Source organism: Pseudotabrizicola sp. 4114, assembly GCF_031457365.1.
Taxonomy (GTDB): Bacteria; Pseudomonadota; Alphaproteobacteria; order Rhodobacterales; family Rhodobacteraceae; genus Pseudotabrizicola.
Window position 1 is genome coordinate 1 of sequence record NZ_JAVDWP010000007.1, and the last position, 163483, is coordinate 163483.

Sequence of the window (163483 nt, forward strand, 5' to 3'; positions counted from 1 at the left end):
TTTGGTCCGGGCGACTTCATCTTCCGCACTGACAGCGATCTTGGGCAGTTGGCGGCGATACGTGCCGGAATCGGGATCGGCGTCTGCCATGTTGCATTGGCGGCGCGCGAACCCGACCTGGTCAGGGTCTTGCCCGACGCTTTTGAAATGGCCTTTGAAACCTGGGTCGTCGCCCATGAGAACATGCGGCATGTCAGGCGTGTCAGGCTTGTCATGGACAGGCTGATTGCGGGCCTGACCGCCTATGCCAGCTAAAGAAGCTCAAAGGCGATGTTCGCTTTGCGGGAACATTGCCTTGCGAGCGTCTTCATCAAGGTCGGCCTTGAACGTCTGTCCGCCTTTCATCGAGTCCCCGCTCGACGGCGAGACGGACGGCCATTTCAGCCATAAAGCGCTCAGCATTGGGATAGACGCTTTAGCCCTGCACACCAAAAGCATATCCGGCCGAAGCCGCCCAATCCTTTAGCGCCATGTCGGCGATTGTACAGGTATCCTCTGGTAGACAGCGCGCGTGGTGGTTCAGTATCTGTCTGCCAACCGCACGGTGGAACTGAATTCTACCGATGGTTGGCGGTCTGTGACCATCATGCATGAGCAGGCGAGCACGCCTTCCATGCCAACGGTTGCAGTGACAGTGGGGACTTATGTGTTCAACTTGCGGCTCGACACCCTGTTCGATCCCGCCGCAGCCATGGTGGGCAACTATCTGCTTCAGCAGTTCTGAAAGCCAGTGCGCGCCGGGCGTATCACCCGGCCAATTGCCTACTTTGCCTGAAGCCCAGATTTCGCAGATTGCAAAACTTGCTTTCGCAACCAGACGTTTGCCGCTTACGCACTCATCCGGGGATGCCAGAACAGGTTCATCTCAAAAGGTGCCAGTTCAAGCGGGGGACTCAATCAAATCGAGAATGTCGCCAAACCGTTGCAGAAACCGGCGCGGCAGGGTGCAAATCGGGTCTGTGCTGCTCAGGATCAACGCGGTCAGACCTTAACTCTGCACTGAGACGCTGCCGCCGTCCTGATACCCTGCGTCAGCCGGGTCGGCTACGGGCATCTGATGGTTTTGAGGCAATTTATAGCTCGCTGTGTGTACAGTCGTCATAGCGTCCGATAATGCAAAATTGTCGGACATATCAGCCTGCGGGAGGTGGCGGCGCTTAGACGGTTTAATGTCAGGCATAAACGCCGCATGAATTTGGGGCGGAAGGCCTTCCGTTTCCACGCAGTATCGCTGAATGGAGATGTTATTGGTTAGTCCGCCGACATGTCGTTGCTTGATATTGATCCAGGTTGTGCTGGGTCACATCGAGGCAGGTCGGTGCCTTGGACGGACCGCGGCGTGACTGCGCTGCCGTGTTGCCTCTTGCAGAGGTCTGCCCGGTGTGAACTTATCGCCCAACTTGTGCCAGACGTTCCGGACGCTGACGGCACCCGAACTTAAGGCTGCTGACATGACAACCATCCCCCGTTCCGGAACCTACGTCACCGTGCTGGCGGTGCTGGGTCTGACCCATCTTTTGAATGATCTGATGCAGTCGCTGATCCCGGCGGCCTATCCCATCCTGAAGGACGCTTACGGTCTGGATTTCGTCCAGATCGGGATGATCACCCTTACCTTTCAGGTGGCGGGTGCCTTGCTGCAACCCGTGATCGGCATGGTCACTGACCGGCACCCCGCGCCCTATTCGCCGGTGGTGGGGATGATGTTCACCCTGTCCGGACTGGTCTGCCTCGCCTATTCCCCGAGCTATGCAATGATCCTGATCTCGGTCGCGCTGATTGGCATCGGCTCGTCGATCTTCCATCCCGAGGCGACCCGGATGGCGCGCTATGCCGCGGGCGGCCGTCAGGGGCTGGCGCAGGGGATGTTCCAGGTCGGTGGGCAGGCGGGCGGCGCGCTTGGCCCGGTCTTCGCCGCGCTGATCGTTGTGCCCTGGGGCCAACCCAGCCTTGCGTGGTTCGCGCTGACGGCGCTTCTGGCGATGGGGCTGCTGACCTGGATCGGCAGCAAGCAGCGCCAGATCAGCGCCGAGTTCGCGGCGATGCGGGCGCGGCGCAAGACGACGGGAGCTGCGGCGCCACGGCATGCGCCCGCGACCATTGCTGTCGGTCTCGTGGTGCTGACGTTCCTGATGTTCACCAAGAACGCATATGGCGAGAGCTTTCGCTCGTTCTACACCTTCTACCTGATCGAGCGGTTCGGCCTGACGATTCCCGCCTCGCAGATGATGCTGTTCGTGTTCCTGATGGCCGCGGCGGTGGGTGTCCTGATCGGCGGGATCCTTGGGGACCGGATTGGCCGCTACCGGATCATCTGGATCTCCATGTTGGGACCGCTGCCATTCACGCTGCTATTGCCGCATGTGGACCTGTTCTGGACCGGCGTGCTGACGATCCTGATCAATTTGATCATGGCCAGCGCTTTTGCCTCGATCCTGATCTACGCGATGGACCTGCTGCCTGACCGGATCGGCCTGATCGGCGGATTGTTCTATGGGCTGAACTTCGGACTTGGCGGCATCGCGGCCGCGCTTCTGGGCGTGCTGGCCGACAGCTACGGCGTCGAGACGGTCTACCGGATCTGCGCCTTTTTGCCGCTTTTTGGGGTGCTGGCCTGGTTCCTGCCCCGGATCGACGAGGATGTCCGCTAACAAGGTAAAGGTTGTCGACACCGTTGGCGCCGGCGACACGTTTTGTGGCTATCTCGCTGCCGGACCGTATGCGGGTGTTGCATTGGAGGAGGCTGTGCGGCTTGGCTTGATCGCGGCCAGCCGCGCCTGTGCGGGCCATGGCGCCCAGACCAGCTTGGCCGCGAGGCCTTCGATCGCAAGCATCCGCTCTATCACGACACCACAGGATTCTGCGAAGGTGGTTTGCAGTCTCGACACCTCGACCGCCTGGATCGAGGAATTCTCTCCAATGTCGCGGCCCCAGTTGGTGACGGTCCAAAGGTCGATCAGACCCATCTGTTACAGGCGATAAAGCGTCTGCTGCAGCCGCTTGTCGCCATGCAGACTGTCAGACAACTGCTCCGCCGTGAAGGCGACCTGATAACCGTCTGCCTTCTGCAACACCTCATGCGCTCTCGCCACCAGCGCCCGTTCCTCCTCAACAGAGATGACGCCTCGCTGACAGAAAAGTCTGGCTCTGGGCCGGGGGAGTAGGCCTTCCGACAAATGCAGCCTGACTGGAGGACGCCTGTCTATTGAAAGTCGAAAGGGCTGATTGCCAGACCTGCGAACGAGGGTCGGCGACATCTCCGGTCAGTCTTGTGCTTGACAGGTCAGCCCGGAGGGGCCGCCGACCAGTCAGGTTATCTGGGTTTCAGTTTCGGTGTATTTACCGCGACGATGTTTTTCATGCTGGGCGCGGCTGCAATCTTCTTCTCAATAACTTTCTTCGGCTTCTTTTCATCCCGTCGTCGCTTTGTCGTATTCTTGGCCATGATATCAGTCCCTTTTTCTAGCTGCCATGCTTGGTCAGCTGAATAATCATATCGACTTATTTAAAGAAGGCCATGGTCATGTATGCGTTATTAATAACATTGAGTTGATACTCTATCACAAAATAAGGTTGGTTCATTCATAAAAGGCAGCGGGGGAACGACTTGTTCTCGCTCAAACAATTTGATACATCCAGTTCGGGTGGCATCAGCATCCATTTTTTTCAAAACAAGCCAGGTCAATGAGCTCATCATTCAACCTTTCTGCTGTCTTTCCCCTCCTGCAAGGGTTCAGTGCAAAAAATGCCTGAGGGTTGCCGGTTTGCGTGACACGCAAGGCAGCCCCTAATCCAACGTGAGACCTGAATTGCCCCTGCAGGAAAGCATGGGGTTTCTCTGTTTGCAGGATAAGACATGACAACCTGGACCACCCTAGCCCGCGCCGGAACGGCGTCGGGGGATGAAATCATTCTGAGACAACGTGGCGCGATATTCGAGATCCGGTATAATGGCATCGAACTGATGTCAAACCTGAATCACCAATCCGAAGATCAGCTGGCTCTGCGGGCCATGCGTCGTGTTGATTTCCGGGCACGGAGTATCCTAATTGGTGGCCTCGGGCTCGGATTCTCTTTGCGCGCGGTGCTCGACCTAGCTGTCCCTGAAGCCGAAGTAACAATCTGCGAATTGATCCCGGAGATTGCCGAGTGGAACAAGGGTCCCCTCGGACACCTGGCTGATCACCCACTTGACGACCCTCGCACCACGCTGATAATCGAGGATGTGCAGGCGCACCTGATGCGGTCGGACAAGAGCTATGACCTGATCCTGTTGGATACCGACAATGGCCCCGATTTCCTCGTTCGCACCGGCAACGCCGACCTCTACAAGCAGGGCGGGCTGGTCAGCGTGGCCGCGTCACTTGCAAAGGACGGCTTGGCTGCCTTCTGGTCGGCAACCGCCTCGGTTGAGTTCGAACGCCGACTATCCGCACAGCCATGGTTTTGGATGCGAGAGGATATCGCTCTCGTGCCGGGCCGCGTCGACGCGATGCATCACATTTACAGCTGCAGCGAGAGCGAAGCTGTTCTGGGACGGCCCAAGGCCGCTTGATCGCAAACGCAGCGCCGGTGGTATCATGGCTACTCGGCGGCAATGCGTCTGGGGATTTTCGGCTCCCTGGACGCGTCACCCAAAGTAAGCGTGCAGTTACCCGGCTGGCTGCAGGAAAGGGTTATCTGGCGATGGGGCAAGGCCGTCCGCGATCGGCGCAGGGCTGCATCCACCGCGTTCAGAACCGCATCGCGGCAGTCGATTTCCTGATCGAAACGTCCAACCCAGTAGCGCAGCGCATAACGGATTCCCTCGGGCTCGATGGCCTGAATCCGCACGTCGGGCGGTGGAACCTGCCGGATCAACGGGGTCTGCATCAGTGCCGCGCGGAGTGTTTCCGCAGCCTCGTCCGCCGTCGTTTCGTGTCCTAGCGTGACCTCGAGCTGGGCCCGGAATTCGCTGCGAGGTGCCGAGTAGTTGACGATCCGCTGTCGCGAAATCTGGCTGTTTGGGAGGATTACATAGGTGGAGTCGCGCGTAAGAAGCCGCGTGGTCCGCCAGCCGATCTCGATTATTTTGCCTTTGGCCAGACCTTCGACGTCAACCCAATCGCCAATGCGAAACGGTGCCTCCAGCCCCAGGGCGATCCCTGAAAGCGTGTCGGCAACCACGTTGCGGATGGCAAAGCCGAGCAGGGCCAAGACCACGCCCGAACCTGCAAGCACGCTGCCTGCACTGTGCCCGGTTAGCAGCACGCCGCCAGCAATGAACGCTATCAGGAAGAACGACGCCGACAGGAGGTCACGGAGCAGCTGCGGAACGGGTCGGCTGCGGGGCCGCACCCGCGAGAAGACCTGATCCGCGATCCGGCTGAGCAACCAGGCGATGCCAAGATAGGCCGCAATCTGCAGACCATCGTGCCCATGCCCGCCGAGAACTTCGATGCCCAGACGCGCGCTCAAGGCGAAGGCGGCAAGCTTCATAGCCGCGAGACCGCCTAGAAAAAGCATAGGTGCAAGCAGCTTTTGAATGATCATCATGGCCGTCGCCCGATCGGCCTCAAAGGCGCGATGCCGTTCTCTCGAGCGGGGTCTCTCTTCTGTAATCGGTTGCGAGCGGTCGACGGGGCCAAGGGTCCAGCCGGAACAAATCGGACCCGGCAAGACGGGCAGCGCCCGGCTGCGGCCCGAGGCACGGTCGCGCCACAATTGGCGCAGTAAGCTGGAATAGATCGATGGAGCATTTCTTGCCCTCCTTTTATTTGCGGTTAGGTGTTCGCTATAGCTGCCTTGCCTCGGGCGCGGCGCGGGGCTGCACGACCTGCAGAATGGTGAGGCCAAATAAAATGTGTGGTGAGCCTGGCGGGGGCGGAGAGCCGCTCAGTCGAACAGCATCGCACCCTTTGTGCCTTGTTGATGGACAGCCAGAACCTGAAGTTCGCCAGTCTCGCAATTGCCGTCGACAAAGTGTTTGCGCTGTCCCACCGCCAAACCGATCAGCGTGACGCCCAGAATGCTGCCAATGGCCATTGGCCTGCTTTCGTCGCCAGGATAATCCCAGTGATAGAGCTGGCGCGTCACGGGTCGATGGTGATCCAGGACAAAAGTCGCCCGGGATGCCCCGGTGACGATATCGGTGGGAAGATCTTCCGTCTCGGTGACCCACGCATTCAGAAGCTTCGCGCGGATCAATCTCGCGAGCCGCGCGGAACTGTGTCCGCCCAGCTCTTCGCAACGACGCCGGTGCTCGTTTAGCTGCCAGTAGTCGTCGCGACTGCGCACGGCCTGGGCCGGGCGCAAGTCGGGGCTCATGCCCGCGCGAGGCCGGCTAACGGGGGAATGACAGTCGAACGCGCCCGCTTTGCCTTGCGGCTGCGGGGCAATGGAATGGCGATACATGATTGTTCCTCAACGGACAGAGTCCGCCTGGCTGACCTTGGTCTTGGAAGATTAGGCCCCGGGAAAAGGCGTCAGCAGGCTACCGCCTCTGCCCGGGGCAGGGTGCGCGTCAGCAGCGAACCGGAAAAGATCTGGAACCTGACATGAGGCGTGAACGTAACCATGTTAGTGGACATAGGCCCTTGCAGAGTTAAAAACAAGCTGGGCTACCGGAAAGCGGGAATTGAGCAGGAGTGTCGCCTTTCCGGCACAGTGAACGTATCCCCAGCCGAAGCAAATGGCACGCCACGCGTGAAATGGGCCACTTCGAGGTGATCCATGCCTCAAAGCCTTGAATCGGATCGCCCATCCCAGCTGAATTATGCATATGCATGATGAAGAAAGCAAATTTTAGTGTCGCTCTGAACGACAGCTTAGATCAATGCCTTCCTTTTCCTGCTATTTGCTTGGATGCGACCCTTCATAATTCAGAGATTCATTTTATTGTCTGGACAATTCCTCAATTTCGTTCAAATGGGCTCAACACATGCTGGCTATTAAGAATCTCGACAATTGCAGTATGGGTTGATCTTTTTATAGCATTTCTTGCAACGCTGTCGTCGCTGGAAATTGTCGGATCGTAGTTGCGACAGCGACCACTCAGCAACTCAGCTTTGCCAACAATTATGCGCGAAATCACTCGCCGTCGCTCCCAGAGACCTCTGCTGATCCAGGTCGCTCTCTGAACGCCAGTCGGGCGTGTCCTCTGACTGGAAAACCTGTGATACTCGCGGCAAGCAAGATCGGCGGCGCATCCGCCAACCTCAGCTTGGACCGATCAGGCGCCAGAAGAATACCGCGCTCATTCCGAAACCCACGGTCGCAATGATCCCGCGGACGACGGGTTTCGGAAGGGCACGTGCCAACGGCGCTCCGGCGTAACCCCCTGCGGTCGCGGCGAGCATCATGACCACGGCTTGTGGCCAGGCAACCAGTCCGGCCGCAGCAAAGACAGCAGCTGAAATTGCTGACAGCAGAAAGCTCAGCCCCGATTTCAGAGCATTCATGCGATTGAGGTCCGTCATGCCCCAAAGAGAAAAAAGAGCGAGCAGAACGATCCCGAGCCCGCCATTGAAGTAACCTCCGTAAAGCGACACGAGAAAAAGGCCCAGAGCGCCTTCCGACGATACACCCCGGGCCTTTTCAGCGGCCCATTGGCGAACTCTGTCACCGAAGAGGAAGGCAAGAGTGGCACCAAGGAGCAGAAAGGGAACCACCAGGGAAAAGGCTTCGTTCGATGATACCATGAGCAATCCGGACCCGACCAGCCCTCCGGCAAGGGTGATCCCCACGAGACGCAACAGCCGTTTGCGATCGAATCCACGCAACTCGTGCCGAAAGCCCACTGCACCACCCAGATAGCCCGGAAAGACAGCGACTGTGCTGGTTGCGTTGGCCATCACTGGCGGCATGCCAGTAAACACCAGCGCTGGAAACGTCAGGAAGGTTCCTCCACCCGCAACCGTATTCAGGATCCCTGCGCCAAAGGCGGCGGCGATCAACAAGATCATTTCCATTTCGATGGTCTTTCATGATGCTGTTTGAATGCGCACTTTCGTGCCGCGCTTCAGGCCGGAGGGATGGTTTCGAGAATGAAGAGAGCGTTCACCGTGCCGTCCTCGCACAAGAGTGGGGCGCGTTGCCCGGTGCGCATACCTATAAGCGTGGCCCCGAGCAGTGAAGGAACCAAAATGTTGCCGCCGGACGGGACGCCATGTTGCACTCGATGAACGAGCAACCCAGTCTCATGCTCGCCTCCACCAACCGAATAGGTGACCAAGCTGCCACCGATAACAATGTCGCGCCCTACCGGCCCCGAAACCGCTTTGGTATTGAAGATCTTACTTTGCAAAGCATAGGCCAACAAAGTCCATGATGGCGCACGGCTTCGTTCGCATGTCTCGAGATGGCATCGCAAAAGCTGGTGGTCGTCTTCAGGTAAGACGCTTTGATCTCGAAATCGGTATTTCGGGACAGCAGAAGAACGGGTGTTGACCGGCTGGAGTTTGGAACCGATTGCCATGACTTTTCCTCGGACGGCTCGCCGTCGCACGCATTTTCAGGAAAACGAGGAGGCCCCGGGTAGGCTACTCAGCGCACAAGCGCTGGAACCGCCCGGGAAGCGGGCGGTTCAGCAGAAGAAACCGGAAGTGGTTTTCATTCGATACCATGGCACAAGGTTAGGAATGCGCCGAGCTCAAGTCAATCGGTGCGCACCCACCAGATACCCGCGCGCAGCACATATGTCAGAAAGTCTGTTCTATCGGCGCTTTTGCGCTGATCCCTGGCCGCTATGTCTAACCGACAGATTGAAAGCACCGACGCAACGGGCCATATGTAGGGCATGACGATGTTCAGCTTCCATATGAGGTTCCTGCGTTCCGCAGGAGTTCTACTGAACCGCCGGTAGCCCCGGGCGGCTTGAGCAGTTTTGCTCGATGTCGCCACGGGGACTTTCCGCAATAGCATCTCTCAAATTAGCAGAGCGACACGCGGCATTCATGCCGCGCGAACCTTTAGGTTTTGGCCTCACGCGTCCAAGCCTCCGGCCTTGAGAGATATGTTTAGTGGTTTCAGACTTGGAGAAACTCATGTCTTCCTGCATCAAACAAAGAACGCTCAGCCAAACAGCGGAGCGCCCCGTCGAGGTGAAAAAGCTTAATCTGCTCCTTCGGTGGTGGCAGAGCGCAGTTAAAAATTGGCAACGCCGAAGGATGATCGCAGCTCTCGCCGCTCTGGATGACCGAATCCTTATGGATATCGGCATTCCACGCGGCGAAATTGAACGGGTCGTCGATGGGTTCGATGCGCGAGAGCTACGGATGCCGCCGCTCGCTCCAGAGCCGGAAAAACTGGACACGTCCTATGCTGAATTCAGACGAGCAGCATAAAATGAGCCCTGCGCGACCGGAAACGCATCACGTGTTGTCAGTGTCGCGCAGGCATCAGCCTGCCGGACGGATGCTCGTTGGCCCCTTCAGACAGGATGCGCAGGGTCGTTGGATGACGAACTTGTTCATCCTGTTTCGGGTTTTGCGTCAGAACCGCCCCCAGCCCGGGGCGGTCTGAACGCGCAACCACTGTGCTGCTGCCCCGGGTCAATCCACCTCATCCAATCACCTGAGTTATTAGGGCGGCTTAGATGTCGTCCGAGGGGGAACCATGATCAATTCCGGACAACACAAACGGATCGAAGAGCCAACTCCGTTTCAGAAGGATGGTTATGCAGCATTGTGCGACCTGTCCGTCCACTGTGTTCTGACCAAAGCAGACCGCCGAGCATTGGCAGAGCACATTCTGCGTGCGGACAAAATTGGAACCGGCGCTTTCGAAATGCTGACAAGATTGCTCAGTCAGAAGCTGCTCTATGCGACCGTGCGGAAAGACGACAAGATCGGGGCTGCGACCGCAGCGGGCGGCTCTCGGGTGACTTACGCAATTGACGATCTAGAGCCGCAAACGGGACAGCTGTTCCATTACGATGAGTATGCGTTGGGCCAAAATGGCATCCACATTGGAACGCTGCTGGGAGCAACCTTGATTGGCATGAAGGCTGGTAGCCGTGCGCCATTTCTTCAAGCCGACGGCTCGTTCCGCAGCGTGCGCCTTCTCAGCGTGGATCACTGATCATCACGCAAGTAGGGCGCCCGCCGGCGCCCCGTATTTGCGCACATCTACAAACGCTTACGTAAGCCACCGCGCCGTATGAACAATGGCGCGGTGGCATTCCTCCCTTTCACGACAAAGAAAGAAAAGACATGACCACTTCTCCTCCAATTACATCAACCCGATTGCCAAAGATCCATCTCGACAAGACATTGGTGGGCCGCCTTGAGGCCCTCGCCTCTGCAACGATGCGGCGGTCTCCAGAAGTTGGCGAGCGGTTATTGACCGAAATCGCCCGTGCGAAACTGGTCGCGCCAGAGAAGCTGCGCGATGATATTGTCACCATCGGAAGCGAGGTCACATATCGCAACCTCAGCACCGATCGCGTTCGCACTGTTGTTGTAGCCTATCCCGAAGACGCTGATATCGACCAGCAGCGCATCTCTGTTCTGACACCTGTTGGTGTGGCCCTGCTGGGGTTGAGTGCAGGTGCCACGATCTCTTGGGTCACGCGCGACGACGAGACCCGCGTGCTGGAGGTTCTGGAAGTGAAGCCTCCGGCACCGCTGTGACCCACACGTCCTCTCAGCGTGAAGCGGGCAGTCTATCCAAAATCTGACTGGGCGAAAACGTCGGTCACTTTTCCACAAGGTTCTCTCATGTCAGACAATCATGCCGCGCCACAAACGCTGCCCGGTGGCAATTTAAGCAAGGTTTGGTCTGGATGGCGCTGAGCATGGTGGCTTTCATCGCGATGTCGGTCGGCTCCCGGGAAATGGCGGCTTCCTTGTCCATTCAGCAGATCCTGTTCTTCCGCGCGCTTGTCGGTTTGGGCATCATCGTCGCTGTCGGAAGGTCGCTGTTTCCCGAAATCCGCCAGATGCAGGCGCTCCCCCTGCATCTGGCGCGGAACATTCTGCATTTCACGGCGCAGTATTTCTGGACCATTGGCGGCGAACAGACCGACGTTCCGGCGGGCGATATTGGCGTGGGCGGCCGCGAGATCGGCTACATGTTCGGCCAATACAAGCGCCTGAACAAACGGTTCGAGGCGGGTGTCTTTACCGGCAAGGCGTTGGCCTATGGCGGATCCCGCGCGCGAACAGAGGCCACGGGCTACGGCAACACATACTTTGTCGAATCCATGCTCAAGACCAAAAGCACCGATTTCGACGGCAAGAACGTGGTGGTGTCCGGGTCGGGGAACGTGGCGATCTATTCGATTGAAAAGGTGCAATCCTGTGGCGGCAAAGTCGTCGCCTGTTCAGATTCCAGTGGTTACATCGTCGATGAGAGCGGGATTGATTTATCCTTGCTCAAAGAGATCAAGACCATCCGCCGCGAGCGGATTTCCGAATACGCCCGTCGCAGGGGCAATAGCGTGCATTTCATCGCCTCTGACAAAGGTTCGATCTGGGATGTGCCCTGCGAAGTGGCGATGCCTTCGGCGGCGCAGAACGAGCTGTCTGGCAAAGACGCCCGCTGTTTGGTGAAGAACGGCGTGATTGCCGTCGGAGAGGGCGCGAATATGCCGTCCACGCCGGAAGCCGTGAAGGTGTTCCGCGATGCGAGTGTGCTATTTGCCCCTGGCAAGGCAGCCAACGCTGGGGGGGTTGCGACCTCTGCGCTGGAGATGCAGCAAAACGCCAGCCGTGACAGCTGGACCTTTGACCAGACCGAGGCATGGCTTGCCGCCATCATGCGTGGCATCCACGACACCTGCTATGAGACCGCCGATGAATACGGCGCGCCAGGAGATTACGTGCTGGGTGCCAACATCGCCGGGTGTGTGCGCGTTGCCGTCCCGCATGGAAATCGACGGTGAGGCGCTGGATCCTTTGCCCGGACTGTTCATGCTTTTGAACAAACCTTTGGGCATGACCTGTTCGCACAAGGAGGTCGGTCCCCTTGTCTATGACATCCTGCCCCCGCGCTGGAGATGCTGCACTCGCGCGATTTCAACCATCGGGCGTTTAGACAAGCGGACATCCGGTCTTTTGCTCCTGACCGATGATGGCGACTTGCTTCACCGTGTCATCAGCCCAAAGAGCCATCTCAAGAAGATCTATCGCGCCAAGCTGGCCCGCCCGCTTGTTGGCACCGAAGGCGATCGGTTTGCCTCGGGCCGTTTGATGCTGGAAGGCGAAGACAAACCGCTGGCCCCTGCCGAACTGCAGGTGATCACGGAAACCGAAGCACTGCTGAGTGTGGCCGAGGGTCGATACCATCAGGTGCGCCGCATGTTTGCGGCCACTGGCAACCACGTCGAAGATCTGCACCGCGAGCGGCTGGACGGGCTGTCACTGACTGATGGCATGGCGCCGGCTCAGTGGAACCTGCTGAACGAACACGAGATCGCCCTGATCTTTTCCGTTTCGAATGCGGCGTGAGTTCCGAACGATCGGGTGAACGCCACCCATCAGCCAGCCTGCCAGATCACCGCAGTCCCCGCCGCGCAGGCTCGAACGCGGACCACAAACATCGCACTCACGGTGCAGCACTCATTGGTGGGCCAAGGTTGGCTCGCCTCAGGTGTCAGTCGGTCACCAGTGGATAAGCGGCCGGGTCCTGTGCTGACCATTCCCACATCGAACCGGCATAGTTGCGTGCATCGACGCCTGCGCTCTGCAATACAGCGGTGACAAATCCCGACCGGATACCCGCCGTGCAATACGACACCACCTGCGTTGTTTCTGTCACGCCAAGCGCGTTCAAACGCGACGACAGCGCTTCACCCTGCAGAACTTTTCCATCGGCACCCACCAGATCGGCGAAATACACGTGTTTCGCACCGGGAACATGGCCGCCGCGCGTTTCGCCATAGGGTGTATCGCCCGCGTATTCGCGCGGCTCTCGGGTGTCGATGATGACCACGTCCGGTTGGCCGATCAGTGCGGACAGCTGTTCCTTGGTGACTTCAAAATCCGACGTGCGGCGGATGGTGAAATTGCCGGGAATGGCCGCAGGCGTTGCCAACAGATCGCCATCGGCCAAAAGTGCCGCGATCCCTCCGTTCACCAGATAGGCCTGCTGATGGCCAAGGGTGCGTAACGTCCACACGATGCGGCCATCCTCGCCCCAGCTGTTCGCGGTGTCCGCCACCGCGATCACTGGAACTGCATTGGATACGCCGAGTGTGCGCAGCTGTTCCGTAAGAACGGCATCATCCGCCAAAAGCTGACCCTTGGTTGGCAAGTCTGGATTGCTGAACTCCTGCCATGTCACGGGTGTTGATCCGGGCAGGGATTGGAGAGCGCGTTGTGCCGCGCCACGGGTGTCCAGAAGCAGGGCCCCAGCCGCAAGCAGGCTGCGCGCTTGGTCCGCCTCAATCACCCACTGCTCTGTGTCCGCGACTTCAGCCTGTGCGCCTGTGACACAAAGCCAAGGCAGAATGCTCATCAAGACAGCGACAAAGACAAAGCGGCGTGGGGCTAGAACAACCATATTGAATCTCCATCAGAACGAAAAATGCCATCGTTAGTCAACTGACATAGCCCGCAGAAAAGGCTGGCGCTACCACTCATCGAGTAAAACATGTGCTCGGTGGAAGCTGCTATGACAGAAGAAATTGCCTGGCTCTGTTTAAGGCGATGAGGTGGCAGAACGTCACCAGCCCGTCACCCTGAACGAAGCCGGAAAACTCTGCCTAAGGGTGGTCCAACGTTGGGGGTCGGATCAAGACAAATCCGGGGTCTCCTTCACGCTGGACGGTCGCATCGCTGACGCCGTGCTCGCGGCACAGCTCGGCCACCGGCACACCGCCTTCGGCCTGCCGAAGGATCGCGATGGTCTGCGCCTCAGTGCATCTTCTTGTCTTCATTCAGAATCTTCTCGTCATCTTGCCGAGAAAATTCTACTTATGCAGCCCCATAATTCCGGGGGGATTACCCCTTGGAGCAGCCGGTTCACGAGCGCCGTCCCGGCAAGCGCATGTCGACTGCTTCAACAAACGCCGCCAGCTCAAGCCCATCGGGAACATCCCGCCCGCAAAAGCCGAGCCCAACTTCTACGCAGCTCTGGAAACCAAAACCATGGCCGCGTAACTGACGTCAATCAGCCTCCGGCAAGCCCGGCGCGGTTCAGCGCGATGAACGGGGCGATGAATTCACCGGAGCGCGCGTTTCCGGGCCTTGCGGCGCTGGGGTTGCCGGATTGGTGCCGGTCTTGCTGGTGTTGGGAATTGCGCAAGCCGGTCAGTCGACCCTTGCGGATCGCTGCTCCGGCGCAATGTTGTCCCACGCCCATGTCTTTAATCTGCGGCCGTCGCGCTGAGGCTCAGTGGAGACTGCCAAGCCGGAAGCGGCGCAGCTCGGGCAGCACTGTGCCGAGGTCGCAGCTGCCGCCCGCACCGAGGCCGTGGTAGACTTTGGTGAACAACCCATAGAGCCGCTCATAGACGGCATGGGCCGCAGGATCTGGCCGGAAGACCTCGGTCAGCGGGCAGAGCCGCGCCTGCGCGGTGGCGATGTCAGAGAAGGCCCCCGCCGCAAGGGCGGCAAAGATGCAGGCCCCGACCCCGACCGGCGACGAGGCGGGCACATGCACATCGACCCCCATCACGTTGGCATAAACCTGATTAAGCACCCGGTTCTTCTGCGGGATGCCGCCGGCATTGATGAGGCGGAGGATGGACAATCCGCCGTCGCCCATCCGCTCGATGATCAGCCGGACATGCATCGCCATGCCCTCGATTGCGGCATGCAACTCATCGGCTGCCGTATGCGCCAGGTCCCAGCCCAGTGTGACGCCGCCGAGGTCGGAGCGGACCAGAACGGTGCGGTCGCCATTGTCCCAGACCAGCCGCAGCAACCCGGTGGAGCCTGGCCCGTGAGCTGCAATCTTGCCACTGAGCGTTGCCACGTCAGAGCCGGCGCGGCGGGCGATGGCCTCGAAAATGTCGCCGGTGGCGGATTGGCCGGCTTCGATCCCCATGGCCCCGGGAATGACGCTGCCGGGGACCGCGCCGCAGATTCCAGGGACTGGAGTTGTCGCAGCGTCGCCGATGGCAATGATACAGGTCGAGGTGCCGACCACGTTCACCACGTCGCCCAGACGGCAGCCGCTGCCGATGGCATCCCAATGGGCGTCGAAAGCGCCGAAAGGGATCGGGATCCCAGGGCGCAGCCCCATACGCCCAGCCCAGTCCCCGGAAAGATGCCCGGCGATTTCGGTCGAGTCGCCGAAGCGGCCGGACAGCTTTTCGTTGATCCCGTCCAGCAGTGGATCAACCCGGCTGAGAAAATCCTGCGGCGGCAGCCCGCCCCAGCGCGGGGACCACATCCATTTGTGGCCCATGGCGCAGACGCTGCGCGGCAGCGCCTGCAGGTCGGTGATGCCACAAAGCGTCGCCACCACCATGTCGCAATGTTCCAGTGCCGTGGCGACCCGGTCGCGCTTGCCGGGGTTGTGGCGCAGGAAATGCAATAGCTTGGCGTAGCCCCATTCATGCGAATATACGCCACCGCACCAGTCGATTGCTTCCAGCCCCTCGGCGCGGGCGAGCGCGGTGATTTCCGCCGCCTCGCCGTGCGCGCGGTGGTCGCACCAGAGGTAATAGTCATCCAGCGGCTGCAGCGCCGCATCCACCACCACAACACTGGAGCCGGTGGTGTCGGCGGCGAAGGCCGCAATGTGCTGACCGTCGATCCCGGCGGCCGCGATGGCGGCGTGCATCGCTTCGGTCAGGGCCTGCATGTGATCGGCATGGGCCTGCTGACCCAGAAGCGGATCCTCGGCGCTGCGCTTCAGCGGGTAGGGGGCCGCCGCAGTGGCGAGGGTGCGGCCATCCATTGTATCCATAATGGTTACGCGCACGCTGAGCGTGCCGAAATCCGCGCCGGCAACAAGGGTCATGTCGGTTGTCCGTAAGTTGCGCTCGCCCCGTGCTTGCGCAGGAAGTGCCGGTCGAGCAGCGCCGGTGGGAACTCCGGTACGTTGGTCCGCAGCATCATGCTGTGCCAGGCGAACTTGGCAACCTCTTCAAGGATGGTGGCGTTCATTACCGCTTCCTCTGGCGTTCGGCCCCATACGAAGGGGCCATGGCCTGCCACCAGCACGGCGGGGATCGCATCGGGGTCAAGATCGCGGAAGGTCTCGACAATCACCTCGCCGGTAGCGCGGACGTAATCGGCGGAGATTTCTTCCGGCGTCAGGTGACGGGTCACGGGGATGGTGCCGTGGAAATAGTCGGCATGGGTGGTGCCCATCGGCGGGATCGGGCACAGGCATTGCGCCAGAATGGTGGCGAAGGTGGAATGTGTATGGATCACCGCGCCGACGCCTTGGAAGGCACGGTATAGCACGAGATGTGTCTCGAGATCTGACGAGGGGCGCAGCCGGTTGTCAAGGACACGACCATCCAGATCGCTGACCACCATGCAGTCGGCGGTCATCTGGTCATAGGGCACGCCGCTTGGTTTGATCACGACCTGGCCGGTGGCGCGGTCGATGGCGCTGGCGTTGCCGAATGTGGCGATCACCAGCCCATTGCGCACGGTGGCGAGGTTGGCCTCAAGCACCGCCTTTTTCAAATCATCCAGCGACATATCATTCCCTTTGTGGAAGGGGTGGCCCGACCTGCCGCGCCACCCCGGATTGTCAGCGGGCCGCGGTCCAGCCCTGATAGTCGCCAAGATTGTCGGCGGTGATCAGCTGCGGCTCAAGCAGGACGGTGGGATTCTCGGGTGTGTTGCCCTGAAACATCGCATAACCCATTTCCAGCGCCTGACCGGCCATGACATAGGGGTCCTGCGACGCGGATGCCTTGATCAGCGCGTCCGGGTCTTTCAGAGCTTCTTCGATATCCGGCGCGCCATCGACGCCGGTGATGATGAATTCGCTGCGGCCAAGCTGGCGCGCAGCGAGTTGGGCACCGATCGCCGTCGGATCATTGATCGCAAAGACCGCGTCGATCTTGTCAAAGCGGGTCAGCAGGCTCTGCATCACGTTCAGCCCGCCATCGCGCGAACCCTGGCCGTTCTGGTCGTCGGACAGGACGTTGATGCCTTCATGTGCGCTGAACACTTCTTTGCACCCTTGCACCCGGTCGCGGATCGACGAGGACTGCGGGCCGTTGATGATGATCACGTCACCGGTGCCGTCAAGTGCGTCGACGAGGTACTGACAGGCCTTGCGACCGGCTTCGACGTTGTCGGTCATCACAGTGACATCAGCACCGGGGGCCGACACGTCAAAGGCGGCGACGGTGACACCGGCAGCCTTGGCACGGGCCACGGCGGGGGCAATCGCCTCGGCGTCGACCGCGTTCAGCATGATGATGTCCATCCCGGCGGCGATAAAGCTGTCGATCTGCGACGACTGCTTGTTCAGATCATAGTCAGCCGAGACCGAAGTGACCTGCACGTTCGGGTTGATCTCTTTGGCGCGGTCTTCGATGCCCTTGATCGTGGCGACAAAGAACGGATTGCCCAACAGGCCGACCGAAATGCCGATCCGTTCAAGTTCCTGAGCGCTGGCCGCGCCCGTCATGGCGAGTACGGCGGCGGCGGTGCAGAGAAGTTTTGAGGTGGTTCGCATGGTATCCTCCCGTTTGATGCGATGGTGAAATCAGGTGCGGGCCGAGCCTTGCAGGCGCAGCCGGTCGAGGGAGACGGCCACGATGATGACGAGGCCCTTGATGATGAATTGCCAGATGTCAGAGACCCCGCTGAGGATCAGCCCGTTCGACAGCACGGCGATGATCAGCGCGCCGATCAGCGTGCCCCAGATCGAACCGACGCCGCCGACAAAGCTGGTGCCGCCGAGGATCACGGCCGCGATGGCGTCCAGCTCATAGGCCTGCCCCAGTTGCAGCCCGTTCGCCGCATAAAGCCGCGAGGCCGACATGACCCCGCCCAGACCGGCGAGCAAACCCGACATGGCGTAGACGAAAAGCAGCACCAGCCAGACCTTGATGCCGGTCAGACGGGCCGCCTCGTGGTTGCCGCCCACCGCGTAGATCCAGGTGCCGAGCACGGTGCGGCGCAGAATGAACCATGAGACGACGATGACCAGAAGCGCGATGATCGCCAGCCACGGGATGCCGAACAGCGTGGCGTTGCCCATGGCGGCAAAGGGCAGGTCAGCGTTGAACACCGTGGTGTCGGCACCCATCAGACGTGCGACACCGCGTACCGCCGTCAAAGACCCAAGTGTCACGATAAAGGGTGGCAAGCCAAGAAAGGCGATCAGGCTGCCATTCACCAGGCCGAAGAGCAGACCCATGAGAATGCCGGCGGGAATGCCCATCATGCCCCATTCCGGTGAGAGCGAGACGATCAGAGCCGCCATCGCCGCCGCCGACAGGATAGAGCCCACCGACAGATCAATGCCGCCGGTAAGGATCACATAGGTCATCCCAGCAGCCAGCACGATGTTGATCGAGGCCTGCTGCATCACGATGGACAGGTTGTTGGCGGACATGAAGCGCCCGCTGACCAGTTCAAAACCGATTGCGAGCAGGATGAGCACCGGCAGCATGCCAAGCGCGCGGATCATGGTGCGCATCCGGGCCCGCTGTTCAAGTGCCGTCTGGTCTGTCGTGTCGGTCATCTGGTGTTCTCCTCACCGTTCAGTCTGCGCTGGCCGCAGCCGGGGCTGTCGTCGGGGATGGCTCTGGGGCGGCGCCTGTGGACAGGACCATGACCGCCTCTTGCGTGATGGGTTGGTTGGGGGCGGCAGTGACCTCACCAGAGATGCGACCTTCCCGCATCACGACAACGCGGTCGGCCACGCCAATGATTTCCGGCAGCTCGCTGGAGATCATGACAATCGCCATGCCGCGGGCGGCCAGCGCGTCAATCAGCCGGTAGATTTCTGATTTTGCGCCGACATCGACGCCGCGCGTCGGCTCGTCAAGGATGATGACCTTGGGGTCCAGTTCCAGCAACCGGGCGAGCAACACCTTTTGCTGGTTGCCGCCCGACAGCGCGCCCACGGTCAGCTGCGGCGACGGGGCCTTTACCGCCAGCGACGCCATGGCGGCACGCGCCCGCTCCGCCGCGCGGCGAAAGTTGGTCAGCCCGGCAGAGGCGTCGCGTTCCATGACGCAGATGTTGATGTTCTCGGAAATCGTCATGTCGAGGAACAGGCCCAGCCCCTTGCGGTCCTCGGTCAGATAGACAATGCCATGGCTCAGCGCATCGCGCGGCGATTTGGGCGTCACCTCCCGGCCTTCCAGAAACACCCGACCGGACGTGGCCTTGTCGGCCCCGTAGATCAGACGGGCGAGTTCGGTCCGCCCCGAGCCGACGAGGCCGGAGATGCCCAGCACCTCGCCACGCCGCACCTCGAAACTGCAATCCCGCACCAGACGCGCATCGCTCATATGCTCCACTTTGAGCACGCTCTCGCCCGCAGCTGTAGCCTTGTGCTCTTTCTTGTAAAAGGTGCTCAGGTCGCGGCCCACCATCATGGACACCAGTCTGGCAGCCGACAACTCGTCGCGCTCCAGTGTGCCCACATAGGCCCCGTCGCGCAGCACCGAACAGCGGTCAGAGAGGCGGTAGATTTCCTCCATCCGGTGGCTGATATAAACGATGGCGATCCCCTGCGCCTTCAGGTCGGCGATCACGCCGAACAGCTTTTCCGTCTCACGGCTGGAAAGCGAGGTGGTGGGCTCGTCCATGACAATCACGCGGGCCTTGGCACCAAGGGCGCGGGCGACCTCAACCAGCTGCCGTTCGCCCATCGACAGCGAACCGACGAGGGTGCCGGGGCCGAAGGTCACGCCAAGACGCTGCAGGATCGGCCCGGTTTCGCGAAGCATCTGGCGGCGGTTGACGATTCCGGCCTTTGCGCGCTCTTCCCCGAGGAAGATGTTCTCGGCCACGGTCAGGTTTGGGGCCAGCGACAGCTCCTGATAGATCACCGCGATGCCATTGGCGCGGGCCTCTTTCGGGCGGCCGGTCTGCATCGGAATGCCGTCGACCAGCACCTCGCCGCCGGCGTCGGGCACATAGGCCCCGGACAGGATCTTCATCAGCGTCGACTTGCCGGCACCGTTTTCGCCCATCAGGGCATGAACCTCTCCCGGCATCACCGTCAGTGACACATCGCGCAGCGCCCGGATGGTGCCGAAGGTCTTCGAGATCGACCGCATTTCCAGCATGGGCGTCATCACACAACACCCTTTGCAATAAGAACGTCCACCCCGCGCTCTTCCAGCATCTTCGCATCCTTGTCACTCAGCCCGTCATCGGTGATGAGACGGGTGACGCGGTGCAGCGGCAGGGCGACAGTGGGGGGGCGTTCGGAAAACTTGCGGCTATCCACAAGCACGATGATCTCGTTGGCAAGATCCACCATGTCGTTGATGAAACGCACAAGCAGCGGATGCGATTCCAGAAGCCCTTCGGCGCTGACGCCGAGGGCGCTGACGAAAAACTGCGAGGCATAGAACGGCTCACCTCCGCGCGCGGCTTCGTACAGGATGCCGGGTTCGCGATGCAGATCACCGCCGCCGACCTTCAGCTGACAGGTGCCGTGCTCGGCCAGATAGGCCGCCAGCGGCATCGAATTGGTGAAGGCCCGCACGTTGCGATTGGCGATATGGGTGCCGAAATGAAAGCAGGTGGAGCCGCCGTGAATGATGATCAGGCTGCCGTCACGCACCAGCTCACCCGCCCTGCGGGCGATGGCCTGCTTTGCGGCCACGGCGATATCGCGGTTCAGGATGAAGGGAAGGGCCACCGGAGCGCGTCCGCCACCATTGGTCAGCGCGGCGATACCGCCATGCACCTTCTGCGCCAGACCGGCACCGCTCAGCTTCTCGATATCGCGCCGGATGGTGGCTGCGGACACGCCGACGGTCGCGGTCAGATCCTTGACCGAGACAAAGGGCCGCTCTTCGAGAATCTGGACAATTGTCCGCTGGCGCTGCTGATCGCTCACGTTTGTATCCCCCGAGTCAGAGTGTGAGTGAATTTGAGCATTCATTCAAGATAAATTTCCGATTATGAGGAAATTTCTTCATGATTGATTGAAAGGGGTCATCTCTGGGCAGCGTTGGTGCTTTTCGCCACCTTATCTGGCGGCTTCTTCTGGTTTGCGGAAGACCTGCAAAGATCGCCGCCATGGTCCATCTGAAGGTCAGTTTTGATCCGCAGGGCGCTCTGAAGCTGTCATGGCATGTCTTTACCAGATGTCGATCTCGATAAGTGTGACCGGACTGTCCTGACCGTCGAAAGTAGCATCTACCGCGAAGAGCATGATTTCGAACTTTCCGTTCTTGAACCCCCACTGTGTTGTCGAATAGGCATCGCCGGGCCCGCGCCATTTGTCGCGTTCTGTCACGCTGCGGCTGCTGCTGTCATAGACCGGCTTGACGACTTCGCGCATGAGCGGGAACCCGGTGATCACAATCCCCTCGACGACTGTCGCATCCGCCTGGTCGGCATAGCGGACGTCGACTTGCGGCGATGGGAAAAAGAGCTCTGACACTGTGCCGTGCTGGTCGGAAAGCAGGAAAACCGAGGTGGTGTTATAGGCACCCGCCTGACAGGGAAACTCCATGATCAGGGCCTGACGCGCGGCGGTTTCCTCGCCGATCTGTAACTCATGACCCGGCACCGACGCAGCATCGCTGACCGGGATGTTGCAGTCTTTGGGCATGTTGGCACCGTGATAGGCGATGGCTTTGTCGCGTGCGGCGGAGTGCCAGCCGGCATCTTGCGCGGCCGCGGGGAGCGCAAAGGCGGTCGCGCTGAAGAGGACGGATGCAATGAAGCGCATGTCAGATTCCTTTTCGTTTTCCATACGGGACGCCGCCCTGCGATGATCCGGTCCCGAAAAAAGGATGCCAAGGGATCAAACGCTTCACCCAGGGTCCGGCACGCGAAGCAACCAGGTCAGAAGGCTTCGAGCTTCCGGAGAATGTAAAAGACGGTGCCACCGCAGCCGATGAAACAGATCCAGATCAGGCCGTGAAGGATGCCCGCAATGGGCCACTTCCGCCAGATCGCGAGCGCCAGTGCCGTGACATAGAGCGTGTAGCACAGAAGATACAGGGCGAGCAGATAGAAGCCCAGATTGAACAGATCATGGTTTTCTGTTCCGGCAAAGGCCGAGGCCCCCATGACCCAGAACAGCAGCAGGAAGGGCGCTGCGAAGGCCATAAGAAGCGGCGGGATCGCGACCAAAGCCATTGGCAGGGTCCGACCCGTTCTGTCCGGATTTTTCCACCTTTTCATTCTGTTATCCTGAAAGCCACGATCAACCCGCCCCTGTCTTTTATGGTGTCTCGCCAACCTGCAACACGGTGAATTCCCGCCGGGCGTTCATGTCGAAGAACGTACTGAACAGTGGGTTGAGGCTTTTGTCGGTGCCGTCGCCGGTCACTGTCAGCACGGCTGCGCAATATCCATCGGGGTGTTCAGAGGTGGCGGTGGATGTGGTGCCCTGTGCGACATCGGGCATGGATGTGGCCCAACGCTCTTCGATCAGCGTTGCCGCCAGATCTGCCGTTTCGCAATCCGGATAGGCAAGCGAGATGGCAACTGCGGGATGGTCCGCATGAGCATCGGCGATAAGCCCGCCCAGAAACGGTGGGATACCCGCACTGCCGGATGTGATCTGCGCCTTCAGGTGATTGCGGATGGCGTCGATGTCACGCCCCCCGCCAGGCATGATCGCACTGGGATCAATGCTGGCAAAGCCGAAAGCGGGGGAAATGAGCACGGCCTGAACGATGGTTTGGTCGCCGACGGCAACCTCCAGCCCCGCTGTCAGCGCCTGAACCATGGGGTGGCGGTCCAGACCCGAGTCTCCGAAATCGCCGAGCATCCCGGGCAGGGTGTCGGGCGTGCTGGCCTGAATGAGGACATTGCCTTTCGCTCCGGCAAAAGTTGGCGCCCCGACCGGGCTGCGCCACGGCATACCGCGATCTGCCAAGGTAAGATCGGCGATCCTCGGTTCCCCGTTTCCGATAATCCCCTCCTCTCCGACAGGCTTGAAGTCACCGTTGGTCAGGGTTGTGACAAGATCCGTCGCAGTGTCATCGTCAGCAAGTCCCCAGACCGTCACCGTGTTCGGCGGTTCACCATAGCCAACGAAATACCTCACATCCTGCAGATCGACACCGGCCCGTTCATGCCAGTTATCCGTATCGCCGGAATAGAGCGCGGCGGCGGGTGGCAGCATTGCCCCGACAGGCGCGCGCATGAAATGCCGGGGTGTGATGTCTCCGTTCTGTTCAGCCGCCAGTCGCGCGACGGCGGCGATATCGACAAAATAGGCCTGCTGTGAGACCGGATTGCTCAGCACCGTATCGGGCAACTGGCCGAGCGCGTCGGTGAGCGGATCAAGAGTCTGGGCCAACACGGGGCCGCTTGTCAGTATCAGTGTGGCGGCGACAGGACCAAGGCGCATCAGTCATTTCCTCAACTTCGGATTTTTTTCAAAGGTGTGACGACTGGCGGCGCGGCAACCTTGGTCGCAAATGCAGATTGCCTCGATTTTTTGGGACGCCGGGACAGGTTTTTCGACCAAGATTGTCGCGCACCGGGTCGTCTCACACTTAGATGAACGGCAACATGGGATGACAAGCATGACATCTTTGAAAGCACTCGCCCTTGGAATGTCGGCTGTTCTGACATCTCAGGCCGATGGTCAGAACCGGGTTCAGACAGAAGACCTCGTCACGGGTTTGCTCGCCGTCGGCGGCACCGGTATCGCGTGTTATATGGCTCCCTGTCCCTGGCGCGGTATTTCGCAGACGGACAGCAGGGATCGCGTGATCTGGTCCGGGAATGTCCTGCCGGTGCTGATTGCCGGGACGGAGGACCGCGCGCGCGTCGCGGCGGCATGGGACCGCTACGATTGTCTGGTCGTCGATGGCAGTTATGACGGCACGGCGCTGACGATCCGCGACATCATCGGGCCCTGCACATGATCCGGCCTGTCGGATTGTTCTGCGCTGTCCTTGGCTTCGCCACCCCGGTTCAGGCGATGGAGGCCGATGAGTTCTCAAGGCTGCTCAGCGAGGCGGTGTCGGGCGTGACGATGGCGCGGGTCTATGCCGAAACCTGCGCATCGCGCACCCCCGATCTGGTGACTGCGCAACGAGATGCGATGGCGGGCTGGGCATTCCGGGTGGATCTGGACGGCTATGACCGGCTCATGCAGGCCGCGGTCAGGGCACAGGATGGGTTAGCGGCTGACCTTGAGGCGCATGACAAGGTTCTGCGCGAAGCGATAGCCGGTGACATCGATACCGACGACTCCATGTGCCAGGATTTTGCGACATGGCTTGAGGATGACCGTTTTGATCTGCGATCCCACATCCGGGATCTGCTGCGCAATGCCGGTGATTTCGGGTTCGTCGTTGCCGATCCGGCTCCATCGTCCGACACACCGGGGGAGGTCGAGGTTCTGGATCTTGGGACGCTTTCCGCGCAGGCTCTGGCCGAAATGGAAACCGTCGGCTCCCGCGCTGGCGCGGAGTCCAACCGTGACCTCCGGAAAGCCCGTGAAGAGCATCTGCTGGCATGGCTGCGTGGCCGGGGCATGCTGGTTGCTTATGGCAGGATCACCGCTGCGGATGAAATGCGCGAATGGCGCGGCGACAGGCAGTCACAATTCATGGTCGATTGCCGGAGTTTTGAGCCGGGCCACGAAGACATCATGGCCGGAAAGATCGGCGAGGATATGGTTGTTGTCGGAGAGCCGCGTTGGGTCAGTGAACGAGAGGACAGTGGTGTGATCGGACTGCGTGATTGCAGCCTGTTCCGCCTTGAGGAAACCGGGATGGCGCTTACCCAAGGCGATGATACCAGCGGCCTGATGCCAAGGCCGCCCGCGTTTGATGAAATCTATGCCGGCCCGGATGCAGGCATCGCGGCCGGTGACATTGACCGCGTGCTGTACGCAGCGGAGTTCACCAATCGCATGGATGGCTTCGGCAATGGCTACACCGACCGGCGCGAAGATATCTACGTCCTGCTGCGTGACGGGACTGCCTATCGCCATGCGTGGGATTTTCCGTTCACCGATATCAATGTAGACCTGTCGCGGGACCGCGAGCCGGATCGCTGGTTCACATGGACGGACCGCCGGGGGAAGGCGAGCGTCGCCCCGACAGGCGGGCCGGATCCGGGGGAAGAGGTTGACCTGTCAGAAGCCCGGCGCTTGCGGCCTGCCGCCCCGGCGCAACGGTTTGACGGCACTTATTACTACCTCAATGTGGGCATGGGCGGTGCGCGCCGGGATCTGGAATATGTGTTCGCCCCGGATGGCACTGTGACCTTCACGCGCGGCGGGTTTGTTGCGGGTAATTTCGGAACCTCCTACATCATCGTCTCGCCGGGTGAGGATGTGAGCCGTCTGGCCTATCGCTTCGATGGGTTTGCAATGGTGATTGAAGGCCCGGACGGGTCCGAGCGGCATTTCTTTGCGATGATGGAGGATGACGACACAGACCGGCCGGCAGAAGTGTTGATCAATGGCAAGGTTTACTGGGTCAGGGATGATGAATGAAACCGTTCGGTGTGCCTGCCCTCATGCTCCATTCGACATCGGCACCGGATGAGAAGAGCATTCGCCATCACACGGATCGGCACGAATGTGCTCATCGACCGGCTCTCAGTCAATAAAACCGACACATCGGGACAATGACGAATAATCTTAGGGAACGGGTGGCAACGCGCTGTCGTTGTTCCGAAATATTGCGTTTAAGCCCGTATTTGCCTGCTTGTCTGGCGGCGCTTTTTCCGGGCAATGAAGGACAATTTGCAGCGTGCGACTGGTCAATGAACGGAACGAGGTGCCGGACAGCACCGACAGCCTTATCCATTTGGCGAAGTCGGGAGATGCGACGGCCTTCGAGCGGTTGGTCGCCGGGCACTATCGGTTTATCTACAAGGCCGCGTTCCGTTGGATCGGCAATCAGAGCGATGCAGAGGACGTGACGCAGACCGTCTGCCTGCGGCTACCCGACGCACTTGCCGGTTTTAACGGACGTTCAAAGTTCACAAGCTGGCTCTACCGCGTTACGCTGAACGCCGTCCGCGATCTTCAGCGGAAAAATCAACGGGGAACGCGGCTTGTTGATGCTGTGTCGGTGGTGAGCCGGACTGAAGCTGATGCGACTCAGGAACAGGCTCTGCGGGTCAATGATATCTGGCGTATCGTCAGACAGTTGCCGGAAAAGCAGCGTGATGCGATCCTGCTGGTATTCGGAGAGGAGATGTCACAAGCGGAGGCAGCAGCAATCATGGGGTGCAAGGAAGTGACCGTATCGTGGCACATCCACAATGCACGCAAGTCGTTGAAGGACTTGCTATGAGCGAGGCTGACCGTGATCATCTGCAACTGCTGTCCGAGGTCAGGGTGCCCGAGCCGGACCCCGAGGTCATGAAAGCTGTGATCGCGCAAAGCCGCGAAGCTTTTGAGATCAGGAAAGGGCGCAGTGTTGCAAAGCGATGGCTGGGTGCCCCTCCGCGCATCGCGTTCCGGTGGCTTGTTCCTGCAGCAGCGGGGGCCTTTGCCGTGCTGGCTGTGATGCTTTTTGGACCAACCCTGCTCAATAGCCCGAAACCGGGGGGAATGGGCGACTCGAGGGTTGCCGATGCGCCCGCCGACAGCAACACCGCCCCCACATTATCACGCGAAGCCGACGCACCGGGCACCCGTTTCGGTGCGCAGGGGACGCAAGGCCGACAGGGCCAGCAGATTGATCCGCAATCGCTGCCGATGTCGGTGTTTACCGGCGAAGATATCCGTATCGGCTTTCGCCTGACGCCCGAGTCGATGCTGCTTTATCTGCCTGACGTTGCGCCGGACACGCCGGTGGACAGTCAGGGTCTGCTGCCCGGCGAAGAGGTTGAAATCCTCGCAGCCTTTGCCCTGCCTGCCGAAGGTGTTGTTGCCATCCGGATCAGGGTCGACGATGCCCGGTTCTGGCGGGTTTATACCGCCACTGACGGCGTATTCACGCGGGAGCCAGAGCTGAGCGCGCTGATTTCCGATGCGCTAGATCAGGCCGAGGCCACGCAGCGGCTGCTGAACCAGTAACCGCGACAAACCCGGAAACTTCTACCAAGGTTCCCGCCCGGTCTGTCGTCTTACGTTCAATGACAGAAACCCAGAGGCCCGGTCCTGAAGGATTTTCACAATGCGTTTGCTTGATCACATCGGCTGCCTGGCAGCCATAATCGCTCTGACGACTGTTGCCACACCGGCCTCCGCGCAGGGGGTCACAGATTACCTCGGACTGCCCGGCCGGATAGCGTTCGATGGTCAAAGCTATGAGCTGGCATGGTCGTCGCAACCCAATGCCGGGTATGCCAAGCACGAATACATCCCGGCAGGACAAGTGCCTGAAACCTACGAAAGCATGATCATGGTCGAAGTGCTCGCCGCCGATATCGCGCCGCTGGCGATGGCGACGGCGCAGGTCGAAATACTGAACGAGCGGAAAGCCACTGATCCGCTGGTCAATATGGAGCTGATGCAGAACGACCAGACCGGAGAGGTTCTTCTCGATTTCCTTTTGTCCAGCCGAGATGACGCCGGAGACTATATCATCGAATGGAATGCCTATCGGTATGCGGCGATCGAAACCCCGGACGGCGCGCCCGCAGGGCTGCTGTTTGCGATCAGTCACCGCGCCTATGGCGACGATGCCGAAGCCTTTCTGAAAGGGTTGAAGGATCGCCGCCCAGGCCAGATTCAGGCCCTCGCAGCCGCACCGCTTCCAGACCTCTGAGCCCGGTCTGTGTCGTGACGGGTGGCCTGTCCCGGCCCCCGCCAGCGCCGCACTTTACCTCCCATTGCCATGGAGATTTCAGAATGTCTGACCCGACACAGATGACTGCCGAAATCCGGCAGATGCAGGAAAATATCGTCAGATTGGTCGCGGGCAATGTGACCGATCTTCATGACGAAGACTGGAGCGATCACGCGTGGCTTCGGATCGGCGTGAATTTCGAGCTGTTGCTAAAGGATGAGCGCACGAGCACACAGGCATTGGTCATTGCAAAACGGGGGCAGGGCGATCCGGTCAAGCTCAGCTTCCGGCTTGGCCATCAGGCCAGACAGGCGTTTGTGGCGCTGGCAGAGGCCATGGCGCAGGGCGGCGGGGCGGTCTGGACCGTCGCCAACCTGCAGATCGAACGCGATGGCCGGTTCACCTTTACCTTCGACTACGGCAAGCCACCGCGACTGTCGGGCGATCTGCTCGCCACACCCCTGAGTGATTTTCTCGTCCGCTATCAGGCAGATATGGGACATGATTCTGTCTGACCGGCTGGAAGCCGACGATCTTACCCCTTTTGCCGCAACGCAGGCGCAAAGAGTTTGCCCCGGCACCAAGATCACCGCGTCAGGGGGCATCCTACGAGCAGTACACTTTTCGGAGATCATATCATGCGATGGATTATTTCCCTGACGGCGGGTTTGGGTCTGAGCGGACCGGCCTTGGCCGATATGGAAGCGGACTTTGCGCGCGCCGCCAGTATATTCGGCCCGGTCACGGTTGAAACTGTGCTTGACGATATCGACGGGGAATGGCTGCCGCTTTCGACCCTCGCCAACCTGACAGGCGAAGCGCCCTCGCCGGGGCTTGCGACCAGCTTGACCGGGCGTATCTGTGGACTCGATCCGGTGCGAGGGTCCATCCTCACGGCAACCGGAGAGTCCGGTTTTACCGTCGATGTGCCGTCGCGCGATCAGGCGCTGACCTATCGCTTCGACTGGATCGGGGGCGCGCAGTTCGTCCGCAGCGTCGATGCTGCTGCGCTGTTTTCCAGCCTTGGTCTGGATGCGATGAAGCCCGAACGACGGCTTGATGCTCAGGCCGCTGCGTTGCGCTCGGCGGCGACCGTCACCGCTGTCTATCGCGTCTCGCCGGATATGATCGTCGTCGCCAGCCCGGATCGCACAGAGATTTTCGGTCGCTGCCCGCGTGACAATGGCTGAGGCGATGACAGGTTCAGCCGGTCAGAGCCCGAAAATATCTAAATCCTGGTTTAGCCTGAAACCAGCGGCGTAAGTTCCAGCGAAGCCGTTGCAGAGAGGAGAAGACAATGGAAATGATCCTTTTCCGAATTGCGGCAGTAACCACCATGATGATCGCCGCCCTTCCGGTTCATGCCGGTTGGGAAACGACGCAATGGGGCATGTCGCCCGACGAGGCTTTGGCTGCACTGGAAAGTGCCGTCGGCCACGATCCGACACCCGAGGAGTATTATCAGGAGGGCGGCAATTCATACGCGCCCCTCGTCACTATGCCGCATGGTATCGACGGGATCAGAGGACAGGTTTCGCTTTTGTTCGACAGCGGAAACAGTTTGCGCTCCGTCCTTTTCAATCCCGATGATATTGCGGAATGTGACGCTTTGCATGCTGCGATCACCCAGCAGCACGGCGCACCCGATGCCATGGAGCCGGGATGGATCTCGATTGCCGACTGGGTCGTGGGCGCGGATGCCATCAAGCTGACAAATATGGCCAGTGCGCGCATCTGCAACCTGTCATACGCGCCGGCGTAACCGCTGGAAAACAGGATGATTCCAACGCCTTCAATCAGGGGAACACTTTCATGCGTATCCGCTTGGCTGCAGCATGATTTGGCCTTGCAAGCATCATCACTCCGGCTCTGGTGCAGGATCGCGCCTTTCCGGGGCAAACCGCTTTGCCCTATGTCGGAACAGTCACCGTAGAGGTCCTGTCGCCGCAAAGCGGCACGCTGGTTCATCGTGATACGGGTCGGGCGGCATGATGGTTGAAGGTCATGCGACGATCAACGGGCCCTGGCACTGCGTGGGTCGAGGATAGCGACAGTGTTAATATGACGATCTCTCCCGATGGGCGCATCACAGCCTTTGACCAGCGCGATGGGGCCGTTATCACCGCTGCCGGTAAGGTCGACGGGATGGCACTGAATCTCCATTTGCGCCGACCTGTCCCGGACTCCGCTGCGGATGAGGATGACCGGGAACTGGACTTGATTTTCAGGTTCACGCTTTCCGTAAAGGATGCGCAACCGCCACCGTCGGCCAAAGCTGACTGCCGTGATGTCGTCTTGCAAACGCGCATGATCGCCAAACCTTATGGCTCCACCCTGTCGAGCGTCACGGTGCCGGTCTGCGTTTCCGGCCCCTGATCCTTCCACAGGCATCTAACACCCGGCGCTTACCCCGTAGCCACGACCGGCACCCAGTCATCCCGCTCCGCCCCATCCGCCCCATCCGCGCAATCTGCTCCGGCACAGATTCAATTGGACGCAGCCGCACAACGGCGCGTGCGCGCGGCCGTGCAAGCGCTGGTTCCCGAATACAACAGACGGGCTGCACGCGACGGCGAAGCCAGCGCCAAAGAGCGCCCTCAAGATGCCCCGGTCGATTGGAGGCCAAGCATCCGGGGCGTGCCTGCAAATTAGCACACGCGATGAAAGTGGAACTCTGTACGCTGATGATAGGGGCGATCAGGCCGGACAATGACATCTCCAAAACCGGGCTGATTCATTGCATCGTTAAACCGGGTGGCCTCGAGGCAGAGGCCTGTCTCGGCCACACACGGCCGTCCATCCAGGTAATGGACTGGGGCTTTGGCAGCAAAGCCAGAATAGAAGTGTAAGCCAGGCTCGGTTGTTCGTACGTCCATAGTTAGTAGCCCATCGCCCGAAAACAGCCGACCGGCAATGCGCGGTTGGGCCATCACCCCGCCGTCCAGGACAAAGCTTGCGTCATAATGGGCCGGCCGGGGTATCGGGCGCGGCGTGCGAAAATCAAACCGGCTCTCCGCAACGGGCAGAATGCGGCCGGTCGGCAGGCCGTCGGCGTCGAATTCCATAACCTGATCAGCTAGTATCTGAAGCCGGTGATCATGGATCAGCCCCTTTCCATCAAGATTGAAATAGCTGTGGTGCAGAAAATTCACCGGCGATGGCATGGTTACCTGCGCGTCGATTGTTACGGCCAGCGACAGATCGCCCACATCGTAGCGGCAGGTTACGTCCAGCGCGCCAGGATACCCCTCGTCCCCGTCAGGCGAGTGGAGGCCAAATGTTACCCAGGACTCTCCGGTGTCAAGCAGTTGCCAGTTGCGCTTGCCCAGCCCAATCACGCCACCATGCGAATGATGACGCCCGCCAAGATTGCGACTGAGCGGCGACTGAATGCCGTCGATCACCAGATGCGCGTCGCGAATGCGCCCGCCATAGCGCCCGACATTGGCACCATGGTTGCGCGCATGCAAAATGTAATCAGAAAGCTTGCCGAAGCCCAGCACCACCGCGCGTCGCTGCCCCGCCACCACCAGTTGCAGGTCGCACAGTACCGAACCCCAGCTGATGAACCGCGCCGAAAGTCCGCCGTGATCCAGCACGACCTCTTGCACCGGGGTCCCTTCGGGCATTCGACCAAACTCTTGCACGATCATCGGACTGCGCCACTTTTGTTGACAGATGTGGCCAGAGTTGTAAGAAGAGGATTTGTCAATGAAAAGGACAAATTCGTGACGCGCACCATCATGGCCTTTGGCGACAGTCTGACCTGGGGCACCAATGCAGCAGCGGGCGGGCGGCACCGTTATGAAGACCGCTGGCCCACTGTTCTTGAGGCTGGGTTGGGTCTGGGGCATCGCGTTATTCCCGAAGGGCTGGGGGGGCGTACGACGGCGTTCGATGACCTGACCGCCCACTTTGATCGCAATGGCGCACGCGCACTGCCGATGCTGCTCGCGACCCATTCGCCGCTGGATCTTGTTATCATCATGCTGGGTGCCAACGATCTGAAGGCCTTTATCAGCCCGACGCATCATGGCGCGCTGGCCGGAATGACGCGGCTGGTCGAAATCATCCGGCAGTTCCCCTATAGCTGGGGCATGGCAGTGCCGGGAATACTGCTGGTGTCGCCACCGCATTTTTGTAACCGCGCTTCGGGCGAGGGGCCGCAGTCAGGACGTCTGATCACGGAATCGCGTGCCTTGGCCCCGGCCTATCAGACGCTGGCCAAGGCGCAGGGCTGTGGGTTCTTTGACGCGGCGACAGTGGCGCGGCCCGACACGGTTGACGGTGTGCATCTTGATGCAGAGAACACCCGGGCGATCGGCGCGGGCCTGGTCGAGCCGGTCCGCGCCATGCTGGGCTGACTATAGTGCCATCACCGGCTCTGGCAGGCCAGTGACGCCGGGGTGCAGTGCCATCAGCGCGCCTGCATTTTGCGAAGGATCGCCAAGACCAAGCGAAGTGACATACAGTGTTCCAAGATCATGCCCGCCGAAGCAGGGCTTGGTTGGCTTGCGCACCGGTAGCTCGATGATGCGGTCCACAGTGCCATCTGGGCTGAGACGCAGCAATTGGCCACCTTCAATACCAGCGGTCCAATAGCCACCCTCTGAGTCGACGCAGGCGCCATCGGGTCGGCCAGGGTGGCCAGCAGTATCAAAGAACAGACGGCGATTTGAAATTGCGCCGTTATCATCCAGATCAAAGGCCCAGATCTGCCGCACGTCGCGCCACGAATCCGACAGGTAAAGCGTGCGGTTGTCCGGACTGGTCGCCAGTCCGTTCGGCACATGCAGGCCGTCCAGCAACGTGGTCACGTGACCATCTGAATCGAGGCGGTACAGCGTGCCATGGGGTCTGCCGTCTGGCTGGATCTGCATGGTGCCGAAGAAGAATCGCCCATCGCGCGAGGTGGCACCATCATTTGGCCGGTTCAGCGGCAGATGGGACTCGGGGGCGGCAATCGCAGTCAGTTCACCACTCTCGGGTACGAAACGGAACAGCCCGTCGCGCAGAGCCAGCACCAGATCATCGCCCGTCGTCAGCGCCAGACAGCCCAGTGGCTGATCGAACTGCCATTGCCGGTTCAGGTTGCTGGCAGGGTCGTGGCAATGCAGCACCCCGGGTCCGATGTCGACCCAGAACAGAACCTGCCTTCGCGCGCACCAGACCGGCGATTCCCCGGTTTCGGCACGGGCGTCGTGGATAATGTCTATCTGCATGCTATCCTCTCTGCTTGCATTGCGAGCTGACAAATACTCGCCTATGATAAGTGACAATTTGACAAATCTCTGTGAGCCATGACATCGACCTCCCCACATCAAGGTCTTGCCCCTACGGTCGCGCCGCTGCGTAAACGGCGGTTGTCGGATGAGATTTATGCTCAGATCTTGCTGCAACTTTCGACCGGACAGCACAGTGTCGGGGACCGGCTGCCGACGGAAAAAGAGCTGGCGGCTATGTATCATGTGTCGCGTCCCGTGGTGCGCGAGGCGTTGCAGCTGCTGCAAAATGACGGGCTGATTGATGCGCGGCGGGGCTCCGGCACCTTTGTGCAGCGCCTGCCGCCGCATGAAATGGCGCATTATACCAACGATGCCCGCATCGCCCAGTATATACGGGCCTATGAGGTGCGTCAGTGTCTTGAAACAGAAGCCGCGCGGCTGGCCGCGATCCGCTTGAGTCAGCCGCGCCAACGCCGGTTGGCGATTGCAATGGAGAAACTCGAATCCGTGCTGATCAGCGGGGCGGATGCGTTGGAGGCGGATTTCGAATTTCACCTCGAGATCGCACGGGCCACGGAAAATGATCTGTTTGAAAAGCAGCTCATGTTTCTCAAACCCGATATGACCGGAACAATGCGTATCGCCTCGAACATCACCGTTGGCCGCCCTGTAGAGCGGCGCAACCGCGTGCTGCAAGAGCATCGCGACATCTATCAGGCGATCTGTGCCGGGGATGGCGATCTGGCAAAACTCTATATGCACTACCATCTTGCAAGCGTCCGCAGCAGGCTGCTTGATCAGGGCAATTAGCCATCTGGCGAAAGAGGGGCCTCTGCCACCTCGCCGCCTTGAAACGGATAATCGTTTTCGTTCAGGGATTCATCCAGGAAATCGCTGGGGTGGTCCTGGGGGGCATACCCCAGCCGATGGGCGTTGGAGTTATCCCAATAGCCATCGGGAATGTCGGACAGACCATAGACAACCTCATAGTGGTAATCGGCGGTCAGGCCGGTGTCGATCAGCCGGTTGAAATCGGCCAGCGACTGGAATGTCTTCATGTGGCGGCGCGCGGTGACGTGTTCGAAACAGCTGCCGATGCGCATGCAATAGGCCCGGACAGGGGTTTTGGCCGCGTAAAGACCGGCCACCAACTCACCAAAGGCTTTGGTGGCGCCATAGCGGCTGTCAGGTCGCAGCGCGGCAGAATGGTCGATCCGGCTGTCTGACGGATGCATACCGATGGCGTGGTTCGACGACGCAAACAGGACTCTGTCGACGCCATGCGCAACGCACGCATCCCAAAGATAAGCCGGCCCCGCCAGATTGGCGTCGATAAGTTTGTCCCAGCTTGACTCGCTTGGAATACCCGCAAGGTGGATGACCGCGTCCATGTCGCGTGTGGCCTGATCAGCCGCCGCTCGGGTCGAGAGAGAGAGCTCCATCCGCTCAAGCCCCGGGTGATCCTCGCGCAGCGGATTGTCAATCGGCGCGATGTCAACCAAGCGCAGGCGGGCGATCCGCCCTTCGGTCAATGCGGCTGCCAAATGACGGGCCACCGATCTTCCTATGTTTCCGGCCGCGCCGGTCACCAGAATCGCCTGCGGCAGATCCGGCGTGTGCGCCATTCTTTATCCCCCCCCTTTTTCCTGCCGCAGAATGCCGCAGACGCTTGGTGAGGAATCTATAGATTAAGTAACTAATCATAACAACACACATATGATCTCGGACTTCCGTCATGTGCGCCGCCCCCATCGCCATCGCCAGCTATTCCTCTAAGGCTATCATTATCTTATTGATATAAAATAACTAATTTTGAAAAGTGAGTGCACCGCACCGGAATGGCAGTTGAATGTCATGCCGTGTGGTAGGCGACGCGTAACGGCAATTGACGCTTATATTATAATTTATATTGACAAATAGTTGTCATAGCAGACAATCTGCCTTGGGTTGGGAGGTCGGCATTTGCTGGCGGAGCCCGGGAGGAGGAACACAATGTCTATTGCTTTGCGGCTTGGCCGCACGACAGCACTTGCCCTGACCGCTGCCTTGGGTGTGGCCACGATGGCCGACGCGCGGGATCTGCGCGGATGGAACCTGCATGTGCCGGATTATCCCGGCTCGATCGCGATGGAAGAATTTGCCAAGGCGATCGGCGAAAAGACCGAAGGCCGCTACAATGGCTCGGTCTTTCACAATGGTCAGTTGGGCGACCAGCGCTTTGCCATCGAGCAGTTCGCCTTTGACGGCATCGACTTTGCGGTATTTAGCGGTGGAAGCTTGGGCGATTTTGCCCCCGCGCTGAACATCGTCAGCATGCCTTACGTCTTCCGCTCGCAAGAGCACATGTTCGAGGTGCTGGACGGCGCGGTGGGTGAACAGCTCTCGACGGCGCTCGAGCCTCATAACATGGTGGCGCTGTCGTGGTTCACCGGTGGCGCGCGATCCTTCTACACCGTCAACGCGCCGATCAATTCGGTGGCCGATCTCAAGGGCATGAAAATCCGCGTGCCTGACGCCGATATATTTGTCGCGACCATCGAGGCCCTGGGGGGCAATGCCACGCCACTGGCCTTTGGCGAGGTTTATACGTCACTCCAGACCGGGGTGATTGACGGGGCTGAAAACAACGCACCGTCGTTTGAATCGACCCGCCATTACGAAGTCGCCAAATACTATACGCTTGACGAACACCTGATGGTCCCCGAGGCCCTTGTGGTGTCTAAAACCCTGTGGGACAGCCTTAGCGCGGAAGATCAGGACATTTTCCGCGAGGCGGCACGCGAGGCAGCGCAGTCGCAGCGCACGCTCTGGGCCGCACGCGAGGCAGCCTCGGCCGGGATTCTGCGTGGTGCCGGGGTGCAGTTCATCGAAGTGGCCGACAAGCAGCCCTTCATCGACGCAATGACCCCGGTCTATGACCGTTTCGTCACCACCGATGAGTTGCGCAAGCTGCTGGCCGACATTCAGGCCGTCGGAAACTAGGCGAGGTCAGCCCGGTCGCCGACACCGCGACCGGGCTGCCTTCTGCCGTAACCGGAGGTCTGAAATGGTGTTTCTGAAAGTCGCATCCCTTGTGCTGGATGCCGTTGTCTGGGTGGCCTATGCGCTCTCCTGCCTTGCCATGGCTTCGCTGATTGCGATGGCGGGCTGGCAGGTCTGGGGGCGTTACGTGATGAACAATTCACCCACCTGGACCGAACAGCTGACCATGCTGTTCCTGCTTTACATCACCTTGCCGCTTGCGGCGGTGGGGGTGCGCGAAGGTTTTCACCTCGCCGTCGAGATCGTGCCCAATTTGCTGCGCGGTCGCGCGGCTGTCTGGCAGCAGCGTGGCGTCATGCTGTGTCTGGGAATTTTTGGCGGGTTCATGATGACCTATGGCGCGAACCTTGTGTCGCTCACCTGGGCGCAGTCTTTGCCGCTGATCGGCATCAGCCGGGGCTATACCTATTTGCCGTTGGTGATATCCGGCACCCTGATCCTGGCCTTCGTTGCCGAACATCTGGTCTGGAGCCTTACTCCGGCAGGTCAACGGCCTGCACCCAAATTCGCATTCGCGCCCGAAGCGCCACAAGAGGTTTCCTGAAATGGGCTTGCTCGTCCTGTTCGGACTGTTCTTCTTTCTGATGGCGTGGGGTGTGCCGATTGCGTTTGCGCTCGGCATCGCCTCTCTGGCAACCTTCCTGTTTGAAGGTATCTCACCTGCGATTGCCTTTCAGCGCGTCATCGGCGGCCTGAGCATCTATTCGCTGATCGCGGTTCCGTTCTTCGTCTTTGCGGGGGAGCTGATGCTGCGCGGCGGCATCGGCATAAAGCTGGTGCGCCTTTGTCTGGCGCTGGTCGGGCGCGTGCGCGGTGGTCTGGGGCAGGTCAATGTGGTGTCGTCGATGATCTTCGGCGGCATTTCAGGCTCTGCCGTGGCCGATACCTCGGCGCTGGGGTCCATGCTGATCCCGATGATGGAAAAAGCCGGGTATGACAAGGATTATGCGGTCAACGTGACCGTAACGTCATCTCTGGCCGGTATCGTCATCCCGCCCAGCCACAACATGGTGCTCTATGCCCTCGCCGCTGGAGGGGCGGCGTCGATCTCTAATCTGTTCATTGCGGGCATCGTGCCGGGCATCCTGATGTGCCTCTCGCTCTGCGTTGCGGCCTATATCGTGGCTGTCAAACGCAACTATCCGCGCGCCGCGTTCCCGGGGATTGCCCAGACCTTGCGTTACGCTGCGGATGCGATCCCCGGCATCCTGACCGGCTTCATCATCGTTGGTGGCGTGCTGTCAGGCGTCTTCACGGTGACCGAATCCGCCGCGATCGGCGTGATCTATGCGTTGATCATCATCGTGTTCCTGTATCGCTCGTTGAGCTTTGCTGATCTGGTCGTTTCGCTCAAGGCCACGGTGCGCACCACGGCGATGGTGATGATCCTCGTCGCAACGGCGGCCTCGTTTGCATATCTCTTGTCGATCTACCGTACGCCCGAACTGGTGATGGCCACCTTGACCGGGATCTCGGACAATCCGATCATCATCCTTTTGCTGATCAACGTGGCGTTCCTGATCTTGGGCTGTTTCATGGATATGGCGGCGCTGATCCTGATCTGCACGCCGATCTTTCTGCCTGTGGCAATGACAGCGGGCGTGGACCCGGTGCAGTTCGGCATCCTGATGATGATGAACCTTGGGCTTGGGCTGACGACTCCGCCGGTGGGGGCCTGTCTCTTTCTGGGCTGCTCCATCGCCAAAATCCCGATGGAAAAGACCATTCTGACAATCTGGCCCTTCTATCTCGCCATTCTGGTCGTGCTGATGATGGTCACATTCATCCCCGGCATCTCGCTTTGGCTACCCAATCTTCTCCTTGGGTAAGTAACGGAAACTGAAATGAAAATCTCTAAAATTACTCTGACCCCGATCCAAACGCACCGGCGCACCGGCTCGATCAGCTCGCATCTCATTCTTCAGATGCACACAGACGAAGGCATCACCGGTCTTGGCGAAATTTCCGATCTTGATTGCTACCGGATGTATATGCCGGACGTTGATGCGGTGCGGATCGGAATTGAAAAGATTGTCCTCGGCCGCGATCCGTTCGCGGTCGAGGCGATGCATCTCGAGATGGCCAAATACCTGCACAATTACTTTGCCTCGGCACCCAGCTATCCACCCTTCACCCCGGCGTCGCAGATCGCGGCAGGGATCGATATGGCCTGCTTTGACATCATGGGCAAGGCGCTCAACGTGCCAGCCTATACGTTTCTTGGCGGGAAGACCCGCGACAAGATCGAGATCTGCTATCCGTTGTTCCAGGTGAAAAGCGAGGCGGATTACGAGCGCAACCTTGGTTATGTGCAAGACCTGCTGGACATCGGCATCTCGCGCTTTCGCTATTATGTGGGCGTCGATTTTGCCAAGGACGAAAAATTCCTTGCGACGTTGCGTGATCGCTTCGGCAATAAGGTCGAGCTGAAGGCGCTGGATTTTCAAGCCCGGCATTATTGGAAGGACACCCTGCGCGCCTATGACAGGCTCAAGCAGTTCGGCTTTGACGTGATCGAAAGCCCCAGCTGGAAAGAAGACTTCGAGGGCATGGCCGAAGTGCGGCGACGGGTCGATGCCAGTGTCTCCGAACACGTGTCGTCGGCTGCGCAGGCGATGCAGCTGTTGCGTGCGGGGGCCGTCGACATCTTCAACATCACCGTGGTTTCCGGGGGGCTCATTCAGATCAAGAAACTGGCTGCACTGGCCGAGCTGGCCGGGCTGCGTTGCCTGATCGGCACAACGCAAGAGCTTAGCATCGGGACGGCTGCACAAGCGCATCTGGCTGCATCGATTGCCGAGCTTGCAACTGCCTCGGACCCGGTCGGCCCGCTGCTGTATACCGAGGATGTGGTCAAGACCCGGATTCAGATCACCGACAACTGCATTCAGGTGCCGACCGGTCCCGGTCTTGGCATGGAACTGGACGAAGAAGCGCTTGAGAGCCTGCGTGCGCCGTTGGTCGAATGGGATCGCGCGGCACATGGCGCCGGATATGTCTCGGACTGATCCGGGCTGGAAATTGTGATGCGCGCGCCTTTGGGCGCGCGTTTACGTTTGGACCCTCAGCGTTGGGGCTGGCCCAGAAACACGCGCTTGCGACCCTCTTCTATATGCTGGCGCATCAGCTGCCGCGCCAGATCGGGGTTGTGATCCCGGATCGCATCCAGAAGCCGGTGGTGCTCGCGGATAGAATTGGTCAGCCGCTCGTGCCGCGTCCAATGCGGTAGGGTCGAGGCGACCCGGACGCCCAGCCGCACTGTCTGGATGATGGCGCCGACTGCGGAAACGTAATGCGGATTGTCAGTTGCCCGGGCGACGGCCATGTGAAAGGCGATGTCTTCTTCATCGCCGACAATTTCGGGGTTGGCGAGCGTCTCGATCATTGCCTGATGTGCAGCGACAAGGTCGGCAATATGGCGCGGTCCGGCACGCTGGGCGGCCTGATAGGCGGCTTCTCCCTCAAGCGCCGTGCGGAATTCGTAGCCATGAAGCACATCACTGATGGCAGCCGCCGGAATGTGTTCCAGAACGGTCGGGCTAGGCACGTTAATCACCCGGCTGCCTGCGCCCTGACGCGATTCGATAATCTTATCCAGCCGCAATCGCATCAGCGCCTCGCGCAGGATGGGGCGCGAGACATTGAACATATCAGCAAGATCGGTTTCCGGGGGCAGCCGCGTGCCCTCAGGCCAGTCGCCACGCGTGATCTTTTGATAGATCCGCTGATACACTTCATTGCGCAGAGAACTGCGTGGGATGGCGGCAGGGTCCGCTTCGGGCATCAACACTCCTTCGGCGCCATATGTCTCTGATTCTGGCCCCTAATTGTTCTGAATCATGCCATTTTACATGCTGTAGCTCAACTTAAATCTAGTGGGGCACAAGGCTGCTTGTGGCGTGCAATCCAAGTTAATATATACATTACATACTGTTAGAGTGTATTTGATCAAGAGTGCCCTCCAGGAAATCGAAAGGGTCATGATTGACGCTATCACATCAATATGTAATAAGACTTTACAATATTGGTCAGGTGGCGACGCTGCGCTTTCGTGGAGGCGGGGCGATAGACCCGGCGCATCGCAGCCTGACCGCAGTCATACAAGGAGGAGAGACCATGAAACCTGTGCTGAATCTCTGTCTGGCCGCATGCCTGGCTTTGTTGCCCGGCCTTGCAGCCGCCGAAGTGGATTATCCCGCGCGCACTGTGCGTCTGATCGTGCCAGCCAACGCCGGCGGGGGCACCGACAACGGCGCGCGCGCTTTCGCCGAGTTCTTTGAAAAACACTCCACCGCGACCGTCGCGATTGTGAACCAGCCGGCGGGCGGTGGTGTCGTTGCGGCCCAGACCGTGGCGCGCGGTAACAATGATGGGTCTGTCTTGCTGTTTTTCCACGGCGCGCTGCACACGGCGAACCTGTTCGGCCAATCGCCCTTCAGCTGGGAATCCTTCACGCCCTTGGCGACCACGTCGGCGGTGAATGAGGTTTTTGCGGTCCGCGCAAACGAGGCCTATACGGACATGCAGACCTTCATCGATTACGCCAAGGCCAATCCGGGCACGATGAATATCGGCTCGCAACTGGGTGGCACCACACAGGTCAAGGCCGAGGCTCTCAACCGCGCTGCCGATGGCGCGATGCGCGTCGTCGATGCGGGGACCGAGGCCGACCGTGTGACCGCGCTGCTGGGCAAACAGGTCGATGTCATCTCGATGAGCGTCGGCACCGCCGTGCAGTATGTCGAGGACGACCAAATGCTCATTCTCGGGGTGATGAACTCTGAGCCCGACACGCTGCGCCCCGACCTGCCGACGACCATCTCGCAGGGTGTCGATGTTTCGCTTCCCATGGTGCATGCGGTCTACGGTCCGGAGAACGTCGACGACAGTGTGAAGGCTGCCTTTGATGCGCTGATGGCAGAGATCGTTGCCGATCCCGACTATCCGGGCAGTCTAGCGCGCTTTGGCCACGTCCCTGCGGCGCGCAATGGTCTTGAGGCCACCGAGTTCCTGCGTGGCGAGCAAGCCATGATGGCTGATCTGATCGGTAAATAATCGGCTCTGCACGGCGGGAACCCGCGTCCCGCCGTGTCCGGGTTATAGGAGGCAGCCATGACCGCTGATCGGGTTATCGGAATTTTGTTCGCCCTTGTGGGCACAGGCATGTTTTACACGACGCAGCAGATTGTGCAGCCCTTCGCCGGAAGCGGCGATCCGGGGCCGCGTCTGTTGCCCACCATTCTGTCGGCGGCGATGGTGCTGCTGGGTGCGGCGCTTGCCCTGCGCGGGGTGCCTGTTGCCCCGGCTGAACGAGTGGCCATTGACCCCGCCTTGCTTGATGGCCCCACCGAACTGCTGCCTCCGCCCTCGCTGTTGCGCAGGTTGGGGATCGCGGGCAGTTTCATAGCCTTTCTCGCGCTGTTCGAACCGCTGGGGTTCACCGCTTCGGCAACGCTGTTTCTGGCGGTCAGCATGTCCCTGATGGATGAATTGACGCCGCGCCGCATCCTCACCCGATCTGTTGTTGCGGTGGTCATGGTTCTTCTGGTTGGGCTGCTGCTGAGTTGGTTGCTGCAATTGCCCGTTCCCGGCATTTGGTTCGTATGAGGTCACGACATGGTTGAACTCTTTTTCTCCAGCCTGATCCATCTGTTCGAGCCTATGACGCTCGCCCTGATCATGATGGGTGTTGCCGTCGGGCTTGTCTTCGGCGCATTGCCGGGCCTCAGCGCCACGATGGCCATCGCACTCTTGCTGCCGGTGACCTATGCAATGACGCCCGATGTTGGCATCGCGATGCTGATCGGCACCTATATTGGCGGTGTGTCGGGCGGTCTGGTCTCGGCGACGCTGTTGCGCATCCCGGGCACGCCCAGTTCCATCGCCACCACGTTTGACGGCTATCCGCTGGCGCAAAAAGGTCAGGCAATCAAGGCGCTGGCCACCGGCATGGTTGCAAGTGCGGTCGGCGGCATTCTGGGGCTTGCGGTTCTGGTCTGCTTTGCGCCGGTGATCGCCCGCTTTGCCATCAACTTCGGTGCCGCCGAATACACCAGCCTGACGATTGCCGCGCTCGCGCTGGTGATCGTTCTGTCGGAATCCAATCTGGTAAAGGGATTGATGGCGGCGGTTCTGGGTCTTGCGATCTCGACCATCGGTTTCGCGCCAATCGGCTCGTCGCAGCGCTTTACCTTTGGCAACATCGACCTATTGTCCGGCATCGCGATCATTCCCTTCATGGTCGGCCTTTTTGCCGTCGCACAGTTGATCCGCGAGATTTGCGAACCCGCGCCCCAGATCAAGAACAAGCTTGATCTGCGCGGCTCTGGCGTTGCCTTGGCGGAATTTGTTGCCAACGGCTTCAACATGGTGCGGTCGGCCATGATCGGAATCGCCATTGGCGTGCTGCCGGGGATCGGCGGATCGGCGTCGAACCTTGTGGCCTATGGCGCCGCACGTTCGGCATCGAAAAAGCCTGAAGAGTTCGGCAAGGGTAGTGTCGAGGGCGTCTATGCCGCCGAGACCGCCAACAACGCATCGGTGGGGGGCGCACTTTTGCCGCTGCTGACGCTGGGTATTCCGGGCGATGGCGTGACGGCGATCCTGATCGGGGGCTTCACCATCCACGGGCTGCAACCCGGGCCCTTGCTCTATCGCAACGAGCCGGCCCTGATCTCGACAATCTATGCGGCCTTCCTGCTGGCGACTGTTGCGCTGCTGATCCTTCAACTGCTGACCATCCGCCTTTTCCCGCGCGTCCTGCTCATCCCGCGCCACTACCTGATCCCGGTGCTGGCCTTGCTGATGGTTGTCGGCGTTTACGTCGGCGAGTTCCGCGCCTTTGACCTCTGGGTGATGCTGGCCTTTGGCGGCCTCGGCTATGTGCTTGAACGCTATGGCTACCCGATGGGGCCACTGGTGCTGGGCTTTGTGCTGGGCACCATCTTCGAAACCAACCTGCGTCGGGCGCTCATGTATTCCAACGGGGACTGGACCACCTTTGTCACCCGCCCCATCTCCGCGGTGATGCTGGCAACAGCTTTGCTCTTGCTGGGATATTCGCTGTGGAGCCTGTTTGCGCGCCGCCGTCGTGACACGGCCCGCACCTGATCCGATGCCCCTGACGCTTATCACAAGGTAACACCCATGACACAAGACAGGCTCAAGCCAGAGGAGTTGCGCTCCTCGCGTTGGTTCGCGCCAGATGATTTGCGCAGCTTCGGCCACCGCTCCCGCATGATGCAGCTTGGCTTTTCAGAGGTCGAGTTCCGCAACAAGCCAATCATCGGCGTGCTGAACACTTGGTCCGAGCTCAACTCCTGCCACGGTCATTTTCGGGAAAGGGCGGTGGATGTAAAACGCGGGGTCGCCCAGGCGGGTGGCTTCGCGGTTGAGTTGCCGTCAATCTCGGTCGATGAAAGCTTCACCAAGCCAACGTCCATGCTCTATCGCAACATGCTGGCGATGGAGACAGAAGAGCAGATCCGGTCCCATCCGCTTGACGGCGTGGTGCTGATGGGCGGTTGCGACAAGTCGACCCCGGGGCTGGTGATGGGCGCGATCTCGGCCGGTGTTCCGATGATCTACCTGCCTGCCGGGCCGATGATGCGCGGGAATTATGCGGGCAAGGTTCTGGGCTCGGGTTCCGATGCATGGAAATATTGGGACGAGCGTCGCGCGGGCAACATCTCGGATGCCGAATGGCTGGGGATTCAGGGTGGCATCGCGCGTTCGCCCGGTGTTTGCATGACCATGGGTACCGCGTCCACCATGACGGCGATTGCCGATGCCATGGGGCTGACTCTGCCGGGGGCGTCATCGATTCCGGCGGTGGATTCGGGGCACATGCGCATGTCGGCGGATTGCGGGCGCCGTATTGTCGACATGGTCTGGGAAAAGCTGACACCCGAGCGGATCATCACCGCCGCCTCGGTGCGCAATGCGGCCATCGTCGCCATGGCGACCGGCTGTTCGACCAATGCGGTTGTCCACCTGATCGCTATGGCGCGCCGCGCTGGCGTTGATCTGACGCTGGATGATCTCGATGCCTTAGGCCGCGTGACACCGTTGATTGCCAATGTGCGCCCTTCGGGCAAAGACTATCTTATGGAAGATTTCTTCTATGCCGGTGGACTGCGCGCGCTGATGAAGCAGATCGAGGACCGTCTGGACACCTCTGCCCTGACCGTCACCGGCAAGTCGATGGGCGAGAATCTTGAAGGAGCCAAAGTCTATAATGACGATGTGATCCGCCCCTTGTCGAACCCGGTGTACAAGGAAGGTTCGCTGGCTGTGCTGCGTGGCAATCTTTGCCCCGACGGCGCGGTGATCAAGCCCGCAGCCTGTGATCCGCGCTTTTACCAACATCAGGGTCCGGCGCTGGTGTTTGACAGCTACCCAGAGATGAAAAAGGCCATCGACGACGAGAATCTGGAGGTCACGCCCGATCATGTGCTGGTTTTGCGCAACGCCGGGCCACTGGGCGGGCCAGGTTTCCCCGAGTGGGGCATGCTGCCGATCCCTAAAGCCCTGATCAAGCAGGGGCATCGCGATATGCTTCGCATTTCAGACGCACGGATGTCGGGCACATCCTACGGCGCCTGTGTGCTGCACGCCGCCCCCGAGAGCTTTGTCGGCGGTCCGCTGGCGCTGCTGCGGACCGGAGATATCGTGCGCCTCGATCTGGAAAATCGTCGCCTCGATATGCTGGTGGATGATGATGAAATCGAACGCCGCCGCGCTGCATGGCAGCCACCCGAGCCCCGCTATGAACGCGGCTGGGGCTGGATGTTCTCGAAACACGTGACCCAGGCCGACAAGGGTTGCGATTTCGACTTCCTGCAGCGCGATTTCGGCAAAGCGCCCGCTGAACCTGACATTTACTGAAGGACCACCTCCATGAGCCACGATCTAGACCAGGCGCTGAGCGGAATCTCCGGCATTCTTGTGACCCCCTATGACGACAAAGGCGATATCGCGCCCGAAAAGCTGTCGCCGATCATCGACCGCGCCCTGGGTGCTGGACTGCATATGCCAGTGGTCAACGGGAATACCGGCGAGTTTTATGCCCTCACCACCGAGGAAGCGGTGACGATGGTGCATGAAGTCGCGAATATGGTTGCTGGCCGCGCGCCGGTCTTAGCCGGAATCGGGCGTTCCGTGCGTGATGCCTGCCGGTTGGCCGAGGAATCGGCCAAGGCGGGCGCCACCGCGCTGATGATCCATCAGCCGCCGGATCCCTTTGTTTCACCCCGCGGCACCGTTTCCTATGTCGAGCAGATTTCGGCGGCCTCGGGCGGTCTGCCGGTGATGCTGTATTTGCGCAACGATGCGATCGGCATCGACAACATACGCCGCCTGTGCGAAGTCCCAAGCGTCAAGGGTATCAAATGGGCTACGCCGAACCCGCTGAAGCTGAGCGAAGCGATTGCCGCCTGTGACCCCTCTCTGATCTGGGTATGTGGTCTGGCCGAGGTCTGGGCACCGGCGCTTTACGCTGTTGGCGCGCGCGGATTCACCTCGGGCCTGATCAACATCTGGCCCGAGCGTTCACTGGCGATTCATGCCGCGCTCGACGCCGGGAATTATCCCGAGGCTAATCGTCTTATCCGCGCCATGAAGGCGTTCGAGGATGTGCGCGCCGAAGAGCTGAACGGTACCAACGTGACCGGCGTCAAGGCCGCACTGCAAGCGGTCGGCATTGACTGTGGCGGCACCCGCGCACCGTCGGCCTGGCCGCTGACGGCACCGCAACACGCAACGATGACGGCTTTTTTAAAGGAAAACGCCCTGATCTGATCCGGATGCCTCGGCCCGCCATGGTCCGGGGTGCCTTTGCCCGTGTTCCGAATAAGGACAAGATAATGACCGAGCCACTTTTCATGCCTCATGGTAAACATCTGATCGCAGGCACCTGGGTCGCCAGCGATGCAACCTTTGCCAACGAGCCTGCCAACGGGCCTTCATTCAATTTTTCGGTCGGCACGGTTGATCTGGTGAACCAGGCCTGCGCCGCCGCCGAGGCAGCTTTTGACGACTATGGCTGCAGCTCCCGCGAGACCCGGGCCGCGTTTCTTGAGGCCATTGCCGACGAGATCGAGGCCCGAGGCCCGCAGATCAGCTGGATCGGCAGCGCTGAAACCGGCCTGCCCACGGCGCGACTTGAAGGCGAACGTAGCCGCACCATCGGCCAACTGCGTCTGTTCGCATCGCACATCCGCAAGGGCGACTATCTCGACTGCCGCCATGACGCGGCTTTGCCCGATCGTGCACCCGCGCCGCGTCCCGAGTTGTGGATGATGCAGCGTCCGGTCGGTCCGGTCGCGGTCTTTGGTGCCTCAAACTTTCCACTGGCATTTTCGACCGCCGGCGGCGATACCGCCGCCGCGCTGGCAGCAGGCTGCCCGGTTGTGGTCAAGGGTCACTCGGCTCACCCAGGAACCGGCGAAATCGTCGCCGAGGCGATTCACGCCGCGACTCAACGCTGTGGGCTGCCTGCTGGCGTCTTTAGTCTGATCCAAGGCGGACGTCGCGATGTTGGTATCGCGCTGGTCCAGCATCCGGCGATCCGGGCTGTCGGCTTCACCGGCTCGCTGGCCGGTGGCCGCGCGCTGTTCGACTTGTGCGCGCAACGCGCCGATCCGATCCCCTTCTTTGGTGAGCTGGGCAGCGTTAACCCGATGTTCGTGCTGCCTGCGGCGCTTGGCGCGCGCGCTGATGCCATTGGCGCCGGCTGGGCGGGCAGCCTTTCCATGGGCGCGGGGCAGTTCTGCACGAACCCCGGCATTGCCGTGGTCATCGCGTCCCCCGAAGCGGAGAGCTTTGTCGAAGCGGCCCGTGTGACCATGTCCCAGACCAGACCGCAGATCATGCTGACAGATGGCATCGCGGCCGCCTATCGCAGTGGCGTGGCCCGTATCGCGGCGGGCAGTGGCGTCCAAGAGCTACTGGCCTCGAGCTGTGATGCGCGCGAGGCGCGGCCTTCCCTGTTCCGCGTTGCTGCGGAAGACTGGCTGGGCAACCACGATCTTGGCGAAGAGGTCTTTGGCCCGCTAGGTTTGGTCATCACGGTCAAAGATGAGGCCCAGATGGTTGAAATTGCACGCAGTTTCTCGGGCCAGCTGACGGCAACGCTTCAGCTTGAGGCGGCTGACGCCGAACTGGGGCGCAAACTGTTGCCCGTGCTGGAACGCATGGCGGGTCGCGTGCTTGCCAACGGCTTTCCGACCGGGGTGGAGGTGTCCGACACCATGGTGCATGGCGGACCATACCCCGCCTCGACCAACTTCGGTGCCACGTCGGTCGGCACATTGTCGATCCGCCGCTTTCTGCGGCCGGTGTGCTATCAGAACCTGCCGGTAGCACTGCTGCCTGCCGACCTGATGCAATGATACTGGCCCGGCCGGGGGGCCGGTGCCCAAATCGCCGCAGTGCGAAGCGGTTGCTGGAGTGCAGTCCAGCGCGGCTTTGGTGTTTTGGCTCTCATGGGGCTTCCTGTCCGCATCAACACGGATGTGAGCCGCTTTTCTTGACCGGCAGGGACAGCATCGGCTCGCTGTGTGGGGCAACTACACGGCACGGTTCAGCCGTATTGCTAGAGCAGAGCTCTGAATTTTGCTGCGCCATCGCCGAACGTCCGCTTCTCAGACCCTCTGCATTGCAGCGCTAGAGATCACTCGACCGGCCGCTTTGGGCACGCCATCGCCACCTGCAGATAGGCCAAGCACATTTGCAGAAGCTGCTGTGTGTTCCGGTATGCAATTTTGATGGGGTGGACGGCCCCTGATGCGCAAGCTGGGAAGCTGACGAGCCTATGCTGAAAGCAGTCATGTCTACGGCCTGTTTGCGCAGCATAGCCGCTGGCCCAGATGAAGTCCGCAGATCAGGTCCCAATCAAAACTACGCGCTCGATTTGTCGCCTTGACCCACTGGGGTGTCCTGATCCCCGGTTCGACCAGTTTGTCATCTTTCCTCAGCCTCGACGCATTCCGTTTCGCCTGCCTCGTGCCGTTACGCGGTCCGAGCGGCGAAGGCCTCGTTCCGTCGCAAGATCGCCCACGCAATGCGAGCGGTCTTGTTGGCCTGGGCGACCGCGGCAACCTTCGGCCGCTTGCGCTTCTTGAGCGCCACCAGCCAGGCTTTGCCGGGATCTCCCTGTCGGGCAAAGCGCATGACGGCGCTGGCACCAGAGACCAGCAGACGCCGGATATAGCCATCGCCCTGTTTGCTGATGCCCATCTGCCTGTCTTTGCCGCCGCTGGAATTCGCCCTCGGCGTGAGTCCCGGCCAGGCGGCGAACTGACGGGCGGTTCTGAACAGGCTTGGGTCCGGCACATTCGCCGCTATGGCGCTGGCCGTGATGGGTCCGATCCCAGGATTGGTCGCGAGCCGACGGCTGGCATCACTCGCCCGGTGCCAATCGAGGATGCGGCTTTCGAGCCTTTCGATCTCGTCGACCAGGCAGTCCGCCATCCTGATCAGCGCCTGAAGGGCTGCGGTGGCATGTTCAGGAAGCGAGCCCAGCACCTTCTGGAAATGGGTCTTCAGGCTGCTCAGCCCTTCGACGCCCTGGGCCGTAACGATGCCCAGATCCGCGAGATGCGCCCTGAGCGCGTTGGTCTGCATCGTCCTCTGCCGAACCAAGAGCTCCCTCGTCTTGTGCAGCATCAGCACCGCCTGCTGACCTTCACACTTCACCGCGACGAAGCGCATCGTCGGCCGGGTCACCGCTTCGCAGATGGCTTCTGCGTCCGAGGCATCGGTTTTGCCACGCTTGACATAGGGCTTCACGTGGGACGGGGGCATAAGCCTGACCTCGTGACCGAGGCGGGCAATCTCGCGCGCCCAAAAGTGCGACGACGCGCAAGCCTCCATTCCAACCAGGCAGGGCGACAAGCCGGCGAAGAAGGACGTGATCTCTGCACGGCGCAGCTTGCGCCGAACGCAGACCCTTCCTTCGGCATCGACGCCGTGAACCTGAAAGACCCCTTTTGCCAGGTCGAGACCGACCGTCACGATGACATCAGACATGGTGGAACCTCCCTTTATTGGGACCCTGATCATGCGACATGACAGCAATCCGCGCCACGTTAGGGACAGCGGCCGTCCACCCCATCAAAATTGCACGCCGAAACACACCCCCTGCCCTTCCGCGTGTCCGGCGCTGCACCGGCTGCGACCGCGCTGTTCCAATTGAGTCGCGGCGCGTAAGAATTTCTCCTGTCCGCAAAGCTTGGCCTGTACTTGCCCGTCATTGCCGTCCTTTACCGCTTGCCGGCATTTACCTCATAGACTTGTGCCATACCGCTGCGATCCGACGTAAAGACGATGCGGTTTCCGTCGGGCGAAAAGCGGGGATGCGGGTGGGTATGCTGCGGAGCGAAGACCTTTACCGGACCGTCATTGTACGGAAACGGATGTGCCCAGTGGGCACCCTGCGAAGTTGCCTCGGGTCGATGCAGAAATTGCGGCGAGGATGCCCGATCCAACGACAACAGATGCAGCCCGCGATCGGGAAAGTTCGTATCGCAGATCAGCCGCGATCCCGTGGCATCGGGGGCACCATGCCAGACCGGGAAATCTGTGACCGCGCGCACCGCGCCCGTGTCGATGTCGATCTCGCCAAGCCCGTTCGGCCAGTCGACAAACAGCACACTGCGATGACCGGGGCGCCACACCTCATGCGTAATCCATTGCTTGTCATGGGTCCGCCTGAAAATGCGGCGGGCGTTTCCTGCCCTGTCAGTCACCCAGACCCGGTCCGTCATCGGACCCGCGTAAAGGATCAGGTTGTCATCATCGGGGCAAAACTGGGGGTGGCCGATGGTCGGTGCTTCAAGGAACACTTCGGCGCTTTGACGGTGCGTGTCGATCAGCCAGAACCGACTGATGGCGTTCGTCTTCACCGGCACCGCCCACCAGCGCCCGCAGGCCGACAGGGCGGTGGTGCCCATCGCGGCCCCGACCATGCCGGTTTCGCGCATCTCAGCGCTGTCGAAGCGCACAAGCGTCTCGACGCTGCCATCCTGCGCCGAGACGCGCCTGCCCTCCTGCCCCGCGACATAGTAGATCCAGCGCCCATCCTTTGACGGAATAACCGACCATTCCGCCAGTGCGGGTTCCTCTGTCAGCTGCACCAGATCACCCCCCTCCCCCAGCTCTATGAAGATCTGGGGGAGGCCGGTGCGGTGCGAGATCAGCACCAGATGCTGCATCAGCGCATCCCAGGCATCCACGAAGAAAAACGGGTGATGGTGAAGCGACGGATGTGCTGTGACCTGACGCACCTGCCCGCCGGTTTCGTCTGTGAAGACCCGCGATTCTGATGGGTAATGCCGGAAAGCCATCTGTCACTCCGCCGGGTTGGCAACGGACGCACCGTCGCTGCGACGCGACAGGGTCGCAACACCCACCACCAGCGCCCAGCCGATGATCAGCGACACAAGCCAGACCGACGACCCTGAGGGTGCGATGACGGCCGCAAGGCCAGCAAGGCCGATGGGCAGGCGCACGGCCCATCCCAGCGGCCGCCCGGCCCACCCGCCAAAGGCGACAGCCCAGAGCGCGGTCGAGACCAGCAGCGACACGGCGCTGAAGGTAATCTGTGCCGCGCTGCCCTGCGCAAGAACGCCGGGATCAAAGACAAAGGCAAAGGGCACAAAGAACGCAACAAGGCTGAGGCCAAAGGCTGACAGGCTGGTCTGCACCGCAGACGCCTTGCCGACCGCCGCCGCCGCGAACGAGGCCAGCGCGACCGGCGGTGTCACCATCGACAGCACGCAGTAGTAGAAGATGAAGAAGTGCGCCGCCAGCGGTGCGATTCCCAGATCTTCAATGGCGGGAACAAACAAGACCGCGCCGATGATATAGGCGGCAACAGTGGGCAGCCCCATGCCCATAATGATGCAGCCAACCATCGCCAGCATCAGAGAGGCATAGATCGACCCTTCGGAAAGCGCCAGCAGCGACCCCGCAAACTTGAGCGCAAGGTTCGACTGGACAGCGACGGCAATCACCAGCCCGATGGCTGCAATCGGCACCGCGACCTCGGCGACCTGTTTGGGCGCATCCCGCAGCGCCTCGACCAGTTCTTTGCCGCCAATCCAGGTTGCGCGCCGGAAAAACGGCACGATCAGGCACGCGAGCGATGCCAGAACAGCGGAATACGCGGCGGAATAGCCAGCGATCAACAGCGCCATCAGAACCAGGGGCGGCAGGATCAGGTGAAGGCGCGGACCGATGGCCGGGGTCTGGTCAATCTCTTCGTGGGTCATGGCCCGCACGCCATCCCGGCGCGCGTTCAGATCAACGACCATGATCAGCGCCAGATAAAAGGCTACCGCCGGGATCAGCCCAGCCAGCGCGACATCCGTATACGGGATGCCCAAAAGCTCTGCCATGATAAAGGCGGCGACGCCCATGACCGGAGGCATCAACTGCCCGCCGGTCGAGGCGATGGCCTCAATCCCCGCAGCGCGATGCGGTGGCACGCCCGTGCGCTTCATCAGTGGAATGGTGAAAACACCGGTGGATACGACATTGGCCACCGCAGAGCCGGAAATCGAGCCCATCAGCGATGAGGCGACAATAGCCGCCTTGGCTGTACCGCCCGTCGTACGGCCCGCAGCGCGGATCGCAAGGTCGATGAACAGCTGCCCGCCGCCGACCGCCGCATAGAAGGCACCAAACAGGATGAAGTAGAAGACGAAATTGACCGAGGTGGAGGTGGTGATCCCCAATACTCCCGCCGTGGTCATCGTCGTGATTTCGGTCGCAGCTTCAACACCAAAGCCCCGGAAGTTCAGCCAGCCGGGCAGCGCGTTGCCCCAGAACGCGTAGGCAACAAAAACCAGCAGGACCCAGACCAGTACCCAGCCTACAGCGCGGCGCGATCCTTCCAGTAGCAGCAAGACCAGCAAGGCCCCAAAAAGTATGTCCACCTTGAGAACCGGCGAGACATTCTCCATCCGCGTGGTCAGCCGCTCAAAACCGGTCAGGTAATATCCCAGGACGGCAACGGTGCTGAGGATCAGCGCGGCATCAATACCCACCCGCAGCCAGACGGGCAGCGCCTCGGTCGTCAGCGGCTTATAGAGGAAAAGCAGTACAAGGCCAAAGGCCAGATGCACAGGACGCTCCAGAAGCGGTTGCTGCGGAGCCAGCAGCAGCCAGATCTGAAAGATGACCATGGCCAGGCCAACGCCGAAGGCGAGCGTCTGAACGGGGCTTTTTTGGATGAGATCGCGCATGGAATCCTCCCGGGAAGCGAAACGCAAGGTCTGGACAAGAGGCGCCGCCGGACATTCCGGCGGCGCGGACGATCCTCACATCAGGCCGGCTTCGGTATAGTAGCGGATTGCGCCGGGGTGCAGTTCGATGCCGACATTGGCCGGCAGCATCGCCCGGGACGGATCAAAGGCCGACCATGCGCCATGCGAGGCTTTCAGCTGATCGGCATTCTCGATGATTGCCTTGGTGATCTGATAGGCGGCTTCATCGTCCAGCGCGGCATTGGCGATCAGCACCGTACCCAGATTGGCCCCCGTCGTCTCTGCCTCCTGCCCCTTGTACCAGGCGGGTCCGTAGACGCCCGGCGTCAGGCCGTTCTGCTCCAGCACAGCCATGGCCGGCGGGGGGATGTCGAGGAACACCACATCGGTCGTAAGTGCGACTTCGGTGATCGTCGGGTGCCCCTTGATCATTGTGTCGATGTAGATGTCAGCATTGCCATTGCGCATCTGGTCGGCGATCTGACCAGTATCCACCTGGATGATGTCACCGCCATTGGCCTTGATCTGTTCGGCAGAAGTACCGAGACCTTCAAAGATCATGTAGGCGACCGGCACCGCAGACGAGCCGACGGGCTTGATCAGGACACGCAACTTTTCACCGGACGCCACGATCTGCGCAAGGTCGGTGGTTCCGTGCCGGTCGACAAGCGCCTTGGACGCCATCACGCCGACATAGACATCGTTGAGCCCGCCGACGAGCGCGCGGATGTCAGGCGCCGCCATACCCTCATAAACGTCATCGCCATTGGCCGCCCAGACAGCAGAAGCGACATTTGACAGCGCGATTTCGGCCTTGCCACCCTGAACGACCATCGGATTGGCCACGCCGCCGCCGCGCGCGATGATCTCGACCGAGTTTTCACCCAGAATTGGCTCGATGATCTGTTCAAGTGTCGCGGCAAAGACGTACCACGACGAACCCTCGCGCATCGCGCCGATGCGGATGTCCTGCGCGGCGACAGAGGTGGTGGTGATCGCGGTGACGACAGCAGCGGTCAGCGCAAGGCGCATCCGCGGAAGTGCGAAGTTGAGCATTTGGTCTCCTCCCTATGCCTTTTATACTGCCCCCGGCGGCCGCCGGGGGCAAACCCTCAGCAGCTTATTCGGCGGCCATGGCCAGCTCGACGCGGCCAATGCCAGCGGCATCCAGCGCCGCTTCGATCTCACGCTCCGCAGCTTCGCCAAGGTCTTTCAGCGGCTCACGGATCGTGGCGTTGTCAAGCAGACCACGATGGCGCAGGCCGATCTTCAGCGCGACAGTGCCCTCCATATGCGAGCCGCGGTGATAAACGGTGCGCGTGACCGGCAGCAGTTGTTCAAAGACTTTGCGGGCGGTCGGATAATCCTGCGCCTTGCCAGCCTTGATCAGGTCGATCAGCAGTTCGGGCGCAATGTTCCCATAGCCAACCAGCAGACCGTCGACATCGAACATGGTCGGCAGCAGCCATTCGTCATGGCACGACAGGATCTGCAGATCCGGCTGCGCCTTTTTCAGCTCGGGAATTTCGACATACCAGCGCTTCATATTGCGCACGCCGTTCTTGGTGGCCACGCAGCCCGGCTGCGCCGCAATATCGAGCTGGGTGTCCAAGTCATAAGACGCTTTGGTCGCATCAGGATACTGGAACAGGATCGTCTGCAGGCCACCCTCTTCGTAGATCGCCTTGTAGCGGTCCTGCGGCGCGCCCTTCTGAAAGCCGAAGCGAAGCCAGCCGTGGTTCGGATACACCAGCGCGCCGGTGGCACCGGCATCAAGCGACCGCTTTGCTTCCTCAGCGGCGACCTTGGTGCCTTCACCGGTGATCCCTGCGATGATCGGGATATCGACAGCATCCTTGTAGGCCCGGATCAGCTCCAGACGCTCATCGGCGGTCAGGAACGTGCCCTCACCGGCATGGCCAAGAATGACCAGCGACTTCACGTCCTCAAAGCTGGCAAGCCACTTTGCAATGCGGATGTTCGCCTCGAAATCAAGTGATCCGTCTTTCTTGAATGCGGTGACAGGTGCGGGGCTCAGGCCGCGCATATCCATGGGTGTCATATCGGAAACTCCTCCGGCTGGTGTGTCGAATTCTGGCGTCCCACCCCACGTAATCATATAAATCACCTTTTGGGAACGATTGCAGGAACGTTCCCAGAAATACATTGCCAGTGGTGTCTGTCAACTGATAGTTTTAGGTAAGATACACCTTGCCACTGAGGATCAGCCCGATGGACGGCGACATTCCCGACCACAAAGCCAAGCCGCGCGTGACCCTGCATGACGTTGCAAGGGTCGCTGGCGTGTCGAAATCCTCGGTCTCGCGTATCCTGGATGAGCGGTTGCCAAAGACTGCAAACGCCACGGCCTTGCGCGTGCGGGAAGTGGCTGAAAAACTTGGATATGTGAGGGATCTGGCCGCAGCCAATCTGCGCCGGGGATCCACAGGGCAGATCGGCGTGATTGTGCCGCGTTTGACCGATACGGTGATGGCGATGCTGTATGAGGCTTTGGCCCGTGCAGCCGCGCAGAACGGCCAGTTCGCCATTGTGGCCACCACCGATGACAATCCTGATGCAGGCCGTGCCGCCGCCGAAGCGCTGATCCGCCGTGGGGTGGACGGGCTGATTCTTTCGACCGCCCGTACAGACAATCATTTCACTGACGAGTTGCGTACGCGCGGCGTGCCCTTTGTGCTGGCCCTGCGCCACAATGGTCAAAGCCCGGCCGCAATCGGCGATGACCGGCTGGGTGGATATCTTGCCACCCGTCACCTGCTGGATCTGGGCCATCGCCGCATCGGGCTGATCACCGGCCCCGACTACGCCACAAGCGCGCTGGGGCGCCGGGAGGGCTATCTGCGGGCGATGGAGGAGGCTGGGGCTGCCATCACGCCCGGCTGGATCGTGCCCTCGACCTTCAGCATCGAATCCGGCGAGATCGCGGCGCAGGCGCTGCTGTCGCTGCGCGAGCGCCCGACAGCCGTCTTTGCCGTGAATGACAACACCGCAATCGGTGCCTTGTCAGCTTTCGCCCGGGCCGGTTTGTCGGTTCCCCATGACATATCGCTTGTGGGGTACAATGACATCCCCATCGTCAGCCGCCTGCCCGTTCCGCTGACAACAGTCAGAGTGCCCTTTGACCATATCGCCGAGATGGCTCTGCAATTGCTGAATGGCGAGCATTCAGGCACTGGCCCTATCCGTGTTGCTACCCCCACCCTTATTCCACGAAGCTCAGGCGCAATGCCACCACCGGACTAAAGGGTGGCGTTGCCACGCAACTGACATTCGACAAGCCGATATTCGGCGCACTATCTGAGTTCGCTGGCTTGATCCGAGGGAGACTACCGCAGGCTCATCCTGTCGACTGAAATCGAGCGCCGCAGACAAGACCACGAGCAAAATCCCCGATGGGCAGCAAAGCGCAATTGATGCTCAAGAATTAAGATCAAGACAGGCTGTCTGGTCAGGCAATCGTCTTTTGCCAGAAATCCGCACCTATCCTCTGGTTAGTCAAGGATATTGCCCTTGGCGGCAGCGACCAGGGTTTTCGTATAGGGGTGCTGCGGATTGCCAAACACTGCGTCTACCGGACCCTGTTCGACGATGCTGCCGCGGTACATGACGATGGCGCGGTCACAGATATGGCGCACCACGGCAAGGTCATGTGAGACCAGCAGCAGAGAGAAGCCTCCCTCGGCACGCAACGCTTGCAACAGCTCAAGGATCTGCGCCTGTACCGAAACATCAAGCCCTGAGACGATTTCATCGGCGATCAGCAGCCTTGGATTCGAGCTGAGCGCACGGGCAATGTTCACCCGTTGCTTCTGCCCGCCCGACAGTTGGTCGGGAAAGCGGTTGCCGGCATCGGCAGGCAGCATGACCTTGGTCAAAACCGCTGCCGCAAGGCTTGTCGTTTCGGCCTTCGTGGGGCGCTCGGGTCTGGCTTCCAGCGGTTGCACCACAAGACTTGCGACCTTCCGGCGCGGGTTCAGCGCCGATTGCGGATCCTGGAAGATCAGTTGTACCTGCGCGATCAAGGCTTTGCGCTCTTCGGGTGTGGCGGCGGCGCGGTTCAGCCCCACAACCTCCAACCGACCGGCGGTGACGCCCTCCAAGCCAACGATCAGCTTGGTCAGCGTGCTTTTGCCCGAGCCGCTTTCTCCGACGATGCCGACGAATTCCCCGGCGCGAACCTCGAAGTTCACGTCCTTCAGGGCCTCGACATGGCTCGACCGCCCCAGCCAGTCTTTCTGGACATAGGTTTTGCCCAGCCCCGCCGCACGCAGCACAACCTCTTCCCCGACGGTCGTGGCGGCAGACTGGGCTTTCGCCTCTGACACGTTGATCTCGTTGGTTCTTTCGGGGAAATGGCAGGCCGTCTGATGGCCGGCGTCAAGGGTCGCAAGCGGCGGCCGATGGCGGGCACAGACTTCCTGTGCCAGGGGGCAACGCCCTGTGAAATAACAACCCGAAATCGCCTCGCGTTGCTGCGCGCTTGGCATGGTGTCGGGCAGGATCATCAGGCGGCCGCGCGGGCCTTCCATCTTCGGACTGGCAAGCTTGAGACAGCGTGAATAGGGGTGGCGCGGCGTGCGCAGGATGGTCTGTGCCGCACCGGTTTCAACAATCTGGCCGCCGTAAAGCACCACGACATCATCGCAGACATCTGCGGCCAGTTCCAGGTCATGGGTGATGAACAGGACCGAGGTATTGTGAATTTCGCGCATGCGCGAAATCAGCTGCACCACCCGGGCCTGAATGGTGACATCCAGCGCCGTGGTCGGCTCGTCCGCCACCACCAGCTTTGGGTTCGAAGCGAAGGCCATGGCGATCAGCACCCGCTGCAGCATGCCGCCGGAAAGTTGATGCGGATAACAGTCCAGCAGCTCTTTCGGCCGCTGTAGCCCGACCTCTTCGAACAGTGCGACCGCCTTGTCGATCCGGTCTTTCCTGGTGTCAAAACCGATCCGTTTCAGATGGTCGCCGATCTGCTGCCCGATCGTCAGACTGGGATTCAGGGCTGTCATCGGCTCTTGCGGGATGAAGCCGATGTCGCGCCCCAGCAGGGCGCGCCGGATCTTTGACGACATCGCGGTCAGTTCCAGCCCTTCGAACTCGATGTTGCCTTTGGTGATTTTCAACGCATGGGGCAGCGTATCGGCAATCGCTGTGCCGATCATGGACTTGCCCGCGCCCGATTCCCCGATCACACCCAGAATGCGCCCGTATCCGATGCTCAGATCAATCCCGCTCAGGATTTTCTGACCCGTGCGCAGCGACAGGTCGAGTTGCTTGATGTCGAGGACTTTGTGCCGATCTGACATGGTCATTCCCGTGCCGTGGCCCGGCTGCGCGGGTCAAGAACCCGCCGCAACCCATCGCCAAGTAAGTTGAAGCCCAGCACCGTGCCAAAGATTGCAAGGATCGGCAGCGCCAGACCCCATGGCGCGGAGTAGATATCCACCCGCGCATCCGCGATCATCTGTCCCCAGGCCGGCACATTCGAAGGCACGCCCATGCCGACAAAGGACAAGATTGCCTCGACCACCACCGAAATGCCCATTTGCAGGCTGACAAGGGTGATCAGCATCGGCAGGGTGGCGGGAAAGATCTCGCGCGCAATCACCCGCATATGCGAAAAGCCGATCAGCCGGGCATAGGCGACATAGTCATAGCGTCGCGCCACCTGCACCTCGCTGCGCAGCACCCGGCAGAAGCGTGTCCAGTCAACCAGAATGATCGCAAAGATCACCTTGTCGGTGCCGACCCCCAGCCCGACAATCAGCAGCATCGACAGCACCACCGGCGGGAAAGACAGCCAGATCTCGACCAGACGCGAAATGCACCAATCCAGCCAGCCGCCGAAATATCCGGCGCAATTGGCCAGGAGCATGCCCAGGATCATCGCACCGCCCGTGGCCAGGACCGCCACCGTCATCGCGGTGCGCGCGCCGTAGATCATGCGCGACAGCACGTCACGGCCAAGGCTGTCGGTGCCAAAAATATGGGCGCTGCTGCCACCTTCATCCCAGGCCGGCGGCTGCAAGATCCTTAGCAGATCCTGCGCGCCCGGATCGTAGGGCGCGATCCAGGGCGCAAGTATCCCGGCCAAAAGCACGGTCACAGCAATCGCGCACCCGAACAGCAGGCGTATATCGGGCAAACGGCGGGAACGTCCCATTGTCATGCCCTCAGCTTTGGATTGATCAGATAAGCGCCGGCATCGGCAAGCGAGTTGAACAGCAGCGTTGTCGCGCAATAGATCAGTGAGACGCTCATGATGATCGGAAGATCAGCGGTCTGCATGCTTCGCAACATCAGATTGCCAAGGCCAGGGTAGGAAAAGATCATCTCGACCAGAAGCGTGCCGCCGAACAGCCCGCCGAACTGGGTGCCGACCAGAATGATCACCGGCAGCAGCGCGTTCTTGAGCGCCTGCCCGAACAGGATCTTGCGGTCGCTGATCCCGCGCAGCCGCGCTTGTTCGATATAGCTGTGCTGATAGGTCGACACGAGGCTGGAATGCAGCACCCGGATGATCATTGGCGCAAAGGCAAGGCCAAGCGCCATGACCGGCAAAGCCAGATGGGCGACGACGTTCAGAAATATGGCGGGATCGCCCGACAGCAGCGCGTCGATCAGGAAAAACCCGGTATCGCTTTCCAGCGTGATGCCGGGATCAAGCCGCCCGTTGACCGGCAGAATCGGGTAGAGCACGCCAAGGAACAGGATGAACAACAGCGCCAGCAGAAAATCTGGCAGCGCCATCAGCGCCGAGGTGCCGACCAGCCCAGCAGTTTCCAGGGGCGTGTCGCGCACCGCGAAAATCGCAAGGCCGCCCGCCACCCCGACGACAATGGCGAAAACCAGCGCCGATAGCGCAAGCTCGACCGTGGCCGGCAACCGCTCCAGCACCAAGGCACCTGTGGGCATGCGGTACTGGGTGGATTGGCCGAAGTCGCCCTGAAACACGTCCCGCACCCAGAGGCCGTATTGCACATAGACCGGCTTGTTCAGCCCCATCTGCTCGCGCTTTGCCTCGACCTGCTCGATGCTGGCCGAGGGCGGCATCGACATCTGTGCCGGGTCGACCGGCAAAAGCCGCAAGGTGCCAAAGACCAGCATGGTGACGATAATGAAAACCGGAATGACCGAGGCAAACCTGCGGGCAAGAATCCAGAGAAGAGATCTGATCACGGCGGAACTCCGGCGGGGACTTGGCACTGTGCCGGACCCATGAAAGCCGGGTCCGGCACCGCGTTTAAGGTCTGGTTCAGGCCAACGAAATCGAGCGGGCCTCCATCCAGCCATTGCTCCATGGCGTAATCGCAAGGTCGCGGCGGAAACCGATGGTCTGAATGGACTGCAACAGCGGGATCATCGCGCCTTCATTCATCAGAAAGACATTCAGCTCTTCATAAGCCTTGATACGCTTTTCATTGTTCGGCTCTGAAAACAGCGGCTTGACCATCGCGGTGACATCGGGCCGCTTGAATGTGGCAAAGGGCAGTTCGTCGTTGAACATATAGCCGGTGAAATGTTCGGGATCGCCGGTCGGGTTGTCCCAGGTGAACAGCGAGATTGGCGGCAGTTTGCCTGTGCTGTTCAGATCATACCATTGCGCTTCAGTGATAGATATCAGCTTGGCGCGAATGCCGACCTTTTCCCACATTGTCACAATGGCGCGTGCGATGTCATAATCGCCGGGGAACTGCCCGTTCGAGGTGGCGAATTCCAGTTCAACCGGGTTTTCGGGACTGAAGCCAGAGGCCGCCAGCAGTTCAACCGCCTTGGCCTCGTCATAGCCAAAGACATAGCCGGGTGGGTTGCCCTGCATGCCCGGGAATGCCGGAGCGTCAATGGTCACGGCATCGCCGCCAAAAAAGGCTTGCGACAGCAGCGCCTTGTCGATGGCATGATGCGCCGCAAGCCGCACGTTCTTGTCGGCAAGGACCCCGTCCGAGCGCACCGTCAAAAAGATGAGTCGGCCGATGGGATGGGCCACAGCGTTGAAGGCGGTGCCCTGTTGCAGGCGTTTGACATCGCGGATCGACAGTTCCATCGCGATATCCACCGTACCGGATTCCAGCGCCGCCAGACGCGCGGTCGAATCGGGAATGATCTCGAAGGTCAGTTGCTTGACCGAGGGTTTTTCGCCCCAATAATCGTCGCGCCGTTCCAGAACGATGCGGCTGTCGCGGGTGTATTCCTTCAGCTTGTACGCCCCCGCGCCCAGGGGGTTGGTCTTCATGCCCTCGGGCCCAACCGCCTCACCATGCGCTTTCGAGACGATAAAGCCGGTAGCAAAGGCCAACCAAACCGGCGCTGTCGGGAAAGGCCCTGAAAATTTCATCACGCATTCAGTGTCCGAGAGGATCTCGATGTCGGTGACAGTGCCGAAGCCGGTTGAAAGATCAAGCTCATGCCCTGCTTGCAGCCGTTCAAAGAAGGAATAGCGCACATCTGCCGACGTCAGCTTGCTGCCATCCGAAAAAGTAACGTCGTCGCGGAGCGTCAGATTCAGGCTGGTGGCATCGTCGTTCAGCTTCCACCCGGACACGATGGCGGGCGCCAGCGTCAGATCGGCAAGCTGATCCAGCGGCTGGTCAAACAATGAACGCAGGATGCTTTGCGGATCGGGCGCAAGACGCTGGTTGGGGTCAAGCGTGGTGGGATCAGAGGTCCAGGCAATAGAGATCCTGTCAATGTCTCCCCCGGCGGCAAAGGCGGGATTGGCAAGAAGGGTGGCACCGGCGGCACCAAACAGTTGCATGAACAGTCGGCGATCAATATCTTTCATTTCATTCCCCAGTTGGTGTTTTGTTTCGCCTGTGACTTGATGCCCAGGTCGGTTGGCTTTGGTCTTGCCCCGCCAAAAGATCTGTTACCGGACCGGCAACAGAAAACTTCAGGCTGGGGTGCAGAGGCATGGAGTCCTCCGGACGGTACATTCGCGGCGGGTCAGACCGCCGTGCCGTCATCTTGGTATCATATCCGAAGCTGCACTTGCGTTTAGCAGTATTACGTAAATTCGGTATAAGGATACTGAATACCAGCGGGTCAGGAAACAGCATGACAGATCCAGTCAGTGCCCGCCCCCGGACAGACCCAGCAGGTCAATCGGCACGCAAAACGGGCTCTGACTCAGGTTTGATGATGTGGGCGCTGATCCTCTGCTCTGTCCGGGTCCCTCAAGGGCATCATCAAAAGGAAGTCTGAACCAGATTGCACGCCAAAACACTGCTTTCCGGCGGCTTGGGACTGCGGGTAGTGTAGCGGATCAGCGCCCAGAGGGGGCCGTGTTGATGATTGTTGTTGCAGACATGAGTCCTCATCCGAAATACGAATTTTATCACCCATCATATTGATATTACTCTTTTTTTTGAACTCAGGGCAGTTTTTCCCGCCCAGGATGGGTCAGAGCACTCTGCCGCCACCATCGAGACGACACTGCCCGGAAGATTGGCGGTCAGGAACGCAGGCAGGTCAACCGCTTCGGGCCGAACTGCCCCCTGCCCTTCTGCGATCTCGTTGCCGTCAAGCACGATCAGATCAACGCAGAACCTCGGTACCCATCTTGCTCGTCTTCAGGGTCGAGCTGCCCGGTCCCCTCCCCTTCGCCTCATGCGTCCCCGACCTGCACCTGACGCCCATGATCCCGGCTCACCCTGAAGCCCATGAGCATTCCAGCGTCATGCCGTCCTCGGCATAGATGTCGAGTAGAGTCGTGGCTGCTTGACGTTCAACGACGCAACGAAGATGTCAGCCGCTTCTGCGTCATCAGCAGGGAGCGCGCATGGATGCGAGGCCACGCGGGATTTTCGAACAGGCCAGTGTTGACACCATGGGCATCGACCGCAGGCCTGACGTTCAAGCTATGCAGACGACCGTGGCGCGCGATGTCTTTGGCCAGTTCCAAAATCGAGACGTACCCTTTGGCACGACGCACCTGCGACAACACCCGGTTGTCAAAGGGGATGTTCCGCAACGGGTTTGGAAGCCACGTTACCGATCTCACTTTCCGTCACCCCTCACCCTTCCATCCTCTTGGCCGGTCTTGACCGCGGTCAAGACCGGCCAAGAGGATGTCTATGCTCGGAGAACGGTTTCGAAGTATGCTTCGGGTTGCCTGATAGTGTCGGCCTTCCCTAGCAGGTAGTCCAGGACGACGAGCATCTTGCCTGCACCTGCCTTCTGCAGCCCACGCATCAGGTTTTCTTGGCGGATTCTAAGCAATTTGCCGACATCGTAGAGAATGCGGGTTAAAGCTTCTCCGGTTTGCGGAGCTTTTGGAAAGAAGCTAGTGACATGTGTGAAGTCTTCCCACGCCATCTTTGCCGGATCTTTGTTCATCGTCGGTGCTGACGTTTGTCTGATGTCGCTGGGCGGGGTGGAAAGTGTGGGAGTCTTTTTGAATTCTTTATTATTCGACTCTATGTGCCGGACATTTTGACCGTTTCTGACGGGCAATTCGTTGGAGGAGTGGTTATTCGGTTGTTCGTCCAGAGCTTGTGGCTGCGTACTCTCGAGACATTCCGCAGAGCCGAGACGCTCCCCGTGACTTGCTTGTTTATGGGCCCCCAAGTCTCTGAGGCGACCAATAATCCGCAAGACGGCCTCAGCAGTCAGCGTCGCCCGCCGCAGGATGTTCCTGATCATCGTAAGGGTGGACAACTGGGCTTCATCGACGCGTTCGTCTTGAAGGAGCGATGCACGTAAAGCCAGTGCTTCGGCTTTAAGGGACCGCAAGCGCTCATGCTCTTCTGCCAGCTTTGACGCTCTGGCTGCGAGCGCGTCAAAGCTCTGGATCAGGGGTTTCAAGTCGATCCCGAACGCGTCGCGGACTACTCCACCGTAGCGGAGGGGGAAGCGTTTGCCATTGGCCGAGTTTTTGCGTTCGATCAGCTGTGCGGCGGCAAGGCGGCCCAAACTGCGACGCAGAGTCCTTTCATCGATTCCGTTGGCGCGTTCTGACAGGGATGCATTTGATGGGAACACGACAGTCAGTTCAATGACATTGCTGCGTGCGGTGCCCTGTCTCTCGCGGGGCAGGTAGCTGATGAGAGCTGTCAGAACGGCAAGATCATTGGTCGTAAGGCCAAGGTCCTTCCTTAGTACGCGAACCGGGGCCAGCAGTTCATAGGGGTTAGGGCAGGGCATAGGTACCCGTTCCGCCAGGGCGGTTGGTGTCTGAAATGGGTGTTTCATGGTGTTTCGGAAGAAAAAGCTTCCCCGGTCACCGCGAGCGGTGTTGAAATCGATTCGTTTTGGGGGTATCAATCAGGTGTCGAGACTGATTGAGGCCCTTCGGAAGCATCGCTTTCGGGGGGTCTTTCCTTTTCTAGCCGGTCCTCCTTTCGTTTTCTGCTCGTTGCTCTTGATGCCCTGACCTCAGTCAGGTCACGGGGTCGTCACTCTGGCACATCTTGACCGCGGTCAAGAAGCTCGGTGATCAGCTTCCGGACGGCGTCTTCAACGCGCGGGGCAATATCAGCATCTACGTCGATGGTGATGCGGTTGCCCTTTCGGCCGATCTTCACCCGCTGACCGGGATGTATCTTGTGCGTCGATGGCTTGGTGGCCGTCAGCAAGGTTACCGCCGCTTCGAGGCGGTCGGGGCCTGGTACGTTGCGAGGGATTTCGTGGGCAATGTCCCGGGCCTTGGCGACGTCTTTCTCGCACAATCTGAAAAGCTTCTCCCAGACCCGCCGACCAACGCCATGTGCAGGTCCGATAGCCTGGATCAGTTCCATCGGGATGCCCGTCGCGATACGGTTCATTCGCGAGACGAGCGATTCATCGATCTGAAGTGCCCGATACGCGATCGTCTGCGCGTTCTTGCGCGTCTCGTCGGTTTTCCCGATTTCTCGAATGATCCCGGCAACAAACAGGGCCCTTTCGATGAACGACGGGTCTTGGCGGGCGTTGTTCTCCACGCCTTGGGCAATAAGAGCTTCCTCGTCGGTCATCTCCATGACCGTGGCGCGCACCTTCTGACCAATCTGGCGACAGGCAAGAAGCCGACGGCGGCCATAAACGATCTCGAGCGCACCGTCCTGGGTTCGGCGAACCAGAACCGGCACCTTCTGCCCGTGCTCGCGGATGGACGCGACCAGCTCATCCAGACCATCGCTTGGATCGATGCGGTCCATGACTGCGGACATCCGAATGGTTGCCGGGTCGATCAGCCGCGTGGCGTGTTTGTCTTCTTCGAGCACGGATGCTTGTGCGCGAGCCACTGTCGGGCTCGTGCGCTTCACATCCAGATCCTCGTCCGAAGGCAGCGCTTTGCCCATCGCGTTCTTGAGAGAGTCACCGAAGACCTTACGCGCCATGGCTACGCCCCCATGCCTTCAGGATTTCGCGTTCGACTTCGTCGGTCACGCGCGAAACGGATTCGATCGCGCGCTCGTAAGTTCTGCGGTTCACGTCGCGGGGTTCGACCTCGAAGATGCTCTGCTGCGTGTTCGCGGCATCGCCCACCGCTGTCGATTTCAGGAACTCGGCCGACAGGACGGCATCCCCGAGAACTGTCCGAAGCAGAGACGAAATCTGCACCTGCGGACCGTCAGTGTTTTCGTAGCGGGTAATCAGAACCCTCACGAAGTTCAGCCCATGTTCCGGGGCATGCGCCTCAACGACCCCCATCAGGTTGCTCGCCATGCCCAGAAAGCTCGCCAGCGACATGACATCGAGCATCGACGCGTTCAGCGGGACCAAGACCCCCGTCGATGCAAAGAGGGCCGAGATCACCGAGAAGTTCAGCTGCGGCGGGGTGTCGAAGATCACCAGGTCATATTGGTTCAGGACGGGCTCAAGCGCTTCCCGGATGCGACTGTGGAACGTGGTGGCGCCGTGTCTGAAACTCAGGGCAACCTCGAACTCGTACTCCATGATGTCCATGGAGGCCGGGATCAGGTCCACAGTCGGGAAGTTCGTTTTGCGAATGATGTCTGATGCGGGAAGGGGACCCTCGGACCGGATCAGATCGTACGAGGTCGGCATATCCGGATCGAGCTCGGGGGTAACCCCGAACAGATTTGTCAGACTTGCCTGACTGTCGAGGTCGACCAGCAAGACCCGGTAGCCGCGCAAGCCCAGCAGTTGCCCCACATGAGCGACAGTAGACGTTTTTGCAGATCCGCCCTTCAAGTTGAAGATTGTCAGGACCTGACAAGGCTCTCCTGATCGTCTGTGCGGGTGCTCTTCCGGCTTGATCCTGCCGGTCTGGAGAAGGATGCGTTGGGCGTCAACCATCTCTTGCGCGGAAAAGCTGCGACGGTTGCCCCCTTCAAGAATTCCCTCGGGAAAGCCCTCAAGGTTTGACACATGGTGGCGGAAGGTGTTCTGGTTGATCCGGAGCAGATCTGCCGCTTCCCGCATCGCAAAGCGACGGAGACCCTTCTGGGCATCCGGCGGGAAAGTCTCCTGCGCATGTTCTCGCAACCGGCTGCCGAGCCGTTTGGACATGACATCAAATCTTTGGGAGGCGCGTATCCCGTTCATCACTGCCCTCAAGTCTTTATTGTTTTAGAGACCTTAACAAATATGGCGGATAAATCCAGCCCAAACTGTTGAGCGGCCTCAGCGCGTTGAGGCCGCATATTTCTGTGGAAGTAAAGTTGTTGAAAATCAGAGCTTTGTGCGACGGTGCTCTCGGCCTGCTTCAACAGTTCGTAGCCTGAGGTGCGACTGCCACAAGATGTATTGTGGCTGCGTACGGAAAGCGGCGAGCAGAATCTGACCTCCGATTCTCGCTACGCTCAGTCGAGCCATCCGACAACAGCTGACAGCTTGTCCGCTCGCGCATCGCCACCAGTCGGTTGCAGATCGCCGTCAGCGTGATGTCGGGATCCGCGCTCTTGTGAACGGAAGCCATCGCCGAAATAGGCGCTCTCTGCGCGCGGTTCGGCTTTGCGTCGACGGGCGCATGCGGGGCAGGGGGGGTCTGATCCTTGGTCGAGACGCGGGCACGGCCGATCAGAAGCATCAAAACAGGCGATTGCAGTATCAGGTGCCACCAAGAAACCACCTTTTCCTTGCAAGTCAGTCACCTAACAGATTGGTCACCGGGTTTTCGCTGATCTCGACATCGGCGTAGTATTTCTGAGCCTGCACGGCGGAGCGGTGCAGTGACAGTTTCATTGCTGCCGCCAATGGCGCGCCATCAAGCGCGGCTTGGGTCAGAAATCCGGCGCGCAGTCCGTGAGGCGTGGCAAAATCCACCGGAAACCCGGCAAGCTGCAAGCGATACCGCAGGATCGTGCGCAGCGCATCCGTCGCGAGGCGGCGGGGCAGGGGGCGATCAGAAAGGGAGACGGGGCGGAACAGCGGGCCATCAGTGATCTTTGTCACCTCCAGCCAATGCACCAGCGCGCGGGCGGCCCGGCCCTTCATCGGCAGGCGCGGGGCCTGATCTTTTTTTGTGGTCTTGGTCTCCAACAGTCTGATCCAGACCAGTCCTTTGGTGGCAAAGTCGTTCAGGGCAATATTTTCGACATTGAGTGCCGTAATTTCTGACCGCCTGCGCCCGCCGCTTGCGAAGGCCAGCATCAGCATGGCGCGATCCCGGATGCCGCGATGGCTGGCGTCGCAGGTGGCGAGCAAGGCTTCAAGAATATCTCGCGTGATAGGCTTGGGCGACTTGGGCATGCGGGGGCGCGCATTCGCCCGCCTTGCCTTCTGCCGGGTCTGCTGCACGAGAGGGGCCGAGAAAGGTGAGGGCAGGTTGCGCATGCGATGGAACGCCTGCCAGCTTGCGATCCGCCGGTCCAGCGTGGCCGGTGCAGGGCAGGTGAGCGCCATGCGCAGCCCGATGGCGATCAGTTCCATCGCGACATCCTGCGCGGGGCCCGTCTTGTCGCTAAGATCCTGTGCGTGATCAAGGATAAACCGCAACGCTACTTTTTCGTCTTCAGGCCAAGCCAGAGGCTGCCCGAACGAGGCCATCTTCCAGGCCGCGATATAGGCCAGATCGCGCTCCCAGGCGCGCAATGTGTTGGCTGGTGTGCCGCGGCGGTAAAGATCGGCCAGAGCCGCCTCATCCGCGTCGGACAGTTGTGCATAGGCGGGCAGGGCAAGCGCGGTCATAGCCAGACCTTGAGTGTGTAAGGCAAAAATGATAGTTGTAAGGAGGAACGCCAAATTGCCGTGGAGGCTGCCATGCGGGAATCGACTGTGACAATCAAGGGCCAGACCACCCTGCCAAAAGACGTGCGTGCAGCCCTCCAGCTCCATCCGGGGGACCGGGTTCGGTATATGATCCTGGACGGAGGCGAAGTCCGACTCGTGCGCAGCCGGCCCGTGACGCAATTGGCAGGCCTGTTGAAGGGCCGGACCGACAGGCGGGCCAGCCTTGAAGATATCGACGAGGCCATCGCCAAGGGTGCAGCAGGCGAATGATGCCACAACCGACCCAACTGCAAACCGGGCTCGACACCAATGTGCTGGTGCGATTTCTGGTGCAGGATGACGCCGAGCAAGCGAGGGTAGCTCAGAACCTTATCTCCACCTTCACCGAAGCCGAGCCAGGTTTTGTGTGCCGGGAAGTCCTGGTCGAGCTGGTCTGGGTGCTTGAACGCGCTTACGCCCTGCCGCGCGGGGATATAGCGCAGGCGCTGGACGGCCTGCTTGAGGCGCGCGAACTGGTGATCGAGGAGGCGGACCGAGCCGCGATTGCTGTGGACCGTTATCGCAAGGGCGGTCCCGGCTTTGCCGACCAGATGATCGCGCTGGCAGGGGTGGGGGCCGGATGCCAAACAACGGTCACTTTTGACCGCAAGGCCGCAGGCCTTCCCGGAATGCGGTTGCTGGGAGTGGTTTCTGATCATTGACCCGTGACGTTTGCAGGCGGTTTTGCGGGCCAGTCTGCGGCGATTTCAGGTGAAGATCAACAGTCATGATAAGGCAAACTTATCATGTGTAATGACCCTCAAAAGAAAAGCGGTCACTGGTGGGCAAAATTATATAATTTTGCTTACTACACTCATATAATGCCGTTATAAAAGGGTATGGTCTTCATGCACTGCCATCTGGAACAGCGCCAACCTGACCTGAACCGCCAGCGTTTTTATGCCGTGGCGGTCGAACAAGATCTCTTTGGCCAATGGCTCCTGCTGCGCCGCTGGGGTCGGATCGGTACGTGCGGACGCGGGCTGGTAGAAGCCTTCGCCGCCCAAGACATGGCGCAAGCGGCCGCCCTTGATCTGATCCGCATAAAGACGCGCCGGGGATATGGCCCGGCACGGCAGAGGGCATGTTCCGCCCGCCCCGGTCGCATCGACAATCCGGCCCCGACGAGGGGGGAGGCGAAGGTGCCGATCTTTGGTTTGTCGTGCGCCTTGCCAACGCCACCTTGACCGCTTCACGGCCTCGTCCTCATCGGGACGTTACAGACCAAGGGAGATACAGGGTCTGGACGGCAACGGAGCAAGCTTGGCGGGATCGGCCAACTGCTTGGCGCAGGTCGGCAGCGACTGTCGCGTTGAAAAAGAGTGTTTGCGCCGAATCGCGATTCCCTGCAACCTGTGCGTTAATTCAACATATACGTCGCCTTTATTTTTTGCGTCCACGCTTCGACTTTCAAACCACTTTTCTTTCCGTTCCGGCCTCTCCTGACTGATCTCAATCTTAGCCGTGTGGGATTTGCCGCACGATGTGAGGTATTGTTTTGGGCGATAATGCAGTTGAAGCGTTTGGTCGCGGATTTGCCGGCTTTGCCCATAGCCGCGCGGGAGAACTGGTCGGCTCCAGTTTTTCGGACTCTGGATCCCTCGTCGCCTCGCTGTTCGATGGCACAACGGGCACGACAAAGGCCGCCTTTGCCGCGCTGAAGGCAGATATCGACGCGCTGTCGCCGCTGGTCGATGCGCTGGTCACTGCGCTCAAGGCCGACATCGACAAGGGCAAGGCGGCCGTCGAAGAAATGGCCGCCGAAATCGCGACATCCCCGTTTCAGGCTGATGAGCTGGCGCGGGTTCTGACCGCCTTGGGCAAGCTTCTGGTGGCATACGACTCTGCAATCGGAAAATGCGCCGAAAAGCTGGCCGAACAGACCCCGGCCGGGCCGGGGCGCGACGCAAAGGTCCAGCAGATCAAGGACGAAATCAATGGCATGAATGCGCCGATCAAGAAGCTGTTTTCCAATATCGGAAATGGCGTGATCGACGGCTTCAACGAGGTGGTCAGCACGGTTCTGGGGATCGACGACGCGGCCAGCCAGCTGGAAGACCTGCTGGAGTGGGATTACAAGGAAAAGCGGCTGAGCGTCACCTTCCTGCAGGTCGGGGCGAAATCTCTGCCGCCGCTGAACTTCGACGGCGGCCATCTGGAAGCGTTCTTTCAATACAAGACCGATATCCGCGCCGGGATCGAGCTGACCACCAACCTCAAGGCGGGCCTGCGCAGCGACAAGCTCCTCGAAAAGATCATGCCGGGGCAGGCCCCCACCGCCGACAGCGATGGCGTGGCGATCACCATTGATACAACCGACGGCATCACCTTTGGCAGCGGGCCGAACAAGCGGCTGGTCCTGCCGGTGCGGTTTGCCTTTCCTGGGCTGGAGCTGCGCGAATTCGCGGTGGAACAGCCGGCCGCCGACAATGCAGATGCCAACAACCGCATCAACGTCGTCTTCACGCTGGCCGGCAAGCTGGGGGATGTCTTTGCCGTCGTGGTCGAGGGTGGCGGTATCTCGATCCGCTGGGTCGATGGCGGCAGCCCGATTGTGAGCCCCAAAATCCCGTCGGGTGCGGGGATGCGGATCAAGACGCCGGTCATTACCGGTGGTGGCTATCTACGCTATGATGAGGTCAAGAAAGAATACGGTGGCGTCTTTCAGCTCGAAGTGGCCAAGCTGGGGATCACGGCGATCGGCCTGATCGGGACAGAGCCGTTCAGCCTCGTGATCGTCATCGGCGTGCGCTTTGCGCCGAAGATCGAGCTGGGCTACGGGTTCACCCTGAATGGCCTTGGCGGCATCCTGGCAATCGAGCGCGGACTCGACAGCATTGCCCTTGCCAATGGGCTGAAGACGGATGTCGTCGGCCAGTTGCTGTTTCCCGCCGACCCGGTCGCGGCGGCACCGCAGATTTTGAACCAGCTGGGAGCGATCTTTCCGCCCATGGCGGGGGGCTTTGTCATCGGTCCGATTGCGGAACTCGGCTGGGGGTCGCAGGCCGGATTTCTGAAGGCGCGGCTGGGGATCGTGCTGTCGCTGCCCGACCCCAAGATCACGCTTCTGGGCGCCATCCAGATCGGTGTGCCCTCGGCCGATGTCGCGCCCAACCTGCGCCTGGTGGACCTGAACGCGAACCTGATGGGCCAGGTCTCGCCGGATTACTTCTTCATCAAGGTTTCGCTGGCGAAATCCAAGGTGTTCAAGCTCGAACTGACCGGAGATATTGCCATCTATGTGCAATGGGCCGGCGAGGGTGCCTTTGCGCTGTCGGTCGGCGGGTTCTTTCCCGGCTATGAATATCCCAAGCAACTGGGCACGATGGACCGGGTCGGGATCAAGTTCGCACCGCCGGTCGACTGGCTTTCCCTGTCCGCGGTGTGCTATTTTGCGGTCACGTCGAATTCGGTGCAGTTCGGCGGCAAGGTGGATCTGCGGGCCAAGGTCGGCCCTGCCTCTGCCGAAGCCTGGCTGCAACTCGATGCACTCTTCCAGTGGGCACCATATTTCTATTTCGAGATTCGGCTGGATGTCGGGATCAAGGTCAAGGCGTTTGGCGTGACCCTGGCGGGTGTGCAATTCACCGGCAAGATCAGTGGCGATCAGCCTTGGCATCTCGAGGGCAATGCAGTCTGCGAAATTGCCTGGTGGGATGTCGAGGTGCCGATCGGTCCAATGGAATGGGGCGAACCCCGTCCAGCCATTGCCGAGGAAATCGACAGTGCCAGCAGCGCCGCACAGGCCCTGAGCACGCCGGAGGCCTGGACCCCGCAACTCCCGCCTGGCGCCCAGCACATCGTGCGGCTGGCCACCGAAGAAGAGGCGCTGGCTCTGTATCATCCCCTGGGCGCGCTTTTGGTGCGCCAGTTGCAGGTGCCCCTCGAAACCGACATCGACCGGATCGGTTCGCGCCCGGTCAAGGCGCGCCGGATCAACCTGCAGAACCCGCAGTTGGGGGGTGCCGTTCCGGCGGCGGTCTGGCATGTGACCGACCGCTTTTCGCCGGGCCATTTCCTGCAACTGACCGACGCGCAGGTTCTGGCCCGGCCGGAGTTTGAGGTTCTGCCCTCTGGCATCGGGCTGGCCGCAGCGCGGGGGGCACTGGTGAGCGATGCCACCCATGCCGCCTATCGCTGGAACACGGTCTTTCCCGGACGCGCGACAGGATCGCTGCTGCAAGCCTGGATCGGGGGCAAGAACGTGTCGAAGTATCTGGGCCAGAACGCGGCGTCAAAGCTCAAGGCGCTGTCGTCAAACCCTTACATCATCGAAAAGCCGGTCCCGACGCCCGACATCCTGCAGGATCGGGGCCTCGTGCAGGTGGTCAGCGCCGAAACGCTGCAACCGGTCGACGGGGTGTTCGTGACACCAAGTGCGGCAGATTGGACAACAAAGGCCGGATCTGGCCTGACCACCTTGGCTCCGGGGATGATGCGATGATCAAGAGTCTCAGCCAGACCGCCAGCTTTCTTCCGAACCTCAGCCAGCTGCTGGCCCCGGGTTTCACCCCCGAGGACATCTCGCTTGGCGACTATGCGCTGTTGCCCTTTGTCCGGACCGGGCTGGCTGCGGGAATCACCACGGCCCCGGCGGCGGGGGCGCTGCGGGCCAGCGTGCAGGCGGGGTTCGAGGTGGCCGCCTCTGACGGCAGCGGCACCCCGCAGCCGGTCAGCCAGCTCTTGACCCTGTATGGGCCGGGCGATGTGACCGGGATAGACCCCAGCCAGATCATCCGGCGCGAGCCGGTCAAGGATGCCGATCAGGCCGAAGAGACCTTTCTTGCCCATATCGAATTCGACCGGCCGGATTTTCCATGGCTGTTCACGCCCTTTCCGGCGGATGGCCATAAGCTCAAACCATGGCTTGCGCTGATTCTGGTGGAAAAGGCCTCGGCGGTGCTGGAACCCTCGTCGGATGAACGCCCGATGCGGCTGACCACACAGCTGGGGCAATTGCAGGACCTGTCCGAAAACCATCTTTTTGCCCACGCGCAATGCGTGGGGGCCAGCGTGACCAACACCGGCATTGCCATGGGCCTGCCGATGGAAAACCCGCAGAGCCTAGCCGCGCGTCTGAGCGACGAACACGGCCCGGCCAACCTGTCGCGCCTGATCTGCCCGCGCAACCCGGCACCCAACACCACCTATATTGCGGCGCTTGTGCCTGCCTTTGATTGCGGGGTCCGGGCCGGGCTTGGCTTGGGCGGCGGCACGCTGAACGACGCATGGTCACGGGCGGCGAACAACAGCGATGCGCAGACCCAGATCGTGTTGCCGGTCTATGACATGTGGGAATTTACCACGGCCCCGGCAGGCGACTTCAAGTCGCTGTCCGAAAAGCTGAAGGGCATCGCCGCCCCCTGGGCCATCGGGCGGCGCATGATCGACATGAGCACCCCCGGCAGCGGCATTCCCGCATTGCCCGCCGGGGCACCCGGCGCGCTGCAGATCCTGGAATGTGCGCTCTATTCGCCATCCGCAAAGCCTGCAGGCGCCCCGGTCGATGGCGTCTGGCCCACGCCACAGCGGTCAGCCCTGCGCGACCGGGTGAACGAGGGCAATGAGACGACCCCTGATCTTCCGCGCGTCGGGCCGCGCATGTATGCGCGCCATCAGGCAGCAAAAGTCAGCATCGGAAACCCCGCCGCGCCCTTCGATGCAGCCGAGATGGATGCGGGCTGGTTTTCCCAGCTCAACACCAGTCCCGATCACCGGATCGTGGCGGGCCTTGGCACCCGCGTGGTCCAGCGCGATCAGGAACCCCTGATGCAGGCGGCCTGGGCGCAGGTGGACGGGGTGCGCAAGGCCAATCAGGCGCTGATCTGGGCGCAGTTTGCCGAGGTGATGAACACCTCGCTCTATGATCGCCACATCGCCACGCTGGATCTGGGAGGGCTGAGCCAAGTGACCCGCAACATTCACAGCCGGATCAAGCTTGCCGCACAGCCCGCGACCTTTGCCACCACCCTGGCGCGCAGCCAGACCGCAGAGGCGGTGACGACGGTGGTCTACCGCCGTGCCTTGCGCATGTCCTCGCCCGTGATGAAGCGCGAGGCTTTGGCGGCACCGGGCCTGCAACGGGCGGTCACCCTGGGCGATGACCGCACGGTGGTCAAAATCCCCGATGGCATCACCGGGTTGTCACCGCAGGGCATGGCCTATTTTACCGATGCGCAGATTGCATCGGTGCTGGGCGTGGCGTCAGTGGTTGCGCGGGCCGAGTTGACCAAACGGATGGCGTCATTGACCAGATCGGGCACGACCTTTGCCCATCTGATGACCAACGACTCCGCCTGGAAGGTCAAGGACACGCTGCGCGCGGGCGATGCGCTCGGGGGTGTTCTGCTCAAGGCTGTGACCGGCGGCATGACCGCTGGCGGGGCGACCGGCAAAAGCGTGGATGTGGGGCCGCGCGCGGCTATCCTGGCGGGGCTGGCGGCCTTTGACGGCCCGCTTGCAACAACCGCAAAGAAGACTCTGGACACCGTCGCCACGCTGGCCCCCAAGCAGACGCTGCGGCAGGCCGCGATCCAGACAACCGCTACAGGACCGATGATCCGCCGCGAGATCGGCAGGAATGTCGGGTCGGTGATCCGCGGAACATCGGGTCCGCTGCGGCGCGGCGGCCCGGTGATCTTCGACACCCCGCCGCGTGACCCGCAGCCCACAGTCGATACCACCCAGATCCCACCGCAAAAGCGCTTTGCACAACCGATGTCGGAGTCCATTTCCGCCATCATTGCCAAGCTCAACACGCTCCCCGCCGCGCGCAGCGTCGAAGGGTTGCGCAAGATCGTGACCGGGGCGATGGGCGCGCCTGCGGTCACCGCCGAACTGCCAAGGCTGACCGTCACCAAGCCGCAAATCCTCAACCGGCTTTCCCCTGCCATTCTGGCGCTCGATGCGGCGCGGGGGCGCGTGCGGGTCTTGCCCGAAGCGGTGCCGCAGGACTGGTTCCGTCGCACCGTGCTGCGCCCGATCATGGCAGCGCCGGTGTTCAAGCGGCCGATGTATCAGGCGCTGGAGGCGTATGATCGTGACTGGCTGGTGCCGGGTCTGGGCAGCATACCGAACCGCAATTTCGTGACCTTGCTCAAGGTGAACACCGCGTTTTGCGAAAGCTTCCTGATCGGCGCGTCAGACGAATTTGGCCGCGAGCTGTTGTGGCGTGACTATCCGACCGACCAGCGTGGCACCTATTTCAAACGGTTCTGGGACGCGGATCAGGACGAGCTGACCGGGCCGATCCACCGGTTTCGTGCCGATCAGCCGCTGGGACGCCACTTCGCGCTTGGCGGCACCGCGGTCGGCGGGCCAGAACGGCTGGTGCTGGTGGTGCGCGGCGATCTGGTGCGGCGCTATCCCGATCTGGTGGCGGCGGCGGTGCAGGACACCAACCCCTTGGACAACAAGGTGGAATTTGCGGCCAACAGCGATGCGCCGATCCTGTTCATCGCGCATCTGGCACCGGATTACAAACTGGTCGGCTTCGACCTGACAGAGGCGCAGGTGGCCAGTGGCAACTGGTGGTTCCTTCTGGCCGAGAATCCGACCGCACCGCGCTTCGGGCTGTCGGTGCAGGACGGAAACCAGGGGGCAAGCCTGACGCATGACAATGTTGACTGGGATGATTTCTATGCGGGGGCCGCACGGCCCCTGGGCGGGCAGTTCCTGATCCCGGGGGCACGCAGCGTCAGCGTGACCGACACCAGCCCCGAAGGCAGCAAACCCAAGACCGTACAGTGGCCGGGGCACGCAGGCATCGTGGCGCGCACCCTGCTGCGCAACCCCGTGCGCGCCGCGTTCGAAGCCAAGGCCCTGATCAATTCCATCCAGGGTGTTTCCTGACCCGTTCCGGCGATCTTTTTTGCGAACAGAGGTTTTTTCATGCCAGATCCGATCCAGACGCTGCAAACCGACATCGCCAAGGCACAGCGCGCGGTAGATGCATCGCAGGCCAAGCTGGCCCGGCTGCATGAGGATCGCCGCCTTGCCGGACTATCCCTGCTGGATGCCCAACGCCGTGGCGATGAAACAGCGGCCAAAAAGGCAGAGCGGCTGGTGACCGCAGCGACCGAGGCGATCGGAAAGCAACGCCTGTTGCGCGACCGGTCGGGGCTGGCGTTCACCGATCTTCTGAAAAACCCCCTGTTGCGCCAGATTGATGCGCCGGCCGACGTGCCTTTGCTGCTGTTGCCGGTGCGGATCGAAACCCGGTTCGCGAACAACGGCAAGACATTGAAAGTGCGCATCTATCCCGATGACATCCACATCGACGGGCTGGAGCGCGGCCTGACCGACCCCGAAGCGGCGGCGGGAACGGCCTATTGGACGGATCTGTGGGCCAAGGCCAACGCAGATGTCGACGCGGCCTTTGCCACCTTGTCGGAAAGCGTGGGCGCCGCGCGGGCGCCTTGGGTGTCGCTGGCGTTGCGGCCGCTGAACTGGGATAGCCGCGCGACAGCGGCAAGCCCTGATTTCCCACCCGTCACAGCGCCCCTGCGGCAGGCGGCGCTGGCGCGGCTGTTGCCCGACTACTTTCACATCACTGCAGTTCAGGGCAGCAAGACGACGACGGTCGTGACCGGCAAGGTATCTGCCGAGGTGAAGATCGGGCTGATCTCGCAGGATGATGCAGCGCTGGTCGAGGTGAATGGCCTGAAGGTTCTGGCCGGCACCGAATGGCTGCATGAATACGACACCGCCAAGGCCATGGGTCTGGCCGCAGAGCTGACCTTGCCGCAGGCGGGCAAGGTCGACAGGCTCTATGTCTACGGGCTGACGGCAAGCCGCGATCCGGTGCAGTCGGCCACAGCACTCGCCGATCTGTTGCAGGCCCATGCCTGCACCAAGGGCTTTGCCTTTGCACCCCAAGGCACGCCGACCAACAACACCGAGACCGACCCGGCAGGCTGGCAGCGCCGGATCAAACCCCGCGCCCTGCCGCTTGTGTCAGATGCCCTTCCCGCCGACTGCAACGCCGCTGTCCTGGCCGAAGCGCTGGGTTTTGAGGCGCGCGACTGGATGGGGTCGGCGGACCATGGACAGGACCGCGAAGCAGGCGCGGCCCATGCGATGATGGGGGCCATGTGGCCCGCCACATGGGGCTATTTTCTGGAAACGCTCGACGAAGGGCAGGACGCGCTGTCTCCGGTCATCGTCGAGCAGATCCGCAGGTTTCACCGGGCCCATGTGCGGGGGCGCGGCCCTTTGCCCGCGATCCGCATCGGCAACCAGCCCTATGGCATCCTGCCGGCGATGCCGCATGCCCGCTTTGCCCCTGCCAAGGGCGACAGGTTCGAGGCGGTGATCAGTGCCTTTCTGAACGACATCCGCCGCAACTGGGTCAACGGACACGAAAACCTGTCGCATGTCGGCAATCCGGGCAGTGACGGCCCCATTCCCGAATACATGCGCGCGGCGGCGGTGTCCTACGGGGTGCGGGCGCGCAAGGTGTTGTCGGGCAATATGCTCAACATGATCGGGGCCACCACGGCCAACGCACCGCCGCCCGCCGCCAACGAGGCGCTTCTGACCCAGTTGTTGATCGAGACGGACAAGAACCTGCGTTTTGCCCATTCGGTCGGGTCGCTGGATGACACCGCCAACCCCGTGATGCTGCCCTATGCCGACCCTGCGCGCGACACGGCCTTTCTGCGCGCGCTGCTCGACACCGGCAAAGGCGGCCCGGTGTCGAGCCTGTTTCAGGCGCTGGCCTCTGAATCCTGGAAGCGCAGCACCGAGGCGGCCACGGTGCCGGACGGCACTGCCGGGATCATCCGCGACTCTGCCGCCCTGTCCCCCACGATCAGCGAAAAGCTGGTGGGCGTGCTGGCCAATGCCGACCGCTTTGCTTCGCGCGATTATGATGACCTTATCGCCAGTCTGCCCGGCGCAGGCGACCCGGCTGCGCGACCCGCAAAGCAAACCCTGTTTGTCACAGAAACCTCGACCGCGCAGATGATGCAGTCTGTCACGCTGGCCACATCGGTGCCCGAGCGGGATTTCATGACCGTGCTGGTTGTCGACTCTCTTCTGCGCGGGCAGTCGCGCAAGGCCGACCTACGCGCGGCCTTTGAGGCGCTGATCGAGTTGCCCGAAGGTGCGCTCGACCGCGATTTCACCCTGCTGACCGCCGAGGCCATCGACACCGCCTCGCACCGGCTGGATGCCTGGTTGACCGGGCTGGCCAGCCGCCGTCTGGCCAGCTTGCGCAAGGCCCGGCCGGACGGCCTGACCCTGGGCGCCTACGGCTGGGTCGAGAACCTGGTCCCGCAGCAGCGCAAGAAGCCCGAAGGCGGCTATGTCGCGGCACCCAGCCTGGCGCAAGCGACCACGGCGGGAATGCTGCGCAGCGCCTATATGAACCACAATCCGGTCGGTGGCGGCGACAGCGCCTTTGCGATTGATCTGTCCAGCCGCCGGGTGCGCGATGCCCTGTATCTGCTTGAGGGCGTGCGTCAGGGTCAGCCCATGACCGCCTTGCTGGGCTATGCCTTCGAGCGTCAGCTGCACGAGGCCGGGTGCGACCGCTTTATCCTGTCTTTCCGGGGCATTGCGCCTTTGGTACAGGGCGCGCTGACAGATGCGGATGACAACACGCCGCAAGAGGCGGTTCAGGCCATCGCGGCGGCGAATGTGACAGATGCGCTGGCGCTGATAAAGCTTTGGAAGACAAAGGGCAGCGGGGCAATCTTTGACCAGCTGGCCGCACGACCCGACGGCAATCCCTATTTTGATGCGGGGGTTACCTGGGATCCGCCCTCGACCAAGGAACGGGCAGCAATTGCGGCGGCGGTTGACAAGATCATCGCCGATGTCGATGCCACCGCCGACCTGATGCTGGCCGAGGCCGTGCACCAGATGGCGCAGGGAAACCCCAAGCGCGCCTCTGCAGCGATGGATGCCGCAGGCCGGGGCGAGGGGCCACCGCCCGAGCCGGATGTGATCTCGACCCGCACCGCCCCGGCGATTGTCACCCATCGGCTGATCAGCCTGTTGCCGGACAAGGGCGGCTGGTCCACCACGGCACCGCGCGCGCAGGCACAACCGCTGCTGGAGCATTGGGCCGGAACGCGGATGGGACCACCCGGCAACATCATTCTGGCCGATGCCGCCCAGGGCGCGCGTGTCACCCTCGCCGAAGCAGAGATTTCGGCGCTGGACTTCATCGCCCTTTCGGCCAATCAGCCCGCGCTGGAGCGGCTGTTGCAGGCGCGCATTCCGGCGCTGGCCGGAAATGTCGTGCTGCTGACGCCCGGCGCGGGCGGCTTGCAGCCTGACCAGCTGTGCCTTGCCGAAGCGATCCTGGTGGCGCAATCCTTGCTGGCTGTGCTGTCGGTTGCCAAGCCGGCGGATGAGATGACCTTTGCCTTGCCCGGCACCCCGGGCTGGCGCGCCGCAGACGGCGCGGTGACAGACGGCACGCAACGCCTGCAAGCGGCAACCGGCATGCTGGCGCTGCGTCTGCAGGACCTGTCCGATCTGCTGCTGCAGGAGGCGGTTGACCGCAACACGCTCGACACCGCCCTGATGGCCCTCGCAGAGTTCGGGCTGGTGCTGCCGCCAACGGGCTCTGCCTCCGAAACCGACATGGCGTTTCTGATGCTGGGCGAAGGGCAGGCACGGCTTTCGCGGGCCGAGGCGGCACTCGCCGCGGGGCCGGGGGCGGCCTATCAGCTGGACGAAATCGCCAAGACCCTGTTCGGGCGAGAGTTCCTGTTCCCGCTGCCGGTGGTGTTTGACCCCTCCATCCCCGGCGCGATGCAGGGGCGGCGGGCCTTTGCCCCGCCGCCCGAGGGGGCGTTGATGCAGTTTCTGGCGGACTGGGGCAGCGTGCGCCCCGCTGTTGCCAGCCATGGCAAAGCGCTTTTGTTGACCGGGATCGCCGGGAATGCCGCCGTGCCTGGCCTTGATCAGCTGTGCGGGCTGGGACAGATCCTGGCAGATCACTGGTTGGGCGGGCCCCTGCCCGCCGACACACCCAGCCCGACAGCGCCGGTGGCCACTCTCATCCTCGACGGGGCGACCGGGATTGATCTGGACGCGCCGCAGATCGGGCTGGCGATTGACGAATGGACCGAAACTCTGCCCTACCGCGAACGCTTTGGCGATGCGGCGACGGCACCTGTCGACAGCCGCACGACGGCGGGTGTGGCCCTGCACGCCGATGCCCCCAACGCCCAGCCGCCGCAGGTGCTGCTGCTGGCCGTGGCCCCCGACATGACAAAACGGTGGACGGCAGAGACGCTGATCGCGCTGTTCGACGACACCCTGTCCCTGGCGCGGACCCGGATGATCTCGCTCGAAACGCTGCCGCTGGTCGGGCACATCCTGCCCGCGATCTACACCCAGAGCATGTCGCTGCAGGGTCGGGAAGCGCCAGACTGGTCGATCATCGTGCGCGATCTGCACGCCGTGGCCCTGACCCCGAACCTGAAGAATTTTGCAATGGTGAAGGACAAGTAGATGTGCGCGACAGTGACCCATCCCACCTTTGACCTGATGGTTGAGCGAGGGTTCGCCTTCAATGATATCATCGACATCCTCGTAAAACCCGTCGCCTGGACCCGACTGGAACCGCAAACCCGCAGCGGCAACCCGGATGCATGGCTGGCCACAAAGATCCATGATGCGGCCTGGATGCTGGGGCGGCAATGGCAGGCGGGCGAGTTCCTGGGCGAAGATTGTGGCACGCCTTTATCGGTCGAGGTGACCGTGCGCCACCATGCCCTCGCCGGGTTCCGTCCGGGGCGGCTGGATCAGGCGCTGAAGCGGACCACCCTGTCGCCGGGCGCTGTGATCGAACCGGAAGTCGAGCGCGAGCCTTGGGCGATGCCCGGCCTTGCCGACCGCGCGACGGCAGGGCTTGCTCTTGCGTCGGCGCTCGCAGCCAGCGGCGCAAATGCGGCCTTGCCGGGGTTTTCCGACGCCGACCTGACGGCGGCCGAAAAGGCGGGGGCCGATCCCGGCTGGCTCTTGGCTGCACGCCGCAGCCCGGATGGTGAAGCCTGCGCCCTTGCGCTGGAAGCCGGGCCGCCGGGCTGGCTGTCCGGCGCCCCGGCAGAAGCGAACGACGCGGCCAAGAGGTGGCTGGAGTGGTATCGGCGCAATGTCTCTGACAACGTGTCGCTGACGACCAGCTGGCAGAACCCGCGCTTTGAATACAGCTTTGCGCTGGATACCGGCACGGGTGCCAAGGCGCGCGTGCTGCAAGCGCCCTTGCATGACGGCGGGCTGATCGACTGGCACACCTTCGAGCTGGAGCCTGCAAACCCGGCCGCCGCGACGGCGGGCGAGGTGCAGACCGCGCGTGTTCATGCAGGACGTTTGCGCTATGCCGGGATGCCCGCCGACAGGTTGTGGGAGTTCGAGGATGGCTTTGTGAACTTCGGCACCATGGATGTGCAGGCCAATGATCTGATCCGCCAGTGTTTCCTGGAATTTGCCACGCTGTGTGGCAACGATTGGCTTGTCGCGCCCATTGATCTGCCGCGCGGTGTGCTGGCAGCAGTCACGGGGGTGAGCTATCGCACCACCTTTGGCGAAACCGTCACCGTGCAGGCGGCCTCTGACATCGGGCGGCGCGGCCGGTTTTCGATGTTCACCACCAACCAGACCGGCGCGGCGGTGGTGACAGAACCGATGTTCCTGATCCCGCCCGGCGGGCGCAGCGCGCAGGAAGGCCCGTCGCGCGAAGACGTGGTCTTTGCCCGCGACGAGATGGCGAACATGGCCTGGGCCATAGAGGTGATGGTCGAGGGCCCCGACGGCCTCGCCCGTGACCGGCGTCGTGAGGCGACCGTCATGACGCCCGTGCCGCAGCCCATGCCCGGCGCGGATCTGGTCTATCGTCTGGAAACCGATGTGCCACCGTGGTGGGTGCCGATGGTGCCGGTGCCAAAGCCCGGGCTGACCGGAGGTTTCAGCCTGCGCAAGGGCAGCTTTTCAGACAGTGACGGGGCAAGGGGCCGCCTTCTGCAGCCGACGCCGTTTGATGTGTTCGACGAAGAAGTGCCGCGCGAAGGGGTGCGTGTGCGCCGGGTGCCTTCGGTGATGCGCGACGAATTTGGCGTGCTGCAACGCTGGATCGCCCGCAGGGTTGGCCCCGCCGGGGGCGAAGCCGCCAGCAACCTTGCCTATGACAACACGTTCAGTGCAAGCTGACGGGGTCGCGAGACATCAACCCGATACTCTCACCGCAACCATCATGTTCTGGCTATGACAGAGAACGAGTCCCGTCCCTAATGTGAGACAGTGTGACTTCATGCCCCCAGGTTCTGCAAAACACACGCGGACCACTCACTGCAATCTGCGTCTTGGGTCATGCCTATTCCACTGTTTCGGCGGCCTGTCGGATCACATCGGCCACGTCGCCAGGGTTTGTCATTGGCAACATGTGACCATTTTCGATTTCCACAACTGTCGAACCGGCCCGTTCTGACATCTGGCGCTGCAGGTCGGGTGTGATCGTCCGGTCGAGGGTCGCGATGACCGACCAACTCGGCTTGTCGGCCCACGCCGCCGACTTTATTTCGTATTCGAGGATCGACACGTTGGATGCCGCCTGCGACCTTGCCACGAAGACCGCGTCCTGATCGGACAGACCGTTGCCGACGACAGAGAGAAAGCCGTCTTCCTGTATCAGGTAATGGCCATCTTCAAAGACCGTGAGCATGTCGGGTGAGAACTCGCCCGGATTGGAAGCCAACAGGCCCCCGCCGCTTTCTCCGACATCAGGTTGGAACGCCGCGACGTAAACGAGGCCCTTGACATCGGGGTCCACACCGACCTCGCTGATCACCACTCCGCCATAGGAATGCGCGACCAACAGCATCGGGCCGTCCTGAACGTCGACAATCCGTTGGACCGCCGCAATGTCATCTTCCGTGGACGTGAGCGGCATCTGAACGATCGTCACTCTGTAGTCTTCTGCGGTCAGGCGGTCGTAGACCTCGCGCCAGGTGCTGCCATCGACGTTTGCCCCATGGACAAGAACGATATTGTTCACATCGGCGAACGCAGCACCTGTCTGCGCGGTCAGAACGCCGACCGTCAGGGCACCGGACATCAGGATGGTCTGCAGAGGGGTCATGTTTGGGATCTCCGTCTTAGAGTGCTGCAAGGGGGACGGTCGCGTCGACCTGCCGGGCCAGTATTCAACTCTCCTGCATCGGGAGCCTATCGGCACCGGTGCTTTCCGTCTGCAAAACGCGATCAAGGAAGTCCCGGATCAGCGCTGCGATTTCGCCGGCGTGGGTTTCCAGCGCAAAGTGTCCGGCATCCAGAAGATGCACCTCTGATTCTGGAAGGTCGCGCGTGTAAGCTTTGGCGCCTGCGGGGATGAACGCCGGATCGTGGCGGCCCCATGTCGCCAGAAGCGGCGGACGATGCGCGCGGAAATACGCCTGAAAGTCAGGATAGAGCGCCACATTGGTGCGGTAGTCCCGGATCAGATCGAGCTGGATCTCCTCCGCGCCGGGCCGGGCCATATAGGCAATGTCGAGTTCGTATCCATCGGGCGACAGCAGCTCAGGATCGGCGCCGGTGCCGTATTGCCAGGTCCTGATTGTGTCGGCTGACAGCGACGGGCGGCACGCTTCGCGGTTCGCCTCGCTGGCATCGTGCCAATAGGTCTGCCATGGCCCCCATTGGTCACTGAAACCATCGACGTAAGCGTTGCCGTTCTGGCTGATGATCGCGGAAACGCGTCCGGGTTCACGCATTGCAAGGCGCAGACCAACCGGTGCGCCATAATCGAAGATGTAGATCGCATACCGGTTCAGCGCCAGCGACCTCGTGAACCCTTCGATCACGTCGGCGAGCTGGTCAAAGGTGTAGTCGAACGTCCCGCGTGGCGGAGCCTTGGTCTGGCCGAAGCCGGGCAGGTCGGGCGCAATGAGCCGATAGCGATCGGCCAGAAGCGGAATCAGGTCGCGAAACATATGGCTGGCCGTCGGGAAACCATGCAACAGCAGGATGACAGGCGCATCGGCCGGTCCGGCCTCGCGATAGAACACGTCGACCGCGCCGACGGGTTGGAATTTGTATCGTGCTTGTCTGATGTTGGTCTGCATCGCAGGGCTACTCTAACTGGTTGAGTATCGGGAGGGACGGCCTTGAGCTATGTCGCGTACACCCCCCCGACGGAGGATCAGCGGTGTGGAGTATGTGTAGCGCTTTGGTCAGAGGATTGCGGCGCAGAGGCTGCCACGTTGGTGCAGTTCTTGCGCATTACGGTTTTCAGACGGTCTTGCAGGGTGACCGACGGGCGCGAGGGGTGACCCCTCGGTGCAAATCCGAAAGCCAGCAAGATTGGCACCAATGCGGCAGCCTTTGCGCCGCAAGGCCGGGGACGCTTGCTACGCTGTAGCCATAACCCTGTGCATCGTGGCCCCGGTCCCCCTGCGCAGTTCGGCAACCGCTGGTAACCCGACTGAAGGAGCATCACTCATGGCCATCATCACCACATCTGACGGCACAAACCTGTTCTACAAGGACTGGGGTCCGAAAGACGCCCAGCCCGTCATGTTCCATCACGGCTGGCCGCTCAGCGCTGATGATTGGGACAACCAGATGCTGTTCTTTCTGGCCGAGGGGTTTCGCGTCATCGCGCATGACCGGCGTGGTCACGGCAGGTCTGATCAGACCGACACCGGCAACGATATGGACACTTATGCAGCGGATGTTGCCGAGATCGTCAAGGTGCTGGACCTGCAGGACGCAATCCACATCGGCCATTCAACGGGGGGTGGCGAGGTGGCGCGCTATGTCGCCCGGGCCGGGCGCGGCCGCGTGGCCAAAGCCATCCTGATCGGGGCGATTCCGCCCGTCATGGTTCAATCCGGCACGAATCCGGACGGGGTGCCGCCAGAGGTTTTCGACGGGTTCCGAACCGCGTTGGCGGCGAACCGGGCCCAGTTCTTTCTCGACGTGCCAAGCGGCCCCTTTTATGGTTTCAACCGGGAAGGCGCGAAGGTCAGCCAAGGCCTGATCAACAACTGGTGGCGCCAGGGCATGACCGGCGGCGCAAAAGCGCATTACGATTGCATCGCGGCTTTTTCCGAAACCGATCTTACCGAGGACCTCAAGGCGATCACTGTGCCTGTCCTGTTTTTGCACGGTGAGGATGATCAGGTGGTCCCGATTGCGAACTCGGCGTACAAGGCGATCAAGCTGGTGCGGGACGGCACATTGAAGACCTATCCGGGTCTGTCGCATGGCCTGTTCGCCACGCATCCGGAAGTCGTGAACCCGGATTTGCTGGCCTTCATTCGCGGCTGATGCCGATATGCGCTTGTCAAACAGAGAACAGCGGTTGTCAGGCTTGCGACCGCCGGGAACGTGATACCGTGCAGGTTCAGGGCCAGAGCGCCTGAATTCTGGCCTGCGGCCTGTAGCTGCTTCGCAGGACCATTGCCGGTTTCACGCCCGCTCTGGCGGGCCGTACGAAAGTTGGAAGAAACAGGATAGACGAGATGCCTATTTTCAAGGTTGCGATTGCCGGCTTCGGGGGCGTGGGGCGCGCGACGGCCGATCTTTTGCTGGCCCGCCGGAATCGCTATCTGCAGGTCTATGGGGCTGATGTCCGGCTGGTCGCGGTCTGTGGATCGCGCGCCGGGCTGACCGATCCGACCGGCCTCGAACCCCAGGGGCTGAACAGGCTTGAGCCAGGTCTGTCAGGCCCGGATTTCATTGAGGCGAGTGGTGCCGACATTCTTATCGAGGCAGGGCCAAGCGACTTCCGAACCGGTGGGCCGGGCCTTGCCTATATCCGGTCATCGCTCTTGGCCGGGCGCCATGCCATCGTCATCTCAAAGGGGGCGCTTGTGCACAGCGGGCCTGAACTGCGCGCCTTGGCGACGGCCTCCGGTGCAATGCTGAAGCTCAGCGGCGCCGCCGCGGCCGCCCTGCCGACGATAGACCTCATCGAACAGAGCCTGAAGGGCTGTGAGGTGTTGCAGATAGAGGGTATCCTGAATGCCACCACCAATTTCCTGCTCGACGCGATGATGAACCAGGGCCTCGGTTTCGATGAAGCGCTCGGCCGCGCGCAGGCGAGCGGGTTCGCCGAGGCCGACCCGCGCAACGACACCGAAGGCTGGGATACCGCAAGCAAGCTGCTGATCCTTGCCAATTTCGGCCTCGATGAGGAACTGACGATGGATGATCTTGTCGTTGAGGGTATCCAGTCGGTCGGAGCGGGGCGCATCGACGCATGGCGGGCGCAAGGCCTCGTTCCCAAGCTCGTCGGAAGCCTGTCGCGCATGAACGGCAAGACATCGGCAAAGGTCGGTGTGCGCACCTATCCCCTGACCGACCCGCTTGCGCATGTTTCGGGAAAGAACAAGGCAATCCGCATCACCACGGATGCGATGGGCGAGACAATCGCGATCGGATCGGGGACAGAGCCTCTGGCTACGGCGGCGGCCGCGCTGAAGGATCTCGAACATATCCTGACATCAACAGTGGCGCGGGCCGGTACGCGCCCGGAGGTATCGCGATGACCAGACGCACCGTTCAGGCCATTCGCCATGTCGCCTTTGAAAATCTCGGCAGCTTTGAGGCCCCTCTGAGGGACGCCGGTTATGATACTGAATACATCGACGTGGCGGAACAGGGGCTTGAGGCAATTGACCCGCTGGGTGCTGACCTGCTTGTCGTGCTGGGCGGGCCAATCGGCGTCTACGATGACGCCGATTATCCGTTCGTCGCCACTGAAATCGCGATACTCAAGGCACGGCTGGCAGCCGACCTTCCGACCCTTGGCATATGCCTTGGCGCGCAGCTGATCGCCGCAGCCCTTGGTGCGCGCGTCTATCCGGGGCCGTCGAAGGAAATCGGCTGGTCCCCGCTTCAGCTTGCAGACACTGAGGCAATCAATCCTCTTGGCGCTTTGCGCGATGTTCAGGTGTTGCACTGGCATGGCGACACCTTCGACCTGCCTGATGGCTGCCGCCTTCTCGCTTCAACACCTGTATGTCGTCACCAGGCATTTTCACACGGGCCCAATATGCTGGGGCTGCAGTTTCACCCCGAAGTTCTTGTCGAGCACTTCGAGCACTGGCTCATCGGACACGCAAATGAACTGGCAACTGCCGGCATCAGCCCCGAGAAGCTTCGCCGCGATGCAAAACAACATGGAAGCACTCTCGAGAAAGCCGGTGCTGCCCTGTTGACGCAATGGCTGTCGCGCCTTGTCCCATAATGCCTTCGGGCGGGACAGATCAAAGCAAGCAACCTCCGTTCAGGCCGCACAGAACGATGCCTGCGGCGATACATTTGTCTGGCGATCCGGAGCAACCCCGAAGCCCCGGCCGAAGGACTTTTCGGGTCCGGTTCACTGGATGGTGGAAGCGATAGCGTTCGACCCTTGGGGGAGGAAATCTGGATGGAGCGTAAGAGGATCGGTATCGGCAAAGGAGCGCGAAAACCGAGCGGGGCAGCGGTTTTCCGGCCGGAACTGACCACTGCGCTGTTCAGGGCATTTTTCGAGGAATGGGCAGAGACCGGATATGCAGCCGTAAGTCTTGAGCGCGTGGCGGCAAGGGCGGGCGCAGGCAAGGCGGCGATATACCGGCGGTGGCACTCGAAACTGGAATTCGCGTGTGAGGCTATACAGGTCGTTGGCCTCAGCCTGGCTGATTTTGGCGATCACGGTTCCTTGCGGGAAGAACTTGCTGTTTTTCTTCGGAAAACGCGTGTCATTTTCCGCCATCCGCTGATCCGCAAGATCATCCCGGATGCGGTCGCTGAACGCGGCAGAACGCCCGAACTGTCAGCGATACTGGACAGCGTGGCTGCGGCGCGCCGACGATTTGGAAACGGAATGCTGGATCGCGCCATCGCCCGCAACGAGCTGCAACCCGGTCTCGACAGAGAGCTTGCGCTCGATCTTCTGGTGTCATCCCTCTACATGCGGATGATCGTGCGTCGGAAAAATATTACAGTGGCTGAACTCCAGCGACAGACCATTGCGATTGAGTCCGCGCTCAAGGCCTGCTGACGGCGCGTCTGTTCATCGCACGCCATGACGCGTGCCGCGTCCTCCCCCAGCCCAAACACCGCCGATCGTCATCGCGGGGAAACCACTTTAGCTCGCTTCGTTTTTCAGGTGTCGAGCGAGAAATGCCTCAATTTTCCGGTAGAGTTCGAAATTGCTGTTTTCGTTGATGAACCAGTGCCCTTCCTTCTCATTGACCAGAAACTCGACGTCGTGGCCTCGTTTCTGAAGTGACTCCACGACTGCCTGAGCCTGTTCAAGTTTGACCCTCACGTCCTGAGCACCATGGATCACCAGCAGCGGGCATTCGATCCGATCCAGACGGCTGACAGGCGAGCGTGCCAGCATGGTGGCATTGTCGGCCCCCACGGTGGGATCGCCTGTATAAGCGATCCAGTTGTTCAGAAGCGCCTCGCGCAGGAAAGACGGTTGGTCCGCCACAAGTGTGCGAAGGTCGGACATCCCTGCATAGTCGATTGCGGCAGCAAACCTGTCGGGGGTGAAGCTGGCGCCGACAAGCGCGGCATAGCCGCCGTAAGAGCTTCCATAAACCGCCACGCGATCCGGATCGGTGTAGCTTCCGGCGATTGCCCAGTCCAGCGCGTCGATGAGGTCATCATGCATCCGACCGGCGAATTCGCCTTTTGCAGCCTGCGTGAATGCTTTGCCGTAGCCTGTCGAGCCACGCATGTTGACCTGCAGAACCGCGTAGCCGCGGCTGGCAAAAAACTGCACCTCCGGGTCATAGGACGCGCTGTCCCGGTACCATGGCCCGCCATGAACAAGCAGAACGGTCGGGAGAAGATGCGGGGCCCGATCGACCGGAAGCGTCAGATGGCATGGAAGCGCAAGCCCGTCCCGTGATGTGACCATAACAGGACGCACGGGGGAGAGTTTGCGCGTATCGAGATTTGGCCTGCGCCGACCGATAATTTGAGACTCTCCGGTCATGTGGTCATAGAACCAGGTCACGCCGGGGTCTTGATCGGTTGTGAACTCGGCAACCCAGCGCCGACCGTCCGCATCGCATGAAACATGTCCCAGATCGCCGCCGGAAATCGCGTTCAGTTTCGTCAGCACGGCAGCAAACTGGGTGTCGAGGGGTTGGATAACCTGCCGTTCGCCGAGGAATCGGGCTCCCAGCAGGTCCCCCGTGACCGGGTTGAGGATCAGAGATGGCGCAAAGCGCTGGTCGGCTTCCGGACGCGGAGTGTCCAGGCTGAAGACCGGGTGACTGGCAACTTCGCTTTCCTCCCCAGTCGTCAGATCGACCCTGACCAGACGCGTCCTGTCGGAACCGCGGTTCGAGCCAAGCCAGAGACCGGTACCGTCCGGCGTGGGGACGATTGGAGTCGGGGCAAATGGATAGTCTTCGCCCGCGAAACTGGCGAGCGGCACGAAATCGTCGTCCTCGAACCGAGCCAGCACATACTCCCCGCCTGGATCAATGATGAACGCATGGGGCAAGCCGTTGGACATCGGAATCCAGTAGACGAACCGCCCTGGGTCCTTGCCGATCATCCTTGAATCGCCTGTCGTCACGTCGAGAACATGGAGATCGATAAGTGTGGGATCTCGCATATTCATCTGGACAAAGATCTTGTTGGGATCGGCAGTCGAGAACGAGAACCCCATGACTCTTGTTCCCGGAAAAGGTGTCAGGTCGACGGGCCGCGCGCTGACATCCGCCACCGCTTTGCGGAACAGGTGCCAGTTCTCATCTCCATCTTTATCCTGCAGGTAAAAGATGGCGTCCCCGTCCGGCGACCAGACGTAGCTTTCGATGTTGCGATGCGCGTCGGCGGTGAGTCTGCGGTCGCCGTCAAGCTTCCAGCCCATTTTCTGGTCAATGACGTGCAGGAAGACGTTCAATCGGCCCTGCCATCGCGCAAGATAGGCGATCCGGCGTCCGTCAGGCGAAATCTGTGCCCCGGAGAACGCCGGCGCAGCGAACAGGGTTTCTATCGGGATCGGATCGGGCTCGGACATGTCAAATACCTTGCACTGTGGTGGTCGCGCACGCGCACGCACGCTTCGCGATGCTGCGTTCTTGCCGCCTCTGGTCAGCCCCTGCGCATCAGGATCATCTTTTCCTGTGTCATGTCGCGCATGGTGTAGGGGATCCCGCCGGTGCCGTAGCCGGATTGCTTGCGACCGGCAAAGGGCATCCAGTCGGTGCGGAAGGCGGTGGGGTCGTTGATCATCACCGCCGAGGCGTCGAGCCGATTGGCCGCGCGCAGCGCGACGTCGATATCCTGCGCGAAGATGCTGGCCTGAAAGGCGACCGGCAATGAATTGGCCTGCGCGATGGCCGCGTCGAGATGGTCGTAGCGCGTGACTGCAACCACGGGCCCGAACACCTCCTGCGTCAAAATCTTCGCGTCGGGGGCGGGATCGAGAAGAACCGCCGGTTGCAAGGTCGTTTCCGAAAGCCGTTCGCCTCCGGTCGCGAGCATCGCGCCGCCCGAAACCGCCTCCTTGATCCAATCCGCGACCCGGTCGGCTTCGCGCGGCAGGATCAGCGGCCCGACTTCGGTATCCGTCAGGGTCGGATCAGCCGTGCGCAGTTGGTCGACGCGGGTGACAAGCCTTTGCGTGAAAGCTTCGGCGATGTCCCGGTGGACGTAGATGCGTTGTGTCGAGACGCAGACCTGCCCTGCATGGTAGTAGCCGCCCTTGACGATGGGTTCGATGATCTTGTCAAGGTCGGCGCTACGGTCGACGATGGCCGGTGCCGCGCCGCCATGTTCCAGTGCCGAGCGGGTGCCAGGGGCAAGCCTTGCGTGCAGCGACCACCCAACTCTGGCCGACCCGATGAAACTCAGGAACGCAACGCGACTGTCGGTCGCCAGCTTCTCGGCAAGCGCGTTACCCTCCGGGATGAAGCTCTGGCACCAAGGCTCGGGCAGGCCCGCCTCTTGAACCATCGCCAGTAAATCGAGGCAAGACAGCGGTGTCGTGGCCGCCGGTTTGACGATAACCGGGCAGCCCACCGCGATGGCCGGTGCGACCTGATGAACGATCAGGTTGAGCGGATGATTGAACGCCGAAATTGCCGCCACGATGCCGATGGGTTCTCTGGTGGTGAAAGCCCAGCGATCCTCCGACGCTGCCGACAGACCCATCGAAATCTCACGGCCACCGAAATTGCGCAGCTCTTCGGCGGCGTTGCAGACGCCATCAATGGCACGGTTGGTTTCAACGATGGCGTCAGGCAGAGGCTTGCCGCCCTCACGCGCGATCTGCAGGGCAAGGTGATCGCGCCTGCCTTCCATCAGACCGGCCAGCCTGCGCAAAATCGTGATACGTTGATGCGGCTTCAGCCAGCCGTCGCGATCCTTGAAGGCGCGTTCCGCGGCCTGCAGCTTGCGCTCCAGCGCGGCGGCATCGTCGGTCTCGATCTCTGCCATGGGCGCGCGATCAAAGGCTTGAACGACGGTCAGCATCCTCGGGTCTCCTTGCTGTTTTCCTGCGCGTGCCGCTACCGGCGCTTAGGTGCAATCCACGACGTGTGTGCGGTTGCGCAACTCATCGACCAGCACGCGGGTGTTCTCGGAATAGTCGATTGGCACATCAACCAGGTGGACACCGCCACCGGCAAAGGCGGCTTCCAGCACCGGCACAAGATCTTCGACCGCGCCGACCCGTGACCCGCGTGCGCCATAGGCCTCGGCATAGCGGACGAAATCAGGATTGCCGAAGCTCATGCCGAAGTCCGGAAACCCTTCCACCGCCTGCTTCCAGCGGATCATGCCGTAAGCGCTGTCGTTGAGGATCACCACCACAAGGTTCAGACCCAGCCGCACCGCCGTTTCCATCTCCTGCGAGTTCATCATGAAACCACCGTCACCACAGACCGCCATGACGCGGCGGTGGGGGTACAGCATCGCCGCCATCATCGCCGAGGGCAGACCCGCGCCCATCGTGGCAAGCGCATTGTCCAAGAGCAGCGTGTTGGCGACATGGGTGCGGTAATTGCGCGCAAACCAGATCTTGTACATGCCGTTGTCAAGACAGACGATACCATCCTCCGGCATGACCTTGCGGACATCGTGGACGATGCGCTGTGGCGTGATCGGGAAACGGTCCTCCTCGGCGCGGTCGTTAAGGTGGGAGAGGATCTTCTGCCGCAGTTTCAGCATCCCTTCGTCTGGTGTCAGCCGGCCTTCCAGCCGTGCTCCGAGCGCCTCGACCGTCGTGCCGATGTCGCCGATCACCTCGATATCGGGGTGGTAGACCTGTTCGACCGTGGCCGAGTGATAGCCCAGATGAATGACCTTCGGACCTCCCGCACCTGGCATCAAAAAGGGCGGCTTTTCCACCGTATCATGGCCGATGGCGATGATGAGGTCAGCGCGCGCGACGGCCTCGTGGACATAGTCGCCCTCCGACAGTGCGGCGGTGCCCATGTAGAGGTCGGAGCCGCCAGTCACGGTGCCCTTGCCCATCTGTGTGTTGAAAAACGGCAGGCTGGTCCGCCTCACGAAGGACGACAGCGCCTCTGTCAGCCATGGCCGGTTACCGGCCGCACCGACCATCACCAGCGGTCGCCGGGCGGCAAGGATCACCTCCGCCGCCCGGTCGAGTGCCGCCGCAGAGGCGACAGGGCGGTCGAGGGTATGGACCGCAATGACCGGGACAGGATCGACCTCCGCGCCCGCCACATCTTCCGGAAGTTCCAGATGCACCGGCCCCGGCCGTTCCTCCGTCGCGACGCGAAAGGCGTCCCGGACCATCGCCGGGATGCTGGCCGCATTGACGATCTGGCGCGTCATCTTGGTCAGCGGCTTCATCGAGGCGACGATGTCGACAATCTGGAAACGCGCCTGCGCCGCGCTCATCACCGGCTTTTGGCCAGTAATGAGGATCATCGGCATTGCCCCCAGATGCGCGTAGGCAGCACCGGTCGAGAAATTCAGCGCGCCCGGACCAAGCGTGGCAAGGCAGACGCCGGGCCTGCCTGTCAGCCGCCCATGCGTCGCGGCCATGAAGGCCGCCGCCTGCTCATGGCGGGTCAAGACGAGCTCGATCCGCGAGGTGCGCAGCGACTCCAGCACGTCGAGGTTCTCCTCCCCCGGCACACCAAAGATGCGGTCCACGCCCTCATTCTCCAGTGCGGCGACCAGCAGGTCCGATCCCTTCGGCATTGTTGTGCTCCTTTTCATGGCAGTTTCGGCCGGATTCCGTCGATCCTAAACGACGGGGTGCCATTGCCGCCAATTTTTCCGCGTCACAAAATCGCTAGCCGGACCGGACTAGCCAGCGACAATGTCGGAATATTCGGGGTGGCGTGCATAGAAACTGCCCATGAAAGAGCAGCGAAGCTCGACCTTGCCGCCACGCGCACGAACCGCATCGAAGACACCGCGCGCGAGCTGTGAACCGACTCCCCGGCCCGAAAACTGATACGGCACCTCGGTATGGATAAGCACAATCCGACCCTCTTCGACGCGGTAATAGGCGGCCGCGATGTCGTCTTCAGTGCCACCTATCCGCAGCGCGAACCGATGATCGTTTGGGTTGTCGATGACCTTGTTCATTCATTTTCCTTACACTACCAGCCGCTCGTGAAATTCTCAGGTGATGCCCGCATTTCGAGAGGCCGAAGATTTCTGCGCCGCATTCCCGGCCGCCCTGACCATCGGCGCGACCTGTCTGCCGAGAAGCTCGATGGAACGTTTCATTGCCGCCGTCTCAAGCGAGGCCGTGCTCATCTGGAAGGTGATGCGTGAAATGCCCCCGAGCGTCTTGCTCGCCTTCAGCATCTTGGCGGCAACCGTCTTTGGTTCGCCGATCAGGAATGCACCTTCAGGGCTGGCCATGGCATCGAATTGCTGCCGCGTCGGGGTTGACCAGCCGCGCTCTTTCCCGATCGTGCCGGTGAGATGCGCCCAACCGGGGAAAAAGGCATCCCTTGCTTGCGCATCCGTCTCACCGACGAAACCCATCGCATGGACGGCTACGGAAAGCTTGTCAGCACTGTGTCCTGCGCGAAGGCCCGATTCGCGATAAAGATCGACAAGGGGACGGAAGCGCTCGAAAGTGCCGCCGATGATGGCAATCATCAGCGGCAGGCCAAGTTCGCCTGCGCGCTGAAAGGACTGCGGCGTGCCGCCAACGCCCACCCATACCGGCAGCCGCGGCTGATGCGGTCGTGGGAAAACGCCCACACCATGAAGCGCCGGGCGATGCTGACCTGCCCAGGTGATGTGGGTGGATTCCCGGAGTTGCAGAAGCAGACCGAGATTTTCGGCGAAAAGCGCGTCATAGTCCCGGGTGTCGAGACCAAACAGCGGAAAAGCCTCGATGAACGAGCCTCGCCCCACAACGATCTCGGCGCGGCCCTTCGAGATCAGATCGAGCGTCGCGAATTCCTGAAACACCCGCACAGGATCGGCAGCACTGAGCACCGTCACTGCGCTGGTCAGGCGGATTTTCTTGGTCCGGGCTGCGGCCGCAGCAAGAATGACAGCCGGCGCGGAATCGAGAAATTCGGGGCGATGATGCTCACCGATGCCAAAGACATCGAGTCCGGCGCGGTCGGCGACCTCGATCTCCTCCAGAAGATCCGCCATGCGATCGGTCGCCGAAGGGGGTTTCCCGGTTGCAGGATCGGGCAGGATGGCCGCGAAACTGTCGATGCCGATTTCCATATTGGAACCTCCGGGTTGCTTGTCGATCCTGATGGACCGCAGTTTACAGGGTATCGCGCGGCTTCGCAGGTTCCGGGCGTGCGGGACGTGTCGCTTCGGCAGGGTCGAACATCGAGATGCCGCTACTGGCTGCCGTTGGCGTGACCTCGCTCTGCAAGACGTCCCAATGCTCGGCAAGCCTGCCGCCTTCGATCCGGAAGATGTCGATTGCGATCTGCGGTTCTTCCGCCCAGCCGCGGATGCGTCCATGGATGGCAACGAGATCACCCTCGGCGACAATCAGCCCGGGCTCGTAATGGACGTGGTCGGGCAACCCTGCCACGATCGCCTGCAATGCGTCACGGCCCTGGGGAATGTTGGGGTTGTGCTGGACGTAATCCGGAGCGTAGAGCCGTTCCACAGCCGAGGCGTCATGACGCTGGAAAAGCGATGTCATCGCGTCGAACACCAGCGCCTTGTTGCGGTGAGGACGGTCGTCGCTGGCGTGATCTGCGGGTCGGGTGATGGCCATTGTCCCTGTCATTCGCAGAAACTGACCGCCGGGAAGTGTCGCGAAAGAAAAGACCAGACCGCGATCATAGTCCTGAACATTCACGACCGTCGCGCCGCTTTCCTCCTGCCAGCTTACGGCGAAGATGCCGTTGCCAAGCGACACGACCTGAATATCGACTGTCTCGGTCCGGGCGAAAGGCCCTTCCTTGATTTCGAACTGCAATTGCTCAGCAGACAGGAGCGCCAGGCTGACACTGAATTCGGGGTAGGAGACATCCATCTTCAGCCCGACCGGGAAACGATCATCTTTCATGTCTGCAAGGTCCATTCTTGTGAGGTTCGTCGGAGAAAGCCGGTCCACGACGTTGATCGCGGGGACCGGCTCCGGTTCAGTCTGCGTCAGTCAGGCACCGGGGTATTGAGCAATTGTTGCTCCCACAGATAGGCGATAGCGCTGCCGCCGATATGGTACTTGAGGGCATCGTTGAGGGGCATCGCCGTCTCGGCGCGCGCCCAGTCGCGCTGCCATTCGGACGCCAGAGCCAGCCAGGTCATCATGTTGATGCCAGCCGCGATCATACGCTGGATTGCGACCTCATGTGCTTCAAGGGAAGTGCCGCCCGACGCGTCGGTGATCACGGTCACATCCCAACCTTCGCCTGCGGCCTGAATCGCCGGCATCGCCACGCAGATCTCGGTCCACAGACCCGCGATGATCAGCTGTTTGCGGCCCGTTGCCTTCACGGCATCGACCACTTTCGGATCCTCCCAGGTATTGATCGTCGTCCGGTCAATCACCTCATTGTCAGGAAACACTTCGGTGACATGCGGGAAGATCACCCCGCCCCGGGCGGCGACGACGCTGGTCAGGATGGTCGGCACGCCAAATACCTTGGCCACCTTTGCAAGCGCGGTCGTGTTGTTCACCACCGCCTGCGGGTCGTGGCTGTTCAGATTTGCAAGCTGATAGGGCTGGTGATCGATCAGAACGAGGACCGAATCTTCGGGGCGCATAAGCGAAGCAAGGCCATTGCGGAAAGTCATCTCAATCTCCTTAAACATGACAGAAGTCTGTGGTGCCCGTAGACCCTAGTGGCTTCCCTCAGGCGCTGCGTTGCGAAACCTGCCGGGCTGGTGCCGTTCTTGCTTCGGTCGCGTTGTGTCGCCGCGACTGCCGGACCGGCGGCACATTGACTGCGGTTTTTTACGCTCGCCTGCGGCAGAATTCGGCCAGCAATCCGGTGTGGTGGATACTGATCAGCAAAACCTGCCAAACCTTCCAGAAAGATCAGCGGCTCCGCTTCCGGGGGTAAGTGATCCGCAAGATCGGCACCTCGACGTCAGGTTCGGCACCGCGATAAAAGTCACCGCGCGTTAAGGTTCTTTCCGGGAATCGCGTTCCGCGCTCAGTTCGAGAGTAAACTCTGGTGGCTTGCGCAGGCTGTTCTTCCCCTTCCGGGTCACCGGCAAGATCCGCTTCCCGGCGACTTGTGGTGACGGTCGCACTCGATGTTTCAATTCAGAAAGGAAGGACGACCATGACCACGACCTTGCAAACCCTTGCCGCCGCGGCAGTCGCGGGCAGTACCGCCTTTGGTGCCAGTGCCGAACCTGTCCGCAACATCGTCCTTGTTCACGGCGCTTTCGCTGACGGATCCGGGTGGCGCGGGGTTTACGACAACCTGACCGCGCGCGGGTATACTGTGAGTATTGTCCAGAACCCGCTGACCTCGTTCGCCGACGATGTTGCCGCCACCCGGCGGGTTCTGAGCCGTCAGGATGGCCCGGTGATACTGGTTGGCCATTCCTATGGCGGCAGCGTCATCACCGAGGTCGGCACCGATCCGATTGTCGCGGGTCTTGTCTATGTCGCAGCTTTTGCGCCCGAGATCGGTCAGTCGACGCTTGATCAGTATGCCGAGATTCCGCCGCCGCCAAACTTCGTACCCGAAGAACAGTCCGACGGTTTCGCCTATCTGAATTCAGACCTCTTCCGGGCGGGCTTTGCAGCGGACACTTCTGAGGCTGACGCGGCATTTCTGCGGGATGCACAGGTGCCCATTGCGATGGCGGCACTCGCAGCCCCAGTCACCGTTGCCGCCTGGATGACCAAGCCGAGCTGGTATGTTGTTGCCACCGAAGATGGGGCCATCGACCCTGACCTTCTGCGCAGCACCGCCCGTCGCATTGGTGCCGAAACAACCGAGGTGCCCGGCAGCCATGTGGTGTTCCTGACCCAGCCGGAGGCCGTCGCCGACGTGATAGATGCTGCGGCGCGGGGGGCGGCAAATGCGCTTCGACATGCCGGTGATACCGCAACGCTCGCGCCGTCCGAGTGACGCACCGGTGCCTTTCGGCCCGCCCGAAGGCGCGGACCGAAAGGCGACGCGACGACCGGGCGGAACTGAACACAGGCCAAAGCTTGCAATTGAAAGACAGCAAATGAAAGCAGCCATCTACACCGCTCCGGGGGATCCAGAGGTGCTGCACTACAGGGACATTCCAGACCCCTCCTGTGCGCGCGACGAAGTTCTGATCAAGGTTGAAGCTGTTTCCATCGAAGGCGGCGATCTCATCAACCGGGCATCAACCCCACCCCCCACACCAAACCACGTTCCGGGTTATGCAGCCGCGGGCGAGATCATCGCTGTGGGCGCGGATGTTGATGACCGCTTTGTCGGCCAGAAGGTCACGAGCTTTGACATGAGCGGATCTCATGCGGAACTGCGGGCCGTGAAAGCGACCAGAACCTGGATCGTCCCCGAGGGGTTGGGACTCGCCCCTGCAGCGGCTTTGCCGATTTCCTTTGGCACGGCCTACCACGCACTCTTTAGAAGAGGAGGTCTGGCTGAGGGCGAAACGGTTCTCGTTCAGGGCGGTGCCGGAGGGGTTGGCGCCGCTGCCATTCAACTGGCCCACGGTATCGGGGCCACGGTGATTGCCACCGTCTCTGGCACCGAACGGGCGGCAAGACTGGCGACCCTTGGCCTTGCGCATCCGATTGACCATCGTGAGGCCAATGTAACGGAAGAGATCATGCGGTTGACCAAGGGGCAGGGCGTGGACCTTGTTGTGGATTCCGTGGGTTCCACATTGACAGACTCTCTGGCGTCACTGCGACCAGAGGGGCGTCTGGTTTTTGTCGGCAACGCCGGAAGGTCGTCGCTTGAGATTGACCTCTGGCCAGCCCTTCAGGCAAACCAGACGCTTCTGGGTGTGTTCATGGGAACCCAGCTCGAAAAGCCTGATATCCACAAGTCTGTTGCCAGCATGCTTGAAAAGGCCGCCGCAGGCACGCTCGCGGTTCTCATCGACAAGACCTTCAGCCTTGCCAACGCCGCTGCTGCGCATGCCTATGCCGAAAGAAATCCCGTGCTTGGACGTGTTGTCTTGTTACCCTGATGCCGTCCCGCGACCAGACATGGATGCCGTGCCGGGCCGACCGTCGATGACGCAACTCTGCGTTCAGGCCATCACTTTAACAGAAAGTTGAAAAAAATGACCACTCTCTACTACGCCGTCGGTGCCTGCTCGCTGGCCCCTCACATCGTTCTTGAATGGATCGGGGCACCCTATGACGCTGTCAAAGTGCAGTACGGCTCCAAAGAGCTTGTCGCTGTGAATCCCACCGGTGCGGTGCCGACCTTGCGCGAAGACAATGGCTGGCTTTTGACACAATGCGGCGCGATTCTTGACTATCTGGCGTCCAAGCACCCCGAGGCGGGGCTGTCCGGCGGCGACGGTCTGCGCAATAAGGCCGAAGCGCATCGCTGGTCCGCTTTCTTCACCTCGGACGTTCACGCCGCGTTCTGGCCGATTTTCATGCCTTCCCGCTACACGACAGACACAAGCGAAGCAGCGCGGGCTGCGGTGGTCGCGGCAGGACAGAAGCTGGTCGCCAAACAGTTCCGCATTCTGGACAGCCATCTCGACGGCCGGGATTACATCCTCGATGGGGGCCGCTCGGTGATCGATGCCTATTCCTTTCCGATGACGCGTTGGGCGGCAAAACTCTTGCCGGACGGATTGAAGGAGTACCCCAACGTGCAGGCGCTGCATGACAGGATCGCCGCCGATCCTTCAGTACAGAAGGTGCTTGCACGCGAGGCAGGCAAGTGAGTGCAAGCGCATTTGCGGGCGTAACTGGCCTTCACCACGTCACTGGCATCACGTCCAACGTGCAGGCCAACGTTGACTTTTACGTCGGATTCCTGGGTCTCAGGCTTGTGAAACGCACCGGCGGCTACGCGGATGCAGAACAGCTGCACCTGATATACGGCGACGGCACCGGCAGCCCCGGATCGCTGCTGACCTTCCTCGTCTGGGAGGCTGCGGGGCGGGGCCGTACCGGCATCGGGCAGGTTTCGGAAGTGGCGCTTGCGGTTTCGCCCCATACGCTTGGCGACTGGCTGACCAAGGCGCTTGCGGCCCATGTCCCGTTCGAGGGGCCCTTGCGCGAATTCGGCGAGCCGGTCCTGCGGCTGAAAGACCCCGACGGGCTGATCGTGAAACTGGTCGGCACCGACATGCCGACGGCGATGCCGCTTCCGGGCGCGCCTACTCGCCTGCGGGGAATTACCGTCCTGACCGACAAAGCGGTCGAGACCGCGACGTTCATGGCGCGGTTCGGCTACAGGCTCGCACAACAAGACGGCCTGACGCAGCGCATGCTGTCCGATACCGATGTCGTGGATGTCAGGGAGGTGTCGGGTTTCGTGCCCTCGGTGCCGGGTGCCGGCGTGCCGGATCATGTGGCTTTCCGTGCGCCGGATGCCGATGCGGTCCGCTCAATGCGGCTGTCGCTCAGGGCCCACGGCCCGACCGAGGTTCACGACAGGACATACTTTCTGTCGCTCTATGTGCGTGATCCTGCCGGCATTCTTGTGGAATATGCGACCGACGGCCCGGGAATGACGGTTGATGAAGCGCAGGAAGAGCTTGGCCAGACCCTGTTCCTGCCGCCACAGGAGGCTGACCGCGCGGAAGATCTGAAAGCCATGCTGCCGCAATTCTCCCTGCCCGGCGAAGAGCGGTTTCCGGCGCGCAACCTCGCCTTCATTCATCGCTTCAACCGGCCGGAGCACCCGGATGGCACTACACTGGTACTGCTGCATGGCAGCGGCGGGCACGAAGCCGACCTGATGCCCTTTGCCCGCCGCATTGCACCGCAAGCCACGCTTCTGGGGGTGCGCGGCCGGGCGACCGAAGACGGATCCAATCGCTGGTTCCGCCGGATTGGCGCCACAAGGATTGATCAGGCCGATCTGCGCGGTGAAGCAGAAGCCTTTGCAGCGTTCGTCGAAGCCGCCATCAGCGATTACGGGCTGAATGCCGACAGGCTTGTCTTCCTTGGCTATTCCAATGGCGCAAGCCTGCTGGCTGCCGTCATCCAGTTGCATCCCGGTATTGTGCGCCGCGCGATCCTGCTGCGGGGCATTCGGGCGACCGACTCCCCCACGACAGCCGATCTTTCAGGAACCCACGTGCTGTTGCTCCACGGACGTGACGATCCCTTCGTCCACGCCGCGCCAACGCTGGCAGCTGACCTGCGGGCCCGTGGTGCAGAGGTCGATGCCCACACGCTTTCGGCCGGTCATGCGCTGTCTGGCGCCGATGTTACGGAGGCGTCGCGATGGCTGGGGCAAAATCTGCCGCCCATTGCGACGGGATAGCCCGCACCGGATCCCGGACCGCGTGACCATAATCGGACGCGTCACCCGAGAGCCGCGCCAGAGAAAATGTGAGAACCGCGCCGGATAGCGCTGAAGGTCACATCTGGAAAACCTTCGCCACTCGCCTTTTGGCATGCTTCGAGGACTACAAGATCGGCGTGTTCCCGGTCGAGCCCCCGCTTGATCCGCTGGAGGAAACCCTGAACTGGGTTCGGCGTCTCGATTAGGTGATCTGGGGCCATCGAGCATCTACAGCCGCCGGGCGGTTTGCAGAGCGGTCAGACCATCCGTGTCTTGACCCTGGTACAGGCCAGACCTTGGACGTTTCTGTCCCTGACCAAACCGACCGTCTTTGTCCTATATGTTTTGGCCAGAGGTTTTTGTCCGGCAGCGGACCTTCGTATGCAACGCAGCGAAATCACAGTCAGCGCCCTTGTTGACTCCCGCGCGAAGTTTCATTCTACTTATGACGCAGTTCAACTTGGGAAAAGCCGCTGATGCGGAAGTTGCTTTACTTCGTCGCCACTCTTCTGATGGGTGCCAGTGGAACCGCAGCAGCCGAACCGAGCGCGGATGAGGTAGCGGCCTTTCATGCCCTCGTTGAGACTGGCAAAGCATCGGAGGTCCAAGCCGCTTTAAGGCAGTACCCAGCCTTGGCATCCGCCAAGGGCCAGTTCGGTTTTGAGGCAATCCATCTTCTTGACTACATTGATTTTGAAGAAAAACTTTTGCTTCTGCTTCAGTATGGCGCTGACATCGCAGCAAAAAATGATGACGGGCACACTCTGCTCCATATTTTAATCGACCCTGAATTCCTGCCGGTTGTCCTGCGTGAAGGAGGGCAGCTCGAAATAAGGGATGGCGAAGGTCGGACACCACTGATGTTGGCGCTCGCCGAGGCGGACAACCATGACATGATCGAGGCGCTGCTGACCGCTGGCGCCGACCCTGACACCCGCAACGATCAGGGACAATCCGCACTGGCCTACGCAAAGGCATATGGGGATCAGGCAACAGTTGACCTTCTGACACAAGCTGGCGCGAGCAGATGAGAACGATGCCGACATCGGAGGCGGTACGGCATCACCGGGTCAAGTGTGGTCTTGGCCGGATGGAGGCAGAGCGAGACAAGCTCTAGCCCGGTGTCTCCTTCACGCTGGATAAAAGTTGGGGGCAAGGTCAGATGCTGCATTGTCGCAAGGCTGACACCGGCCGAAGGCGGTCATCAGACGTCAGGCCTCATCCCTTGCCTTGAGCCACAAGCCAAACTCTTCAACGACGGTCACCACTTTGTTCAACCGGTGACCGTCCGGTGTGAGAGCGTACTCTACCTTTACCGGCATGGTCGGATAGACGGTACGCGAGACTATTTTCGCCTCTTCAAGGGCGCGCAGATCGAGTGTCAGCATGCGCTGCGATATGCCCGGCACCAGTCGTCGAAGCTCACTGAACCGTTTCGGGCCCTCTACGAGATAGGACGCGATAAGCAGGCGCCACCGCCCCCCCAACAAATGCATGGCGGCTTCGACGGGACAACCGGACACTGTTTCTTTCATCAGACACCCTATCGCGGCAAGGAGGTATAATTTATGTACCTAGATGACAAACTTTTGCGTTCTTCCGTTTCTATACTGCCTGATCTACACGGCAGCCATGCTTTTTCGCAAGGAAGGGCAATGAAATGGAACCCATGGGGACTACAGAATGAAGCTCTATTACAAGCAGGGTGCCTGCTCGCTTTCACCTCACATTGTTGCAAATGAACTTGGTCTTGATGTCGAGTTCATCAAGGTTGATCTGAAAGACCACAAAACCGAACAGGGACAGAACTTTTACAAGGTCAACCCGCACGGCTACATTCCTGCGCTAGAGCTTGATAACGGCGACCTGCTGCTGGAAGGCGTTGTCATCGTGCAGTATCTTGCGGACCAGAAGCCCGAAAAAGGCCTCGCTCCTGCCAACGGAACGTTTGAACGTTACAAGCTTCAGGAGATGCTCGCCTTCCTCTCGACAGAAATCCACAAGGGTTTCATTCCGCTCTTCTATGCCCCCTCGGCAAGCGGCTACATCGAGATTGCACTGCCGAAGCTTGAAAAACGCTACGCCTGGCTTGATGAACATCTGGCTGACAAGCCGTTTCTTATGGGGGACCAGTACACGGTCGCAGACACATACCTGTTTGCGGTGACGGGTTGGGGCAAGGCATCTTGGCTCAAGTCCTACGAGGACACGCCAATTCGCTTTGATCATCTTCGGAACCTGCAGGCCTGGTATGAGCGCGTGAAGAGTCGTGAGGCCGTGCAGAAATCCATACTTGAGGAAGGTCTCGAACTGAACTGACAATCGGATGACCGCTGCGGTGACGCTGCATCGCAGTGTGTAGCGCCGTTGACAGGCCCCATTGTTCGGAAAGCAACGTTCAAGGAGGCTTGCGCCCCATTTTCGGACTTCGGAACCAGAAGCCCCGCCTTGAAATCTTGCCGGGGGGGGCGACCGGGTCTACCGCTCAAATCTCACTTCAAAAACCAGACCGTGTTCGTCAGGGAAGCACTGGGCACTGCCGTCATGCGCGCGGGCCACATCGGTGACAATTGCCAGACCAAGGCCACAGCCGCGAGACTGGTCATCATCAAGGCGGAAGAACCGATCAAATATCCGCTCCCTTGATTCCACAGGGACACCGGGACCGTCATCGGCAAATCGGAGACAGACTGACCGAGGTTCGAACTCAACCGATACATCCAGATGTCCACCCGGTCGGAGCGCATATTTTGCCGCGTTGTCGAGAAGATTTGCCACCATTTCCTCGACCAGAACCGGGTCACAGTCGATTGGTCTGGGGACGCCGGAAATCGTGAACGCAACATCAACGTCGCGTCGCAACTGGGTTTCAGCAAATGGGCGCACGCGGTTGCGGACCAAAGCTGCCAGATCAACCGGCTGAATCAATGCCTTGAGACTTCGGCCGCGCACACGCTCCAGCGACAGCAGTTGCGAGGTCAGCCGGCTTGTCGCCCGCGCACTTTCTGCCAGAGCGGTAACGCGGGCGCGCAGTTCGGTTTCGTTCGGGGCGCTGATCGCAGCTTCGGCCTGACTTTGTATCGCGGCCACAGGATTCCGCATCTGATGTGCCGCATCCGAGATGAAGCTGTCGCGCAGGACAAACGCCTGCGCCAGCCGGTCAAACAGAACGTTCGTCGTCTGCACCAGAGGACGCAGTTCCGGCGGCACCCAGCGACGGATCGGGCGCAGATCGTCGGCACTGCGCTGCCCGATGGCCTCGCGCAGATCCAGAAGCGGTTTCAGCCCCAGCTGGATGCCGAACCAGAGGATCAGAGCGGCGGTCAGCAGAAGCGAGCCAAGCAGTATGACAGACTGCGTCACCAACTCGCGCGACAGGGAAAGGCGCTGGCTGACGGTTTGCCAGACTTCGACAGTGACCCAGCCGCCAAACTGCGGTTCGCTGATGAATTCGCGCAGCACCACTGCCCTGACAGGCCGACCGAGCGAAACGCTGTCGAAAAAGACAGGTTGCCCGCCTTCTATCAGCGCCCCTTCGGGAAAATCCGGGGGGTCGGAATAACCGGTCACGAACCTGCCTCCCGGTCCTGTAATCCGGTAATAGACCGGATCGCCCAGAGCCATTGTCAGATCATCGAGCAGCTGTTCGGTCAGCATATCGCCTTCGGAAATGACAACGTCGCGTGAAATCGTCAGGGCGACCACCAGCAGTGTGTTGTCGTACAATTCCTGAGACAGCCGGTTTGCGGCCTGATACCGCGCAAACGAAGCTGCCGCGGCAACGGTGACAAGGGGCAGGATCAGCAGCAGGAACAACCGACCGCGCAACGAAAGCCTGCGCAACATCAGGTTTCGTCCAGCATGTAGCCCAGGCCGCGCGCTGTCCGGATCGTGACGCCAGATCCGTCTATCTTTCGGCGCAGACGCGAAATCAGCAGTTCGACGGCATTTGCCTCGACCGATGTGCCCGTTCCGTAAAGGGAGTCCGCAATGCGGTCTTTCTCGATCAGGCGGCCCCGGTTTTCCAGAAGAAGCTCGAAAAGTGCGAGTTCTCGCCGTGGCAGATCAAGGTTGCGCCCGGCATGCAGAACGATGCGCTGCTCGCGGTCATACAGAAGATTGCCGACGGTCTCATGCACCGGGGCAACCTGCGGGCGTCGCCGGAAAAGGGCGCGCAACCGCGCCACAAGTTCTTCCATATCAAAGGGTTTTACCAGATAGTCGTCAGCCCCGGCATCAAGCCCCGCGACGCGTTCCGAGGTTTTTCCCTGTGCGGTCAACACAAGAACCGGGATGGTATTGCCGCGCGCGCGAAGTCTGCGGATGATCTCGATTCCGCTCAGCCGTGGCAGGTTGATATCGATGATGGCGACATCGGCAGAATGGCGGGACAGGAAGGTGTCGGCATCCAGCCCGTCATCAAGATGGTCAACGGCATGACCTTGATCCCTGAGAGCGTTCCCGATACCTTTTGCGAGGCTAAGATGGTCTTCGACCAGGATCACGCGCATGAAGTGCCTTTTTGAACACAGGACAGGTTGCCGACAGGAACCACTCGTAATGGTCCCATCAAGCCGTTCTTGGGAGGAGAAATCAAGAACGGTATGACGCCTGACCGCAACGCGGTCTGGTGTACTATTGTGCAAACGGGAGGACGACATGATAAAAACAATCAACTTCGCCAGGCGTGCTGTGCTTGGACTGGCGGCGGGTGCTATGGCGCTTGGTCTCGCGGGCCCGGCGGCGGCAGAGGCGGATTTCTCCGGCAAGACGATTGAATGGATCATTCCGTTCTCGGCTGGCGGCGGGTCCGACACATGGGCGCGTTTCAACGCGCCGCTCTTGTCGAAGTACCTGCCCGGCAACCCGGTCGTCGTGGTGGTGAACGAGCCCGGCGGCGGCTCGACCAAGGGCACCAACCTGTTTGCTGCGCGTGCAAAGCCCGACGGGCTGATGCTGCTGGGCACCTCGGGTTCCACGCAGTTCCCCTATCTTCTGGGTGATCCGCGCGTGCGCTATGACTACAAAGAGTGGAAGATTGCGATGGCCGGCCCGACGGGCGGCGTGGTCTACACCACTCCGTCGCTGGGCCTGACCGGTCCCGAAGACATCGCGATGCTGAAGGACAAAGAGCTGGTTTATGCCAGCCAGGGTGCAACCTCGCTTGATCTGGTTCCGCTGCTCGGCTTCCGCCTGATGGGCTTCAATGTTCAGCACGTCTTTGGGTTCAAGGGTCGTGGCGATGGCCGCCTGTCGTTCGAGCGCGGCGAAGTGAACATCGATTACCAGACCTCGTCAGCCTATATCAAAAGCGTGCAGCCTCTGGTTGAAGCCGGGCAGGCTGTCCCGCTGTTCAGCTGGGGAGTTCTGAATGAGGCGGGCGAGGTCGTCCGTGATCCGACCTTCCCGGACCTGCCATCCTTTGTCGAGGCGTATGAGACCCTGACCGGCGCTGCGCCGTCGGGCCCGGAGTATGACGCCTATTTCGCATTCTTTACTGCCGGGTTCCCGGCACAAAAGATGGCGTTCCTGCCCAAAGACACCCCGGATGACATCGTGGCCGCCTATCAGAAGGCCTTTGAGGACATGAAGACCGACCCGGACTATCTGGCCAATGCCGAAGCGGTTCTGGGCAGCTATGAACAGGTGACAGGACCATTGGCGCAGGCACTGTTTGAAAAGGGCACCACCATTTCGCCAGAGCTGCGCACCCAGGTGGGCACGATGCTCGGTGCCGAATATGGCGTGAAGCTGGGCGAAGACTGATCCTCCTCCTTCGCCTGTGGCGGGCGCCCTTGTGGTGCCCGCCACTTTTCGTCTGACATATCGTTGCCTCGTCGCCATCTTATGCGACCAACGCGGGAGTATGCGCCGTGATCGATACCCTTTTATCTGCCTTTGCGACACTGCTGACGTTCCAGCATCTGTTTTACATGCTTGTCGGCGTGTCAGTCGGGCTTGTCATCGGCGTGATCCCCGGTCTGGGCGGGATTGCCGGCCTGTCGCTTCTGATCCCCTTTCTGTATGGAATGGACGAGATCACCGCCCTTGCCATGCTGATTGGTCTGGTCGCGGTCATTCCCACCTCTGACACGTTTTCCTCGGTCCTGATGGGGATTCCGGGGTCTTCTGCCAGTCAGGCCACCGTGCTGGACGGCTTTCCGCTGGCGCGGCAGGGGCAGGCGGCACGGGCGCTGTCGGCGGCGTTCATCTCGTCAATGGCGGGCGGGATTTTCGGCGCAATCATCCTGACCGGCTTTGTCGTTATCGCACGCCCGATCATCCTGTCATTCGGATCGGCCGAATTGTTCATGCTGGCGCTGTTCGGCCTGTCGATGGTGGCGGTTCTGGCAGGCCGCAGTCTGGCCAAGGGTCTGGCGGCCTGCACGATCGGCCTGATCATCGGCACGATCGGCGGGGCACCGGCGACCGGCGAATTCCGCATGATCTTTGGCTTTGACTATCTTTACGACGGGATCCCGCTGGTCGTGGTCGGCCTTGGCTTTTTCGCCATCCCGGAAATCGCGGATCTGCTGCGCAAGAACACTGCCATCGCTTCGGGTCATACGCTGGGAACCGGCTGGTTTCAGGGATTCCGCGACTGGTGGGCCAATGTCTGGCTGTCGATGCGGTGTTCGGGCATTGGCTGTATCATCGGGGCGATCCCGGGTCTTGGCGGCTCGGTCGTGGATTGGATCGCCTATGGCCACGCCGTTCAGACGGTCAAGGATAACCCGCAGTTCGGCAAGGGTGACATCCGGGGCGTGATCGCGCCGGAAAGCGCGAACAACGCCATGCAGGGCGGCGCGTTGCTGCCCACCATGTTGTTCGGCATTCCCGGATCAGGCGCGATGGCGGTGTTTCTGGGCGGTATGGTTTTGTTGGGTATCCAGCCCGGCCCGTCAATGGTCGGCGCCGATCTGCACATCACCTATTCGGTGGTCTGGTCGCTGGCACTGGCAAACGTGATGGGGGCGGGCATCTGCCTTGCGCTGGCCATTCCGATTTCCAAGCTGACGCAGATCCCGTTCCAGCGGCTTGCGCCCTTTATGATCGTGCTGATCTGCTTTGCAGCGTTTCAGGCGACGCGCTCGCTGGCCGATCTGACGGCTTTGCTGGGGCTTGGCGTGCTGGGTGTGCTGATGAAGCGGTTCGGCTGGCCGCGTCCGGCGCTGCTGATCGGCTATGTGCTGGCCCCACAGGCAGAGACCTACTTTTATCAGGCGCTGCAGTTCAACGGCTGGTCGTTCCTGGGCCGTCCGGGGGTGATGATCATCGGGGTGATGACATTGGCCTCGATCTGGTTCGGCCTGCGGAACCGGGTGGATGAGAATGTGCAGCCCGCGCCGCAAGCGGAGGGCACTGGTGATACGCCTGTACTCAAGACGCGTCTGCCTCAGATCGGATTTGCCGTGGCCATGGCAGTTGTTCTGCTGGTGGCGCTGGCAGACTCGCTGCAGCATGACTTTCTGGCACAGGTCTTTCCGCTTTCTGTATCCCTCATCGGGCTGGTGATGCTGGCGATCCTGATCCCGCAGCTGGTGCGGGGCAAGACCGGGCATCACGCAGATTTCGATGCGGAGCTGACGGGTGAGCATGTGGGGCAGGCGGGGATGGGCAGCCTTTGGGGCGGGCTGGCGTGGATCGCCGGTCTGGTCGGGCTGACAGCGCTGATCGGCTTTTACGCGGCGCTGCTGATCTTCTTCCCCTTCTTCCTGATCGTGCGGGCAAAGGCTGGGCCGGTGGCCGTGGTGCTTATGACGGCTGCGGCTGCGGGCTTCATCCTGTTGCTGGCCTGGGCGTTGTCGCTGAACTTTCCGTCAGGCGCTTTGCAGGATATGGCCGATTTGCCTTGGCCGTTCCGCTGATCCCGAAACAAAGATCCGGCCCGCGCAGCCTGCGCGGGCCTTTTTCATCTGACATGCAGGAGGATACGATGGCCCAGACTGCCATTCCCTTTCACTTCTTTCGCGGCGGCACCTCGCGCGGTCCTTATTTCCGGCGCGAGGATCTGCCCGAAGACCGTGAGACACTGGCCCGCGTTCTGGTTGCGGCTGTCGGGTCGGGGCACAAGCTGAACATTGACGGCATCGGCGGCGGGGCAGCGGTCACAACCAAGGTGGCGATGCTGTCGCTGTCGGATGCCGAAGATTGCGACATCGACTATTTTTTCGCGCAGGTGAGCGTCGAGGATGGTCTGGTGGATTTCAAACCGACCTGCGGCAACATCCTGTCGGGCGTCGGTCCCGCCGCTCTGGAAATGGGCCTGATCATGCCGCAAGGCGATGTGACGCGCGTGCGGATCCGTTCCGTCAATACAGGTGCGACGGTCGAGGCCGTTGTCCGCACCCCGAACGGACAGGTGGAGTACAGTGGCGACGCGGCGATTGACGGTGTGCCGGGAACGGCGGCACCGATCTATCTGAATTTCATGAATGTGGTCGGGTCATCAACCGGGTCGCTGTTGCCCACCGGCGCGCATCGGGATGTGATCGACGGGATCGAGGTCACCTGCATGGATGTGGCCATGCCGATCTGTATCGCCCGCGCGGCTGACTTTGGGCTGACAGGGTTTGAAACCGTCGAGGAACTGGACGCGAACCGTGATTTCTATGCGCGGATGGAGCCGGTCCGGCAAGAGGCGGGGCGTCGGATGGGGATGGGCGATGTGTCGAAATCGGTCACACCAAAATTCGCCCTGCTGGCCCCGCCACGCCATGGCGGCACGGTGACGGCGCGCTACTTCATGCCGTGGAATTGCCATCCGACGATGGCGGTGACCGGGGCACAATGCCTTGCCTCCTGCGTGCTGACGCCCGGCACTGTGGCCGAGGGGCTGTTCACACCGCCCGAAGGGGTTCCGGCACTGGTGCTGATCGAACATCCGGGCGGCGTGATTGACGTTACGGTCGATTATGAAAACGGCCCCGATGGGTTTACGCTGAAATCGGCGGGCTTGCTGCGCACCGCCCGGCTTCTGGCGCGGGGTGAGGTGATGGTGCCGGGTGCGATCTGGGATGGGAAATGAAGGTCCACATCCTTGATGACTGGTCCGATACCCTGCGCCATCTGCCCTGCTTTGACAGACTTTCCGGGCACGATGTTACGGTCTGGACCGATCATGCCGAGGGCGCTGATCTGGCGGCCCGGTTGCAAGGCGCCGAGGCAGTCTGCCTGTTCCGGGAACGCACGCGGATCACGGCAGAGCTTCTGGATGCACTGCCGGACCTGCGCCTGATTTCCGGGCGCGGGGCCTGGCCGCATGTCGATGTGGCGGCATGTGCCGCGCGCGGGGTGGCCTTTGCCTCGCTCAAGCCTGCCGAAGCGCCGAACCACGCCGCTGCCGAACTGACTTGGGCGCTGATCCTTGCCGCCCTGCGGGATCTGCCGGGGCAATTTGCCAGTGCAAAGGCGGGCAAGTGGCAGGCTGGGGTGGGCCGCACCCTGCGCGGCAAGACCATCGGCATTTACGGCCATGGTCGGATCGGGCGGCTGATCGCGGGTTATGCCGCAGCCTTTGGGGCGCAGGTGCTGTGGTGGGGGTCAGAGGCGGGCCGCGCCCGCGCCGCGGCGCATGGCGGCGAGGTTCCGGCCAGCCGTGCGGATTTCTTCGCACGGTCCGATATCGTGACCCTGCATCTGCGGCTGACGGCTGAAACCCAAGGGATTGTCACCGCCGCTGACCTTGCGCTGATGCAGCCGCGCGCGGTTCTGGTGAACACCTCACGCGCGGGGCTGATCGCGCCGGGGGCCTTGCGTGCGGCGCTTGATCTGGGCAGGCCCGGTCTGGCCGCGCTGGATGTGTTTGACGCTGAACCCGTGACGGACCCTGCCGATCCGCTGCTGTCACATCCGCGCGTGATCGCGACGCCCCATATCGGGTTTGTCACGGAAGAGGAGTTTGACCTGCAGTTCGCCGATATCTTTGATCAGGTGAACGCCTTTGCTGCGGGGCGACCCATACATCTTGTCAGCCCCCCGTCCGCCTGATTCCCATCAGGCGTGCGGCGACCGGCGCGCCAAGGATCACCACCACGATCCGCGTCAGGTGATGCAGGATGACAAAGCCAAGGTCCGCCCCGGCAACCAGGGCAAGAACCGTCATTTCCGCCTGTCCACCGGGCGCAAAGGCAAGGAACCCCTCTACAGGCTGGGCAAGGCCGGTCAGGGTCACAATCTCGGTGAAGATTGCGGCCAGCACGGCCAGCACCAGGACAAAGGCAAGACCCGACAGGATAAAGCTGCGCAACTCGCGGAACGTGACACCGACATACTGAACCCCGATGGCAAGACCAATGAAAAGCTGCGCCGTCAGAATGGCTTCGGCTGGCGGGCGGCTATGGATCAGCCCGGACAGCGACAGAATGGCCGTAACGATCATCGGCCCCAGGATCGAGGCCCCGAACAGCCCGACCCGTTCCGCGCCCTTCCAGCCGATAATGGCGGCGGCGGCCATCAGGAACAGTTCTGCCACAGGCAGATCGCGGGCCGGTTCCCCCAGCGCACCCGTCAGACTGGAGCCATAAAGGCCGGTCAGGATGATCGGGGCCAAGGTAGCGATGATCAGCACCCGCGTGGCGTGGATCAGCGCAAGGGCGCGTCCATCGCCCCCGGCCTCTTTGCCGAAGGCGACCATGTCCTGCAACCCGCCTGGCATCGCCGCGTACCACGCCGTTACCGGATCATAGCCGAGACGGCGGAAAAACGGCACGCCCACCAGCCCGATGATTACGACGTAAACCGGCACCAGTGCCACGCTGCCCGCCATCTGCGGAATGCGGCTGACAACCTCGGGCGTGATGGATGCACCGACGGCGACGCCAAGCACCGTACGCGCAAGGGTGGACACGGTCCCCATTCCCTTCAGCGGCGCGCCCGCCAGTGCGGCCAGCAGACAGAACGCCATCGGCCCGAACAGAAACGGCAGGGGCAGGCCCAGCAGCACGAACACTCCTGCGCCCAGAAGGGCCAGAGCGAGCGTCGCAATCTGTTTTGGTATTTGAAAGGATCGCATGATCTGTCTCCTTGCGTCACCTTGTATCCAGATGTATACAGTCGTACACAAGAACGGCAAGCGGGTATTTAAATGACGGACGAGACCGAGATTCCGCAAGGGCAGGGTGCCTATCGCCGCCTGCTGGAAGAAATCCGCAGCGGCGCGCTTGCCCCCGGTGCCCGGCTGCGGGAAACGGAGCTGGCCGAACGGCTGCACATCAGCCGCACCCCCGTACGTGAGGCGATCCGGCAGCTGGAGGCGGACGGGCTGGTGATGCATCTGCCCCGGCAAGGTGCCACGATCCGCAGCCTGGACCATGCCGAGGTGGTGGAACTGTACGAGATGCGCGCCGTGCTGGAAGGCACCGCCGCGCGGCTTGCTGCGCGGGCCGCGTCTGATATCGAACTGGCAGAGCTGGGCGCGCTGAATGCAGAGCTGGCAGATGCCCCCGCCGGCCCGCAAGCGCGTGAGATCAACCGGCAATTCCACCGCACGATGCTGGATGCCGCGCGCAACCGCTTTTTACTGAAATCCATGAGCGCGCTGCAAAAAACCCTGCTGATCCTGGGGCCGACCACGCTGGCCGATCCGGGCCGCGCCAATCTGGCGGTAGCAGAACATGCGGCTGTGCTGACGGCGCTTCAGGCACGTGACGGTGCCAGGGCCGAAGTGGCGATGCGTGCGCATGTCGAAGCTGCCCTGTCGGCCCGTATCCGCAATATGCGGGGCCGTGAACTGCCGCTGGAGGATGAAGCATGAAAGATTGGCCGGATACGTTCGATCTTGCGGTCGTGGGCGGCGGCAATGCCGCGCTCTGCGCCGCGATCACGGCGGCAGAGGCGGGGGCAAGCGTTCTGATCCTTGAAGGTGCGCCTGTGCCCTACAGGGGCGGCAACAGCCGCCACACCCGTAACTTCCGCTGCATGCACCGGCAGCCGATGTTCCCGCTGACCGGCAGCTACGCCGAAGATGAATATTTTGACGATCTGATGCTGGTGACAAAGGGCAGAACCGATGAGGGGCTGGCCCGTCTGGCCATCCGTGCATCCGAGGAATGCCTGCCGTGGATGCAGGCGCATGGGGTGCGGTTTCAGCCATCGCTTTCCGGTACCCTCAGCCTGTCGCGGACCAATGCCTTTTTCCTTGGGGGGGGCAAGGCGCTGGTGAATGCCTATTACAACACCGCCACCGATCTGGGGGTGAAAGTCGCCTATGAAGCGCAGGTCCGCCATGTGCATCGTGACGGTGACCGCATCACGCATCTGGAGGCCGATATCACCGGGCAAGCCGTGACGATAAAGGCCCGCGCCTTTGTGCTGGCCTCGGGCGGGTTTCAGGCTGATCTGGATTGGCTGGCACGGGCCTGGGGCCCCGCCGCCCGGAACTTCCTGATCCGTGGAACGCCCTATAATCGTGGTGTGGTTCTGCGCGACATGCTGGATCAGGGGGCCGAGTCGGTGGGTGATCCGACCCAATGCCACGCTGTAGCCATCGACGGGCGCGCGCCCAAGTATGATGGCGGAATTGTCACCCGGTTGGATTGCGTGCCGTTTTCCATCGTTGTGAACCGGGATGGCGACCGCTTTTATGACGAGGGTGAGGATGTCTGGCCCAAGCGCTATGCGATCTGGGGCAGGCTGGTCGCCGCGCAGCCCGATCAGGTGGGCTATGCGCTGATCGACGCCAAATCCATTGATCTGTTCATGCCTTCGGTGTTCCCGCCGGTAAAGGCAGACACGATAGAAGGACTGGCTGCGCAGATGGGGCTTGATCCACAGGCGACCCGCCGCACCGTTGACACGTTCAATGCTGCCTGCCGCCCCGGCCCGTTCCATCCGACAGAGCTGGATGGGTTGCGGACCGAGGGGCTGAACGTACCGAAAACCAACTGGGCGCGCCCCCTGGATACCCCGCCCTTCTATGGCTACCAGCTGCGCCCCGGCGTGACCTTCACCTATCTGGGGCTGAAGGTCGATGCCCGCGCGCAGGTCCATTCTGCCGAAGGCCCGATACGGAACCTCTGGGCCGCAGGCGAGATCATGGCCGGGTCAATTCTGGGCCAAGGCTATCTTGCCGGTTTCGGCATGACCATCGGCACCGTTTTCGGACGCATCGCAGGCAAGGAGGCCGCAGCCCATGTCGCTTGATCTATCCTCTGTGGACGAAGCCCGTCGCCAGATCGAAATCTGCAATGCCTGCCGCTATTGCGAAGGGTTCTGTTCGGTATTTCCGGCGATGACCCGGCAAAAGGCCTTTGCCGACGGTGATCTGACTCAGCTCGCCAACCTGTGTCACAACTGCCGGGGATGCTATTATGCCTGCCAGTATACCGCGCCGCATGAGTTCGCGCTGAACATCCCTGCCGTTCTGGCAGAGGTGCGGGTGGAAAGCTGGGAACGACTGGCCCGGCCGCGGGCGGTTGCGCAGCTGTTTCAGACGCATGGGGTGGCCATGGCGGGGCTGCTGGTGATCGTTCTGGCATGGTTTTTCTGGGCGCTGACAGCGTTGCGGCCAGAGACAGGGGCGGGCTTTTATGCCCATCTTGGGCACAATACACTGGTGGCGATTTTTGTTCCGGCCTTTGTGGCGCCGCTTGCCCTGATTGCGCTGTCGCTGCGCGACTACTGGCGTGAGGTGGGAGGCGGGCGGGTACGGCTGTCGCATATCGTGACGGCCTTTGGCTCTGCCGCGCGGATGAAGAACCTGTCCGGAGGTCATGGCGAGGGCTGCAATTTTGAAAAGGGTGACCGTTTCAGCGACCGCCGCCGGGTGTTTCATCAGTTGATGATGTATGGCTTTCTTTTGTGCTTTGCCTCTACGGCCAGCGGAACGGTGATGCACTATGCCTTTGGCTGGGAAGCCCCCTATCCGCTGGTGTCATTGCCCAAACTTCTGGGCCTGCCGGGCGGGGTGATGATGGTGATCGGCGCTGCCGGTCTTGGCTGGCTGAAAATCAAAGCCGATCCGACACTTGGTGCCGCTCGCGTCTGGGGCGGAGAGATGGCCTTTGTTCTTCTGTTGGGCATCGTTGCGCTGACAGGTCTCGGGCTTTATGCGGTAACGGGTTCTGTGCTGGTCGGATCAATGCTTGCGATCCATCTGGCGACCGTGATGGTTCTGTTCCTGTTGATGCCGTTCTCAAAGATGGTGCATGGCTTTTTCCGCCTTGCAGCGCTGATCGCCGAAGCGGGCAAGCCCGCACCTGCGGGCGGCGGCGAATAATCCCCGCCCGCAAGCAGATTGGTTCCGGTCCGCGCGACTGACACCCCAGCATCGGGCAGGGGGCGTGTGTTCACAACCCGGTGCCACACCGCGGAGTCTGTGCAATCTGCCCAGCCAGGGCAGTCTCGCATTATTCTTCGTATGAATGGATATCCAAAAAAATATGAATTTGATAAATGTTTCATATTGGGTGAACATCTTCAGCAATCGGATCTACCCGGTTCAAGCTGACGCCAGATCAGCGCCAACCAGCCCTGTTCGTTATGGATCATCAGGGCGCGACCAGCGTCAAAGGGATGCCAATGAAACTTCGACCTATACTTCTCTCCGCACTTTGTGCGGCTGCGCTTGCTATGCCTGTCAATGCCGAAGACCTGACGATTGGCGTAGGCGGCACCGCTACGTCGATTGACCCGCATTTTTACAACGCCTCGCCGAACAACAGCATCGCAATGCAGATCTTTGACCGCCTGACCGAGCGGGACGCCGCAGGGCAGTTGCTGCCGGGTCTGGCTGAGCGTTGGGAAGCTGTGGACGAGTTGCAATGGCGGTTTTCGCTGCGACCGGACATCAAATGGCACGATGGCGAAGCTTTCACGGCCGATGATGTGGTGTTTACCTTTGAACGCGCCAGAGATGTGCCGAACAGCCCCGGCGGCTTTGGCGGCTTTCTGCGCGCTGTGGAAAGTGTCGAAGCGGCAGATGACGCCACGGTGCTGATCACGACCAAAGCGCCGGCACCCAACCTGCCGGGCGATCTGGCCAATATTGCCATCGTGTCGCGTCATGCCGGAGAAGGCGCCGATACCTCGGATTACAATTCCGGCAAAGCTGCCATTGGCACCGGGGCGTTCCGCTTCAAGGAATTCCGTCAGGGTGACCAGATCACGCTGGACCGCAATCCGGACTGGTGGGGCCATGATGTGGCCTGGGACACTGTAACCTATCGCGTCATTTCCAGTGCTGGCGGGCGCACAACGGCGATGCTTGCGGGCGATGTCGACATCATTGATACCCCCGCGGCGGCAGATCTGGCGCGTCTGCAAAGCACCGACGGGATCACCGTTGAAAGCACACCGGGATTGCGGGTGATTTATCTGGTCGGCTCCCCCCTTGCCGGACCGCAGATGCAGTTCATAAGCGGTCCGAATGGCGAGGCACTGTCGGAAAACCCGCTTGCCGATGTGCGCGTGCGCAAAGCGTTGTCCATCGCACTGAACCGCGAGGCCATTGTGGACCGGATCATGGAGGGCACGGCCACCGCATCGGGACAATGGCTGCCGGAAGGCGCGTTTTCGTATTCGCCCGACATTGCAGTACCGGAACAGGACGCAGAGGCGGCAAAGGCCCTGCTGGCCGAGGCGGGGTATCCTGACGGGTTCCGGCTGACCGTCCACGTGCCGAATGACCGCTACCCCAATGCGCCGGCTGTGGTGCAGGCTGTCGCGCAGATGTGGACCCGGATCGGCGTGCAAACAACGGTCGAGGCCCTGCCATGGATCACCTATTCCGCCAAGATGTCGGAATTTGCGATGAAGTTGCTTGGGCTGGGCAATGCCACCTTTGATGCAAGTTCGATGCTGATCAATGTGTTGGGTACAGCCGACAAGGAACGTGGGCTGGGGGCGTCGAATGACAGCGGGTATTCCAACCCAAAGCTGGATGAGATGACGGCTGCGGCTTTGTCGATCTATGATGACGCGGAGCGGGAGCAAGCCCTGATTGCAGCGGTAAAGGTCGCGTTGGAAGATGGCGCCATTCTGCCCTTGTATCAGCAGACCAATAGCTGGGCGATGCGCGAAGGCCTGACCTATGCCCCCCGGATTGATGAACGGACCCTCGCCAAGGATATCATGGTGAAGTGAACCTTTGTCGGGACAGGGCCACGCCCTGTCCCAACCTCTGCGGCCCGCAGCGATACAAGCTTTGTGGCACCATAACCCGCGCCAGACGCGTTTTCGCGCAGCAGCCAGACCGGACATCACATGACACTTTGGATCATTCAACGGACCCTCCAGGCGGCGCTTGTCGCCTTGGCGATGGCGTTGATTGTTTTTCTGGGGCTGAATCTTATCGGCAGCCCGATTGAGACACTTCTGCCGCCAGAGGCAACGCACGAAGAGCGGCTGCGTCTGATCGCTGATCTTGGCCTCGACCAGCCGCTGCATACGCAGTTCTTCCTGTTCCTGAAGGGACTGGTGCAGGGCAATCTGGGCATAAGCTATGTCTACAAGGAACCGGCGATTGAACTGATCCTTTCGCGGCTGCCCGCCACACTGGAACTGGCTTTGTTTGCCGTGCTGCTTTCGCTGGTGATCGGGTTTCCCTTGGGGCTGATCGCGGGCTACCGGCCAGACAGCTTTGCAGCCAAAGCCATCATGACCGGATCCATACTGGGGTTCAGCCTGCCGATCTTCTGGGTGGGTATCCTGTTGATCATGGTCTTCAGTGTTACGCTGGGCTGGTTGCCAAGTTCCGGGCGGGGCAGCACGGTCACGATACTGGGCGTGGGCTGGTCTTTCCTGACGTGGGACGGCCTGCGCCACATGATCCTGCCCGCATTCAGCCTGTCGCTGTTCAACATCTCGATGGTGACCCGACTGACCGAGTCGGGCGTGCGTGAAGCCATGTCGAGCGAGTATGTCAAATTTGCCCGTGCAAAGGGTCTGACACCAAGGCGCATCATGTCGGTGCATGTGTTCAAGAACATTCTGATCCCGATCGTCACGGTGGTGGGTCTGGATATCGGCACAACCATCGCCTTTTCGATCGTGACCGAAACCATTTTCGCATGGCCCGGCATTGGCAAGATCATCATCGACAGTATCGCCGCGCTCGATCGTCCGGTGATCGTGGCCTATCTGATGCTTGTGGTGCTGATGTTTGTTCTGGTCAATTTCGTGGTCGATATCCTGTACCGCGTCCTCGACCCCCGCATCCGTCTGCAGGGAGAGTGAGATGAAACCGGATCTGACTTCGTTTGTCCGCTTCCTGCGGGTCTACTGCCGCTCGCCGCTGGCTGTCTGTGGCCTGATTGGCACAGTGCTGGTTCTGGCGGCCGCGCTCTTTGCGCCGCTGCTGTCGCCGCAAAACCCCTATGACCTGATGCAGCTTGATATCATGGAAAGCCGGCTGCCCCCGGGCGAGACCGCTTTTGCCGGGTTCACCTTCCTGCTGGGATCAGACGGTCAGGGTCGTGACATGCTTTCGGCGATCCTCTACGGGCTGCGTATCAGCCTGATCGTGGGCATCGGATCTGCCGCTCTCGCCTTTGTCTTTGGCACACTCTTCGGGCTGACTGCCGCCTATATCGGCGGCCGGACCGAGACGGTGATGATGCGGCTGGTTGACCTTCAGATGTCGTTTCCGACAATCTTGTCGGCCTTGCTGATCCTTGCGCTGATGGGCAAAAGCGTCGGCAATGTGGTGCTGGCCATCGTGATTGTCGAATGGGCCACCTATGCCCGGACCGCCCGCGGTGCCGCGCTCAGCGAACTGCGCCGCGAATATGTCGATGCGGCACGGTCTTTGCGCATGGGGCATCGGAATATCATTCTGCGCCAGTTGCTGCCCAACTGCATCTCGCCGTTGATTGTGCTGCTGACCATGCAGATCGCCCGTGCCATCACGCTGGAGGCCACGCTGAGCTTTCTGGGGCTGGGGGTTCCGATCACCGAGCCGTCGTTGGGGCTGCTGATCTCGAACGGGTTTGAGCTGATGTTGTCGGGCACCTACTGGGTCAGTCTGTTCCCCGGCATCGCGCTGCTGGTCACCATCTTTTCCATCAACCTCGTCGGCGACCGGATGCGCCAGATCCTTGATCCAAAGGCGGCGCAACGATGAGCAATCCCATGCTGGAAGTCCGAAATCTGCGCACCGAGTTTGGCTCTGAGGCCGGGCGCGTGACCGTGATCAACGATGTCAGCTTTGCGCTGGAGCGGGGAAAGGTTCTGGGGCTTGTCGGGGAATCCGGTTCAGGAAAGTCCGTCACGGGTTTTTCGATCATGGGGCTGATTGACCCTCCGGGCGAAGTCACCGGCGGACAGATCCTGTTCAACGGTCAGGATCTGCGCCAGTTGCCAGAGCACCGGATGCGGACCCTGCGCGGCAACCGCATTGCCATGATTTTTCAGGACCCGGCCATGACGCTGAACCCGGTCTTGCGGATTGATACCCAGATGATCGAGACCATCCTCGCGCATGAAACCGTCAGCAAACCGGTTGCGCGCGACCGGGCGCGCGATGCGCTGGGGATGGTCGGCATTCCCAGCCCCGAAGAACGGTTGCACGCCTATCCGCACCAGTTTTCAGGTGGCATGCGGCAGCGTGTGGCGATTGCAATTGCCCTTCTGCATTCCCCCGATCTGCTGATCGCGGACGAGCCGACAACGGCACTGGATGTGACCATTCAGGCGCAGATACTGGCAGTGGTACAGCGCCTTGCGCGCGAGCGTGGCACCGGGTTGATCTGGATCACGCATGACTTATCGGTCGTTGCAGGACTCGCCGACGATGTGGCGGTTATGTATGCGGGCCGGATTGTTGAATATGGTGATGTGGGCACGGTCATCAACCAGCCACGCCATCCCTATACCAACGGGTTGATCGGCAGCCTTCCGTCGAACAACCAGCGTGGCACCCGTCTGCGCCAGATTGCCGGATCTACGCCTGCCATTGCTCAGCTGCCGCAGGGCTGCGCGTTTCGTCCGCGCTGCACCCAGGCCAGCGATGCCTGCCTGATCATGCCCCCGCAAACCGAATATGACGGACGGCTGCTGCGCTGTTTCCACCCCGTGACACATGGAAAAGCAACATGACCCCCCGTGTAGAGATCCGCCACGTCAGCAAACGGTTTAACCGCACGTCGGGGCTTGTCGAACGTCTGGCCGAACGTACCGGGCTAAAGACGCCCAATCCGGTGGTTCATGCGCTGGATGATGTCAGCCTGACTGTAAACAACGGCGAGGTTGTCGGCATTGTCGGCGAGTCGGGGTGCGGAAAATCGACCCTTGGCCGCGTGGTCGCCGGTATCATCGAGCCAACCGAAGGGGATGTCCTCTACCACGGCAAGACCTGGCAAGACATGTCGCCGCAACAGGCCGGACACGCCCGGCTTGCCGTACAGATGATCTTTCAGGATCCGTCCTCGTCGCTTAATCCACGGCATCGGGTGGACGAGATTGTCGGAGCGGCTGCCCTGCGCCATGGCAAAACCACCCGCACGGAATTACAAACCTATGTCGCCGGACAGATGCGCAGGGCGGGCCTTGATCCGGTGATGAGCCGCCGGTTTCCACATCAGTTCAGCGGCGGTCAGCGGCAGCGCATCGGAATCGCGCGGGCGTTGGCGGTGCAGCCTGACATGCTGATCTGCGACGAATCTGTCGCGTCGCTTGATGTGTCGATACAGGCGCAGATTCTGAACCTGTTTCTGGATCTCCGGCGTGAGCTGAATTTGACTTACATGTTCATCAGCCACGATCTGGCGGTCGTCGAACATATCTCGGACCGGGTGGCCGTGATGTATCTGGGGCGGATCGTGGAAGAGGCCGCCGTGGCCGACCTGTTTGCGCATCCGGCGCATCCGTATACCCGTGCCCTGCTTCAGGAAATTCCCCGGCTGGATACAACCCGCCGCCAGTATTCCACCATATCCGGCGAAATCCCCAGCCCGCTGGCCCCGCCGTCCGGCTGCCATTTCCACCCCCGCTGCCCGTTCGCCATGCCGCGCTGCGCGGCGGAGCGGCCAAAGCTGCGGGATATCGGCACCGCTCACCGGGCCGCCTGTCACCTGAACGACTGACGCCCCCTGTTAACCAAACATATCTTGCACAAGGAAGAACCGTGTCATTTGCATGTCAGAAAACCGATGAAAAAACCAATGGCCGCGTATTCCCCAAAGACACCTGGCAGCCCGTCGCGCACCCTGAGCAACACGGTATCACCCCGGCCTTTCGCGCTGATCTGGATGCGACACTTGAGGCCCTGCCAACCACGTCTTTCATTGCGGTCAGCGGGGGAGAGACGCTCTACACCTACGGCGATGTCTCAGAGGTCAGCTATCTTGCCTCTACCCGCAAGAGCATCCTGTCGATGCTGATGGGAAATGCGGTCTGCGACGGCAGGATCGACCTTGATCTCACGATCGGGGATCTTGGCATTGAAGAAGAGGTTGGTCTGCTGCCCATCGAAAAGTCTGCAAAATTGCGCGATCTGCTGATCAGCAGCTCTGGCGTCTACCATCCTGCCGGCAGCCCGGGCGGTGACATGAAAGACGTGCCCGCGCGGGGATCAAAGACGCCGGGTGAGTACTTTCACTACAACAATTGGGATTTCAACGTCCTTGGGGCGGCATTTGAAAAGTTGACCGGGCGTTCGGTTTTTGCCGCGCTGGAAGAGGATCTGGCGCTGCCGCTGCGGTTTCAGGATTTCGACCGCAACCGCCAGCGGATGCTTGGGTATAATGGGCAGTCGCGGTATCTGGCCTACCATCTGTTTTTGTCCGGGCGGGACATGGCCCGGATCGGTTTGCTGATGGCGCGCGGTGGCACATGGGGCGACCGGCAGATCGTGCCCGCCGAATGGGTCGCAGAAAGCACGCAGATCCGGGTTCCCGCCCATGCCATGAATGGCAGCCGGAAACAGCGTGTGGCGGGCTACAGCTATCTGTGGTGGATACCTGTGGTCACGCCCGAGACACCGGAATGGCAGGGCGCATTTGTCGCAGCGGGCCATTTCGGCCAGTTCATCCTTGGGCTGCCCATGCTCGACATGGTGGTCGTGAATCGCCGCGCCATTTCAGACGAGATGGCCATAGCCCGCAATAACGGCACCTTCACAGACGAGCCTGCGACTGTGAAGATGGAGCAGTTTCTGGCGGTGGCAGACAAGTTCATCGCAGCGCGGCGGCGGTAAGCTGGCGCATCAAGATTGCCCCACAGGCAAGCCAGCGGGCTTGCCTCGCGGGCCTGCGACAAGGTAAAAGGACCCATGCAGCGTTTCCCCCTCGGCGGCCTGGACTTCAACCTGCTGAAGGTGCTGTACGCCCTGGCGGTCAAAGGCAACATGACTCAGGCCGGGACTTACATCGGCCTGTCTCAACCTGCGATGAGCCATGCTCTGAAACGTCTGCGCGCGATGACCGGAGATGAGTTGTTCATCCGCAACGCGCGCGGATTGGTGATGACACGTCACTGCTCCGATATCTTTCCCAGCGTCAAACGCATCGTCGATGAAGCTGAAACGGTCATGCTGGCGCATCGGAGCTTTGATCCGATCCAGTCGACCATGACGTTCCGCATCGGGATGAACGACTATTTCTCGGTCGTCCTGATGCCGCGCCTGCTGGAGCGTATCCGCGTCCTGGCTCCCGGATGTGTTATCGAAGTGCAGCATATGCCTCGCACCGTCACTCAGCCGGTCCGGAGCAACCGGACCCTGATGCAGGACTACCTTGAGGATGGCACCATAGACGTTGCAGTGATGACGGCGGACACCATTCCTGCCCGCTTTCAGTCAATGCCGCTGTTCACCGAACGGCGTGTGTGCATCATTTCGGCAAACAATCCGGCAGCGCAATCTGAATTCACCTTCGAGAAGATGCTGGAGCTTGGGCATGTAAAGGTCACATCTTCGGCCAGCCGTCGGGGCTGGATTGACGAACATCTGGATACTCTGGGCCGGCAGCGACGGGTTGTTGCGCTTGTTCCGCATTTTTCCTCGGCTGTGGCCATCGTCGGCCGGAGTGACCTGATCGCCATCATGCCCGAAAGTGTAGCCAGGCTCTTTGAAAAATCCCACGACCTGGTTTTGCTTGATCCACCGTTTCTTGAACAGAAGCAGTCAACCAGCATGATCTGGCTTGCAGAAAATCAATCAATGCCGGCCAATAAATGGCTTCGGGATCAGATTGCCGGGTGCTTTTGACCCCGTTGGCAGGTTGCTATTGGGTTCACTCTACATGGCAACGACGGATTGGATCGTCTCTGCAAACGCGGTCGGAGCCTGAAATCGTTGCCCGGGTGTAATCTGGCGAGGGTTGCCATCGGCCAAGGTCAATGTGCGCACCTATCGCCTGACCAACCCGCTCGCGCATGTTTCGGGAAAGAACAAGGCAATCCGCATCCCCACGGATGCGATGGGCGAGGCGATCGCAATCGGATCGGGAACCGAGCCTCTGGCCAGCGCGGCGACCGCGCTCACGGCTGGACTCCGACCTTTCGACCCCTGTTCACAGGAGGGTGGAAGCGCTACCGTTCGGTCCATAGCGGAGAATTTCTGGATGAAACACAATAGTCTCGACGCCATAAGAACAGGACGAAAGCCGACAGGGGCGGCGGTCTTCCGGCCGGGGCTGACCACTGCGCTGTTCAGGGCTTTTTTCGAGGAGTGGGCAGAGACCGGATATGCGGCAGTAAGTCTGGAGCGTGTCGCGGCACGGGCGGGTGCAGGCAAGGCGGCCATATACCGGCGGTGGCCGTCTAAACTGGCATTTGCGTGCGAAGCCATACAGGCTGTTGGCCTGAGCCTGGCTGATTTTGAGGATCGGGGCTCCTTGCGGGAAGAACTTGCGGCAGCTCTTCGAACAACGCGGGTGGTGTTCCGGCATCCGTTGATGCGCAGGATCATCCCGGATGCGGTCGCTGAACGCGCCAGAACTCCAGAACTATCAGCGATCCTGGACAGCCTGGCTGCCGCGCGTCGACGTCTCGGAAACGGCATGCTGGATCGTGCTATCGCCCGCAACGAGCTTCATCCCGACATCGACAGAGAGCTTGCGCTCGATTTTCTTGTATCGTCCCTTTACATGCGAATGATCGTGCGGCGCAAAAATGTTTCGCTCGCTGAACTTAACAAGCAGGTCCTCACGATCGAATCCGCGATAAAGGCCTGCTGACGGCGCGCAGTGCAACGTCACTATCCGGCGCGATGGCCGCGCCGAGATCGGCCAGCAGCTTGCGCTCCAGCGCGTCGTCGTCGGCCCGTTTTGCAGGATGCCCACACGCTTTCGGCCGGTCATGCGTTGTCTGGTGCCGATGTTACCGAGGCGCCGCCGTGGCTGGGGCAAGATCTGCCGGCCATTGCGACGGGATAGACCGCACCGGATCCCGGACCGCGCGACGATAATCGGACGGCGTTACCCGCATGTGCCTGGTGAACACCCGGGCAAGCACCTGATTGGACGAGTACCCCACTTCAAGCGCAATCTGGGTGACCGGAAGGTCCGTCCGCTCAAGGAGGTCACAGGCTTTTTCCACACGCAACCGCGTGAGGTAGACCCGTGGCGGCACGCCGATGCTTTGCTTGAACATGCGCGCGAAATGAAACGGCGACAGCCGCGCCTCGGCAGCCAGTGCATCAAGGCTGATGTCCTCCGACAGCCGCGCCTGCAACAATTCCAGGCAGCGCCGCTCTGCCCATGGGGCAAGACCGCCCTTTGCCGATGTAAACGGTGTCCCGCCCAGCCGGCACAGCTCGGCGAGGATTTCGCACCCTGCCGCCCGCGCAAGCAGGCGCGAGGGCACGCCCTCTTCGTGACCCAAAGCCCAAAGGTTTCGCAGCAGGGACCGGACCGTCGGCGAGTTGAACACCCGACCGTAGATGCAAAAGTTGTCGAGCGGGAACCGGCCGTCGGCGGCCTCGTCCAGCACGCTGCGCCACTGTGCCACCGGAAACGCCAGGCTGCGGAGCTGATGGCTTTCGTCGTTGATGACCGTGGTCGCAAAGTTTGGTGCCGCGACGGCGAGCGTGCCTTTTCTCGTCGTCAGATCAAAGCGGCCGCCGCCCAGATCTCCCCGGACCCGTCTGCAGCCAAGCATGTCCTCGACCAGAACGATGTCTGGCAGGGCCGGGCGGGACATGTCACCGGCAGGTCGCGCCACCTCGACCAGATCAAGCACTCCGCCCGACGACTTCCTTGCCCGCACGAAAGACGCCTGTTGGCCTTCACGGTACCATTGGGAGGAAGACGAAAAGGCAAGCCGTTCCATGTCGTGTCTCCTGTGAGGTCGCTTCACGTCCTCTCGATCGGGCTTCATCACACGGCATGATCGGAACGATACCGTTCCATCCATAATGCAGAAACAATGGATGGAACGCAAGAGTACCGACGACAGAAAAAGGCGGTGCCGAGCGGAGAGCGGTGATCCGCCCTGCACTGACGGCGAGACTGTTCAACAACAAACAGCAAGATCGGCATCTTTGCAGCAGACCTGGCGACGTCATACACCGATGCCTTCGCTAGATTTCTCAACACCGCGCAGCTCTGTGCTTCACCGGCAGCGTGCGCGCGCGATCGCGAGACGGCACCGGGCACAAGCCTGAAATGGCATGGATCGAACAGACAGGATTGACTATGCCGCCCAACGACACGCCGACACCACGGCTCACCACGACCGCGCGCGCTGTTCCTGCTGGTCGACGACGCGCAGAGGGACCGCCTGTTTGCCATCATCGCGGCAGCAATCTGCGGCGTTCCTGCCGGTATCACCGAACGGCAGATTCGGTCTTTCCAGCGGGTTCATGCGGATGTCGGCGACGATGTCTGCGCGGCGCTGGATGCAGCTGATCCGCAATTCTGAAACGCTCTCCGATGAAAGGATGCCAGCATGAGTTGGAACCCAGCAACCGAACCGGGCTGTCCCGATGATGTCGGCATAGACGCAATCGAAACCCTTATCGTTCCACGGTCACGGGATCTGGGCGGTTTCGAGGTCCGGCGCGCCCTGCCCGCCCCCAAGCGGCAGATGGTCGGGCCGTTCATCTTCTTTGATCAGGCCGGGCCTGCCGAACTCCTGACCGGTCAGGGCATTGATGTCCGCCCGCATCCGCATATCGGCCTTGGCACCGTCACTTACCTGTATCGCGGCGACTTCCATCACCGTGACAGCACCGGTGCCGATCAGGTCATCAGCCCCGGCGCTCTGAACTGGATGGTCGCCGGGCGTGGCGTGACCCATTCGGAACGCACCTCTGCGGCGGCCCGCAGCGGTCCGAACGGCCTGTTCGGGATCCAGACATGGCTGGCTCTGCCTGATACGCATGAAGATGCGGCACCCAGTTTCGAGCATCATGGCAAGGAGGCGCTGCCGATGATCGAGGAGCGCGGCGTTTCCGTTCGCCTGATTCTTGGCAGCGCCTATGGCAAGACGGCACCCGCGACAATGTTTTCGGAAACCTTTTACGCCGATGTGACGCTGGAACCGGGAAGCCGGTTCCCAATGCCCGACGATCACGAAGACCGGGGCATCTACATCGTCGAAGGGTCAATCTCGGTCGCGGGGCAGGCGTTCGATGCGGGGCGGATGATGGTCTTCCGACCGGGCGACAAGATCACGGTCGCCGCTGGCGACCGCGGCGCGCGGCTCATGATCCTTGGCGGTGCCACCTTTTCCGGCCCCCGCTATATCTGGTGGAACTTCGTCGCGTCGTCAAAAGAGCGCATCGAACACGCCAAGGCGGAATGGCGCGCCGCGAACTGGGGTGAGGGACGTTTCGATCTTCCGGCCGATGACCGCGACGAGCATATCCCTTTGCCGGATTGACGGGCGTGGCGTCCCGGTGCGGAACCGGAAAGGCCTGCTCCCCCACAGGCCGATGTGCCGGTCGAGCGGCAAGACGGTGCTTCAAATGATGGCAACGAGGCCGCGAAGGCTGGCCCTGCTGCCGGTCTGTGAGTTACGCTGCCATCGACGCCGGATTGAAGCGTCCGGACCTGAGCATCCATCGCCAGCAAACGCAGACGTCCGGCTGCTGGCATCAAAGTTGTATCAACGTCGGGCGCGGGCGCGCACCGGCGTTGCCTGTCGAAAGGAAAGAACAGATGGCCGTAGAGGGATTGGGCCCGACGATTGGCCCCGTGGTCGTGCTGTTGGGAGCGGCGGTGATCGCCGTGCCGTTGTTCCGGCGTCTGGGGCTGGGGTCGGTGCTTGGGTATTTCGGGGCCGGGGCGCTGGTCGGGCCCTCGGTGCTGGGGGTGTTCACCGACCCCGATACGATCCTGCATTTCGCGGAACTCGGCGTGGTGATGTTTCTGTTCGTCATCGGGCTGGAATTGCGCCCGCAGAAACTCTGGGCGCTGCGGGGGCAGATATTCGGCCTTGGATTGGTGCAGGTGAGCCTTGCGATTGCCTTGCTGTCGCTTGCGGGCGTGATGGTGTTCGCATTACCGCCGGTCACAGCCTTCATCGCGGGCGCAGGCTTCGTGCTGTCTTCAACGGCTGTGATCATGTCCAGCTTGCAGGAACGCGGCGAGATCGCCAGCCCGGAGGGGCAGAAATCGGTCTCGATCCTGCTGTTCGAAGATCTGTTGATCGTGCCCCTGCTGGCGGTGGTGGCCTTTCTGTCGCCGCTCGGACAGGGCGAGGGCGGGCTGCAATCGGCGGCACTGGCGCTGGCCGGGCTGGCGCTGCTGCTTGTGGCCGGGCGCTGGCTGCTCGGACCGTTCTTTGCGCTGCTGGCGCGCGCCCGGGCGCGCGAGGTGCTGAGTGCCGGGGCACTTCTGGTCGTGCTGGGATCCGCACTCCTGATGGAAGCCGTGGGCCTGTCGATGGCAATGGGGGCATTTGTGGCCGGCGTCCTGCTCTCTGGCTCCAGCTATCGCCATCAGATTGAAAGCGACATCGAGCCATTCAAGGGCCTGTTGATGGGGCTGTTCTTTCTGGCTGTCGGCATGTCGCTGAACCTTGCCGTCGTGGCCGCAGAATGGCCACTGCTGCTGGCGATGCTGCTGGTCTATGTGCTGGTCAAGGCTGTTGCCATCTACGCCACGGCGCGGGCCTTTGGCGCGGTCAATCTGGCCGCGCTGCGCCGCGCCGTCATGTTTGCACAAGGGGGCGAGTTTGCCTTCGTCCTCTATACGGCCGCTGTCGCCGGCGGCGTCATCGACGCGCGCGAAAACGCGATCTTCTCGACAGTCGTGATCTTGTCTATGGCAGTCACCCCGCTGATCATGATTGCGGCCGACAGGCTGTTGCGTGATCCTGGTGCCGGACTGGATGGGGTGGAGCCGGCAAACGGGCTGCGCGGGCAGGCCCTTTTGATCGGCTTCGGGCGTTTTGGCCAGATCGCCCTGCAGATGCTTCTGGCGCGAGGTGCGCAGGTTTCGGTGATCGACAACAACCCAGACCGTATCCGCGAGGCCGCGCGCTTTGGCTACAAGGTGTTTTTCGGCGACGGCACACGGCTCGACATTCTGCGCACGTCAGGGGCTGCGCAGGCGCAGGTGATCCTGATCTGTGTCGATGATCGCCGGGCCGTCAGCAGCATTGTCGAACAGGTCCGGCACGAATTTCCGAATGCCGCAGTGCTGGCGCGCAGCTATGACCGGGGCCATTCGATGGCGCTGATCCGGGCAGGCGTCGACTATGAAGTCCGCGAGACGGTTGAATCCGCCCTGCTGATGGGGGCAGAAGGGCTGCGCCGGCTGGGCTGGGATGAGGCCGCCGTGACCGAGGCCCTGGAGGATACCCGCCGCCGCGATACGCAGCGCCTGGCCGAACAGGTGCTGGGCGATATCATGTCCGGGCACGACAAGATCCTGACCGCGCCAGTGCCCGAACCTCTGACACCCGTTCCACAACTGGCGAAGAATGCGTCGTGACAACAATGACCATCCTTGGCGCAAGGAGCAGTCAAACTGTCAGGGGGTTTTCTCGACCACCGTCGCGATAGCCGTTGCGATAGCCGCCGGGCTTTCCACAAGAGCCACCTGGCTTAGCGGCCAGTCTTCAGTCCTGAGGCCAAAGGTCTTGTTGAGCCAGGCGAGCGTCAGCCGCCGGGTCGCTTCCAGCGCATCCGGATCTTCCACCTCGGTTTCCTTGGCATCCAGCCCCGAGATCCCGCCAAGCCCGTGGCCCACGCCCTTGATGGTCAGCAACGCATCGGCGCCGGGTGCGTCATGGAAGGCGTCCGCGTGCCACCCAGGGCCCCGGGGTGTGAAATGGGGAGTGTCCTCGGCACCGCAGACCACGAGGGTCGGCACCTTGATTGAGCTGAAATCCACGTCGAAGAAGGGAAAGCGCGCGGCACTGTCGGGCGTCAGGTCCACGCCGCCACGGCCCGGGGCTGCAAGCAGGATACCGGCCCTGATGCGCGGATCGGAGAAATCCTCACCTCGCAGACAGGCGCCGAGGAGAAGGCTGCAGGTCTGGCCGCCAAAGGAGTGGCCCGCCACTGCAATCCTGCCGTGGTCAAGCCGCCCGACGACGGCAGGCGCCTGCGCTTCGATCTCGGCGAGATGGTCGAGAATAGTGCGCATCTCGGCCACCCGCTCGCGCCAGAAGAAGGGACCTTCGGGCAGGTCAGGGTCCAGCCCGCCAATGCGTGAACTGGCGTGCGTCGGTTGGATGATCGCAAATCCCCGTTCGGCCCAGAACTGGGCGAGCGGCGCGTAGCCGTCTTTTGACGGAATGTACTTCGACGGGCCGAAGCCGTGCGACAAGATCACGATCGGCAGCGCGCCCCCAGTTGCGGGCGCGGTCAGGCGCAGTTCCAGTGATTGACGGTCGGGCATCTCCAGGCGGATCGGCGTATAGGCCACAGTGAGGCTTGGCTCCGGCGTTGGCAGGGTGCGGGACAGAGTGATCAATCGGTTCATCGGATTGCCTTTGTAAAGAAGGGAAAGGGCGCGACGGGCCTGTCGCGCCGCAAGGGTCAGGCCGCAGAGAGGCCTTCTTCGTAGAACCATGTCCGGGCATCCGCACCGGCTGGCAGCTTCATCGGCGCGGTCTCGTCGGTGACGGCACGCCAGACGGCTTGGGCGACATCGCTGGCCTGAGTCTTCTCGGTGGCAGACCGGAGACTCTGGAAAGAGGCCTGCAAAAAGGGACCGTAGGCTTCCGGCACGTCCATGCCCATCCGGGCAATGGCGTTCTTTCCGAAGGCCGTCTCTGGCGCGCTGCCGGGCAGGATCAATCGGACACGGACGCCGAACTCGGCAGCTTCAAGCGCAAAACTTTCAGAGAAGGCATTCAGAGCGGCCTTGCTGGCGCTGTAGATCGACAGGGCAGGCAGCGGGCGCAGGGTCACGCTGGAACTGATGTTGACGATCACGCCGCCCCGACGCGCACGCATGCCAGGCATCACCGCCCGGGTTACCGCCATGGCGCCCAGAACATTTGTTTCGAACAGCTCGCGGGCGCAATCAATCTCGGCGCCCTCGAGAACGTTGAGCATGCCGACGCCGGCATTGTTCACCAGCGCGTCGAGTGGCCCGGCCTGTTCGATGGCGGTCAGGATGCTGTTGGCATTTGTAACGTCGAGGGGCAGCACCTTGAGGTGGTCCGAGACCGGCAGATCCCCGGCGGAAAGCGTGCGCATCGTGGCGACGACCTCCCAGCCCTGGTCAAGGAAATGTATGGCGATGGCACGGCCAAATCCCGAAGAAGCGCCGGTAATAAGGATGCGAGGCATGTCAGTTCTCCTGTTTCGATGCACGGGAGATAGACATGCGGAACCGGATGAACTATTATCTGAAGTCCACAATCATTCATCATGTGTCCAAATTCATGCGCGACACCCTCTCCGATCCCCTTTCCAGTGTCGTCACGCTGCTGAAGCCCACGGTATCGATCTCGAAGCTGGTCGAGGCGGGCGGCACATGGCAGGTCACCCGGCATGACATGGCCAGCCCGTTCTATTGCGCGATTGTCGAGGGGAGCTGTCGGCTGCAGGTGACGGCGCGCGAGCCGGTGATGTTGTCGGCCGGCGATTTCGTCCTGATCCCCGATCTGCTGGGCTTCACGATGACCAGCGCGGTGCCGCCGCCCCCGCATGTGCCGCGCCTGCCGCTGGAGACCGGGCCGGGCCGGTTCCGACTTGGGCCGGCGGACGCGTCGATTACCATGCGCGCGCTGGTCGGGCATTGCCGCTTTGACGCGCCGGCGCGGGACCTGCTGGTGTCGCTGCTGCCCGAGATGATCCATGTCTCCGGTCACGACCGCCTGATGGCCTTGGTGCCGGTGATCCACGAGGAGACTCGCGCCACACGACCGGGGCGCGGGCTCATCCTGGAGCGGCTGCTGGAAGTTCTGCTGATTGAGGCGCTGCGGTCGGGCCCGACCATCGACATGCCACCCAGCCTGCTGCGGGGCTTGTCGGACCCGAAGTTGGCCACCGCGTTGCGGCTCATCCACGCGGATGCCGGCGGCGGCGTCTCCATGACCGGACTGGCGAAAGAGGCGGGGCTGTCCCGCTCCGGCTTTTTCGAGAAGTTTCGAAAGGAGATCGGTCGCGCGCCGATGGAATATCTGACCGACTGGCGGATGGCGGTCGCGAAGTCCCTACTGCAGCAGGGCGGGTACACAAATGCAGAGATCGCCTTGAAAGTCGGCTACGGCTCTGCCAGCGCGTTCGGGATTGCCTTCGTCCGGCATGAAGGGCTGTCACCCGGCGCCTTCGCAGCCCGCCACAAAGGCTAGGGCAGGCATCCCGAAGTCCCTTCGAGACTCAGGCTTCGGACCAACCGTGTCGCCAACGCCTTTCTCCTGAACACCAAATGCGCTAAGCTGACGATAAGCTAAAGGTTGAATCAATCCTGGGGGCAGCACCCATGCAGCTTTGCGCTTGCGACAGATCCCAACCGATGACTGCACCGCCTCATTGCCGCGGCGGCCCCTTCGGCCCACACCCGCAACCCGGCTTCTTGACCGTCGCGGTTGCCTGAATGACAAGCGCTTTTGATGCCATCATCGTGGGAGCGGGACAGGCCGGACCGCCGCTGGCCGCCCGTCTCAGCGAGGCGGGTATGAAGGTTGCGCTGATCGAGCGGCATCTTCTTGGGGGAACCTGCGTCAATACCGGATGCACGCCCACCAAGACGATGGTGGCAAGCGCCCGGACCGCCTTTGTCGCACGCCGGGCTGCGGAGTACGGGGTCAATATCGGCGGCGATGTGCGGGTGGATTTTGCGGCTGTGCAGGCCCGGCAGCGAGCGGTTTCCACGGCGTCCCGCAAGGGTCTTGAAGACTGGGTTGCGGGCATGGCGCGCTGCACCCTTTTTCGCGGCTATGCGCTTTGTTGCGCCGTACGAGATCGGGGTCGGCGAAGAAACCCTCCCGTCAGACCTGATCTTTCTGAATGTCGGCGGGCGGGCGGTCGTTCCTGATCTGCCGGGTGTTCAGGGCGTTCCGTTTCTGACCAACAGCTCGATTCTGGACCTGCAGGATCTGCCACGGCATCTGGTGATTGTCGGCGGCGGTTACATCGGGCTGGAATTCGCGCAGATGTTCCGCCGCTTTGGCAGCGCCGTGACGGTTGTGGAACATGGTCCCCAACTCCTCGGCCATGAGGATCCGGACATCCGCGACGCGATCCGAACCATCCTTGAACAAGAGGGCGTCGCGTTCCGGCTTGGGGCGGATTGCATCCGGTTTGAGGCGCGGGGGGCCGACATTGCTGTCGGTGTCTCGTGCCAGACCGGCGCGCCGGAGGTGGTGGGCTCGCATGTGCTTCTTGCCATGGGACGGCGGCCCAACACCGATGATCTCGGCCTCGACCGTGCGGGCATCGCGGTGGATGCGCGCGGAGTGATTGCGGTGGACGACACCTTGCAGACCAATGTGCCCGGCATCTACGCGCTCGGCGACTGCAACGGGCGCGGGGCCTTTACGCACACTGCCTTCAACGATTTCGAGATCGTCGCTGGAAATCTGCTGGACGGTGGTTCGCGCAGCCTTGCCGACCGCGTGCCCGCCTATGCGCTTTATATCGACCCACCGCTCGGTCGCGTCGGCATGACGGAAGCGGATGCACGAAAGGCCGGAAAGCCTTTCCGCGTCGGCCTTCGGCAGATGACGCGGGTGGGCCGTGCGGTGGAAAAGGGTGAGACGCACGGGCTGATGAAAGTGATTGTCGAGGAAGGCTCCGACCTGATCCTGGGGGCGGCAATCCTTGGCAAAGATGGGGACGAGGCCATACATGGCATCATCAACATGATGAACGCGGGCGTCACGGCCGAAGCCTACCGACGCGCCATGCCGGTCCACCCGACACTGTCCGAGCTGATCCCCACCATTCTGGGGGATCTCGGCCCCGCCGGATGATCGGCGGAGCCGGGAAGCCTTCGACCGCCATCTTGCCGCAGGCGGGCGCTTTATCCGCGCGTCAGGCTTTTCTCAGTCACTATGACCCGGCACTGTACTACTTTGCCATGTCCAGACCCGTCCACCGCGCCGCAAAGGCCCACAGATCGGCGATTTCGTCCAGCGCCTGTCCGACCGGCTTTCCACCACCATGTCCGGCCCGCATCTCGACGCGCAGGATCCGGGGACGATCCCCCAGATCGGCATTCTGCAGGGCCGCCGTGTATTTGAAACTGTGGGCCGGCACGACGCGATCATCCGTGTCCGCCGTCGAGACCAGAATGGCCGGATAGCGCGCTCCCGGACGGATTGTATGATAGGGGGAATAGGACAACAGGTTGCGAAAGTCGGTCTCCTGGGTCGGATCGCCAAAATCGCTCGTCCAGAACTGCCCGTTCGTAAAGCGCGCAAAGCGCAGCATGTCCATGACCCCCACGCCTGGCAGAGCGGCGGCGAACAGGTCCGGGCGCTGATTGACCACGGCTGCGACCAGCAGGCCGCCATTCGATTCGCCCTGAACCGCAAGTCCGTCCGGCAGGGCGATGCCTTCAGCCTTCAGGTATTCCGCCGCCGCGATGAAGTCGTCAAAGACGTTCTGCTTGTTGGCCAGCCGTCCGGCGTCATGCCAGGCTTTGCCGTATTCCCCGCCGCCACGCAGGTTCGCCACGACATAGGCACCGCCCGCCTCGACCCAGGCCAGCACGGCGGGCGAGAAATAGGGGACCATGCTGATGCCAAAGCCACCATAGCCGTAAAGGATGGTGGGCACCGGACCGCTGACACCCGCCCGGCGGACGACGAACATCGGCACGCGGGTGCCGTCCGCAGACCGACAGAAGCGCTGTTCGACGGCGATCTGATCCAGATCAATGGCCACATCAGGTCTGGCCCAGATCGTCTGGCTCCGGTCGCCCATGTCATAGCGGCAGATCGTGGTGGGCGCATTATGCGAGGTGAAGACGTAAAAGACCTCCGGGTCGCCGGGATGGCCTTTGAAGCCGCCTGCGCTGCCGATGCCCGGCAGCTCGATCAGACCATCGGGCGTGCCGTCGGGGTGATAGCGACAGATCTCGAACCTTGCGTCGATCTGATAGCTGACCACAAGCCGCCCGCCCAGAAGCATAGCATCGTTCAGTGTTGCATCCTCGCGCTGCCGGACCAGATCAATGACCCGCAACTGAGGATCAGCCAGATCAATCTGTACGACCCTGCCAAGCTCGGCTCCCTTGTCCGTCACAAGGAAAAACCTGCTGCCCTGATTGCCCGCGACCGACCAGCTGTGATCAAAGTTGTCGATAAAGGGCCGCAGCGGCCAGTCGCGATCTTGCAGATCAACAATTGACAGCGCATTGCTGCCGACGCCCGGCATAGAGGAAATCACCGCATAGCACCCGTCCGGCGTGACGCTGACCGCGTGGAGCATGACCTGCCCGTCCGGGGTCGCATGAACCAGCCGGTCTTCGGCCTGCGGTGTGCCAAGGGTATGAAACCAGACCGAATGCTCGATTGCTGGCGCGTCGAACGCAGTCTCTGTCGGCGGTTCAGGAAATCGGCAATAGAAGAACCCCGATCCGTCATGTGCCCAGGCAATGCCGGTGAACCGCGCCCAGAGAATTTCGTCAGGCAGGATCGTTCCGGTGTCAATGTCCAGCACCCTGATGGTGCGCCAGTCCGACCCCTTTTCCTGCACGGCATGGGCCACGTGGCGGCCATTGATGCTGACGGCCCATTCCGCCAGAGCAGATGATCCATCTTCCGACCAGGTATTGGGATCAATCACGATGCGATCCGGGCCATCAAGGCCACTGCGCATGACAAGAACTGCCTGATCCTGCAGTCCCGGGTTGCGGGTGAAGAAATAGCGCTGCCCTCGCTTTACCGGCGCGGTCAGTTGCGCATGATCAGAAAGCCGGGCCAGTCGCTGTCGGAACTGGTCGCGTCCGGGCAGGCTGGCCAGATGAGACCGTGCCAGCTTGTCCTGTGCGCGTACCCAGTCGGCGACCTCGGGATGGGTGCGGGCGTCCCCTTCAAGCCAGCGATAGGGATCGGCGACATCGGTGCCGAAATACGTCTCGACAATGTCGGTGCGGCGGGTTTCCGGATAGATCATTCTGGATTTCTCCTGTGTGAAGACGCGTCATCTGAGGAGCTGACCGGATCGCAGACCGGCAGGCTGGCGACGCTTCGGATGGCCGCAGCCAACCGGCTGCACACCTCGGCATGGGTGAAGACGCGTCCTTGGGAAAAGGTGGCAATGGAGATGTCCGCGTCGATGACACGAACGGCGGCCATCGCAGAAGCCGCGCACACGCGCACATCAATGTCATCGCAACGGCGCCCTGAGCGTCGGGCAAGGATCGGAACCAGATCATCCTCGGCTTCGGCACTGGCCATCAGATACGCCGAGCGGATCGCCGGCTCGGACGTGATGCGGGAGATCAGACGTGCCACGGCGATGCCATCGCGGATGTCCTGATCCGACTTCAGCATGCTGCCAAGGCTGTCATGCAGATAGGTCTCGATCGACTGATGATCGGGCCAGTTCTGCAGAAGTTCGATGAAGCGCAGCCCCGTGATGCGGAAGAGCGGCTCGATACAGGCTTCCTTTGACCGGAAGTACCGCCACACCGTCCGTTTGGACAGCCCCGCCGCCGCAGCAATGGCATCGCCACTGGTCTTCTCGACTCCGTTTTGCCAGAACAGGTCCGCCGCATGGCGTGCCACGGCAAGACGGTTCTGATCCAGCTTCTGGCGGTCCATGATCTGCTCCTGTCACTTAGTGTCATTTTGGTAGATGGCACTAAGTGACAGACAAGTCAATGACGGACCCGGATTTACGATCAGGGCGCGCTGGCCGGACAGCGGGTATCGCTCTCAAAGAGCGATGCAGATCCAGAAGGCATCTGTTGCAGGGCACTCCTCAGGCCAGCGGGAAAAGCGCAAGATCTGCACCATCGCGTCAGGGCATGCGGCGCAGCCACCCGTGAAGCAGAGTAACCTCTACTTCAGAACGGGCATCATCCCGCCCGCGTCTCCGCTCAGTGCTACGGCCCGCAGCACGTGAAGCGTCATCGGCGTGCATGCGCAGCACAGTTCCGTTGCTGCGCCCGGCACAAGGCAACAAGACTGGAGAGACACGTGAAGGCCATCGGATACAAACTCCCCGGACCCATCGACGGCGAGGCGTCTCTGGTAGACATTGATCTCCCCGAGCCCGCGCCTACTGGCCGCGATCTTCTTGTCGAGGTGAAGGCAATCTCGGTGAACCCCGTCGATTTCAAGGTCCGCCGCAGCACGCCGCCGCAGGACGGAGGGTGGAAGGTGCTGGGTTACGATGCATCCGGTATCGTGCGCGCCGTGGGGTCGGACACGACACTGTTCCGGCCCGGGGACGAAGTGTTCTATGCCGGCTCGATCACCCGTCAGGGCACAAATGCAGAGCTGCATCTGGTCGATGAACGGATCGTCGGCACCAAACCCGCCTCTCTGAACTGGGCAGAGGCCGCCGCGCTGCCATTGACGACGCTGACAGCATGGGAAGCCTTTTTTGACCGTCTGGATGTGAGCAAGCCGGTTCCGGGCGCGGCACCGGCCATATTGATCATCGGCGGCTCCGGGGGCGTCGGTTCGGTTGCGGTCCAGATTGCCCGCCAACGCACCGACCTTACCGTGATCGCAACGGCATCACGTCCCGAAACGCAGGAGTGGATAAAGGCGCTTGGCGCACATCACATTCTCGATCATTCGAAACCCCTCGCGCCTCAGATCGAAGCGCTCGGCATCGGTGCGCCGGCGTTTGTGTTCTCGACCACTCATACGGGCGACCATGTCGCCGATATCGTCGAACTGATCGCACCTCAGGGCCGCTTCTGCCTGATCGACGACCCTGCAGGCTTTGACATCATGGCGTTCAAACGCAAGGCGGTTTCGATCCACCATGAGCTGATGTTCACGCGGTCGATCTACGGCACGCCTGACATGGCCCGACAGGGCCAGATCCTGAATGAGGCGAGCGCTCTGGTCGACTCTGGCAAGCTGCGCACCACGCTGACCGAACGCCTGTCGCCGATCAATGCGACCAATCTTAAAGCCGTTCACGCGCTGCTGGAGAGTGGCAAGGCACGCGGCAAGATTGTCCTTGAAGGCTTCTGAGCTGACGGACGATCCGCCTGACATCTCGGATAGAAGGAACAGATACCATGCCTGCATATGTTGTCTTCATGCGGGACGAAACGGTCGATCCCGTCGCACTCGCGGAATACTCTGCCAAAGCCGATGCGAGCTTTGAAGGGCACGCGATGACGCTCCTTGCAGATTACGGTCCCCTTGAAGTTCTGGAGGGTGACAAGATCGAGGGTGCGGTCATCCTTGAGTTTCCCGATATGGACGCAGCGCGGGCCTGGTATTTCAGTCCTGACTATCAGGCAACCGCACAGCATCGCTTCCGGGGCGCGCGCTACCGGGGCTTTATCGTCGGTGGGGTTTAACGCCATTCAGACGGCTCAGGCGACTGAACCCAGAGTTCAAAGGCTTCAGCGCACGCCAGTTCCAAAGCGCACGACATCCCGGACATACTGCTCAGTTTATCCGGTGTCGTCAGCATATTATCAGAAAGGCCAACCATGACGGATACAATGAAGGCAATCGTGCTTAAGGAATTCGGCGGCTACGATGCCTTCGAATTGCGGGATGTTCCCGTCCCGCCTGTCACCTCCCGGCAGGTCCGGGTGCGCGTCCACGCCACCGCCATCAATCCTCTGGATTATCAGATCCGGCGTGGCGACTATCCTGATTATGTGCCGCTGCCCGCGATCATCGGCCATGACGTTTCCGGCGTCGTGGAAGAGAGGGGCACGGATGTCACCGAGTTCGAGATCGGCGATGAGGTCTATTACACGCCCAAAATTTTCGGCGGCCCCGGCTCCTATGCAGAGCAGCACGTTGCCGATGTGGATCTGGTCGCTCGCAAGCCGCGCAATATCAGCCATCTGGAGGCCGCCAGCCTGACGCTGGTTGGTGGGACAGTGTGGGAAGCGCTGGTCGGTCGTGCGCAACTCGCCGTTCACGAGACCATTCTGATCCATGGTGGGGCCGGTGGTGTGGGCACGGTGGCGATCCAGTTCGCCAAGGCAATGGGTGCGCGGGTCATCACAACGGCGCGTTCTGACAACGAAGAGTTCGTCCGTTCGCTTGGGGCGGACGAAGTCATCGACTACACCGCCGGCGACTACGTCTCAGCCGTGACCGACCTGACACAGGGCGAGGGGGTGAATGTCGTCTTTGATACCATCGGAGGTGATACGCTGACCAAGAGCCCGCTTGTCCTTGCCGATGCCGGACGGGTGGTCAGCATTGTCGACATCGCGAATCCACAGAACCTGATCGAAGCCTGGGGCAAGAATGCCGCCTACCATTTCGTGTTCACCCGGCAGAACCGCGGCAAGCTCGACGCGCTCACCAAACTGGTCGAACGCGGCCTGATCAAGCCCGTCATCGGCGCGGTACTGCCCCTGGCCCGGATCGGCGACGCGCATGAATTGCTTGAAAACGGCCGTTCCCATGGCCTGCGTGGCAAGGTGGCCATCGATGTGTCGGGCCAGAACTGACCTGTGCGGTGAGGCGGCTGCTTCACCCAAAGCCTGACAGATCGAGCGGATGGCAACGGATCTTTTCCAAACCATCCGTTCCGGAACCAAAGGAGAGAAAGATGATCCTTGCTTCATCGCAGGTCCAGACTGTCGAGCCGAATTTATTCGGTCGCGGTTACACATCGATGTTCGCGCCCCAGCGGTTGACTATCGGCGTTTACTTCCCGCTCGAGGCCTATGTGGGTGCCGAGCCGCTGATGCACGATCAGATCAAGCTGGCTCAGCAAGCGGACCGTCTTGGCTTCGCTGCCCTCTGGGCCCGCGACGTGCCGCTGAACGACCCGACTTTCGGGGATCTGGGCCAGATTTACGATCCCTTTGTCTGGCTCGCGACAATTGCGGCGCAAACGCACACCATCGCGCTCGCCACAGGCGCAGTCATTCTGCCGCTCCATCACCCGATCGACGTCGCCAAGGCAGCGGCATCGCTTGACCACCTGTCCGGCGGGCGCTTTGTGTTCGGCGTCGCATCGGGAGACCGCCCGGTGGAATACCCAGCCTATGGGCGCGACGCTGGCCAGCGTGCCGACCTTTTCCGCGACGCATTTGACTACACCGAAGCGCTGCTTACGAAGCGTTTTCCGCACCATGCCTCGGCGCACTATGGCCGGCTTTCGGGCGGTGGCGACCTGGTTCCCAAGCCGCTCACATCCCGCTTGCCCGTCCTTGTTACGGGGCAGAGCCAGCAATCTCTGGACTGGATTGCGCAACGTAGCGATGGCTGGGTCACCTACCCCCGCGATCTGCTCAAGCAGGCGCAGGTTGTGTCGCAATGGCGCGAAGCGCTCCGCCGCGCCGGGGCCGGCTTTAAGCCGCTTGCACAGTCACTCTACCTCGACCTGACCGACAATCCGGATGCGCCGCCCCGACCCATCCACCTCGGATACCGGTTGGGCCAGCGGCGGCTGGTTGACCTGCTTGGCGAACTGCGCACACATGGGGTCAATCATGTCGCCCTCAACCTCAAGTTCAGCCAGAGGCCGGTCGCCGACGTTCTGGAGGAAATCGGACGTGACGTTCTACCGCATTTCAGCGTTGCCGACGCCCCATAAGCCCTGCGCGTACTGGTCCGTCAGTCAGGTGGACGCGATATAGTGCCTGACAACCGGTCCTTCCGGGCGCTGATCGAAAGCGTGCAGAACGGTATGCAACTCTGTGTCCGAAACCGTTGTGCGGGCATGCTGTTGCAGGTGCTCGGCCCAGCTGGGCAGGTGGAACACCTCGATCCAGATCGCCGGGTCGGTCACATCATGGATCAACGCCCATTGGGTTGCCCCGTCCCGGTAGCGCTCTGCAGAAACCTTATAGGCGGCTTCGACGAAGGCCGCTTTGTCTGCCGGCGCGATCCGGAACTCGATCATGACCACAGCGGGAGAGTCTTCACTGTCCCCTTCGACGAGGGGTGGAGCCTCGGGCCAGGCATTGGCCGGCGCAAGGTCCACATCGTCCGCCGTGCCAAGCCTGACGTTCCGGGTCACAAGCAACCCCACGATCAGGCCGAGGGCCGCGGCGAAGAGCGCGCTGCTGACCGAGAGCCGGTTGGCGATTTGACCCCAGATCAGCGATCCTGCCGACATCGACCCGAAGAAAACCATGAGATTGACCGCAAGACCGCGGGCGCGGATCCAGTCCGGCAGCGCCATCTGCGCCGAGACGTTTACCGAAGTCAGGACGAGAATCCACGCCACGCCACCCAGAAAGGCACCGGGAATGATGACTGCCGTAGCAGTCGAGGCTGCGAAGGCCAGCAGGGCAGCTGCAGTCATCAACGTACCGAGTTGCACGACCCGGTGCGCATCAAGACGACCCTGCAGGTAAGGAAGACCCAAAGCGCCCAGAACGGCACCAACACCCACTGTCGCCACAAGGAAGCCATACAAAGACGAACCGGCGTCATTCGCCCCGCGCGCGACAAGCGGCATCATCGCCCAGAATGCCGATGCCGAAATGAAGAACGCAAAGGCACGGAAAAGCGTCTGGACCATTGGCTTGTTGTGGCGGACATGGCGCAGGCCAGTCGCCATTTCCTGCAGGATCGGCAGGTGTCTGCGCTTTGCCACCACTGGACCCTCGGGCCGCCACAGGATCAGAGCCATGATGATAACCAGATGGCTGATGGCATTCAGCGCAAAGGGCGCGGCCAGACCGACCGATGCGATCAGAATACCTGCGATTGCGGGGCCGATTGCGCGGCTGACGTTGATGCCCATCGAGTTGAGCCCGATGGCGGCGCGCAGCTCTGACCGTGGCACCAGCATTGGCACGACGGCCTGCCAGGCAGGGGCCATGAAGGCCGCACCCGTTCCGATCACAAGAGTAAACAGAAGCAGAACCGTTGGCGTCACACGTTCGGCCCGGACAAGAACGGCCAGAACCGCGATGATCATGAAGAGCAAAAGGTTGATCACGATCAACATGCGCCTCTTGTCCAGCCGGTCAGCCAGCGCCCCTGCGAAAAGCGCGAAGAGAAAGATCGGCAGACTGGTTGCGGCCTGGACGAGCGTGACGACTGCCGGAGACGGGCTGAGCTCGGTCATCAGCCAGCCAGCCCCAACCTCGTGCATCCATGTCCCGATGTTCGAGATCAACGCTGCCGTCCAGAGAAGTGCAAAGGCACGATGGGCAAAAGGTGCGAAGGGGCTGGCTTTTTCGGCGGCCTTAACAGTGGATGACATCGGCCATCTCCTCAGGGTGACAGGTATCTGGATGGACGGCCGGAGCCGCTGTGCAGCGAGAGCCGAACCAGGTCGGTGCGCTGCTTCGGGAATAGCCTTCAACATGCGTTTTGCAGCGGTCCCGATCCACGCGCTGTACAATCGCATGTCTGGTATTGCCCAAAAGCGCCTCTCAGGACAAACGGTGAAGCAGCGCCACAGAAAGCAGGCCTCCCAGAAGCCCGACATTCGCAAGAAAGCCGTTGGCACCGGTCAGCCGTTCGCCGGCGGGCAGGCGCCAGAACGGGTGCCCGACAAAGGATGCGGCAATGGTGAACGCCACGAGTGCGAGAAGGCCGAAGACCGGCAGGACACCGAATACCAGCGAGGCCGAACCCAGGGCTTGCACCGCAATCGTGGCACGGGCAACGGTCGGGGCAGGTCCAAGGCCCAGACCCTGCACCTCGGCAACCGTTGCACTGAACCATTTTGCCTTGAGGCACGCACTGATCCAGTACGGGGCCGTCACCAAAACTGAAGCGATGACAATAAGGGTATGGTCAACTGCCGTCATCTTTTGTCCCCTTTCTGCTGCGCATTCCCGCCTGCCTCACGTCATGAAGCATGAGCATCCAAGGGCGCCCCAGAAGTCGCGCAGATTCTGCACCGGAACCGGATTGGTCCAGGCAATTCCATGAGCATGACCATGCAAACCGCAGGCGCTGGCGCATCCGTCCGAACAGGCGCGCATCTGGATGGTGGCCGGTTCCCGCACACCAGCGCGCTGCCCCGGGCTCGCGAAGGTGGCGTTGACCGACCATGACGGGCTGGGAGGTGGCAGGGGCGGGTCAAGATCGGAAAACTCGGCATCAGCAAAAACGACACGACCGCCAAGCATGGTAAGGACCGAGCTGATCGACCGGATGCCAGCATCCTCGACAGACATGAGGTCTGCGGACAGCACGGCCAGATCGGCATGCATACCGGGCATCAGCCGCCCCTTCTGATCCTGTTCTCCCGAGAACCACGCCGATCCGGTGGTCCAGATCGCCAGCGCTTCTTCGCGCGTCAGAAGATGCGCGTCGTCAAAGAGGGGCAGTCCGCCAACAGTCTTTCCCGTCGTCAGCCAGTGCAGTGCAACCCAGGGGTCGTAACTGGACACCCGCGTGGCGTCAGTCCCGCCGCCCACGGGCAGACCCACCTTCAGCATGTCACGGATCGGAGGTGTCGCGCGCGCAGCGTCCGCGCCATAGCGGTCGACGAAATACTCACCCTTAAACGCCATGCGGTGCTGCGTGGCAATCCCCCCGCCAAGTGCCCTGATCCGTTCGATGTTCCGGGCGCTCACTGTTTCGGCGTGATCGATGATGAAGCGGGTCTTGAAAGGCACCTGGCCGTTCACCCGTTCGAACACAGTCAGAAACCGCTCGATCGTCTCATCATAGGTCGCGTGAATGCGGAAGGGCCATTCATTCTCTGCCAGAAGCGCGACGATCTTCTCAAGCTCGGCTTCCATGACGGGGACGGGTTCGGGTCGCGGCTCCAGAAAGTTCTCGAAATCGGCAGCCGACCACACAAGGTTTTCGCCCGCACCATTCATGCGCAACATAGAATCACCCGCGCCGGGCGACGTCATCCCGATCCAGCGCTCATAGTCGGACAGTTCCTGCCCGGCCTTCTGTGCGAACAGATTGTACGCAATCCGCAGCGTCATCTGGCCCTCTGCATGTAGGTGGCGAATGACGTCATAATCCTCGGGATAGCTCTGGCCGCCGCCGCCTGCGTCAATGGCGCTGGTGACACCAAGGCGATTCAACTCGCGCATGAAATGACGCGTCGAGTTGATCTGGTCGTCCACGGGCAGCTTCGGCCCCTGCGCCAGCGTGGAATAGAGGATCAGCGCCGAAGGCCGCGCGATCAGCATGCCGGTCGGATTTCCGCGCGAATCCCGCTCGATCTCGCCACCCGGGGGTGACGGTGTGTCGCGCCCTATCCCCAGCACGCGCAGCGCCGCGCCGTTGAGCAAGGCGCGGGAATAAAGGTGAAGCACAAAGACTGGCGTATCGGGCGATGCCTGATTGATCTCTTCCAGCGTGGGCATGCGGCGCTCGGCGAACTGGAACTCGGACCAGCCGCCGACGACGCGCACCCATTGCGGCGCAGGCGTATTGGCCGCCTGACGACGCAGCATAGCCAAAGCATCGGCCACGGAAGGAACGTTTTCCCAACGCAGCTCGATATTGTAACTCAGTCCCCCGCGAATAAGATGGGTGTGACTGTCATTCAGTCCCGGGATCACGCGCCGCCCGTTCAGGTCGATGACCGGCGTCGCCGCGTCCGCGCCTGACATGATCGCATGATCCGTCCCGACAGCCTGGATGCGCCCATCCCTGATCAACAGAGCGGTTGCATCGGGTGTCTTTGGATCAAGGGTCGTGATGCGCCCATTGCGCAGGATCATATCGGTCATAGCAGGCCTCGGCTGACGCGTGTGAAACAGAACCGGTGGCCATCGCGGCCAAGCAGGTTTACGTCATGCGCCCAGGGGATCGAGACGCGCGCCGGTGTGTTGGCTGCGGTGCTGGCCCTTGTGCACCATGGTCACGGCGTAATCGATGCCCATGCCATAGGCACCAGAATGTTCCATGACCAGCGAGACCACGGCATCATAAGTTTCCTTGCGCGCCCAGTCCCTCTGCCATTCCAGCAGCACCTGCTGCCACGTCATCGGCACCACGCCGACCTGCGTCATACGGTCCATCGCGCGGTTATGCGCCTCCAGCGTGGTGCCGCCCGAAGCGTCGGAAACCATGTAGATCTCGTAATCTGTATCGGCGAGACAGCTAAGGGCAAAAGTGGTGTTGCACACCTCGGTCCACAGACCGGCGACGACAACCTTTTTGCGCCCCTCGGCCGCATTCTTTGCCAGCGCGTCGCGGACCTTTCGGTCGTCCCACGAATTCATCGACGACCGCTCCAGCAACGGGGCATCTGGGAACACATCCAGCAGTTCGGGATAGGTGTGCCCCGAGAAACTTGCCGTCTCGACCGTGGTGATGATCGTCGGAATATTGAAGATCCGTGCCGCCTTGGCCAAGCCGACCGTATTGTTCTTTAGCGTCTGACGGTCGATCGACTGAACACCGAATGCCATCTGCGGCTGATGATCGATGAAGATGAGCTGGCTGTTCTGCGGGGTAAGCACTTCGAGTTTCGACATATTGGTATTCTCCGTGGCACGTCTTTATTTGCTGAGCTTGGCGGCTAGGTTGGCCACGTGGCGGCCCTGATCGGCGGCCAGCTTCAGCTCCGTGTCACTGGGCATGCGTGAGCCGTCCGCGCCGGCGATCGTGGCCGCGCCGTAGGGAGAGCCGCCGCGCACCTCGTTGATGATGGTCAACTCGCCGCTGGAATAGGGCAGCCCGGTGATGACCATCCCGTGATGCGCCAGCGTATGCCAGAACGAGGTGATGGTTGTCTCGCTGCCTCCGCCGGTGCCGGTCGAGGTGAAGACCGAGCCGACCTTGCCGATCAGCGCCCCTTCCATCCAGAGCTTTCCGGTCTGGTCCAGGAAGCTGCGCATCTGCGATGCCATGTTCCCGAACCTCGTCGGCGTGCCGAAAATGATGGCGTCATAGGTGGCAAGCTCCGAAGGCACCGCGATTTCGGCCACCTGCTCGGTCTTGAAACCAGCAGCCGTCGCTGCTTCGGAGGTCATGATCTCGGGGACGCGTTTGACCGTCACTTCCGTCCCGGTGACTTCTGCCGCACCCTTGGCCACGGCCGCACTCATCGCTTCGACATGTCCGTAGGACGAGTAGTAAAGAACTAGAACCTTTGTCATGGCGTAACCTCTCTCAGCTTTGACTTTGTCTGGATTTCGCAAGCGGACCGCCAACGGCCTGCGACCGGTTCTGCTCACCGGTCGCGTTGGCCTGACCTTAGCGAAACAGCCCCGGCCGGGCGGCGCTCAGGCTGCGGCGTTGGTGCTGATCTTGCTTTCTTTTGCCGTTCCTCAACCGGGAGTGAACAGAACATGTTGGCCATGCGGCGCGCTTTTCAGTTTGCGACGGTCAGCCGACCATCGACAACTGCGGCCCTTGCAACGGCTACCCGGTGAGCCCCTTTGGGCGACCACCGCATCCTTCTGCGCTTTCCCATGCGGGCATGGGCAATGTCATCGACTGATCCTTCGGCACGAGATGACGAGATGGGCAGCCCGTTCCGGTACCGTTGGCCATCGTCGACGAGGGATTCCAAGTTGTTCGCGAGATAGATGTACAATGTCTCGCAGCGGGCCTGCCCACGAGGGGCAGCGGTGCGGACAGCCAGAGGCTCTTCCGCAAGGCGGTTGCAATCATGCATGTGTCGCCTGTGGCTGACAGGTCTTTGGGCCGCTGGTGATCAGGTGCAGCTGACCGGGATCTGCCATGTTGCGGGTCTGGGCGGATTTTCCGGCACTTACCGCGATGGCAGCCCGGATACTACCTGACGGAAAAGCTGGTCAGCGATGATGCCAAGGGCACCGGGCCACAGATGATGGCCTATGCGGCCATGCCGCCCCAAGCAGTGCGGGCGGGGGCCGGGCAAGGGCTGGTTTCTGACCGCGTGGCGGGGGGATAACACTTTGGCGCGCTTGCCCGGACAGGGTCTGGTCGGGGCAAGTGTTCAGCGTCGGGCGTTGCGCAGATACTGCCGATAGCGCGCCTGACTGCCCCGCAGATGGGTGCGCATCGCCGTGCGCGCGGCGTCTTCGTCACCATTCTGGATTTCCGTCACAATCGCCTCGTGTTCCTCGATCAGACGGCGTGAGTATTCGGGTGTGATCTTGGGATCGGTGCCGTCGCTGACCGCGCTGCGTGGAATCAGCGCGGTGCCGGTCAGCCGCAGGAACTCGGCAAAGCGCGGATTGTTGGCGGCCTCGGCGATTGCCATGTGAAAGGCAAAATCCGAGTCAGAGGTGGGCTGGCCCGCCAGTGCCTGACGGCGGAACAGATCAAAGGCTTCGACAATGGCCTCTTCCTGAGCGGGAGACCGGCGCAGGGCGGCGAAGCCGGCCGCATCGCCCTCGACCGCAGTGCGCAGTTCCAGCATCTCGATCAGCGAAGAGACGCGCGCCGGGTCGACGTTCTGAAACGCCAGATCATCGGGGGCGGACGGGGGCAGGACAAAGACGCCAGCGCCCTGCCGTGGCTCCACCAGCCCGTCAGAGCGCAGGGCGGCGATCGCCTCGCGCACCACGGTCCGGCTGACGCCGAACCCTTCGGTTAACCGCGCTTCGGAGGGGAGCCGGTCGCCAGGGCGGAACTGACCTTCGGTGATCTGCGCGCGCAAGGCGTCGCGCACCTGTACCACCAGCGTTTGTGGTTGATGCGGTCTGGGGGCGCTGCTGCCTGAGGATGCCGCCATGTGCCGCTCGTCCTTGTGCCAGTCCGGTTGTGCCGGGGTCAGAGGGGATATCGTATGATAAGGTCGAAGATATACGATATCAAGCGGCGGCTTTCAGGCGCATCTTTGTTAAGGTCTGCAGGTAAGAGCCATGTTGTGCAATCTTGTTAGCCCTCTAGGATGTATAAATTTATTCCAAACTTATATGATAACTATTGACGACTTGTGGCTATTACCGCTAAGACAACCCAAGCAAGCTATCAGAGGACTTTGCCATGACCCCCGCAGAGCTCAAGGCCGCACTTGGTTCCGGCCTTCTGTCCTTTCCTGTGACCCACTTTGACGATCAGGGCGCGTTTGCGCCTGACAGCTACCGCGCCCACGTCGAATGGCTGGCCGGATACAAGGCTCCCGTGCTGTTCGCAGCGGGTGGGACCGGCGAGTTTTTCTCGCTCGCCCCGGGGGAGATTCCCGGGATTGTGGCGGCGGCAAAGGAGGTTGCGGGCGAGACTGCGATCGTTTCGGGCTGCGGCTATGGCACCCGGATGGCAGTAGAGATCGCGCAAGCGGTGGAAAAGGTCGGGGCGGATGGCATTTTGCTGTTGCCGCACTATCTGATCGACGCGCCGCAGGATGGGCTGTTTGAGCATATCAAGGCGATCTGCCAGTCTGTCGATCTGGGCGTGATGGTCTATAACCGCGACAATGCGGTGTTGCAGGCCGATACGCTGGCGCGGCTCTGCGATGCCTGTCCTAACCTGATCGGGTTCAAGGATGGCACCGGCGATATCGCGCTGGTGCGGCAGATCACGGCCAAAATGGGCGACCGGCTGACCTATCTGGGCGGCATGCCGACGGCCGAACTGTATGCCGAGGCCTATCTGGGGGCCGGGTTCACCACTTATTCCAGTGCGGTGTTCAATTTTGTGCCCGCCTTGGCCAATGAGTTTTATACCGCTCTGCGGGCCGAAGACCGGGCGACCTGTGAGCGAATCCTGAACGAGTTTTTCTATCCGTTCATGGCGATCCGCAACCGGGCCAAGGGCTATGCGGTCTCTGCCATCAAGGCAGGGGTGCGCCAGCAGGGCTTTGCGGCGGGCAAGGTGCGGTCACCTCTCACGGATCTGACCGGCGCAGAAGAGGAAATGATGGCGGCGCTGATCGCGCCGTATCGGCGATGACGTTGGGTTGGTGCGTGGGTTCGCGGCATGCGTGAATCCGCCATCAGCCCCGATAATCTGGTCCCCGCGCTGCTCGCCCATCGGCGGCAGCGCGGTTTTGCTTTGGGGTGGCACGGCGCGGCTGATCCCCTGGCGTGGCGCGCGCAGGCGATGCCGGTGCTGCGGGCCTTGGCGTTGCCGGATTTGCCGGAGGCACTGGTCACGTTGCGACTTCTGCGGACAGAGGATCGCGGGACGCATCAGGCGCAGGAGCTGGAGCTGGATTTCGGCTCAGGCATGATCGCAGGGGCGCTGATGCTTGTGCCAAAAGGGCAGGGCCCGTTTCCGGCGGTGCTGGTGCTGCATGACCATGGGTCGGAGTTCCGCATCGGCAAGGAAAAGTGCATTCCGCCACCGGGGCCGGATGATCCGGTGGCGGTAGGATGGGCAGAGCGGTTTTTTGGTGGTCAGCCGATTGGCACCGGACTTGTGTCGCGCGGCTTCGCAGTGCTGTGCGTCGATGCGCTGGGTTGGGGCGGGCGTATGGGCAATGGCTATGGTGCTCAGCAGGCGCTGGCGGCGAACCTGCTGCAGATCGGGCTGTCACCTGCTTCTGTGATGGCGTGGGAGGATTGCCGGGCCATGGCATTTCTGGCCGGGCATCCCGCAATTGACGCTGCACGAATTGCAGCGGTGGGGTTTTCGCTGGGTGGGTTCCGGGCCTGGCAACTGGCGGCGCTGTCGTCGCAGGTGGCAGCGACGGTTAGTATCGGCTGGATGGCCAGCCTGCCCGGTCTGATGTGTGCAGGTAACAACCAGACGCGGGGGCAGTCGGCGTTCTGGATGGCGCATCCGCTGCTGTACCGGCATCTGGATCTGCCTGACATTGCGGCGCTGTCTGCTCCGCGCCCGATGTGGGTGGAGGTGGCAGCGGATGACCCGCTGTTTCCGGCGGCCGCGGTGGACGCGGCCTTTGCCACGCTTGGCGCGGTCTGGCGGGCGCATGGCGCGGCGGATCAGTTGGTATTGAGGAGACCCGAGGGCGGGCACCGCTTTGCGCCTGACCGGCAGGCTGCGGTCTTTGACTGGCTTGCGGGGCATCTGGCATAAGCGCTTGCGGCGCGGCAATGTCCGGGCTAGCACTTTTGCAGGGCAAGATGTCTGACAGGCCGTGTGGAGAGCTGGGATGGAAAGCGAAAAGCGCGATGGCGTAGGGTCACTGGTGGACCAGATCAGCAACGCGCTGCGCCGTGATCTGGAGGCGGGCACGTTTCAGCCCGGCGACCGGCTGCCCAGCGAAAGCGAGCTGACGCGGTTGCATTCGGTCAGCCGGGCCGTGGTGCGCGAGGCGATAGCTGCCCTGCGTTCGGACGGGTTGGTCGAGGCGCGCAAGGGGGCGGGGGTTTTTGCGCTGGACCTTGCCGCAAAGCTGAAGCCCGCGCGCCCGTTCGACGATCTGGCGACCGCGCGGATTTCGCAGGTGATCGAGCTGTTGGAACTGCGCACCGCCTGCGAGATCGAGGCGGCGGCACTGGCTGCCGCCCGCCGCTCGCCGGCGCAGTTAGAGACAATCATGGATGCCCATGACCGGGTTGTGGCCTGTCTTCGTAACGGGCAGGCGACCCGAGACCCCGATTTCGAATTCCATATGTCGATCGCCGAGGCGACGCAGAACCGGCGCTTTCCCGAGTTTCTGACGCTGATCCGGCAGGGGATTATTCCGCGGGGCGAGTTGCAGGGGACCGAGCCGGGCGCGCGTCCGAAAGACTATAACCAGCACCTGCAGGAAGAGCACAGCCAGATCCTGGACGCGATCATCGAAGGTGACAGCGAGGCGGCACGTGAACGGATGCGCGCGCATCTGCGCGGCAGTCTGGAGCGCTACAAGGCGTTGCTGCGGGCGGGCAGGCCGCCGGTCTGATCGTGCCTGCGCCAGTCGTCAGAACGGGCTAATCCTGCGATGGCCGCAGGTGGAGTCTTGACAGGTTAGCCTTTACTTGTCAGACAGGTTGATACAGATGTCGGACGCATCGGCCAGATTCGCCGCTGATCGTCCTGCCTAGGGAGGGGAACCATGTCTGATCGCCGAACGCGCCTGCGCGGCATTCTGGGCCAGATCACGACGATCGCGGTCACGCTGCTGGGGCTGTTGCTGCTGACCTTTATCATCGGGCGAATGATGCCTGCCGACCCGGTGCGCGCCATGGTGGGTGAGGATGCGACGCGCGAAACCTATGAGCAGGTATTCCGCCAGCTGGGCCTTGACCGGCCGCTGTGGGAACAGTTCCTGCGCTATCTGGGCGATGTGCTGACCGGCAATTTCGGCAACTCGATCCGCACTGGCAAGCCCGTGATTGACGATATCCTGCATGTGATGCCCGCGACGATGGAGCTTGCAACCTTTGCCATTCTGATTGGCGCGGGGCTTGGCATTCCGCTGGGGGTGGTCGCCGCCGTCAACAAGGACCGCTGGCCGGATCATCTGGTGCGGGTGTTCAGCCTGTTCGGCCATTCGATGCCGATCTTCTGGACCGGGATGATCGCGCTGATCGTGTTCTATGCCGCGCTTGGCTGGGTTGGCGGGTCGGGGCGGATGAGCCAGTTCTATATCGGCATGGTGCCGACCCGGACCGGATTTTTGCTGATCGACAGCGCGATTGCCGGACAATGGGACGTGTTCTGGAGTGCGGTTAATCACCTGATCCTGCCCGCCAGCCTGCTGGGCTATTCCTCATCGGCCTATATCACCCGGATGACCCGGAGCTTCATGCTGGATCAGCTGGGGCAGGAGTACATGACGACGGCGCGGGTCAAGGGTTTGTCAAAGGGACAGACGATCTGGCGGCATGCCTTTGGCAATATCCGGGTGCAGCTGGTGACGATTGTGGCGTTGGCCTATGGCAGCCTGCTGGAAGGCGCGGTGCTGATCGAGACAGTGTTTGCCTGGCCCGGCTTTGGCCAATACCTGACCAATAACCTGATCATCGGTGACATGAATGCGGTGATGACCTGCGTGCTGATCGTCGGCGTGATCTTCATCTGGCTGAACCTGCTGTCCGACATCCTGTATCGTCTGTTTGACCCGAGGACGAAATGAAAGCGCACACCTTGTCCCTGCCGACCCCTTTTCTGGCGGCCCGCAATATCGTGACCTTCCTGTTGCGACAGCCGACCTCGGCCTTTGGCCTGATTGTGCTGGCGATCCTGATCCTGGCCGCATTGTTCGCGCCGCTGATCACTGTGCATGACCCCTATGTGCAAAACCTGAACAACGTGTTGCAGCCGCCCGGCAATGGCCATCTGTTCGGCACCGATGAGCTGGGGCGGGATATCTATTCGCGGCTGATCTGGGGCGCGCGGATCACGCTGACGATCATCTTTCTGGTGACCATCGTGGTCGGGCCGCTGGGGATGATCGTAGGCACGGTTGCGGGTTATTTCGGCGGCAAGGTCGATACGGTGATGATGCGGGTCACCGATATCTTCCTGTCCTTCCCCTCGCTGATCCTGTCGCTGGCCTTTGTCGCGGCCCTTGGCCCCAGCCTGAACAACGCGATCATTGCGATCGGGCTGACCGCCTGGCCGCCGATTGCGCGGCTGGCGCGGGCCGAGACGATGACATTCCGCAATGCCGATTATATTGCCGCTGCCCGGCTGCAGGGGGCGTCATCGCTGCGGATCATCGTGAAGTCGATCATGCCGATGTGTCTGCCCTCGGTGGTGATCCGGCTGACGCTGAACATGGCAACGGTGATCCTGACGGCGGCGGGCTTGGGCTTTCTGGGCCTTGGGGCGCAGCCGCCGCTGCCGGAATGGGGCGCGATGATCGCGACCGGACGGCGCTACATGATCGACAGCTGGTGGTTGGTGACCTTTCCGGGCCTGTCGATCCTCTGCGTCAGTCTGGCGTTCAATCTGCTGGGCGACGGGTTGCGCGATGCGCTGGACCCCAAACAGATGAACCGGAGGTAGGCCATGCAGGACACCATTCTGGACGTGAAGAACCTGTCGGTCCGCTATGGCGGCTCGGCCGAGGATGCGGTGCGCGGGGTGAGCTTTACCCTTGGGCGCGAGCGTCTGGGGATTGTAGGCGAAAGCGGATCGGGCAAATCGACCGTGGGCCGCGCGCTCTTGCGGCTGTTGCCGGGGGCCACGGTGACGGCGGATACGCTGCGGTTTGAGGATGTGGATCTGCTGGATCTGTCAGAGCGAGAGATGCTCAAGGTGCGCGGGCGGCGGATGTCGATGATCCTGCAAGACCCGAAATTCTCGCTTAACCCGATCCGGCGGGTCGGGCATCAGGTGGCGGAAACCTATCTGCGGCATTTCCCGGTCTCAAAGGCCGAGGCAAAGGCCAAGACGCTGGAGATGCTGGCTGCTGTTCGCATCCGAGACCCGGAGCGGGTGCATGACCTCTATCCGCATGAGATTTCGGGCGGGATGGGGCAGCGGGTGATGATCGCCATGATGTTGCTGGCCGACCCGGATCTGGTGATCGCGGATGAGCCGACCTCGGCGCTGGACGTGACGGTGCGGTTGCAGGTGCTGAACATCCTCGACGGGCTGGTGCGCGACCGGGGGATCGGGCTGATCATGATCAGCCACGACCTGAATCTTGTGCGCAACTTTTGCGACCGGGTGTTGATCATGTATGCGGGCCGGGTGGTGGAAACGCTGAACGCCCGCGACATGGATGCCGCCCGCCACCCCTATACGCGCGGATTGCTGGCGGCACAGCCGCGCATCGGCGGGTCTCGCGCGCCGTTGGCGGTGTTGGACCGTCGCCCCGAATGGAAAGAGGAGCTGGCGCCATGACCGCACCCGTAGAGATCGAAAACCTGTCGATCACCTTTGGCTCCGGGCCGGGGGCGGTCAAGGTGCTTCCTTCGGTCAGTTTTTCGGTAGCCCCCGGTGAATGCTTTGGGCTGGTCGGCGAAAGCGGGTCGGGCAAATCCACCGTGCTGCGCTGTGTGTCGTTGCTGACCGATATCTGGACCGGAGAGGTCAGGATCGCGGGCAAAGACGTGCGCGCGGTGCCGCTCAGAGACCGCTGCCGGCTGTTGCAGATGGTGTTTCAGGATCCCTACGGCAGCCTGCATCCGCGCCAGTCGGTGCGCACGGTTCTGGCGGAACCGCTGCGCATTCACGGGATCGGCGACCGCGACGATCGCATGAAGCAGGCGCTGGTGGATGTCGGGTTGCCGGTGGATTTCCTCGACCGCTTTCCGCATCAGCTGTCGGGCGGGCAGCGGCAGCGGGTGGCGATTGCGCGGGCGCTGATCCTGGAGCCTGCGGTGCTGCTGCTTGATGAGCCGACCTCGGCGCTGGATGTGTCGGTGCAGGCAGAGATTCTGAACCTGCTGGTCCGGCTGCGCGAGGTGCGCGGATTCACCTATATCATGGTTACGCATGATCTGGCGGTCGTTGATCACATGTGTGACCGCTTTGCCGTGATGCAGAGCGGGGAAGTGACCGAGATCCTGCCACGCTCGGCGATTGCACGAAATGGGGCTACCCACCCCTATGCGCGGGAACTGATCGGGGCCTCGCTGGAATACGAAGGCCAGCGCTGATTTTGGGAACAGAGTAACGCCGCGCCCCCAGACCGGGGCGCGGCGTTTTTTATTGCGCGGACGTTTTTTACTGTGGGCGGATCGGCAAAACGGGCGCATCTTGCGATGCGCCCGTTGCAGAGGGCTCGGTCGCGTGAGGGAGGATCAGCGCGACTTGGTGATCCCCTCAAACCGGGACAGCCAGGGGCTGACGATCATCCCGTCGATATCGGACTGATAGGCCGCCGTATCCACCACCTCGGAGAACGGGATGATCGGGGGCACGGTTTCGTCGATGTAGGTCTGAATGTCCTGATACATCTGTTCCTGCGCCGCCGGGTCGCGCTCCAGCAGCGCGGCCTCGATCTTTTCGTTCAGGGCGGCATCGAAGTAGCTGGTGCGCCAGCCCTGATAGTTGGTCAGCTTGGCCTCGTCGCTGTTGTCGGGGTTATAGGCCAGCGCGCGCAGGTTGCTGTCGGGGTGAGGCTGTTGCCCGCCACCGCCGCGACCGACCAGCAGCTCGAAGTTCCGCTCGCGCATCGCGCCATAGATCTGATCGCCCGAGCCGGTGATCAGCTCGGCCTGAATGCCCGCCTGTGCCAGCGTGTTCTGGATCGCGGTTGCGGCCTTGAGGAACGGGTCTTCGGACAGCACCCGCAGCGTGGTGCGGAAACCATCGGGATAGCCCGCCTCGGCCAGCAGGGCCTTGGCTGCATCTACATCCAGCGTATAGCCGGGGTCTGGCAGCTGGCCCAGAACACCGGTGGACAGCGGGCGCTGGTGCAGCTTGCCGTAATAAGGCATCACGGCCTTGTCCAGACCCTCATAATCCATCAGCAGACGCAGCGCCGCGCGGACCTTTGGGTTGGCAAAACGCTCGTCTTTCATCGACACGGCAAGGTAATAGAACCCCGAGCCGGGGGTCGAGGCGACGGTGATCTTGTCATTGGCATCCAGCGATGCAAGGTCCGGGGCCTGCAACGAATAGGCCACGTCGATATCGCCCTGTTCCAGCATCAGCCGCTGCGACTGCGATTCCGGCAGGTGGCGGATCAGCACCCGGGCCATCGCCGGCGCTTCGCCCCAATACGCATCGTTGCGGGTCAGGATGATGTATTCGTTCGACGCCCATTGCGTCAACGCATAGGGGCCCGACCCGGCGGAGTTGAGCGTCAGCCAGCCGGCGCCCAGATCGCCATTGACCTCGTTTTCCAGTGCGGTCTGGCTGTCGATGATCGACCCCGGCCCGTTTTGTGCCAGCACCATCAGGATCATGTTGGGATCATCGGCCTTTGGCAGGTTCAGCACAAAGGTATTGTCATCTTCGGCGACGAAATGCGCATCTGCCGTCTCGGCGTCGAAGCCGCGCGATTTCAGGAACGACGATTGCGCCAGATTCAGGGTCATCAGCCGCTTCAGGCTCCAGACCACATCCTGCGCGGTCAGCGGATTGCCAGAGGCAAAGCGCACATCATCGCGCAGGGTAAAGCGGATCGACATGCGGTCTTCGGCCACCTCGTAGCTGGCGGCCAGACGCGGCTGGATCGAGCGGTCGTCAGGCGACAGAATGACCAGCGTGTCATAGATGTTGTTCAGCACCTGCACCGTCTCGCGCCCGGTGATCGTGGCCGGGTCGAGTGTCAGGATGTTGTTCATCGTGGCTGCGACGATCAGCTGATCCGCAGGCGTTTCCGCCCAGGATGCTGGGGCCGCGCCGATCAGCAGCGCGCCAAGCGCCACGGATGCAAGAAAATGTTTCATTGTTCCTCCCATTCCCCGCCGCGTCAGGGGCGCGCGGCTCGCCGTATTCGCTTGCATGTCAGACATGCAGGCATGTTGCTCTTGCCTGTCAGGCAAGCATCACCCTGACCGGCCCGACCAAGGCCCGGCCAAGCGCAGCAGTTTCCTTTGCCTCCAGATGCACACCATCGATGGCGCTGGGGTGCGCGACTGATCCGGCATCAAAGAATCCGGCGCCGACCTCAGCCGCAAGTTGACGGTAGAGCGGGGCCAGCAGCAGGGACTCCTCCACCCGCCGCCCGCCTGCCGCCCCGGCACCGCAGGGCGGTGGCGCAATGATCAAAAGTTTCGGGACAGCACTCCGTGGTTTGTAAGGAAAAGTGGCCACAATCTCGGCCAGTCGCCGCATCCCGGCCTGTGCCGAAGCGGCAAGGCCCCCATGCACCGCTTTCAGATCATTGGTGCCCAGCATCAGGATCACCAGATCCAGCGGCATGTGCGCCGACAGCGCCACCGGCAATGCTTTGGCCCCGTTGCGCGAGGCAGCGCCCGCATCATCATCGCGGCAGGTGGTGCGTCCACCGACGCCGTCGGCATGCACCCGCGCACCCGTCAGGCCCGTTTCCAGCGCCCGTGGCCATTGTGCCTGCGGCGGATGGCGCAGCCCGGTGGCCGGGTCTGCCCCCCAAGTCAGACTATCCCCAAAGGCGAGAATCTGGTACATTTTCAGCCTTTTACTCTCAGGCAACACGGTTGTTTTCAATGAAATCGAAGTCGATATCCTCGCCCAACCCCGGCCTGTCGGGCACATGCACGAAACCGTCGGCATCCATCGGGTCCGACAGGGATTTCAGGTAGTCATGTCCGTCGTCATATTCCAGAAACGGATGCAAAAGGCCGCGCTCATACCAGCGACAGTTCTTGGCTACCGCCACGACATGTAGGTTCATCGCGGTGTTGCCATGCACTTCGCAATCCATGCCAAAGGCTTCGGCCATGCGCATGGTCTTGATCGCCGGGGTGATGCCGCCCACGTCGTTCACGCCGGTCCGCAGGATGTCACAGGCCCCGTGGCGCACCCATTCCGCGCGGTGCCAGTGCTTTCCGGCCGCGCTTTCGGGGCCGACCACCGGGATATCCAGATTGTCGGCCAGCCATTTATAGGACGACATCGACTGTTCATCCATCGGCTCTTCGATCCAGTCAAAGCCCAGCTTTTCCAGACCCCTTCCCAGTTCCAGCGCATCGCTGCGCGAGTACCAATGGAAGGCGTCGATCATCAGGCGGATGTCCGGCCCCACAGCTTCACGCACGGCGGCGCAGGCTTTCAGGTCCATCTTTACGTCTGGTGCCCAGCTGACAGGTGGCATCCAGGTGTGCAGCTTGATGCCTTTGTAGCCGCGCTTGACCAGCGTTTCGGCAAAGCGGCCATAGTCTTCCGGCGTGGCCAGTCCGCCTTCGATTTCGTCGCCGCACATGATGCTGCCATAGGCCAGAACCTTGTCGCGGTAAGCCCCGATCAGCTTGTGGACCGGCTGGTTCAGCGTGCGCCCCGCCAGATCCCACAGCGCACAATCGACCACCGCAAGCGTGCGGTCGGTCAGCTGCGCCGCCGAGCCGCGCTGCCAGTGCGCCAGATCCTGCCAAAGCCGCTCACGGTCCCTATAGTCTTGACCTATAAGCACTTTGCGAAGAAACTTTTCGAGGATGTGGGGGCGGATGACTTCGGGAACGGTAAAGGAATGCCCCTGGTGCCCGTCTTCGGTGCGGAGCGTCAGCATCGCCTGCGGCACCTGATGCGCCGGGCCCGGATGGGCGTGGCCCGCGCTGTCGGAATGCCTGCGCGTGGTTGTCAGAAACACCCGCGCGGATACGTCGGTGATGATCATCCGCTCCCCCTCAGATTTGAATAGAGGGCTCAACGGGATTCGCGAAACCTCATGAGGGCATATGGCAACATGTCTGCTAAGAAGTCAATATATGTCTTACAAGTTGTAATTCCTTCTACCAGATTTGAGCCTCGCCAGAGCGAGCTCGAATAGGGCCGCGCAGGGTTGGCGGTGTCGTTGTATTCAAGTTGGGTCTTCAATCCAGAGGCGCCCGCGGCCGCTTCCATTTGACGGGCATCATCCAGCGTCAGCGCCATCAGCTTTTCGCACCACACATGCTTGCCGGAAGCCAAAGCAGCCATTGTCATCTTGCGGTACATGCCGTTGGGTGTGGTGATCGAGATTATGTGAATTGTGGGATCGGCTAGCAGATCTCGCCAGTCCGCAGTCGCCCGGTTAAAGCCGAACTGCGTAGCCACGGACTGCGCCTTGTCTGTTTCGGCGCGGGGCTTGACCCCACCATAGGTGTCCAACGATGACCCCGCCCTCAAGCAATCAAAGCCATAAAACACCAGAGAGATTGTCCGGCTTGTTGGGGTTAAATTTCGGTGCCGAAATGGAGTGAACCCCACGGACTGGACCACGGGGGGTTATCCGACCTAAACCGCCTCGCGGGCGAGTTGGGTTTCGAAGTCCTCGGGTGATCGGTATCCGAGGGCTGAGTGCAGTCTTTTGGTATTGTAGATCTGCTCAATGTATCGGGGCAAGCGGGTAGCCACATCAGTAAAAATCTCGTATCCGGCCCGATAGACCTCCTCGACCTTCAGCGTCTTCATGAAGCTCTCCGCCTGCGCGTTGTGATAGGGATTTCCGACGCTACTCATGGATCCTTTTAGCCCTGCGGCCTCGAGGGCATCGCGATAGGGCTGGGATGCATATTGGCATCCGCGGTCCGTATGATGGATGCAGCCCTTCGGAGGAGCCCGGTTCACCACCGCGGCGCGCAAGGCCGCCAGCGCCAGTGGTGTGTCGAGACGCTGTGACAGGGCATATCCGACAACCTTGCGGCTGCAGGCATCCAGAATGGCCGCGAGGAAGCAGAACCCGGTCGACACCCGGATGTAGGTTAAGTCCGCAACCCATATCCTGTCCGGCTGATCGGGGATGGTATTGCGGTAGAGGTTCGGGAAGATCGGAGAGTCGTGCTGGCTGTCGGTTGTCCGCACAAAGCGCCTGCGTGGCTTTATGCCAAGTCCAGCAAGCCGCATGACGCGTGCTACCCTTTTGTGATTGATGATAAATCCGTGACGCCGGAGTTCGTATGTCACACGTCGGTAGCCGTAGCAGGGCAGTTCGTCCTGGATGTCTTCAATGATCGACGTGAGTTCGGCATCCGACAGCCCTTCGGGTTCGGCGACCGCACGATAATAATAGGTGCTGCGTGGCAGGTTCATGGCTTTGCACCCCCGCCGGATGGAGCAGGTGCGGGGCCGCTGATCACGAAGGACGTCTCGCTGGCGTTGGCGGTCGGCATCCGCGGGTTTTTTTTGGCAAGATCCAGCTCCATCGTCAGCTGGCCGACCTTGCGCTCCAGCGCGGCGATGCGGGTCTCGTAGTCGGCGATGACGCTGGCTTCCGCCTCTTCGCCCGTCAGTTCACCTCGGTCGAATTGGGTCAGCCAAAGCTGGATGAGGTTGGCCGAGATACTGTGGCTGCGCTGCGCATCGCGCCGCCCGATGATGCCAGATCTGATGTCTTGGCAGAGCTGCAATTTGAAGGGTGTCGAATGTCGACGGTAGGGACCTCGGGACGTCATGGTGCTTTCTCCATGCAAGGCCAGTCCAGCGTATCAGATCTTCAGCCTCCCGTGGTCCAGTCCGTGGGGTTCACTCCACCTTTTTCTCGCCGTGTGCCGCTTCCCGGACCGTGTCAACTATGGCGCGCTTAGGTCAAGCCCACCATGACCGGTCGACAAATGAGCCGTCGCCGTCGTTCCAACGCTTGATTCAAGATAAGTCCATAATGGACTAAATCAATATAATTAATTCCTTTGACTACGTTAGTTCTTTCATCGACGTTACGCAAAGAAGCTGCGGAGGGATGATGGAGAACCAATTTATCGATGTCGGGGCGATCCGGACCCGCTATCTGGAGGCGGGAAGCGGCGGCGTTCCCGTGGTTTTCGTGCATGGCGGCACCATCGGAGATGCGAACTCGGCGTCGAGCGCTGATGACTTTCTGCCGCTCATCCAAGCCTGTTCAGCGACCCGGCGCGCGATCTCCGTCGATCGGCTGGGCCACGGTTATACCGACAACCCGCCCGAAGATGATCTCGAAGGCTGGACCATGGACGGGTCGGTAAAACATTTCATCCGCTTTCTCGAAGTGATGAACGCGGGTCAGCGTGCTCGAAAAATACGGCTTCACCATCCGCCGGCAGGTTGCCGGTATCGACACCGCCTTCATCGCCGAAAAAGGTGACGATGGCCCCGTCATCGCTTTTCTCGGTGAGTTCGATGCACTCTCGGCAATGAGCCAGGAAGCTGGCGCCTCCGAGCAGAAACCGATCAAGCCGGGCGCCACTGGCCATGGTTGTGGCCACAATCTCCTTGGCGCAGGATCTATGCTTGCCGCTGTCACCCTGACAGATGTCGCGCGGGAAACGGGTCATCCGGTGCGTGTGCGCTATTACGGTTGCCCCGGCGAGGAAGGCGGCTCCGGCAAAGCTTTCATGGCGCGAGACGGGCTGTTCGATGATGTCGATGTCGCTTTCACCTGGCATCCAGCTCCAATTACCGGCGCGCGCTCCAATGAAAATCTTGCTGTCATTGGCGTCTATTACAAGTTCAGCGGACGTTCTGCCCACGCCAGCCATTCAGCACATCTGGGTCGCAGCGCCGTGGATGCGATGGGTCTGCTGCATGTCGGCGCAAACTTCCTGCGCGAGCATGTGAGTCCCAATGTGCGCATGCACTACGCCATCACCAATGGCGGCGGCAGCTCACCCAATGTTGTGCAAGCCACGGCGGAAACGCTTTTTATGTGCGGTCAACGAATCTGGCCGACGTTCTGCAGGTTGCCGAACGGCTGCATGACGTGGCTCGCGGTGCAGCGCTGATGACGGGCACTTCGGTTGACATCACTGTCGAGCGCGGCTCATCCAACCTGATCCCCAATCCAGTTATGGAAAGCGTGCTGCACAACAAGCTGATGGAACTAGGCCCGATCCCGTTCGACGAGGCAGACCGAGCCTATGCCGCCGCATTGCAAAAGACATTCCCACCCAACGCCGTTGAAGCCTGTCTCGAACTTTACCACTTTTCCGAGGACTCGGTGCACAACCGGGTTGATCGAGACGCGCCGCTGCATACCGGTATCCGCCGCTATGAGGGTGCGCCGCATTTCCGCGCCGGTTCGACCGATGTCGGCGATGTAAGTTGGGTCACCCCTACGGCGCAATGCTGGACGGCGACGTGGGCGCTAGGCACGCCGGGCCATTCCTGGCAGGTCGTTGCTCAGGGCAAGACACCGGCGGCGCACAAGGCGATGGTCCATGCCGCCAAGACGCTTGCCGCCGGCGCAGCCGAGCTTCTGATGAACCCGGCACAGATGGAGGCCGCCAAGGCGGAGTGGCGCCGGCGGCGCGGGGGAAGACCCTACGTCTCTCCCATTCCTGACGGCGTGCAACCGCAACCCCCCCATGAAGTTGCATAATCGCTTCACAACACATTAGAATGAGGCGCGGTCGACACATTCCGCGCCTTACCCCTTTGGAATCCGATGTGAACATCCTCAAGGAAAACATCTCCACCCGCGATCTGGTGGCTTTCGTGGCTTTGATCCGCACGGGGAGCTTTACCGCTGCGGCCGGGATGCTGAACATCACTCAATCGGCGGTCAGCAAGCGCGTTGCCGAGCTTGAACATAAGCTTGCTGTGCGCCTGCTTGATCGTTCCACGCGGCGGCTTGAACTGACCGCGGAAGGGCGCGCTTTCGTTATTTCTGCCGAGGCGATCTTGCAACAGTTCGAGCAATCGGTCGGTCAGTTGCGCAGCCTCGCGCAGGGCTCGACCGGCGAACTCCGGCTTTGTTCGGCATCAAACATGTCGACCCAGATCGTCGCCCCGGTTGTCGGTGGCTTCATGGAAACCAATCCGCGCGTCCGGCTCTCACTCTATGACTGCCAGACCCGGAAGCAGATGATCGAGCACATCGCCAACGGATCAAGCGATGTTGGCCTGATCGGCGGGCTGCCGAACCAGGATCACGAACTGTCGGGCGAATTCGATCTTACCGAGATCGCGGTCGTGCGCGAGTCTATGATCGTTTGCTTTGCCCACGGTCATCCGCTGGAAGAATTCGAATGTGTTTCTTGGGAACAGGTCTCGGCGTATCCGCGCATTGGTCTGCGCAGCAAGTTTGGCGTCGGTCATGTTACGGGGGCTATCGAGCAACTTGGTCATCTTGGCAAAGGCTATGTGATGAGCGTCACGATGATCAACACGGCCATTGCCCTTGCTAGTGCTGGGGTCGGCGTTGCGATCTTTCCTTGTTATGTGGTGCGCGGCGGCCGCCCCAACATCAGTTGGCGTCCCATAGAAGGCACGGAACATGACTACAATTTCAATTTCGTTCACCTGCGCGGCAAAGCCCTAAGCGGAGCAAGTCGGGTTTTTGGCGAACATTTGCGCGCCTTTCTCTCCAAGATGCCGGCAACGACAAAACGCGAAGGTGCTTCCTAGTATGATCCTTGGTCATCAATGCAGGTATTCTCAATTTGCGTAGTGTCCGCGGCTGCGTTGCCTGCGCAGCAAGCAGGCCGCACACTGGTGCGGTTAGCCCATGATCTCAAGCTGGCTCAACAAATCCAGCTGGTCAGCACTCAGCCAGTATTCCGCCACTTTGCCGTTCTCGATACGCAGGAAATCAGCGCCGGCAAACGTGACAGGGGTGCCCGGCGCGGCCCTGGCGCCCGGAAAGCCGCCTTGATAGATGCCGCTGGCGAGCCAACGCCCGGCGATCATACCATCGCCAAACAGCGGCTGAACCTGCACCTCGAAGACGAACGGGTTGATGGCCGCATGGAGCTGGCCGATCCACCCGGCCATGCCCGCTGCCCCGGCATAACCCGACAGATCACTCCCGCCGATGGGCGACATGTGCAGCTTGTAATCGGGTGCCATGATCAGATCGGCCATCGCAAGATCGCCATTCCACATGGCGACCCATTTGTCCCAGAGTGCGGGCAGTTCGCCGTCGTTTATCGGCTGGGCGCTGGTCATGGCAGCCATCCCGATCAGGGGAATTGCTGCCAATGTGGCCGTCATCATACCGCGTCGTTTCATGTCAAGCTCCTGTGCCGGGGGTGAAGACAGTTTTGTAATCATTCAGAAAGTCCGAAAAGAATCGGGCAGGGTCGCCCGTCACCGTGGGGCTGACGGCATCGGCTTCGTCGCGGGAATAATGGGCGTAATCCTCGATCAGGCCATCGGCCTGCCAGTGCAGAAATCCTGCGGCAACAACCGCGTCGCGCATGGCATCGGGCGGTATCTGGATGAACGTCACCGGCTGGCCAATGGCCGAACTTATCTGCAGGGCGACCTCGGCATGGGTCAGAGCCTCGGGTCCGGTCAGGTCATAGGTCAGGCCCTCATGACCCGGGGTGGTCAGCGCGGCAAAGGCAATGGCCGCAATATCCCGGGTGTCGATCAGGCTGATCCGTGACGCACCGATGGGCGCGAACAGCTTGCCCATACCGACGATGGTGTCGCGAAACCCAAGCAGGTTCTGCATGAACAGGTTGGGCCGCAGAAAGGTGTAGGCCATGCCACTGTCGCGGATCGCCTGCTCCACCGCCGCATGATACCGCAGGAAGCGCACTGGCGAGTCGGCCGACGCGTGAAGCTGCGACAGCTTGACGATGTGCTTCACCCCCGCCCGTTGTGCTGCGGCCACAAAGGCCAGTTGCTGGCTTTCGGCGCGCTCTGTCGAATTGGTGAGCAGAAAGGCCCGGTCAACGCCCTGCAATGCCCGCTCGACCGAGGCGGGATCATCGAAATCCCCGGTGACGGGTGTGATGCCCGGGAGGTTCTTGAGTTTTTCGGCAGCAGCGTCAGACCGCACCATGGCCTTGGCGGCAATGCCATGGGCGGAAAGCAATTTGGCCAGTTCGAAGCCGACAGAGCCGGTGGCACCAGTGAGAAGGATCATTTTGGAACTCCTTGAAGGTTGATGTCCCCAATATGACGAGGCTTCAGCACAAAGAAAATTGACAAGAACTATTGTACGGCTAGTATAAAATGTATGAACTCAACCCCCCCTGCTGCCGCGCCGGACTGGGAGCGTCACCGCGCGTTCCTCGCCGTTATCCGGGAAGGCAGCCTTTCGGCAGCGGCCCGCGCGCTGAGCGTGGCCCAACCCACCGTGCGACGGCGCATTGAGGATCTGGAGCGTGAGCATGGTGTTGTGTTGTTCATGCGCTCACCCGCCGGACTGCTGCCCACCGGAATAGCGCTGGAACTGGCGGCGCATGTCGATGCCATGGCCAAAGCCGCGCAGTCGTTTGCACGCGCAGCCTCTGCCGAAGCGGGTGCTGCCACAGGTACGGTGCGGATCACGGCCAGCGAAGTGGTGGGGGTCGAGGTTCTGCCCGCCATGCTGGCCGACCTGCAAAGGCTTCATCCGGGGCTGATCATTGAACTGGGTCTGAACAACAGCCGCGAAAACCTTTTGGAGCGCGAGGCCGACATCGCCATCCGCATGGTCCGCCCCTCGCAGGATGCTCTGGTTGCCAGGCACATCGGAGCCATCCGGGTGGGTTTTCATGCCCGCCGCGACTATCTTGATCGCCATGGGCACCCCCAGACGATCGAGGATGTCGCGCGGCTTGGCCTGATCGG

At 61.4% G+C, this 163483-nt stretch carries 152 protein-coding genes and 3 pseudogenes; 85 read left to right on the forward strand and 70 right to left on the reverse strand.

All coding sequences use genetic code 11. The annotated features are described in order from the left end of the window. The 3 genes and pseudogenes from J2X53_RS15740 to J2X53_RS15750 all read left to right on the forward strand — a co-directional run. Positions 1–255, forward strand: a pseudogene (locus J2X53_RS15740) (LysR family transcriptional regulator); the annotation flags it as partial. 259 nt (positions 256–514) lie between these two features. Then, positions 515–724, forward strand: a complete 210-nt coding sequence (locus tag J2X53_RS15745) for a hypothetical protein (protein WP_349038443.1) — start codon at positions 515–517, stop codon at positions 722–724. A gap of 727 nt (positions 725–1451) precedes the next feature. Then, positions 1452–2651, forward strand: a complete 1200-nt coding sequence (locus tag J2X53_RS15750; RefSeq protein WP_349038444.1) for an MFS transporter — start codon at positions 1452–1454, stop codon at positions 2649–2651. A gap of 48 nt (positions 2652–2699) precedes the next feature. On the opposite strand, the gene J2X53_RS15755 is transcribed toward J2X53_RS15750, so the two are convergent. The 3 genes from J2X53_RS15755 to J2X53_RS15765 all read right to left on the reverse strand — a co-directional run bounded on the left by J2X53_RS15755 (position 2700) and on the right by J2X53_RS15765 (position 3445). Beyond that, positions 2700–2966 (reverse strand): hypothetical protein, encoded by a 267-nt coding sequence (locus tag J2X53_RS15755; protein ID WP_349038445.1) that lies wholly within the window; start codon positions 2964–2966, stop codon positions 2700–2702. A 3-nt stretch (positions 2967–2969) separates the two neighbouring features. Next, a complete protein-coding gene (locus J2X53_RS15760) occupies positions 2970–3092 on the reverse strand; it encodes a hypothetical protein (RefSeq protein WP_349038446.1) in 123 nt (40 codons plus the stop codon). A 221-nt stretch (positions 3093–3313) separates the two neighbouring features. After that, positions 3314–3445 carry a hypothetical protein gene (locus J2X53_RS15765; RefSeq protein WP_349038447.1) on the reverse strand — a complete coding sequence of 44 codons (132 nt, stop codon included), beginning with the start codon at positions 3443–3445 and terminating at the stop codon, positions 3314–3316. Between the two features lie 411 nt (positions 3446–3856). Here J2X53_RS15765 and J2X53_RS15770 point away from each other — a divergent pair, with 411 nt between their 5' ends. Further along, a complete protein-coding gene (locus J2X53_RS15770; protein ID WP_349038448.1) occupies positions 3857–4555 on the forward strand; it encodes a hypothetical protein in 699 nt (232 codons plus the stop codon). 29 nt (positions 4556–4584) lie between these two features. Here J2X53_RS15770 and J2X53_RS15775 read toward each other — a convergent pair whose 3' ends face one another. The 4 genes from J2X53_RS15775 to J2X53_RS15790 form a co-directional block, all read right to left on the reverse strand. Next, positions 4585–5535, reverse strand: coding sequence for a mechanosensitive ion channel family protein (locus J2X53_RS15775; protein ID WP_349038449.1), 951 nt, complete (start codon positions 5533–5535; stop codon positions 4585–4587). 339 nt (positions 5536–5874) lie between these two features. Further along, positions 5875–6393, reverse strand: coding sequence for a hypothetical protein (locus tag J2X53_RS15780; RefSeq protein WP_349038450.1), 519 nt, complete (start codon positions 6391–6393; stop codon positions 5875–5877). A gap of 803 nt (positions 6394–7196) precedes the next feature. Next, entirely contained in the window at positions 7197–7949 is a 753-nt protein-coding gene (locus J2X53_RS15785) for a sulfite exporter TauE/SafE family protein (protein ID WP_349038451.1), read from the reverse strand. 50 nt (positions 7950–7999) lie between these two features. Continuing rightward, positions 8000–8455, reverse strand: a complete 456-nt coding sequence (locus J2X53_RS15790) for a hypothetical protein (RefSeq protein WP_349038452.1) — start codon at positions 8453–8455, stop codon at positions 8000–8002. 568 nt (positions 8456–9023) lie between these two features. On the opposite strand from J2X53_RS15790, the gene J2X53_RS15795 reads away from it, so the two are divergent. The 5 genes from J2X53_RS15795 to J2X53_RS15815 all read left to right on the forward strand — a co-directional run bounded on the left by J2X53_RS15795 (position 9024) and on the right by J2X53_RS15815 (position 12428). Further along, complete coding sequence (locus J2X53_RS15795; RefSeq protein WP_349038453.1) at positions 9024–9323, forward strand: DUF1127 domain-containing protein; 300 nt, start codon at positions 9024–9026, stop codon at positions 9321–9323. Positions 9324–9594: 271 nt separating this feature from the next. Then, the gene (locus tag J2X53_RS15800; RefSeq protein ID WP_349038454.1) at positions 9595–10059 is read left to right on the forward strand and encodes a hypothetical protein; all 465 of its coding nucleotides are present in this window, start codon (positions 9595–9597) and stop codon (positions 10057–10059) included. Positions 10060–10190: 131 nt separating this feature from the next. After that, the gene (rnk, locus tag J2X53_RS15805; RefSeq protein WP_349038455.1) at positions 10191–10610 is read left to right on the forward strand and encodes a nucleoside diphosphate kinase regulator; all 420 of its coding nucleotides are present in this window, start codon (positions 10191–10193) and stop codon (positions 10608–10610) included. A gap of 152 nt (positions 10611–10762) precedes the next feature. Next, the gene (locus J2X53_RS15810) at positions 10763–11863 is read left to right on the forward strand and encodes a glutamate dehydrogenase (protein ID WP_349038456.1); all 1101 of its coding nucleotides are present in this window, start codon (positions 10763–10765) and stop codon (positions 11861–11863) included. 28 nt (positions 11864–11891) lie between these two features. Continuing rightward, positions 11892–12428, forward strand: coding sequence for a pseudouridine synthase (locus J2X53_RS15815; RefSeq protein ID WP_349038589.1), 537 nt, complete (start codon positions 11892–11894; stop codon positions 12426–12428). A 145-nt stretch (positions 12429–12573) separates the two neighbouring features. Here J2X53_RS15815 and J2X53_RS15820 read toward each other — a convergent pair whose 3' ends face one another. From J2X53_RS15820 to J2X53_RS15875, 12 genes and pseudogenes are all read right to left on the reverse strand, one after another. Further along, positions 12574–13482, reverse strand: a complete 909-nt coding sequence (locus tag J2X53_RS15820) for a rhodanese-like domain-containing protein (RefSeq protein WP_349038457.1) — start codon at positions 13480–13482, stop codon at positions 12574–12576. Between the two features lie 265 nt (positions 13483–13747). Next, positions 13748–13858 (reverse strand): annotated as a pseudogene (locus tag J2X53_RS15825) (transposase); the annotation flags it as partial. A 233-nt stretch (positions 13859–14091) separates the two neighbouring features. After that, a complete protein-coding gene (locus J2X53_RS15830; RefSeq protein WP_349038458.1) occupies positions 14092–14277 on the reverse strand; it encodes a hypothetical protein in 186 nt (61 codons plus the stop codon). A gap of 36 nt (positions 14278–14313) precedes the next feature. Further along, complete coding sequence (locus J2X53_RS15835) at positions 14314–15891, reverse strand: ribulokinase (protein ID WP_349038459.1); 1578 nt, start codon at positions 15889–15891, stop codon at positions 14314–14316. After that, entirely contained in the window at positions 15888–16583 is a 696-nt protein-coding gene (gene araD, locus J2X53_RS15840; protein WP_349038460.1) for an L-ribulose-5-phosphate 4-epimerase AraD, read from the reverse strand. Before araD (J2X53_RS15840) ends, J2X53_RS15835 begins: the two co-directional genes overlap by 4 nt. Positions 16584–16635: 52 nt before the next feature. Next, complete coding sequence (locus J2X53_RS15845) at positions 16636–17574, reverse strand: ABC transporter substrate-binding protein (RefSeq protein WP_349038461.1); 939 nt, start codon at positions 17572–17574, stop codon at positions 16636–16638. A 30-nt stretch (positions 17575–17604) separates the two neighbouring features. Beyond that, positions 17605–18588 (reverse strand): ABC transporter permease, encoded by a 984-nt coding sequence (locus tag J2X53_RS15850; protein WP_349038462.1) that lies wholly within the window; start codon positions 18586–18588, stop codon positions 17605–17607. Positions 18589–18607: 19 nt separating this feature from the next. Beyond that, on the reverse strand, positions 18608–20155 hold the full coding sequence (locus J2X53_RS15855) for a sugar ABC transporter ATP-binding protein (RefSeq protein ID WP_349038463.1): 1548 nt from the start codon (positions 20153–20155) through the stop codon (positions 18608–18610). Further along, on the reverse strand, positions 20155–20928 hold the full coding sequence (locus J2X53_RS15860; RefSeq protein WP_349038464.1) for a DeoR/GlpR family DNA-binding transcription regulator: 774 nt from the start codon (positions 20926–20928) through the stop codon (positions 20155–20157). Before J2X53_RS15860 ends, J2X53_RS15855 begins: the two co-directional genes overlap by 1 nt. A 243-nt stretch (positions 20929–21171) precedes the next feature. Then, entirely contained in the window at positions 21172–21768 is a 597-nt protein-coding gene (locus J2X53_RS15865; protein ID WP_349038465.1) for a hypothetical protein, read from the reverse strand. 116 nt (positions 21769–21884) lie between these two features. Beyond that, a complete protein-coding gene (locus J2X53_RS15870) occupies positions 21885–22181 on the reverse strand; it encodes a hypothetical protein (RefSeq protein WP_349038466.1) in 297 nt (98 codons plus the stop codon). A gap of 85 nt (positions 22182–22266) precedes the next feature. Further along, positions 22267–23352 (reverse strand): hypothetical protein, encoded by a 1086-nt coding sequence (locus tag J2X53_RS15875; protein ID WP_349038467.1) that lies wholly within the window; start codon positions 23350–23352, stop codon positions 22267–22269. A 121-nt stretch (positions 23353–23473) separates the two neighbouring features. On the opposite strand from J2X53_RS15875, the gene J2X53_RS15880 reads away from it, so the two are divergent. The 9 genes from J2X53_RS15880 (at position 23474) to J2X53_RS15920 (ending at position 30136) form a co-directional block, all read left to right on the forward strand. Next, positions 23474–23926, forward strand: coding sequence for a hypothetical protein (locus J2X53_RS15880; RefSeq protein WP_349038468.1), 453 nt, complete (start codon positions 23474–23476; stop codon positions 23924–23926). Then, positions 23923–25509, forward strand: a complete 1587-nt coding sequence (locus J2X53_RS15885; RefSeq protein WP_349038469.1) for a hypothetical protein — start codon at positions 23923–23925, stop codon at positions 25507–25509. The genes J2X53_RS15880 and J2X53_RS15885 overlap by 4 nt, the downstream gene beginning before the upstream one ends. A gap of 259 nt (positions 25510–25768) precedes the next feature. Further along, the gene (locus J2X53_RS15890) at positions 25769–26317 is read left to right on the forward strand and encodes a sigma-70 family RNA polymerase sigma factor (protein WP_349038470.1); all 549 of its coding nucleotides are present in this window, start codon (positions 25769–25771) and stop codon (positions 26315–26317) included. Beyond that, entirely contained in the window at positions 26314–27045 is a 732-nt protein-coding gene (locus J2X53_RS15895; protein WP_349038471.1) for a hypothetical protein, read from the forward strand. The genes J2X53_RS15890 and J2X53_RS15895 overlap by 4 nt, the downstream gene beginning before the upstream one ends. Positions 27046–27145: 100 nt before the next feature. Continuing rightward, a complete protein-coding gene (locus J2X53_RS15900; protein ID WP_349038472.1) occupies positions 27146–27739 on the forward strand; it encodes a hypothetical protein in 594 nt (197 codons plus the stop codon). Between the two features lie 83 nt (positions 27740–27822). Further along, the gene (locus J2X53_RS15905) at positions 27823–28275 is read left to right on the forward strand and encodes a hypothetical protein (protein ID WP_349038473.1); all 453 of its coding nucleotides are present in this window, start codon (positions 27823–27825) and stop codon (positions 28273–28275) included. 123 nt (positions 28276–28398) lie between these two features. Further along, the gene (locus J2X53_RS15910; protein WP_349038474.1) at positions 28399–28950 is read left to right on the forward strand and encodes a hypothetical protein; all 552 of its coding nucleotides are present in this window, start codon (positions 28399–28401) and stop codon (positions 28948–28950) included. A 107-nt stretch (positions 28951–29057) separates the two neighbouring features. Continuing rightward, positions 29058–29522: a hypothetical protein gene (locus J2X53_RS15915; RefSeq protein WP_349038475.1), complete on the forward strand. Its 465-nt coding sequence runs from the start codon at positions 29058–29060 to the stop codon at positions 29520–29522. 299 nt (positions 29523–29821) lie between these two features. Further along, positions 29822–30136, forward strand: a complete 315-nt coding sequence (locus tag J2X53_RS15920) for a hypothetical protein (protein WP_349038476.1) — start codon at positions 29822–29824, stop codon at positions 30134–30136. A 272-nt stretch (positions 30137–30408) separates the two neighbouring features. Here the strand turns inward: J2X53_RS15920 and J2X53_RS15925 are convergent, their stop codons facing one another. Further along, positions 30409–31413, reverse strand: a complete 1005-nt coding sequence (locus J2X53_RS15925) for an aldose epimerase family protein (protein WP_349038477.1) — start codon at positions 31411–31413, stop codon at positions 30409–30411. Positions 31414–31488: 75 nt separating this feature from the next. Here J2X53_RS15925 and J2X53_RS15930 point away from each other — a divergent pair, with 75 nt between their 5' ends. After that, positions 31489–32124 carry an SGNH/GDSL hydrolase family protein gene (locus J2X53_RS15930; RefSeq protein ID WP_349038478.1) on the forward strand — a complete coding sequence of 212 codons (636 nt, stop codon included), beginning with the start codon at positions 31489–31491 and terminating at the stop codon, positions 32122–32124. On the opposite strand, the gene J2X53_RS15935 is transcribed toward J2X53_RS15930, so the two are convergent. Next, the gene (locus J2X53_RS15935; RefSeq protein WP_349038479.1) at positions 32125–32982 is read right to left on the reverse strand and encodes an SMP-30/gluconolactonase/LRE family protein; all 858 of its coding nucleotides are present in this window, start codon (positions 32980–32982) and stop codon (positions 32125–32127) included. Positions 32983–33060: 78 nt separating this feature from the next. Between J2X53_RS15935 and J2X53_RS15940 the strand changes: the two genes are divergently transcribed. Beyond that, the gene (locus J2X53_RS15940; RefSeq protein WP_349038480.1) at positions 33061–33795 is read left to right on the forward strand and encodes a FadR/GntR family transcriptional regulator; all 735 of its coding nucleotides are present in this window, start codon (positions 33061–33063) and stop codon (positions 33793–33795) included. On the opposite strand, the gene J2X53_RS15945 is transcribed toward J2X53_RS15940, so the two are convergent. After that, entirely contained in the window at positions 33792–34610 is an 819-nt protein-coding gene (locus J2X53_RS15945) for an NAD(P)-dependent oxidoreductase (protein ID WP_349038481.1), read from the reverse strand. The two genes, J2X53_RS15940 and J2X53_RS15945, sit on opposite strands and share 4 nt — an antisense overlap. A 367-nt stretch (positions 34611–34977) precedes the next feature. Here J2X53_RS15945 and J2X53_RS15950 point away from each other — a divergent pair, with 367 nt between their 5' ends. The 4 genes from J2X53_RS15950 (at position 34978) to J2X53_RS15965 (ending at position 39035) form a co-directional block, all read left to right on the forward strand. Next, positions 34978–35967 (forward strand): TRAP transporter substrate-binding protein, encoded by a 990-nt coding sequence (locus J2X53_RS15950; RefSeq protein WP_349038482.1) that lies wholly within the window; start codon positions 34978–34980, stop codon positions 35965–35967. A gap of 64 nt (positions 35968–36031) precedes the next feature. Continuing rightward, positions 36032–36571 carry a TRAP transporter small permease gene (locus J2X53_RS15955; RefSeq protein ID WP_349038483.1) on the forward strand — a complete coding sequence of 180 codons (540 nt, stop codon included), beginning with the start codon at positions 36032–36034 and terminating at the stop codon, positions 36569–36571. A gap of 1 nt (position 36572) precedes the next feature. Continuing rightward, positions 36573–37856, forward strand: coding sequence for a TRAP transporter large permease (locus J2X53_RS15960; protein ID WP_349038484.1), 1284 nt, complete (start codon positions 36573–36575; stop codon positions 37854–37856). Between the two features lie 15 nt (positions 37857–37871). Continuing rightward, positions 37872–39035 carry an enolase C-terminal domain-like protein gene (locus J2X53_RS15965; RefSeq protein WP_349038485.1) on the forward strand — a complete coding sequence of 388 codons (1164 nt, stop codon included), beginning with the start codon at positions 37872–37874 and terminating at the stop codon, positions 39033–39035. Positions 39036–39091: 56 nt separating this feature from the next. Here the strand turns inward: J2X53_RS15965 and J2X53_RS15970 are convergent, their stop codons facing one another. Next, the gene (locus J2X53_RS15970; protein ID WP_349038486.1) at positions 39092–39811 is read right to left on the reverse strand and encodes a FadR/GntR family transcriptional regulator; all 720 of its coding nucleotides are present in this window, start codon (positions 39809–39811) and stop codon (positions 39092–39094) included. Positions 39812–40143: 332 nt separating this feature from the next. Here J2X53_RS15970 and J2X53_RS15975 point away from each other — a divergent pair, with 332 nt between their 5' ends. The 6 genes from J2X53_RS15975 to J2X53_RS16000 all read left to right on the forward strand — a co-directional run bounded on the left by J2X53_RS15975 (position 40144) and on the right by J2X53_RS16000 (position 47417). Further along, positions 40144–41082, forward strand: coding sequence for a tripartite tricarboxylate transporter substrate binding protein (locus J2X53_RS15975; RefSeq protein WP_349038487.1), 939 nt, complete (start codon positions 40144–40146; stop codon positions 41080–41082). A 57-nt stretch (positions 41083–41139) separates the two neighbouring features. Beyond that, positions 41140–41634, forward strand: coding sequence for a tripartite tricarboxylate transporter TctB family protein (locus tag J2X53_RS15980; protein ID WP_349038488.1), 495 nt, complete (start codon positions 41140–41142; stop codon positions 41632–41634). A 9-nt stretch (positions 41635–41643) separates the two neighbouring features. Beyond that, entirely contained in the window at positions 41644–43137 is a 1494-nt protein-coding gene (locus tag J2X53_RS15985) for a tripartite tricarboxylate transporter permease (RefSeq protein WP_349038489.1), read from the forward strand. A gap of 36 nt (positions 43138–43173) precedes the next feature. Beyond that, positions 43174–44913, forward strand: a complete 1740-nt coding sequence (gene araD, locus J2X53_RS15990; RefSeq protein WP_349038490.1) for an L-arabinonate dehydratase — start codon at positions 43174–43176, stop codon at positions 44911–44913. A gap of 12 nt (positions 44914–44925) precedes the next feature. Beyond that, the gene (locus tag J2X53_RS15995; RefSeq protein ID WP_349038491.1) at positions 44926–45825 is read left to right on the forward strand and encodes a dihydrodipicolinate synthase family protein; all 900 of its coding nucleotides are present in this window, start codon (positions 44926–44928) and stop codon (positions 45823–45825) included. Positions 45826–45890: 65 nt separating this feature from the next. After that, positions 45891–47417: an aldehyde dehydrogenase (NADP(+)) gene (locus J2X53_RS16000; protein ID WP_349038492.1), complete on the forward strand. Its 1527-nt coding sequence runs from the start codon at positions 45891–45893 to the stop codon at positions 47415–47417. Positions 47418–48036: 619 nt separating this feature from the next. Here J2X53_RS16000 and J2X53_RS16005 read toward each other — a convergent pair. The 5 genes from J2X53_RS16005 to J2X53_RS16025 all read right to left on the reverse strand — a co-directional run bounded on the left by J2X53_RS16005 (position 48037) and on the right by J2X53_RS16025 (position 54357). After that, complete coding sequence (locus tag J2X53_RS16005) at positions 48037–49056, reverse strand: IS110 family transposase (RefSeq protein WP_349038493.1); 1020 nt, start codon at positions 49054–49056, stop codon at positions 48037–48039. A 233-nt stretch (positions 49057–49289) separates the two neighbouring features. Further along, complete coding sequence (locus tag J2X53_RS16010; protein ID WP_349038494.1) at positions 49290–50372, reverse strand: hypothetical protein; 1083 nt, start codon at positions 50370–50372, stop codon at positions 49290–49292. Positions 50373–50375: 3 nt separating this feature from the next. After that, positions 50376–52274 (reverse strand): TRAP transporter fused permease subunit, encoded by a 1899-nt coding sequence (locus J2X53_RS16015; protein ID WP_349038495.1) that lies wholly within the window; start codon positions 52272–52274, stop codon positions 50376–50378. A gap of 75 nt (positions 52275–52349) precedes the next feature. Beyond that, the gene (locus J2X53_RS16020) at positions 52350–53351 is read right to left on the reverse strand and encodes a TAXI family TRAP transporter solute-binding subunit (protein WP_349038496.1); all 1002 of its coding nucleotides are present in this window, start codon (positions 53349–53351) and stop codon (positions 52350–52352) included. Between the two features lie 64 nt (positions 53352–53415). Then, on the reverse strand, positions 53416–54357 hold the full coding sequence (locus J2X53_RS16025; RefSeq protein ID WP_349038497.1) for a dihydrodipicolinate synthase family protein: 942 nt from the start codon (positions 54355–54357) through the stop codon (positions 53416–53418). Positions 54358–54527: 170 nt separating this feature from the next. Here J2X53_RS16025 and J2X53_RS16030 point away from each other — a divergent pair, with 170 nt between their 5' ends. Further along, positions 54528–55559 (forward strand): LacI family DNA-binding transcriptional regulator, encoded by a 1032-nt coding sequence (locus J2X53_RS16030; protein WP_349038498.1) that lies wholly within the window; start codon positions 54528–54530, stop codon positions 55557–55559. A 248-nt stretch (positions 55560–55807) separates the two neighbouring features. Here J2X53_RS16030 and J2X53_RS16035 read toward each other — a convergent pair whose 3' ends face one another. The 9 genes from J2X53_RS16035 to J2X53_RS16075 all read right to left on the reverse strand — a co-directional run bounded on the left by J2X53_RS16035 (position 55808) and on the right by J2X53_RS16075 (position 67391). Next, a complete protein-coding gene (locus J2X53_RS16035; RefSeq protein WP_349038499.1) occupies positions 55808–57625 on the reverse strand; it encodes an ABC transporter ATP-binding protein in 1818 nt (605 codons plus the stop codon). A 2-nt stretch (positions 57626–57627) separates the two neighbouring features. Next, positions 57628–58482, reverse strand: coding sequence for an ABC transporter permease (locus J2X53_RS16040; protein WP_349038500.1), 855 nt, complete (start codon positions 58480–58482; stop codon positions 57628–57630). A 2-nt stretch (positions 58483–58484) separates the two neighbouring features. Further along, complete coding sequence (locus tag J2X53_RS16045) at positions 58485–59498, reverse strand: ABC transporter permease (RefSeq protein WP_349038501.1); 1014 nt, start codon at positions 59496–59498, stop codon at positions 58485–58487. 76 nt (positions 59499–59574) lie between these two features. Further along, positions 59575–61101 (reverse strand): ABC transporter substrate-binding protein, encoded by a 1527-nt coding sequence (locus J2X53_RS16050; protein ID WP_349038502.1) that lies wholly within the window; start codon positions 61099–61101, stop codon positions 59575–59577. Between the two features lie 942 nt (positions 61102–62043). Further along, positions 62044–62259 (reverse strand): hypothetical protein, encoded by a 216-nt coding sequence (locus J2X53_RS16055; RefSeq protein ID WP_349038503.1) that lies wholly within the window; start codon positions 62257–62259, stop codon positions 62044–62046. A gap of 131 nt (positions 62260–62390) precedes the next feature. Next, entirely contained in the window at positions 62391–63509 is a 1119-nt protein-coding gene (locus tag J2X53_RS16060; protein WP_349038504.1) for a helix-turn-helix domain-containing protein, read from the reverse strand. 203 nt (positions 63510–63712) lie between these two features. Continuing rightward, positions 63713–64636: a ParB/RepB/Spo0J family partition protein gene (locus J2X53_RS16065; protein ID WP_349038505.1), complete on the reverse strand. Its 924-nt coding sequence runs from the start codon at positions 64634–64636 to the stop codon at positions 63713–63715. Continuing rightward, positions 64626–65771, reverse strand: a complete 1146-nt coding sequence (repA, locus tag J2X53_RS16070) for a plasmid partitioning protein RepA (RefSeq protein ID WP_349038506.1) — start codon at positions 65769–65771, stop codon at positions 64626–64628. Before repA ends, J2X53_RS16065 begins: the two co-directional genes overlap by 11 nt. A gap of 576 nt (positions 65772–66347) precedes the next feature. Then, positions 66348–67391 carry a tyrosine-type recombinase/integrase gene (locus J2X53_RS16075; RefSeq protein WP_349038507.1) on the reverse strand — a complete coding sequence of 348 codons (1044 nt, stop codon included), beginning with the start codon at positions 67389–67391 and terminating at the stop codon, positions 66348–66350. 72 nt (positions 67392–67463) lie between these two features. Here J2X53_RS16075 and J2X53_RS16080 point away from each other — a divergent pair, with 72 nt between their 5' ends. The 7 genes from J2X53_RS16080 to J2X53_RS16110 all read left to right on the forward strand — a co-directional run bounded on the left by J2X53_RS16080 (position 67464) and on the right by J2X53_RS16110 (position 81641). Next, positions 67464–67703 carry a type II toxin-antitoxin system PrlF family antitoxin gene (locus tag J2X53_RS16080; protein WP_349038508.1) on the forward strand — a complete coding sequence of 80 codons (240 nt, stop codon included), beginning with the start codon at positions 67464–67466 and terminating at the stop codon, positions 67701–67703. Continuing rightward, positions 67703–68134, forward strand: a complete 432-nt coding sequence (locus J2X53_RS16085; RefSeq protein ID WP_349038509.1) for a type II toxin-antitoxin system VapC family toxin — start codon at positions 67703–67705, stop codon at positions 68132–68134. The genes J2X53_RS16080 and J2X53_RS16085 overlap by 1 nt, the downstream gene beginning before the upstream one ends. Before the next feature lie 186 nt (positions 68135–68320). Beyond that, the gene (locus J2X53_RS16090) at positions 68321–68659 is read left to right on the forward strand and encodes a WGR domain-containing protein (protein WP_349038590.1); all 339 of its coding nucleotides are present in this window, start codon (positions 68321–68323) and stop codon (positions 68657–68659) included. A 311-nt stretch (positions 68660–68970) separates the two neighbouring features. Then, the gene (locus tag J2X53_RS16095; RefSeq protein WP_349038510.1) at positions 68971–71916 is read left to right on the forward strand and encodes a DUF6603 domain-containing protein; all 2946 of its coding nucleotides are present in this window, start codon (positions 68971–68973) and stop codon (positions 71914–71916) included. After that, positions 71913–75323: a hypothetical protein gene (locus tag J2X53_RS16100; RefSeq protein ID WP_349038511.1), complete on the forward strand. Its 3411-nt coding sequence runs from the start codon at positions 71913–71915 to the stop codon at positions 75321–75323. The genes J2X53_RS16095 and J2X53_RS16100 overlap by 4 nt, the downstream gene beginning before the upstream one ends. A 39-nt stretch (positions 75324–75362) precedes the next feature. Next, a complete protein-coding gene (locus J2X53_RS16105) occupies positions 75363–79943 on the forward strand; it encodes a hypothetical protein (protein ID WP_349038512.1) in 4581 nt (1526 codons plus the stop codon). Next, positions 79944–81641, forward strand: coding sequence for a hypothetical protein (locus J2X53_RS16110; RefSeq protein WP_349038513.1), 1698 nt, complete (start codon positions 79944–79946; stop codon positions 81639–81641). 163 nt (positions 81642–81804) lie between these two features. Here J2X53_RS16110 and J2X53_RS16115 read toward each other — a convergent pair whose 3' ends face one another. Together J2X53_RS16115 and J2X53_RS16120 are read right to left on the reverse strand one after the other, a co-directional pair. After that, on the reverse strand, positions 81805–82569 hold the full coding sequence (locus J2X53_RS16115; protein WP_349038514.1) for an alpha/beta hydrolase: 765 nt from the start codon (positions 82567–82569) through the stop codon (positions 81805–81807). Positions 82570–82633: 64 nt separating this feature from the next. After that, positions 82634–83551: an alpha/beta hydrolase gene (locus tag J2X53_RS16120; protein WP_349038515.1), complete on the reverse strand. Its 918-nt coding sequence runs from the start codon at positions 83549–83551 to the stop codon at positions 82634–82636. A gap of 376 nt (positions 83552–83927) precedes the next feature. Between J2X53_RS16120 and J2X53_RS16125 the strand changes: the two genes are divergently transcribed. The 4 genes from J2X53_RS16125 to J2X53_RS16140 all read left to right on the forward strand — a co-directional run bounded on the left by J2X53_RS16125 (position 83928) and on the right by J2X53_RS16140 (position 87480). Next, entirely contained in the window at positions 83928–84758 is an 831-nt protein-coding gene (locus J2X53_RS16125; RefSeq protein ID WP_349038516.1) for an alpha/beta hydrolase, read from the forward strand. Between the two features lie 194 nt (positions 84759–84952). Further along, positions 84953–85981, forward strand: a complete 1029-nt coding sequence (locus tag J2X53_RS16130; RefSeq protein WP_349038517.1) for a hypothetical protein — start codon at positions 84953–84955, stop codon at positions 85979–85981. Further along, positions 85978–86682, forward strand: a complete 705-nt coding sequence (locus tag J2X53_RS16135; protein ID WP_349038518.1) for a glutamine amidotransferase — start codon at positions 85978–85980, stop codon at positions 86680–86682. The genes J2X53_RS16130 and J2X53_RS16135 overlap by 4 nt, the downstream gene beginning before the upstream one ends. A gap of 183 nt (positions 86683–86865) precedes the next feature. After that, a complete protein-coding gene (locus J2X53_RS16140; RefSeq protein WP_349038519.1) occupies positions 86866–87480 on the forward strand; it encodes a TetR-like C-terminal domain-containing protein in 615 nt (204 codons plus the stop codon). An 87-nt stretch (positions 87481–87567) separates the two neighbouring features. Here the strand turns inward: J2X53_RS16140 and J2X53_RS16145 are convergent, their stop codons facing one another. The 7 genes from J2X53_RS16145 to J2X53_RS16175 form a co-directional block, all read right to left on the reverse strand. Further along, positions 87568–89466: a S9 family peptidase gene (locus J2X53_RS16145; protein WP_349038520.1), complete on the reverse strand. Its 1899-nt coding sequence runs from the start codon at positions 89464–89466 to the stop codon at positions 87568–87570. A 74-nt stretch (positions 89467–89540) separates the two neighbouring features. Then, the gene (locus J2X53_RS16150) at positions 89541–90923 is read right to left on the reverse strand and encodes an aldehyde dehydrogenase family protein (protein ID WP_349038521.1); all 1383 of its coding nucleotides are present in this window, start codon (positions 90921–90923) and stop codon (positions 89541–89543) included. 45 nt (positions 90924–90968) lie between these two features. Continuing rightward, positions 90969–92624 carry an acetolactate synthase large subunit gene (locus J2X53_RS16155; protein WP_349038522.1) on the reverse strand — a complete coding sequence of 552 codons (1656 nt, stop codon included), beginning with the start codon at positions 92622–92624 and terminating at the stop codon, positions 90969–90971. Positions 92625–92732: 108 nt separating this feature from the next. After that, complete coding sequence (locus tag J2X53_RS16160) at positions 92733–93017, reverse strand: GNAT family N-acetyltransferase (protein ID WP_349038523.1); 285 nt, start codon at positions 93015–93017, stop codon at positions 92733–92735. Positions 93018–93053: 36 nt separating this feature from the next. Beyond that, positions 93054–94130 (reverse strand): LLM class flavin-dependent oxidoreductase, encoded by a 1077-nt coding sequence (locus tag J2X53_RS16165; RefSeq protein WP_349038524.1) that lies wholly within the window; start codon positions 94128–94130, stop codon positions 93054–93056. A gap of 43 nt (positions 94131–94173) precedes the next feature. Continuing rightward, positions 94174–94950: a nuclear transport factor 2 family protein gene (locus tag J2X53_RS16170; RefSeq protein ID WP_349038525.1), complete on the reverse strand. Its 777-nt coding sequence runs from the start codon at positions 94948–94950 to the stop codon at positions 94174–94176. A 71-nt stretch (positions 94951–95021) separates the two neighbouring features. Further along, positions 95022–95666, reverse strand: a complete 645-nt coding sequence (locus tag J2X53_RS16175) for a hydrolase (protein WP_349038526.1) — start codon at positions 95664–95666, stop codon at positions 95022–95024. A gap of 494 nt (positions 95667–96160) precedes the next feature. On the opposite strand from J2X53_RS16175, the gene J2X53_RS16180 reads away from it, so the two are divergent. From J2X53_RS16180 to J2X53_RS16200, 5 genes are all read left to right on the forward strand, one after another. Beyond that, positions 96161–96961 carry an alpha/beta hydrolase gene (locus J2X53_RS16180; RefSeq protein ID WP_349038527.1) on the forward strand — a complete coding sequence of 267 codons (801 nt, stop codon included), beginning with the start codon at positions 96161–96163 and terminating at the stop codon, positions 96959–96961. Beyond that, positions 96912–98024 carry a zinc-binding alcohol dehydrogenase family protein gene (locus tag J2X53_RS16185; RefSeq protein ID WP_349038528.1) on the forward strand — a complete coding sequence of 371 codons (1113 nt, stop codon included), beginning with the start codon at positions 96912–96914 and terminating at the stop codon, positions 98022–98024. Before J2X53_RS16180 ends, J2X53_RS16185 begins: the two co-directional genes overlap by 50 nt. A gap of 96 nt (positions 98025–98120) precedes the next feature. Further along, positions 98121–98741 (forward strand): glutathione S-transferase family protein, encoded by a 621-nt coding sequence (locus tag J2X53_RS16190; protein WP_349038591.1) that lies wholly within the window; start codon positions 98121–98123, stop codon positions 98739–98741. Then, on the forward strand, positions 98738–100294 hold the full coding sequence (locus J2X53_RS16195; protein WP_349038529.1) for a VOC family protein: 1557 nt from the start codon (positions 98738–98740) through the stop codon (positions 100292–100294). Before J2X53_RS16190 ends, J2X53_RS16195 begins: the two co-directional genes overlap by 4 nt. A gap of 497 nt (positions 100295–100791) precedes the next feature. Beyond that, complete coding sequence (locus tag J2X53_RS16200) at positions 100792–101346, forward strand: ankyrin repeat domain-containing protein (RefSeq protein ID WP_349038530.1); 555 nt, start codon at positions 100792–100794, stop codon at positions 101344–101346. 180 nt (positions 101347–101526) lie between these two features. On the opposite strand, the gene J2X53_RS16205 is transcribed toward J2X53_RS16200, so the two are convergent. Then, positions 101527–101850: a helix-turn-helix domain-containing protein gene (locus J2X53_RS16205; RefSeq protein WP_349038531.1), complete on the reverse strand. Its 324-nt coding sequence runs from the start codon at positions 101848–101850 to the stop codon at positions 101527–101529. Between the two features lie 148 nt (positions 101851–101998). Between J2X53_RS16205 and gstA the strand changes: the two genes are divergently transcribed. Further along, positions 101999–102634 (forward strand): glutathione transferase GstA, encoded by a 636-nt coding sequence (gene gstA / locus J2X53_RS16210; protein ID WP_349038532.1) that lies wholly within the window; start codon positions 101999–102001, stop codon positions 102632–102634. A gap of 159 nt (positions 102635–102793) precedes the next feature. Here the strand turns inward: gstA and J2X53_RS16215 are convergent, their stop codons facing one another. Next, on the reverse strand, positions 102794–104161 hold the full coding sequence (locus J2X53_RS16215) for a sensor histidine kinase (RefSeq protein ID WP_349038533.1): 1368 nt from the start codon (positions 104159–104161) through the stop codon (positions 102794–102796). Beyond that, positions 104161–104826 carry a response regulator transcription factor gene (locus tag J2X53_RS16220; protein ID WP_349038534.1) on the reverse strand — a complete coding sequence of 222 codons (666 nt, stop codon included), beginning with the start codon at positions 104824–104826 and terminating at the stop codon, positions 104161–104163. Before J2X53_RS16220 ends, J2X53_RS16215 begins: the two co-directional genes overlap by 1 nt. Positions 104827–104974: 148 nt before the next feature. Between J2X53_RS16220 and J2X53_RS16225 the strand changes: the two genes are divergently transcribed. The 4 genes from J2X53_RS16225 (at position 104975) to J2X53_RS16240 (ending at position 110305) form a co-directional block, all read left to right on the forward strand. Continuing rightward, positions 104975–106081, forward strand: coding sequence for a tricarboxylate transporter (locus tag J2X53_RS16225; RefSeq protein ID WP_349038535.1), 1107 nt, complete (start codon positions 104975–104977; stop codon positions 106079–106081). 107 nt (positions 106082–106188) lie between these two features. Continuing rightward, the gene (locus J2X53_RS16230; RefSeq protein ID WP_349038536.1) at positions 106189–108183 is read left to right on the forward strand and encodes a tripartite tricarboxylate transporter permease; all 1995 of its coding nucleotides are present in this window, start codon (positions 106189–106191) and stop codon (positions 108181–108183) included. 68 nt (positions 108184–108251) lie between these two features. Then, positions 108252–109343 carry a 4-oxalomesaconate tautomerase gene (locus J2X53_RS16235; RefSeq protein ID WP_349038537.1) on the forward strand — a complete coding sequence of 364 codons (1092 nt, stop codon included), beginning with the start codon at positions 108252–108254 and terminating at the stop codon, positions 109341–109343. Then, positions 109340–110305 carry a D-2-hydroxyacid dehydrogenase family protein gene (locus J2X53_RS16240; protein ID WP_349038538.1) on the forward strand — a complete coding sequence of 322 codons (966 nt, stop codon included), beginning with the start codon at positions 109340–109342 and terminating at the stop codon, positions 110303–110305. Before J2X53_RS16235 ends, J2X53_RS16240 begins: the two co-directional genes overlap by 4 nt. Here the strand turns inward: J2X53_RS16240 and J2X53_RS16245 are convergent. Next, the gene (locus J2X53_RS16245; protein ID WP_349038539.1) at positions 110286–111329 is read right to left on the reverse strand and encodes an AbrB family transcriptional regulator; all 1044 of its coding nucleotides are present in this window, start codon (positions 111327–111329) and stop codon (positions 110286–110288) included. The two genes, J2X53_RS16240 and J2X53_RS16245, sit on opposite strands and share 20 nt — an antisense overlap. Before the next feature lie 72 nt (positions 111330–111401). Here J2X53_RS16245 and J2X53_RS16250 point away from each other — a divergent pair, with 72 nt between their 5' ends. From J2X53_RS16250 to J2X53_RS16300, 11 genes are all read left to right on the forward strand, one after another. Then, positions 111402–112070: a GntR family transcriptional regulator gene (locus tag J2X53_RS16250; protein ID WP_349038540.1), complete on the forward strand. Its 669-nt coding sequence runs from the start codon at positions 111402–111404 to the stop codon at positions 112068–112070. Beyond that, the gene (tcuA, locus tag J2X53_RS16255; protein ID WP_349038541.1) at positions 112067–113458 is read left to right on the forward strand and encodes an FAD-dependent tricarballylate dehydrogenase TcuA; all 1392 of its coding nucleotides are present in this window, start codon (positions 112067–112069) and stop codon (positions 113456–113458) included. The genes J2X53_RS16250 and tcuA overlap by 4 nt, the downstream gene beginning before the upstream one ends. Beyond that, on the forward strand, positions 113448–114533 hold the full coding sequence (tcuB, locus tag J2X53_RS16260; RefSeq protein ID WP_349038542.1) for a tricarballylate utilization 4Fe-4S protein TcuB: 1086 nt from the start codon (positions 113448–113450) through the stop codon (positions 114531–114533). The genes tcuA and tcuB overlap by 11 nt, the downstream gene beginning before the upstream one ends. 302 nt (positions 114534–114835) lie before the next feature. Continuing rightward, a complete protein-coding gene (locus tag J2X53_RS16265; protein WP_349038543.1) occupies positions 114836–116398 on the forward strand; it encodes an ABC transporter substrate-binding protein in 1563 nt (520 codons plus the stop codon). Positions 116399–116518: 120 nt separating this feature from the next. Further along, positions 116519–117490 (forward strand): ABC transporter permease, encoded by a 972-nt coding sequence (locus J2X53_RS16270; protein ID WP_349038544.1) that lies wholly within the window; start codon positions 116519–116521, stop codon positions 117488–117490. Position 117491: 1 nt separating this feature from the next. Further along, a complete protein-coding gene (locus J2X53_RS16275; RefSeq protein ID WP_349038545.1) occupies positions 117492–118376 on the forward strand; it encodes an ABC transporter permease in 885 nt (294 codons plus the stop codon). Continuing rightward, the gene (locus J2X53_RS16280) at positions 118373–119350 is read left to right on the forward strand and encodes an ABC transporter ATP-binding protein (RefSeq protein ID WP_349038546.1); all 978 of its coding nucleotides are present in this window, start codon (positions 118373–118375) and stop codon (positions 119348–119350) included. The genes J2X53_RS16275 and J2X53_RS16280 overlap by 4 nt, the downstream gene beginning before the upstream one ends. Further along, entirely contained in the window at positions 119347–120336 is a 990-nt protein-coding gene (locus tag J2X53_RS16285) for an ABC transporter ATP-binding protein (RefSeq protein ID WP_349038547.1), read from the forward strand. The genes J2X53_RS16280 and J2X53_RS16285 overlap by 4 nt, the downstream gene beginning before the upstream one ends. A gap of 41 nt (positions 120337–120377) precedes the next feature. Then, on the forward strand, positions 120378–121448 hold the full coding sequence (locus tag J2X53_RS16290) for a serine hydrolase (RefSeq protein ID WP_349038548.1): 1071 nt from the start codon (positions 120378–120380) through the stop codon (positions 121446–121448). A gap of 75 nt (positions 121449–121523) precedes the next feature. Continuing rightward, positions 121524–122459, forward strand: a complete 936-nt coding sequence (locus J2X53_RS16295) for a LysR family transcriptional regulator (RefSeq protein WP_349038549.1) — start codon at positions 121524–121526, stop codon at positions 122457–122459. A 133-nt stretch (positions 122460–122592) separates the two neighbouring features. Further along, entirely contained in the window at positions 122593–123429 is an 837-nt protein-coding gene (locus tag J2X53_RS16300; protein ID WP_349038550.1) for a TetR-like C-terminal domain-containing protein, read from the forward strand. Positions 123430–123571: 142 nt separating this feature from the next. Here the strand turns inward: J2X53_RS16300 and J2X53_RS16305 are convergent, their stop codons facing one another. Continuing rightward, complete coding sequence (locus J2X53_RS16305; protein ID WP_349038551.1) at positions 123572–124522, reverse strand: AraC family transcriptional regulator; 951 nt, start codon at positions 124520–124522, stop codon at positions 123572–123574. Between the two features lie 462 nt (positions 124523–124984). Between J2X53_RS16305 and J2X53_RS16310 the strand changes: the two genes are divergently transcribed. From J2X53_RS16310 to J2X53_RS16320, 3 genes are all read left to right on the forward strand, one after another. Beyond that, the gene (locus J2X53_RS16310) at positions 124985–125113 is read left to right on the forward strand and encodes a hypothetical protein (protein WP_349038592.1); all 129 of its coding nucleotides are present in this window, start codon (positions 124985–124987) and stop codon (positions 125111–125113) included. Positions 125114–125140: 27 nt separating this feature from the next. Then, entirely contained in the window at positions 125141–126076 is a 936-nt protein-coding gene (locus J2X53_RS16315) for a pirin family protein (RefSeq protein ID WP_349038552.1), read from the forward strand. Positions 126077–126354: 278 nt separating this feature from the next. Continuing rightward, positions 126355–128133, forward strand: a complete 1779-nt coding sequence (locus J2X53_RS16320) for a monovalent cation:proton antiporter-2 (CPA2) family protein (RefSeq protein ID WP_349038553.1) — start codon at positions 126355–126357, stop codon at positions 128131–128133. 39 nt (positions 128134–128172) lie between these two features. Here J2X53_RS16320 and J2X53_RS16325 read toward each other — a convergent pair whose 3' ends face one another. Then, the gene (locus J2X53_RS16325) at positions 128173–129129 is read right to left on the reverse strand and encodes a dienelactone hydrolase (protein WP_349038554.1); all 957 of its coding nucleotides are present in this window, start codon (positions 129127–129129) and stop codon (positions 128173–128175) included. Positions 129130–129185: 56 nt separating this feature from the next. Then, on the reverse strand, positions 129186–129944 hold the full coding sequence (locus J2X53_RS16330) for an SDR family oxidoreductase (protein WP_349038555.1): 759 nt from the start codon (positions 129942–129944) through the stop codon (positions 129186–129188). Between the two features lie 47 nt (positions 129945–129991). Between J2X53_RS16330 and J2X53_RS16335 the strand changes: the two genes are divergently transcribed. Both J2X53_RS16335 and J2X53_RS16340 read left to right on the forward strand, forming a co-directional pair. Next, a complete protein-coding gene (locus J2X53_RS16335) occupies positions 129992–130951 on the forward strand; it encodes an AraC family transcriptional regulator (RefSeq protein ID WP_349038556.1) in 960 nt (319 codons plus the stop codon). 588 nt (positions 130952–131539) lie between these two features. After that, complete coding sequence (locus tag J2X53_RS16340) at positions 131540–132574, forward strand: mercuric reductase (protein WP_349038557.1); 1035 nt, start codon at positions 131540–131542, stop codon at positions 132572–132574. Positions 132575–132671: 97 nt separating this feature from the next. Here J2X53_RS16340 and J2X53_RS16345 read toward each other — a convergent pair whose 3' ends face one another. Both J2X53_RS16345 and J2X53_RS16350 read right to left on the reverse strand, forming a co-directional pair. Beyond that, positions 132672–134723: a prolyl oligopeptidase family serine peptidase gene (locus J2X53_RS16345; RefSeq protein ID WP_349038558.1), complete on the reverse strand. Its 2052-nt coding sequence runs from the start codon at positions 134721–134723 to the stop codon at positions 132672–132674. Continuing rightward, positions 134720–135373: a helix-turn-helix domain-containing protein gene (locus tag J2X53_RS16350; protein WP_349038559.1), complete on the reverse strand. Its 654-nt coding sequence runs from the start codon at positions 135371–135373 to the stop codon at positions 134720–134722. Before J2X53_RS16350 ends, J2X53_RS16345 begins: the two co-directional genes overlap by 4 nt. 378 nt (positions 135374–135751) lie before the next feature. Here J2X53_RS16350 and J2X53_RS16355 point away from each other — a divergent pair, with 378 nt between their 5' ends. The 4 genes from J2X53_RS16355 (at position 135752) to J2X53_RS16370 (ending at position 139313) form a co-directional block, all read left to right on the forward strand. Then, positions 135752–136765, forward strand: coding sequence for a zinc-binding alcohol dehydrogenase family protein (locus J2X53_RS16355; protein ID WP_349038560.1), 1014 nt, complete (start codon positions 135752–135754; stop codon positions 136763–136765). A gap of 47 nt (positions 136766–136812) precedes the next feature. Beyond that, entirely contained in the window at positions 136813–137100 is a 288-nt protein-coding gene (locus J2X53_RS16360) for a DUF1330 domain-containing protein (RefSeq protein ID WP_349038561.1), read from the forward strand. 147 nt (positions 137101–137247) lie between these two features. Further along, complete coding sequence (locus tag J2X53_RS16365) at positions 137248–138219, forward strand: zinc-dependent alcohol dehydrogenase family protein (protein ID WP_349038562.1); 972 nt, start codon at positions 137248–137250, stop codon at positions 138217–138219. Positions 138220–138320: 101 nt separating this feature from the next. Continuing rightward, entirely contained in the window at positions 138321–139313 is a 993-nt protein-coding gene (locus tag J2X53_RS16370) for an LLM class oxidoreductase (RefSeq protein WP_349038563.1), read from the forward strand. Between the two features lie 24 nt (positions 139314–139337). On the opposite strand, the gene J2X53_RS16375 is transcribed toward J2X53_RS16370, so the two are convergent. The 6 genes and pseudogenes from J2X53_RS16375 to J2X53_RS16400 form a co-directional block, all read right to left on the reverse strand. Next, positions 139338–140936 (reverse strand): MFS transporter, encoded by a 1599-nt coding sequence (locus tag J2X53_RS16375; protein ID WP_349038564.1) that lies wholly within the window; start codon positions 140934–140936, stop codon positions 139338–139340. A gap of 172 nt (positions 140937–141108) precedes the next feature. Then, entirely contained in the window at positions 141109–141489 is a 381-nt protein-coding gene (locus J2X53_RS16380) for a DoxX family membrane protein (protein WP_349038565.1), read from the reverse strand. Between the two features lie 36 nt (positions 141490–141525). Next, entirely contained in the window at positions 141526–143385 is a 1860-nt protein-coding gene (locus J2X53_RS16385; RefSeq protein WP_349038566.1) for an amidohydrolase, read from the reverse strand. A gap of 63 nt (positions 143386–143448) precedes the next feature. Further along, the gene (locus J2X53_RS16390; protein WP_349038567.1) at positions 143449–144135 is read right to left on the reverse strand and encodes a hydrolase; all 687 of its coding nucleotides are present in this window, start codon (positions 144133–144135) and stop codon (positions 143449–143451) included. A gap of 24 nt (positions 144136–144159) precedes the next feature. Then, positions 144160–144759, reverse strand: a complete 600-nt coding sequence (wrbA, locus tag J2X53_RS16395; RefSeq protein ID WP_349038568.1) for an NAD(P)H:quinone oxidoreductase — start codon at positions 144757–144759, stop codon at positions 144160–144162. 215 nt (positions 144760–144974) lie between these two features. Next, positions 144975–145274 (reverse strand): annotated as a pseudogene (locus tag J2X53_RS16400) (ISKra4 family transposase); the annotation flags it as partial. A 4-nt stretch (positions 145275–145278) separates the two neighbouring features. Here J2X53_RS16400 and J2X53_RS16405 point away from each other — a divergent pair. Continuing rightward, complete coding sequence (locus tag J2X53_RS16405; RefSeq protein ID WP_349038569.1) at positions 145279–145407, forward strand: hypothetical protein; 129 nt, start codon at positions 145279–145281, stop codon at positions 145405–145407. Positions 145408–145583: 176 nt separating this feature from the next. Here J2X53_RS16405 and J2X53_RS16410 read toward each other — a convergent pair whose 3' ends face one another. Then, positions 145584–146324: a FadR/GntR family transcriptional regulator gene (locus J2X53_RS16410; protein WP_349038570.1), complete on the reverse strand. Its 741-nt coding sequence runs from the start codon at positions 146322–146324 to the stop codon at positions 145584–145586. Positions 146325–146578: 254 nt separating this feature from the next. On the opposite strand from J2X53_RS16410, the gene kdgD reads away from it, so the two are divergent. The 7 genes from kdgD to J2X53_RS16445 all read left to right on the forward strand — a co-directional run bounded on the left by kdgD (position 146579) and on the right by J2X53_RS16445 (position 153036). Further along, a complete protein-coding gene (kdgD, locus tag J2X53_RS16415; RefSeq protein ID WP_349038571.1) occupies positions 146579–147484 on the forward strand; it encodes a 5-dehydro-4-deoxyglucarate dehydratase in 906 nt (301 codons plus the stop codon). Between the two features lie 27 nt (positions 147485–147511). Beyond that, on the forward strand, positions 147512–148573 hold the full coding sequence (locus tag J2X53_RS16420) for a dienelactone hydrolase family protein (protein WP_349038572.1): 1062 nt from the start codon (positions 147512–147514) through the stop codon (positions 148571–148573). Positions 148574–148649: 76 nt separating this feature from the next. Continuing rightward, entirely contained in the window at positions 148650–149384 is a 735-nt protein-coding gene (locus tag J2X53_RS16425) for a FadR/GntR family transcriptional regulator (RefSeq protein WP_349038573.1), read from the forward strand. Positions 149385–149537: 153 nt separating this feature from the next. Beyond that, complete coding sequence (locus J2X53_RS16430; RefSeq protein ID WP_349038574.1) at positions 149538–150560, forward strand: ABC transporter permease; 1023 nt, start codon at positions 149538–149540, stop codon at positions 150558–150560. A 32-nt stretch (positions 150561–150592) separates the two neighbouring features. After that, complete coding sequence (locus tag J2X53_RS16435; protein WP_349038593.1) at positions 150593–151435, forward strand: ABC transporter permease; 843 nt, start codon at positions 150593–150595, stop codon at positions 151433–151435. Between the two features lie 3 nt (positions 151436–151438). Then, on the forward strand, positions 151439–152278 hold the full coding sequence (locus J2X53_RS16440) for an ABC transporter ATP-binding protein (protein WP_349038575.1): 840 nt from the start codon (positions 151439–151441) through the stop codon (positions 152276–152278). Next, positions 152275–153036, forward strand: a complete 762-nt coding sequence (locus J2X53_RS16445) for an ABC transporter ATP-binding protein (RefSeq protein WP_349038576.1) — start codon at positions 152275–152277, stop codon at positions 153034–153036. Before J2X53_RS16440 ends, J2X53_RS16445 begins: the two co-directional genes overlap by 4 nt. Positions 153037–153180: 144 nt before the next feature. Here J2X53_RS16445 and J2X53_RS16450 read toward each other — a convergent pair whose 3' ends face one another. The 6 genes from J2X53_RS16450 to J2X53_RS16475 form a co-directional block, all read right to left on the reverse strand. Further along, positions 153181–154776, reverse strand: coding sequence for an ABC transporter substrate-binding protein (locus J2X53_RS16450; protein ID WP_349038577.1), 1596 nt, complete (start codon positions 154774–154776; stop codon positions 153181–153183). Positions 154777–154864: 88 nt separating this feature from the next. Next, the gene (locus J2X53_RS16455) at positions 154865–155479 is read right to left on the reverse strand and encodes an SGNH/GDSL hydrolase family protein (protein WP_349038578.1); all 615 of its coding nucleotides are present in this window, start codon (positions 155477–155479) and stop codon (positions 154865–154867) included. Between the two features lie 16 nt (positions 155480–155495). Beyond that, the gene (locus J2X53_RS16460; protein WP_349038579.1) at positions 155496–156644 is read right to left on the reverse strand and encodes a mandelate racemase family protein; all 1149 of its coding nucleotides are present in this window, start codon (positions 156642–156644) and stop codon (positions 155496–155498) included. A 29-nt stretch (positions 156645–156673) separates the two neighbouring features. Then, positions 156674–157117 (reverse strand): Gfo/Idh/MocA family oxidoreductase, encoded by a 444-nt coding sequence (locus J2X53_RS16465; protein ID WP_349038580.1) that lies wholly within the window; start codon positions 157115–157117, stop codon positions 156674–156676. Positions 157118–157243: 126 nt separating this feature from the next. Beyond that, a complete protein-coding gene (locus J2X53_RS16470; RefSeq protein WP_349038594.1) occupies positions 157244–158059 on the reverse strand; it encodes an IS3 family transposase in 816 nt (271 codons plus the stop codon). Further along, positions 158035–158400 carry a transposase gene (locus J2X53_RS16475; RefSeq protein WP_349038581.1) on the reverse strand — a complete coding sequence of 122 codons (366 nt, stop codon included), beginning with the start codon at positions 158398–158400 and terminating at the stop codon, positions 158035–158037. Before J2X53_RS16475 ends, J2X53_RS16470 begins: the two co-directional genes overlap by 25 nt. Before the next feature lie 287 nt (positions 158401–158687). Between J2X53_RS16475 and J2X53_RS16480 the strand changes: the two genes are divergently transcribed. From J2X53_RS16480 to J2X53_RS16495, 4 genes are all read left to right on the forward strand, one after another. Further along, positions 158688–159065 (forward strand): hypothetical protein, encoded by a 378-nt coding sequence (locus tag J2X53_RS16480; RefSeq protein WP_349038582.1) that lies wholly within the window; start codon positions 158688–158690, stop codon positions 159063–159065. Then, positions 158989–159702 (forward strand): M20/M25/M40 family metallo-hydrolase, encoded by a 714-nt coding sequence (locus J2X53_RS16485; protein ID WP_349038583.1) that lies wholly within the window; start codon positions 158989–158991, stop codon positions 159700–159702. Before J2X53_RS16480 ends, J2X53_RS16485 begins: the two co-directional genes overlap by 77 nt. Next, a complete protein-coding gene (locus tag J2X53_RS16490) occupies positions 159702–160298 on the forward strand; it encodes a hypothetical protein (protein WP_349038584.1) in 597 nt (198 codons plus the stop codon). The genes J2X53_RS16485 and J2X53_RS16490 overlap by 1 nt, the downstream gene beginning before the upstream one ends. Before the next feature lie 68 nt (positions 160299–160366). Beyond that, positions 160367–161326, forward strand: coding sequence for a LysR family transcriptional regulator (locus tag J2X53_RS16495; RefSeq protein ID WP_349038585.1), 960 nt, complete (start codon positions 160367–160369; stop codon positions 161324–161326). 93 nt (positions 161327–161419) lie between these two features. On the opposite strand, the gene J2X53_RS16500 is transcribed toward J2X53_RS16495, so the two are convergent. Then, positions 161420–161929: an ester cyclase gene (locus tag J2X53_RS16500; protein WP_349038586.1), complete on the reverse strand. Its 510-nt coding sequence runs from the start codon at positions 161927–161929 to the stop codon at positions 161420–161422. 1 nt (position 161930) lies between these two features. Continuing rightward, a complete protein-coding gene (locus J2X53_RS16505; protein WP_349038587.1) occupies positions 161931–162794 on the reverse strand; it encodes an SDR family oxidoreductase in 864 nt (287 codons plus the stop codon). A 93-nt stretch (positions 162795–162887) separates the two neighbouring features. On the opposite strand from J2X53_RS16505, the gene J2X53_RS16510 reads away from it, so the two are divergent. Then, positions 162888–163483: LysR family transcriptional regulator (locus J2X53_RS16510; protein WP_349038588.1), on the forward strand; the 596-nt coding region annotated here is incomplete at its 3' end.

Bases quoted from the DNA above. Each gene is read 5' to 3' on its own strand.
- J2X53_RS15750 (WP_349038444.1), top strand. From the start codon at position 1,452: ATGACAACCATCCCCCGTTCCGGAACCTACGTCACCGTGCTGGCGGTG.
- J2X53_RS15755 (WP_349038445.1), bottom strand. From the start codon at position 2,966: ATGGGTCTGATCGACCTTTGGACCGTCACCAACTGGGGCCGCGACATT.
- J2X53_RS15765 (WP_349038447.1), bottom strand. From the start codon at position 3,445: ATGGCCAAGAATACGACAAAGCGACGACGGGATGAAAAGAAGCCGAAG.
- J2X53_RS15770 (WP_349038448.1), top strand. From the start codon at position 3,857: ATGACAACCTGGACCACCCTAGCCCGCGCCGGAACGGCGTCGGGGGAT.
- J2X53_RS15775 (WP_349038449.1), bottom strand. From the start codon at position 5,535: ATGATGATCATTCAAAAGCTGCTTGCACCTATGCTTTTTCTAGGCGGT.
- J2X53_RS15780 (WP_349038450.1), bottom strand. From the start codon at position 6,393: ATGTATCGCCATTCCATTGCCCCGCAGCCGCAAGGCAAAGCGGGCGCG.
- J2X53_RS15785 (WP_349038451.1), bottom strand. From the start codon at position 7,949: ATGGAAATGATCTTGTTGATCGCCGCCGCCTTTGGCGCAGGGATCCTG.
- J2X53_RS15790 (WP_349038452.1), bottom strand. From the start codon at position 8,455: ATGGCAATCGGTTCCAAACTCCAGCCGGTCAACACCCGTTCTTCTGCT.
- J2X53_RS15795 (WP_349038453.1), top strand. From the start codon at position 9,024: ATGTCTTCCTGCATCAAACAAAGAACGCTCAGCCAAACAGCGGAGCGC.
- J2X53_RS15800 (WP_349038454.1), top strand. From the start codon at position 9,595: ATGATCAATTCCGGACAACACAAACGGATCGAAGAGCCAACTCCGTTT.
- rnk (WP_349038455.1), top strand. From the start codon at position 10,191: ATGACCACTTCTCCTCCAATTACATCAACCCGATTGCCAAAGATCCAT.
- J2X53_RS15810 (WP_349038456.1), top strand. From the start codon at position 10,763: ATGGCGCTGAGCATGGTGGCTTTCATCGCGATGTCGGTCGGCTCCCGG.
- J2X53_RS15815 (WP_349038589.1), top strand. From the start codon at position 11,892: ATGCTTTTGAACAAACCTTTGGGCATGACCTGTTCGCACAAGGAGGTC.
- J2X53_RS15820 (WP_349038457.1), bottom strand. From the start codon at position 13,482: ATGGTTGTTCTAGCCCCACGCCGCTTTGTCTTTGTCGCTGTCTTGATG.
- J2X53_RS15835 (WP_349038459.1), bottom strand. From the start codon at position 15,891: ATGACCCTTGTTGCCGGCGCGGATTTCGGCACGCTCAGCGTGCGCGTA.
- araD (WP_349038460.1), bottom strand. From the start codon at position 16,583: ATGTCGCTGGATGATTTGAAAAAGGCGGTGCTTGAGGCCAACCTCGCC.
- J2X53_RS15845 (WP_349038461.1), bottom strand. From the start codon at position 17,574: ATGCGAACCACCTCAAAACTTCTCTGCACCGCCGCCGCCGTACTCGCC.
- J2X53_RS15850 (WP_349038462.1), bottom strand. From the start codon at position 18,588: ATGACCGACACGACAGACCAGACGGCACTTGAACAGCGGGCCCGGATG.
- J2X53_RS15855 (WP_349038463.1), bottom strand. From the start codon at position 20,155: ATGACGCCCATGCTGGAAATGCGGTCGATCTCGAAGACCTTCGGCACC.
- J2X53_RS15865 (WP_349038465.1), bottom strand. From the start codon at position 21,768: ATGCGCTTCATTGCATCCGTCCTCTTCAGCGCGACCGCCTTTGCGCTC.
- J2X53_RS15870 (WP_349038466.1), bottom strand. From the start codon at position 22,181: ATGGCTTTGGTCGCGATCCCGCCGCTTCTTATGGCCTTCGCAGCGCCC.
- J2X53_RS15880 (WP_349038468.1), top strand. From the start codon at position 23,474: ATGCAGATTGCCTCGATTTTTTGGGACGCCGGGACAGGTTTTTCGACC.
- J2X53_RS15885 (WP_349038469.1), top strand. From the start codon at position 23,923: ATGATCCGGCCTGTCGGATTGTTCTGCGCTGTCCTTGGCTTCGCCACC.
- J2X53_RS15895 (WP_349038471.1), top strand. From the start codon at position 26,314: ATGAGCGAGGCTGACCGTGATCATCTGCAACTGCTGTCCGAGGTCAGG.
- J2X53_RS15900 (WP_349038472.1), top strand. From the start codon at position 27,146: ATGCGTTTGCTTGATCACATCGGCTGCCTGGCAGCCATAATCGCTCTG.
- J2X53_RS15905 (WP_349038473.1), top strand. From the start codon at position 27,823: ATGTCTGACCCGACACAGATGACTGCCGAAATCCGGCAGATGCAGGAA.
- J2X53_RS15910 (WP_349038474.1), top strand. From the start codon at position 28,399: ATGCGATGGATTATTTCCCTGACGGCGGGTTTGGGTCTGAGCGGACCG.
- J2X53_RS15915 (WP_349038475.1), top strand. From the start codon at position 29,058: ATGGAAATGATCCTTTTCCGAATTGCGGCAGTAACCACCATGATGATC.
- J2X53_RS15920 (WP_349038476.1), top strand. From the start codon at position 29,822: ATGACGATCTCTCCCGATGGGCGCATCACAGCCTTTGACCAGCGCGAT.
- J2X53_RS15925 (WP_349038477.1), bottom strand. From the start codon at position 31,413: ATGATCGTGCAAGAGTTTGGTCGAATGCCCGAAGGGACCCCGGTGCAA.
- J2X53_RS15935 (WP_349038479.1), bottom strand. From the start codon at position 32,982: ATGCAGATAGACATTATCCACGACGCCCGTGCCGAAACCGGGGAATCG.
- J2X53_RS15940 (WP_349038480.1), top strand. From the start codon at position 33,061: ATGACATCGACCTCCCCACATCAAGGTCTTGCCCCTACGGTCGCGCCG.
- J2X53_RS15945 (WP_349038481.1), bottom strand. From the start codon at position 34,610: ATGGCGCACACGCCGGATCTGCCGCAGGCGATTCTGGTGACCGGCGCG.
- J2X53_RS15950 (WP_349038482.1), top strand. From the start codon at position 34,978: ATGTCTATTGCTTTGCGGCTTGGCCGCACGACAGCACTTGCCCTGACC.
- J2X53_RS15955 (WP_349038483.1), top strand. From the start codon at position 36,032: ATGGTGTTTCTGAAAGTCGCATCCCTTGTGCTGGATGCCGTTGTCTGG.
- J2X53_RS15960 (WP_349038484.1), top strand. From the start codon at position 36,573: ATGGGCTTGCTCGTCCTGTTCGGACTGTTCTTCTTTCTGATGGCGTGG.
- J2X53_RS15965 (WP_349038485.1), top strand. From the start codon at position 37,872: ATGAAAATCTCTAAAATTACTCTGACCCCGATCCAAACGCACCGGCGC.
- J2X53_RS15970 (WP_349038486.1), bottom strand. From the start codon at position 39,811: ATGCCCGAAGCGGACCCTGCCGCCATCCCACGCAGTTCTCTGCGCAAT.
- J2X53_RS15975 (WP_349038487.1), top strand. From the start codon at position 40,144: ATGAAACCTGTGCTGAATCTCTGTCTGGCCGCATGCCTGGCTTTGTTG.
- J2X53_RS15980 (WP_349038488.1), top strand. From the start codon at position 41,140: ATGACCGCTGATCGGGTTATCGGAATTTTGTTCGCCCTTGTGGGCACA.
- J2X53_RS15985 (WP_349038489.1), top strand. From the start codon at position 41,644: ATGGTTGAACTCTTTTTCTCCAGCCTGATCCATCTGTTCGAGCCTATG.
- araD (WP_349038490.1), top strand. From the start codon at position 43,174: ATGACACAAGACAGGCTCAAGCCAGAGGAGTTGCGCTCCTCGCGTTGG.
- J2X53_RS15995 (WP_349038491.1), top strand. From the start codon at position 44,926: ATGAGCCACGATCTAGACCAGGCGCTGAGCGGAATCTCCGGCATTCTT.
- J2X53_RS16000 (WP_349038492.1), top strand. From the start codon at position 45,891: ATGACCGAGCCACTTTTCATGCCTCATGGTAAACATCTGATCGCAGGC.
- J2X53_RS16005 (WP_349038493.1), bottom strand. From the start codon at position 49,056: ATGTCTGATGTCATCGTGACGGTCGGTCTCGACCTGGCAAAAGGGGTC.
- J2X53_RS16010 (WP_349038494.1), bottom strand. From the start codon at position 50,372: ATGGCTTTCCGGCATTACCCATCAGAATCGCGGGTCTTCACAGACGAA.
- J2X53_RS16015 (WP_349038495.1), bottom strand. From the start codon at position 52,274: ATGCGCGATCTCATCCAAAAAAGCCCCGTTCAGACGCTCGCCTTCGGC.
- J2X53_RS16020 (WP_349038496.1), bottom strand. From the start codon at position 53,351: ATGCTCAACTTCGCACTTCCGCGGATGCGCCTTGCGCTGACCGCTGCT.
- J2X53_RS16025 (WP_349038497.1), bottom strand. From the start codon at position 54,357: ATGACACCCATGGATATGCGCGGCCTGAGCCCCGCACCTGTCACCGCA.
- J2X53_RS16030 (WP_349038498.1), top strand. From the start codon at position 54,528: ATGGACGGCGACATTCCCGACCACAAAGCCAAGCCGCGCGTGACCCTG.
- J2X53_RS16035 (WP_349038499.1), bottom strand. From the start codon at position 57,625: ATGTCAGATCGGCACAAAGTCCTCGACATCAAGCAACTCGACCTGTCG.
- J2X53_RS16040 (WP_349038500.1), bottom strand. From the start codon at position 58,482: ATGGGACGTTCCCGCCGTTTGCCCGATATACGCCTGCTGTTCGGGTGC.
- J2X53_RS16050 (WP_349038502.1), bottom strand. From the start codon at position 61,101: ATGAAAGATATTGATCGCCGACTGTTCATGCAACTGTTTGGTGCCGCC.
- J2X53_RS16060 (WP_349038504.1), bottom strand. From the start codon at position 63,509: ATGAAACACCCATTTCAGACACCAACCGCCCTGGCGGAACGGGTACCT.
- J2X53_RS16065 (WP_349038505.1), bottom strand. From the start codon at position 64,636: ATGGCGCGTAAGGTCTTCGGTGACTCTCTCAAGAACGCGATGGGCAAA.
- repA (WP_349038506.1), bottom strand. From the start codon at position 65,771: ATGTCCAAACGGCTCGGCAGCCGGTTGCGAGAACATGCGCAGGAGACT.
- J2X53_RS16075 (WP_349038507.1), bottom strand. From the start codon at position 67,391: ATGACCGCGCTTGCCCTGCCCGCCTATGCACAACTGTCCGACGCGGAT.
- J2X53_RS16080 (WP_349038508.1), top strand. From the start codon at position 67,464: ATGCGGGAATCGACTGTGACAATCAAGGGCCAGACCACCCTGCCAAAA.
- J2X53_RS16085 (WP_349038509.1), top strand. From the start codon at position 67,703: ATGCCACAACCGACCCAACTGCAAACCGGGCTCGACACCAATGTGCTG.
- J2X53_RS16090 (WP_349038590.1), top strand. From the start codon at position 68,321: ATGCACTGCCATCTGGAACAGCGCCAACCTGACCTGAACCGCCAGCGT.
- J2X53_RS16100 (WP_349038511.1), top strand. From the start codon at position 71,913: ATGATCAAGAGTCTCAGCCAGACCGCCAGCTTTCTTCCGAACCTCAGC.
- J2X53_RS16105 (WP_349038512.1), top strand. From the start codon at position 75,363: ATGCCAGATCCGATCCAGACGCTGCAAACCGACATCGCCAAGGCACAG.
- J2X53_RS16110 (WP_349038513.1), top strand. From the start codon at position 79,944: ATGTGCGCGACAGTGACCCATCCCACCTTTGACCTGATGGTTGAGCGA.
- J2X53_RS16115 (WP_349038514.1), bottom strand. From the start codon at position 82,569: ATGACCCCTCTGCAGACCATCCTGATGTCCGGTGCCCTGACGGTCGGC.
- J2X53_RS16120 (WP_349038515.1), bottom strand. From the start codon at position 83,551: ATGCAGACCAACATCAGACAAGCACGATACAAATTCCAACCCGTCGGC.
- J2X53_RS16125 (WP_349038516.1), top strand. From the start codon at position 83,928: ATGGCCATCATCACCACATCTGACGGCACAAACCTGTTCTACAAGGAC.
- J2X53_RS16130 (WP_349038517.1), top strand. From the start codon at position 84,953: ATGCCTATTTTCAAGGTTGCGATTGCCGGCTTCGGGGGCGTGGGGCGC.
- J2X53_RS16135 (WP_349038518.1), top strand. From the start codon at position 85,978: ATGACCAGACGCACCGTTCAGGCCATTCGCCATGTCGCCTTTGAAAAT.
- J2X53_RS16140 (WP_349038519.1), top strand. From the start codon at position 86,866: ATGGAGCGTAAGAGGATCGGTATCGGCAAAGGAGCGCGAAAACCGAGC.
- J2X53_RS16145 (WP_349038520.1), bottom strand. From the start codon at position 89,466: ATGTCCGAGCCCGATCCGATCCCGATAGAAACCCTGTTCGCTGCGCCG.
- J2X53_RS16150 (WP_349038521.1), bottom strand. From the start codon at position 90,923: ATGCTGACCGTCGTTCAAGCCTTTGATCGCGCGCCCATGGCAGAGATC.
- J2X53_RS16155 (WP_349038522.1), bottom strand. From the start codon at position 92,624: ATGCCGAAGGGATCGGACCTGCTGGTCGCCGCACTGGAGAATGAGGGC.
- J2X53_RS16160 (WP_349038523.1), bottom strand. From the start codon at position 93,017: ATGAACAAGGTCATCGACAACCCAAACGATCATCGGTTCGCGCTGCGG.
- J2X53_RS16165 (WP_349038524.1), bottom strand. From the start codon at position 94,130: ATGGAAATCGGCATCGACAGTTTCGCGGCCATCCTGCCCGATCCTGCA.
- J2X53_RS16170 (WP_349038525.1), bottom strand. From the start codon at position 94,950: ATGGACCTTGCAGACATGAAAGATGATCGTTTCCCGGTCGGGCTGAAG.
- J2X53_RS16175 (WP_349038526.1), bottom strand. From the start codon at position 95,666: ATGACTTTCCGCAATGGCCTTGCTTCGCTTATGCGCCCCGAAGATTCG.
- J2X53_RS16180 (WP_349038527.1), top strand. From the start codon at position 96,161: ATGACCACGACCTTGCAAACCCTTGCCGCCGCGGCAGTCGCGGGCAGT.
- J2X53_RS16185 (WP_349038528.1), top strand. From the start codon at position 96,912: ATGCGCTTCGACATGCCGGTGATACCGCAACGCTCGCGCCGTCCGAGT.
- J2X53_RS16190 (WP_349038591.1), top strand. From the start codon at position 98,121: ATGACCACTCTCTACTACGCCGTCGGTGCCTGCTCGCTGGCCCCTCAC.
- J2X53_RS16200 (WP_349038530.1), top strand. From the start codon at position 100,792: ATGCGGAAGTTGCTTTACTTCGTCGCCACTCTTCTGATGGGTGCCAGT.
- J2X53_RS16205 (WP_349038531.1), bottom strand. From the start codon at position 101,850: ATGAAAGAAACAGTGTCCGGTTGTCCCGTCGAAGCCGCCATGCATTTG.
- gstA (WP_349038532.1), top strand. From the start codon at position 101,999: ATGAAGCTCTATTACAAGCAGGGTGCCTGCTCGCTTTCACCTCACATT.
- J2X53_RS16215 (WP_349038533.1), bottom strand. From the start codon at position 104,161: ATGTTGCGCAGGCTTTCGTTGCGCGGTCGGTTGTTCCTGCTGCTGATC.
- J2X53_RS16220 (WP_349038534.1), bottom strand. From the start codon at position 104,826: ATGCGCGTGATCCTGGTCGAAGACCATCTTAGCCTCGCAAAAGGTATC.
- J2X53_RS16225 (WP_349038535.1), top strand. From the start codon at position 104,975: ATGATAAAAACAATCAACTTCGCCAGGCGTGCTGTGCTTGGACTGGCG.
- J2X53_RS16235 (WP_349038537.1), top strand. From the start codon at position 108,252: ATGGCCCAGACTGCCATTCCCTTTCACTTCTTTCGCGGCGGCACCTCG.
- J2X53_RS16240 (WP_349038538.1), top strand. From the start codon at position 109,340: ATGAAGGTCCACATCCTTGATGACTGGTCCGATACCCTGCGCCATCTG.
- J2X53_RS16245 (WP_349038539.1), bottom strand. From the start codon at position 111,329: ATGCGATCCTTTCAAATACCAAAACAGATTGCGACGCTCGCTCTGGCC.
- J2X53_RS16250 (WP_349038540.1), top strand. From the start codon at position 111,402: ATGACGGACGAGACCGAGATTCCGCAAGGGCAGGGTGCCTATCGCCGC.
- tcuA (WP_349038541.1), top strand. From the start codon at position 112,067: ATGAAAGATTGGCCGGATACGTTCGATCTTGCGGTCGTGGGCGGCGGC.
- tcuB (WP_349038542.1), top strand. From the start codon at position 113,448: ATGTCGCTTGATCTATCCTCTGTGGACGAAGCCCGTCGCCAGATCGAA.
- J2X53_RS16265 (WP_349038543.1), top strand. From the start codon at position 114,836: ATGAAACTTCGACCTATACTTCTCTCCGCACTTTGTGCGGCTGCGCTT.
- J2X53_RS16270 (WP_349038544.1), top strand. From the start codon at position 116,519: ATGACACTTTGGATCATTCAACGGACCCTCCAGGCGGCGCTTGTCGCC.
- J2X53_RS16275 (WP_349038545.1), top strand. From the start codon at position 117,492: ATGAAACCGGATCTGACTTCGTTTGTCCGCTTCCTGCGGGTCTACTGC.
- J2X53_RS16280 (WP_349038546.1), top strand. From the start codon at position 118,373: ATGAGCAATCCCATGCTGGAAGTCCGAAATCTGCGCACCGAGTTTGGC.
- J2X53_RS16285 (WP_349038547.1), top strand. From the start codon at position 119,347: ATGACCCCCCGTGTAGAGATCCGCCACGTCAGCAAACGGTTTAACCGC.
- J2X53_RS16295 (WP_349038549.1), top strand. From the start codon at position 121,524: ATGCAGCGTTTCCCCCTCGGCGGCCTGGACTTCAACCTGCTGAAGGTG.
- J2X53_RS16305 (WP_349038551.1), bottom strand. From the start codon at position 124,522: ATGGAACGGCTTGCCTTTTCGTCTTCCTCCCAATGGTACCGTGAAGGC.
- J2X53_RS16315 (WP_349038552.1), top strand. From the start codon at position 125,141: ATGAGTTGGAACCCAGCAACCGAACCGGGCTGTCCCGATGATGTCGGC.
- J2X53_RS16320 (WP_349038553.1), top strand. From the start codon at position 126,355: ATGGCCGTAGAGGGATTGGGCCCGACGATTGGCCCCGTGGTCGTGCTG.
- J2X53_RS16325 (WP_349038554.1), bottom strand. From the start codon at position 129,129: ATGAACCGATTGATCACTCTGTCCCGCACCCTGCCAACGCCGGAGCCA.
- J2X53_RS16330 (WP_349038555.1), bottom strand. From the start codon at position 129,944: ATGCCTCGCATCCTTATTACCGGCGCTTCTTCGGGATTTGGCCGTGCC.
- J2X53_RS16335 (WP_349038556.1), top strand. From the start codon at position 129,992: ATGAACTATTATCTGAAGTCCACAATCATTCATCATGTGTCCAAATTC.
- J2X53_RS16340 (WP_349038557.1), top strand. From the start codon at position 131,540: ATGCGCTTTGTTGCGCCGTACGAGATCGGGGTCGGCGAAGAAACCCTC.
- J2X53_RS16345 (WP_349038558.1), bottom strand. From the start codon at position 134,723: ATGATCTATCCGGAAACCCGCCGCACCGACATTGTCGAGACGTATTTC.
- J2X53_RS16350 (WP_349038559.1), bottom strand. From the start codon at position 135,373: ATGGACCGCCAGAAGCTGGATCAGAACCGTCTTGCCGTGGCACGCCAT.
- J2X53_RS16360 (WP_349038561.1), top strand. From the start codon at position 136,813: ATGCCTGCATATGTTGTCTTCATGCGGGACGAAACGGTCGATCCCGTC.
- J2X53_RS16365 (WP_349038562.1), top strand. From the start codon at position 137,248: ATGAAGGCAATCGTGCTTAAGGAATTCGGCGGCTACGATGCCTTCGAA.
- J2X53_RS16370 (WP_349038563.1), top strand. From the start codon at position 138,321: ATGATCCTTGCTTCATCGCAGGTCCAGACTGTCGAGCCGAATTTATTC.
- J2X53_RS16375 (WP_349038564.1), bottom strand. From the start codon at position 140,936: ATGTCATCCACTGTTAAGGCCGCCGAAAAAGCCAGCCCCTTCGCACCT.
- J2X53_RS16380 (WP_349038565.1), bottom strand. From the start codon at position 141,489: ATGACGGCAGTTGACCATACCCTTATTGTCATCGCTTCAGTTTTGGTG.
- J2X53_RS16385 (WP_349038566.1), bottom strand. From the start codon at position 143,385: ATGACCGATATGATCCTGCGCAATGGGCGCATCACGACCCTTGATCCA.
- J2X53_RS16390 (WP_349038567.1), bottom strand. From the start codon at position 144,135: ATGTCGAAACTCGAAGTGCTTACCCCGCAGAACAGCCAGCTCATCTTC.
- wrbA (WP_349038568.1), bottom strand. From the start codon at position 144,759: ATGACAAAGGTTCTAGTTCTTTACTACTCGTCCTACGGACATGTCGAA.
- J2X53_RS16405 (WP_349038569.1), top strand. From the start codon at position 145,279: ATGTGTCGCCTGTGGCTGACAGGTCTTTGGGCCGCTGGTGATCAGGTG.
- J2X53_RS16410 (WP_349038570.1), bottom strand. From the start codon at position 146,324: ATGGCGGCATCCTCAGGCAGCAGCGCCCCCAGACCGCATCAACCACAA.
- kdgD (WP_349038571.1), top strand. From the start codon at position 146,579: ATGACCCCCGCAGAGCTCAAGGCCGCACTTGGTTCCGGCCTTCTGTCC.
- J2X53_RS16420 (WP_349038572.1), top strand. From the start codon at position 147,512: ATGCGTGAATCCGCCATCAGCCCCGATAATCTGGTCCCCGCGCTGCTC.
- J2X53_RS16425 (WP_349038573.1), top strand. From the start codon at position 148,650: ATGGAAAGCGAAAAGCGCGATGGCGTAGGGTCACTGGTGGACCAGATC.
- J2X53_RS16430 (WP_349038574.1), top strand. From the start codon at position 149,538: ATGTCTGATCGCCGAACGCGCCTGCGCGGCATTCTGGGCCAGATCACG.
- J2X53_RS16440 (WP_349038575.1), top strand. From the start codon at position 151,439: ATGCAGGACACCATTCTGGACGTGAAGAACCTGTCGGTCCGCTATGGC.
- J2X53_RS16445 (WP_349038576.1), top strand. From the start codon at position 152,275: ATGACCGCACCCGTAGAGATCGAAAACCTGTCGATCACCTTTGGCTCC.
- J2X53_RS16450 (WP_349038577.1), bottom strand. From the start codon at position 154,776: ATGAAACATTTTCTTGCATCCGTGGCGCTTGGCGCGCTGCTGATCGGC.
- J2X53_RS16455 (WP_349038578.1), bottom strand. From the start codon at position 155,479: ATGTACCAGATTCTCGCCTTTGGGGATAGTCTGACTTGGGGGGCAGAC.
- J2X53_RS16460 (WP_349038579.1), bottom strand. From the start codon at position 156,644: ATGATCATCACCGACGTATCCGCGCGGGTGTTTCTGACAACCACGCGC.
- J2X53_RS16475 (WP_349038581.1), bottom strand. From the start codon at position 158,400: ATGACGTCCCGAGGTCCCTACCGTCGACATTCGACACCCTTCAAATTG.
- J2X53_RS16480 (WP_349038582.1), top strand. From the start codon at position 158,688: ATGGAGAACCAATTTATCGATGTCGGGGCGATCCGGACCCGCTATCTG.
- J2X53_RS16490 (WP_349038584.1), top strand. From the start codon at position 159,702: ATGACGGGCACTTCGGTTGACATCACTGTCGAGCGCGGCTCATCCAAC.
- J2X53_RS16500 (WP_349038586.1), bottom strand. From the start codon at position 161,929: ATGAAACGACGCGGTATGATGACGGCCACATTGGCAGCAATTCCCCTG.
- J2X53_RS16505 (WP_349038587.1), bottom strand. From the start codon at position 162,794: ATGATCCTTCTCACTGGTGCCACCGGCTCTGTCGGCTTCGAACTGGCC.